The organism is Pseudomonas sp. 2995-1, assembly GCF_002742505.1.
Classification (GTDB): Bacteria; Pseudomonadota; Gammaproteobacteria; order Pseudomonadales; family Pseudomonadaceae; genus Aquipseudomonas; species Aquipseudomonas sivasensis.
In genome coordinates, this window is sequence record NZ_LJSA01000490.1 from 285,810 (window position 1) to 516,495 (window position 230,686).

Sequence of the window (230,686 nt, forward strand, 5' to 3'; positions counted from 1 at the left end):
CTTGATCCAGCCCCAGGATTTCTGCCTGGCCATGGGCAGTGGTGCGGCCCCATTGCCTACCTTGGCGCCCGCGCCGGTGGTTGCAGAGGCTGAGTCTGCCGGTGCCCTGGGGGACGACCTGCGTCGCCGCGAATTCCAGATGATCATCGACACCCTGCGCGCCGAGCGCGGCCGTCGCAAAGAGGCCGCCGAGCGTCTGGGCATCAGCCCGCGCACCCTGCGCTACAAGCTGGCGCAGATGCGCGACGCCGGGATGGACGTCGAGGCGTATCTGTTCGCCACATAACCGGTAACAACGGCGATAAGGTTTGTCGCCTTTTCTTACGAGTTGATACAGAGCTGGCACCCTTGTTGCTACCTCCCCTAGTAATCGCTGCGTAGTGTCAAAAATTTGCGGGTTGGAGAGAGAAGTTCATGAGCCAGGGTATTGAGTTCAATCGGTTGATGTTGGATATGCGCTCCATGCAAATGGATGCCATGGCTCAACCGAAATCCGTCGCGCCAGCGCCGGAATTGGGCCAAAGCAGCTTCGCCGACATGCTCGGCCAGGCCATCAACAAAGTCAGTGACACCCAGCAAGCTTCCAGCCAGTTGGCCACCGCGTTCGAGATCGGCAAAAGCGGCGTGGACCTCACCGATGTGATGGTCGCCTCGCAAAAGGCCAGCGTCTCCTTTCAGGCTCTGACCCAAGTGCGTAACAAGTTGGTTCAGGCCTATCAAGACATCATGCAGATGCCGGTTTAAGGGCGAGATTTAAGTCATGGCAGAAGCAGTCTCCGACAACGTACCCGCCAAGGCAGACGGCAAGCCGCCGCTGTTTGGCCTGTCGTTCCTGGAAAACCTCTCGGAAATGACCATGTTGCGTCAGGTGGGCCTGATGGTCGGCCTGGCTGCCAGCGTGGCGATTGGTTTCGCCGTGGTGTTGTGGTCGCAACAACCCGATTACCGTCCGCTTTACGGCAGCCTGGCGGGCATGGATTCCAAGCAGATCATGGAAACCCTCGCCGCCGCCGACATCGCCTACACCGTAGAGCCCAACTCCGGCGCGCTGTTGGTTAAGGCCGATGACGTGGCCCGTGCGCGCATGAAGCTTGCCGCTGCCGGGGTAACGCCGTCCGACAGCAATATTGGTTTTGAAATCCTCGACAAGGACCAGGGCCTCGGGACCAGCCAGTTCATGGAAGCCACGCGCTACCGTCGTGGCCTGGAAGGCGAGCTGGCCCGCACCATCTCCAGCTTGAACAACGTCAAGGGCGCCCGTGTGCACTTGGCCATTCCGAAAAGCTCGGTGTTTGTGCGCGACGAGCGCAAGCCAAGTGCCTCGGTACTGGTGGAACTGTTTTCCGGCCGTTCGCTGGAGCCTGGTCAGGTCCTGGCGATCATCAACCTGGTGGCCACCAGCGTTCCCGAACTGAGCAAGTCGCAAATCACCGTTGTCGACCAGAAGGGCAACCTGCTGTCCGACATGGCGGAAAACTCCGCCCTGACCCAGGCCGGCAAGCAATTCGACTACAGCCGCCGTATGGAAAGCATGCTCACCCAGCGTGTGCACAACATCCTGCAACCGGTGCTGGGCAACGACCGCTACAAGGCTGAGGTATCCGCCGACGTGGACTTCAGTGCCGTCGAGTCGACCTCCGAGCAGTTCAACCCGGACCAGCCAGCGCTGCGCAGCGAACAGTCCACCAGCGAACAACGCACCGCCAGCAATGGTCCGCAAGGCGTGCCGGGTGCCCTTAGCAACCAGCCACCGGCGCCGGCTTCGGCCCCGCAAACCACCGGTGGCGCTGCTGCCACCGCTGGCGCGATTCAGCCCGGCCAGCCATTGTTGGACGCCAACGGCCAGCAGATCATGGACCCGGCCACCGGCCAACCGATGCTCGCCCCGTACCCGGCGGACAAGCGTAACCAGTCCACCAAGAACTTCGAACTCGATCGATCCATCAGCCACACCAAGCAGCAGCAGGGTCGCGTCAATCGCCTGTCGGTGTCGGTGGTGGTCGATGACCAGGTCAAGGTCAATGCGGCGGATGGCGCCGTTACCCGTGCGCCGTGGAGCGCCGACGAATTGGCGCGCTTCACTCGCCTCGTGCAGGACGCCGTCGGCTTTGACGCCAGTCGTGGTGACAGCGTCAGCGTGATCAACATGCCGTTCTCCGCCGAGCGCGGTGAAGTCATCGCCGAAGCGGCGTTCTACACCCAGCCGTGGTTCTGGGACATCGTCAAGCAAGTGCTGGGTGTGTTGTTCATCCTGGTATTGGTGTTCGGCGTGCTGCGCCCGGTGCTCAACAACATCACCGGCAACGGCAAGAACAAACAACTGGCGGCGTTTGGCGGCAGTGACGTCGAGTTGGGTGGCATGGGCGGCCTGGACGGCGAACTGGCCAACGACCGCGTCAGCCTCGGCGGCCCGCAAAGCATCCTGTTGCCAAGCCCGAGCGAAGGTTACGACGCTCAGTTGAACGCAATCAAAAGTCTGGTAGCAGAAGACCCGGGCCGTGTGGCCCAGGTCGTGAAAGAGTGGATTAACGCAGATGAGTGATCGAGCCGCTGTTGCCAAGCTCACCAAGGTCGACAAAGCCGCAGTTCTGCTGCTGTCGCTCGGTGAAACCGATGCCGCCCAAGTGCTGCGCCACATGGGGCCCAAAGAGGTCCAGCGTGTGGGCGTGGCCATGGCGCAGATGCGCAATGTGCACCGTGAGCAAGTCGAGCAGGTGATGAGCGAGTTCGTCGAGATCGTCGGCGACCAGACCAGCCTGGGCGTCGGCTCCGACAGCTACATCCGCAAGATGCTCACCTCGGCCCTGGGCGAAGACAAGGCCAACGGCCTGATCGACCGCATTCTGTTGGGTGGCAACACCAGTGGTCTGGACAGCCTCAAGTGGATGGAACCGCGCGCCGTCGCCGACGTGATCCGCTTTGAACACCCGCAGATCCAGGCCATCGTGGTGGCGTACCTCGACCCGGACCAGGCCGGTGAAGTGCTCGGCCATTTCGACCATAAAGTGCGCCTGGACATCATCCTGCGCGTCTCGTCGCTGAACACCGTGCAGCCGGCGGCCCTGAAAGAATTGAACACCATCCTGGAGAAGCAGTTCTCCGGCAACTCGAATGCCTCGCGGACCACCTTGGGTGGTATCAAGCGTGCGGCAGACATCATGAACTTCCTCGACAGCTCGGTCGAAGGCCAGTTGATGGACTCGATCCGCGAGATCGACGACACCCTGTCCGGCCAGATCGAAGACCTCATGTTCGTGTTCAACAACCTCTCCGATGTCGACGATCGTGGCATCCAGGCGTTGCTGCGCGAAGTGTCCTCCGACGTGCTGGTGCTTGCCCTCAAAGGCTCGGACGAAGGCGTCAAAGAGAAGATCTTCAAAAACATGTCCAAGCGTGCTTCCGAACTGTTGCGCGACGACCTGGAAGCCAAAGGCCCGGTGCGCGTCAGCGACGTGGAAACCGCGCAGAAAGAAATCCTCACCATTGCCCGCCGTATGGCCGAAGCCGGAGAAATCGTTCTCGGTGGTAAGGGCGGCGAAGAAATGATCTAAGGCGCCCCTGATGTCGAACAAAGATGAGGCGCCCAGCGATCTGATTCGCGCACGGGATGTCGGTGGGTTCGACATCTGGTCGTTGCCCAGCTTCGACCCGCATGTGCCCGAGCCTGAGCCGGAACCCGTTGAAGAAACGCCGGTGGAAATGGAAGAAGTGCCGCTGGAAGAAGTCCAGCCACTGACCCTGGAAGAGTTGGAAAGCATCCGCCAGGAGGCCTACAACGAAGGCTTCGCTGCGGGTGAAAAAGACGGTTTTCGCAGCACCACTCTCAAGGTGCGCCAAGAGGCCGAAGCGGCGCTGAGCGTCAAGCTGGCCAGCTTGGAACGCTTGATGGGTGTGCTGTTCGACCCTATCGCCGAGCAGGATGCGCAGATTGAAAAATCCATGGTCGGCCTGGTGGAGCATATTGCACGCCAGGTGATCCAGCGCGAACTGGTGCTCGACTCCAGTCATATCGAAAGCGTGATGCGCGAAGCGCTCAAGCTGCTGCCCCTGGGTGTCGGCAATGTGCGTCTGTACATCAACCCGCAGGATTTCGAACAGGTCAAAGCCCTGCGCGAGCGCCATGAAGAAACCTGGCGCATCGTCGAAGACGCAGCACTTCAGCCCGGTGGTTGCCGGGTCGAGACCGAACACAGCCGCATTGATGCGACGGTGGAAACCCGCATCAGCCAGATCATGGCCAAGCTGCTGGATCAAGTCCACGAGCAGGTGTTGAACCCCGCTGAACCTGACCTCAGCGTCGACCTGGACGCCGCCGATGCGCCTTGATCGCACCAGCTTCGTCAAGCGCCTGAGCGGCTACGTCGAGGCCACTGAATTGCCCGGCCAGCCGATCCTTGAGGGGCGTCTGTTGCGCATGGTCGGCCTGACCCTCGAAGCCGAGGGCCTGCGCGCCGCCATGGGCAGCCGCTGCATGGTGATCAACGACGACAGCTACCACCCGGTGCAGGTCGAAGCGGAAGTGATGGGCTTTTCCGGCAACAAGATCTTCCTGATGCCCGTCGGCAGCCTGGCGGGCATCGCCCCTGGCGCCCGTGTGGTGCCGCTGGCCGATACCGGCCGCCTGCCCATGGGCATGAGCATGCTCGGCCGGGTGCTGGACGGCGCCGGTCGTGCGTTGGACGGCAAGGGCGGCATGAAAGCCGAAGACTGGGTGCCGATGGACGGCCCCACCATCAACCCGCTCAACCGCAACCCCATCAGCGTGCCGCTGGATGTGGGCATCCGCAGCATCAACGGTTTATTGACGGTCGGCCGCGGCCAGCGTCTGGGCCTGTTCGCCGGTACCGGTGTGGGTAAGTCGGTGTTGCTCGGCATGATGACGCGCTTTACCGAGGCCGACATCATCGTGGTGGGGCTGATCGGCGAGCGGGGCAGGGAAGTTAAGGAATTCATCGAGCACAGCCTCGGTGAAGAAGGCCTCAAGCGCTCCGTCGTCGTCGCCTCCCCAGCGGATGATGCGCCGTTGATGCGTTTGCGCGCGGCCATGTACTGCACGCGCATCGCCGAATATTTTCGCGACAAGGGCAAGAACGTCCTGTTGCTGATGGACTCGCTCACCCGTTTTGCCCAGGCCCAGCGGGAAATCGCCCTGGCCATCGGCGAACCGCCGGCGACCAAGGGCTACCCGCCGTCGGTGTTCGCCAAGCTGCCGAAACTGGTGGAGCGCGCCGGTAATGCCGAGGCCGGTGGCGGCTCGATCACTGCGTTCTACACGGTGTTGTCCGAAGGCGATGACCAGCAGGACCCTATCGCCGACTCGGCGCGGGGCGTGCTCGACGGCCACATTGTGCTGTCGCGCCGTTTGGCCGAAGAAGGGCACTACCCGGCTATCGATATCGAAGCGTCCATCAGCCGGGTCATGCCGGCGGTGGTCACGCCGGAGCATATGGTCCGCGCGCAACAGTTCAAGCAGTTGTGGTCGCGCTATCAACAGAGCCGCGACCTGATCAGCGTTGGCGCCTACGTGGCCGGTGGCGATCGCGACACCGACCTGGCGATCGCCCTGCAACCGCAGTTGGTGACTTACCTGCGCCAAGGCCTCAACGACAAGATCAGCATGGGTGAAAGCGAAGCGCATCTGCATTCCATCTTCGCCCCTGCGCCAGGCGGCTAAGCCATGGCCAACAGCCGCGCCGCGCGCCTGGCCCCCGTGGTGGACATGGCCGAAAAGGCCGAAAAAACCGCCGTACAGCGCCTGGGTTATTTCCAGGGCCAAGTGCGCTTGGCGGAAAGCAAGTTGGGTGACCTGGAACGCTTTCGCGGCGAGTACCAACAGCAATGGATCGAGCGCGGCACCAAGGGCGTTTCGGGTCAGTGGCTGATGGGCTACCAGGGCTTTCTCAACCAGTTGGAAACCGCCGTGGGCCAACAGCGCCAGAGCCTGGCCTGGCACCAGAACAATCTCGATAAGGCCCGCGAAAGTTGGCAAGAGGCGTTTGCCCGGGTCGAAGGATTGCGCAAGCTGGTGCAGCGCTATATCGATGAAGCGCGGGCGCTGGAAGACAAGCGTGAGCAGAAGTTGCTCGATGAGCTGTCACAGCGTCTTCCCCGCCAATCACAATTCTGAAGGTGCGAGGGGGCTTGCCCCCGATAGCGATAGATCGGTCACTGAATTTGTTGACTGACCCACGGCTATCGGGACCAGGCCCTCTTCCGCATTTGACCTGCGGTGTTGCCCGGATCTCATTCGCCTGCTACACCTTGTGTCTATGCCCATGACAAGGAAGCAGTCGCATGTCAATCGAGTCAGAAGTATCCCTGGACGGGAAGAAGTTGACGATCGCTATCAAGGGACGGTTTGATTTCGGCAGTCATCAGACGTTTCGTGACGCCTACGAGCGTTACTACAAAGTGCCTGAGCTGTATGTGGTCGATCTGAAAGAAACCACGTACATGGACAGCTCGGCCTTGGGCATGCTCCTGCTGTTGAGGGACCATGCTGGCGGCGAAGAGGCGCAGGTTGAGGTGGTCAACACCAACTCCGATGTGCGCAAGATCCTCGCCATCTCCAACTTCGACAAGCTGTTCGACATCAAGTGAGCGCCCAGGCCCCCGCGGTTGAGCCGCTGACGATCCTGATCGCCGATGATAACGCTGCCGATCTTCTGTTGCTGTCGACCATTGTGCGGCGCCAGGGGCATCAGGTGCTCACCGCTACCAACGGCGAGGAAGCCGTCGAAGTCTTCGCCCGCGAACGGCCGCAGCTGGTGCTGATGGATGCCTTGATGCCAGTGATGGATGGCTACGGCGCTGCGCGGTGGATCAAGCAACTGGCGGGGGAAGAACTGGTCCCCATCATTTTCCTCACCTCCCTGCGCGAAAGCGCTGCCCTGGCCGAGTGCCTGGATGCCGGCGGTGATGACTTCCTGCCCAAACCCTATAACCAACTGATCCTGGCGGCCAAGATCAACGCCATGGACCGCCTGCGCCGCCTGCAAGCCACGGTGTTGCAGCAACGCGACATGATTGCCAAGCACCACGACTACCTGCTGCATGAGCAGCGCGTGGCCAAGGCAGTGTTCGATAAGGTCGCCCACTCCGGCTGCATCAATGCCGCACCGAACATCCGCTACCTGCAATCGCCCTATGCACTGTTCAATGGCGACCTGCTGCTGGCGGCCTACACGCCGTCAGGCGACATGCACGTGCTGCTCGGCGATTTCACCGGCCATGGCTTGCCGGCGGCGGTGGGCGCTATGCCCCTGGCGGAAGTGTTCTACGGCATGACCGCCAAGGGCTATGGCCTGACGCAGATCCTTCGGGAGATGAATGCCAAGCTCAAGCGCATCCTGCCGGTGGACATGTTCTGCTGCGCCACCCTGTTGTGCCTGAGCACCGAGCGGCGCGTGGTGGAGGTGTGGAACGGGGGCATGCCCGACGGTTATGTGCATGACATCGCCACCGGCAAGCGCACCCCGATGCAGTCGCGGCATTTGCCGTTGGGGGTGTTGTCGGCGCAAGCCTTTGATGACCGCACCGAAGTCTGGCCCATGGCGTTGGGCGACCGTGTGTTCCTGCTGTCCGACGGCGTGTTGGATACCGCAGATGCCAACGATCAACTGTTCGGCGCCGAGCGTTTGCAGCAGGTCTTTGCGGCCAATCGCGAGCCCAATCGTCTGTTTGAAGACATCGAACAGGCCCTGGCGGCGTTTCGCGGTGAAGCGCGTGACGACGTGAGCATGGTGGAAATCACCCTGCAGCACGGCCAATCCCTGCGCGCCACCGGGCCGTTGTATGCCGACAGCGGCCAATCCTGCCCGCTGGATTGGTCGGTGAGCTTTGAGTTTCGCGCCGAGACCCTCAAGCGCTACAACCCTTTGCCCTATCTGCTGCAACTGCTGCTTGAGATCCACGGCCTGCGCGAGCAGAGCGGGGCGCTCTACAGCGTGATGGCTGAGCTGTATTCCAACGCCCTGGAACATGGTGTGCTGGGGCTGGACTCGCGGCTCAAGCGCAATGCCCAGGGGTTTGCCGAATATTACCGCCAGCGCAATGACCGCCTGGCGAAGTTGAACAGCGGTTACGTGCGGGTGCATGTGCAGGTGGTGCCCACCCACATGGGCGGCAAAATGACGTTGCGCCTGGAAGACAGCGGGCCGGGTTTCGACGTGGAACAGATGCTGGCACGGCCGCTGGACGTCGATCGTCTGTCGGGTCGGGGCCTTAGCCTAGTGCGCCAGTTGAGCAGCGACGTACGCTGGTCTGACGGTGGGCGCAGTGTCTGCGTGGAGTTTTGCTGGGGGGCTCTGGCATAATCCGCCGATTCTTGATCAAGGAGCGAGCAAGTGGCAGAGATTCATATGGACCCGCAGGTGTTGTCGGGTTTGCAGGAGGTTATGGAGGGCGAGTATCCCAAGCTGCTTGATACCTTTCTTGATGACTCCCAGAAACGCATCGAGGCCCTGCACCAGGCGCGGGATGATGCCAAGGCGTTGGGACGGATTGCGCATAGTTTCAAAGGGAGCAGTGGGAACCTTGGGGCGCTGCGGTTGGCGCAGTTGTGTCAGTCGCTTGAGGCCAGGTCTTCTGAGCCGGCTTCGGACTTGGGGGAGTTGGTGGATCAGATTGATCGGGAGTTTGCGTTGGTGCGGCCGTTGTATGAGCACGAAAGGCAACGGTTTCAACTTTGATGGGTGACCTGTCCGTTACCGAATAACGGATAGGCCCACCCAAAAAACCGCAATCCAAGAAACCTGGCCCAACTCTTGCTCTATCTCCAGATACTGCATCCCCGACCCCCATGCAGTGGAGACCTTTACCTATGCCAGTCGCCCCCAATTCGCTTCTTCAGGCTGCCCCCGCGGCCAAGCCTCAAGCGCCCGCTGCCAACCCAAAGGTAGCGGCTGCGGACCCACGGGACAAGGGCCCTGGCTTCGCTCAAGTGTTCGCCAGCCAAGGCTCGAAACCGTCGGTCAAAACCGACGACAACGCGGCTAAACCCACACGCGACAAGCCTGTCGACGCCAGCGCCAAGCCGGCTGCCGGTACCGACAAGCCTGCCGCCAGTACACCGGCGGTTGCCGATAGCGGCAAGACCTTGCCTGCCAAGCCGTCCAACGACAGCGCCAATAAGGATGACGACGCACCCGCCGATCCAGCACTCGCGCAGCAGCCCCCGACTGATCCCGTCGTCGACCCGGCCATGATTGCCGCTGTCACGCCTGTGGTCTTGCCGGTGGTCGTGCCGGTGGAAACCCCGGAACCCGCCGCTGCCGCCCAGGACGACAAGGCCCTGCCGTTGGTCGCTGTGCCCATCGCGGCGACCGAGGAGGTCAAGCCGGTCTTCGATCCTGAGGCTGATCCCCTGGATGCCATGCCGGCCGTGCGCCTGGCGATGGAGCAGGGCGGGCATGTGTCGGCCAGCAGCCAGGCGCCGGCCAAAACCGCACCGACGACTACCCAGGACCAGCCAACCGCCGCGCAGAACTTTGCCGCTGGCCTGGCCACAATGGTCGACCAGCAAGCCACCAAAGACAGCACTGACCAAGGCGGTGACAAGGCCTTCAGCGGCTTGATCGAAGACGGCCTCAAAGACCTTAAAAACGCCACCAGCGACACCCGTGTCGATGATTTCGCCAATCGTTTGGCGGCATTGACCCAGGCGGCCACGCCGAGAACGGCCAACGCTTTGCCGCCGGTGACGAATGCGCCACTGGCCATGCACCAGAGCGGTTGGACCGACGAGATCGTCAATCGGGTGATGTACCTGTCCAGCGCCAACCTCAAGTCGGCGGAGATCCAGTTGCAACCGGCTGAACTCGGTCGTCTGGATATCAAGGTCAACATGACCGCCGACCAGCAAGCCCAGGTCAATTTCATGAGCGCCCACCTGGTGGTGCGTGAAGCGCTGGAAAGCCAGTCGGGTCGCCTGCGGGAAATGTTTGCGCAACAGGGTATTGGGCAGGTGGACGTCAACGTGTCCGACCAATCCCGTGGTCAGGAGCAGCAACAGCAGCAGGCCCAGACCAGTGGCGTGAGTCGCAGCGGGCGAGGGGCTGACAGCGGCGACAGTGGCAACCACATTGATGTGGCTGAAGCCGTGGTGCCAGTGAGCTCTACAGTGATCGGCTCCAGCGCCGTGGATTACTACGCCTGACTTGAGCCGCGTACAGATCCAAATTGTGGGAGGGGGCTTGCCCCCGATGAGGGTGTATCAGTCAACCGATGTATGAACTGACACACCCTCATCGAGGCAAGCCTCCTCCCACATTTGTTTTGTGGTGTTCGTTCGTCTCTGCCTGCCAGACAACTCTGGCATAACACTTGCTCTTGCCTATCCGTAGATCTATGAATTCCCGAATAGTGACGGATTATTGGCATGGCGAAGAGCGACGACGCAGCAAAAGCACCCGCACCGGCAGGCAAAGGCAAGCTCAAGCTTATCCTGATGATAGTCGTGGGCCTGCTCCTGGCCATCGGGGCCTCGGTGGGCGGCACTTGGTACATCATGCATAGCAGTGCAAGCAAACCGGCACCTGCCGCCGAAACCGCCAGTAACGTCAAGCCACCGGCAATCTTCGAGCCGATGCTTCCGGCCTTTGTCGCCAACTTCAATCAGAACGGTCGCCAACGCTACCTGCAAGTGAGCATCACCTTGCTGGCACGGAATGCGGCGGACCTGGATGCCCTCAAAGTGCATATGCCGGTGATCCGCAACAACCTGGTGATGCTGTTCTCCGGGCAGAGCTTCGACACCTTGGCCACCCCGGTGGGCCAGGAAATGCTGCGCCAGAAGGTCACTGCCAGCGTGCAGGAAGTGGCCCAGAAGGAGCTCGGCAAAGTCGTGGTCGAGCAGGCGCTCTTCACTAACTTCGTATTGCAGTAGGATCACGACATGGCCGTGCAAGACCTGCTGTCCCAGGATGAAATCGACGCGCTGTTGCATGGCGTCGACGACGGTCTGGTACAGACCGAAATGGCTGCCGAGCCCGGCAGCGTCAAAAGTTATGACCTGACCAGCCAGGATCGCATCGTCCGTGGACGCATGCCGACGCTGGAGATGATCAACGAACGCTTCGCTCGCTACACCCGGATCAGTATGTTCAACATGCTGCGCCGCTCGGCGGACGTGGCGGTGGGCGGCGTGCAGGTGATGAAGTTCGGTGAGTACGTGCATTCGCTGTACGTTCCCACCAGCCTTAACCTCGTCAAGATCAAACCGTTGCGCGGCACTGCGCTGTTCATCCTCGACGCCAAGCTGGTGTTCAAGCTGGTGGACAACTTCTTCGGCGGTGACGGTCGTCACGCCAAGATCGAAGGCCGTGAATTCACCCCCACCGAATTGCGCGTCGTGCGCATGGTGCTGGAGCAGGCCTTCATCGATTTGAAGGAAGCCTGGCAGGCGATCATGGAAGTCAATTTCGAGTACATCAACTCGGAAGTGAACCCGGCCATGGCCAACATCGTCGGCCCGAGCGAAGCGATTGTGGTGTCCACTTTCCACATCGAACTCGATGGCGGCGGCGGCGACCTGCACGTGACCATGCCGTACTCGATGATCGAGCCGGTGCGCGAGATGCTTGATGCCGGTTTCCAGTCCGACCTGGACGACCAGGACGAGCGTTGGGTCAAGGCCTTGCGCGAAGACTTGCTGGACGTCGATGTGCCGCTGAGCGCCACCGTAGCCCGTCGCCAATTGCGCCTGCGGGATATTTTGCACATGCAGCCGGGAGACATCATCCCGGTCGAATTGCCGGAAGAAATGATCATGCGCGCCAACGGCGTGCCGTCGTTCAAGGTCAAGCTGGGTTCCCATAAGGGCAACCTGGCGCTGCAAGTGGTTGAGCCGATCAACCGTCGCTGATGCATCCCCTATTTATGAATGTTTGCTCCGCCGAGGACATGTAATGGCTACCGAACACGAAAACACTTCCGCCGAAGACCAGGCTCTGGCTGACGAATGGGCTGCGGCCCTGGAAGAAACCGGCGATGTTGGCCAGGACGATATCGACGCCCTGCTGGCCGCCGATGCCGCCACTGCCCCCGCAGGTAACCGCCTACAGATGGAAGAGTTTGGCAGCGTGCCGAAGAACAACGACCCGGTGACCCTCGATGGGCCGAACCTGGACGTGATCCTCGACATCCCGGTGTCGATTTCCATGGAAGTGGGCAGCACCGACATCAACATCCGCAACCTGCTGCAACTCAACCAGGGCTCGGTGATCGAGCTGGATCGCCTGGCGGGTGAGCCCTTGGACGTGTTGGTCAACGGCACCCTGATTGCCCACGGTGAAGTGGTGGTGGTCAACGAAAAGTTCGGCATCCGCCTGACGGACGTGATCAGCCCAAGCGAACGCATCAAGAAGTTGCGCTGATATGAAGCGGCTGATGGTGGGACTGTTGGTCGCGCTGCCATTGGGCGCTTGGGCCGCAGAGCCGGTGGCCCAGGCGGCCGCCGCGGCGGCGCCGGTCGGCAGCGGCCTCGGTGGCCAGTTGACCCAACTGGTGCTGGGGCTGTTGCTGGTGGTTGGCCTGATCTTCGTGTTGGCCTGGCTGTTGCGCCGCGTACAGCAGGTGGGTCCGGGTAACGCGCAGGTGATCGAGATGATCGGCTCCCGCGCCCTCGGCCCGCGTGATCGGCTGGTGCTGGTGCAAGTGGGTGAAGAGCAGATCCTGCTGGGCCTCACTCCTGGCCGCATCACCCCGTTGCATGTGCTCAAGACCCCAGTGAACGTGGATCAGTCCAAGCCCGCCACGCCCGAATTCGCTCAGCGCCTGATGGAACTGTTGGGCAAGGATCAGAAGGATAAGAAGTAATGCGCGTGTTATTGACGCTCATGCTGTGGCTGGCGGCGCCGTTGGCGTTTGCCGCCGACCCGTTGTCGATCCCGGCGATTACGCTGGGTACCAACGCGGCCGGGGCCCAGGAGTATTCGGTCAGCCTGCAGATCCTGCTGATCATGACCGCGCTGAGCTTTATCCCGGCGTTTGTGATGCTGATGACCAGCTTCACGCGGATCATCATCGTGTTCTCGATTCTGCGTCAGGCCCTGGGCCTGCAACAGACGCCGTCGAACCAGATCCTCACCGGCATGGCGTTGTTTCTGACCATGTTCATCATGGCGCCGGTGTTCGACAAGGTGAACCAGCAAGCCCTGCAGCCCTATCTGGCGGAAACCATCACCGCCCAGGTGGCGATTGACCGGGCACAGGTCCCTATCAAGGATTTCATGCTGTCGCAGACCCGCTCCAGTGACCTTGAGCTGTTCATGCGCCTGTCCAAGCGTACCGACATCGCGACCCCGGACCAGGCGCCGCTGACTATTCTCGTACCGGCCTTTGTGACTTCCGAGTTGAAGACCGCGTTCCAGATCGGCTTCATGATCTTTATCCCGTTCCTGATCATCGACCTGGTGGTGGCGAGCGTGCTGATGGCCATGGGTATGATGATGCTGTCACCACTGATCATCTCGTTGCCGTTCAAGATCATGCTGTTTGTGCTGGTAGACGGTTGGGCGCTGATTATCGGCACCCTGGCCGGCAGTTTCGGCGGGGTATAGCGCAATGACGCCAGAAGTAGCCGTCGACCTGTTCCGAGAAGCGCTGTGGCTGACCACCATGATGGTTGCCGTGCTGGTGGTGCCGAGCCTGTTGGTGGGCCTGCTGGTGGCGATGTTCCAGGCTGCCACCCAGATCAACGAACAGACCTTGAGCTTCCTGCCGCGCCTGCTGGTGATGCTGATCACCCTGATCGTCGCCGGCCCGTGGCTGGTGCAAACCTTTATGGAATACATCCTGCAGCTGTACGGCAGTATTCCGCAGTTGATCGGCTGATCGGGTGAATTCCCTGCTGGCATTGACCGACACCCAGATCAGCACGTGGGTGGCGTCGTTCATCCTGCCGTTGTTCCGCGTGACGGCCATGTTGATGGCCATGCCGGTGTTCGGCACGACCCTGGTGCCACGCCGGGTGCGCCTGTATTTGGCGGTGGCGATCACGGTGGTGCTGGTGCCGGGCTTGCCGCCCATGCCGTCGGTGAATGCCCTGGACCTGAGTGCCCTGATGCTGATCGCCGAACAAGTCCTGATCGGTGCCATGTTGGGGTTTTCCCTGCAACTGTTCTTCCAGGCGTTTGTGATTGCCGGGCAAATCATCTCGATCCAGATGGGCATGGGCTTCGCCTCCATGGTCGACCCCACTAACGGTGTGTCGGCCGCGGTGATCGGGCAATTCCTGACGATGCTGGTGACCTTGCTGTTCCTGGCGATGAACGGGCATCTGGTGGCGTTCGAGGTGCTGACCGAAAGCTTCACCACCTTGCCGGTGGGGTCGGGGTTGGTGGTCAATCACTTCTGGGAAACGGTCGGGCGCCTCGGTTGGGTGCTGGGCGCGTCGCTGTTGCTGGTACTGCCGGCGATTACCGCATTGTTGGTGGTCAACATCGCGTTTGGCGTGATGACCCGTGCGGCGCCGCAGTTGAACATCTTTTCGATTGGTTTCCCGTTGACCCTGGTATTGGGCATGGGGATTTTCTGGATCGGCCTGGCCGACATTCTCAATCAGTATCAACCGCTGGCGACCGACGCCTTGCAGTTCTTACGTGATCTGGCACGGGCGCGCTGAGCCATGGCCGAGAGCGAGAGTGGTCAGGACAAAACAGAAGACCCCACGGAGAAACGTAAAAAGGACTCCAGGGAAAAGGGCGAGATTGCGCGCTCCAAAGAGCTCAATACCGTTGCGACGATGATGGCCGGTGCCGGCGCCTTGCTGATCTACGGCGGTGGTTTGGCGCTCGACTTGCTGGAGCTGATGAAGCACAACTTCACCTTGCCTCGTGAGGTGTTGCTTAACCCGGATGCGATGGGGCAATACCTGTTGCACTCGGGCAAGATCGCGATCCTGGCGGTGCAGCCCATCCTGATTACCTTGTTGCTGGCCGCGCTGATCGGTCCGGTAGCCCTCGGCGGCTGGCTGTTCGCCGCGAGCAGCATGGCGCCTAAGTTCAGCCGCATGAACCCCGGGGCCGGGCTCAAGCGCATGTTCTCCGCCAAGGCCCTGGTGGAGCTGCTCAAGGCCCTGGCCAAGTTCATCCTGATTCTGTTTGTGGCGCTGATGGTGTTGTCGTCAGACATCGACGACCTGCTGCGTATCGCCCACGAACCGTTGGAGTCGGCGATCATCCACAGCGTGCAGGTGGTCGGCTGGAGTGCGCTATGGATGGCCGCCGGGCTGATCATCATTGCGGCAGTGGATGCGCCGATCCAGCTGTGGGAAAGCCACAAAAAACTGCTGATGACCAAGCAGGAAGTGCGCGACGAACACAAGGATCAGGAAGGGCGGCCCGAGGTCAAGCAACGCATCCGCCAGCTGCAGCGGGAAATGTCCCAGCGCAAGATGATGGCGTCGGTGCCCGACGCCGACGTGGTCATCACCAACCCGACCCACTACGCCGTGGCCCTCAAGTACGACCCGGAGAAGGGTGGCGCACCGATGCTGCTGGCCAAGGGCAGCGACTTTACTGCGCTGAAAATCCGCGAAATCGCCGTGGCCCACGACATCCTGTTGCTCGAATCGCCGGAACTGGCGCGGTCGATCTTCTACTCCACCGATCTCGATCAGGAAATCCCCGCCGGGCTTTACTTGGCCGTGGCTCAGGTGTTGGCGTATGTCTATCAGATCCGCCAATACCGCGCGGGCAAGGGCAAGCGTCCGGACCCGCTCAAGGATCTGCCGATCCCGCCGGAATTGCGCCGCGATTCCTGATTATCAACTGCCCCGAACTCTCCCTCCCGGCTCCATCCTTCCCCCTACCACTCGTCGTTGTCGGTCGTCTACCTGTCAACTTTGACAGTAGCTGCCGTCCCTTTATCGCGGTTCCATAACACTGGGTTTTCCACGCACATTGCTGTGCGTGAGGCAGAGGGTGTTGCAATGGAAGTGGTTAAAGGGACGGTCGAGGAATACGACCGCAAAACAGGGGAGGGAGTGATTGCAATGGATGGCGGCGACGAACACGTGTTGGTGGATCTCACGAGTTCTGCAGGGATTTGGCTCAGAGAGGGCCTAAGGGTGCAATTTACGAGGATCCACCGCCCTGAGGGCGTATTCGCGTCCCATATCAAGATTATCCAGTGAGTCTCGCGTGGTGTGCTGAGCGAGGTCAGGAGAGCGGCAATGTCGACAGGTACGGTGAAGTGGTTTAACGGGGAAAAAGGCTATGGCTTTATCAGTCAGGATGGTGGGGGAGATCTCTTCGTCCACTATTCGGCGATCAAGGGCGAGGGCTATAAAACCCTTGAGGAGGGGCAGAAAGTGGAGTTCAAAGTAGAAACAGGTCAAAAGGGTGATCAGGCTACCGAAGTGCAAATCGTCAGTTGAATTGCCCGGCCTGATAGTGCTCCAGCGTGCTTGGGAGCAATCCGCGTTTTTTAAAGCAAAAGTTGGAAGGCTTCTTGCAATACCGCCTCCAGGACGCCTTCCGGCGTCAAAAGTTTGCTTCAAGGAAACGAGGAATACCGGTGGTGGATCGCTCTCAAATGCTCGGCACGGCCCGTACGACCCTGACTGACCTCTCGCGGGGCAATCTGGGTGTGCCGTTGTTGTTGCTGGTGATGCTGGCAATGATGATGTTGCCGATGCCGCCGTTCTTGCTGGACGTATTCTTCACCTTCAACATTGCGTTGTCGGTCGTGGTCCTGTTGGTATGCGTTTACGCCCTGCGGCCGCTGGACTTTGCGGTATTCCCGACGATCCTGCTGGTGGCGACCCTGCTGCGGCTGGCGCTCAACGTGGCGTCCACCCGCGTCGTCATGCTCCACGGCCAGGACGGCCACGCGGCCGCCGGTAAGGTGATCCAGGCCTTCGGTGAGGTGGTGATCGGCGGTAACTACGTGGTCGGTATCGTGGTGTTCGCGATCCTGATGATCATTAACTTCGTGGTGGTCACCAAGGGCGCCGGGCGGATTTCCGAGGTGAGCGCGCGCTTTACCCTCGACGCCATGCCCGGCAAACAAATGGCCATCGACGCCGACCTCAACGCCGGTCTGATCGACCAGAATCAAGCCAAGACCCGCCGCCTGGAAGTGGCACAGGAAGCCGAGTTCTACGGCTCCATGGACGGTGCCAGCAAATTCGTGCGCGGTGACGCCATCGCTGGCCTGTTGATTCTGTTCATCAACCTGATCGGCGGCATGGCCGTCGGTATCTTTCAGCACGGCATGACCTTCGGCGATGCGGGCAAGGTGTACGCCTTGCTGACCATCGGTGACGGTTTAGTGGCGCAATTGCCATCACTGTTGTTATCTACAGCTGCAGCCATCATGGTGACCCGTGCGTCGGGCTCCGAAGACATGGGCAAGCAGATCAGCCGGCAGATGTTTGCATCGCCCAAGGCGTTGGCCGTGGCGGCGGGCATCATGGCGATCATGGGTATCGTCCCGGGCATGCCCCATGTGTCGTTCCTGAGCATGGCGGCCATGGCGGGCGGTGGTGCCTACCTGTTCTGGAAGAAGCAAAACGCGGTCAAGGTCCAGGCCCTGCAAGAAGTTGCGCGTCAACAAGAACTGCTGCCATCGCCAGCCCGCGCCCAGGAAACCAAGGAGTTGGGCTGGGACGACGTGACCCCCATCGACATGATCGGCCTGGAAGTCGGCTATCGCCTGATCCCGCTGGTGGACCGCAACCAAGGCGGCCAATTGCTCGCGCGGATCAAGGGCGTGCGTAAGAAACTCTCGCAGGACCTGGGCTTCCTGATGCCCACCGTGCACATCCGCGACAACCTCGACCTGGCTCCGAGCGCCTACCGCCTGACCCTGATGGGGGTGATCCTGGCCGAAGCCGAGATCTATCCGGATCGCGAGTTGGCGATCAACCCAGGCCAGGTGTTCGGCAGCCTCAACGGCATTACCGCCAAAGATCCGGCTTTCGGCCTGGAGGCGGTATGGATCGAAATCAGCCAGCGCAGCCAGGCGCAGTCACTGGGCTATACCGTGGTGGACGCCAGCACGGTGGTCGCGACACACCTCAACCAGATTCTGTACAAGCACTCCCACGAGCTCATCGGCCACGAAGAAGTCCAGCAATTGATGGGCTTACTGGGCAAAGCCTCGCCAAAACTGGCGGAAGAGCTGGTGCCCGGCGTGCTGTCGCTGTCGCAATTGCTCAAGGTGCTGCAAGCGCTGCTGGCCGAACAGGTACCGGTACGCGACATTCGCAGCATTGCCGAGGCCATCGCCAACAACGCCGCCAAGAGTCAAGATACCGCCGCGCTGGTGGCTGCGGTGCGTGTCGGATTGTCCCGTGCAATCGTGCAAAGCATTGTAGGGCTTGACTCTGAGCTGCCTGTGATCACCTTGGAACCAAGGTTGGAACAAATATTGCTCAATAGTATTCAGAAGGCAGGACAAGGCCAGGAAGAGGGCGTTCTGCTGGAGCCAAGCATGGCTGAAAAGCTGCAGCGTTCGTTGATCGACGCCGCACAGCGTCAGGAAATGCAGGGCCAACCGGTGATTCTGCTGGTGGCAGGTCCGGTCCGCGCGATGTTGTCGCGGTTTGGACGCTTGGCAGTACCGAATTTGCACGTTTTGGCTTATCAGGAAATTCCTGACAACAAGCAAGTGACTATCGTCGCGACAGTAGGGCCCAACGGCTGAGGGTAGTGGGTTATGCAAGTTAAGCGTTTTTTCGCCGCCGATATGCGTCAGGCCATGAAACTGGTCCGTGATGAGCTGGGCGCCGACGCCGCGATTATCGGTAACCGTCGTATTGCCGGCGGTGTCGAGCTGACGGCTGCCCTGGATTACACCCCCTCGGCGCTGGCGCCGCGTGTACCGAACATGGAGCTCGAAGACGAGCTGCGCAAGACCGCTTCGCGCATCGTCTCGGCCCAGGCTGAGCTGAGCATGCGTGGCGACAGCGATACCACCACCAATCGCCAGTTGTTCGCCGGGCTGCCGCTGACCGCTGCCGAACCACTGGTTGAGCCGACCTTCGTCGAGCCGCCGCGTCCTGCCGCGCCAGCCCCGGCCGCCGCAGTTGACCAGCGTGTGTTCGACTCGATGCGCTTTGAGCTCAACGGCCTGCGCGAACTGCTGGAAGTGCAGCTCGGCTCGCTGGCCTGGACGCAGCTGCAAGGCAGCAAACCGCAACAGGCCAACCTGTGGCGTCGCCTGCAACGCATTGGCTTGTCCGGCCCGTTGTCCCGCGACCTGCTGGCCCTGACCACCGAAATCGAAGAACCACGCCAGGCCTGGCGCATGTTGCTGGCACACCTGGCGCGGATGATCGCTACCCCGGAAATCGAACCCCTGGAAGAGGGCGGTGTGATCGCCATGGTCGGCCCTGCCGGCATGGGCAAGACCACCACCCTCGCCAAGCTGGCAGCGCGTTATGTGCTCAAGTACGGCGCGAATAATATCGCGCTGGTGAGCATGGACAGCTACCGGATCGGCGCCCAGGAGCAGCTCAAGACGTTGGGCCGCATCCTCAATGTACCGGTGACCCACGTCGACCCGGGCCAGTCCCTGGCCAACGCCCTTGATCCGCTGCTGCGCAAGCGCGTGGTGCTGATCGACACCGCCGGCTTGCAAGCCAGCGACCCGGCGTTGCGCATGCAACTGGAAACCCTGGGCGGGCGTGGCATCAAGTCGAAAAATTACCTGGTGCTTGCAACCACCAGCCAAAAACAGGTTCTTACCGCTGCGTACCATAGCTACAAACGCTGTGGCCTGGCCGGTTGCATCCTCACGAAACTGGATGAAACCGCCAGCCTGGGTGAGGTGTTGAGCCTGGCTATCAGTCATGAATTACCGGTTGCCTACCTGACCGACGGGCCGCGGATCCCGGATGATCTTCATCTGCCGCGCCGTCATCAGTTGGTCAGCCGTGCCGTCAGCGTGCAAATGCAAGAAGAGCCTAGCGAGGAAGCGATGGCCGATATGTTCGCCGACCTCTACCACAACCCGGCAAAACGGGTCGGTTGAAGTCAGGATGAACACCGTGAAATGTACCTACATTGATGGTCTGCAAGCGATTCACGCGGCCAAGCCATGTAGCCTGCGTCTAAGCAAGACAAGGTAAAGAAATAAAATGGGCAGCATGCATCCCGTACAGGTGATCGCGGTGACCGGCGGCAAAGGTGGCGTCGGAAAGACTAACGTGTCAGTGAATTTGTCCCTGGCCCTGGCAGAGCTTGGCCGTCGCGTCATGCTGCTGGATGCTGACCTGGGGCTGGCGAACGTCGACGTTCTGCTGGGACTGACGCCCAAACACACCCTTGCCGATGTGATCGAGGGGCGCTGTGAGCTGCGCGACGTGCTGCTCCAGGGCCCTGGCGGGATCCGCATCGTGCCGGCTGCCTCCGGTACCCAGAGCATGGTGCACCTGAGCCCGGCGCAGCATGCCGGCCTGATCCAGGCATTCAGTGATATCGGCGACAACCTCGACGTGCTGGTGATCGACACCGCCGCCGGGATCGGCGAGTCCGTGGTCAGCTTCGTGCGCGCCGCGCAGGAAGTCCTGCTGGTGGTCTGCGATGAACCCACCTCGATCACCGACGCCTACGCCCTGATCAAACTGCTTAACCGTGACTACGGCATGAACCGCTTCCGCGTCCTGGCCAACATGGCCCAGAGTCCGCAGGAAGGGCGCAATCTGTTCGCCAAGTTGACCAAGGTCACGGATCGCTTCCTCGATGTCGCCTTACAATACGTCGGCGCAGTTCCCTACGACGAGTGCGTGCGCAAGGCTGTGCAAAAGCAGCGTGCAGTCTACGAAGCGTTCCCTCGTTCCAAATGCGCATTGGCGTTCAAGGCTATTGCCCAGAAGGTCGATACCTGGCCGTTGCCCGCCAACCCTCGTGGGCATCTGGAGTTTTTCGTCGAGCGATTGGTACATCAGACGAGCGCAGGACCGGTGCTATGACAGCGAATGGCTACAACGCCTACAAGAAATCTGCCCGTGACAGTCAGGGTGAGTTGATTGAGCGCTATGCGCCGCTGGTCAAGCGTATCGCCTATCACTTGCTGGCTCGCCTGCCCGCCAGCGTGCAGGTCGAGGACCTGATCCAGGCCGGCATGATCGGCTTGCTTGAAGTGTCGACCAAATACGATGCCAGCAAAGGCGCGAGTTTCGAGACGTATGCGGGTATCCGTATCCGTGGCGCGATGCTTGATGAGGTGCGTAAAGGTGATTGGGCGCCGCGTTCGGTGCACCGAAATACGCGCATGGTCAGCGACGCAATTCGTGCAATTGAAGCAAAAACCGGTCGCGACGCTAAAGATCATGAAGTTGCGGCCGAACTCCAATTGAGTCTCGACGATTATTACGGGATTTTGAACGATACCTTGGGCAGCCGCCTGTTCAGTTTCGACGACCTGTTGCAGGACGGCGAACACGAAGGGCTGCACGAGGACGGCGCGAGCGCGCATATGGAACCGTCACGCGACCTGGAAGATGAACGCTTCCAGGGTGCATTGGCGGACGCCATTGCCAACTTGCCCGAGCGCGAGCGGTTAGTGTTGGCGCTGTATTACGACGAAGAGCTGAACCTCAAGGAAATCGGTGAGGTCCTGGGGGTCAGCGAATCGCGTGTCAGCCAGTTGCACAGCCAATGCGCAGCCCGCTTGCGGGGGCGATTGGGAGAGTGGCGAGCGCGCTGACAGGCAGTGTGGGGAGCATTGCAAAGCGATACCGCGAAGGTGATAGGCCTTCGTGGGTTCGATCCGTGGTGCCCCCGGCAGTCCTTTTTGTGTAATGCCTGTTGATTGAAATGGCGCGTCCAGGTGCTGGGCGCGTTTAAGACTGCTTGGAGGTCGAATTGGACAAGAACATGAAAATCCTCATCGTTGATGACTTCTCAACGATGCGGCGGATCATAAAAAACCTGTTGCGTGACCTTGGGTTCACAAACACGGTCGAGGCGGATGACGGCCTTACGGCGATTCCGATCCTCAACAGCGGGAGCATCGACTTTCTGGTAACAGACTGGAACATGCCGGGCATGACCGGTATCGACTTGTTGCGCCACGTGCGTGCCGACGAAAAACTGCGCAGCCTTCCCGTGTTGATGGTGACCGCCGAAGCCAAGCGTGAACAGATCATCGAAGCCGCCCAGGCCGGGGTCAACGGTTACGTAGTCAAGCCATTCACTGCACAGGCCTTGAAAGAGAAGATCGAAAAGATCTTTGAACGCATCCACGGCTAATGCCATCGCGGGGGAGCTATGGAGCATAAAGAAACGTCACAGGGAGACTTTGAGTCGACCCTGAAAAAGCATGCTCACCAGTTGGTCGACAGCCTTGAAAAAGGCCACTTCGGCGACGCGGTGCAGTTGATCCATGAGCTCAACCAGACCCGTGACCGCGGCCTGTACCAGGAAGTGGGCAAGCTCACACGCGAGCTGCACAGTGCGATCGTCAATTTTCAGATTGACCCGCACATGCCCCAGGCCGAAGAAATCTCGCAGATCACTGATGCCACCGAACGCCTGTCCTATGTGGTCAGGCTGACCGAGGCCGCGGCCAACCGCACCATGGACTTGGTGGAAAATGCCACGCCTCTGGTCAACGGCATGGCCAATGAAGCCCAGGCCCTCAGCGTTGACTGGGGCCGCTTCATGCGTCGCGAAGTCGGGGCTGAAGAGTTTCGTGAATTGGCCCGTCGGGTCGACGGTTTCCTGTCGCGCAGCGAACAGGAAAACCGCACGGTTTCCAGCAACCTCAATGACATTCTGCTGGCCCAGGATTACCAGGACCTCACCGGTCAGGTGATCAAACGTGTAACCCAGTTGGTTACCGAAGTGGAAAGCAATTTGCTCAAATTGGTGCTCATGGCTGGCCAGGTAGACCGTTTTGCCGGCATCGAACATGACCGCGAAGCGATCCTCTCTGAAAAAGATCCACAAAAACATCTCGCCAAGGGTGAAGGTCCGCAGATTCATGCCGATAAACGTGAAGACGTTGTGTCAGGTCAGGATGACGTAGATGACCTGTTATCCAGTTTAGGCTTCTAAGGAGCACCCACATGAGCTTCGGCGCCGATGAAGAGATCCTTCAGGATTTCCTTGTAGAGGCCGGCGAAATTTTAGAGCAACTGTCCGAACAACTGGTCGAGCTGGAAAGCCGACCGGATGATGCGAACCTGCTCAATGCAATTTTTCGCGGTTTTCATACTGTAAAAGGGGGCGCCGGCTTCCTCCAGCTCCATGAGCTGGTGGAGTGCTGCCACATCGCCGAGAACGTGTTCGACATCCTGCGCAAGGGTGAGCGTCACGTTGATTCGGAATTGATGGACGTGATTCTCGAAGCACTGGATGCGGTCAACGGCATGTTCAGCGAAGTTCGCGAACGTGCCCCGATCACGGCTGCCACCCCGGAACTGCTGGCCGCCCTGGCGCGCTATGCAGAGCCGGCCGACACCACGGCAGCGCCGGTGGTTGAGGCCGCGCCTGAGCCGGTGGCGGAGCCTGAAGCGGATGTGACGGACAACGAGTTCGAACAACTGCTCAACTCCCTCAGTGCCGTCAAGGCCGAAGCTGAAGCACCGGCCGCCGTTGCCCCGGCAGCGGCACCGACCAGTGAAGACATCACCGACGCCGAGTTCGAATCCCTGCTCGACCAGTTGCACGGTAAAGGCCAGTTTGCCGCCGATGCGGTGGCGCCTGTCGCGGCTGCCGAAGCGCCTGCGGCCCCGGCCAGCACCGACATCACCGATGACGAATTCGAAGCCTTGCTTGACCAGTTGCACGGCAAAGGCACGTTTGCGGTCGACGCCCTGCCGGAAGTGGCGGCAGCGCCTGCTGCTGCGGCGGCTGCCAGTGCCAAGCCTGCGGACGATGGGTTGATCTCTGATCACGAATTCGAAGCGCTGCTGGATGATTTGCACGGCAAGGGCAAGTTCAGCGAAGTCGCCCCAGCGGCTGCAGTCGCCACGGCAGCACCGGCTGCTGCTAAAGCGGCTGCGCCTGCGCCTGTGGCAGCGGCCAAGCCCGCAGCCCCGGCTCCAGCTCCTGCGCGTGCGGCTGCGCCACCACCGGCGGAAAAACCCGCCAGTGAAGCCGAAACCACCGTGCGGGTTGATACCGCGCGTCTGGACGACATCATGAACATGGTCGGCGAGCTGGTACTGGTGCGTAACCGCCTGGTGCGCCTTGGCTTGAGCAGTGGCGATGAAGCCATGCAGAAGGCCGTGTCGAACCTCGACGTGGTGACGGCTGACCTGCAAACCGCGGTGATGAAAACCCGGATGCAGCCGATCAAGAAAGTCTTCGGCCGCTTCCCGCGCCTGGTTCGTGACCTGGCGCGCCAGCTGAAGAAAGAGATCAACCTGGAACTGGTGGGTGAAGAAACCGACCTCGACAAAAACCTTGTCGAGGCCCTGGCCGACCCGCTGGTCCACTTGGTGCGCAACGCTGTCGATCACGGCGTCGAAACCCCTGAAGAACGCGAAGCCTCGGGCAAGTCCCGTGGCGGCAAGGTGATTCTGGCGGCGGAGCAAGAGGGCGACCACATCCTGCTGTCGATCACCGATGACGGCAAGGGCATGGACCCGGCGATCTTGCGCAATATCGCCGTCAAGCGTGGCGTGATGGACAAGGACGCCGCCGACCGCCTGACCGACACCGAGTGCTACAACCTGATCTTCGCCCCTGGCTTCTCGACCAAGACCGAGATCTCCGACGTGTCGGGCCGTGGCGTGGGCATGGACGTGGTGAAGACCAAGATCAGCCAGCTCAATGGCTCGATCAACATCTACTCGACCAAGGGCCAGGGCTCCAAGATCGTCATCAAGGTGCCGTTGACCTTGGCGATCATGCCGACCCTGATGGTGATGCTGGGCAACCAGGCGTTCGCCTTCCCGTTGGTCAACGTCAACGAGATCTTCCACCTCGACCTGTCGCGCACCAACGTGGTGGACGGTCAGGAAGTGGTGATCGTGCGTGATAAAGCGCTGCCGTTGTTCTACCTCAAGCGCTGGCTGGTTGCATCGGCTGCCCATGAGGAGCAGCGCGAAGGCCATGTGGTGATTCTCTCGGTGGGCACTCAGCGGATCGGCTTTGTCGTCGATCAACTGGTTGGCCAGGAAGAAGTGGTCATCAAGCCTTTGGGCAAAATGCTGCAGGGAACCCCGGGCATGTCGGGTGCGACCATTACCGGTGACGGTCGGATCGCGCTGATTCTCGATGTTCCGAGCATGCTCAAGCGTTACGCCGCACGGCGTATTTGATTCTGGCGGGGCAGGGCGGTAATGCCCGCCCCGCCTAACGGAGTGTTTATGGCAGTCAAGGTCCTGGTGGTGGACGATTCGGGTTTCTTCCGCCGCCGCGTCTCGGAAATTCTTTCCGCCGATCCAAGCATCCAGGTGGTCGGTACGGCCACCAACGGTAAAGAGGCGATTGATCAAGCCATTGCGCTAAAGCCGGACGTGATCACCATGGACTACGAGATGCCGATGATGGATGGCATCACGGCAGTTCGGCACATCATGCAACGCTGCCCGACCCCGGTATTGATGTTCTCCTCGCTGACCCATGAAGGTGCCCGAGTGACCCTCGACGCGCTGGATGCCGGTGCGGTGGACTTCCTGCCGAAGAATTTCGAAGACATCTCGCGCAACCCCGATAAGGTCAAGCAACTGCTGTGCGAGAAAGTCCACAGTATTTCCCGCAGTAACCGTCGCAGCCTGTTCAGCGCCCCAGCACCCGCCCCGGCGCCGGTAGCTGCGCCGTCTGCGCCCACCAGTTCCTCGTTCAGCCGCCCGGCGCCTGCCCCGGTTACCCGGCCTGCGCCGCCGCCGGTACGCACGTCAGCACCGGCTGCCGCGCATGCCCATTCGCCAGCGCCCAAGCGCAAGGCTTACAAGCTGGTTGCCATTGGGACTTCCACCGGTGGCCCGGTGGCCTTGCAGCGCGTATTGACCCAATTGCCGGCCAACTTCCCGGCGCCGATCGTGTTGATCCAGCACATGCCAGCGGCGTTCACCAAAGCGTTTGCCGAGCGTCTGGACAAGTTATGCCGCATCAGCGTCAAGGAAGCCGAGGATGGCGACATCCTGCGCCCTGGCCTGGCGCTGCTGGCCCCAGGCGGCAAGCAGATGATGGTCGATGGCCGTGGCGCGATCAAAATCCTTCCGGGTGACGAGCGCCTCAACTACAAGCCGTGCGTGGACATTACCTTCGGTTCGGCGGCCAAGTCCTACGGTGACAAAGTTCTGGCGGTGGTGCTCACCGGCATGGGCGCCGACGGTCGTGAAGGCGCGCGCCTGCTCAAGCAGGGCGGCAGTGCGATCTGGGCCCAGGACGAAGCCAGTTGCGTGATCTATGGCATGCCCATGGCCATCGTCAAGGCTGACCTGGCCGACGCCGTTTACAGCCTGGACGACATCGGCAAGCATCTGGTGGAGGCCTGCCTCTGATGGATGTATTGAGCCTGATCGGCATCATCATGGCGTTTGTCGCCATTATCGGCGGCAACTACCTCGAAGGCGGCCACCTCGGCGCCCTGGCCAACGGCCCGGCGGCGCTGATCGTGATTGGCGGCACCGTGGGCGCTGCGTTGTTGCAGTCACCGATGAGCTCGTTCAAGCGTGCGATGCAGATCGTGATCTGGATCATCTTCCCGCCACGTGTCGACTTGGCCGGTGGCATCGACCGGGTGGTCAACTGGAGCCTCACCGCACGCAAGGAAGGCCTGCTGGGCCTGGAAGGCGTGGCCGATGCCGAGCCCGACAGCTACTCGCGTAAAGGCTTGCAGTTGTTGGTCGACGGTGCCGAGCCGGAAGCGATCCGCAGCATCCTGGAAGTGGATTTCTACACCCAGGAAAGCCGCGACATCAACGCCGCCAAAGTGTTTGAAAGCATGGGCGGCTACGCGCCGACCATCGGCATCATCGGCGCAGTCATGGGCCTGATCCACGTGATGGGCAACCTGGCCGACCCTTCGCAATTGGGCAGCGGCATCGCCGTGGCGTTCGTCGCGACTATCTATGGTGTGGCCAGTGCCAACCTGGTGCTGTTGCCGGTAGCGAGCAAGCTCAAATCCATTGCCATGCGCCAGTCCCGTTACCGCGAGATGCTGCTCGAAGGCATTCTCTCGATTGCCGAGGGCGAGAACCCGCGCTCCATCGAATTGAAGCTTCAGGGCTTCATGGATTGATGGGGAGTAATGCCAATGAGCCGTCGCCGTCGCGAGCCTGAGGAACACGTCAACCACGAGCGGTGGCTGGTGTCCTATGCGGACTTCATCACCTTGCTGTTCGCATTTTTCGTGGTGATGTACTCCATCTCGTCGATCAACGAAGGCAAGTACAAAGTCATTTCCCAGGCGCTGATCGGCGTGTTCAACGACGCCGACCGTTCGCTCAAGCCGATCCCCATTGGCGAAGAGCGGCCCAAGAGCGTGACCCCGGCCAAGCCGCTGGTCAACGACAGCGACGAAACCGCGGCCGGCGTGGGCGGCACCAGCGACCCGCTGAAAAGCATCGCCGATGACATCAGTGCCGCGTTTGGCGACCTGATCAGCTCCAACCAGATGACCGTGCGCGGCAATGAGTTGTGGGTGGAGATCGAGCTCAATTCCAGCCTGCTGTTCGCCAGTGCCGATGCGTTGCCCAGCGACCAGGCGTTCACCATCATCGACAAGGTGGCGGCGATCCTCAAACCGTTTGAAAACCCGGTCCACGTCGAAGGTTTTACCGACAATGTGCCGATCAGCACCGCGCAGTACCCGACCAACTGGGAACTGTCCTCGGCCCGTGCCGCCAGCATCGTGCGCATGCTCGCGATGCAGGGTGTGAACCCCGGGCGCCTGGCGTCGGTGGGGTATGGCGAGTTCCAGCCGGTAGCCAATAACGCCACCCTGGAAGGCCGCGCGCGCAACCGTCGGGTGGTGTTGGTCGTCTCACGCAACCTGGATGTGCGCCGTAGCCTGACCGGCACCGGCACCGCCAATGCAACACCGGATGCGGCCTTGAGGCGCGCTGGCACACAAACTGCACCGGCCCCTGCAAAGCCGCCGGTTCGGCAGAGTGCCGTCAATTCTCCGTCACCGGCTCAATAACCTATGCAATGTCTCGGTCGCGCACGTGCCCACCGGGAGGAACCATCCGAATGAGAGTCTGGGCAGTTGCCAATCAAAAAGGTGGAGTCGGCAAGACCACCACCTCCATCGCTTTAGCCGGCTTGCTGGCCGAGGCGGGCAAGCGTGTGGTCGTGGTCGACCTCGACCCCCACGGCTCGATGACCAGCTATTTCGGTTACGACCCGGACGCGCTGGAGCACAGCAACTATGACCTGTTCCTGCACAAGGGCAGCGTGCCGAGCGACTTGCCCGGCCAACTGCTGTTGCCGACCAGTAACGAGAGCATTTCCCTGCTGCCGTCCAGCACCGCGCTGGCCACCCTTGAGCGCCAGTCGCCGGGGCAGAGCGGCCTGGGCCTGGTGATCGCCAAGACCCTGGCGCAACTGTGGCAGGACTTCGATTACGCGATCATCGACAGCCCGCCGTTGCTCGGCGTGCTCATGGTCAATGCCTTGGCGGCCAGCCAGCAGTTGGTGATCCCGGTGCAGACCGAGCACCTGGCGGTCAAAGGCCTGGAACGCATGGTCAGCACCCTGGCGATGATCAACCGCTCGCGTAAACAGGCGCTGCCGTACAGCATCGTGCCGACCTTGTTCGATCGCCGTACCCAGGCGTCCCTGGGCACGTTGCGCGTATTGCGTGACGCCTATCCGCAGACCATCTGGAACGGCTACATCCCGGTGGACACGCGCCTGCGCGATGCCAGCCGCGCCGGGCTGACGCCTTCGCAGTTCGACGGTAAAAGCCGTGGTGTGTTGGCCTACCGCGCATTGCTCAAGCACCTGCTGTCCCAGCAGCTTGTTGCGCAGGTGGCGTGATGAATCGTCCTGTCGAACTCAAGACCCGGCCGCAACTGGCACTGGAATCCTACCTGGATGCCTTGTTGCAGGAAGCCACTGCAGAAGAATTGCCGGAACCGATCCTGGTCCTGGAACCTGCGGTAGAAGAACCGTCGTCCAGTACCCTGGATGAGTTCCAGTTGGCCGTATTGGAAGAGCAGGCGCGTGATGCCTACGTCGCGCCGGTGATCGTGCCGGTCGCCGTCCCGGTGGTCATGCCCGTCGCGCCGGTGGTGGTCGAGCCCGTGGTGGAAGTGCACCTGCCACCGAATATTACGCCGCCGCCCGTGAGCGGCGATGGTCGTCCGGCCTGGGCGGCGGAGCCTTTCGAATGCCTGCTGTTCGACGTCGCCGGCTTGACCCTTGCGGTGCCTCTGGTGTGCCTGGGCTCGATCTACTCCCTGGCCGGCCAGGAACTGACGCCGTTGTTCGGGCAACCGGAGTGGTTCCTCGGAATCCTGCCGAGCCAGGCCGGTAATCTCAAGGTGCTGGACACCGCGCGCTGGGTGATGCCCGATCGCTACCGCGACGACTTCCGCCAAGGCCTGCAATACGTGATCTCGGTGCAGGGTTACGAGTGGGGGCTGGCGGTGCATCAAGTCAGCCGCTCGTTGCGCCTGGACCCTAACGAAATCAAATGGCGCAGCCACCGGGGCCAGCGGCCTTGGCTGGCGGGCACCGTAATCGAACACATGTGCGCGTTGCTCGACGTCGCCGAACTGGCCGAGTTGATCGCCAGCGGTGCCGTCAAGTCGATGCCCGTGAACATACGCAGTTGATTGAACAATAAGGGCCGCACGCAAGTGCGGTCGACGAAGCACACACGCCGTTCGTAACGGCATTTGAAGGGGTCATGGGTATGAATAAGTCAGCATCTGCACAAGGTTTGGATGATCCGATCCTGCAATGGGTTACCTTCAAACTGGACAACGAAACCTACGGCATTAACGTGATGCGCGTGCAGGAAGTGCTGCGCTACACCGAGATCGCCCCGGTTCCAGGTGCGCCGAGCTACGTGCTGGGCATCATCAACCTGCGCGGCAACGTGGTGACGGTGATCGACACCCGCCAGCGTTTTGGCCTGGATACCGTCGAAGTCAGCGACAACACCCGTATCGTCATCATCGAAGCCGACAAGCAAGTGGTCGGGATCATGGTCGATAGCGTGGCCGAAGTGGTTTACCTGCGCCAATCGGAAGTGGAAACCGCGCCGAACGTGGGTAACGAGGAATCAGCCAAGTTCATTCAGGGCGTGTGCAACAAGAACAACGAACTGCTGATTCTGGTTGAGCTGGACAAGATGATGAGCGAAGAAGAGTGGTCGGATCTGGAGAACATCTGATTGTTCCTTGAAGCAGCAGTGATTGTCCTGGCCCTGCTGTGGGCCGGGACGCTGGCGTTTATGCTGCGCTATGTGCGCCAGCAGCGAGAATTGGCCATGCAACAGGCCGAGCGCGATGCGCTGCGCGACCGGCGCATTCTGGAGCTGGTCAAGCGGGTTGATCACTTCCAGCAAAGTGCGGTGAGGGTCGGGGATGAGGTGCATGAACTGCGCGCCATCCTCGCGCCGTTGCCGGACAAGCTGGCGCAGATTGAGCAGCGCGACCCAGCGAGCCTGTCGTTTGCCCAGGCAGCGAAGCTGGTGGGCATGGGCGCGACGGTGGATGAACTGACCCAATCCTGCGGTTTGACTCAGGCTGAGGCGCAATTGATGAGCAAATTGCACAAAAACTGAGGATTAATTTTTACACCTGAAAAACCGCTATAACCCTTGAGTTAGAGCGTTGCAATGTGACAGTCCTGGCGGTCTGCAGTGGCCGCTTTTGCGAATCAAGTCACAGTGCCATGTTTTGCTGGGGCACTTTTGTGTCGTTGTGGTGACAAAGCCTGCGCATGTAGGAAGTTTCACTCACAAGGATGCGAAATGTCTCTCGTCGCTGTATCTAGAACAAAACCATCAGTTTTGCTGCAGTCGTGCGTTTCCACCTGTACTGCAGTTGGTTTGCTAGCCAGCGCGGCTGCGTTTGCGGCCGAGCCGCAAGCGCCAGCCCAGCAATTGATCCAGCAGCAACAGCGCGAGCGTGCACAACGCGAGCAGCTGGAACCGTCGCCCGACGTTCGCCTGCAAGCGCCCCAAGACACCGAAGCCAGCCTGCGCCTGCCGCGCGATGAAACGCCGTGCTTCAAGATCGACCGCGTGGTGCTCAGTGGCGACCAGGCCGAGGATTTCCAGTGGGCCCTGCGTGCCGCCAACCCGTCCGATGATCCGGTGCAAGGGCGTTGTGTTGGCGCGCGCGGGATCAACCTGACCATGAAGCGCATCCAGAATGCGATCATCGCCAAAGGTTTTATTACCACCCGCGTGCTGGCCCAGGCCCAGGACTTGAACCAGGGCACCCTGTCCCTGGTGGTGGTGCCCGGCCGGATCAAACACATCCGTTTTGCCGCCGGCACTTCGGCCCGCGCCAACTACTGGAATGCGATGCCCGCGTCCGATGGCGATGTGCTGAACCTGCGCGACATCGAACAGGCGCTGGAAAACTTCAAGCGCGTGCCCACCGCCGAAGCCGACGTACAGATCACCCCCGCCGAAGGCGCCGATGCGCAGCCAGGTGAAAGCGATGTGGTGATCGCCTGGAAGCAGGCCGTGCCCGTACGGGTCAGCCTGTCGGTGGACGACTCCGGCAGCAAGCAGACCGGCAAGTACCAGGGCAACGTCGCGCTGTCGCTGGATAACCTGGCGACCCTCAACGACCTGTTCTACATCAGCTTCAACCACGACCTCGGCGGCGGCGAAAGCGGCGACCGTGGGTCCAAGGGCCACACCATTCACTACTCGGTGCCCTACGACTATTGGCAGTTGAGCCTGACCTCCAGCGAATACGACTACCACCAGACGATCGCCGGGGTGAACCAGGCGTATTCCTACAGCGGCCGCAGCCGGACCAATGAGGTGCAGCTGTCGCGCGTGATCTATCGCGACGCGGTGCGTAAGACCACCGTGTCCCTCGGTGGCTGGAGCCGTACCTCCAGCAACTACATCGAAGACACCGAAATCGAATTTCAGCGCCGGCGCATGGCCGGTTGGCAGGCCGGGATCAATCACCGTGAATTTATCGGTGCGAATACCCTCGACCTTGGCGTCGGCTATCGCCGTGGCACCGGTGCGCGCGATGCCTTGCGCGCACCCGAGGAAGAAAACGGCGAAGGCACGTCGCGCTCGCAGATCATTACCGCCAACGCGCAATTGCAAGTGCCGTTCAGCGTCGGCCAGCAGAAGCTGCGTTACATCGGCGGCTGGCGCGGGCAATGGAACCGCACGCCGCTGATTCCCCAGGACCGCTTTTCAATCGGTGGGCGCTACACCGTGCGCGGCTTTGATGGCGAGCAGATTCTGTCGGCGGAACGCGGCTGGACCTTCAGCAACGACCTCGGCCTGAGCCTGGGCAACACCGGTCAGGAGCTCTATCTGGGCGTGGATTACGGCCAGGTTGGCGGGCATTCCACCGAGTACTTGCTGGGTCGCCGGCTGGCCGGTGCGGTGGTAGGCCTGCGCGGCGGCTACAAGCAGTTTTCCTATGACATCTACACCGGCAAACCTCTGGAAAAACCCAAGGGTTTCCAGACCGCCGACGTGACCAGTGGCTTCAGCGCCAACTGGTCATTTTGAAGGAGACCAGCATGTCGGATGACACCCTCGAAGTGCTCGCGCCCACCGGGCCCGACAGCCCCATCGACGAAGCCCAGGTGCTGGGTTCGGCGGTGTGGTTGTGGATGCACTCGGCGGCGCATCGCGATGCGCCATTGCACAGCCTGTCGACCCTGTTGCTGCCGGCGATCAAGCGCCGTCAGTTCATCCTGATCAGCGAAGCGGGGCGCCCGGTGTTTTTCCTGTCGTGGCTCAACCTCAGTGCCGAGGCCGAGGCGCGCTACCTGCGCGAACCAGCCGTCTGCCTGCCTGCCGCGGACTGGGACAGCGGCGACCGCCTGTGGATCAACGACTGGGTCGCGCCGTTCGGGCATACCCGACGAGTCAGCGGCCTGTTGCGACGGCGGCTGTGGCCGGGGCGGATCTTCCGTTCGCTGTACCACCGAGGCGATGAGCGCGGACTGCGCGTCATGAATTTCCAGGGTATCGCCGTCCTGGACCTGGAGGCGCAAGCCTGGTTTGCCACTCACCCGTTACCCAGCGACGCGCTCTGATCAGCCACCGCGCAAAGGACTTGCATGAATAAGCATCTGTATCGAATTGTTTTCAACCAGGCTCGCGGCCTGCTGATGGTGGTGGCCGAAAACGTCAAGAGCGCGTGCAAGGCTCCCGGCACGACCGGCGCCGTAGCGCGCCCGGGTACGGCGGTTGCCACGCTGACGCCGCTGCGGTTTGCGCTGATGCTGGGCATGGGCTGGGTCGCGCTGGCGGCGCCGGTACAAGCGCAGGTGGTGGTCGATGGCTCCGCACCGGCGGGCCAGCGCCCGACCATCGGCGCCGCCGGCAACGGCACCACGGTGGTGGACATCACCCGGCCAAGCGGCGCGGGCGTGTCGCGCAACACCTACACCCAGTTCGACGTGGACAAGCGCGGGGTGATCCTCAACAACGGCGTGACCAACAGCCAGACTCAACTGGGCGGGTGGATCGAAGGCAACCGCAACCTGGCCAACGGCAGCGCACGGGTGATTCTCAACGAGGTCAATTCGAGCAACCCTAGCCAGTTGCGCGGCTTTGTCGAAGTGGGGGGCTCCAAGGCGCAGGTGGTAATTGCCAACCCGTCGGGCATCACCTGTGAAGGCTGCGGGTTTATCAACGCCGACCGCGCGACCCTGACCACCGGGCGCGCGCAGTTCGAGAACGGCCTGATCAGCGGCTATGAAGTCTCGGGCGGCAAGATCAGCATCGGCGGCGAAGGCATGGACACCAGCCGCGCCGACTACACCGAAATCATCGCGCGCACGGTCGAGGTGAACGCGGGCATCTGGTCCAAAGACTTGACCATCAAGGCCGGCACCACCGGCGCGGCACCGACCGACACGCCAACCGTCGCCATCGACGTGGCGCAGTTGGGCGGCATGTACGCGGGCAAGATCACCTTGGTCGGCAATGGCGCAGGCGTGGGCGTGCGCAATGCCGGGCAGATCGGCTCCAGCGCCGGTGAAGTGGTGATCGGCACCGACGGCCGGATCGAAAACCACGGCCAGATCAGCAGCGCCACCGATTTGACCGCCCGCGCCGACAAGGGCATCGACAACGACGGCACGCTGTACGCCCAAGGCAACCTGGCCGTGCACACCGCTGGTGATATCGACAACCGTGGCATCGTGTCCGCCCAGGGCAATGCCGCGCTGACCGCCACCGGCGCCAATTCGGCGATTCGCAGCCACGCAGGTTCCGCATTGGCCGCGGGCGTGGACAGTACCGGCAAGCTCGGCAGCAGCGGTTCGCTGACGCTGACCTCGGCTGGCACCTTGACCGCCAAAGGCCAGAACCTCGCCGCGCAGACCCTCAAGGCCAGCGCCGCCCAGGTCGACCTGAGTGACAGCCAGACGTCCGCCCAGACCGTTGAGTTGACCAGCACCGCCGGCAATCTCGACTTGCGTCGCAGCCGCGTCACCGCCGGCCGCGCCCTCACGGCCGACGCTAACCAGAGCGTGCTCAGCGATGCCGCACAGGTAGGCGCGGCACAGATCAGCGTGACCGCGCTGGACCTGTCCAACGTCGGCGGCAAGTGGGTGCAGACCGGCAGCAATGGTATGCAAATGACCGTCGCGCGCAGCCTCGACAACAGTGGCGGTACGCTGTCCAGCGGTGGCGCCCTCGTCGTCAGCGCTGACACCCTGAACAACGCGGATGGCCTGGTGCAGTCGGGTGGCCTTGGCGACTTGTCCGTCACCGCGCGCCAGCACCTGAACAATCAGAAGGGCAAGCTGGTCACCGCCGCGCAATTGACCCTCGACGGCGGCACCCTGGACAACAGCAGCGGGCAGATCACCGCCGGCGGCGCGCTGGGGATCAAGGCCGCGCAGTTGAACAACGCCAATGGCACCGTCGCGGCCACGCAAACCTTGACGGTCAAGACCGACAGCCTGCAGAACCAGGGCGGTACCCTCGGTTCGGTGGCCGCCGACCTGGTCCTCAACAGCGACACCAGCGTGCTCGACAACCGTGGCGGGCGTCTGGAGGCAGCCAAGGCGCTGACCCTCAATGCACTCGGCCTGAACAACCAAAGTGGGGTGATCACCGGCGCGCAACTGCTGCTCAATACCCAGGGCCAGCAGCTCGACAACAGTGCAGGCACCGTTAACGCCAGCGACACGCTGAGCGTCGACAGCGGCGCGTTGATCAACGACGGCGGCATCATGCAGGCCAAGTCGGACCTGCGCGTGGATACCCACGGCCAACAGCTGAGCAACCGCAATTCCGGCAGCACCGGCGGCATCCTCGGCCAGCGCGACGTCACCGTGCGGGCCGGTCAAGTGTTCAACGACCAAGGCTTTATCGGCAGCGCGCAAACTCTGGACATCAACGCCCAGCAACTGAGCAACCAGGCGGGCTTGTTGCGCGCCGACGGGCATCTGTTGCTGACCGCCGCGAGCGTGGACAACAGCGCGACCCAGGGCGCGAACCAGGGCATCAAGGGCCAGAGCGTCGATCTCGACACCGATACGCTGACCAACCGCGCTGGCTCAATCGTGTCCGACACCACGCTGAACGTGAAGGGCAGCGGCAGCGTGGACAACGACGCGGGCATCCTTTCGGCGGGCAGCGTGCTGACCCTGGCCGATCGCAACCCGGCGCAGAAAAGCCTGGCCATCAACAACGGCGCGGGCACCCTGATTGGGGGCCAGTCCGTGTTGCTCGACAGTGCCAATTACAGCGGCGCCGGCAAGGTCCAAAGCCTCGGCGACCTGACCTTCCGGTTGACTCAAAACTTCATCAACAGCGGCCTGGTGCAGAGCAACGGCGACCTGTCGCTGCAGACTGGCGGCACGATGACCAACCAGGGGGCGGTGCAGTCCGGCGCGCTGGTGCGCGTGGATGCCGGCGCTATCGACAACGGTGCCAACGGCGTGATCAGTGGGCGGCGTGTGCAGGCCAACGCGGTCAACCAATTCGACAACCGTGGCGTGGTCGACGGCGAGACGACCCGCCTCAGTGCTGCGACCCTGAACAACCTCGGTACCGGGCGCCTCTACGGTGATCATTTGTCGATCACCGCCGGTACGCTCAACAACATCCTCGAAGGCGCAACGGCGGCGACCATCGCGGCACGCAACCGCCTGGATATCGGCGCTCAGGTGATCAACAACCGTGAGCACGGACTGATCTTCAGCGCCGGCGATACGGTGATCGGCGGCTTGCTTGACGCCAATGACCAGGCCAGCGGCCAGGCACAGGTGCTCAACAATGCGAGCGCCACCGTCGAAGCGCTGGGCCATCTGAGCGTCAACGCCAAGCAGATCAATAACACCAACGAACACTTCGCCACCGACCGCGTGCTGGTGTCCAACCAAGTGCTGCAGGAGTACCTGCTGTCGGGCTCGACCAACCGTTACACGCCGGACCAGATCTCGCTGTACAACGACGAGGTGCTGCACCTGGTCACGCCGGAAGGCTACGGCACGCGCTGGAACCGCTATGACTACACGCGCAGCGTCACCGAGACGCAAATTGTCAGCTCCGACCCTGCGCAGATGCTTGCCGGTGGCAACCTCACGTTGATCGCCGACCAGGTGCTCAACGACAAGAGCCGGATCATTGCCGGGCAGGCGCTCAACGGCAGCATCGGCCAAGTGATCAACACCGAAGTGACCGGCGAACGGGTCACGGCCGACAACGGCAGCGTGGCCAATTACTATCGCATCCAGCGCAAGGGCCGTGACCGCCAGGGCGTTGGCCTGACCGGTTATACGCCGGCGCCGCTGATCGAGCAGATCTCCCTTAAACCCACGGTGTACACCGAGTACGCGGCCATCAACGGCAGCGGCACCCAGGTTGGCGCGCTGGTTCTGGCCAACGTTACCGACAGCACTGCGGGTACCGGTGAGCTGGCGGGCGTAGGCCGCACCCACGCCGTGAGCCCGATCAGTGAAGTGAAGGCACTGACCCAACTGGACGCGGCAGGCGCGGTGGAGCAGATCCGCACGGGTGGTTTCAACCCCGACCTGCCCAACAGCAGCCTGTTCCAGGCCAACCCGAACAGCACCGCCGGTTATCTGGTGGAGACCGACCCGCGCTTCGCTAACTACCGCAAGTGGTTGTCTTCGGACTACATGCTCGGGCGCCTGAACCTCGACCCGGCGGCTACGCAGCAGCGTCTGGGCGACGGCTTCTACGAACAGAAGCTGATCCGTGAGCAAATCGCGCAACTCACCGGCCGGCGCTTTCTCGACGGCTACGCCAGTGATGAGGAACAGTATCGCGGCATGATCGACAGCGCCGTGACCCTGGCGGATCAGTGGAAACTGATTCCTGGTGTCGCCCTGACCGCCGAACAAATGGCGCAGTTGACCAGCGACATCGTCTGGCTGGTGTCCAAGGACGTCACGCTGGCGAGCGGTGAAGTCCGTCAGGTGCTCGTGCCGCAAGTCTATGTGCGGGTTCGCGAAGGTGATCTGGATGGCTCCGGCGCACTGATGGCTGGGCGCACGTTGAACCTTGATGTGCGCGGTGATCTGGTGAACTCCGGCAGCCTGTCCGGGCGCGATGGCGTGAACATCAGCGTGCAGAACCTCGACAACCTCGGCGGCCGTATCCAGGGCAACGACGTGGCCCTGACCGCCAGCCAGGACATCAACAACATCGGCGGCCTGATCAGCGCCAACAGCCGTCTGGCCCTGAGCGCCGGCAACGACATCAATGTGCGCTCGGTCACCACCGACAGCGAGAGCGATCAGGGCACCCGCACCGGCTTGTCGCGGGTGGCGGGGTTGTACGTGTCGGCACCGGCGGCGAACCTGATTGCCACCGCCGGCAACGATATCAACCTGCAAGCCGCGCAAGTGAGCAACACCGGCGTCGGCGGCAAGACGTCGCTGGTGGCGGGCAACGACATCACCCTGACTACAGTGAAAGAGTCCTACACCCAGTCCAACCAGTGGGATGGCGACAACTGGCGCAAGGAAGCCGGACGCAATGAAGTCGGCAGTTCGGTGCAGGCCAACGGCGATGTTCGCGTGGGCGCCGGGCGTGACGTGCAGGTGCGCGGGGCGATGGTCAACAGCGACGCGGGGGCTGTTGCTGTGAGTGCGGTGCGCGACATCAATGTCGAGGCCGGCGAGCGCTTCAACAGCGCCGACGAAGCGCACAAGGTCAAGGGCAGCAACGGGATGTTTTCGAGCAAGACCACCACCACCCGCGACACGGTCAGCCAGACCACCGCACAGGCCTCGACCTTCAGTGGCGAGCAGGCGGTGATGCAGGCCGGCAACAACATCACGATTACGGGTAGCAACGTGGTTTCCACATCGGGCACGGTGCTGGCGGCGGGCAACGACATCAAGGTATTGGCAGCCACCGAGCAACTTGACGAAAAACACATGAAGGACGTGAAGACCAGCGGGATGTTCAGCGGCGGCGCCATTGCCGTCACCGTTGGTTCCAAGCAACAGACCAACAAAGACAGCAGTCAGCAGACTACGGCGGCCGCGAGCAACATTGGCGCAACCGACGGCGACGTGCTGATCAGCGCCGGCGGCGAATACCGTCAGGTGGGCAGCAATGTGAACGCGCCCAATGGCGATGTGTCGATCGACGCGTCCGAGGTCAATATCCTCGAAGCGCGCAACCTCAGTGCGCAGCAGCAGGAGCAGCGCTTCAAGCAGACCGGCGTGAGCCTGACCCTGACCAACCCGATCGTGAATGCGGTACAGACCGCCCAGCGCATGAACAAAGCGGCCGAGAGTACCGACGACAAACGAATGAAGACCCTGGCGGCGCTGAGTACCGCGTGGTCCGCCAACGACGCCCATACTCAGGTCATGGCCGACCCGGCGGCGGCGGGCGGTATCAACTTGAGCATTGCCCTGGGCATGAACAAGAGCGAGAGCAAAAGCGAGCAGACCAGCAACACCGCAGCCGCTTCGACGGTCGCGGCGGGAGGGGGTGTGACGATCGTGTCCTCGGGCGGCACGCGCAACAACAACCTGACCGTGCAGGGCAGTGAGATCACGGCGGGCAACAATGCGTTGTTGAAAGCTGACGGCAACATTCTGCTGGCGGGTGCGCAGAACACCATCGAGCAACACAGCACCAACAAAAGCGTCAACGGCAGCCTTGGCATCGGCATCTCGTTTGGTAGCGAGAAAAACGGTCTGAGCTTCAACGCGTCCGCCTCTCAGAGCCGTGGCAATGCCGATGGCAATGACTTGGTGTGGAGCAACACCCACGTGACTGCTGGCAAAGAGGTCAGTCTGATTTCCGGTAAGGACACCACCCTGCGTGGTGCGGTGGTGTCGGGTGAGACGGTCAAGGCCGATATCGGCGGCGACCTGAATGTCGAGAGTCTGCAGGACACCAGCACCTTCGCGTCCGAGCAGAAGAGCATGAGCGCCGGGATCAGCATCTGTATCCCGCCGGTCTGTGCCGGTGCGGCGACCGCTAGCTTCAGCTCCACCAACGCCAAGCAGAAGTCCAACTTTGCCAGCGTGATCGAACAATCGGGCATACGTGCCGGCGACGGTGGTTTCGACATCAACGTGCGCGGCAATACCGACCTCAAGGGTGGCGTGATCGCCAGTTCCGACAAGGCCATTGCCGACGGCAAAAACAGCCTGACCACCGGCACGCTGACGGTGTCCGACATCCACAACGTGTCCGAAGCCAGCGCCAAAACTTCAGGCGTCGACCTGAGTTCGGACATGCTCGACGGCAAACTGGGCACGGCCAAGGCGCTGCTCGCCAACAGCATCAACAACGGCTCGGACTCCGACTCCGCCGACAGCGACACCCGCAGCGCGATCAGCGCCGGCACCTTGGTGATCACCAATGCCGAGCGCCAGCGTGTGGTTGGCGGCATGACGGTTGACCAGACAATTGCCAACCTGAACCGCAACACCGAGGCCGCCCATGTCGCCGTGGGACGGTTGGATGTGGCGGAAATGGGGCGCAAGGTCGCGGCTGAGCAGGAGATCAAGCGTGAGTTCTATCATCAGGTCTCGCTGCTGGCGGATGAGGCGTATCGCAAGATCTTTATCGAGAAGGCGCGGGTGTATGAGGTCTTGAAGGATGAGAATGGTAAGGCGCGGGTTGATAAAGAAGGCAAAGTTGAATATCGCGAGTTGAGCGACGAAGAGAAAATGAACCTCAAGAAAGGGCCGGACGGCAAAGTGCATATCGCCAACAACGGCATTTTCAATGATGCCGACGCTGCGGCCAGGTATGCCAACCAGCACAGTTCTGCCGATACCGGGCCGCAGTATTTGATCCACTTCGAGAAAGCCAACAACTTCACCTCGGAGCTGATGATTGCGGCATATCAGAAAAACCTGGAAAACGATTTCTGGGGCCTGTCCAACGCGACCGTGCAGACCAAGGAATACATGGTCCAGTTCGGTAAAAGCGGGCTGCATATCGACGGCCATAGCCGGGGCACCATGACCACGGGCAATGCCATGGAGTCTTTGGTACGTGACCCATCAAACATTGGCGTGTTGGGTGATACGTCGATGAATTTCTTCGGGGCTGCGTATGGGGTGCAAAAAGCCGATTCGTTGCTGGGGATATTGCAGGATCGCTCAAGCTTCAGCTCTGAGAAAAAGCGCGAGGAGATGGCGCTGCAGTACCAGAATCATCGTTTCGACCCGGTTGCACGGACACTAGGCGTAGGCTTTAACCCTGGGACCGGCGGTACGCTACCCCCTGGTAGTAACCCCTTATTGGAGTGGTTGAAGGTGTTTTATGCTGCTGAAAGCGTCCATAACTGTTACGGCGCCGCGTCACCGGCATGCGGCGTTTACTGGAAGGATTTCAAGGAGAATCAATCACAATTCGTCAAAGTCAAACCTCAACCCTAAGGCATTCAGGATGTTCAAGTCCGCAATGCTGCCGGGTCTGGGCTTGCTGGTTGTCGCTGGCTGCACACCGTTTTAGCCACCTCCACCTGATTTCACCAGATGGTATAAATCCGGCGTATCCGAGGTGGAGGTGAAAAGCGCCATGCGTGGTTGCGGTTACACCAATCTGGATGGAAGGGGAGATCTATCACCCATCGATGTAAGACTGGCGCGTTTTTATTGCATGAAGGACGCAGGCTTCTCACGCAAAGATAACTTGGACATGTGCAAGCTTGGCCGCGTTGGTGAATCACCGGTGTGCGAAGGTCGTCGTTAATCCATACCTGAAAGGAAACAGAGAATGAACGATCTACGCAAACCATGAGGAAGAACGTGATGTTCAGGAAGAGCCTGCTGTTGAGTGTTTACGCGGTGTTATTGATTGGCTGCACGGGCAGGGGCTTCCAACCGCCGCCGCCTGACTTTATCTATTGGCAAAAGAGTGGGGTCTCTGTAGAGGGCGTTAAGAGCAGTATGCTCGCGTGCGGGTACGAGAATGTGGCGGGCACGGGCGGCGGTTCAATCGATGAGCGGCTTAGGAGCTTCTACTGCATGAAAGATGCGGGCTTCACACGCAAAGATAACTTGGACATGTGCAAGCTTGGCCGCGCTGGCGAATCACCGGTGTGCGAAGGTCGCCGCTGATCCATCACTAAAAGGTCGTAGGGAATGAACGATCTGCGCAAACCCTGAGGAAGAGCACGATGTTCAGGAAGAGCCTTCTGCTGAGTGTTTACGCGGTGTTATTGATTGGCTGCACGGGGAGGGGCTTTCAACCGCCGCCGCCGGAATTCACCAATTGGAAAAAAAGTGGGGTCTCCCAAGAAGACGTCAAGAGTGCGATGAGAGCTTGCGGGTATATCAACCTGACAGGCACGGGGGACACAACGCCTATTGACCAGGTACTCACACAGTTTTATTGCATGAAAGACTCGGGTTTCAAGCGCACAGATAACATTGACCTGTGCAAAGAAGGCCGCATTGGCGAATCACCGGTGTGCGAAGGCCGTCGGTAACCCATCCCTAAAAGGAAGCAAGGAATGAACGATTTACGCAATGGACTGTACGGCGTCGCGCTGGCATTGGCGGCGACAGGGTTGGGCGGTTGCGCCTCGTCGATGACGGTCACCGGCGAGCCGGGGGTGAGGATGGGCCAGAGCTATGCACAGGTGCTCGCGGTGGTCAGCCGCAACAACGCCGTGACCAAGCAGGTCGATGGCGAAGGCTTCCGGGCGGAGGGTTACTCGTCGATGTTCAAGGACTGCCGCATCAAGTACTTCATCTTTCAGGGCGCCGATGGCTTGCAGCAGGTGAAGTACGAGCCCGCACCGCAGTTGTCGGTCAGCCAGAATTGCCGTCAGCCGTAAACAGCCCTTTATTCCTTTGCGAGTTGACTGCTGATGAGCGTTTTACGTGGGGTTCCCGTGGCGTTGCTGGTGCTGCTGACAGGCTGCGGCCAAGTGGCGAATATCCGTTCCTTGTCCACCGGCTACGTCGCACCAACGTCTGGCGAGACTGCCCGTGTGCGGTTGATCACCGATGGTCTGGTGCGCGCGGTGCCGGGGCGTGATTGCCTGGACTGGAATGTACCGGGCGCTGGGGTGATGGCGTCGACGAAAGCGGGCTTCCCCGATCACAACGGCGAGAGCCTGGGCATGCCTGGGCCGATTTACTCGTGGGCGGCTGCCGTATCGTCGGAGTTGGTGGTGCCGGCGAACACCCCGATCGCGTTTCATTACTTGGGGAAACTGCAGTATTCCCGGCAATGCTCCAGCACCATGACCTTTGTGCCTCGGCCGGGGATGGACTACATGGTGCAGGCGTCCATCTATGCGAGCTGTTCGTTCCAGCTGCACGAGCTGCCGCCGGGCGGTAAGCAATGGGTCGAGGTGGAGCCTGCGCCCAAGGGCAAGGTGTCGATGTGCAACGCGATGGATAATTTCTAGCGAGCCAATTATTTTTCGACCTTAATGACTTTTTCCTACTCCTCAAAGGTCAACATCCTTCAAGCACCATTGACTCCAGGAGTACGCCCCCCATGACCACCCCCAAGGCACTGTTGATCCTTCACGGCAAGCAAGCCCTCAACGAGGACGTACGCGCGGCCGTGCTGGCCCGGCGCGAGTCGGGTTTGGAGCTGGCGGTGCGGGTGACGTGGGAGGGCGGTGACGCTCAACGGCTGGTCAAGGAGGCTGTGGACGGCGGTTACACCCACATCATTGCCGGCGGCGGCGACGGCACCTTGCGCGACGTGGCCGAAGCCATGGCCCAGGCCAAGAGCGACGCCAGCCTGGTGCTGATGCCCCTGGGCACCGCCAATGATTTTGCCAAGGCTGCCGGCGTGCCGTTGGAGCCTGCCCAGGCCCTGGCATTGCTGGATGTGCCCCCTAGGGCAATCGACCTCGGCCAGGTCGGCGGGCAGATTTTCCTGAACATGGCCACTGGCGGCTTTGGTAGCCAGGTCACGGCCAATACCTCCGAAGATTTGAAGAAAGTCCTCGGCGGCGCTGCTTATCTGTTTACCGGCCTGACGCGCTTCAGCGAGTTGAAGGCCGCCTACGGTGAGCTGGAAGGACCGGACTTTCACTGGAAGGGCGAGTTGCTGGCGCTGGGTATCGGCAACGGCCGCCAGGCGGGCGGTGGGCACATACTGTGCCCCGGCGCATTGGCCGATGATGGTTTGCTCGACGTCAGCATTCTGCCGGCGCCTCAGGAAGTGGTCGGCACGCTGCTCAATCTGGTGAGCGACGGTGGGATCGACAACATGTTCGTAAGGGCGCGCCTGCCGTGGGTCGATATCAAGGTGGCGCAGGGCTTGTACATCAACCTCGATGGCGAGCCGCTGGAAGGTGACGACCTGCACTTCGAGGCGTTGCCCAAGGCGCTTCGCGTGCATTTGCCGATGGATTCGCCCCTAGTCGTCCAGGCTGATGATCTGCTCGCGCACAGCGAATAACACCAGGCCTGCCACATCAAATATCTGCAGACGCTTCATGATTTGCGAGCGGTGGGCTTCTACGGTCTTGATGCTCAGGCCCAGGCCGTGGGCGATCTCACGGGTGGATTTGCCGCGCACGATCAGGCGCAGGATCTCCAGTTGGCGTGCCGTGAGGTTATGGCTTTGACCGGCGGGCGTGATCGGCCCCTGGCTGCGCACCAGCGCCTGGTTGATCACGGTGTGGGCGATCGCCGGGCTCAGGTAGCGCTCGTTGTTGCGCAAGGCTTGCAGCGCGTGTTCCAGCTCATTGGCGGTAGTGTCCTTGAGCAGGTAGCCATGGGCACCGGCTTGCAGCGCGCGCATGATCAACTCCGGGTCGGTGTGCATCGACAGGATCAGCACCTTGCTCTTGGGGTGCGCACTCTTGAGTTGCTTTAAAGCGTCGAGGCCGCCGGTGTGCTTCATCGACAGGTCCAGCAGCACAATGTCCGGCAGCAAGCGATTGAACTGCTCCAGCAATTGGGCGCCATCGCTGGCTTCGCCCGTCACCGTGTAGCCGGGAATATCCTGGATCAGCGCACGCACGCCGGCCCTGATCAGGGCATGATCGTCCACCAGAAGTAATGTGCAGGTCACTCGATAACCTTAGGGGCGCTGGCCCGTTCGAGGGCGCGGGGCGCCCAGGGGAAGAGCGCTTCGATGCGCGTCCCGTTACCTGGATGACTGCTCACGGACAATGTGCCGCCAAGCTGATCAACCCGCTCGGACATGCCCGCCATGCCCCGCTGGCCTTCCAGGCTGGGATTGATGGCGGGCAAAAACCCCTGGCCGTCATCACAAATGCTCAGCGACAGGCCTTCGGGTAGACGTTGCAGGCGCACCAGCAGGTTGTGTGCCTGGGCGTGGCGCAGCATGTTGGTGACGGCCTCCTGGGTGATGCGAAAGGCCGCCACGGCCATTTCTTCCGGGATGCCGGTCAGCCGTTGCTGGCATTCCAGGCTCCAGTGCACCGGGGTGTTTTCCAGGGTCTTGAGCAGGTGCGCGCGCAGGCTGGCTTCCAGGCCCAGGCTGGCGAGCTGTCGGGGGTTGAGGATGGCAGAGACGTCGCGCACCTTGGCCAGGGTCTCGTTCAAGGTATTGCACAAGACGTTGCACTGGGTTTGCAGCTCATCCGGCATACGGCGCTTGAGCCATTCGCTTTGCAGCTTGGCGGCGGTCAGCAGTTGCCCGATGTCGTCATGCAGTTCGCGGCTGAGGCGGTGGCGTTCGTTTTCCTGCACTTGCAGCAGGCGATCGGCCAATTCCTGGGGCTGGAACTTGATGGATTTGCGCGAGTACCACTGTTGCAGGCCTACCACTAATAAAATGGCTAGGTTGAGCAGCAGTACCATCAGCGGCAGCGGTGCGGAGTGGGCGTAGGCCCACAGGCTCAGCAGCAGCGAGCCAAGGCATAGCGTGAGGATCAAACGGCGTGCATTGCTGCGGGACGCGGACCTTGCGATGAATGTCTTGAGGCTGGCATGCATAGCGGATGGAGCCAATAAAGGTTCGCTGCGGGAAGACCGGTCGACACTGACCGGGCGCTGTTTGAGATACGTTATTGAATCGTTTTCAAAGTTAATAAATTCAGTCACTTTGAGGGGGTGATAGTACCACTACTCTTACCGTCGGTCGCCAGGCGCCTGTCTGGCGGGATTATCTAAGCGCGCAAATATTCAGGGACGATAGTCCCAAAGTTAATGAAGGGGGGATGTATTACTTCAACAGGAATGTAGAGGTTATGGCTAATTGATATCTACGCGTGCGCCATTCAGTTTCAATGGGTTGGTTAAACCTGTCGTTTTTAGAAAACTGCGCGTTATTTACGACCTCATAACCGCTCAGGACGAGGGGTGTAAACGCTGCTGCGGTTTATATCTGAAATCCTTTTGTGGGATTTGCAGTGTGACCGTAGCAATCAATGAGGTTTGTTCCGATTCATCCAGTGCCAATAGGCCTGTCTTTGCATCGATAAGCTCCAGTTGCCAGGCCAGCAGTCTCAGGCAGTCTTCCAGGGCGCTCAGGGCCTGATCATGCAGCTGCAACGGGTTTTCGGCGTTGGCGATCACGTATTGGATATGCCGCGAAAATTCGCTGATCGCCTGCAGGGCGAGGCAATCGGCTTTTTCGGCGAGCTTGATCAGGCTGGCTTTCATGCAGTCGATGGCGTCGCTGTCGTTGCGAATCAGATGCAGGTGACTCAGGCACTCTTCCGACTTGGCCAGCAGGTTTTCAGCCTCGTGCAGGAATTCGGGAAGTGCAAGTTGCCACTCGTTACCGTCGTTCATCATGCAAGTCTCCACAACATAAGGTGGGGTGATGAGAGGTCGCATTGGGTGAGTGGCGTAAAACTACTGCTGAAAGATAACTGGAGTCTGTAGGTTGCTTCTGAGCGTTCAGTAGGACGTTTATTTGAATGATGGCGACGGCTGCGCGCGGCCCTCGTGAGCGGGCTCAATTGCACACCTTCAGTTGCCGCGACGTGAGTGTCTGGTAGACCCGTGGAACGAGGGCTTGGGATGGCAAACAAAGCCTGACTCCATTCATGCAATGAGAATGGCGTCACATTAATGACTATTAGATAAAGCGAATATCAGGTTGGGCCTGATTGCTTATAGGGGAATCCCTTACATGGCGGAACTTTACATCGCTTTGAATGTCCGGCAACGCCGATGTACCGCTGTCTGGAGAGGTTCATGCAGTAGAGCATGATGTCAGTGTGACATCAATGAATTTACGTGGCATTTTAGCAGGGGGTCAAGGTCTGGCTTTCGCCGCCGATAACAGCAGTAATGAATTGCACAATCCCTTCGCGCATCTAGCTGCGCACACCAGGAGCTTTTGATGGCCGGCATTCTCGACACAGTAGACCAACGCACGCAACTGGTGGGTGAGAATCGCCTGGAGATCCTCATGTTTCGCCTGGCCGGGCGGCAACTGTTCGCAATCAACGTTTTCAAGGTGCAGGAAGTCCTGCAACTGCCCAAGCTGACCCTGATGCCTCAGCGTCACCCGTTCGTGTGCGGCGTGGTCAACCTGCGTGGCCAGACCTTGCCGGTGATCGACCTGTCCCAGGCCATCGGCATGCGCCCACTGGTACCGGGCCCGAACAGCACCATCATCGTCACCGAGTACAACCGCTCGGTACAGGCGTTCCTGGTGGGTGGTGTGGACCGCATCGTCAACATGAACTGGGAATCCATCCTGCCGCCGCCGACCAGCGCTGGGCGTCAGCACTACCTGACCGCCATCAGCAAGGTCGATGACCAATTGGTGGAGATCATCGACGTGGAAAAAGTCCTCGCCGAGATCGTGCCCTATAACGCCAAAGTTTCCCGTGAAAAACTTGAAGACCCGGTGTTGGAACGTGCCCGTGGCCGCGAAGTGCTGCTGGTGGACGACTCCAACGTCGCCCTGTCGCAACTGCGCGACACCTTGGGTCAACTGGGTGTGAAGATGCACATCGCCAGCGACGGCCTCAAGGCGCTGAACATGCTCAAGGCCTGGGCCGACGCCGGCCACGTAATGACCGACAAGCTCCTGATGATCTTCACCGACGCCGAAATGCCCGAGATGGACGGCTACCGCCTCACCACCGAAATTCGCAACGATCCACGCCTGCGCAAGCTCTACGTGGTGCTGCACACCTCGCTGTCGGGCAGCTTCAACGACTCGATGGTGAAGAAAGTTGGGTGCGACAACTTCCTGTCCAAATTCCAGCCCGACAAACTGGTGGATGTGGTGCGCCAGCGACTGATGCTGGACGAAGCCACCGCTTGACCTTAGGGTTGCATCTTTGCCCCTCAGGAATGCAGGCCCATGCTTCGTCTCAGCGCGTTGTACCGTTACCCCTTGAAGTCCGGCAAGGCCGAAACCTTGCAGCACATCGGCCTGGATAAACTCGGGTTGAATGGGGATCGACGCTGGATGCTGGTGGACGAGGCCAGCGGGCGTTTCCTCACGCAGCGGGCGGTGGCGAAGATGAGCCAACTCTCTGCGCTGTGGAACCGCACGGGCGGCCTGACCTTGAGTTCGCCTGGCTACGCGCCGCTGGACGTGGCGCTGCCCGGCAGCGACGCCGAGTTGCGCGGCGTGACCATCTGGCGCGACACCTTGCGCGTACCGGACGCCGGTGATGAAGCTGCCGCCTGGGTCAGCGACTTTATCGGCAAGCCGACACGGCTGGTGCAGATGCCCTTGGACCGTGCCCGCACCACCCAGGCCGGTTTCGGGCGTGATGATGATCAGGTGGCGTTTGCCGATGGTTATCCGTTGCTGCTGATCGGGCAAGCGTCGCTCGACGACCTCTCGCAAAAAATCGGCCGCCCCATGGAGATGCTCCGCTTTCGCCCGAACCTCGTGATCGAGGGCGGCGAAGCTTTCGCGGAAGATGGCTGGAAGCGTCTGCGCATTGGTGATGTGGAGTTTCGCGCCGTGAAACCCTGCTCACGTTGCATTCTCACCACCATCGACCCGCAAACCGGTGAACGCAGCGCCGACCGTGAACCGTTTGTCACGTTGGAGGCTTATCGCAAGACGGAAGACGGCGCGATGTTTGGCCAGAACCTGGTCAACGATGGTAATGGACGCCTGGAAGTGGGCATGCCAGTGACCATTCTCGAATAGCCTTCGGCGCCCATAAAAAATGCCCGTCTCCCACGAGACGGGCATTTTTTTGACCGGGCGAATGCTTAGCCGCGGTACTCGCACAGGTAAGCAGTATCCACGGCGACCTTCAGTTGGAACTTGCTGTTGGCCGGTACGTGGAACTGGCTGCCGGCGGCGAAGGTTTCCCACTCGCTGGCGTCAGGCAGTTTAACGGTCAGGGCGCCGGAGACTACGTGCATGATTTCACGCTGGGCGGTGCCGAATTCGTATTCACCCGGGGCCATCACGCCGATGGTCGCCGGACCTTCTGCGGTGCCGAAAGCGATCGACTTGACGGTGCCGTCGAAGTACTCGTTGACTTTGAACATGGGCGAATCCTCGGAAAAAGGGTCTGGAAAGGTCGGCCAGTATGCCCAAGGGCAGGGGAGCTGCCTAGACCGGTAAAATCAGCGGCAACAGGCGCGCGGTATTGCGTGCATCTTCCAGCGCCCGATGTTGCTGGCCATGGAACTGCATTCCCGCCAATTGAAGGGCGCCATTGAGGCCCAAGGGCTTGTCCAGGCGCCGGGCCTTGGCGAAGCGCTGCTTGAGGTTCACATGGGGTGTCTTGGCGAGTGCACTCACCAGGCTGTTGCGCTGCCATTCGAGCTCAAGCTGCGCGCGGTCATAGTCACCCCAACTCGCCCAGCCTTCCAAGCGCGGTTGATGCTGGCCCAGCCAGCGTTCGAACAGCGGCCACACCTCGGTGATGGGCGCGGCGGTGTCGATATTGGCCTGGGTGATATGGGTCAGCTGGCGGCAAAAGGGCGTCAGCAATGGGCGCCGCAATGGCCGCACAAAGCGCTGGAAGTGGTCCAGTTCGCGGCCCTGGCGGTTCACCAGGCTCGCGCCGATCTCGATGACTTCCATCTCCGTCACGGGCCAGCCGCCTTCATCCGTTGTGGCTTCAAGGTCAATAATCAGCCAATGAGGCATTGTGCAGGTTCCCGTACTCGTCCCTTCCTGATGGGGATAGAGCGTAGCCCGGCCCTGTAGTTCCGCCTAGGGACTATTCGATCTCCAGCAATACCTGCCGATTACGCACCTGATCGCCCGCCATTACCTGCACGGCCTTGATCACACCGTCGATGCCCGCCGTGAGCGGGTGCTCCATTTTCATGGCTTCAAGCACCAGCAGCAGTTGGCCTTTGCCGACACGCTCGCCTGCACGGACCCGCACATCGACAATGGCGCCATCCATCGGCGCCTTGACCGTGCCGCTGCTGGCGTCGGCCTGGCGGCGGGCGACCTGTTGGGTGCGGTTGGTCACGGTCAGGCCAGGTAGCCGTAATTGGTCGCCGTCGAGGTGGTAAGCGATACGGCGCCGGATCCCGTTGAGCACGCGCGTGGCGTAGCGGCCGTCGGTGCTGAGTTGCAGGTCGTCAACGGTGACCGTTTGAAGGTCGCCGTTGACCTCCAGGCAGCATGTCCAGGGGATGCTTGCGTTATTGCGCCATCCCGCCAGACCCTGGGCGTGCTGGTCGGCGCTGTGGTGATAAAACAGCGCGGCGGCCAGGGCAAGCTGTTCTTTCGACGCGGCGGGCGGCGGGATTTCGCGAAAGTGCTCGGCGATAAACCCGGTGCTGAAATGGCCGTCGATAAAGTCCGGTTGCTTGAGCAGATCGGCCAGCAGTTGCTGGTTGGTATTGACGCCCAGCAGCACGGTGTCCTCCACAGCGCGCAGCAGCTTGCGGCGCGCCTCTTCGCGGGTGGCGCCGTGGGCGATGATCTTGGCTTGCATGGCGTCATAGAACGGGCTGATGGTTTGGCCTTCGCTGACGCCATGGTCAATACGTACGCCTGCGGCCGGCTCCCAGCGCAGCACCTCACCGGTTTGCGGGAGGAAACCTTGGGCCGGGTCTTCGGCGTACACGCGCACTTCCATGGCATGGCCGCTCAGGGTCACCTCTTTTTGGCTCAATGGCAGTGGGTGGCCGGCGGCGACCAGCAGTTGCCAGGCCACCAAGTCCAGGCCGGTGATCAACTCGGTGACCGGGTGCTCCACTTGCAGGCGCGTGTTCATTTCCAGGAAGTAGAACTGACCGTTGCGGTCGAGCAGAAATTCCACGGTGCCGGCGCCGACGTAATTCACCGCTCGCCCGGCCTTTAGCGCCGCCTCGCCCATGGCCTGGCGCAGTTCCGGGGTCATGACAGGGCAGGGCGCTTCTTCGACGATTTTTTGGTGGCGACGCTGGATCGAGCAGTCGCGTTCGCCTAGGTAGATCAGATTGCCGTGGCTGTCGCCGAACAGTTGGATTTCGACGTGACGCGGGTCGATCAGTGCCTGTTCGAGGATCAGTTCGTCACTGCCGAAGGCGTTCTGCGCTTCGGAGCGGGCGGTGCGCAATTGCTCCAGCAAGTGCTCGGGTTTGTGCACCAGGCGCATGCCTCGGCCACCGCCGCCGGCGCTGGCCTTGATCATCAACGGGTAGCCGATGCGGTCGGCCTGGTGTTGCAGGGTGGTGTCGTCCTGGGCGCTGCCCTGGTAGCCGGCGATGCAAGGCACTTCGGCTTCCAGCATGGCGAGTTTGGAGAGGCGTTTGCTGCCCATCAGCTCAATGGCTTCGGGGCTGGGGCCGATAAAGGTGATGCCGGCGGCGATGCAGGCGTTGGCGAACTCGGGGTTTTCGGAGAGGAAACCGTAGCCGGGATGGATAGCGTCGGCGCCTGTGCACTTGGCCGCTTGAAGGATGGCAGGGATGTTGAGGTACGACTGCTGCACGGGGGGCGGGCCAATGTGGACGGATTCGTCGGCCATTTGGACGTGCGCGGCATTGGCGTCGGCGTCGCTGTAGACAGCTACGGTGCGGTAGCCCAATGCCTGGGCCGTGCGCTGGATGCGGCAGGCGATTTCACCGCGGTTGGCGATCAGGATCTTGTTGAACTGCGGCATAGGTGTTTTCCCTGGGACTGAGTACATATCCGTTTCTTCGGTAACGGCAATCTATGGTTCCGCGCTTACAAAGGGTGGCCTTCGCCCCAACACTCGGTACCCGGCCGAGGCTCGGTGTGCCAGCTTGTTTGACAGGGCGATCGCAGTTCGAATGTGGGAGGGGGCTTGCTCCCGATAGCAGTGGTTCAGTTACACATCTGTTGGCTGATGCACCGCCATCGGGAGCAAGCCCCCTCCCACATTTGGATCTCCACCTATCAGATAGGTCTCACCCTGCTTTTGACCTGCTTTTGATCTGACCCTTACATCCTTTTCGCTGACGAAGTCAGCAGTCTTTTGATCTTGATCTCAGGCGCCCCGTTAAACACGCTGGCCGCACACCGAGCCTAGGCGAGGTGCCGAGTGTTGGGACAAGAGCCTTTTGCTTGTGTTTGGCTGGGCTGGCATTCCGGCTCTTCCAAAAGTGAGTCGCCGTAAGGGCGAAACCATAGGCAGCCGTTACCCAAATAACGGATATACCCCCAATCAACGAGCCCACTCAGGCCGACGCCTCTGCAAAAAAGCCCGAGTCCCCTCAACCCCCTCCGCCCCGCTGACCGCCTCGGCAAACCACTGCGCCCCGCGATCCAACACAACCCCAATCGGCTCATCCACACTGGCCAACAACAACGCCTTGGTGCGCGCGTTGGCGCCTGGTGCGCAGCGCAGCACCTGCCCCAGGACTTCATCCAAACGCTCCGCCAACGCCTGCGGATCGCGCTCGGTGAAGTGCACAAGCCCCAGCCGTTCAGCTTCCTGCCCATCAAATCGCGCGGCGGTCAGTGCCAGTCTCCGCGCCTGGGTCAGACCGATCCGCTTGACCACAAACGGCGCAATCTGCGCCGGCAGTAAGCCCAGACTGGTCTCCGGCAAACCGAACTGCGCCTGGTGATCGGCAATCGCGATGTCGCTCACACAGGCCAAGCCAAGCCCGCCGCCGAGCACCGCGCCTTGCAGCACCACGATGACCACTTGCGACACGGCTTCCACCTCTTGCAGCAACGTGCCAAAGGCCCGGTTCAGCGCCTGCAATTGATCGCCTGCGCTGACCAAGTCCTTCACGTCGGCTCCCGCGCAGAAATGCCCGCCGGCGCCGCTCAGAACCACCGCGCGGACTTGGTCGTCGAGTTGGGCCACTACCGCTCGCAGTTCGTTGACCATCTCCAGGCTCATGGCGTTGCGGCATTCGGGCCGATTGAGGGTGATGTGCAGCACGCCGTTATGGGGCTCCAGCAGCAAGGTGCTCATGGTTTTTTCCCCGGTAGCGTGCCCATCAATTTGCAGATGATGCCCAGCATGATTTCGTCGGCACCGCCGCCAATCGATACCAGACGCACATCGCGATAAGCACGGGCTACGGGGTTGTCCCACATAAAGCCCATGCCGCCCCAGTATTGCAGGCAACTGTCGCTGACCTCACGGCCAAGGCGTCCGGCCTTGAGTTTGGCCATGGAGGCCAGGCGGGTCACGTCCTGGCCTTTGATGTATTGCTCGGTGGCCTGGTAAACCAGCGCCCGCAGGCATTCGATTTCGGTGGCCAGTTCGGCCAGGCGAAAGTGGATCACCTGGTTGTCGATCAGCGCTTTGCCGAAGGTCTGGCGTTCCTTGCAGTACTCGATGGTGCTGTCGATGCAGTACTCCAGGCCCTTGATCATATTGGCCGCGCCGAACAGGCGTTCTTCCTGGAATTGCAGCATCTGCATCATGAAGCCCGCGCCTTCGTGGCCGATACGGTTGCGCTGGGGGATGCGTACGTTGTCGAAGAACACCTGGGCGGTCTCGGAGCTGTGCATGCCGAGTTTTTCCAGGGGCGGGCTGACGCTGATGCCGGGGGTGTTCATCGGCAGCATGATCAGCGATTTGTTGATGTGCGGCTTGTCGTCCGAGGTGTTGGCCAGCAGGCACATGAAGTCCGCGCTGGGCGAGTTGGTGATCCACATTTTGCTGCCGTTGATCACGTAGTCATCGCCGTCCTTGCGTGCGTAGGTCTTGAGCCCGGCCACGTCGGAGCCGGCGCCGGTTTCAGAGACGCCGATGCAACCGACTTGCTCGCCGCTGATGGCCGGGCGCAGGAATTCGTCGCGCAGTGCATCGCAGCCGAAGCGGGCGAGGGCGGGGGTGCACATGTCGGTCTGCACGCCGATGGACATGGGAATGCCGCCGCAGCGAATGGTGCCGAATTCTTCGGCGGCGACGATCGAGTAGCTGTAGTCGAGGCCCATGCCGCCGAATTGTTCCGGTTTGGAAATGCCCAGCAGCCCGAGGTCGCCGGCCTTGCGTAAGATCGCGTGGATGGGAAAGCGCCCGGCTTTTTCCCATTCGTCCACGTAGGGGTTGATCTCGCGATCGACGAAGGCGCGGACGGTGCGGCGCAGTTCCTGATGTTCCTGGGTGAAGATCATTGTTCTTGTTCTCCTGTTAGAAACGCGCCACACCGAAGCTGTTGGGCTGCAATTGCCGCACCTCGGCGTCATGGCAAATATCCAGCAAAAAACCGAGCAACGTGCGGGTATCCCGGGGATCAATCAGCCCGTCATCCCACAGGTTTGCGCTGCCGTACAGGGCGGTGGATTGGCTGTCGAGCTTCTGCGCGGTGACCTGTTCCAGCATGTCCAGCACTTTGGGGTCGGGCACCAAGCCGTCTTTGAGCTGCTTGGCCTCGGTGACGATGCGCAGCACCTTGCCCGCCTGCGCGCCGCCCATCACCGCCGTGCGGCTGTTGGGCCAGGCGAAGATAAAGCGTGGGTCCAGACCCCGGCCACACATCGCATAGTTGCCCGCACCGTAGGAGCCGCCGACCACCACGGTGAGTTTAGGCACCCGCGCATTGGCCACCGCCTGGATCATCTTCGCGCCGTGCTTGATTACGCCTTGTTGCTCTGACTCGGTGCCGACCATAAAGCCAGTGGTGTTGTGCAAAAACAGCAGCGGCGTGCGGCTCTGGTCGCACAGCTGGATAAACTGCGCAGCCTTGCTCGCGCCTTTGGGCGTGATGGGGCCGTTGTTGCCGATCACACCAATGGCGCGGCCCTGGATATGCAGGTGGCCGCAGACAGTGTGGGCATCGAACTCGCCCTTGAATTCAAGGAATTGGGAACCGTCAGCCAGCCGCGCCAGAATTTCGCGCACGTCGTAGGGTTTTTTCGGATCATCGGGGATCATCCCCAACAGTTCCTCGGCGCAGTACAGCGGTTCTTTGTAGGTGCGTTTTGGCGCAGACGGCAGGCGGTCATCCCAGGGCAGCAGGCTGACGATCTCACGCACGATACGCACGCCATCGGCGTCGTTTTCCGCCAGGTATTCGGCGGTGCCGGCCGTTTGCGCGTGCATCTCGGCGCCGCCCAGTTCTTCATCGGTGGTCACTTCGCCCGTCGCCGCCTTGAGCAGCGGCGGCCCGGCCAGGAACAGCTTGGCCTTGCCGCGCACCACCACCACGTAATCCGACAACCCCGGTTGGTACGCGCCACCCGCCGTGGCCGAACCGTGCACCACGGTGATCTGCGGCAGGCCCATGGCTGACATGCGCGCCTGGTTCGCGAAGCTGCGTGCGCCTTCGACAAAAATCTCGGCGGCATAGTTGAGGTTGGCGCCGCCGCTTTCGGCCAGGGTCACCACCGGCAATTTGTTCTCCAGCGCGATCTGCTGCAGGCGCAGGGATTTTTTCAGCCCGGTAGGAGAAATGGTGCCGCCCTTGATCGCGCTGTTATTGGCCACCACCAACATGCGCACGCCGCTGACGTAGCCGATTCCTGCGATCAACCCACCCCCGGCGGCGCTGCCGTCCTTGTCGTCGTGGAGTTTGTAGCCGGCCAGGCTGGCCAGTTCCAGGAACGGCGCGCCGGGGTCCAGCAGCAAGTTAAGGCGCTCGCGGGGCAACAATTGGCCCCGTTTGTCGAACTTGGGCTTGGCTTCCTGGGCCTTGCTCAGCAGGTTTTGCTCCAGTTGGCGCAGGTGCTGAATGCTGTCCAGCATGGCCTCACGGTTGCGTGCGAACGCTGCGCTGTGGGCGTCGATCAGGCTTTCAATCACCGGCATGATTTATTTCCCTTCCTTGAGCACGTCCGGCAGGTAAGCGCGGTGAAAACCATTGAACGGTTCGCTCGGCGGCTGGGCCTTGTGCAGCGGCCAGGCACGGCTGCCGAGGCTGGCGGCGCCGTCGATGCGCAGGGTGCTGCCGCTGATAAATGCAGCGGCGGGGCTGAGCAGGAACACAATGGCGGCGCTGACTTCCGATTCGGTGCCGATACGCTTGAGCGGCACGTGTTCACGCAGGGTGGGGATCACCGCCTTGAACGCGCCCTCGTAGGTGTCCATGCCGCTGGAGGCGATCCAGCCCGGCGCCACGGCGTTGACCCGAACCCCGGCGCAGCCCCATTCGAAGGCGGCGGTTTTGGTGAAGTTGTCCATGCCGGCACGGGCGGCGCCGGAGTGGCCCATGCCGGGCATGCCGCCCCACATGTCGGCGAGCATATTGACGATGGCGCCACCGTGTTTGCTCATGGATTGGTTGAACACTTCGCGGGCCATCAGGAAACCGCCCACCAGGTTGGTGCGCAGCACGGTTTCAAAGCCTTTCTGATTGATCGACGCGAGCGGTGATGGGTACTGACCGCCAGCGTTATTCACCAAACCGTGGACCTGGCCGTGGTCATTCAGGATTTGGCTGACCAGCGTCTTCACCGCCTCTTCATCGCGAATATCGCAGGCGCTGCAATGGGCGATGCCGCCGTCTTCGGCAATTTCCGCCGCGACCGCTGCGAGCTTGTCCGGCTTGCGTCCGACCAGGATCACCTGGGCGCCGAGCGCTGCCAGCTCATGGGCGGTGCAGCGGCCAATGCCACTGCCGCCACCGGTGACAATCACGGTGTGACCCTGGAAAAGGTCTGCTTTGAAGATCGAGTCGAAGGCCACGGCAACGCTCCTGTTATTGGCATTGATCGGCAATGTGTTGCGGCACCGCAATGGGAATTTCCAGCAGTTGCTGGGCGAAAGCCTTGCCTTGGGGGTCGATGCGCAGGCTGGCAATGCCGCCGCCGCCCAACGCGTTTTCCAGCAGGAAATTCAGGCTGTGGCTGCCGGGCAGATACCAGCGCTCGACGCGGCCGTGCAGCGGGTCGAGCACGTGGCTCATCCAGTCGACGATCACTGCGGGCGTCAGCGCTTCGGCGATCCATGGCAGGTACTCGGGATCACGGGCGATCACGCCGATATTGCTGTGATTGCCCTTGTCACCGGAGCGTGCCACGGCGAGTTTCACGAGGGGCACGCTGGCGTCGGCGCGACCTTGGGGCTTGGGTGGATCCATCGGCGCGGCGGGCAGGGTTGGGGCATCGGTGATGGGTAGCGCGCAAGCGTGGCGTTCACCTTGGAAGTCGATCAGTAACTCACATGAGGACTTGTCGATCAGAAACGAAAACAACCGAATCAACGGATACACCGTCGGGCGACCCCCTACGATTCCGGTCAACCCCGGCGCCATCCCGGTAGCGGCCTGGGCGATCTCGCGCGCGAACAGCACCAGCGCCTGCTTGCTCGGGTGTCGCACCGCCAACTTGACCACCACTTCACGACAGTCATGACGCATCGCATGTGCGCCATAGGTTGCTTCGCTGCCCAGCAGCTCGATATTCACCTCGGTGTACGGCGCCCAGCCGCGTTGGCTGAACAGTTGCGAGGTCTTGTTGATGATCGCCTGGCTGACCCGCTCGGCCTTGGCCACCGCGTCGATCCCGGCAATCAGGCAACTGGCGGTGCAACGCGAGCCATCGGGATACGTGGCGCTGACCTTGTACTGGTCGGTGGGTGGCGAACCCTTGGCGCCGTGCAGGTGCACGCGGTTTTTTCCCTGCTGCTGCAGTTTGACCTGGCTGAAATCGCAGATCACGTCGGGCAACAGATAGGCGCGTGGGTCGCCGATTTCATACAGCAACTGTTCGGCCACGCTGAGTTCGCTGATCAACCCGCCGGTGCCGTCGACCTTGGTTACCGTGAACTGGCCGTCGGCGCTGACCTCGACGATGGGGAAACCGATGTGTTCGTAGTCCGGCACATCGCGCCAATCGGTGAAGTTACCGCCGGTGCACTGGGCGCCGCATTCGATGATATGCCCGGCCAGGGCCGCTTGGGCGAGGCGGTCGTAGTCGTGCCAGGACCAGTCGAATTCATGCACCAGCGCCGCGCTGACCACGGCGCTGTCGACCACGCGGCCGGTGATAACGACATCGGCGCCCAGCGCCAAGGCTTGGGTGATGCCCGGTGCGCCAAGGTAAGCGTTGGCGGACACGCACACCGGCGGCAGCGGTGTGCCGCTGAACATATCGGTCGTGCCCGTGAGGTTTTTCAATTGGGGTTGCAGGTCATCGCCCAGCAGAACGGCTATTTTCAGCGGTACCTGGGCTTTATCGCAGGCCGCTTGCAGGGCTGCGGCGCAGGCTTGGGGATTAATGCCGCCAGCGTTGCTGATTACGCGGATGCCCTGGCCCTGGATATCGGCGAGCAGCGGTGTCAGCACCTCGACAAAATCCGTGGCGTAACCGGCCTGGGGGTCTTTCATCCGTGCGCCGGCAAGGATCGACATCGTGACTTCCGCCAGGTAGTCGAACACCAGGTAATCCAGCTTACCGCCGTGCACCAACTGGGCGGCGGCAGTGCAGGTGTCGCCCCAGAAGGCGCTGGCACAGCCGATACGAACCGTCTTGCTCATGAGAAATCCTTCCTCGAATGGCTGTTGGCGAGACTACCAAGCAAGCGCTTGGTTTGTAAACTCCAGTCACAAGTTTTAGCCAAGCGCTTGCTTGGTTGGCGGCCACGGCCTAAATTGCCGGCCAAGACGTCAGTAGAAGTAGAGGAGAGCAGCATGGATGAGCACAAAGCCCTGCGGGTGATGCGCACCATGGTCGATGGCGGCCAATTGACCGATCCCGACAGCGCCCGGGGCAAGTTGCTGCAAACCGCGGCCCACCTGTTTCGCAACAAGGGTTTCGAGCGCACCACCGTGCGTGACCTGGCCAGTGCGGTGGGCATTCAGTCCGGCAGCATCTTTCATCACTTCAAGAGCAAGGACGACATCCTGCGGGCGGTGATGGAGGAAACCATCCACTACAACACGGCGCTGATGCGGGCTTCGCTGGAGGAGGCGACAAACGTGCGCGAACGTGTGCTGGCGCTGATTCGCTGCGAGTTGCAGTCGATCATGGGCGGCAGCGGCGAAGCCATGGCAGTGCTGGTGTATGAATGGCGCTCACTGTCGGCGGACGGCCAGGCCCAGGTCCTGGCGCTTCGCGACGTGTACGAAGACCTCTGGCTGCAAGTGCTGGGCGAGGCCAAGGCTGCTGGCTACATCAAGGGCGATGTGTTTATCGCGCGCCGCTTCCTCACAGGCGCATTGTCCTGGACGACCACCTGGTTTCGCGCCGAGGGCAGCATGACGCTGGAGCAGTTGGCCCAAGAAGCTTTGTTGATGGTTCTGAAAGCCGACTGAGGCGCAAGCTATTAATTTGCTGGCGGAAAGTTGTCTCGCCAGACAAAAACGCCTAGCTTATCGCCATCAGAGTTTTGAACGGTGTGTGCCTTGATGTTTTCGCCATGGCGGCTGGCTGCAGGACTTACCTTTTGGGCACTGGGCACCGCGTGGTGGATGCCGGCGTCGGCTGCGCAATTGGTGCGCATCGGCGCGGCGCATTTCCCTCCTTATACGGTGCGCCCGGAGCAGGGCGCCGACACGGGATTGCTGCCGCAACTGGTGGAGGCCCTGAACGCCTCGCAAACCGACTACCAATTTGTGCTGGTGCCGACTTCCATTCCTCGACGTTTCCGCGATTTCGAGCAGGGCCGGATCGACATGGCCATCTTCGAAAACCCCGCGTGGGGCTGGCAGAAAATTCCCCATACCAGCGTCGACATGGGGCTGGAGGACGCGGAAATCTTCGTCGCTCAGCGTGAACCGGGTCGCGCCCAGGACTATTTCGCCGACCTTGCGGGCAAACGCCTGGCGGTGTTCAGCGGTTATCACTACGCCTTCGCCAGCTTCAACCCCGACCCCAAGAACATGGCCGAGCACTTCAACGCCACCTTGACCTATTCCCACGACAGCAACCTGCTGATGGTTGCGCGCGGGCGTGCGGACATTGCCTTGGTGACCCGTTCGTACCTGAGTGACTTCATGGTGCGCAATGCGGATATGGCCGCGCAGTTCCTGGTGTCTGAGCGTATCGATCAGGTCTATCACCATTACGCCTTGCTGCGGCCGAAGGCGCCGATCACGGGCCAGGCTTTTTCCGCGTTGCTCAAGCGTCTGCGCGATGACGGCGAGATGCTGAAGATTTTCGAGCCGTACCGCATCGACGTGATGCCGGTACCTTGATCGGCTAAATTTCCTCTCCCGGCTCACGTCACTTCTTTATCTGTCGACGGTTACCGTGAGCCCCTCCCATGTCCAATTTGAATGACCTGTCGGTCCTGCCGTTACCGGCCGGGCCTGCCTTGAATGCTGATGAAACCGAAAGCCACCTGAGCCTGACCCTGGAAGGCCAGCCGCTGGCGCGTTTGCGCCTGGAGCGTGGCGAGGACCTGCAGGTGCATTTGCAGACCCCCGCCGAGGTGCCTTCCCCCCGCGCCTTGTGGGCTGCCTGCTACTGGTTGTTTACCAAGGAGCCGACTCGGCAACGTCTGACCTGGCACCTTGAGCATGCGCCTGAAGACGCCTTGCGCAGTGGTTTGCTGGTGGCTAGCGAGATCGCCGGGCAGTACCGATGTGAGCGCACCCTGTTCTGGCAATTGCCCCAGCCGTGGTTGGGACTCTCGCCCAGTGGCAGCTACCCGCAGCAGATGATCATCAGTGCCGGCAAGCGCCACCCCGTCCGTGCGCCGAAGCCTCGGGGTGAGGTTTACCGGCGTTATGACGCACGTCTTGGGGCCTGGATTTCCCTGCGCACCGTTGAGGTCGATGTGGATTTGGCGCGCTTCAATCGCTGGCAGAACAGCACGCGCGTGGCGAGTTTCTGGCAGGAAACCGGCAGCCTGGAGCAGCACCGGGAATACCTGGATAAGCTCGCCGCCGATCCGCACACCCTCACGCTGATCGGCTGTTTTGATGACGAACCCTTTGCCTATTTCGAAGCCTACTGGGCCAAGGAAGACCGTATCGCACCGTTCTACGATGCCGCTGACTACGACCGTGGCATCCACATGCTGGTGGGGGAGGAACATCATCGCGGTCCGCACAAGGTCGCCAGTTGGCTATCGGCGCTGGTGCACTACCTGTTCCTGGATGACCCTCGCACCCAACGTGTGGTGGCAGAACCGCGCGCCGATAACGCGAAGATGATCGGCCATATGCACAACCAGTGTTTCCACTGTGAAAAGGAGTTCGATTTCCCGCACAAGCGTGCGGCGCTGATGATTCTGGGGCGGGAGCGGTTTTTTGAGCGGTGCGGGCTGGTGTGAGCGGTGGGGGCGGGCGTGCTCGCCCCCATTATGGGCAGGTCCGTGTCGATCAGACGCGCCGTGCAAATGTATCGCTATGGCTGCCCGACACCTTGCGGCAGTGCACCAGCGCATCGCGAATCATGAAGTTCACCAACGTTGGTGACACCCCCAACTCCTTGGCGATGTCCTTTTGCGGCACGCCGTGCAGACGGTACATCTCGAACGCGTAACGGGTGCGCTGGGGCAGCTCAGTCAGGGCGTCGGCGATGTTTTCCAGGGTGTTGAAATTGATGTGGGAGGTTTCCGGTGAAGCGCCGTGAATAACCACATTCAAGCCTTCCTCTTCCGTCCCGGAGTATTTGAGCTCCAGGGCCTGCTTACGGTAGTGATCGATGGCCAGGTTACGGACGATCTGGAACAGGTAACTCAATTGGGCCTTGAACGAGGATGTGATCGTCGGCGCCGATTGCAGGCGGAAGTAGGCATCCTGCACGACGTCTTCGGCGCGGGAGCGGCAGCCGGTAATTCGTGCTGCGATCTTCACCAGAATCAGTCGGTTGTCGACGAATGCCTGGAGAAGTGGTGAGTCGCACCTGCCTGTGGATACTTGTTCCGTCATGGAAATCACCTTGAAAAATAGGTTGGGGGAGGGCGTCCTTGCTGAGGCCTCCTACACATCGGGCAACAAATTAGGCTGAATGATAATGATTGTCAAATGAGAAGACGAACTAATCTTATGCTTTCTTGTTCGGCGTGAACCACGTCTCGCTCATGCCCGGCGACTAATTATTTGCCGGTGCCGTCCGTTCTTCTGGGTGAAAGGTCCGTTAGTCAGGCGGCCAAGGATCAGCACCCGCAGGAGGACGAAATGGGTTTTTATCGTGCATACAGCGTGTTTCAGTTTGGGGTCTTCGAGCGATGAGCGCGCCGACCCGACTGCGCCTGTTCTGCCTGCCCTATTCGGGCGCCAGCGCCATGGTCTATGCACGTTGGCGTCGGGTGTTGCCCGAGTGGCTGCAGGTATGCCCGCTGGAATTACCCGGTCGTGGCATGCGCATGGACGAGCCCTTGCAGCGCGATATCAAGGCCTTGGCTGCGCAACTGGCGGACGAAATCTGCCACGAGTTGAGCGGCCCCTACGCGTTGTTCGGCCACAGCCTCGGCGGCCTGCTCGCCTTTGAATTGGCCCATGCGTTAAACGCACGCAACGTCCCTGCGCCGCTGGCGCTGTTCGCTTCCGGCACTGCCGGCCCGGCGCGTCGCGATGTCAGCGAATACGCCATCGAAAAGACCGATGAGCAACTGATCGCCCGTCTGCGCGAACTGAAGGGCACCGCCGAAGCGGCCCTGGCCAACCCCGAATTGATGCAACTGATGCTGCCGATCCTGCGCGCTGACTTCCTGCTGTGCGGCAGCTTCACCTACGGCGAGCGTGAGCCGCTGGGCATGCCGATCCATGTATTCGGTGGCAAGCAGGACAGCGTACGCGCCGACCAATTGCTCGACTGGCAACTCGATGCCGCCAGCGGCTTTTCCCTCGATATGTTCGATGGCCACCACTTCTTCCTCATGCAGCACGAAAGCACCGTATTGCGCTGCCTGCGGCGCTACGCCGACGAACACCTGGCCCGCTGGCGCAATGGCGCGGCGCGGCAGTTGGTCGCCGGCTGATAGCTACTCAATTTCCGAATTTCCCGTAAGCCGATTTCAGGCAGGAACCCCATGATGGACGCCTTCGAACTTCCCCGCACCCTGGTCCAGTCCCTTCAACGTCGCGCCGCGCAGACCCCGGACCAGGTGGCTCTGCGCTTCCTCGCCGAGTCCGCCGAGCACAGCGTTGTGCTCAGTTATCGCGACCTCGACCAGCGCGCCCGCACCATTGCCAGCGCCCTGCAGGCCAATGCCGCGCTGGGCGACCGCGCAGTGCTGTTGTTCCCCAGCGGTCCGGATTACGTCGCGGCGTTTTTTGGCTGCCTGTACGCCGGGGTGATCGCAGTGCCGGCCTACCCGCCGGAGTCCACCCGCCGTCATCACCAAGAGCGTTTGCTGTCGATCATCAGCGACGCCGAACCGCGCCTGCTGCTGACCATTGCCAGTCTTGCCGATGGCCTGGCACAGATCGAAAATGCGCCGCCGGTGTTGAGTGTCGATACCCTCGATGCGCCAGTGGCTGATGCCTGGATCGCCCCCGACCTACAGCCCGACGACATCGCGTTCCTGCAATACACCTCCGGCTCCACAGCGCTGCCCAAAGGCGTGCAAGTCAGCCACGGCAATCTGGTGGCCAACGAAGTGCTGATCCGCCGTGGCTTTGGCATCGACCTCAACCCCGACGACGTGATTGTCAGCTGGCTACCGCTGTACCACGACATGGGTCTGATCGGCGGCCTGTTGCAACCGATCTTCAGTGGCGTGCCGTGCGTGCTGATGTCGCCTGCGTACTTCCTTGGCCGGCCATTGCGCTGGCTGGAAGCGATCAGCCAATACGGCGGCACCATCAGCGGCGGCCCGGATTTCGCCTACCGGCTGTGCAGTGAACGGGTCAGTGAGTCAGCCCTGGAACGCCTGGACCTGAGCACGTGGCGCGTGGCCTATTCCGGCTCCGAGCCGATCCGGCTCGACACCCTGGACCGCTTCGCCGAGAAATTCGCCGCCTGTGGTTTTAGCTCAGACAATTTCTTTGCGTCCTACGGCCTGGCCGAGGCCACGCTGTTTGTCGCTGGCGGCACCCGGGGTCAGGGCATCCCGGCGCTGCGCGTCGACGAGACGGCGCTGGCCGCCAACCGCGCCGAACCGGGGCAGGGCAGTGCGATTATGAGTTGCGGCACCAGCCAGCCGGAACACGCGGTGCTGATCGTCGATCCCCACACCTTGAATGAGCTGCCCGACAACCGCGTCGGCGAACTCTGGGCCACCGGTCCGAGCATCGCCCACGGCTACTGGCGCAACCCCGAAGCCACAGCCAAGACCTTCGTCCAGCATGCCGGGCGGACCTGGCTGCGCACCGGCGACCTGGGCTTTATTCGCTTTGGTGAGGTGTACATCACCGGCCGCCTGAAAGACCTGTTGATCGTGCGCGGTCATAACCTCTACCCGCAAGACATCGAGCAGACTATCGAGCGCGAAGTGGAAGTGGTGCGCAAAGGCCGGGTTGCGGCGTTTGCGGTGAATGACCAGGGCCTGGAAGGCATCGGCATCGCCGCTGAAATCAGCCGCAGCGTGCAGAAAATCCTGCCGCCCGAGGCGTTGATCAAAGCCATCCGCCAAGCCGTGGCCGAAGCCTACCAAGAAGCGCCGAGTGTGGTGGTGTTGCTCAACCCCGGCGCATTGCCCAAGACCTCCAGCGGCAAGGTGCAGCGTGCGGCCTGCGCGCTGCGTCACGCCGACGGCAGCCTCGACAGCTATGCGCAGTTCCCCGATCTGCAAGGACTGGCGGGCGATGCTGCGCTGGAATCCGAACTGCAACAGCAGATCGCGGCGATCTGGTGCGAACAGTTGCAGGTCGCGACCGTTGCTGCCGACGATCACTTCTTCCTGCTCGGCGGTAACTCCATCACCGCTACCCAAGTGGTCGCACGCCTGCGTGAAACCCTCGGCCTGGAGCTGAACCTGCGCATGCTGTTCGAGGCGCCGACCCTGTCGACGTTTGCCGCCAATGTTGCGCAATTGCAGCAGGACGGCGGCGTGGCCCAAGGTGCAATTCATGCCTTGTCACGCCAGGACGAACTGCCTCAGTCCCTGGCCCAGAATCGGCTGTGGATCACCTGGCAACTGGACCCTCAGAGCAGCGCCTACACCATTCCCGGCGGCTTGCGCCTGCGTGGCGAGCTGGACGAAGACGCAGTGCGCCTGAGTTTCCAGCACCTGATCCAGCGCCACGAAGCCCTGCGCACTCGCTTCTACGAGCGCAACGACCAGGCCTTCCAGCGTGTTGAAGCCAACGTGGCGTTCGACCTGCAAGTCATCGACCTCAGCGACCTGCCCGCTGCCGAGCGCGAAACCCGCGCGCAGCAGATCCGCGAAGACGAAGCACGCACTCAATTTGATCTGGAAAAAGGCCCGCTGCTGTGGGTGACACTGGTGCGCCTGGACGACGAAGACCATCAACTGCTGGTGACGCTGCATCACATCATTGCCGATGGTTGGTCGCTCAACATCCTTATCGACGAGTTCTCGCGCCTCTATGCCGCGGCCTCCCAGGGACAATCCCTGGAACTGCCGGCCCTGGCCCTGCAATACGCCGACTACGGCAGTTGGCAACGTCAATGGCTGGCCGAAGGTGAAGGTCAGCGCCAACTGGCGTACTGGAAAAACCAACTGGGGGACGAGCACCCGACCCTGAGCCTGGCCACCGACCATCCGCGCTCCGTGCAGCACATCCGCAGTGCTTCGCGCCATAGCGTGCGTCTGAGCGTCGGCCTCAGCGAAGCGATTCGCCAGACCGCCCAGGCCAATGAGTCCACGCCATTCATGCTGTTGCTGGCGGCGTTCCAGACCTTGCTCTATCGCTACAGCGGCCAGCGCGATATCCGCATCGGCGTGCCCAATGCCAACCGCCCGCGCCAGGAAACCCAAGGCCTGATCGGCTTTTTCATCAACACCCTGGTGCTGCGCACCGAACTGGACGGGCGCCTGCCTTTCAACCAGCTATTGGCCGCCACCCGCGAGACCGCACTGGGTGCCCAAGCCCATCAGGACCTGCCCTTCGAGCAACTGCTGGAAGCCTTTCCTCAGGCCCGCGAGCAGGGCTTGTTCCAGGTGATGTTCAACCACCAGCAACGCGACCTCAGCGCGTTGCGCCGCCTGCCGGGCATGCTCGCCGATGAGCTGCCGTGGCACAGCCGCGAAGCCAAGTTCGACCTGCAACTGCATACCGAAGAAGACCGCAACGGCCGCCTGAGCCTGGCGTTCGACTACGCCGATGAAGTGTTTGAAGGCGCAACCATCCAGCGCCTCGCCGAGCACTTCATCAACCTGCTGCACGCCATCTGCGAGCAACCCCAGCAAGCCCTCGGCGACCTGCGTTTGCTGCAAACGGACGAACAGCAACCGTGGAGCCAAGCGCCGTGCGCGCCCGCCCAGCAATGGTTGCCCGAGCTGCTCAATCAGCAGACTTCGGACAACACCGCGTTGGTCTGGCAGGACGGCAGCCTGACCTTCGCCCAACTGCATGCCCAAGCCAACCGCCTGGCCCATTACCTGCGCGACAAAGGCGTGGGCCCGGACGTGTGCGTGGCTATCGCCGCCGAGCGTTCGCCGCAACTGCTGATCGGCCTGCTGGCGATCATCAAGGCCGGTGGCGCCTACGTGCCGCTGGACCCGGATTACCCCGCCGAGCGCCTGGCCTACATGCTCAAGGACAGTGGCGTGCAACTGCTGCTGACCCAGACCGCAGTGTTGGAAAAACTGCCGAGCGCTGACGGCGTGTGTGTCATCGCCATGGACAGCCTGCATCTGGAAAGCTGGCCGAACCAGGCGCCTGGCCTGCACCTGCACGGCGACAACCTCGCCTACGTGATCTACACCTCCGGTTCCACCGGCCAGCCCAAAGGCGTGGGCAACACCCATGGGGCCCTGGCCGAGCGCTTGCAGTGGATGCAGGCCACTTACCAACTGAACGACACCGACGTGCTGATGCAAAAGGCACCGATCAGTTTCGACGTGTCGGTGTGGGAATGCTTCTGGCCGTTAATCACCGGCTGCCGCCTGGTGCTGGCCGGCCCTGGCGAACATCGCGACCCGCACCGCATCGCGCAGTTGGTGCAGGAACATGGCGTGACCACCCTGCACTTTGTGCCGCCGCTGTTGCAGCTGTTCATCGACGAGCCGCTGGTACCCGAATGCACCAGCCTGCGTCGCCTGTTCTCCGGCGGTGAGGCGTTACCAGCCGAACTGCGCAACCGCGTCTTGGCTCAGTTGCCGGCGGTGCAGTTGCACAACCGCTATGGCCCGACCGAGACCACGATCAACGTCACCCACTGGCACTGCACCGCTGAAGATGGCGAGCGCTCGCCGATTGGCCGACCGCTGGGCAATGTGATCTGCCGCGTATTGGACGATCACCTCAACCTGTTGCCGGCCGGTGTGCCGGGCGAACTGTGCATCGGTGGCATCGGCCTGGCGCGGGGGTATCTGGGGCGTGCCGGTTTGACCGCCGAACGGTTTATCGCCGACCCGCTGGGCGAGGCGGGTGCGCGCCTGTATCGCACTGGCGACCGTGTGCGCTGGAATGCTGACAGCGTGCTCGAATACCTGGGGCGTCTCGATCAGCAGGTCAAGCTGCGCGGCTTCCGCGTGGAGCCTGAAGAAATCGAAGCGCGCCTGCTGGCGCTGGACGGTATCGCCCAGGCCGTTGTGCTGGTGCGCAATGCCACACTGATCGGCTACTACACCGCAAGCAGAGCGCTGGACGAACAGGACGTGAAAGCCGCCCTGGCCGCCGAGCTGCCCGAGTACATGGTGCCTGCGCAACTGATGCGCCTGGACGCCATGCCCCTGAGCCCCAGCGGTAAGCTGGACCGCCGCGCATTGCCGGAGCCGGTGTGGCAAACCCGCGAACACATTGAACCCGAAACCCCGTTGCAACAGCAGATCGCCGCAATCTGGCGCGAAGTGCTCGGCCTGCCGCAAATCGGCCTGCGCGATGACTTCTTCGCCCTCGGCGGCCACTCATTGCTGGCCACGCAAATCATCTCCCGCACCCGCCAGGCCTGTGACGTTGAGCTGCCGCTGCGTACCTTGTTTGAAGCCAGTGAACTGGGCGCGTTTGCCGAGCAAGTCGGCCTGATCCAGGCCTCGGGCCAGCGCAACCAGCAAACCGCGATTGCCAAAGTTGACCGCAGCCAACCGGTGCCGCTGTCCTATTCCCAGCAGCGCATGTGGTTCCTCTGGCAGATGGAGCCGGACAGCCCGGCCTACAACGTCGGTGGCATGGCGCGACTGCGGGGCGTGCTGGATGTGGGGCGTTTCGAGGCGGCGTTGCAGGCCTTGATCATGCGCCACGAAACCCTGCGCACCACGTTCCCCAGTGTCGACGGCGTGGCCTATCAAAAGGTCTCGCCGCAGACCGGCGTGCGCATGGACTGGCAGGATATTTCGGCGCTGAATGAAACCGAGCGCGAGCAGCGCTTGCAGCAGTTGGCTGATCACGAGGCCCATACGCCGTTCAACCTGGAAACCGGCCCGTTGCTGCGCGCGTGCCTGGTCAAGGCCGGCGAGCAGGAACACTACTTGGTGCTGACCCTGCACCACATCGTCACTGAAGGCTGGGCCATGGACATCTTTGCCCGTGAACTCAGCGCGCTGTACGAAGCCTTTATCGACGAGCGTCTGTCGCCACTGTCGCCGTTGTCGGTGCAATACCTCGACTACAGCGTGTGGCAGCGTCAGTGGCTGGAGTCCGGCGAGCGTCAACGCCAGTTGGATTACTGGACCGCGCAACTGGGCACCGAACACCCCTTGCTGGAACTGCCCGGCGACCGCCCACGACCACCGGTACAAAGCCACCAGGGCGAGCTGTACCGCTTCGATCTGAGCGACGCGTTGGCTGCCCGCGTGCGTGCCTTCAATGCCGAACGCGGCCTCACGCTGTTCATGACCATGACCGCGACCCTGGCCGTGTTGCTCTACCGCTACAGCGGCCAGACCGACCTGCGCATCGGCGCCCCCGTGGCCAACCGTATTCGCCCGGAAAGCGAAGGGCTGATCGGCGCATTCCTCAATACCCAGGTGCTGCGTTGCCAGCTCAATGGTCAGATGAATGTCGGCGAGTTGTTCGAGCAAGTACGCCACACCGTGATCGAGGGCCAATCCCACCAGGACCTGCCGTTCGACCATCTGGTAGAAGCCCTGCAACCTCCGCGCAGCGCCGCGTACAACCCGTTGTTCCAGGTGATGTGCAACGTGCAGCGCTGGGAATTCCAGCAGAGCCGTCAACTGGCCGGCATGACCGTCGAATACCTGGCCAACGATGCTCGCGCGACCAAGTTCGACCTCAACCTGGAAGTGACCGACCTCGACCATCGCCTGGGTTGCTGCCTGACTTACAGCACTGATCTGTTTGACGAACCGCGCATTGCGCGCATGGCTGAACATTGGCGCAACCTGCTGGAAGCGTTGATTGCAGACCCCGATCAACGCCTCAGCGAACTGCCGCTGCTGACCGCCACCGAACAACGCGCATTGCAGGACAGCCTGGGCGTCGAGGCCGGTTTGCATCGTCTCGACCAGTGCATTCATCAGCTGTTCAGCCAGCAGGCGCAAATGCGTGCGCAGGCTCCGGCGCTGACCTTTGCCGGCGTAACCCTCACTTACGCGGAACTCAATGCACGCGCCAATCGCCTGGCCTGGATGCTGCGCGAACGCGGCGTCGGCCCGCAGGTGCGAGTCGGCTTGGCGCTGCCACGCTCCCTGGAAATGGTCATTGGCCTGCTGGCGATCCTTAAGGCCGGCGGCGCCTATGTACCGCTGGACCCGGAATACCCGCTGGACCGCCTCCACTACATGATCGAAGACAGCGGCATCGGCCTGTTGCTCAGCGACGCGGCGATGTTCGAAGCCCTGGGTGAACTGCCGGCCTCGGTGGCGTGCTGGTGCCTGGAAGACGACTCGCCAGTGCTGGTGAATTACCCGGCCGATGAGCTGCCATTTATCAGCCTGCCACAACACCAGGCGTACCTGATCTACACCTCCGGCTCCACCGGCAAACCGAAAGGCGTGGTGGTGTCCCACGGCGAAATCGCCATGCATTGCCAGGCTGTGATCGAGCGTTTCGGCATGCGCCCGGACGACTGCGAGCTGCATTTCTATTCGATCAACTTCGACGCCGCCACCGAGCGTTTGCTGGTGCCGTTGCTCAGTGGCGCGCAGGTGGTTTTGCGGGCCCAAGGCCAATGGGATGCGGAGGAAATCTGTGGGCTGATCCGCACCCATCGCATCAATATCCTCGGCTTCACCCCAAGCTATGGCAGCCAGTTGGCGCAGTGGCTGGCGACTCAACACCAGACCCTGCCCGTGCGCATGTGCATCACCGGCGGTGAAGCCCTGACCGGCGAACACCTGCAGCGCATTCGCGCAGCCTTCCAGCCAGAGGTGTTCTTCAACGCCTATGGCCCGACTGAAACCGTAGTGATGCCTTTGGCCAGCCTGGCGCCGGAGCACTTGGAGGAGGGCGCCGGCAGCGTGCCGATCGGCCGCATTATCGGCGACCGTGTGGCCTACATTCTCGACGCCGACCTGGCCTTGGTGCCCCAAGGCGCGACCGGCGAGTTGTATGTCGGCGGCGCGGGCCTGGCCCAGGGTTACCACGAGCGCCCGGGCATGACGGCGGAGCGTTTTGTCGCCGATCCGTTTGCCGCCAATGGTGGCCGCCTGTATCGCACCGGCGACCTGGTGCGCCAACGCGCCGATGGTCTGGTGGAGTACCTGGGGCGTATCGACCATCAAGTGAAAATCCGTGGTTTCCGCATCGAGCTGGGCGAGATCGAAACCCGCCTGCTGGAGCACGAAGCTGTGCGCGAAGCGGTGGTGCTGGCGCTGGATTCGCCAAGCGGCAAACAGCTCGTGGCGTACCTGGTCAGCGACGCAGAGCACGGCCCATTGCGCGAGGCGCTGAAGGCGCATCTCAAGGCGCAACTGCCGGACTACATGGTGCCCGCGCACCTGATCGTGCTCGACAGCATGCCGTTGACCGCCAACGGCAAGCTCGACCGCCGTGCCTTGCCGCAACCGGACCCCGAGGCCAATCGCCAACAGTACGTAGCCCCGCGCAACGAACTGGAAAGCACCTTGGCCGCGATCTGGTGCGCGGTGTTGAACGTGCAGCAAGTCGGCCTGGACGATAATTTCTTTGAACTGGGCGGCGACTCCATCCTGTCGATCCAGGTGGTCAGCCGTGCGCGGCAGGCAGGAATTCATTTCAGCCCCCGCGACCTGTTCCAGCACCAGACGGTGCAAACCCTGGCCGCTGTGGCCACGCGCTCCGAGCAGGTCACGGCGGAGCAGGGCGTACTCACTGGCAGCTCGGGCCTCACGCCGATCCAGCATTGGTTCTTTGACACCGACATTCCGGCGCGTCAGCACTGGAACCAGGCGTTGGTCCTCAAGCCGCTGCAATTGCTCGAACCCCATCGCCTGGAGCAAGCGCTGCTGGCGGTGCTGGAGCACCACGACGCCTTGCGCCTGAGCTTCACGCGGCGCAATGCGCAATGGCATGCCGAACATTTGACCGTGCCCCAGGGCGGCGTGCTGATGCAGGCGCAAGTGCGCGATATGGCCCAGTGCACCGCTTTGTTCACCGACACCCAACGCAGCCTCGACCTTGAACACGGCCCGCTGCTGCGCGCCTTGCTGGTGGATGGCCCCGAAGGCCAGCAACGCCTGCTGATCGCGATTCATCACCTAGTGGTGGACGGCGTGTCGTGGCGTGTGTTGCTCGAAGACCTGCAGAATGTGTATCGCCAACTGAGCGAGGGCGAGTCCGTCAGCCTGCCGGCCAAGACCAGCGCCTTGCGTGACTGGGCCGCGCGCTTGCAGGCTTATGCCAGCAGCGAATCCCTGCGTGAAGAATTGAGCGTGTGGCAGGACCACTTGGCGGGCCCGACGGTGGCGTTGCCGGTGGACCGTGCACAGGGCACGTTGCGCAATCGCGATGCCGACACGGTCAGCGTGCGCCTGGATGCCGAACACACCCGTCAGTTGCTGCAACAAGCCCCAAGCGCATACCGCACCCAGGTCAATGACCTGTTGCTGACCGCCTTGGCCCGCGTGTTGTGCCGCTGGAGCGGGCATGACTCGGCGCTGATCCAACTGGAAGGCCATGGCCGCGAAACCCTGTTCGATGAGATCGACCTGACCCGCAGTGTCGGCTGGTTCACCAGTGCCTATCCACTGCGCCTGACGCCCGTGCAAATCGAAGAAGCGGCCGGGCAGGGCGCCTCGATCAAGGCGATCAAGGAGCAACTGCGGGCGGTACCCCACAAAGGGTTGGGCTATGGCGTGCTGCGCTACCTGGCGGACGACCTGTGCAAGCAGGCCATGGCCGCGCTGCCAACCGCCGACATCACCTTCAACTACCTCGGCCAGTTCGATCAGAGCTTCGGCAGCGAGGCGCTGTTCCACCCGCTGGATGAGTCGGCGGGCCTGGCCCATGACCCGGATGCGCCGCTGCCCAACGCCCTGAGCGTCGACAGCCAGGTGTATGGCGGTGAGCTGGTGCTGCGCTGGACCTTCAGCCGTGAGCGCCACGATGCAAACACCATCCGCGAGTTGGCCGAGGCCTACGTCGCCGAGCTGTACAGCTTGATCGCCCATTGCCTCAAGGATGATGCCGGTGGCCTCACGCCGTCCGACTTCCCCCTGGCGAAATTGACCCAGCCGCAACTCGACAGCTTGCCGGTCCCGGCCAGTGTCATCGAAGACGTGTACCCGCTGACTCCGATGCAAGAGGGCCTGTTGCTTCACACTTTGCTGGAGCCGGGCACCGGTCTGTACTACATGCAGGACCGCTACCGCATCAACAGTGCCCTGGACCCTGAGCGTTTCGCCCAGGCCTGGCAAGCGGTGATCGCCCGTCATGAAGCCTTGCGTGCCTCGTTCTGCTGGAACGTTGGCGAAGACATGCTGCAAGTGATCCACAAACCCGGCAGCACGCCGATTGAATACCTGGACTGGAGCAACGATCCCGAGGCTGAGCAAGAGCCGCGTCTGCAAGCGCTGCTCAAGGCCGAGCGTGAAGCCGGCTTCGATCTGCTCAACCAGGCGCCGTTCCACCTGCGTCTGATCCGCGTCGGCGAAGCACGCTACTGGTTCATGATGAGCAACCACCACATCCTTATCGATGCGTGGTGCCGTTCGCTGCTGATGAATGACTTTTTCGAGATCTACATGGCCCTAGGCGAAGGCCACGACGCGCAGTTGGCCGCGGCGCCGCGTTATCGCGACTACATCGCCTGGCTGCAACGTCAGAACCTGAATGAGGCGCGCCAGTGGTGGCAACAGAACCTGCAAGGCTTTGAGCGCACCACGCCGATCCCGAGCGACCGCCCTTTCCTGCGCGAACATGCGGGCCACAGCGGCGGCATGGTGGTGGGCGACTGCTACACCCGTCTTGATGCCCGCGATGGCACGCAACTGCGTGAACTGGCACAGGCCCACCAACTCACCGTCAACACCTTTGCCCAGGCGGCATGGGCCCTGGTGCTGCGCCGCTTGAGCGGCGATCGCGACGTGTTGTTCGGCGTCACCGTGGCCGGGCGTCCGGTGGAAATGCCGGAGATGCAACGCACCGTCGGCCTGTTTATCAACAGCATCGCGCTGCGGGTAAAGCTGCCGGAAGACGGTCAACGTTGCAGCGTGCGTCAGTGGTTGAGCGGCTTGCTCGACAGCAACATGCAATTGCGCGAGTACGAATACCTGCCATTGGTGACCATCCAGGAACACAGCGAATTGCCTAAAGGCCAACCGCTGTTCGACAGCCTTTTCGTGTTCGAAAACGCCCCGGTGGAAACCTCGGTGCTGGACCGTGCACAAAGCTTGAATGCCACCTCGGATTCCGGCCGCACCCACACTAACTTCCCGCTGACCGCCGTGTGCTACCCCGGCGATGACCTGGGCTTGCACCTGTCTTACGACCAGCGTTACTTCGACGAAACCACCGTGCAAAACATGCTCGGCGAGTTCAAGCGCCTGCTGTTGGCGCTGGTGCAGGGGTTCCATGGCGACATGGCCGACCTGCCGTTGATTGGCGAACAGGAGCGTGAATTCCTGGTTGAAGGCTGCAACCAGAGCGCACACGCCTATCCGCTGGACCGAAGCTATATCGAGCTGTTCGAAGCGCAAGTGAGCGAGCATCCGCAGCGGATCGCCGCCAGTTACCTGGAACAGCAGTGGACCTATGACGAACTCAACCGCCGCAGCAACGGCTTGGGCCATGCATTGATCGCGGCGGGTGTCGGCCTGGATCAACCGGTGGCCTTGCTGGCCGAGCGTAACCTCGACCTGCTGGGCATGATCATCGGCAGCTTCAAGGCCGGTGCGGGTTACCTGCCGCTGGACCCGGGCCTGCCAAGCCAGCGCTTGAGCCGCATCATCGACATGAGCCGTACGCCGTTGCTGGTGTGCACCGAGGCTTGCCGCGAGCAGGCCATTGAGTTGCTCGACGGTTTTGACTGCCAGTTGCTGGTGTGGGAAGAAGTGCCGGCTCGTGGTGAGAACCCAGGCATCTACAGTGGCCCGGACAACCTCGCCTATGTGATCTACACCTCGGGCTCCACGGGCTTGCCCAAAGGCGTGATGGTCGAGCAGCGCGGCATGCTCAATAACCAACTGAGCAAACTGCCGTACCTGGACATGAGCGCGGCGGACGTGATCGCGCAAACCGCGTCGCAAAGTTTCGACATTTCCGTGTGGCAATTCCTCGCCGCGCCGCTGTTCGGCGCGCGGGTGGACATCGTGCCGAACACCATCGCCCACGATCCCCAAGGTTTGCTGGCTCACGTTGAGGCACAAGGCATTACCGTGCTGGAGAGCGTACCGTCGCTGATCCAGGGCATGCTGGCCCAGGACCGCATCAGCCTCGACGGCCTGCGCTGGATGCTGCCCACCGGTGAGGCGATGCCGCCGGAACTGGCGCACCAATGGTTGCTGCGTTACCCGCAGATCGGTTTGGTGAACGCTTATGGCCCTGCGGAATGCTCCGATGACGTGGCGTTCTTCCGCGTTGATTTGGCATCGACCCGTGGCACCTATCTGCCGATCGGCACGCCGACTGACAACAACCGCCTGTACCTGCTGGATGGCGCGCTGGAGTTGGTGCCCCAAGGGGCTGTCGGCGAGTTATGTGTAGCCGGCACGGGGGTGGGGCGTGGCTATGTCAGCGATCCGTTGCGCACCGCTCAAGTGTTTGTGCCGAACCCGTTCGGCGCACCGGGCGAGCGCCTGTATCGCACCGGCGACCTGGCGCGTCGGCGCAGCGATGGTGTCTTGGAGTACGTCGGACGTATCGACCATCAGGTGAAGATTCGCGGCTACCGAATCGAACTGGGTGAAATCGAAGCGCGCCTGCACGAGCAACCGCAAGTTCGCGATGCAGCGGTGGGTGTGCAGGAAGGCGTCAACGGCAAGCATCTGGTGGGTTATCTGGTGGCCGCTGATGAAACCCTCAACCCAAGCGAGCGCCTGGACCGCATCAAGCAACACCTGCGCGCCGAGCTGCCGGAATACATGGTTCCGCTGCACTGGCTATGGCTCGACCGCCTGCCGCTCAACGCCAACGGCAAACTCGACCGCAAGGCCTTGCCGGAACTGGAAATCGGCCAGTTGCACAGCCAGGATTACCTGGCACCGCGCAACGAACTGGAAACCACCTTGGCCGCGATCTGGGCCGAGGTGCTCAAGGTCGAGCGCGTGGGCGTAGAAGACAACTTCTTCGAACTGGGCGGGCACTCGTTGCTGGCCACGCAGATTGCCTCACGGGTGCAGAAGACCTTGCAGCGCGATGTGCCACTGCGGGCGATGTTCGAGTGCAGCACGGTGTCGCAATTGGCCGAGTACATCGAGGGATTAGCGGCCAATGAGATCAGCGCGGAGAAGGTGGATCGGTTGAGTGATTTGATGGCGGAGTTGGAGGGGCTTTAATCTTCGCTGGGTTTGAGGGCCTCATCGGTATCTACACAACTTTCAGTGGTCTGTGCCCCAACACTTGGCACCTCGCTTAGGCTCGGTGTGCCCGAACGAAGGCTCTGGAGCCGACCGGAGTTGGGTCTGGTGTACTGGGTTAAAAATGTGGGAGGGGGCTTGCCCCCGATGAAGGAGTGTCAGTTGATGCATCTTTGGCTGACCCACTGCTATCGGGGGCAAGCCCCCTCCCACACTTGAATGTATTCACCAATAGAAATGTGTGAACCCAAACCACTGTGGGAGGGACGGTGCGACGATTCGACTTGCCCCCGATGGCGTCAAACCAGGCGCCGCTTACTTCGGTCCCATAATCTTCACCAACTTATCCGGGGACGGCGCGCCCTGCTGTTGCTGCAGCCCACCCTTGTCATCCAGGTAGAAAATCGCCGGGGTGGCAGACAGTTCCAGTTCATCCATCAACTTCATATTGGCATCGAGCTTGGCTTCGATATCGGCCGGGATTGTCGGCAGTGCCTGCAATTTGCTGCTCTTGCCGGCGGCTTCGTGTTCTTCCAGGGCTTTTTGCGGGTCTTTGGCGGCGAACAGGGCGGCCGATTTCGCGGCGCTGTCTTCGCGGATGATGCCGACCATGATGTGGCGCAACTGCACCTTGCCGGCTTTGACCCACGGCCGGGCCTGTTCCCAGAACATGTTGCAGTACGGGCAGTTGGGGTCGCTGAAGAGGTAGACGATACGCGGTGCGTTTTTGTCGCCGTCCTGGATCCAGCTGCTTTTTTCCATCTTGGCCCAGACTTCCTTGGCCATCGGCGCGTACACCAGTTTTTCCAGCGGCGCGGTGCTCAGGTCATCGCCCTGGGCGTCGTACAGGTTGCCGGCGATCACGTGTTTGCCGTCGGCGGTCAGGTACAGCGCCATGCCGCGATTCTGGTATTGCGCGGCATAGCCGGTGAGGCCGCTGGGGGCGTCGAACTTGCCGATGATCTTGGCGCCCTTGGCTTCGATCTGTTTGATCGGTGCCGGCCAGTCATCGGCGTGGGCCAGGGTGGCTGCCAGCGTTAGTGGTAAGAGGCTCAACAGGTGGCGGAGGCTTCGCATGTCGGTTTCCTTGTGGCAGCAGGGGCGGTGTCGAAGGGTTCCATGGCACGGGCCAGGCTGGCCTGGGACAACTCGCCCAAGTGGCTGTTGATGAGGCGTCCATCAGCTTGGTAGAACAAGGTGGTCGGCAGGGCCATGGAGCCCACGGCCTGGCCGAGGCGACCGCTGGCGTCAAACAGCACGTTGTCCAGGTTCAGGCCTTGAGTGGCCAGGTAGGTGCTGACGCTTTGCATGCTTTCGGCCTGGTTGACGAACAGGAAGGTCACGTCAGGGCGCATGCGCTGGGCGCTTTCCAGCACCGGCATTTCGCGGCGGCATGGCGGGCACCAGGTGGCCCACAGGTTGATGACCAGCGGTCCGCCCTGGTAGTCCGCCAGTTGCACCACTTCGCCATTGGCGTTGCGCAAGGTGATGTCCGGCAGGCGTGTGCCTTTTTCATACACGCTCAAGGACAGGCTGGTCATGCCCCAGAACAGCAGACCGGTGATGACCCCGGCGCTCAACGGCTTGCGCAGCGCCGGGCGCCGCCAGCCGTAGAGCACAGCGCCGATGAGCAGGGCGATGATGCCTGGCCAGGCGAGAAAGCCGCCGTCGCGCAGGTCGACCATCTGCAGCCAGTCGCTGCTGTAGTAACTCCAGTACATCAGCACAAAGCTGACGCGGGCCGCGAGCATGCCCAGCAGAAACAGGCTGAACAGCACTGACTCCGGGTTTTCACCACCACGCTTGGCCACGCGCCAGCCCACCAGGGTGGCGAGAATCAACGCGCTGATCAGCAGGATGTGATTCAGCGCGATGGCGAAGGTGCCGATGGTCAGGGTCAGCATCAGAGGGCGTCCCGGGTTTGCGTCCAGCGTTGCAGGAAGGCATCGGCATTCACTTCGCCGGTGATGCGTTGTGCGCGGCGTTCTTCACCGTCGGGGCCGATCCAGACAAAGCTCGGTGGCCCCGGCACCTTGTAGCGGCCCAGCAGTTCGCGGCTGGCGGCATTGTCGGCGGTGACGTCTAGGCGCAGCAGGCGCACGTCTTTCAGGGCGTCGAGAACGGCGGGTTTGCCGAACACCTGTTTTTCCATGATCTTGCACGACACGCACCAGTCGGCGTAGTAATCCACCAGCACCCATTGGCCCTGGGCCTTGGCGCTGTCGAGTTGGTTTTGCAGCACGGCGGGGTCATTGATGGTCATGAAGGCGTCATGGGCGGAGGGCGCCCCGGCGACCTTCGCGCCGCTGTACACCTTCAGCGGTTGCCACAGGTCGTCGCTGCCACCGGCCGCACCCACCACCAGCACCGCGCCCCACAGGCCCAGCACCAGGGAGCCGGCGCCGAATACCTTGGCCGCCAGGCCGTACTCGCGGGCGAGGGTCCAACCGCAGTAGGCCATCACCAGGGCCAATGCACCCCACAGGCCGACCCACAGGCTTTCGCCAACTACCGGACGAATCATTAGCACGGCGGTGCCCAGGAACAGGAAGCCGAAGATGCCCTTGAGCACGTTCATCCAAGTGCCCGGCTTGGGCAGGAAGCGGTTGCCGACGGTCACCAGCAGCAACAACGGGATGCCGATGCCGATGCCCATGGCGAACAGGATCAAGCCACCGTGCAGCGCGTTGCCGCTTTGGGCGATATACAGCAGGGCGCCAGCCAGGGGCGCGGTCATGCACGGACCGACCAGCAGGCCGGACAGCGCGCCAAGCACACCGGCACCGATCAGGCTGCCACCGCTTTGCTGGCGGCTGACGTTGTCCAGTCGGTCGCGCAGGAAGGCGGGCAGTTGCAGTTCAAAGAAGCCGAACATCGGCAGGGCGAGCAGCACAAACAGAGCGGCGAAACTGCCCAATATCCAGGGCGTTTGCAGCAGGGCGGCGAGGTTGGCGCCGAGCAACGCAGCCAGTACACCCAGCGCTGCATACACCAGCGCCATGCACACTACGTAGCTGCTGGCCAAGGCAAAACCACGGCGAGGGCTGGCGCCGCTGCCCACCACCAGGCCGGCGAGGATCGGCAGCATCGGCAACGAACACGGTGCAAACGCCAACAACAGGCCCAGGCCGAAGAACACCAGCAGGCTCCAACCCAGGCTGCGCTGTTGCAGGCCGCTGGCCAGGCTCTGGTCCTGGGCTTGAGCGGTGGCCGCTACGGCAGGATTGCCACCCAGGTCCACGGTGATCGACTGCGGTGGGTAGCACAGGCCAGCATCGGCGCAGCCCTGCCAGCCCAGCTTGATCTGGCCGGTGGCGCCAGCAGGGAGCTTCACTTCCAGGCCCTGGCGGTACACTTCCTGCTCGCCGAAGAACTCATCGCTATGGGCTTCACCTTGCGGCAGTGCCGGCTGTGCGGTCAGGCCCTCGAACTTCATGCGCTGCTTGTACAGGTAATAACCGTCGGCAATCTGCCAATACAGCTGGGTCTCGCCACTTTCAAGACGTTCGGAGGTAAAGGTGAAAGCTTTGCCCACCGGGAGGAAATCGGGTTTGGTCTCAAACGGGTTGCCCGGCGCGGCTTGGGCCAACCCGGCGAACAACACCAGCAGAAAGGTAAAAAGATGCCGCATGGTCAAGCCTTAGTCCGATACAAGTGAGGCACACAATGTGTGGCGTTGATTAACCGATGATTAACCGGCGCTATTCTAAAGTGTAGGGATTATCTGAGCTTGCCTCTTTTCACGGCATAATCTGCGCTTAATCCGCTGCACCTTTAATCTCCCCCATCTTTTATGAAGGGTTCACCATGCACGTACTGGTCTGTGAAGACGACGAACTGATCGCCAGCGGCATCGTGGCCGGCCTCACCGCCCAGGGTTTTACCGTCGAGCGCGTGGCTACGGCTGCGGCTGCTCGGGCGATGCTCAAAGCGGCGACTTTCGACATCATGGTGCTCGACCTCGGCCTGCCCGACGAAGACGGCCTCAAGCTGTTGCAGCAACTGCGCAGCCAGGGCCTGGAGATTCCGGTGCTGATCCTCACCGCGCGGGACTCGGTGACCAACCGCGTCGACGGCCTGCAAGCCGGCGCCGATGACTACCTGCTCAAACCCTTCGACTTGCGCGAATTAGCTGCCCGCCTGCAAACCCTGCTGCGCCGGATGGCAGGGCGCAGCGTCAACTTGATCGAACACGGCCGGTTGACCTATGACCCCAGCAGCCGTGAAACCCTGTTGGGTGGCCAGCCGGTGGATTTGTCCCGGCGTGAACAGGCGCTGTTGCAGGCCCTGCTGCACAACAAGGGCCGTGTGCTGTCCAGTGAGCAGCTTAAGGACAGCGTCTACGGCTTTAACGATGAGCTGGAAAGCAACGCACTCAACGTGCATATCCACCACCTGCGGCGCAAATTGGGCAATGGCATTGTCGAGACCGTGCGTGGTCTGGGCTATCGCCTGGGCCCGGCGGATGATGGAGAGAACGTTTCGTGAAGAGCCTGCGCCTGCGCCTGACGTTCAAGCTCGGCGCCGCATTCGTGTTGATCTGGGCCCTGGCAGCGGCCTGGATGCTCAACGACCTGCGCAACCAGATGATGTTCTCTCTCGACCAGCGCCTGGTAGCGTCGGCGCGCATGGTGGCGGGGCTGACCGAGCAGATGCCGGGCCTGGCCAGTGTCAGCGGCGGCGCGCATTTCAGTGCCGAGCAACTGCATGTGCCGGGCGGCATGGCCTGCCAGGTCAGCTCCTTGCGCGGGGAAATCCTCGCGCGCAGCCACACCACGCCGGATCAGGGCCTGGAGTCCCAACGCAGCGGTTTTCGCGACCAAGAGATCGACGGCGTGGGATGGCGCAGCTTTACCCTGTCCCGTGGCGATCTGCTGATCACCACCGCCGACCGCCAGGTGGAGCGCGAGGCGTTGAATATGTCGATCCTGCTGGCGGCATCGGTGCCGGTGGGCGTGGCCATGCTCGGTTGCCTGTGCCTGCTGTGGTTGGGCATTGGCCAGAGCCTGCTGCCGCTCAACCGTATGCGCGATGCGCTGATGCGGCGCAGTGCGGACTCTCTTGAACCCCTTCAGATCCACCCGCTGCCCAGCGAACTCAAACCGCTGCTCGACACCCAGAACCAACTGTTGCAGCGTATCGCCAAGACCATTGAGCGCGAACGTCGCCTCACTGGCGACGCGGCCCACGAACTGCGCAGCCCGCTGACGGCGATCAAGACCCACCTGCAAGTGGCGCGCATGACCGAAGGTGCGGCCCGCGACCAGTCCCTGGCCCACGCTGAGGAGGGCGCCGACCGCCTGCATCGCACCCTGGAACAATTGCTGTTGCTGGCGCGAGTGGAAGGCAGCCTGTCGTTTGACGATGGCGTGCAGTCCAGTGCCGAAGACGTCGCACGGCTGGCGATCCAGGATGCCAATGCTGGCGATAACTCACGCATCGACCTGATCCTGCCGGACAACCTTTCCAACGCTCCAGTGGAAATGCCCGTTGGCCTGGCGGTTGCGGCCCTGCGCAACCTGCTGGACAACGCCTTGCGCCACACCCCGGCGGACACTCGCGTGGAACTCAGTCTATTCACCCAGGCAGGCAACGTGGTGTTTCGCGTGCGTGACCACGGCAAGCAGATTTCCAGCGAAGACCTGCAGTACTTGACCCAACGCTTCTGGCGTAATGGCAACAGCGAAGGCTGCGGCCTGGGCTTGGCAATCGTGCAAGCGATTGTGCAGCGCTGTTCCTGCTCGTTGACGTTCGACAGCCAGGCGGATGGCCTGCGCGTCGAGCTGGGTATGCCGTTGCGGCGCTGATCTTTTTTCATCTGCCAAATAGTTACCGCCCTCTTGAAGTTCAGCGCTTCAGGATGGCGGTAATTTTTTTGCACTTGAGCGGGCCGAAGGACTCGGCCTGTACTGAAAAGGACAGTTCTTATGTTAGTCATCGATACCACTTTTCCTGCCAAAGGCTTCAATGAACGCAACGGTGAAACCGTGCGGCAGTTGATCCTGCATTACACCGCAGCTCCCTTCACATCCTCCTTGCAGACGCTGACGCAGGAGGGGGTCAGCGCTCACTATCTTTTGCCCGACCCGGATGAGCCTGGCTACCGCGCTGCCGGGTATGACGAACTGCGCGCGTTTCGCCTGGTGGATGAAACCAAGTCTGCGTGGCATGCCGGTGCGAGCCAATGGGCAGGGCGGGATAACCTCAATAGCCGCTCCATTGGCATCGAGATCGTCAACCTGGCACGGGACGATGCGGGTGTCTTTACCTTTCCTGAGTACTCGCACGAACAGATTGAAGTGTTGAGTGCATTGGTGCGCGACATCCTCGGACGCTACCCGCAGATCGGCCCGACCGACATTCTCGGGCATTCGGACGTGGCCTATTGGCGCAAGAGTGATCCAGGGCCTCGACTGCCTTGGCGGTGCTTGTACGACGCCGGTGTAGGTGCCTGGTTCGATGAGGCGGCGCGGACGATGTATCAACGCCGATTTTGTGTAGGGCTGCCGCCGGAAGTGGAAGTGGAGCGTGCGTTTCAGCGATATGGGTATAAACCGGCGCAGAATCGACAGGCGTTTGAGCAGCGCACGCGGGCGTTTCAGATGCACTTTCGGCCGGGGGATTATCGTGGCGTATTGGATGCCGAGACGTGCGCGATCCTGTATGCCTTGAATGAGAAATATCGAGGACTTTGACGCAAAGCACCGTTCAACGGCATCAGTTAACGATCACCAGCCCTAAATCCCTCAGCCGCTGATGCGTTTCCAGAACAGGAAATCCGTGCGCATGCCCTTGGGCCAGACGCCAACGGATTGGCAGTTTGGTCACCATCATCAGCGTATTGAGGGATAGAGAGATGTCTGTCGCTACCAGCCGTATCGAAAGCGCCCCAGTGCATGTCAGCCCGGCGCCTGTAGAAACGCTCTACCAGTTCGACGAAACACCGCTGCTGGCCCGTCAGCGCCAGCAGGAATCCAATGCGCGCAGTTATCCGCGGCGTATCCCTTTGGCGCTCAAACGCGCCAAGGGCATCTACGTGGAAGACGTGGAAGGCCGCCAGTTCATCGACTGCCTGGCCGGGGCCGGCACCCTGGCGCTGGGGCATAACCACCCGGTGGTGATCGAAGCTATCCAGCAAGTGCTGAGTGATGAGCTGCCGTTGCACACCCTCGACCTGACTACGCCGGTCAAGGATCAATTCGTGCAGGACTTGTTCGGTCTGTTGCCGGCCGAGTTGGCGCGGGAAGCCAAGATCCAGTTTTGCGGGCCCACTGGCACCGATGCGGTGGAAGCCGCGCTGAAACTGGTCCGTACTGCCACAGGGCGCAGCACCGTGCTGTCGTTCCAGGGCGGTTATCACGGCATGAGCCAAGGCGCTTTGAGTCTGATGGGAAGCCTCGGGCCGAAGAAGCCCTTGGGGGCGTTGCTTGGCAATGGCGTGCAGTTCCTGCCGTATCCCTACGATTACCGCTGCCCGTTTGGTCTGGGCGGTGCGCAAGGTGTGCGGGTCAACCTGCACTACCTGGAAAACCTGCTTAACGACCCGGAAGCTGGCGTGTTGCTGCCGGCAGCGGTGATTGTTGAAGTGGTGCAGGGTGAAGGCGGCGTAATCCCGGCCGACCTCGACTGGCTGCGCGGTCTGCGACGCATCACCGAACAGGCGGGTGTGGCGTTGATTGTCGACGAAATCCAGAGCGGTTTTGGCCGCACCGGCAAGATGTTCGCCTTCGAACACGCGGGCATCATTCCGGATGTGGTGGTGATGTCCAAGGCCATCGGCGGTAGCTTGCCGTTGGCGGTGGTGGTGTACCGCGACTGGCTCGACACCTGGCTGCCGGGCGCCCATGCCGGCACGTTCCGTGGCAATCAAATGGCTATGGCGGCGGGTTCGGCGGTGATGCGCTACCTCAAGGAACACGACCTGCCCGGTCACGCAACAGTTATGGGCGAGCGCCTCGGCGAACACCTGCGCATCCTGCAACGCGACTTCCCGCAGTTGGGGGATATTCGCGGTCGCGGGCTGATGCTCGGTGTGGAACTGGTCGACCCGGACGGCACCCTCGATACCCAGGGCCACCCTCCGGTGCACCGCCAATTGGCGCCGCTGGTACAGCGCGAGTGCCTCAAGCGCGGGCTGATCCTGGAACTGGGTGGTCGCCATGGCAGCGTGGTGCGCTTCCTGCCGCCGCTGGTGATCACCGCCGCTGAAGTCGACCGTGTGGCCGAGATCTTCGGGCGTGCCCTGGCCGCCGCCGTGGACAGCCTCTAATTTTTCGACGGCTTGGTACGTTTCTACAGATATCAGTGCAGCGCGTGGTGCGCAGCCAGCTTTTTGCGATGGAGAACAGCAATGACCTCAGTATTTGACCGCGACGACATCCTGTTTCAGGTAGTGGTCAACCATGAAGAACAGTATTCCATCTGGCCCGACTACAAGGTCGTGCCGGAAGGCTGGCGCACCGTGGGCAAGAGCGGCATGAAGAAAGAGTGCCTGGCCTACATCGAAGAAGCCTGGACCGATATGCGCCCGTTGAGCTTGCGCCAGAAGATGGATGGAGCAGCGCTCGTTTAAACATGGCGGTTTGTGTCTGGTAATCAGGCTCTATGGGGTGAGCGCGCGTATTGTGGCAAGCGGGCCTGGTGCGGTGAGCGTGCTTGCCCCGCGCTGGGCTGCAAAGCAGCCCCACTCCAGCCACTGAGTTGTATCAGATACACCGCATTCCACCCGTTCAGGACCGCTTCGCGCTCCAGCGCGCGGCAAGCCCGCTCACCACAACAAGCCGCTCGGCAAAGGTGGGCGCGACGACTTCAAGCGTCCTTCTCTTTCTCCAACCCACCCGAAGCTCCCGTCACCACCTGCACACTCAATCGAGGTGTTGCCAGATCCAACCCGGCCTCGTCCAGATGTCGTTTCAGCGACAGGTTGAACGCCCGTGACACTTCCCATTGCTTGATCGGCGCCGTCTTGAACCGGGCGCGCAGGATCGCGCTGCCTGACTCAAAGCTTTCCACCCCCTGGATCTCCAGCGGCGACCAGATATTGCGGCGCTGCAGCGGGTCATTGCGCATTTTCTGGCCGACATCACGGATCAGCTTGATCGCGTTATCAATGTCCATGTTGTACGGAATTGCCACCCGGAAGATCGCGTAGCCGAACTCTCGCGAGTAGTTCTTGATGCTCTTGATCTCGCTGAACGGAATGGTGTGCACAATCCCGTCGATGTCGCGCAGGCGCACGGTGCGGATGGTCAGGCCCTCGACGGTGCCGAGGTGGCCGCCTACATCCACGTAGTCATCAATCGCCAGGGAATCTTCGATGATGATGAACAGGCCGGTGATCAAGTCTGCCACCAGCGACTGCGCACCAAAACCGATGGCCAGGCCGATCACACCGGCACCCGCCAGCAGCGGTGTGACGTTCATGCCCATGTTCGCCAGGGCGACGATGGCGGCAATGATGAAGATCGTCACGAACAGCACGTTGCGGATCAACGGCATCATGGTCTGCGCCCGCGCATTGGCCAGGCCTTTGCGCGAGCGGGTGAGGGCGTGGTGGATCGCGGTGTCGCTGAGGATCCAGATCAGCCAGGCGAACAGCAGCGTACCGGCCAGGCCGAACAGTTTGACCGCGATTTCATGCCCCTCGCCTTCGGCAAAGCCAATCAGCGACAGGCCCCAGACCCGCAGGCCCAGCTCGATAAACACCAGCCATACCGCCAGGTGGGCCAGGGTGTAGATGAAGCTTTTCAGGCGCTCGGAGTACAGCGCATGGCGCTTGTGCCCGCGTTGCGGCTTGAGAGCATGGCGGCGTACCAGACCGTTGATGACCATGCACAACACCAGCAACACCGTGCACAGCAGCGATTGGCGCAGGGCGGTGCTGGTGTCGCCGGCAGAGACGAACGTGGCAAACAGCGAAATGCCCACCAACAGCAAGGCCGGGAGGTACCAGAACGAACCGATGATCGAGAGGGTGTCGCTGAGGGCGCGACGAGTGAGGCGGCGCGACAGCGGTTGGTTGCGTATCAGGTGGGCGATCGGGCGGCGAAACCGCAGGATAAACACGCCGGTGGACAACGCCGCCATCACATTGGCGACGGTTGCGGCGGTGTGAGACAGGTGTTGGCCGAGCGCGGTTACCAGTCTTGGGTCGCTCAGGGCTTCACCAAAAGCGGCAAAGCTGCCGATCCACCACAGCGGACGAAAGGCCTGGTGCCGCAGGATATACAGCGCACGATGGCGGTGCGGGCCGTCGAGCAAAGAGAACGCGATCACGCAGATGGCTGAGAAACAGGTACCGACCACCAGCGCGTAAGCCAACACCATTGCCAGGGATTTACCCAGGGAAGAGGGCAGTGCGTAGCTCATGTACACGGTGATCACCAGCGCGATCAGCCACGGCCCCAGTTTGCGCAGGGCAAAGCGCACCATGTCCCAGGTGCGCGGGTGTTGCGGCAGTTCTTCAGGCAGGCCGAACCGTTCGCGGACGCGGTGGCTGAGCCATATCAGCACGTAGGCCAGCAGGCTCCACACCGCGAGAATAAGCGCAAAGCCAAAAATGATTGGCAGCCATTCGTTGGCCGGCAGCATCAAAGCGTCGAGTTCGTCCTTGGCCTGGTCGATCTCATCGGACCAACGCCCCAGCGGGCTGTCGTTGCCGGAGAACTGTTGCTCCAGGGTCGACAGCGTGCTGCCGATCAGCCCAAGCACGCCCTGTTCGGCGGCCGGCTGGGCTTTTTGTGTGGCGGCGCGGAGTTTTTTCAGATCGCTCAGCAGTTGGGTGCGCTGCTGGTCGTTTTCCAGGGTCTTGATCACCTCGTCCAGCGATTGGCCGAGGGGCACTTCTGCCTGGGGCTGGGACTTGTTAGTGCTGCCGAGCAGGCCGGGCAAACCGACTGCTTGGGCAGAAGTAAGCGGCAGCAGGGTGAACAGGGCGATCAGCAGGTAGCAGGGCAGGGCAAACAGACGGGAAAGCACGAGGCGGTCAACCTTGGAAACGACGGGTTGAGCGAGTGTACGAGTGCACGCGTCATTCGGCCAGTTTGGCGAGGATCTTGTACACCACGGTGCCCAGGATCAGCAGCATACCGATCCACATGCCGAACACGCCGAGGGGCTTGTCGCGAAAGTTGAAGCCGACCGCGAGCATGATCATGCCGATCAGAATAGGGATAAGCATGGCGTGGAAGGAGGACATGGAGATCATGGTGCGACGGCCTTGTCGGAGTGGGAATACTGACAAGTCTAGGTCGGATTGCGGGAAGTGCAGATGATGCAGATCAGGTGTACGCAAAACCAAATGCGGGAGGGGGGCTTGCCCTCGATAGCGGTCTGTCAGTCAGCTTGTTTTTAGCTGGCCCACCGCATCGGGGGCAAGCCCCCTCCCACATTTCTGGCTGTATGTAGTCTTTGGATCAAGGCAGGTCGCGACTGGCGTAGAACGCACCCAGTACCTTCACCAGATGCGCCAGGTCATGGCTGCCGCACAGTTCACGAATGGAGTGCATGGCAAACGTCGGCAGGCCGATGTCCACGGTACGCACGCCCAGGTGGCTGGCGGTGATCGGGCCGATGGTCGAGCCGCAGCCCATGTCGCTGCGCACCACAAAGCTCTGTACCGGCACTTCTTCGGCCATGCACAGGTGGCGGAAGAACCCGGCGGTTTCGCTGTTGGTCGCGTAGCGCTGGTTGCTGTTGACCTTGATTACCGGGCCGGCATTGAGCTTGGGGCCGTGGTTGGCGTCGTGCTTGTCGGCGTAGTTCGGGTGCACACCGTGGGCATTGTCCGCCGATACCAACAGGGATTTCTGAATGGTACGTACGAATTCATCACCCTCCGGCAACAGGCGTCGCAGGGTCTGTTCCAGCATTGGGCCATCGGCACCGCAGGCCGAGCAGGAACCGACTTCTTCGTGGTCGTTGCACACCAGTACGCAGGTTTCGTCGGTCTCGCTGGTGAGCAGGGCTTGCAGGCCGGCGTAGCACGACAATAGGTTGTCGAGGCGCGCGCCGGCGATGAAGTCGCCATTGAGGCCAATTACAGCTGCACTCTGGGTGTCGTAGAAGCTCAGCTCGTAATCGAGCACCACATCAGCGTTCAACCCGTGCTCGCGCGCCAGTTGCTCGGTGAGCACGGCTCGGAAGTCCACGCGCTCGTCACCGGCAAACTGCGCGAGGATCGGCGGCAGTTCGGTCTGGGCGTTGATTGCCCAGCCTTGATTGGCTTCGCGGTTCAGGTGAATGGCCAGGTTCGGGATGATGGCGATGGGCAGCTTGAAGTCGATCAGTTGGCTTTCGACTTTGCCGTCGCGGCGGAACGTCACGCGGCCTGCCAGGGACAAGTCGCGGTCAAACCACGGCGCCAGCAAGGCGCCGCCGTAGACTTCCACGCCCAACTGCCAGAAGCCCTGGCGTTGCAGCTCGGGCTGGGGCTTGACCCGCAGGCACGGGCTGTCGGTATGGGCGCCCACCAGGCGAATCCCGCCCTGCAGCGGCGAGTGACGGCCGAGCTTGAAGGCGATGATCGAGGAGTCGTTGCGGGTCACGTAGTAGCGACCGTTGGCTTCGGTGGCCCAGGTTTCGCGCTCGTCGAGACGCTGGTAACCGGCCGCTTCCAGGCGCTGGACCAGGGCGGCAGTGGCATGAAAAGGAGTAGGGGAGGCCTTGAGGAAGTCGATCAGGCCTTGATTCAACGCTTCGCGCATAAATAGCTCCAGACAGCAATGCGCGGAGTTTACCGTTCGGTGACGGGAAGTGCACAGTACAAATGTGGGAGGGGGCTTGCCCCCGATTGCAGTGGGTCAGTCAACAATACAGTGACTGATTCTCCGCCATCGGGGGCAAGCCCCCTCCCACATTTGTTCTGTGTTCACAGCTTTAGAAGGGCGCTGGGCACTCGAAGCGCAAACGCTCGCCACTCTGCGGATGAGTAAAGCTCAGCATGCTTGCGTGCAAGCACAGGCGCGGCCATGCAGCCAGGGCTTGCTCATGGGCATACAGGCCGTCGCCGAGCAACGGATGACCGATCGACAGCATGTGCACGCGCAACTGGTGCGAGCGCCCGGTGATGGGCGTCAGCTCCACACGGCACCAGTCGCCGCAACGTTCCAGCACCTTCCAGAAGGTCATCGCGTGTTTGCCGAACTCGTGATCCACCACATGCCGTGGTTTGGTCGGCGGGTCGTAGCGCAAGGGCAGATCAATGCTGCCGCTGTCGAGTTCCGGCTGGCCCCAGGCCAATGCGGTGTAGGCCTTCTCGGTTTCACGGTCGTGAAACTGGCGGGACAGTTCGCGATGGGTATCGGCATCCCGGGCGAGCAGGATGATCCCCGAGGTTTCCCAGTCCAGGCGATGGACGATGCGGGCTTCGGGGTAGCCGTTTTCCTGCAGGCGGGTGATCAGGCAGTCTTTGTTGTCGTCGGCGCGGCCAGGCACCGAGAGCAGCAGGGTCGGCTTGTTCACCACCAGGACAGCGTCGTCCTGATGCAGGATATGGATATTGGACAGCGGCATTAAACAGCCTCGTAACAAACGCCAACGGCGGCTCGCCCACCCGGTTCCCGCTATGGGATCAAGGTGTGCGAGCCGCCGTGGCGGCCGCCTGTTCGATCAACGATCAGGCAGGGTGATATTGAGTTCCAGAATCGAGCAGCTGCCGTCATTTTCCAGAGCGACATGCACGTCATCGTTGCCGATGTTGACGTACTTGCGGATCACCTCGACCAGTTCCTTCTGCAAGGCTGGCAGGTAGTCCGGGGTGCTGCGTTGGCCGCGTTCGTGCGCCACGATGATCTGTAGACGCTCTTTCGCGACCGACGCGGTGCTTGGCTTTTTGTTGGCGCGAAAGAAGTCGAGAAATTTCATTGTTTAGTTGCCTCCAAAGATACGCTCGAAGAATCCCTTCTTCTTAACATCGAGGAAGCGATGTTCCACGGTCTTGCCCAGCAAGCGATCAACCGCATCGCTGTACGCCTGGCCGGCGTCGCTCTGGTCATCAAGAATAACCGGGACACCCTGGTTGGAAGCCTTCAGGACGGCCTGGGATTCCGGGATCACGCCCAGCAGGGTCACCGCGAGGATGTCCTTGACGTCCTCGACACCGAGCATTTCGCCGTTGCTGACGCGCTCAGGGTTGTAGCGGGTGAGCAGCAGGTGCTCCTTGATCGGGTCTTCACCTTTCTCTGCGCGCTGGGACTTGCTGGCCAGCAGGCCGAGCATGCGGTCCGAGTCACGTACGGAGGACACTTCCGGGTTGGTTACCACGATGGCCTCATCGGCGAAGTACATCGCCAAATGAGCACCGGTTTCGATGCCGGCCGGGGAGTCGCAGACGACGTATTCGAAGGTTTCCTTCAGTTCAGCGAGGACTTTGCCTACGCCTTCTTTGGTCAACGCATCTTTGTCACGGGTCTGGCTGGCGGCCAGTACGTACAGGTTCTCAAGGCGCTTGTCCTTGATCAGGGCCTGTTGCAGGTTGGCTTCGCCGTTCACCACGTTGACGAAGTCGTACACCACACGGCGTTCGCAGCCCATGATCAGGTCGAGGTTACGCAAACCGACGTCGAAGTCGACGATGACTGTCTTGTGGCCGCGCAGAGCGAGGCCGGTACCGATAGCGGCGCTGGTGGTGGTCTTACCCACACCACCCTTGCCGGATGTAACCACGAGAATCTTGGCCAAGGTGTTTCACCCCTAAGGAAAAAGGACTTTTCAGTCCCTGAAAAACATCTCTTGGAACTCGCTGCAGGCGGACGGTCTTTGTAGGAAAAAGACGGGTTAGCGTAGGAAAAACGCCAACCTTCAGATGTTCCTACACAAGTATTGCCGGTTTCGCTGTGCTATCAGAGTCTAGAGATGCTTGGAAAATGCGGCAGTATCCGTTAAAGACGGATGATGTTCAACACATCGCCCGACAGGCTGACCTGCACCCCGGCCCCCCACAGCGGATCACGGCGCAAATCTTCGGAAACCTTGTACTGGCCTGCGATGGACACTAGCTCAGCGGTCAACTGCTGGCAAAAAATACGGGCCTTGGTATCACCCTTGATGCCGGCGAGGGCACGTCCGCGCATCGGGCCGTATACATGGATGTTGCCATCGGCGAGAAGTTCCGCGCCGGGACTGACCGAGGAGATGACAACCAAGTCGCCGCCCTGGGCGTAAATTTGCTGCCCACCGCGTACGGGAGAGGTGATGATCTTTGTAGGCTTTATCGTCGGCTCCGGTGGTTTTTCCGGTTTTTTCTTCTCTTCACCGACCAATGGTTCGAGCGGACGCTCGCGTGCGCCGGACGGCGGCAATACTGGCAGTTCAATGGCGATGGCCGCGGCAATGTCTTCGATACGGCTGGCACGAATGGCCAGAGTGCGCAGGCCATGGGAGCGGCACACGCGCATCAGGCCGGGCAGATCGACAGCGCCCTGGCCGGCAGGCAGTTTGTCCAGGGCCAGCACCAGCGGGGCGTTGTTGAAGAAGTTTGGCGCCAGGGCGACCTTGGCGGCGAGCTGGCGGTCCAGGGCGTCGAGGTCGTTACGGGCGAGTTCCAGCACGGTGATGGCGAGCATGCTGCCTTTCAGCTGGAACACGGGATCTTGGTCTAGCGGTTCGGTTTGGCTCATGGTCGGCATAAAGCGGCTTGTCACGAAAAGTGTCGAGACTTATAACGAGAACATCCACTGGCCGCAAGCCGGGTCGAACCGTTGTAGAATGCGCGGCCCTGTCTTTACCGGAATCTGTAATGGATCGCCCGCGTTTTCGAGCTGCATTTTTTCACCCGCGTTTCTGGCTGCTATGGCTTGGGCTCGGCCTGCTGTGGCTGGTCACCCAATTGCCATACCGCGCGCTGCTGGCCATTGGTCGGTTACTGGGCGCGGGTATGTACCGTGTGGCCAGCGAGCGTCGCCGCATCGCCGCGCGTAACCTGGAACTGTGCTTCCCGGAAAAAACCGCTAAAGAGCGTAAGCAGTTGCTCAAGGAAAACTTTGCCTCCACAGGCATCGCCTTCTTTGAAATGGCCATGAGTTGGTGGTGGTCGCGCCAGCGCCTGTCGCGTCTGGCCCATGTCGAAGGCCTGGAGCATCTCAAGCAGGCCCAACTCGATGGCAAGGGCGTGATCCTCATGGCCCTGCATTTCACCACCCTGGAAATCGGCGCGGCGCTGTTGGGCCAAAAGCACACCATTGATGGGATGTACCGCGAGCACGGCAATCCGTTGTTCGACTTTATCCAGCGCCGTGGCCGCGAGCGCCACAACCTTGATTCCCTGGCCATCGAGCGCGAAGACGTGCGCGGCATGCTTAAGCTGCTGCGCGCCGGCCGCGCCATCTGGTACGCACCTGACCAGGACTATGGCGCCAAGCAAAGTATTTTCGTACCGCTGTTCGGCATCCAGGCCGCCACCGTCACCGCCACCAGCAAGTTCGCCCGCCTGGGCAAGGCGCTGGTGGTGCCGTTCACCCAGGAGCGCCTGGCCGACGGCAGTGGTTACCGCCTGGTGATCCATCCGCCGTTGACCGACTTTCCCGGCGAAAGCGATGAGGTGGACTGCCTGCGCATCAACCAGTGGGTCGAAACCTCTGTACGCGAATGCCCCGAGCAATACCTGTGGACCCACCGCCGCTTCAAGAGCCGGCCACCGGGCGAACCCAAGTTGTACGAAAAAAGCCGCCGATAAGGCGAGATTTTCCCCACACGGAGTGATGCGATGCGCCCAGCTGAACCGGTAACAGGCTTGATTCTTTCCGGCGGCGGGGCGCGAGCGGCGTATCAGGTGGGTGTTTTGGCGGCGATTGCCGAGCTGTTGCCACCAGGGGCGCCCAACCCGTTTCCGGTGATCGTCGGCACCTCGGCCGGGGCGATCAATGCGGTGACACTGGCCAGTGGCGCGATGGATTTCACGGCGGCGATCCAGCGTCTTACTGCCTTCTGGCAGGGCTTTCGCAGCCATCTGGTGTTGCGCAGTGATTGGCCGGGGGTTATTCGCCAGGCGAGTCGTTTCCTCATCCACAGCCTGTTGGGCCTGGGCGCGCAAGTGCCGGTAGCGTTGCTTAATAGCTCTCCGCTGCGGAACTTGTTGCAAGAGCGCCTGAACCTGGGCGGCATCGACGAAGCCATCCGAAACAAGCATTTGCACGCGGTGGCGGTCACCGCGTTCGGCTATGAATCCGGGCAGGCGGTGACCTTCTATCAAGGTGGCGGCACCATTGATGCGTGGTTGCGCCATCGGCGTATCGGCGTCCCGACGCAACTGACGGTTGAGCACCTGCTGGCCAGTTCAGCGATCCCTTTGCTGTTTGCCCCGGTGAAACTCGACCAGGAATATTTCGGTGACGGTGCGGTGCGCCAATCAGCCCCGATCAGCCCGGCGCTGCACCTGGGGGCGACCCGCGTGCTGGTGGTGGGCGTCAGCGGCAACCCGCGGGGCAATGAGCCGTCGGTGCAGCGCACCTACACCGGTCAGGAACCGACCCTGGCCCAGATCGGTGGGCACATGCTCAACAGCACGTTCATCGACAGCCTGGAAAGTGATATCGAATTGCTGGAGCGTCTGAACCAGTTCAGCCATCACCAGCCAGCCGACAGCGCGGCCCGAGGCCTGGCACCGGTTGAAGTGCTGGTGATTGCGCCAAGCCAGCCGATCGATGAAATCGCGGCAAGGCATCGGCAGGAATTGCCGGCGGCGTTGCGGTTGTTCTTGCGTGGGCCGGGGGCGACCAAGACGAGCGGGGCGGGGGTGCTGAGTTACTTGCTGTTCGAGGCGGGGTATTGCAGCGAGTTGATTGAGTTGGGCAGAAAAGATGCGCTGGCCAAGCGTGAGGAGATCATGCGGTTCCTGGGCCTGCCGCCTATCTGAATGTGGGAGGGGGCTTGCTCCCGATAGCAGTGTGTCAGTCAACAAATAGAGTGACTGACACACTGCTATCGGGAGCAAGCCCCCTCCCACATTTGTCTTGCATTGGCTTTTAGAAGTGATACTTGACCAGGAAGCTCGCCGTGTCCTGGGTGGTCTTGAATGCACCCGAATCTTCGATCCCGTACTTGTTCTTCCAGTAGTCGTACTCAAAACCCACATACAGCTGCTTATCGCCCCAATGCAGCGCTTTACCCAGGTCGTATTTAACCTGCGGGTTGAAGTGCAGGTTGGCGTGGTAAGTGCCACGGGCGTTTTTGTCGTTATCCACCACCCAATCCATGAAGCCGTCGATCAGGATGTCGGAGCTGCCGACGGGAATGGTGTAGGCCCACACCGGAGTGATTTGCCAAACGCCATCACCCGCGCGATTGCCTTCGGTCTGGCGCTGATAGAAGTTCAGTTGGAAGTAGTCGAAACCAGGGATGTTCAAGTCGAACGCCGGGCCGAGCAGGTACGACTCGTTATCGCCTTCGCCGAACTCGTAAGTGAAGGCCAGCAGCACATCCTTGATCGGTCCGAAGGACAGGTCTTTGTCGAGGATTTTACCGAATGACAACCGTGGGCTGATCTCGCCGTAGTAGGTGCTTGGGCCGACGTTGCCGTCTTCCTTGCCGTTGTAGAAGATACGGTCGACGAACACAAAGTTGTCGCCGTACTTCCACGCGTCGGCGTGTTCGAAGGTGACGGTTTGCTGGATCTGCGGGTTGACGGTAAAGCTCTTGCCCCACAGGTACGTCAGGCTGTTGTTCTGCCACTGCAACAAGTCACCGGCCACGGCCTGACCACCCGCAAGCAGGGATCCTGCCAGCATCAGGCCTTTGAACATAGGTTTCATTCGGTTGCTCCCGAGTTAAGGTTTTGTGGTTTTTCTTCTACGCAGGCGCTCTGGTGTGGCGCCTTTTGGTTCGCTGCAAAAATCGTCTGTTTGGTCAGCTTTAGTGCTTTTAGCAAGAGCTGCGCCAAGGTGTTTGAAACGCCAAAAAATCCCCGTCGGCTGCAACAAATGCAGTCGAATACAGAGGCGTTTTGTGCACCGTGGCAGCAGACATTAGGCCGGGATAAGTTGGCCTTGCAGTCAGCTTTTACATTCGCTGTTTTTTTTTGAGTCGATTCGAGCGGGCGCGGAGAATACTGGCTCCCAAGCCTTGGCTCAAGTGCGCTCTTACAGAGCGTGTCGGGCATAAATGGGGCACGGCTGATGGCCGCCCCCAGGTGGAGGGTGTGCATGGTGGGGTTCCTTGTTCGGTATTGTTTTTGTTGTCGTAACGAAGGAATCAATGCGTATGAGCGACGGCAGGGCGTTCTGAACCGCCGAGGATGTTGAACAGGATATTCAGTGACAACGCGCTGAGGGTGGCCATGGCGATGCCACTGTGGGTAATCGGGCTCATCCACAACGGCAGTTGGGCGAAGAACTCCGGGCGCACTACGGGAATCAGGCCCATGCCGATGCTCACCGCTACCAGCAACTGGTTACGGCGGTCGGCGATGTCAGCTTCCTGAAGGATCTTGATGCCGGTGGCTGCGACCATGCCGAACATGGCAATCGCCGCACCGCCGAGCACTGCCGGTGGAATCGAAGCCACCAGGTACGCCGCTTTGGGCAACAGGCTGAGCACAATCAGGAACGCGCCGGCCATGATCGTCACCGAGCGGCAACGCACGCCGGTCATCTGCACCAGGCCGATGTTCTGGGCGAATGAGGAGTGGGTAAAGGTGTTGAAGAACCCGGCGAAGAACGACGCGCCGGCATCACACAGCAAGCCCCGACGCAGCATCTTGGGGGACACTTCCTGACCGGTGATCTTGCCCAGGGCGAGGAACATCCCGGTGGATTCGACAAAGATAATCACCACGACCAGGCACATCGACAGGATCGGCGCCAACTCGAACTTCGGCATGCCGAAGTGCAGCGGTGTCACCACCTGCACCCACGGCGCCTGGGCCAGGCCGCTGAGGTCGACCATGCCAATGATGCCGCACAAGCCGTAGCCAAGCCCCATACCGATCAGCACCGAAATGTTCACCCAGAAACCGCGCATGAAGCGGTTGATCAGCAGGATGGTAGCCAGTACCAGCGCGGCAATCGCCAGGTAGATCGGCGAGCCAAATGTGGCTGCCGCGCTGCCGCCGCCGGCCCAGTTCACGGCCACGGGGAATAGCGAAAGGCCGATGGCGGTGATCACGGTGCCAGTCACCAACGGTGGGAAAAAGCGCACCACCTTGGACATGAAGGGCGCAATGATCATCCCGAAGACCCCCGCCGCGATGGTCGCGCCGAAGATCCCCTGCAAGCCGATACCCGGCATGCCGGCCATGGCGACCATGCTGCCGACGGCGGCAAAACTGGCGCCCATCATCACCGGCATACGAATGCCCACCGGGCCGATGCCGAATGACTGGATCATGGTGGCGATACCGGCCACCAGCAGGTCGGCGTTGATCAGGAAAGCGATTTCTTCACGGCTCAAGCCCGCGGCCTGGCCAATGATGAGGGGTACGGCGACGGCGCCGCCGTACATCAGCAAGACGTGTTGCAGGCCTACCAGAATCAGTTGCAAGAGGGGCAGCCGCTCCATGGCAGGGGCGGCAGGAATCTGCGGTTCGACTAACTCGGTCATGCAACACCTCGGATCTTTTTTATTTTTGTGTTGTGTGGAACGCAATCTCTAAATCACTACAAGTCCCCTGTGGGATGGGGGCTTGCCCCCGATTGCGGTGGTTCAGTCACTGATGTTTTGAATGACACACGGCTATCGGGGGCAAGCCCCTCCCACATTGGAACTGTGTGAATCTGTCAGTTGGTACGCGCCCCCTGGTTGATCCAGGTGCCAATCAAATCCCGCTCCTGCTGGGTCATCTGGGTGATGTTGCCCAGCGGCATGATCTGGCTCGCCACGGCCTGCGCCTGAATGCGTGCTGCCTGTTGCTGGATCTGCGCCGGGGTATCGAACATCACCCCAGCCGGAGCGGTGCTGAACAGCGGGCTGGTGGGCTTGGCCGAATGGCACACGGCGCAACGCTCTTGGATCACCCCATGCACCTTGTCGAAATCAATCGTCGCCTGGGCGGGGGCCGGTTCGGCGGCGGGAGCTGCTGGAACCGCGGGTTTCAAGCCACCGCCCAACGCCGTTTCAGGCAGTGGCTGGTATTCGATGGCCGCAGGTGCCTTGGCAATCGGCTCTGCCGGTTTTGGCCCAGTGACGTATGCCAGGCTAATCATCGCCAACGCGCCGACCGGTAAGGTCCATGCATACTTCTGGCTGTTGTGACGGGTGTTGAAGTAGTGCCGTACCAACACCGCCGCCACCGCGATACCCGCCAGGATCAGCCAGTTGTATTGGCTGCCGTAGGTGCTCGGGAAGTGGTTGCTGATCATGATGAACAGCACCGGCAAGGTGAAGTAGTTGTTATGGCGCGAACGCAGCAATCCCTTGGCCGGCAGGGCCGGATCAGGCGTGCGGTTCTCGGCGATGGCCGCCACCAGCGCGCGCTGCGCCGGCATGATGATGCGGAACACGTTGCCCACCATGATGGTGCCGATCACCGCACCGACGTGCAGGTAGGCGCCACGGCCGCTGAACACTTTGCTGAAGCCATAGGCCGCCGCAATCAACAGCACAAACAGGATGAAACCGAGCAGGGCAGGGCGTTTACCCAGGGCCGAGTCGCAGAGGAAGGAGTAGATGAACCAGCCGGCGAACAGTGAGCCAATGCCCAGCAATACGCCCTCGGTGCCGCTGAGGCTACTGCCAGGTGCGAGCAGGTACAGCGTCGGGTTGAGGTAGAACACCACGCACAGCAGCGCGACGCCCGACATCCAGGTGAAATAGGCTTCCCATTTGAACCAGTGCAGGTTGTCCGGCATGGTCGGCGGGGCCAGTTTGTATTTTTCCAGGTGGTAGATACCGCCACCGTGGATCGCCCACAAGTCACCGGCGAGGCCGCTCTTGGGGTTGACGCGGTTGAGGTTGTTTTCCAGCCAGACAAAGTAGAACGAAGCGCCGATCCAGGCGACGCCAGTGATCATGTGAACCCAGCGCACGCTAAGGTTCAGCCATTCCAACAGATGTGCTTCCACAGTCTTTACCTCTCGCCTGTCACCCTTGTTGTCGGGTGATCCGGCCTTCTCTTATTGGTGGGGGGCGAGGATCAACCGCTCATCCTCTTTGAAAAAATGCTCATCGCAGTTATTGCCTGTGCCACTGCGATCAACCACCAGGAAGTCATCCCGCTTTTCGATCGTCAGCACCGGGTGGTGCCAGACGCCGCGATGGTAATTAATGCCCTGCCTGCCGTTGGTGACGAAGGCGCGGACCAAGCCCGATACAGGTGCATCGCCAAGTGGCGCGACCACGATCAGAAAGGGGTTGCCGAGCAGCGGTATGAAAGCCTGGCTGCCCAGCGGGTGTCTTTCCAGCATGCACACGGTCAGCGGCATATCCAGCGCGTCGGCGCGGAAGATGCTGATGATTGCGTTGTCTTCAGGCTGTGCGGTTTCTACCGTTGCCAGCTTGTGAAAGCGCATGGTCGACCCGTTGTTGATCATGAAGTGATCGCTGCCGTCGGTTTCGATAACGTCTCCGAAGGGGGCGAAGGCTTCTTTGGTCAGGGGTTCGATCATCAGTGTGCGCATGGCTGTCTTCTTATCCGGATTCTGTGTTGGTTATGCGGTTGCTTGTGGGTGTGATGAACGTGTGTGGTGGGGGGGCTTACCCCGCGCTGGGCTGCGAAGCGGCCCCAACAAGATCACTGCGTTTCTTCTGTGAAAACGCGGTGTCTGCTTCCAGGGTCGCTTCGCGCCCCAACGCGGGGCAAGCCCGCTCACCACAACAAGCTCTTTTGCCACAGGATTCAGCGTTTACTTGGCGACTTTACCCAGTACGCGCAGGCGGCTCACGCCCCCATCCGGGAACACGTTCAGGCGGATGTGGGTGATCGGGCCCAGTGCCTTGATCTGCTCGGCGAAGGTGTGTTCGGCGTGCATTTCCAACTTCTGCGCCGGTAGCAGTTCGCGCCAGAACAGCGATTGGGTTTCGATCTGGCTGTCGGTGCCGCCTTTCACGAAGGCGCCTTGGATCGAGCAGGTGTCCGGGTAGTTGCCCTTGAAGTGCAGGGTATCGACGATGATCTTCTCGATCTCGCCCGGGTGGCCCAATGCGACGATCACCCAGTCATTGCCTGGTGTACGACGACGAGCGGTTTCCCAGCCATCGCCCATGTTGATGCCACGACCTGGGTTGAGAATGTTGCTCATGCGGCCGAAGTGTTCATCGGAGCACGCCAGTGCGCGGCCGCCGTTCAGGGCAGACGCCAGGTCGACCTGTTCGTTGTCGCCCACCGACGACCAGTCGCGGAACGGAATACCGTACACACGCAGACGGGCTACGCCGCCGTCCGGGTAGATGTTGAAACGCAGGTGGCTGAACGCCTGATCGTTGCTGATCTCGTGGTAGTGGTGGCTGTTGCCTTGCAACTCGACGGCCGACAGCACTTCGGTCCACTGGGTGTTGTCATCCGGGTCGCCCGAGGCCAGGAAGCAGGCTTCCAGGGACGCCGACGGCGGGAAGTTGCCGGTGAAGAATGAAGTGTCGATGTCCACGCCCTTGATCGAACCCGGTACGCCCAGGCGGATCACTGCGCTGTCGTAGCCTTCGAAGCGCTTGCGGCGTGACTCCCAGCCGTCCATCCACTTGCCGTTGTCATCGAAAACGCCCTCCTTCCACACGGCCGGGGTCGGCTGGAACAGGCGGTTGGCGTCAGCGAACCAGTCATCGGTCACCGAAAGGATCTTGGTGCCCAGACGGGCGTCGGCCAGGTTGACGAACTTCTCGAAAGGTACGGCGTAAGCTTTCATTCTTCTTGTCTGCCTTAGATAGAGTGGCTGGGGATGGTCGTTTAGAGGGTCAGTAAACGGAACAACGCGATCTTGTTGATCTCGGCCAGGGCGCATTTGAATTCGGCGTCCGCCGAGTTGTGAATGCGCGTCTCGAATGCGGCCAGGATCTGATGCCGGTTGCTGCCTTTTACCGCCATGATGAAGGGAAACTTGAACGTGGCTTTGTAGGCATCGTTCAGCTCGGTGAAGCGCGAGAACTCTTCGGCCGTGCATTGGTGAATCCCCGCGCCAGCTTGCTCATCAGTGCTGGCTTGGGTGAGTTGGCCCTGGACGGCAGCTTTGCCGGCCAGGTCCGGGTGGGCGTTGATCAGGGCCAGTTGACTGGTGTGATCAGCGCTCAACAGGATGTCGCTCATGCGCTGGTGCAGGGTTTCGATCTGGTCGATCGAAGGGTCCTGGCCCAGGTCGAAGGCCTTTTCGGCCACCCATGGCGAGTGTTCGTAGATATCGGCAAAGGCGGCGACAAACTCATCGCGGCTCAAGGTCGATGGCTTCAGGGTCTTGAATGCAGTCATTTGGCCGCTCCCGTGTACGGGTGGGTTTCATGCCAGTGACGGGCGATATCGACGCGGCGGGTGAACCACACGTGTTCATGGCCCTTGGCGTATTCGATAAAACGCTTCAGCGCAGCCAGGCGCGCCGGGCGGCCAATCAAACGGCAATGCAGGCCGATGGACAACATCTTCGGTGCCTCGGCGCCTTCGGCGTACAGCACGTCGAACGCATCCTTCAGGTATTCGAAAAAGTCATCGCCCTTGTTGAAACCTTGCACCTGGGTGAAGCGCATGTCGTTGGTGTCCAGGGTATAGGGGATCACCAGGTGCGGCTTGCCGGTGGGGTTGTTGGGTTCCCAGTAGGGCAGGTCGTCGTCGTAGGTGTCGCAGTCGTACAGGAAACCGCCTTCTTCCATCACCAGGCGACGGGTGTTCGGGCCGGTGCGGCCGGTGTACCAGCCCAGCGGGCGTTCGCCGGTCAGTTCGGTAAGGATGCGGATGGCTTCGAGCATATGCTCGCGCTCCTGGGCCTCGTCCATGTACTGGTAGTCGATCCAGCGGTAGCCGTGGCTGCAGATCTCATGGCCGGCCTCGACCATGGCGCGAATCACGTCCGGGTGGCGTTGGGCGGCCATGGCCACGGCGAAGATGGTCAGCGGGATATCGAATTCTTTGAACAGCTTGAGGATGCGCCACACGCCGGCACGGCTGCCGTATTCGTACAGCGACTCCATGCTCATGTTGCGTGCGCCTTGCAGCGGTTGGGCCGAGACCATTTCCGATAGGAAGGCTTCGGACTCTTTGTCGCCGTGCAAAATATTGCGCTCGCCGCCTTCTTCGTAATTGAGTACGAAAGACAACGCGATGCGTGCCTTGCCCGGCCAGTGGGGGTGAGGAGGGTTACTGCCGTAACCGATCAGGTCGCGTGGGTAGTCAGCGCTCACTGCAGTCTTCCTTCTTGTTCGTGGTAGCAAGTGCGTGGCGACCGGCAGAAAAACCTGGTGGCGTCACAGCGATGAGCTGATTGTATACAACTTGATGGTCACTTTGTAAGCCTGTATTTCTGCATTTTTTCCAGGCGGTTGCCACCGATTAGCTTTGCAAGAAACTTGCCTGGTTGGTCAGTAAATGGATGAAAGGGCGTTTAAAAGCAAGGCTTGCTGAGAATTTGCAGTGAGGATAGCTGCGCAGAGTGGTGAGTAAAACTTTGTAATTTTTATTGTGTACAATTTTTATTAAAAGTGTCTTAATCAGCGCATCGCCGGATTTTGCATGCCCTGTAAAGGTGCGGCCTATTTTCACTCTACTCAAGGGAGCTCCGTTCCATGGGACGACTGACCACACACGTACTCGATGCCGCCCACGGCTGCCCCGGCAGCGCCATCCAGGTTGAACTGTACCGCGTCGAAGGCACGCAGTTGGAGCTGGTCGCCAGCGCCCTGACCAACAGCGACGGTCGTTGCGATGCACCGCTGCTGCAAGGCGATGACTACCGCACGGGTGTTTACCAGCTGCAATTCAGCGCCGGCGATTACTACCGTGCCCGTGGCGTGCAGTTGCCGGAGCCGGCCTTCCTTGATGTCGTCGTACTGCGTTTTGGTATCAGTGCCGAACAGGATCACTACCACGTGCCTCTGCTGATTTCGCCTTACAGCTACTCTACCTATCGCGGTAGCTGAGTCGTCACCTCGCTTCACACCCCCAAAGCTCTTCGTTGGTTTCGCCCGCGCACACTGCGGGCTTTTTTTTGCGCGCAGAAACGTTCAATTATCTAGCGCCTTATTGGCGTGATTGCTCAATAGGCTAGGTGTTTTCCTCGACGAAGACACTGCCGTGACCTCACTTACCGACCCTGATGACGACGCGCTACAGGCCCTGCGTACCCAGCTCACGCTGCGTATCAACAGCAGCCTCTATCCCAGTCGCCTGGTCAATCGACTCGCGCTGGCGGACTTGGGCTGCGCTGAAGCGGCGACTACCCTCAGCCGTCTGATCAGCGCTGCGCCCCGGGTGCTGCGGGTAGTTCGTGCCGAGCTGCGCAAAGCATTCGAACTGGACCCGGACCGCCTGCTCTTTACCGAACCCAAGCCGCCCGCCGTCGCGCAGAAAACCGACAGCCTGACCGACCGCGCCTTGCGCCTGATGGTGTTGCCGTCGGTGTCGATCAACCTCAATCAGTTCACCGCCCTGAGCGACAAGGACGACCCGAACCGCCGCTTTACGTTCACGCCCCTGGAGGCGCTGCGCCGGGTGATCGGCCTCAACCTGTTTGACCGGCTCGCCCAGGCCCACAACGATTATTGGCAGGGGTTGGCTGCCGGCACCTGGCTTACGCGTCAGGAGCGATGGGTGCAGGTGCATCAGCAACTGTTCGCCCACCAGGCCTTCATCGCCCGTCAATTGGACGAGCTGTCGAGCGCCGGGCGGGTCATGGTCCAGGCGTTGGTGGATGCGCCGACGGTGGAGGCGCGCCAGCGTGCGGGCGAGCGTTGGGCCAGTGTGCAGGCGTGCGAGTTGATGTGGCCTGGCGCCGGGCCGCGGTTGATGCCGATCCCTGGCGCCCTGCATATTTATCGTGAGGGCGACCCGATGGGCATGCCCCATGTGATGTATCTGCCGGGCGTGCAGCGCAACTTTTATGAGTACCCCTCGTTCGACCAATTGCAGTGCGCCCTGGTGGCGCTGATCAACGGCGCGCTGTTCGACGACCTGTGGCAATGCCTGCCCCTGCGACGTCGGCACGAGGTGTGTGAGCCGGCCTCGACCGCTGCCGCGGGTCGCGGCGTACGGTTGTCGGGCGATGCATTGGCCTACAGCGCGCAGGCGGTACTGGACGCGCAATGGGAAAACGAACTGGCCTGCGCTGTGTCGATCAACCTCAAACAGGTGTTTTCCGCCACGCCCCAGCCTGCGGTGACGAACGCCACACGCTTTCTCGCCTACATTGAACGGGCACGCCGGCACTGGGTCGGTAAACCACGGCTGGAGCGGTGGCGCCGTGAGCTGCTGGACTGGGACCAGCATCGACGACGCCAGGAAATCATCTTCGCCAGCACCGCGTCGAGCCTGGCGATCAACACGGCACTGCGCCAGGTCAAGCGTTACGAAAAGGGCCTGATGGCGCTGCTCGATCACAGCGACCCGGTGGTGGACACGCCAGCCTGGCTGGAATATGTGGCGCTTGAAGCACAACTCAAGGCCCACGAGGACACCCTGGCCGCACAGGTGCAGGACGCGCAACTGCGGCTGTTCGAGGCGGCGTACTGGGGGGAACGCCCCAGCGGCCAACTCAAGCGCGCGAGCGCTTATATCCTCGGCCTGAAGGACCTGTTGCGCGTTGAAGTTCAACTGCAGCACCGGCTCAAGCGTCTGCGCGCGCCCCATCGGGACCTGCTGCTCGAAGTATTGGAGGCACCGCTGGCCAGCAAGCGCGAGGGCAGTCTTACCCGTGTGCTGTCGGTGCGGGTGGGCGATGACTGGCCGCTGCACAGCGTGTTTGCGGTTACGCGCCAGGCTGCGCTGGATGCTCCCGAGCGGCGAGAACCGGTGGTGCTGTGTGCACTCGGGCGCGAGGGCGGTGTGGCTGGGTTTTCCAGCCTGGGGGAGTTGTCCCGCAGCGTCGAGGCCAGTCTCGGCAGTCGCGATACGTCGCTGTTATGGGGTTACGTCGAGCGGCAGCAGCGTCAAGCCGTACGCGCACGAGTTGCCGCGCGCACGCTGAAAGTGAGCTATCACGCCATCGACGGCAACCCCCTGCTGCTGGCACTCAAAAGGCTTCTCAAGAGCTATGTTCTGCTGCAGCACAGCGCGAATATTTTCAACGGAATTGAAGATCCTCAACTCAGCCGCCAATTGCTCGCGGTCGAGCTGCATGAGCACCTGCTTGCCCCGGCCAACCAGGCGTTGAACCAAGCACGCGACCATGTCGATCTGGTCCGCAAAGCCGCAGAAGCGAAAAAAAAGCTGCCATCGTGGCTGACTGACGCGACGGCGGCGCAGGTCAACCGCTTCAAGCGTGTGCAAGGTCGTTACCTGAGCAGCGTATTTGCCTATGAAGAGCGCCTCCAGCAGCGCTTGCCCGATGTGCACGCTTTTGCCCGCGACCTGCTGATCGCGCGTTTGCGAGAAGACGGCCCGTACCCGGAGTTGAACATCGACACGCCATTTATCGAAATGCCCGATCAGGTCGACGGCAGGTTTTGTGGCTGGGAAAGCACCTGCACAGTGGGCGATCGCAACGAAGCCCTTACTCCCAGCGCGACGCGCACGCAGTTCAGTCTGCTGCAACTGGCGCTGCACAACCTGGACCCGAAGATGCGGCCCACCTATTGGCGCTTCCGGCACGCCACCTATCTGCAACCGGCGTGGAAGCAACGCCTGAGCGTCAGCTACTTGGTCAATATGGTGTCCTCGCTGGACATCGGCGGCCAGTACGAGGCGTTGATCCAGCGCACGTTCCACTCGCCTGACCCGCGTGAGCAGGGGCGCGTTCCGCCACTGTTGAGGCGCGCGTTGGGGGCGGGTATCGACGCCGACCGCTATTCGGCGCTCAGGCAGGGGGTAAGCGAGCAGGGGCTGAGTCTGTTCAATACGGCGATCGGCGCCCGCGCCCCCGAAGATCTGCGCAGAAACGGCCATCACGTGCAGCTCTATGTGGTGCATCTGGCCGGCCACACCCTCCTGCATGATCGCTACATCGCCGGGATCGTGGTCATCCATGACCAGATTTCCCAGGCCTGTGTGGTGTATTGGCCCACCGCGCCGCAGGCAGGCAGCCTTAGCGAATATGCCAGCCTGCAATTGGCGCGCGAGCATCTCAATGGCATGAGTTCGTTGCCCGCGAATGTCACGGCGTTGGCCCGGCACGTCGCGCCCGGTTGGGCGTTCGAAGCGATCGACCACCACGGCCGCAAACCGAGCAAGGGGTCACGGTTACCCGGCCCGTTGGATTTCGTGCCGACTTTCGTCATGTTGCAAGGGCTGTGGCACGTCGCCGAGTTCGTGCGTTCATTCAAGGTCAGGCACCTGGAACCCACGGCGCTTGTCGAGCAGATTGAGCAACAAATCCGTGAGCAGATCGACAGTGATCAGACGAACTGGCTGGTACTGGTGCCGACTGCACACTGGGACGCTCGCGCCCTGTTGTATCAGGCGCGGGTGCTTGAGCAGCAGCGCCGGGCGCAGGCCATCAGCAACTCCGGCAAGACCTTGGAGAAACACCGAGAGCAGCGACTGGAGGAGCGCAGCGATAGCCGTCGGCGTGCCTTGTTGTCGCTTGCCGTGCCGTTCTTCGGCCTGGGTAACCAGCTGTATGAATTGCTGCTGACGTCGCGGCGTTATCACCGCGAGGGCGACCCTCGGGACGCGGTGGCGGTGGCATTTGGTGCGGTGTTCCTGGCAGTTGACCTGCTGCTGACCTTTGTCCCTGGGCCCAAACTCAAACCGGGGAACCTGGCCCGTCCGGGGCTGCGCTCGATAGGCACGGGTCTGCACCGCCTGCATCGCGCAGCGTTCTCGGAGTTTGGCCAGGTCGCGCACGTGCCCAAGTTGCCCGGCGCGGGTACGGCGCTCAAACCCCTGGAACGTTTTCGCGTCCAGGGCCTGCCCCAAGGCGCGATCGCCTTGAAGGGGGCGGGTGAAAAAGGTGTCTACGTGAAGCGCGGCGAGCATTTCGTGGTGGACGGAACGCATCACTACCCGGTCTACCGCCGCGAGGGTGAAGGTTTTTTCCGCCTGAAGAGCAAGGACGCGGCGGGGCAGGATGAATTAATCCTGACGCTGCACGAACCCGGCGAGTGGCTGCTGGGGGCGGACGCGCCGGTCGCCGGCCCGAGCTCGGCAGTACTCAACCCGTGGCGCGCGGCTGCCACGCAGTCGGATTGGCAACCACCGGTGGTACCCACTGCGACCCGGGAACGGATTCACCGCTCAAGCGTGGCGTCCCGTCATTGGTTCGATTGGCGCCTGCATGGCGCCGATGATGTGGGCGTCGGGTCCTCGGTGAACGGCGTGTTTCATGTACACATGGATCCTCCGGGATTCCCTTACGATGCCATCTATGTCGGGAGCCGCTATGACACGCCGACGCAATCGGCTATTGGCTACTACCGGTTGTTGCATCAGGGTGAGCACGTGCCCTTGAGCGACATGGCCTTTATTTCCAGGAACGAGCCGCTGGTGTCCAGGGCTCGCGTTGATATCGAACACTGGACCAGCAGCGGCCTTGATGAACAGCCGATTCCTGTGTCGCGTACGTCAACGGGCGAATGGCAGCTGCATGCGCCGCTGTTCGATGGGCCATTGGAGCCGTCGGTTGAGAGGGCGTTCCCGACGCTGACGAGCAGCAGCCGAACCTTTGCGGTGGCAAGGCTGATCGAGTTGGCGGACTCATCCCGTTCAGTCACCGCCAGCCATCTGCTTAACGTGCGCGCAACGCTGGACAGCTGGTTAACCCCAAGTCCCGTGCAACTTGGCCAGACCGATGACCTGCTGCGCATGCTGCGACCCACCGAACGGTACGGCGGCTATACCTATATCGGATTCGAAGGCCGGGCGCCGGGCTTCACACGCGTTGACTTCACGCCCACTATCGCGCTTGACGAGGTGCTCAAGGCCGGCGGCGCGCAGCATTCGGCTCAGAGGCAGATTGCCCAGGGTGCAGCCACCCGCGCGACGCTGGAGCAGCAGGGCTTCAGGGTGCAGGAGTGGAGTGTAAAGCGCGGCACGGTCCGCAGTCCCGAGTGGCTGGTGACCCACCCCCAGTCAAACGCGCTGTACTACATCACCTTCCAGTGGTTGGATCGCGGCAGTATCTTGCTCAGGTCAAAGCTCACCCACGCATGGTTCAATCAAGCCATCAAACAACATCGGACTTCCGCCATGGCCGCGTCGGTCCGGGAGGCGCTGAGCGAACAGCGCCTCGTGCGGATGATGGCCGGCATTCAATGGCCGAGGCATGGCAATCGCCCGCCCACGGTGTATTTCGTCAAAGTGAGCCCGCGCGAGCGTTGACCAGTGAAATAACGCCGGCACCACCGAACAGGCTCGCGCTGATGCGGTTGAACCAGCTCTGGCCCGCGCCGCTGCGCAGGTACCGCGCGGCGCCATGGGCGCCGAGGCCGTAGGCGAGCTTGCAGGCCAGGTCGAGCAGAGTCCACGTGGCGATCATGATCAGCAGTTGCGGGAGGAAGGCGTTCTGGCTGCTGAGAAATTGCGGCAGGAAGGCGGCGAAAAACAGGATGTCCTTGGGGTTGCTGGCCCCCAGCACAAAGGCCCGGCCAAACAGCGCGCGAAAGCGCGGCACTGGCGCAGCCTGGGGCACTGTCGCGCCCTGGGAAGGCTGGCGCGATTGCTGCCAGCTCTGCCACGCCAGGTAGAACAGGTACAGCGCGCCGACGATCTTCAGCGCGTTGAACACCTTTTCCGACGCAAGCAGCAATGCGCCCAGGCCCAGCGCCGAAGCGCTCAGCAGACAGATCGAGGCAAACACCCCGCCTAGAAACGCCGGGTACGAGCGGCGCAGGCCGTAGTTGAGGCTGTTGCTGATCATCAGCAACGACAGCGGCCCCGGGATCAGGATCACTACCAGCGCAGCGCCGCTGAACAGCAGCCAGGTTTCCAGACTCATTGCTTGCTCCTTGTTATAGAAAGACGAACTTGGCGATAAAAATCACGCACAGCGCCCAAAGGCTGGCGGAAATCTCGCGGTATTTTCCGGTGCCGGCCTTGAGCGCCACGTAGGTGATAAAGCCCAAGGCGATGCCGTCGGCCACCGAAAATGTCAGCGGCATCATGATCGCGGTGACGATCGCCGGAATGCTGTCGGTGGCCTCATCCCAATTGATGTGCGCCATGCTCGCCATCATCAGCATCGCCACGTAGATCAGCGCACCGGCGGTGGCGTAGGCCGGGATCATACCGGCCAGCGGCGCGAAGAACATCGCCGCCACGAAGAGGACGCCCACGGTCACGGCAGTCAGCCCGGTGCGACCACCTGCGGCCACCCCGGCGGCGCTTTCGACGTAGCTGGTTACCGGTGGCACACCGACCATGGCGCCGAACACGCTGGAGGCGCTGTCGGCCTTGAGGGCGCGGGACAGATTGTCGATCTTGCCGTCAGCCTTCACCAGCCCGGCCCGTTGCGCAACGCCCATCAGCGTGCCGGCCGTGTCGAACATGTGCACAAACAGGAAGGCGAACACCACGCTGATCATGCTCACATTGAACACACCCTTGATGTCCATCGCCATCCAGGTCGGCGCCAGGCTCGGCGGGGTGGAGAGGATGCCGTTGTAGTGCACCAGGCCCAGGCCCCAGCCGGCCAGGGTTACGGCGATGATGCTGATGAGGATAGCGCCGAACACACGGTGGTAGCTGAGGATCGCGATCAGCAGGAAGCACACGGCCGCCAACAGCGGCGCCGGCTCATGCAGCGAGCCGAGCTTGATCAGCGTGGCCGGGCTTTCGACGATGATGCCTGCGGTTTTCAGGCCGATCACACCGAGAAACAGGCCGACCCCGGCGCCCATGGCATGGCGCAGGCTGACCGGGATGCTGTTGAGCAGCCATTCCCGCACGCGTGAGAGGGTCAGGCCCATAAACAATACCCCGGAAATAAACACCGCACCCAGCGCGGTTTCCCAGGTGTAGCCCATAGTGCCGACCACGGTGTAGGTGAAAAACGCATTCAAACCCATGCCGGGCGCCAGCCCAACCGGCCAGTTGGCGTACAGGCCCATCAGCAGGCAACCGAGTGCGGCGGCGATGCAGGTAGCAACGAACGCCGCGCCGTGATCGATGCCGGCGTCGGCCATGATGTTGGGGTTGACGAAGATGATGTAGGCCATGGTGATGAAGGTGGTGAGGCCGGCGATCAGCTCGGTCTTCACTGTGGTGCCATGCAGGCGCAGCTTGAACAGGCGTTCCAGCCAGCCGTTCGATGAGGGGGCAAGGTCCAGCGTCGGGGCTTCGGATTTGCGGCTATCCACAGCGAGTACTCCTCAAGAGTTTTATTGTTATTTCCAGCGCCGGTCACATGAGTGGGCAACAGCGCTTTGAGGTACTGGCGGGCTTTGTTGACCAATAGGTCAAGAACTCGCACGAAGCGAATTATGCTTTTGTATACAAAGAAAGCAAATAATGTTTTCTATTTTGTGTGCGAAAGAGATGAAAGGCAACTCGTGAGGCAAGCGGGCTCGCCACAACCGGCCCGTTCGCCACAGGGATTACGGCTGACCAGACAGTGCCTGGTTCACCGCCAACCATCCATTCACAGCCTCTTCCCCGGCTTCATTGAACGCTCGTTGCAACAGCTTCACCTGTTCACGGCGCAATGACTGCTCAAAACGCAGCCCTTCCTCGGTCAATTCCAGCAAGCGTTTGCGCTTGTCGGTCTCGGACGCGACGCTGTCGACCAAGTGCATTTCCTGCAATTGGCGCAGCGGAATGTTCAGCGCCTGTTTGCTCACACCGAGCAACTCCAGCAGCTCTTTCACGCTCAAGGCCGGGTAGCGCGAGATAAAAAACACGATGCGCTGGTGCACTCGACTCAGGCCTCGACGTTCGAGCATTTCGTCAGCCTTGGCGGTAAATGCCTGGTAGCCGAAGAAGAACGCTTCCATGGCCTGTTGCTGGCTGTTTTGGTTTTTAAGGTCAAGCATGTTGACGTATCCGCTCAAGCTGTCGTAATTTCGGTCAACCAGTTTGACGTATTTCCCACAGCCTTCGCTAGCGGTGACCTCCATGGCCTTCTCCGAACGTGTTACGCGCCTTAAAAGCTCCTTGATCCGTGAAATCCTCGCCGCAGCCCAGCGTCCGGAAGTGATGTCGTTCGCCGGTGGCCTGCCGGCCGAAGCCATGCTGCCTGCGCTGAACTGGGATGACATGCCGCTCAATATCGGCCAATACGGCATGAGCGAAGGCGAACCACAATTACGTGAATTACTGGCCGCCGAGGCGCGGGCGCTGGGCGTGCCGTGCGAGGCCAGCCAGGTCATGGTGGTCAGTGGCTCCCAGCAAACCCTGGATCTGGCGGCCAAGCTGTATATCGACAAAGGCACGCAGGTTCTGCTGGAAGGCCCGACCTACCTCGCGGCGTTGCAGATCTTCCAACTGTTCGGCGCCGAATGCCTCACTGTCCAGTTGGAAGCCGACGGGCCGAACCTCAGCGCATTGCGCGCCAGCCTCGAACGCCATCGTCCGGCGTTTATCTACCTGATCCCCACGTTCCAGAACCCGTCGGCCGTGCGCTACAGCGAGGCCAAGCGCGAGGCGGTCGCCGCGTTGCTCGATGAGTTCGGTGTGACCCTGATCGAAGACGAGCCCTACCGCGAACTGACCTTCGACGGCGGCAGTGCGCGCCCCATCGTCAGTCGCCTGCAAAAGGCCAGTTGGATCTACACCGGCACCGTGTCCAAAACATTGTTGCCTGGCCTGCGGGTCGGCTACCTGATCGCCAGCCCGGACTTGTTCCCGCACCTGCTCAAGCTCAAGCAATCGGCGGACCTGCACACCAACCGCGTAGGCCAATGGCAGGCGATGCAATGGATCGGCAGCGAAAAATACCAACAACACCTGGTGGAACTGCGCAGTTTTTACCGCCAGCGCCGCGATGCATTCCAGGCCCCGCTGGAGCGCCATTTTGGCGATCTTGCCGACTGGCAAGTGCCTCAGGGCGGATTATTCTTCTGGCTGACCTTGAAACAGCCGCTGGATACCCGCACCTTATTGGCCCAAGCGCTGGGCCAGAACGTTGCGTTCATGCCCGGTGAACCGTTCTTTTCCGAGCCGGACCAACACCTCGGCTCGTTGCGACTCAACTTCAGCCATATCGACCCGGCCCGCCTGGACGAAGGTCTCAAGCGCCTGGCCGCGGTGGTCCGTCAAGCACAGCACGCGCAAGCGGCATAAGGGGAGCCCCATGTATAAGGTTTATGGCGATTACAAGTCGGGCAACTGCTACAAGATCAAACTGATGCTTAACCTCTTGGGCGTCCCGTACCAATGGGTGGATGTGGACATCCTCAAGGGTGACACCGAAACCCCCGAATTCCTGGCCAAGAACCCCAACGGCAAAATCCCCGTGCTGGAACTGGAAGACGGTACTTGCTTGTGGGAATCCAACGCGATCCTCAACTTCCTCGCCGACGGCAGCGAGTTCTTGCCGATCGAACCGCGTTTGCGCACGCAAGTGTTGCAATGGCAGTTCTTCGAGCAGTACAGCCACGAGCCCTACATTGCGGTAGCGCGGTTTATTCAGCTTTACCTGAACATGCCAGAGGATCGCCTTGAGGAATACAAAACCACCCACAAAGGCGGCTACAAGGCATTGCGGGTGATGGAGCGGCAACTGCAAACCACGCCCTATCTGGTGGGCGAGCAGTATTCGATTGCCGATATCGCGCTGTATGCCTACACCCATGTGGCCCATGAAGGTGGTTTTGATTTAGCGCCGTACCCGGCTGTGCAGGCCTGGTTGAAGCGCGTGGCCAGCCATCCCAAGCACGTGGCAATGCTGGACTGACAGGCTATGGATTTGGGGGCGATGGCTGCTCGGGCGCAAGCGCGGTGAAAGGCAATTGGCGCGCAGCGAGTGTGTACAGCCATCGCAGGCCTGTGTCAGAGCGCTGGGATAATCGCGTCAGGCCCATGATCCAGGCCACTTCTGCGCGGGATACCTTCGAGGGGGCCTCCGGGTGTGCCTGGACGTTGCGCAGTGTCAGCAACGCCAGGCCGATGGTCCAGACCATGAACCGACGAATACCTGGATGCCTGGCTGGGATCAGCAACGCAAACTGCAGCGCTCGCTGTAAGTGAGCGTTGGCGGTGCCAACCATTTGCCCTACAACTTGGACATGCTTGGGATCACGGACTCCGGCCTGCAAAACGCAAGGCTGCAGATGATATTCGGCCAGTAGATCCTGTGGCAGCCAACAAACTCCCCGGGAGCGATCCTCCCACTGATCCTTGAGAATATTGGTCAACTGCAACCCGGTGCCGAATGAGCGTGCCAGGTGTTTCAGGGTTTCGCGTTGCGTTGACAGTTGCGGCTCAAAGTCGATGAAAAACTCGGTTAGTGTCTCTCCGACAACGCCCGCTACGTAATAGCAGTAGCGGTCCAACTCCGTGCGTGTAGCCAATCCCTGTAGACCGGCCTTGTCCTGAAACTCGGCCATCCCTGTGGTCATTATGTTCAGGCAATCAAGGATCGCCCTTCGCTTGGCCGGACTGAGCGTGTCGTTAACGGCCAATATTAAAGGCATATGTCTGATCAGCTCGCGCTCGGCTGCAAGGGTTTGCTCCGTCAGGTGCTGAGTCAATTCATCGCTCAAGCATTTTGCGTCCCCCTGGCCACTGATCACCTCAAAATACCGACGTTGGTAATAGCGTTTTTGAGCGGACGTGAGACCGGGTTCGTCTTCTATCGTGTCTGCCATTCGGCACAGCAGATAGGCATTAGCTACTGCCGGGCGAAGTTCGGCCGGCAATTGAGGAATGGTCAAGGCAAACGTGCGCGATACCTGGGGAAGGATTTCATTCTGGTACGCGAAAGGCGCTTGGGGATTTTCCATCATGGCCTGCAGTCGCCAGTCTTCCAGCCGACAGGCCGGGTGAGCGAGGATGACGTTGAACCAGGCGGTCAACGCTTCGGGCGCGGTGTCGACCCACTGCCGCAAGGCCGGGATTTCTATCCAGCGCCATTCAGAGGCCTCGGTTGGGTTGGCCTGCGGTTCGCCATCAAACGTGCCGATATAAATATGATCGAACTCATGCTCGATCAAATTCCCTGGGACGCGGGCCTGGTAGGTCAGCGTCATGACCTCACGCAAAGGGCAGGCCAAACCCATCTCTTCACCGAGCCGTCGATGGGCGGCGTGTTCAGTCTCTTCGCCGGGGCGCGGATGCCCGCAGCACGTATTCGTCCATAGGTTCGCGGAGTGATATTTGCCGGCAGCGCGCCGTTGCAGGAGCAGCCGACCTTTGTGGTCGAATATGAAAATGGAAAACGCTCGGTGCAGCAGCCCTTCACGGTGCACCTGCAGCTTTAAACCAGTACCGATTTGACGATCGTTCCCGTCCACCAGTATCAGTGTTTCTTCCATGTCTTAAATCTCGTGTTGTGCGCCGGTGGGGGGCCGATTCAGTTTGCTGAAACGCGCCAGTGCCGGCAGGGAAAATACACGCCATAGCCGTGATAGTGCATCAGCCGGGCAGTGTCTGGCTCAGGAGCTCAAAACACCGCTGCGCCGCCGGGCTCAGCCCCATCCCGCTTCGACTGATCAACCCGATCTCCCTGTTCACTCCGGGATGATCGATGTTGATGCGTTTCAACCCTTCCAGACTGTCCGCCGCCGACTCCGGCAGCACACTGATTCCCAGCCCCTGGCGCACCAACGCCAGCACCGTCGACATGTAGTTGGCCTCCATGCCGGCGTTCAGCGTCAGCCGGGTTTCATCAAACAGCGCATCCACGTGCTCGCGCACACTGCTGTCGCGCCCGGTGAGGATGATCGGCTGGTCTGCCAATTGCTCCAGGGTCAACTGGCGATGGTGGGCGAGAGGATGATCCAGCGGTACAAACGCACACAACCGATCATTCAGCACCGGCAGAAAATCCAGTCCATGGCTGAGTCGTGCACGTACGCCGATGCCAAAATCCACTTCCCCTGCGCGCACCTGGGCATGAATGCGGTGGGCGACCAGGTCATGCAACCGTACTTCGATGCCGGCGAAGCGTTCGCGAAACAGGCGCAAGGCCGGCGGCAGGGCGCCAGCGCACACTGAGGGCAGGGCGGCGATGGTGACCACCCCTCGGCGCAGGGCGGCGATGTCGCGCGAGCCGGTGACAATGTTGTCCAGGTCCAGCAGCAATTTTTCCATGGGGCCACGCGCCTCATGGCCGGCAGCGGTGATGCTGACATGGCGCGGGCTGCGGTCGAGCAGGGTGACACCCAGCCAATCTTCCAATTGCTGAACTTGAACCGTGAGTGCCGAAGGCGACAGATGCAGCTCATTGGCCGCCTTGGTAAAGCTGCCGGTACGGGCGACTGCGAGGAAGGCTTGAATATGCTGGATGCTATTTTTCATAGGCGCGGCTTCATTTTGTTTTTCCGAACATGCGGTGGTGAATATTCCAATTTACAAAGAGTAACGCGCTTCCAATACTCCAGGGAAAACAATAACCGGCCAAAAAGGCCGCTCTGGAGTAACCCATGCTCGCAACCCTGGGTGTCATTACCATCCTGTGCCTGCTCGCTGCCGTCATGAGCAAACGCCTCTCACCACTGGTGGCCCTGATCGCCTTGCCGATCATCGCCGCGCTGCTCGGCGGGTTCGGCCTGCAAACCAGTGCCTTCATCATTACGGGGATCAAGAACGTCGCCCCGGTGGTGGGCATGTTTGTGTTTGCGATTCTATTTTTCGGGATCATGACCGATGCCGGCATGCTCGACCCCATCATTGATCGCATCCTGCGTACGGTCGGGACGCGTCCAACACGCATCGTCGTCGGTACCGCGACCCTGGCCCTGCTGGTGCATCTGGACGGTTCCGGCGCGGTAACGTTTTTGGTCACGGTGCCCGCGATGCTGCCGCTGTACATGCGGCTGGGGATCGACAAACGCATCCTCGCCTGTGTGTGCGCTATGGCCGCCGGCGTCAACTTTTTGCCCTGGACCGGCCCGGTGCTGCGCTCTTCGGCAGCGTTGCATGTGCCCGTGGCGGACCTGTTCCAACCGCTGATCCCGGTGCAGATCGTCGGCCTGATCTTTGTCTTCGCCTGTGCCTGGTGGCTCGGCCATCGTGAAGAAAAACGCCTGGGCCTGGGCGCTGGCTCCAGCGTGGATGCGATGCCGCAACGGGTGCTCAGCGACGACGACATCAAGCTGCGTCGGCCGCGCCTGTTCTGGGTCAACCTGATCCTCACTGTGCTGGTGATGGTGGTGATGATTGCCGGTTGGGTCGACCCGGTGGTGATGTTCATGCTCGGCACCGTGGTGGCGCTGTGCATCAACTACCCGAATGTCGACGCCCAGCGCGCCCGCATCGACGCCCATGCGAAAACCGCCCTGACCATGGCCAGCATCCTGCTCGCCGCCGGGGTGTTCACCGGCATTATGCAAGGCACCGGCATGCTCAAGGCGATTGCCGAAGTGGCGGTGGCGCAGATTCCGGCCGGCCACGGAAAGCTGATCCCGGCAGTCGTGGGCTTTCTGTCGATGCCGCTGAGCATGTTGTTTGACCCCGATTCCTACTATTTCGGCGTGATGCCGGTGATCGCCGAAGTCGGCAAGGCCTTGGGCGTCGACCCGCTGCAAGTGGCCCAAGCCTCGTTGCTGGGCGTGCACACCACCGGTTTCCCGGTCAGCCCGTTGACCCCTGCGACCTTCCTGTTGGTGGGCCTGTGCAAGATCGAACTGGCCGATCACCAGCGCTTTACCATCCCTTTTCTGTTTGCCGCGTCAGTGTTGATGACCCTGACTGCGTTGCTCCTGGGAGTGATCTGAGATGAAAACCTTGCGTATCGGTTCCGGCGCCGGCTACTCCGGCGACCGTATCGAACCTGCCGTGGAACTGGCCGAACACGGTGACCTGGATTACCTCGTGTTCGAATGCCTGGCCGAACGCACCATCGCCTTGGCGCAACAGGCCCGTATCAGCGATCCACAGGGTGGCTACGATCCGTTGCTGAGTGAGCGCATGCGCCGCGTGTTGCCGTTTGTTGGAAGGCAGACCGCGCGTCGTCGCTTGCGCGTGATCACCAATATGGGCGCGGCCAACCCGGTGTCGGCGGCGCTTGAAGTGCGGCGGATTGCCAGTGAATTGGGGTTGAGCCTCAACGTTGTTGCTGTGGTGGGTGACGACGTGTTGTCAGTGCTGCAGCCCGATCACGTGCTCGATAACGGACAGACCGTTGGCTCACTGGGTGAGCGGTTGATTTCCGCGAATGCCTACCTGGGTGTCGACGGTATTATTGATGCGTTGCACGCCGAGGCGGACGTGGTGATTACCGGGCGCGTGGCAGATCCGTCGTTGTTCCTGGCCCCGCAGATGTTTGAGTTCGGTTGGACGGCGGACGATTGGCTGCGCCTGGGCCGTGGCACATTGGTCGGGCATTTGCTGGAGTGTGCAGGGCAGGTCAGCGGTGGTTATTTTGCCGATCCTGGTTTCAAGGATGTGGACGATTTGGCGCGCCTGGGTTTCCCGTTGGCCGAGATCGATGCCGACGGTGAGGCCGTGATCACCAAGGTTGCGGGCTCCGGTGGGCGGGTCAGTCGCGCGACGTGTACCGAACAATTGATCTACGAAGTGCATGATCCGGCGGCGTACCTGACGCCGGACGTGACGGCGGATTTTTCCCAGGTGGGGTTCGTCGAAGAGGGGGTTGATCGCGTGCGTGCCCAAGGGGCCAATGGCCGTGCGCGACCCGAGCAACTGAAGGTCAGCGTCGGTTATCTCGACGGCTGGATCGGTGAGGGGCAGATGTCCTACGGCGGCCCGGGTGCAGTCGCACGGGCGCAACTGGCGCGGGATGTCGTACTCAAGCGTTTGGAACTGATGGGTGTGAAGATGCAAGACCTACGCGCCGAACTGATTGGCATGGACTCGCTCCACGGTCCACGCAGCAGCGTAGAGCCCTGGGAAGTGCGTCTGCGCGTGGCGGCGCGTTGTGAAGACCGAGGGGACGCGGTGCGCGTCGGTAATGAAGTGGAAACCCTTTACACCAACGGCCCGTCCGGCGGCGGCGGTGCCAGCAAAAGCGTACGGCAAGTGGTGGCGGTGGCCTCGTTGCTGCTGCCCCGTGACGCGGTCAACCCGAGGATCGAAGCATGAAACTGCACACGCTGGCCCATTCCCGCACCGGGGATAAGGGCGACACCTCAAACGTCTCAATCATTGCCTATCGCGCCGAGGATTATCCGTTGCTGCGTGAGCAGCTCACGGCCGAGCGTGTGGCTGCGTACTTCGCCGGGCTGTTGGAGCCGGGTGCGGCACCGGTTCGACGCTATGAATTGCCGAACGTGCAGGCGTTGAACTTTGTGCTGCCGGGGATTCTGCGTGGCGGGGTGACTCGCTCGCTGGCGCTGGATGCGCACGGCAAGTGCCTGGGCTCGGCGCTGCTGGATCTGGAATTGATAACACTGGACTGAATGTGGGAGGGGGCTTGCCCCCCGATAGCGGAGTGTCAGCCGGCTAATCCAGTGACTGACACTCCCTCATCGGGGGCAAGCCCCCTCCCACATTAGTTTTGCGATGTTTGTCAGATCGCGGCAAACCGCTTATCGAGGTAATCGATGATTACCTTGGAGTCATACATCCAAGTGGTCTGGCCGTTTTCTTCGATGCGCAGGCACGGCACCTTGATCTTGCCGCCTTGCTCCAGCAGGGTCTGGCGGTCCTGCTCGTTGTTCTTCGCATCCTTCAGCGCCACCGGCACATTCAGGCGGTGCAGGGTACGGCGGGTCTTCACGCAGAACGGGCAGGCGTGGAATTGATACAGGGTCAGGTCCTTGGCCGCTGCGTTCACCTGCGCCTGTTGTTCGGCAGGGCGCTGCTTTTTGCGCGGACGGGTAAGTAAGTCGCCGGCGATGATGACGTGGCCGAGGCCCACTCGAAGTGCTTTGACGAACATGGCTGAAACCTCTTGCCCATGAAGAAGGGGCCGCAGCTTACCTTAATTCTGCAGGCGAAAAAAAACCGGCGATGAACGCCGGTCTTTTTCTGCGCAGCCTATTACTTGATCAGGCTGAGGAACTCGCTGCGAGTGGCCGCGTTTTCGCGGAACTCACCCAGCATCACAGACGTGATCATCGACGAATTCTGTTTCTCCACACCGCGCATCATCATGCACATGTGCTTAGCTTCGATCACCACCGCCACGCCCAGGGCGCCGGTCACTTGCATCACGGCATCAGCGATCTGGCGGCTGAGGTTTTCCTGGATCTGCAGGCGGCGGGCATACATGTCGACAATCCGCGCGACCTTGGACAGGCCCAGCACTTTGCCACTCGGGATGTACGCGACGTGGGCCTTGCCGATAAACGGCAGCAGGTGGTGTTCGCACAGCGAGTACAACTCGATGTCCTTGACCAGCACCATTTCGCTGTTGTCGGAGCTGAACAAGGCACCGTTGGTGACTTCTTCCAGCGTCTGCTCATAACCGCGGCAGAGGTACTGCATCGCCTTGGCGGCACGTTTTGGCGTGTCGAGCAGGCCCTCGCGGGAGACGTCCTCGCCGAGTTGGCCGAGGATCGCGGTGTAATTCTGTTCCAGGGACATGAAACTACCTGTGGGATTTTCGCAAAGCGCAAGGTTACGGTGGCGGACACATCGCTGCAAGCCTGACGATGTCACTTGTTACTCGTCACGGCCTTCCATCATCGTACGCTTGAGCATCACATACACCGCCCCCGCACCGCCGTGGCGGGCCTGGCAGGAGGTGAAGCCCAGCACCTGAGCGTGTTGGCGCAGCCAGGTGTTGACGTGGCTTTTGATCATCGGTCGCTTACCGTCCAGCCGCACGGCTTTGCCGTGGGTGACGCGTACACAGCGGATTTCGAATTTGGTGGCTTCAGCGAGAAAGGCCCACAGGGTTTCCCGGGCTTTCTCCACGGTCATGCCGTGCAGGTCGAGGCTACCTTCGAAGGGGATCTGGCCGACCTTGAGCTTGCGCATCTGGCTTTCCTGCACGCCATCGCGGGCCCACATCAACTCGTCTTCGGGGCCGACGTCGATCACGAATTGGTCCGACAGGCCATCCACGGTGGTGGCATCGGTGCGCACGGTCGCGGCCTGGCGCAGTTTGGCGATTTGCGCCCGATCAGCCTTGGGTTTGCCGGTATCGGCGCGGTCGTGCTTGATCGGCTTGACGCCGCGCAGCTCGTTTTTGAACAGGGAAAAATCGTCGTCTTGCATGTCGGCCTCCGCGAAGGGCGGGCAGTTTACCTAATTCGCGGCGGCCGGGCGCAGGAAACGCTATCCAAGCGCCATCAGTCGTGTTTTTTCATCAGGTGTGCAGCGATATTCAGTGATAACGGCTGGCGCATTTTCCGACGGCTACGACGCCACAACCACACGCCCAGCCACAGCACCAGCACGCCGATGCCCAGCAGGAGGGCAGAGCCACCTGGGCTGGCATTCAGTTCGCCAAGGGCCGGTGAATGACCAAACAAGCCGGCGCCACCAGCGCCCGCAAGCAACAAACCTACAATCGCCAGCAACGCGGCAATGCCGGCCACCAGACGCAGACGCCAGTTACTCGGGCCCTTTGGGCGCAAGCGACGAGCGTCAAAACCATCGGATATCTTCATTCCGACCTTTCCTCCAGGGTATCGGCCCTTCGACCGGAAGATACGCAGCTTGTTCCTGTACCCGAGGCAAATGCGCCAAATCAAAAGGCTTAGCGGATGAGCGGGGCAATAAACATTGCCGCGCCGCTCATCAGAAGGGCGATCAGATCAGATCTTTGGTCAGCGCAAGGGTGGCGAAGTTGTCGGCCATGATGGCCATTTCGGTTTGCTGTACGTGCTCGGCACTCAGGATGCCGCCTTTGTAAGGCAGGTCGCGGGTGGCGCAGGCGTCTTCCACCAGGGTGCAGCGAAAGCCCAGGTTCTTGGCCGCGCGCACGGTGGTGCTGACGCTGGAATGGCTCATGAAACCGCAGACGATCAGGTCCAGGGAACCGAGGTCTTGCAGGTGCTTTTCCAGGCCGGTGCCATGAAAGGCGCTGGGCAGCAGCTTGCCGATAATGGTTTCGTCGCCTTGAGGCTCAAGGCCGGGAATGAACTCACCGCGTTCGCCCTGAGGGTCGAACAGGCCACCGACGGTACCCAGGTGGCGCACATGCACGATCGGACGGCCAGCGTTGCGCGCTGAGGTCACAAGTTGCTTGATATGGTCGACCGCCGCGTCCATGCCCGAGAGGGCGAGTGGACCGCTGAGGTATTCCTTCTGGGCGTCGATGATCACGAGGGTCGCATGGTTCAGGTTGGCTGCTGCGTAACCGCGACCGCTGAGTTGAAACATCGTCTTTGGAACGGACATTCTGGGGCTCCTGTGAGGGGGGCTTTTGCGACATTGTCCACTGGCTGAGCAATTCTGTGAATCGCTACCATCGTAAGGTACGCCGTTGCTGGCGTGCAGCCATGTCAAGAGGCGGGCTTGTTTAACACAATGCTGGCAAATTGGATGAAATCCGATGGGTGGCGCCAAGTTTTCGTACATCGTCGGTACAGGCGAAGGCTGTTAGAATCGCCAGTCGTTTTTTCCAGGAGTCTGCCCCCGTGATCACTTCCCGCCTGCGCACCTTGCGCGACCATATCCGTTGGGCTGTCAGCCGTTTCCATGGGGAAGACCTGTTTTTCGGCCATGGCACCGACAACGCCTGGGATGAAGCCCGGCAATTGGTGCTCGGCGCCTTGAGCCTGCCGTGGGAAATTGCCGACAGTTACCTGGACTGCAACCTGGAAGAAGAGGAAGTCTCCCATGTGCAACGCCTGCTTCACCGCCGTATCCATGAGCGCGTGCCGACCGCCTACCTGCTGGGTGAGGCGTGGTTCTGCGGCATGTCGTTTATCGTCGACAAGCGTGTGTTGATCCCGCGTTCCCCCATCGGCGAACTGATCGAAAACCGCTTCGAACCGTGGCTGGCCCAACCGCCGGCGCGCATCCTCGATCTGTGCACCGGCTCAGGTTGCATCGGCATCGCCTGCGCCTACGAGTTCCAGGACGCCGAGGTCGTGTTGGGTGACTTGTCCTTCGAAGCATTGGAAGTGGCCAACCAGAACATCGAGCGTCACGGCGTCGACGAGCACGTATACACCGTGCAGGGCGATGGTTTCGACGGCCTGCCAGGCCAGCGTTTCGACCTGATCGTGTCAAACCCGCCGTATGTGGACGCTGAAGACTTCGCCGACATGCCGGACGAATACCAGCATGAGCCGGAGCTGGGACTGGCCTGTGGCGATGACGGTTTGAACCTGGTGCGCCGGATGCTCGCCGAAGCGGCGGACCATCTGACCGAGAAGGGTTTGCTGATCGTTGAGGTGGGCAACAGCCAGGTGCACGTTGAGGCGTTGTACCCAGAGGTGGACTTTGCTTGGCTGGAGTTCCAGCGGGGCGGGCACGGGGTGTTCATGCTCACGGCCGAGCAGTGCCGGGCGCATCAGGCCGTCTTTGCCGCCAGGGTCTGAGTGGGTCATGCGGTCAGTGTGGGAGGGGGCTTGCCCCCGATGGTAGTGTCTCAGTCAACACATTCATGACTGAATACACCGCTGTTGGGGGCAAGCCCCCTCCCACATTTTTATTGCAGTGCAACCTATTAGCGGTGTGTCGCAATCCAGATCAACAGCCCTGCCTGGAACACCGTAAACGCCACCAGACAGGTGATGGTGAAACGTAGCCCGCTGTCCTCGCGCTTGAACTTGGTGACTTTTTCCTCTTCCTTGCGCAGCTTCACTTCCTGTTCCAACAGGTTCTGTTCGGCCTGTTGCAGCATCTGCGCGGCTTCGAGGATCTCGACGAACTGCACCTTCTCAGTGTTCCAACTGTCCAGCACATCACCGACCTTGCCTGGCTGTACGTTGCCTTTGAGGTGCTGCACATCGGCATACGCCACATCAAAACCCTGAATGCGCAAGAAGTGGTCGCGGCGCAGGCGCGTGGCTTCGTTGAGTGCGTCCTTGTTGGCCAGGTCGACGCCGTCGACGCGGTAGTGCGACCACTTCTTCTTAGCCCAGGCAGCGCCTTGAGCCACGAGGAAACGGCCGATGCCCCGGTTGGCCGGCTCGATTTCCAGGCTGTTGCCCGGACCGAAATGCACGCGATGGGTGTCGTGGTCGACCCAGATATCCAAGTGGTTTTGTTCGCGACGCACACGCTGGCCGGGCAACTGAATGACCATGCGCAACAGGCTGTGTTGCTTGTCATTGCGCTCGGCATAGCCGAACTGCACGAACCTCAACGGCCGCAGGCCAGTGGCGCGGTCGGTGGCCAGGGGGGCCAGGCGCAGCATCTTGAAATGTTCGGCCTGGACATCCGCCCACGGCAGAGGCGCCGCGTCGACGGCCTCGGTTTTTTCAGCCGGGGTGTCGGCGGTCGGTTCTGGTGTTGCTTCAGTGGTTGTCATGCGGCGCGATCCTGTCCAAGCCCAGCAAGCCGACAGTCTTTTTGCTGTCGACTCTTGGCTTATCGGCCGTTTTTGCGAGGACTGGAGGCAAATTGTCGCTTAACGGGGTTGAAGTCCGGCGATAAAGCGCACCACGCGGTTGCCCAGCTCTGCGGCGAGGGGTAATTGCGGGTCATTGTAGGAGGCCAATTGCTGCTTCACGTCATTGGGCACGATGCGCATGACGTGGTTCATGCCTTCGATCACCGTCAGCTCGGCATCGGGCTTGGCCCTTTTCAGTTGCTGGGCGTCACCGACACCGACCTGTATATCGTTGGTGCCCTGGACGATCAGTGCCGGCATGCGCAGTTTCGCAAAGGCCGCGGACGGATCGGCGCGGAACAGGCTGATCAGGTAAGGCTGCACACTGGGTCGGAAAATAGCCTCCAGCGGGCCAGGTACATCGGCATCCACCTGACCGGCCTTGAGGTGATCGAGGATTTCATTACTGCGCAGCAGCAGGGCAGGGGGCAAGTGATCGGCCAGTTGCTGGCGGATGACCTGGTCCACCGGACGAGCGCTACCTGACAGGGAGATCACACCGGCCGGGTCGAGTTGCGGGGCGGCGAGGGCGGCGACCAGCGCGCCTTCGCTGTGGCCCAGCACAATCAGCGGGCCCATGCGTTTGTCGGCCTTGAGCATTTTGCCCCAGGCCACCGCGTCGGCCACGTAGGCGTCGAGGGTCAGGTTACGCTCGTCAGGTGTGGCGGCGAGGCTTGCAGCCACACCGCGCTTGTCGTAGCGCACGCTGGCGATGTTGTGTCGTGCCAGCACCCACGCCAGGCGCTTGAGACTGTCGTTGCGCGCGCCGTCGGCACTGTTGCCGTTGCGGTCGGTGGGACCGGAGCCCGCGATAATCAGCACCACCGGCACCGGATGGTCGGATTGGGGCAGCAGCAGCGAACCAAACAGCTCGCCGCTGCCGGTGTCCAGGCTGATGGGCCGTTGCAGTACGACGGGGGACGCGGCGTGGGCCACGGCGGTAAACAGGGTGAGGGTAAACAGCAAAACTCGCAGCATCATCGCGCCATCATTGGTGAAGTGTCGGTTGGACCTGTGCCGACCGGTAAGGTTTCGAGGATGAACTAGTCGGTTGGCCCGCGTATACTGGCGCGCTTGGTTATCACCCCCGAGTGATTACAACTGATTTCACGGAGCGCCCTGCATGTCCGGCAATACCTTCGGCAAGCTGTTCACTGTCACCACCGCAGGCGAAAGCCACGGCCCGGCGTTGGTCGCCATTGTCGACGGCTGCCCGCCCGGCCTGGAACTGTCCCTGGAGGACCTGCAGCGCGACCTCGACCGCCGCAAACCCGGCACCAGTCGCCACACCACCCAGCGCCAGGAGCCCGACGAAGTCGAGATCCTCTCCGGCGTCTTCGAAGGTCGTACCACCGGTTGCGCCATCGGCCTGCTGATCCGTAACACCGACCAGAAGTCCAAAGACTACTCGGCGATCAAGGACCTGTTCCGACCGGCCCACGCCGACTACACCTATCACCACAAATACGGCGAACGCGACTACCGTGGCGGTGGCCGCAGTTCCGCGCGCGAAACCGCCATGCGCGTGGCCGCTGGCGCCATCGCCAAGAAATACCTGGCCACCCAGGGCATCGTGATCCGTGGCTACATGAGCCAGTTGGGCCCGATTGAAATCCCGTTCAAGACCTGGGACAGCGTGGATGACAACGCTTTCTTCTGTCCTGACCCGGATAAAGTGCCGGAACTGGAAGCCTATATGGACCAGTTGCGCCGCGACCAGGACTCCGTCGGCGCCAAGATCACCGTGGTCGCAGAGGGCGTCAAGCCAGGCCTGGGCGAGCCGATCTTCGACCGTCTGGATGCAGAACTGGCCCACGCACTGATGAGCATCAACGCCGTAAAAGGCGTGGAAATCGGCGCAGGCTTCGCGTGTGTGTCCCAGCGCGGCACCGAGCACCGCGATGAGATGACCCCACAAGGTTTCCTCAGCAACAATGCCGGTGGCATCCTTGGGGGCATTTCTTCCGGTCAGCCAATCGTTGCGCATCTGGCGCTCAAGGCCACGTCGAGCATCACCACCCCAGGCCGCTCGATTGACGTCAACGGTAACCCGGTGGATGTGATCACCAAGGGCCGCCACGACCCGTGCGTTGGCATCCGGGCTACGCCCATTGCCGAGGCAATGATGGCCATCGTGTTAATGGACCACCTGCTGCGCAACCGTGGGCAAAATGCTGAGGTGCAGGTGAGCACTCCGGTACTGGGCCAGCTGTGACGGGCTGGTTGTGACAGCGCTCCCTTATTGGCGCCTCTCCAGCTTCTACCTGTTCTACTTCGCCCTGCTGGGGGCGACGGCGCCGTTCCTGGCGCTGTACTTCGATCACTTGGGCTTCTCCAGCGCGCGTATCGGCGAGCTGGTGGCCATCCCCATGCTGATGCGCTGCGTGGCGCCCAACCTGTGGGGCTGGCTGGGCGACTACACCGGCCGCCGCCTGGCCATCGTAAGGTTTGGCGCAGTGTGCACCCTGGTCAGTTTTTCGCTGATTTTCGTCAGTAAGACCTACGCCTGGCTGGCTTTGGTGATGGCCCTGCATGCGTTCTTCTGGCACGCGGTGCTGCCGCAGTTTGAAGTGATCACGCTCGCGCATCTGCAAAAACAGACGTCACGCTACAGTCAGGTACGGTTGTGGGGCTCCATCGGCTTTATCCTTACTGTGGTGATCATGGGCCGGCTGTTCGACTGGCTGAGCCTGGATATCTACCCGGTGGTGGTCGTGGTGATCATGGCCGGGATTATTGGCGCCAGCCTGTGGGTGCCGAATGCGCAGCCTGCCAGCCAGGGTAATCGCCTTGCCGGTGAGGGTTTCCTCAAGCAACTGCGTAGCCCAGGCGTGTTGGCCTTTTACGCCTGTGTCGCGCTGATGCAGATGAGCCATGGGCCGTATTACACCTTTCTCACGCTCCACCTTGAGCACTTGGGCTACAGCCGTGGCGTGATCGGCATGCTGTGGGCCTTGGGAGTAGTGGCCGAAGTGCTGATGTTCCTGGCCATGAGCCGTATCCTCACGCGCTTCTCGGTACGTCGGGTGTTGATGGCCAGTTTCCTGTTGGCGGCGCTGCGCTGGTTACTGCTGGGCTCGTTTGCCGAATTTCTTTGGGTGCTGCTATTGGCGCAGGTCATGCACGCGGCTACCTTCGGCAGCTTTCATGCAGCGGCGATTGCCTTTGTGCAACGCAGCTTCGGCGATAAACAACAAGGCCAGGGCCAGGCGCTGTACGCCGCTTTGGCCGGCACCGGCGGTGCGCTGGGCGCGCTGTATTCCGGTTATAGCTGGAACCTGTTGGGGCCGACCCTCACCTTTAGTATTGCCAGCGTCGCCGCCCTGGCCGCGGCCGTTATCATGGGTCTTCGATTGCACGAACAGAACCAAGGAACCCTTCAATGAGTTATGTCGCTGTCTACCACGTCGCTTCACCGGATACGCCGAACAAGGTCTTGACCCATGCCGAAGACATCGCTGCGACCCTGGCCGAGCACGGTGTGCGGTTCGAGCGCTGGCAGCCCAGCCCGATCGAGAAGGGCGCCAGCGAGGCTGAAATGATTGCCGCCTATCAGCCGCAGATCGACGCGCTGGGCGACGTCTCGGTGGCAGTATTCAGTGTCACAAGCGACCACCCGCAGAAGGACGAGCTGCGGGCTCGGTTCCTCTCTGAGCGCCGTTACAGCGAAGATGAAGTGCGTTTTTTCATCGCTGGCCAGGGCCTTTTCAGCCTGCACATAGGCGACTACGTATATGCCGTGCGCTGTGAGAAAAACGACCTGCTGGCGATCCCGGCCGGCATGGCGCACTGGTTTGATATGGGCGAGAACCCCCACTTGGTCACACTGCACTTAGCTAAAACGGTGCAAGGGGCGGTCCCGGCATTCACCGGCGATGATATTGCCAGCCGTTTCCCAGGTTTGGATGATTGAAACCAGGCCGCTGGAATGTTCAACCCCGCCAAGTTGGAAGTTGTTGTGGGAAGAGGCTTAGTTGCTTGTAGGGTTTGGCTGTTTATCGCGGCCAATGCGCACTGAAACCATTCGTTATGTAACTCTTTGCGGCACCAGTTGTATCACCTGTCAATAGGAGGAATCCGAAGGGTGATAGGAGATCAGCCAAAAAGAAGGAGAAATGTAATGAATGGGCCAGAGGAGCCGTGTCCGCCGCCGTATTTCGTGCCCAACGCGCTCAGGAGACGCCTGAGCTTGTCCGGCAAGCCGCTGACCCCAGCGGAATTGGAGATCTTACGCTGGGCTTCCGAGGGCAAGACGGTCTGGGAAATCAGTCAGATCCGTGCGACGTCCGAGGCTACCGTCAAATTTCACCTGCGCAATATCTACGGCAAATTGGAAGTCACCAACCGTGTACAGGCGATGAACGAGGCCGCGCGCCAAGGCCTGTGCTGACCTCAACGAAAAAGGGCCGCGACGCTCAACGGCGTCGCGGCCCTTTTTTATGTGCAGTACTTAAGCCGAATGATAAGTCGGCAGGGCAAAGCGGTTCTGGCTTTGCAGCATCGAAATTTGCGGCAGGTCACTGGCTTGTTCGGCCAGGTCGCGGCGAATGGCACTGATCACCCAAGTAAGTTGGTCGGCAGTGTGCAACTGCTGGTAGGAGATCGAACGCTTGACCTGTTTGCCCTCACCATTGCGCAGTGTCAGCAGGATACCGCCGTCTGGACGTGGCTGGGTGGTGACGTCGTAGTTGGAGAATACTGAAGCGAATTTATCTTGGATCAGGCTCATGTCTATCAGCTCCGTTGGCTCAATTTGGCAAGCATGGATTGATAGGTGCAGTGATTGTGCCAGCTCCTGATTTATTAAAATATCCTTGTAAATCAATGGCTTATAAAAAATTGAGATTTTCAGATTCGTGCAAATTGCATGAAGGGCCATCATGCATCCTGCATTTTGCGTTACTTGGCGCGGCCGGATGGGCGTGCCGCTATCCATAAAGACTCCCTTTGCGGGGCTAAATTCCCTTTTTCAGTCGTCGTCTGTTGGGATACAAAACTTTTCAAATCCCGCGTGTACAGTCGAAGAAGGGCTGACGTATTTTCCTTCAATGCACTCGGCCTCCTTCTTACGGAAATATGGGTGCTTTTGGATCATACGAACAATAAGAAAAAGGATGTTCCACCATGAGCCACCCGCAGAACGACATGATCACCTGGGGCAAGCTGTTGCGTAAGATGCCCTCCATTGTTCGTGCCCTGCCACGCGTCGTGCGTGGCATGCGTGCCGCCAATGTCACCGATCCCGCGCAGCCTTGCGGATTGGGCTGGCACTTTGAGCAAGCCACCCTGCGCAATCCGGATGGCAACGCTTTGTTGTATGGCGATCAGGTGCTCAGCTATACCGAAGCCAACCAGCGTGCCAACCGTATCGCCCATCACCTGCACGCCCAGGGCATCGGCAAGGGTGACGTGGTGGCTCTGTTTGTTGAAAATCGCCCCGAATTACTTTTGAACGTGCTTGCCGTGGCCAAGCTGGGTGGCATCTGCGCGATGCTCAACACTGCGCAAACCCAGGCGGCGCTGGTGCACAGCCTGAACCTGGTGAGCCCAGTGGCCATTATTGTCGGTGCGGAACTGGTGGCCTCCTATGAAACCGTGCGTGATCAGATCGCGATCAAGGCTGATCGAACCTGGTTCGTCGCCGATCAGCAATCCACCGAGGTGCCCGACGGTTATATCGACCTGATGGCGGTCAGTGCCGAGTGCCCGCTGGAGAATCCGGCCAGCACCGCGCAGGTCTTCTTCAATGACCCGTGCTTCTATATCTACACCTCCGGCACCACCGGCCTGCCCAAGGCCGGGATCATGAAGCATGGCCGCTGGACCAAGACGGCCGTCAGCTTCGGCAGTATCGCCCTGGACATGGGGCCGGATGACGTCCTCTATTGCACCTTGCCGCTCTACCACGCCACCGGATTGTGCGTGTGCTGGGGCTCTGCAATTGTCGGCGCGTCAGGCTTTGCCATCCGCCGCAAGTTCAGCGCCAGCCAGTTCTGGGACGATGCGCGCAGATTCAAGGCAACCACCCTCGGTTATGTCGGCGAGTTGTGCCGTTACCTGCTCGACCAGCCGCCCAGTGGAAACGACCGTGATAACCGCGTCACCAAGATGGTCGGCAACGGCCTGCGCCCTGGCGTGTGGGCGCAGTTCAAGGCGCGCTACGGCGTTGAGCATATCTGCGAGCTGTACGCGGCCAGCGACGGCAATATCGGCTTTACCAACGTATTGAATTTCGACAACACCATCGGCTTTTGCCTGCAGCATTGGGCCCTGGTGGACTATGACCACGAAGGCGGCGAGCCGCTGCGCGGCAGCGATGGCTTTATGCGTAAGGTGCCCTCGGGCGGGCAGGGGCTGTTGCTGGCGAGGATCGATGAAAAATCGCCCTTCGACGGCTACACCGATCCGGAAAAAAATCGCCGGGTGGTGCTCACTGACGTGTTTGAAAAGGGCGATCGCTACTTCAATACCGGCGATTTGTTGCGCAGCATCGGCTTCGGCCATGCGCAATTTGTCGATCGCCTGGGGGACACTTACCGCTGGAAGGGTGAAAACGTCTCCACCACCGAGGTCGAGAATGTCCTGCTGCAACACCCCCAGATCGCCGAAGTGGTGGCGTATGGCGTTGAGATCGAGAACACCAACGGGCGCGCGGGCATGGTCGCCATTACCCCCAGCGAGTCCCTGGCTGCGCTGGACATGCGCGAGCTGCTGCAATTCGCCCACGGCCAGTTGCCAGCCTATGCGGTGCCATTGTTCCTGCGGATCAAGGTCAAGATGGAAACCACCGGTACCTTCAAGTACCAGAAGGTCAAGCTCAAGGAGGAGGCTTTCGATCCGGACAAGGCCGGCAATGACCCGGTGTATGCCTGGCTGCCGGGTTCGGACTGCTACGTGCCGGTCACCGGGCAATTACTCGCGCAGATCCAGGGCGGTCAGTTCCGCTATTGATTGTGGCTATGGGGGCTTTTGACAAAAAAGCCATGACAGGTGGGAACTCCCTCGCGACACTGGCGCCTATTCAGTACCAGATAAGGAGCCCCACATGTCCGACCAGCCTAAACAAATGACCGAAGACGAAGCCGCCGAATTTGCCGAGCAAGTCTTCGATGTGGCCCGCCGCGGCGACGCGGCCATGCTTGCCGCGCTGTTGGCCAAAGGCTTGCCGGCCAATTTCCGCAACCACAATGGCGACACCCTGCTGATGCTCTCGGCCTACCACGGCCACGCCAAGGCGGTGAAAGTGCTCCTGGAGTTCAAGGCCGATCCACTGATTGCGAACGACAAGAACCAACTGCCGATTGCCGGTGCCGCCTTCAAGGGCAACCTGCCGGTGGTCAAGGCGCTGATCGAGGGGGGGACGCCGGTAGAAGCCGCGTCCTCAGACGGTCGCACCGCGCTGATGATGGCGGCGATGTTCAACCGCGTTGACATGGTCGATTACCTGCTTGGTCAGGGCGCCAACCCCAAGGCCACAGATGCCCAGGGCGCGACCGCGCTGGCAGCGGCCCAGACCATGGGCGCGGTGGATACGGCGGCGCAGTTGCAGAAACTGGTGTAGGCTTTGCGCCCTCAAAAACCAGCCCGTTACAGGATCGCCCCATGAAAACCGCCCTCGTCGAACTTATCAGCAAAATCAGCGCCGGGGTCATGGGCGAGGACGAGGTCGCGCGCATCGCTGATGAGGCTGCCCAGGCCTACGCCGATCCTGCTGCATTTCTGGCAGCCAACCCAGACATCAACTACGACGACACCTTCCCGATTCCTTTGGGGGAGTGGGTGGTGGTCGGCAGCCTGCCAGAGACCGTGCTGTTCCAGGCCGACACCTATGGCGATCTGTTTGCGCAGATCGTCGCCTCGTTCGGTCCGGGTGTCGCGTTCAACCTCAAGCCCAAGCAACTGGCCAAGGCTGACGGCCTCACCGCGCTGAACCGCATTCAGATCCAGATGAGCGCCCTGAGCCCGGAGGATGGCGGCTATGTGCTGCTTGATTTCAGCCTGCCCTTGGATGACGAAATCCAGACCGTATTGGTGTTTGGCAACGACCTGCCTCGGGTGCTGGAGCTGTGCGCCGAAGTCGGCATCAAGGCGGAGCCGTCACTGGAAGCGCTGAAGGTGGCGGTCCACGTCTGAAATAAAACGGAACCCCTGCCAGGGCTGACTATCCTACAAGTGCATGCCCTCACTTAGGAGCGACACCATGGGTTCCACATTTAATGGCTTGATTGGGCTGATCATCCTCGCGCTGGATATCTGGGCGATCATCAATGTGTTTAAAAGCGGCGCGAGCACTGGCGCCAAGGTGTTGTGGATCCTGTTGATCCTGCTGCTGCCGGTCCTGGGCCTGATCATCTGGGCGATTGCCGGGCCACGGGGTAACGTGCGGATTTGATCGCTTCACTCCGTCTGGAGTGGGCACAGTAAATGTGGGAGGGAGCTTCTCCCGATAGCGGTGTATCAGCCACTCATCTGGCACTGACACATCGCGATCGGGAGCCAGTCCCCTCCCACATTTCGTTTCAGGATGCCTGTGTGATTTTTGTATCGAAATATTCGCTGTACAGAATTTTCACAACCCATCCAAGACAATTCTCCGGCTTTTTCTGCCTGCTATTAAAGGCGGTGCAGCGGTGCACGTTCAGTAATTAATAGCCTTGCTGTGATTGATCGGGCACCATTCGCGCCACCGCGATATTTCGTCACTTAAACTTCCAATGGGTCCTGAAACGACATGGCAAACCCGGACGCCCTGAGTCAGCAGCGAGCTTCTAATCGCCTGCTGCAACCGACCGTCAAATCCCATCTGGCATACACGCTGCTCTGCGCACTGGTCATGATGGTGATGTTCTCCCTGCTGCGCCTGGCGCTGCTGGTGTACAACCGCGAGATGATCCTCGACACCCCGGCCTCGACCTTCCTGGAAGCGTTCGCCAACGGCCTGCGTTTTGACATACGCCTGGTGGTGTATCTGCTGATCCCGCTGCTGCTGGCACTGTTCAGCGTACGGGCCATGGCCGCGCGTGGGTTCTTCCGTTTCTGGCTGACCATTGCGTCCAGCATCGCCCTGTTCTTGGGCTTGATGGAGATGGACTTCTACCGCGAGTTCCACCAGCGCCTCAACGGCCTGGTTTTCCAGTACGTGAAGGAAGACCCGAAAACCGTGATGAGCATGCTCTGGTACGGTTTTCCGGTGGTGCGCTACCTGCTGGCCTGGGCCGTAGGCACGCTGATCCTGAGCATCGCCTTCAAAGGCGCTGATCGCGCGACGCGCCCACGCGGCCCATTCAGCGGTGGCAGTATCGGCACCCGCCAGGTCGCGCCGTGGTACAGCCGCATCGCGGTGTTCGTGGTCTGCCTGCTGATCGCTGTGGTTGCCGCCCGTGGCACTCTGCGTCAGGGCCCGCCGCTGCGCTGGGGCGACGTGTACACCACCGATTCGAACTTCGCCAACCAGTTGGGCCTCAATGGCACCTTGTCGCTGATCGCGGCGGCCAAGGCTCGGTTCGGTGAGGACCGCGCCAATATCTGGAAGGCCACTCTGGATCAGCCGTTGGCGACCCAGACCGTGCGCGACATGCTGGTATTGCCCCAAGAGAAACTGGTTGATACCGACACCGCCGCCGTGCGCCGTGACTACATGCCGCCGGCCGAGAAGACCCTGCCGATCAAGAACGTCGTGGTCATCCTGATGGAAAGCTTCGCCGGTCACTCGGTAGGCGCATTGGGCCGTCCGGGCAACATCACGCCGTCCTTCGACAAATTGTCCAAGGAAGGCCTGCTGTTCGACCGCTTCTTCTCCAACGGCACTCACACCCACCAGGGTATGTTCGCCACCATGGCCTGCTTCCCGAACCTGCCAGGCTTTGAATACCTGATGCAGACCCCGGAAGGCAGCCACAAGCTGTCGGGCCTGCCGCAGTTGCTCAGCGCGCGTCAGTTTGACGACGTGTATGTCTACAACGGCGACTTCGCCTGGGACAACCAGTCGGGCTTCTTCAGCAACCAGGGCATGACCAACTTCATTGGCCGCAACGACTTCGTCGACCCTGTGTTCTCTGATCCGACGTGGGGCGTGTCCGACCAGGACATGTTCAACCGTGGCCTGCAAGAGTTGAAAGCCCGCGAAGGCGGCAAACCGTTCTACGCACTGCTGCAAACCCTGTCCAACCACACGCCGTACGCATTGCCGACGCCATTGCCGGTCGAGAAAGTCACTGACCGTGGCAGCCTCAACGAGCATTTGACGGCCATGCGTTACTCCGACTGGGCCCTGGGCCAGTTCTTTGAAAAGGCCCGCAAGGAGCCGTACTTCAAGGAAACCCTGTTTGTAATCGTGGGCGACCACGGCTTCGGCAACGAACAGCAGATCACCGAGATGGACTTGGGCCGCTTCAACGTGCCGATGCTGATGATTGCACCGGGCATGCAGGAGAAGTTCGGCGAGCGTGACCACACCGTGGGCACCCAGATCGACATCGTGCCGACCATTATGGGCCGCCTCGGTGGCGACACCCTGCACCAATGCTGGGGTCGTGATCTGCTGAACCTGCCGGAAGGTGACAAAGGCTTTGGCGTGATCAAGCCTTCGGGCAGCGACCAGACCGTGGCTTTGGTCACCGCAGACCGCATCCTTGTTTTGCCCAAGGAGATGCCACCGAAGTTGTGGGAATACGAACTGGGCGCTAACCCGACCGGTAAGGTGATTCCTGAATCGCCGGACGAGGCTGCGTTGAAGCAGAAACTTGAGTCTTTCCTGCAGACGGCCACCAAGAGCCTGTTGGATAACACCGCCGGCGTAGTTGACGGCAAGCCGGACTAATTAACCGGCAATAAAAAAGAGGCCTTTTCAGGCCTCTTTTTTTATGCGGTTTTTATATCCGGCCGAGCAACAACAACACCAGCAGGACAACCAGAACAACACCCAGGATACCCGACGGGCCATAGCCCCAGTTGCGGGAGTGCGGGAAGACTGGCAGACCACCGACCAGCAGCAGAATCAGGATGATGATTAGAATGAGGCTCATGGTTTTATTTCCTTATAGGCCTTGTGCAAGGACTGATGATTTAACGTTACGACCGCAGGTTTAATTACGAACGCCTTAACAACTCCGACTCCTGCGCTTCGCATAAAATTCCGTGTTTTTTTAAAGCATTTTGCAAACACGCTTATTTCTTTTAATGCGCTCGCAGCTGCGTCGTACTAGTTGAAAAAGATTGAACTTAGGCTGTGCGCAGGCATCCGACCCGGCCCAAGGTTTGCCTGGGGCATTCATCAATCTGATGGTGCGTGGGTGCAGGAAAAACCTTCGCTACACTGCCGATCACTTCTTCTGTGAACCACAAGGCAGCTTCCTATGCAAAATCGCATGATGATCACTGGCGCCGGGTCCGGCCTGGGTCGTGAAATCGCTCTGCGCTGGGCCCGCGAGGGTTGGCAATTGGCCTTGTCGGATGTCAGCGAGCCAGGCTTGCAGGAAACCCTCAAGCTCGTGCGCGAGGCCGGGGGCGATGGCTTTACCCAACGTTGCGACGTGCGCGACTACAGCCAGCTCACCGCGTTTGCCCAGGCGTGCGAAGTGAAGCTGGGGGGCATCGATGTGATCGTCAATAACGCTGGCGTCGCCTCGGGTGGTTTCTTTGCCGAACTGTCCCTGGAGGATTGGGACTGGCAGATTGCGATCAATCTGATGGGCGTAGTCAAAGGCTGCAAGGCGTTCCTGCCGCTGCTGGAAAAGAGCAAGGGCCGCATCATCAACATCGCCTCTATGGCCGCGCTGATGCAAGGGCCGGCCATGAGCAACTACAACGTAGCCAAGGCCGGTGTGGTGGCGCTGTCGGAAAGCCTGCTGGTGGAGCTCAAGCAGCAGGAAGTCGGCGTGCATGTGGTATGCCCGTCGTTCTTCCAGACCAACCTGCTGGACTCGTTCCGTGGGCCGACGCCGGCGATGAAGGCCCAGGTGGGCAAGTTGTTGGAGAGTTCGCCGATCTCGGCGGCGGATATTGCCGATTACATCTATCAGCGTGTCGCCGAAGGGGAATTCATGATCTTGCCCCACGAGCAGGGCCGGATGGCCTGGGCGTTGAAGCAGAAGAATCCGCAATTGCTCTACGACGAAATGACTACCATGGCCGACAAGATGCGCGCCAAGGCACAGGCTGTTAAAGGCTAATCAGGTGTTGGTCTGTCAGGCAAATTACCTACTGGTGTAGGTGTTGCCTGATTTAGCTGCGCGCCATTGTTGCATCAACCTTCTGCGCGCATGGTCGAGGTCCTGTCACTCCAAAAGGACAAACGCCATGCTGGTCTTAAGCCGCGCTGTAGGCGAAATCATCTCCATCGGTGATGAGATCACCGTGCGCATCCTGGAACTGAACGGCGACCAAGTGAAATTCGGCATTGCCGCACCAGCGGGGATCAATGTGCACCGCGCCGAAGTGCATCAGAAAATGCTCGAACGCCAAGCCACTCAACCCCAACCCGCCACCAACCCCTAGAACACCCTCAGTCGAACAGATGCTTGGGCACATCGTGCTTGAGCATCAACTGGCATTGCTCGCTTTCCGGGTCGAACACGATCAGGGCCTGGCCCTTGGTCAGCGCTTGGCGCACGCGCAGCACGCGGGTTTCCAAGGGCGTGTCGTCGCCATTGTCGGTGCCGTCGCGGGTCACGAAGTCTTCGATCAGGCGGGTCAGGGTGTCGACTTCAAGAGCGTCGTAGGGAATCAGCATACAAGCCTCAGATAGAGAATCCCGGCGATGCTACTGTGCCGGGACCCGGGTTGCCAGCAGTGGCTGTTACTCGCCTGAGGACTTGTTGCCCACCAGACTGTCCACCGACGGCACGCGCGTGTCGCTCTCCATCTGCGTTTCATGCTCGATTTGATGACTGAAGCGGTCCAGTGAACCCTGGGCCGGCTGCGCGTCGCTGGCAAAGACCGGCGGGCTGAGGATGTACGCGCCGAGCAAGCGGCTCAGCGCCGCCAGGCTGTCGATATGGGTGCGCTCGTAGCCGTGGGTCGCGTCGCAACCAAACGCCAGCAGCGCTGTACGGATATCGTGCCCGGCCGTCACCGCCGAGTGTGCATCGCTGAAGTAATAACGGAACAGATCGCGGCGCACTGGCAGGTCATTTTCCGATGCAAGGCGCAGCAGGTGACGGGACAGGTGATAGTCGTACGGCCCGCCGGAATCCTGCATCGCTACACTCACCGCATGTTCGCTGGAGTGCTGGCCGGGGGCGACCGGGGCGATGTCGATGCCGACAAACTCACTCACATCCCACGGCAGGGCTGCCGCCGCACCGCTGCCGGTTTCTTCGGTGATGGTGAACAGCGGATGGCAGTCGATCAGCAACGGCTCGCCGCTGTCGACGATGGCCTTGAGCGCGGCGAGCAGGGCGGCGACCCCCGCTTTATCGTCCAGGTGGCGTGCGCTGATATGCCCGCTCTCGGTGAACTCGGGCAGCGGGTCAAAGGCAACGTAGTCACCGACGCTGATCCCGAGGGAGTCGCAGTCGGCGCGGGTTGCGCAGTAAGCATCCAGGCGCAGCTCTACGTGGTCCCAGCTCACCGGCATTTCATCCACGGCGGTGTTGAACGCATGCCCGGAGGCCATCAGCGGCAACACGCTGCCGCGAATCACACCGTTGTCGGTGAACAGGCTGACGCGGCTGCCTTCGGCAAAACGGCTGGACCAGCAGCCTACTGGCGCCAGGGTCAGGCGGCCGTTGTCCTTGATCGCACGCACGGCGGCGCCAATGGTGTCCAAGTGCGCCGACACAGCACGGTCGGGGCTGTTTTTCTGGCCCTTGAGGGTTGCGCGGATGGTGCCGCGGCGGGTCATTTCAAACGGGATACCCAGCTCTTCGAGGCGCTCGGCGACGTAGCGCACGATGGTGTCGGTAAAGCCGGTAGGGCTGGGAATGGCGAGCATTTCCAACAGCACTTTTTGCAGGTAGTTGAGATCCGGTTCGGGGATGGTTCGGCTCATAAAGACTCCTGATGAAATAAGGGCAACCCGTGGGGCTGTAGTGGCGAGCGGGCTTGACCTGCGCTGGGCTGCGAAGCAGCCCCTAGTCCAGGCAACGCGCGCTTCGAGTCAACACTCATTGGCAGGTTTTGGGGCTGGTTCGCAGCCCCGCGCGGCAAGCCCGCTCACCACAGGGTTATTGAGCCGTCGGCTGGCTATGGGGAAATAACAGGTCCACAAACTTCTCTGCCGTTGGTTGCGGTTCATGGTTGGCCAGGCCGGCCCGCTCGTTGGCTTCGATAAACACGTACTCAGGTTGATCGGCAGCGGGCACCATCAGGTCCAGACCGACCATGGGAATGTCGAGGGCACGGGCGGCGCGCACGGCGGCGTCGACCAGGGTCGGGTGCAGGATCGCGGTGACGTCTTCCAGGCAACCGCCGGTGTGCAGGTTGGCGGTGCGACGCACGGCGAGGGTCTGGCCACGGGGCAGGACACTGCTGTAGTCATAACCGGCGGCTTGCAGGGTGCGTTCGGTTTCCGCATCCAGCGGGATTTTGCTCTCGCCGTCGGTCGCCGCTTGACGTCGTCGGCTCTGCGCTTCAATCAGCGCGCCGATGGAGTGCTGGCCGTCACCGGTGACTTCAGCAGGGCGGCGGATAGCGGCGGCGACCACCTCGAAACCGATCACCAGGATGCGCAAATCCAACCCTTCATGAAAACTTTCCAGCAGCACGCGGCTGTCAAATTGGCGCGCAGCCTCAATGGCCTGCTGCACTTCTTCGATACTGTGCAGATCCACCGCCACGCCCTGGCCTTGCTCGCCATCCAGGGGCTTGACGACGATGCGCTGGTGTTCATCGAGGAATTCCAGATTGTCATCAGCACTGCCCGCCAATTGTTGCGACGGCAGCTTCAAACCGGCGGCTTTAAGCGCCTTGTGGGTCAGGCTCTTGTCCTGGCACAACGTCATGCTGATCGCGCTGGTCAGGTCGCTCAAAGACTCACGACAACGCACGCGCCGACCGCCGTGGCTGAGGGTGAACAAACCGGCGTCGGCGTCATCCACCTGCACATCAATACCGCGCCGGTGTGCTTCTTCGACAATGATCCGCGCATAGGGATTGAACCCCGCCTGCGGGCCAGGGCCGAGGAACAGCGGCTGGTTGATGCCGTTCTTGCGTTTGATCGCAAAGGTGGTCAGCGCGCGGAACCCGAGCTTGGCATAGAGGCTCTTGGCCTGGCGGTTGTTGTGCAGCACCGACAGGTCGAGGTAACTCAGGCCCCGGCTCATAAAGTGTTCCACCAAGTGGCGTACCAACACCTCGCCCACACCGGGGCGCGTGCACTGCGGGTCGACCGCCAGGCACCACAGGCTGCAGCCGTTTTCCGGGTCGTGAAAAGCCTTTTGATGGTTGAGGCCCATCACGCTGCCGATCACTGCACCGCTGTCTTCGTCCTCGGCCAGCCAGTACACCGGGCCGCCTTGATGGCGCGGCGTCAGGCGCTCGGCGTCAACCGGCAACATGCCACGGCACTGGTACAACTGGTTGACCGCCAACCAGTCGGCCTCGGTCTGCACGCGGCGAATACGAAAGCCGCGAAACACCCGGGTGGCGGGGCGGTAGTCGGTGAACCACAGGCGCAAAGTGTCCGAGGGATCGAGGAACAACTGCTGCGGATCAATCCCGAGGATCTGCTGCGGCGCGGCCACATACAGCGCGATGTCGCGTTCGCCGGGTTGTTCGTTGAGCAGTTCCCCCGCCAGGCTCGCCGGGTCCGGAAACGTATGGCCGATCAATAGCCGGCCCCAGCCGCAATGCACGGCAATGGGCTCGGCGGCCAGCGGGCTGCCATCTTCGGCGAGTCGGGCTTGCAGGCGCTCGTAGGTTGGCGCCTGGCCCTTCAGCAAGCGTTGGCTGTAAGCCGCTGCATGGGGTTTCATCAATCAGATTCCTTGTTCGCTGAGCCACAGGTTCAGCGCTGCCAATTGCCACAGCTTGGAGCCGCGCAACGGGGTCAATTGGCCTTGGGGGTCGGTCAGCAAGCGGTCAAGCATGGCCGGGTTGAACAGGCCGCGATCCTGGCTCGGGTCCAGCAGCAATTCACGCACCCAGTTGAGAGTGTCGCCTTGCAGATGCTTGAGGCCGGGCACCGGGAAGTAACCTTTCTTGCGGTCGATGACTTCGCTCGGGATCACCCGGCGTGCCGCCTCTTTGAGCACTTGCTTGCCGCCGTCGGGCAACTTGAACTTGCCCGGGACGCGTGCCGACAGTTCCACCAGGCGGTAATCCAAGAACGGCGTGCGTGCTTCGAGGCCCCAGGCCATGGTCATGTTATCGACGCGTTTGACCGGGTCGTCCACCAGCATCACCGTGCTGTCCAAGCGTAAAGCCTTGTCCACTGCCGCATCGGCGCCGGGCATGGCGAAATGTTCGCGTACGAAGTCGCCGGCGGCGTCGTTGGCGGTCAGCCATTTGGGCGCGACGGTGGCGGCATAGTCGTCGTAGCTGCGGTCGAAGAACGCCTCGCGGTAGGCGGCATACGGGTCGCTGGCGCCGTCGACGTGCGGGTACCAGTGGTAACCGGCGAACAGTTCGTCGGCGCCCTGGCCGCTCTGCACCACTTTGCAATGCTTGGCCACTTCCCGCGATAGCAGGTAGAAGGCGATACAGTCGTGGCTGACCATCGGTTCACTCATGGCGCGGAAGGCGGCCGGGAGTTGATCGATGATCTCGCTTTCGGCGATGCGCAATTGGTGATGACGGGTGCCGTAGTGCTTGGCGATCAGGTCGGAATATTGGAACTCGTTGCCTGCCTCGCCACCGGCGTCTTCAAAACCGATGGAGAAGGTCGACAGATCCTGCACGCCGACTTCGCGCAGCAGGCCAACGAGCATGCTTGAATCCACACCGCCGGAGAGCAATACGCCGACATCCACGGCAGCACGTTGACGGATCGCCACGGCTTCGCGGGTGCTGTCGAGTACGCGGTCGGTCCAGTCTTCCAGCGTGAGGTTTTTCTCGTCCTCATGGGGACCGTATGGCAGCGTCCACCAGGTTTTCTGTTCGGTGTTGCCATTGGCGTCGATGCGCATCCAGCTCGCTGGCGGCAGTTTTTCGATGCCTGCCAGCAAGGTGCGCGGCGCCGGCACCACGGCGTGGAAGTTCAGGTAGTGATTGAGCGCTACCGGATCGAGGATCGGGTTGATATCGCCGCCCTTGAGCAGCGCCGGCAATGCTGAGGCAAAGCGCAGGCGCTGACCGGTGCGCGACAGGTACAGGGGTTTTACGCCGAGACGGTCACGGGCGATGAACAGGCGCTGGGCGTCGCGTTCCCAGATGGCGAAGGCGAACATGCCATTGAGCTTGGGCAACAGCGCTTCGCCCCAGGCGTGGTAACCCTTGAGCAGCACTTCGGTGTCACCACCGGAATAGAAGGCGTAGCCAAGGGCTTCCAGCTCTTCACGCAATTCCGGAAAGTTATAAATCGCGCCGTTGAACGCCAGGGACAGGCCCAATTGGGCGTCGACCATCGGTTGGGCGGAGCCGTCCGACAGGTCCATGATTTTCAGGCGTCGATGGCCCAGGGCAATCGGCCCTTGGGCATGGAAGCCCCACGCGTCAGGGCCGCGTGGCGCCAAGTGATGGGTGATTCGCTCCACCGCTGCCAGGTCGGCAGGTTGGTGATCGAAACGTAACTCGCCAGCTAATCCGCACATAAATTCCTTACCGGTTTTTCCGTTGGGGAGAGAAAAGGTCACCGCGCACAAATGGCGGGTACCCAGAAACTGACCGGGGTGCATCGGCGGAGTTTTAGATCAATCTGTTATAAGGCAAAAGGCCGTAGGTCGCGCATCAGCCAGGCGCCTACGCAAAACCGCAGCGCAGCAAGCGGGGTTTTTATACCGCTTTCGTCCGACATCGTCGGTTTAGCGTGGGCGTGGGCATGGGCTACCTGGAAGACGACATCCCCCGCCTCAACGAGCAGAAAGCCCGCCAATTGTGGCTGGACGAGCGCTTGCCGCGCGATTCGCGCAGCACCTCCACTGGCAGGGACTTAGGGATGAACCGGGTTCGGATGGCCTGTTCAAGCTGCTCTCGGAGCTGGGTGGCACGGCGGACTCCATGAATGCCCGTGAAGACATGACGCACAGGGTCCGGCGCGTGCTGCAGGCGGCCGTCGATGACACGCGCTTGCGCGCGGCGATCAGCGCGCGGGCGTGTTCACGTTGCTGCGCACCAGCGCGCGCACCGCGAAGCGATTGGGGTGACACGCCTCGGCCACGCTGCGCGGCAGTGGCAGCGGTTCGTCGTGCAGCCAGGCGGCGAGCAGCTCGCCGCATAGCGGTGCGGTAATCAACCCGCGCGAACCGTGGCCGCTGTTGACGTACAGGCCGTCGAGCCACGGGCACGGCGCCTGCGGCACGTGGCGGGCGTCCTTGCGCAGCGCGGCGTAGGTGTCGGCGAACGGCGCGCTGTCTGCCAGCGGGCCGACAATCGGCAGATAGTCGGGGCTGGTGCAGCGGAAGGCGGCGCGACCCTCAAGGTCCTCGGCCGGGAGGGCGTCGGCGTGCAGGCGCTGTACCAGGTCTGGGGAGATCTCGTGCAGCAGCGCCAGGTTGCCCGCGTGCTCGGCGGCGGTGGGCGTGAGGTCCTGGCTTTTGAAATCAAAGCTGGCGCCCAGGGTATGTTCGCCCAGGCGAGCCGGTGCCACGTAGCCTTCGGCGCACACCACGCTGCTCAGCGCTGCGCTGGCGACAGTTTGCGGCAGGCGCGTGATCTGCCCGCGGATGCGTTTGAGTGGCAGCTCCGCACAGGCGGCAAACCGCGTGACGTCGGCGGCGCCCGCCAGCACCACCACCGGCGCGCTGGCCAGCAGGGTTTCACCGTCCCAGGCCTGCCAGTGGTCGTCGACTTTGCGCAGTTGCAGTACGTCACGATGGGCCAGCAACTCAACACCCGGTTGTGTGGCTTGCCACTGGCACAGTGCGGGCGGATGCACCCAGCCACCTTCAGGGAAAAACAGCCCGCCGGTTTGCAGCACGATGCCGGCCCGGAGCTGGGCCTGATCCTTGTCCAGCAGATGCAGCAGGTCCGGAGCAAACGCCTGCGCCAATTGCGCCTGGCGTTCGGCTTCCTTGGCATTGAAGGCCAGTTGCAGCACGCCGCAGCCGTCCCAATCCACCCCGCGTTGCAACTGCTCCAACAGGCGCCGGGTGTGGCCGAAGCCGCTGACGATCATCTGCGACAACGCTGTGCCGTGGGCCGAGAGTTTGAGGTACAGCACGCCTTGCGGGTTGCCCGATGCCTCTTCGGCCAAGCCGGCGTGGCGTTCCAGCAGGCTGACCTGCCAGCCGCGCGCCGCCAGGCTGGCCGCGCTGGCGCAACCGGCGAGGCCGCCGCCGATCACCAGGGCGCGGCGCTCGCCGTTAAATGCAGGTGGTCGCGCGAACCAGGGTTTGATGGCAGCCGGCGCGGGTGTCTCCGCCGGCCAGCCAAGGAACTCGCCGCGCAGGATTTCCCACTTGTGGCCAATCCCCGGCGTGCGCTTCATCTTGAATCCGGCGGCGTTGATCAGGCGCCGCACCCAGCCGGTGCTGGTGAAGGTGCTGATGGTCGAACCCGGCGCGGCCAGGCGTGCCAGCTCGGCAAACAGCTCGGCGGTCCACATGTCGGGGTTTTTCGCCGGGGCGAAACCGTCGAGAAACCACGCGTCGATCTGCGCATCCAGTTGCGGTAGCTGCTCCAGAGCATCACCGATCAACAGGGTCAGGGTGACGCGGCCATTGTCCAGCACCAGACGCTGGAAGCCCTGGTGGATGGCGACATACTGCGCCAGCAACTGCTCGGCCCAGGGCTTGAGTTCTGGCCACAGGGCCAGAGCACGTTGCAGGTCGGCGTGGCTCAGGGGGTACTTCTCCACGCTGACAAAGTGCAGGCGGGCGCCGGACACGGCGTGCTGATCAAACAACTGCCAGGCACACAGGAAATTCAACCCGGTACCAAAGCCGGTCTCGCCAATCACCAATCGTCCGCCCACGGGAAGCGCGGCAAAGCGCTGTTGCAGGTGGTTCTGTTCAAGGAACACATAACGGGTTTCGTCCAGGCCCGACTGATCGGAGAAGTACACGTCGTCGAAGACCCGCGAACGCGGGCGTCCCTGGTCGTCCCAGTCAAGTTGGGCATGTGGCGATACGGGGTTCATGGGCAACTCGGCAAAGGCAAGGCGGCCATTCTAGCCGATCGTGGCGGTGGCGACCGATCCGCGCTGGGCGGGGGTGGTAGCCCGCTGATACTTGCATGCAAAAAATGCCCGAATTGGTCCGGGTAACGATCAACTATCTTCGTAAATTCAAAGGCTTGCGTCGGGGTATGGTGAATGACTGATTAATGGGCAATAAGGGATATTGCAGATGCCGGACCAGGATGATTTGACCAAGACATGCACCCAATTGACACAGCGCCAGTTGCAAGCCGCGCTGCTGGAAATCACCAGCGACCTGCCCAAGGCCGAGGTCCTGCAAAAGCGCCTGCCGGGCTGGATGATAAACGCGCCCAAAGGTGTACTGGAGGCACTGGAACGGGACGCGGCGCAGATTGATGAGGCCAGGGCCGCAGTCGCCGGACGCTTGCTCCCATTACGCTCCCTGGATGAGTTTTGCAGTGCGCAATTGAAGGCTTACTGCCAGAAGCACTGGCAGGTCACGATTGAACCGCAGAAGGACCTGTTCGTGCGGGCCTTCTATGAATACCAGAAAGAAGTCCTGCCGCTGGATTATGTCAGGACCATCAAGCTGGAACAGCAGACCCTGCTGCACATGGCCCTGCAGAACTTTACCGAGGACGAGACGCAAGAGGCGCATTTTCCACAGCAGTCGCGGCTGCAATTCGGCTCAGCCTCAGGTGGGGTGATCACCGTCTCCGTGCAGGCATTTGCCAAGGGCTGTCGCGACCTTGATGTAGGCGGCTTGTATCAGCAGCACATCAGTGACGTGTTCAACCTTGACGCTGGCGCGCCGGGCGATGACGCCCACCTCAATGGTGTAGCGCTCGACATCGGTTGGATGAAAACCCTGGATGTGAAAATCGACGCGCACATTGCCTGCATGCGTGGCGATATCACCCGCGAGACCTATGACCTGTTATGCACACTGCTGGATCGGAAGATGGATCCTGAGCAGGCCAGGGGCCTTTTGTTTCAAGGGCGCCAGGTCATCTGGCAGGGCTTGAATGCGCTGGATTGCTGCCTGTGGAGCGTGCTGGTGTTTTCCGGCTGGCCAATTGCCGATTACCCGCAGGAGCCCTGTGTGGTGTACATGCCCAATGAGCCGGGGCGACCGTTTTTTGAGTACCCATCGCTCAACGACTTCAAGGTCTACCTGGACTTGAAGCTGGAAGTCAGCACCTACCGCACGTTCTTCGCGCGTTACCTGGGCGAAATAGACCGAGTTGGTTTTTTCAGCCGTTTTGACCAGCACCGTACCTTGGGCGTGTTGGAGGCCAGGGCCATCACCACTAGCCTGGCGCAGCACTTTTTTGCGACCTATGCGGGCAAACTGCAAATAGACGCCCGCACCCTGGCGGTCCCGGTGGTGGATGTCGACGAGCAGGTGCGCAAACAGCGTCTGCAGGAGTATCTGGACGCCGGGCTGACGTTGCTCAACCTTGCTGGTTTTATAGTCCCGGCATTGGGCCTGTTGATGACCAGCGTGGCGGTGGGACAGATGCTCGGCGAGGTGTACGACGGTATCGAGGACTGGCGCCGTGGCGACAAGGAGGAGGCGCTCGGACAGTTGGTGGCCGTGGCGCAGGACATCACGTCAATGGTGTTGTTCGCCGCGGGGGCCAAGGTGGTGGGCAAGGTCTTCAAGCGCACCCGACAAAGCTATGCCGGTTACTTCAAAACGTTGGAAGCGGTGCGTTCGAGGGATGGGCAGCCACGGTTGTGGCGGCCTGACATCGGACAGTATTCCCACGATCATCACCTGATCGACGACGTGGCTGCCGACGCGCAAGGCCTCTACCAGGTGGGCGCTCGCTCATACGTCAAAGTCGGCGACAACCTGCATCAGGTGACCTATGAGCCGCAGCAGGGACTGTGGCGGGCCAGCCACCGTACGCGGCAAACGGCCTATCGTCCGGTGATGTTGCACAACGGTGAGGGGGCCTGGCGTTTTTCATTCGAAGATCCCGAGGAGTGGGAAGACCAGGACTATTTGTTTTCCCGCCTGGAGCCGAGCAGTCGTCACCCCGCATTGGACTCGCGCAAGCTGAGGCTGGTTAACGACATCATCGACAAGCCCCACCGCTGGGGGTATCACCTAGCGCAGGAATGCCTGCCCTTTGCGGCGCGCTTTCGTGATCTGTATGAGCGTTTCCGGTTGGAGCAGTCGATTCGCGACCTGGTCTGGCTGTTGGAACGCGGGGGGTACCGTAATGGGCAAAGTGCGACCGCGCAAATGCACGCGTTGCCGCTGCTGCCGGGTTGGCCCCAAGGTCGTTATTTCGAGGTGCTGGATGCTCAAGGTGGCGTCACGGCGCGTTATCCCGCCGCCGGCCCGTTTGAGGCCGCTCAGGCATTGCGCCTCAGCGAGCAGGCCGTGGGTGAAGGGCGGGTGTTTGACGTGTTGCTTTCAGGCCTGGATACGCAACAAAAGGTCGGACTGTTGGGTGAAGGCGTGTCTGCCAATGAGGAGCACGCAGCGTTGGCGCGTCAATTGCTCGCACAGCTCAAGGCTGATCGAAGACCGTTGTTTGAACAGTTGTATCAGGCCTACGACGGGCCAGTGCCCGAGGAGTGGGCACCGCTGCGTCAGGCCTGCCCGCGACTGCCCACCCGCGTGATGCGCGAGCTGATGGCCCAGGCATCCTCCGTTGAGCGCCAAGCCCTGCGCGACAATCAGCGGGTGCCAATGGCCCTGGCAGAAGCGGTGCGCTTGAGCGCGGAGACACAGCGCCTGGATCGTGCTTTGGCCGGTTTCGAGCAGCCGGAGTTGGCCGGTCTCGACACCCAGTGTGTGGCGGTGCGCATGCTGCCGCGCGTCGAAGGTTGGGATAGCGCGTTGCAACTGGAATTGCGCCAGGATTCGCCCACCGGGTCACTGTTGGCCCTGGGCGCGAGGGAGGGCGCGAGCGTACGTCGAGTGGTGGTCAGTTCGGCGGCGGGCTTTGCGCCGTTCGACGCCAACGGCGTCAGTATGGGGCCGACCCAGGCCGGTTCCGACGGGCTGTTCGAGGCGATTATACAAACGCTCTCGGACACCCAGCGCAGCGCCCTGGAACTCCCGCTGAACCCGAGCGAAGGTGGATGGAGGCTGCGCCGTAGGTTGGCGGCCCGCGCGCAGAGCGAGCGTGTGGTGGCGGGCGACGCGTTTTCCGACAAGGCTGGCGAGCCACTGGAACAGGAGGTCTCCTGCCGCATGGCGGACTCTCCGACCAGCCCGCTGCCGCTCGCTTCGCCTCTGGTGCGCAAGGTGCGCAAAATCTATCCGCTGTTCAGTGACGTACAGGCAGCAGAGTTGCTGCGCAGCCTGGGGACCGATGCCCTGGCCCAAGCCAAGGCCGTTGCCCGTCTGCAGGCTGACCTGGAACGCCTGCGCACGGTCCTCAAACACTGGAAGAGCAACGTCGGCGACCTGGCGGCGCAGCCGGGCATGGGGGATGTCCGCGAGAGCCGCCAGCAAGTGGCCGAGCGGATTGAAGCCTGCTGGCGCCGCCAGAGCTTTGTCCTCGACGATCAACAAGTGCCCGTGCCGGGGCTGACATTGGATGGCATGCGCGTGGGCGCATTGCCGAACTTGCCCCCCGAAATCCGCTTTGACCATGTTCGGCAACTGTCCCTGAAAAACATGCGTCTGGGCGATGATGTGGCGTATTTCCTCAAGTGCTTCAAGGGGCTGCGGCGCCTCAACCTGGACCGCAACCGCCTGAGCCGGCTCCCGGAATACCTCTCGCGGATGCCCGAACTGAACAGTTTGTCCTTGCCCCACAATCAACTGGCGCTGACGACGTATACCCAGCGAAAACTGGCTGATATGCACACGCTGCGTTTGTTGGACCTGAGCCACAACCCCATCGAGGCGCATCTGGACGTGAGTAACATGCGCGATTTGCAAACCCTGTTACTGCAGGACGCCAGGCTGGTGGACCTGCCCGTCGGGATCGCACGCCTGGCCCATCTGGAACAGGTCGACCTGCGCAGCAACTGGATCACGGTATTGCCCGACTGGTTGTTTGCGTCGACACGCAGGTACAGCCAGGCGATCAATCTGGGTGGCAACCCATTGTCCTCGACGACAATGACGGCGCTGATTCGCTACCGCGATGCAGTGGGCATTGGTATGGGCTATGTGGAGGACGATCAGTCACGTTTCACCGAGTTGAAGGCCAGGCGGACCTGGCTGCCGGACGAGGTAGCGGCCGCCGATGCCGGCAAGCGGGCGATCTGGGCCAACCTGCGCGACGATCCGGAATCGGTGCCGCTGATGACGTTGTTGGCGCAACTCTCCGGCGCCGCCGACAGCCGTTACGTGCGTGAGGACATGACCCGGCGTGTCTGGGAGGTCCTGCAGGCGACCCATGACAGCGTCGAGTTGCGCGAGCAGGTGTTTCAACTGGTGGCCCATCCGGCGAACTGTGTCGATGGCGCGACAGAGATTTTCAGCCAGGTCGAAGTGCTCAAGGCCGTGGCGAACGCCACGCGCCAGGCCGGCCGTGGGCAAGGCAACTCCGGGGTGCTGCTGACCCTGGGGCGCGGCTTGTTTCGCCTCAGTGAGCTGGAAAAGATTGCGGCCACTTACGCCGCCGAACATGCCAGCGAAGACCCGCTGGAGGTCAGCCTGGCGTATCGGGTCGGTTTGGCGAAGATCCTGCAGTTGCCGGGGCAACCCAAGCACATGCGCTACGGGGCATTGGCTGACTTGACCAGCGAGAACCTGGAGCGGGCGCATGAGCAAGTCCTCATTGCCGAGCTGTCGCCGGTATTTTTGCGGTTTATTGCCCAGCTCTCGTTCTGGAAGGCCCATCTCAAACAGCAGTTTCCCGAGACGTTCAGGCGCGCTGCCGAGCCGTTTGACAGTCAACAGCAGGCGCTCTTCGAGAACAGTCAGAACCTCACCGATGGTGAATACCTGGCACAAATGGAAGGCCTGCGCGCGCCGCGCAGGCAGGCGATCAACGAGGTGATGGAGCGCCTGACCCAGCAGATGATGAAGTATCAGGACCTGGATATCTGCCATCTACCTGAAGACTAGCCGGCAGGGTTGCTGATTGATCCATGGCAAGCGCTATTCAATTGCTTGCCCGTGGTGCAGCCCAATCCGCTAGTCTTGATTGATCTTGGAAGGGAGTTGCCCATGTTCGAATCCGCAGAAATTGGTCACGCCGTCGACAAAGACACCTACGACGCCGAAGTGCCGGCCCTGCGTGAAGCGTTGTTGGAAGTGCAGTACGAGCTGCAACAGCAAAAGCGCTTCCCGGTGATCATCCTGATTAATGGCGTCGAAGGTGCTGGCAAAGGCGAGACCGTCAAGCTGCTCAATGAGTGGATGGACCCGCGCCTGATCGAAGTCCGTACCTTCGATCAGCAAACCGATGAGGAACTGGCCCGCCCGCCGGCCTGGCGGTACTGGCGGCAGTTGCCCGCCAAGGGCCGCATGGGTGTCTTTTTCGGCAACTGGTACAGCCAGATGCTGCAAGGCCGCGTACATGGGCAGATAAAGGACGCGCGTCTCGATCAGGCCATCGCCGGTGCCGAGCGCCTGGAAAAAATGCTCTGTGATGAAGGTGCGCTGATCTTCAAATTCTGGTTTCACCTTTCCAAGAAACAGATGAAGGCGCGGCTAAAGGCCTTGGCCGACGACCCGCTGCACAGTTGGCGCATCAGCCCGCTGGACTGGCAGCAATCACAGACCTACGACAAGTTCGTGCACTTTGGCGAGCGGGTGCTGCGTCGCACCAGCCGCGACTACGCGCCGTGGCATGTGATCGAAGGTGTCGACAGCAATTACCGCAGCCTCACCGTGGGCAAGCTACTGCTCGAAGGCATGCAAACCGCGTTGAAACTGCCCAAAGGCAAGGCCAGCGGCATGAACCCCGCGCCGCTGATACCGTCGGTGGACAAGAAGGGGCTGCTCGACAGCCTCGACTTGAGCCAGCATCTGGACAAGGACGATTACGAAGAACAACTGATCACCGAGCAAGCGCGATTCTCTGGCCTGATGCGTGACAAACGCATGCGCAAGCACGCCTTGATCACGGTGTTCGAAGGCAATGATGCGGCGGGCAAGGGCGGCGCGATTCGCCGGGTTGCAGCGGCGCTGGACCCACGCCAATACCATATCGTGCCGATTGCCGCGCCCAGTGAGGACGAACGCGCCCAACCGTACCTATGGCGGTTCTGGCAGAAGATCCCGGCGCGCGGCATGTTCACCGTGTTCGACCGCTCGTGGTACGGCCGCGTGCTGGTGGAGCGAGTCGAAGGTTTCTGCTCTGCGGCGGACTGGATGCGCGCCTATGGCGAGATCAATGATTTTGAAGAACAACTGCGTGATGCGGGCGTGATCGTGGTCAAGTTCTGGCTGGCGATTGACAAGGACACGCAGCTGGAACGCTTTCAGGCCCGTGAGGAAATCCCTTTCAAACGCTTCAAAATCACCGAAGACGACTGGCGCAACCGCGACAAGTGGGACGACTACCGCGCGGCGGTGGGCGATATGGTTGACCGTACCAGCACCGAAATCTCGCCCTGGACCCTGGTGGAGGCCAATGACAAGCGCTGGGCGCGGGTCAAGGTGCTGCGCACGATTAACCTCGCTTTAGAAGAAGCGTTCGCCAAGTCCGACAAGCACGATAAAAAGAAGAAGAAATAACTACGCGGTTTGCGCGCCGTGCTGGTTGGGGAGCGCAGACTTTTTTTGGTGAGCTGGCGTTGTGTGGTGCGTTTGCTTTTTGTGGTGAGCAGGCTTTGTATGGTGGGTTCGCTTTTTGTAGTGAGCAGGCTTGCCCTGCGCTGGGGCGAGAAGCGGCCCCAATCCAGTCGCCGCGTTTATCCAGGCAGAACCCAATGGCCGGTTTTAGGGCCGCTTCGCAGCCCAGCGCAGGGCAAGCCTGCTCACCACAAAGGTTGTGTTCGCCATTCAGGTATAGGCTCACCGCAAAGAGTCTGTTCATCTCAACAAACGACCCCACTCGTGCGAGTTGAGGAGAGCAGGCGTTTTTGTGGTGGCTGTGCTTTTTGTGGTGAACCGGCTGTGTGTGGTGGGTTCGCTTTTTGTAGTGAGCAGGCTTGCCCTGCGCTGGGGCGCGAAGCGGCCCCAATTCAGTCGCCGCGTTTCTCCAGGCAGAACCCAATGGCCGGTTTTAGGGCCGCTTCGCAGCCCAGCGCAGGGCAAGCCTGCTCACCACAAAGGTTGTGTTCGCCATTCAGGTATAGGCTCACCGCAAAGAGTCTGTTCATCTCAACAAACGACCCCACCCGTGATGGTTGAGGAGAGCAGGCGTTTTTGTGGTGACTGTGCTTTTTGGGGGGAGCCGGCTGTGTGTGGTGAGTTTGCTTTTTATGGTGAGCTGGCTTTGTGTGGTGTGTGGTGGATTCGCTTTTTGTAGTGAGCAGGCTTGCCCTGCGCTGGGGCGCGAAGCGGCCCCAATCCAGTCGCCGCGTTTCTCCAGGCAGAACCCAATGGCCGGTTTTAGGGCCGCTTCGCAGCCCAGCCCAGCGCAGGGCAAGCCTGCTCACCACAAAAAGGTTGTGTTCGCCATCAGGTATAGGCTCACCGCAAAGAGTCTGTTCACCTCAACAAACGACCCCACCCGTGCTGGTTGAGGAGAGCAGGCGTTTTTGTGGTGACTGTGCTTTTTGGGGGGAGCCGGCTGTGTGTGGTGACTTTGCTTTTTGTGGTGCGCCAGCTGTGTGTGGTGAGTTTGCTTTTTATGGTGAGCTGGCTTTGTGTGGTGTGTGGTGGGTTCGCTTTTTGTAGTGAGCAGGCTTGCCCTGCGCTGGGGCGCGAAGCGGCCCCAATCCAGTCGCTGCGTTTTCTCCAGGCAGAACCCAATGGCCGGTTTTAGGGCCGCTTCGCAGCCCAGCGCAGGGCAAGCCTGCTCACCACAGAAAGGTTGTGTTTGCCATCAGGTATAGGCTCACCGCAAAGAGTCTGTTCACCTCAACAAACGACCCCACTCGTGCTGGTTGAGGAGAGCAGGCATGTTTGTGGTGACTTTGCTTTTTGCAATGAGCAGGCCTGCCCCGCGCCGGGGCGCGAAGCGGTCCCACCCCAAAGTCTCACTGCTTCAACCAGCCATGGTTTTGTATATGCCGGGTGAATGATCATCGCGGTTGCCTGGGCCTGGATCTATCCTCGATCCATCGCCCAACAACCAGAAGATCGAGGTAGCCCATGCGTGAAGTAGTCATCGTCGACAGCGTACGAACCGGCCTGGCCAAGTCCTTTCGCGGCAAGTTCAACCAGACCCGTCCGGATGACATGGCGGCTCATTGCGTCAACGCGCTGCTCACCCGCAACGGCATCGACCCGGCGACGGTTGAAGATTGCATCGTCGGCGCGGGCTCCAATGAGGGGGCCCAGGGCTACAACATCGGGCGTAACGTGGCGGTACTGTCGCAACTGGGCACTGGGACGGCGGGCATGACCCTCAACCGTTTCTGCTCATCGGGCTTGCAGGCGATTGCCATCGCTGCCAACCAGATCGCCTCGGGCTGCAGCGACATCATCGTCGCCGGTGGCGTCGAGTCCATCAGTCTGACCATGAAAAGCGTCAACACCGACAACCTGATCAACCCGCTGCTCAAAGAGCAAGTACCGGGCATTTACTTCCCCATGGGCCAGACCGCCGAAATCGTCGCGCGCCGCTACAACGTCAGCCGCGAAGAACAGGATCTCTACGCCCTGCAAAGCCAGCAACGTACCGCCCAAGCCCAGGCCGATGGTTTGTTCAATGACGAAATCGTGCCGATGGCGGTCAAGTACAAGGTCGAGGACAAAAACACCGGCGCGGTGCAGATTCTCGACGGCGTGGTCGATCGCGACGACTGCAACCGCCCCGACACCACCCTGGCGAGCCTGCAAGGCTTGAAACCAGTGTTCGCCGAGGACGGCTCGGTGACAGCGGGTAACTCGTCGCAACTGTCCGACGGCGCCTCGATGACCCTGGTGATGAGCCTGGAAAAAGCCCTGGAACTGGGGCTCAAGCCCAAGGCGTTTTTCCGTGGCTTCACTGTGGCTGGCTGCGAGCCGGACGAAATGGGCATCGGTCCGGTGTTCTCAGTGCCCAAGCTGCTCAAGGCGCGTGGCTTGCAAGTGGCGGATATCGACCTGTGGGAACTCAACGAAGCGTTTGCCTCGCAGTGCCTGTACGCACGCAATCGTCTGGAAATCGACAACGCCAAATACAACGTCAACGGCGGATCGATTTCCATCGGCCACCCGTTCGGCATGACCGGTTCGCGGCAAGTGGGGCATCTGGTGCGTGAGTTGCAACGGCGTAACCTGCGTTACGGCGTCGTCACCATGTGCGTGGGCGGCGGCATGGGCGCCACCGGTTTGTTTGAGGTCGCACGCTAGTCACTTGAGTTTCGCGCTTCGGGTCGTTCGTACTCGATCAATGCAGAGGGGGGCTTGTCCTCCCTTTGCGCATCTGCTGTTCAGTTATCTCAAAACCGCACTTTTAGTTGCTTGCTTAGTTGGGGTTTTCCAATGGGAGCGGTGATTTTTTAGTGCCTGTAATCTCATTCTTACAGATATAATCTTGGTTAAAATATTCTCATTAATCTGCGTGTAGTCTAATTCCTTCAGCACTTTTTAAAGTTTTGGCAGATTGCCATGTTTTTCCTGCGAGTGTTAGTGGTTCACGGCTACTTCGTTAAGGGAAATGGACGGCTTACTTGTTTGTGCGTCATGTACAAACTTTCCCTGTGTTGAGCGGTGTCGCGAATTGCAATGCAATAAGTTGGAAAAACAACTTGGCGGTCACCGACTTAATGGCACGGGTCACACCGTTCGTTTAATCAGTCCTGCGCTGACGTGTTGCAGGACGCCTTATGACATTTGATAAGTGGGAAATTGTGAATGAAAACTAAACTGAAAACTGTGCTCTTGGCTGTCGGCGTTTTGGCGGGGACTGCGTCCGTTGCTCAGGCCGCGGATGGAACGGTCACGTTTCTGGGCTCGGTACATTCGGGCGCCTGCTCCATCAAACCTGACTCCGTCGATCAGACCATCCGACTGGGTGCGATCGCCAAACACCAGTTGGAATCAGGCGGCAAGTCCGAGGCCCGTCGTTTGCTGATCGAGCTTGAAGGCTGCGACTTGTCCAACCTCACCGACAATACCGTCACCACGACCTTCACGGGAGCACCTTCCAGCGTTGTTCCAGGGGCGATCGGCACGGTGGGTGGCGCCGGCGGCGTGGGCATCATGATGACCCACGGCGGTGACGTGGTTGAGCTTGGCGTTCCTACAACTCCGCAGATCATTGCTGCCGGCAATAACACGCTGGAGTTCGGGGCTTACGTCCAAGGTGCCGCCACGGGCGCCATCACTCCTGGCGATTTCAGCGCAGTCACCAATTTCACCTTGGCTTATCAGTAAGTGTTTCCCCCGCCACCGCGGGTGGCGGGGGACGCTGTCGGGAGATCCAGGTGAAAACATTCATGCGTTTCGCTATCGCTTCTTCACTAACGACGTTGGTCTGCCCTTACGTTTTTGCGCAAGAGGCCTCACAGGGCGAGGGCGTTGTCCTGCTTGGGGGACAAGTCGTCGACTCAGCCTGCGGGTTGGAGCTGGCCAGTATCGACCAGACCATCGAGATGCCACCAGAGCCGGTTGGCCGGCTTTTACGTAACACGCGCGGAGAAGACCATCCCTTCCAGTTGCGCCTGATCAATTGCTCGTTGACTCGGCCGGACCCGTTGCGCCCGGGGGTAACTCTGCCTGATTGGGAGCATATGCGAGTGACGTTTGACGGCCCCACCGACAGGCTAGGGCTCTCCTTTGCGGTGTTTGGCGACTCGCAGGGGGTCGCCCTGCACATTGTGGACGCCGCCGGCGAAGAGAGTATTCCGGGTCAGCGGATGGCACCGACACCGTTGGCGGAGGGCGATATGACACTCAACTACAGATTCTATCTGGTCGGCAATGGACTGCCGCTGGTGGCGGGACCCCACAGCGCCGCAGTGCGGTTCAAGTTGGAATATTTTTGAACATTGATGGGCAGGCATGCATGTTGAATACGGCGAAGATCAAAAATACGCTGCGCCCGGGCCTGTTTGGTGGGCTTATATCACTGGCGGGAAGTGCATTGGGCGCCGCAGATATCGAGTTTAATACGGACGTTCTTGACCTGACTGATCGCACTAATATTGACTTGTCTCAGTTTGCGCGCAGCGGGTTTATTTTACCCGGCACTTATTCGATGGTTGTGCAGATAAACGGTCAGCCTATTGCTGAACAACCGGTGGCGTTCTATCCGCCCGATAATGATCCCAAGGGTAGCCAGGCCTGTTTGTCCCACAGTCTTGTGGAACAGTTGGGCCTTAAAGTGTCCGAAGCCGACAAACTGGCATGGTGGAAAGGCGGCGAGTGCCTGGACATTCAAAGTTTGCCTGGCATGGACGTCCAGGGTGATCTGGCCAGCTCCACGCTGAGCATCAACTTGCCCCAGGCATACCTTGAGTACAGCGCCATCAACTGGGATCCGCCTTCACGCTGGGATGAAGGCGTGCCGGGGCTGTTGATCGATTACAGCCTGACGGCGCAGTCCAACTATCAACGAAACGACGGTAACCGCAAAAACCTCAGTGGCAATGGCACCGTGGGGGCTAACGCCGGTGCCTGGCGCCTCAGGGCGGACTGGCAAGGGCGCGTCGAGAGCGGCCGACAAGAAGCCGCAGGGCCTCAAAAACTGGAGTGGAGCCGCTACTACGCGTATCGCGCTATTCCGGCGTTGAGAGCGCGCCTGTTAGTGGGTGAGAACTACCTGTATTCGGATCTGTTTGACAGCTTCCGCTTTACCGGTGCCGCGCTGAACTCTGATGAAAGCCAGTTACCGCCCAACCTGCGTGGTTACGCGCCGGAAGTTGTCGGGGTGGCCAAAACCAATGCGAAAGTCATCATCAGCCAGCAGGGGCGCGTGCTCTACGAAACCCTGGTGGCGGCAGGCCCCTTTCGCATTCAGGACTTGCAGGACGCGGTGACGGGCAAGTTGGACGTGCGGATTGAAGAACAGGATGGCGTGGTAAACAGCTTCCAGATCGACACGGCGGGTGTTCCCTACCTGACGCGTCCGGGCCAAGTGCGTTACAAGCTGGCCGCGGGTCGACCGTCCAATCTGCAATACGGTGCGGATGGCGACTTTTTCGGTACCGGGGAGTTTTCCTGGGGGATCAGCAATGGCTGGTCGTTGTTCGGCGGCGGCATGACCGACAACAACTACCGAGCCGTGTCCGTGGGCGCAGGGCGCGACTTGCTGGCGTTCGGCGCCGTTTCGCTGGACGTGACGCAGTCGCGCGCCCATGTGTGGAACGAGACGCTCTCGGGTAAATCCTACCGCCTTCAATACTCCAAGAACTTTGAAGAGTATGACAGCCAGGTGACCTTCGCCGGTTACCGGTTTTCCGAGAAGAATTTCTTGAGTATGAGTGAGTACCTGGACGCCCGGCATTACGGGTTGAACGGCGAACTCGGCGGGCGCGGCGATTATCGCGATTCAAGCGAGGGCTGGAAGCCGATTGGCGGCAGCAAGGCGCTTTATACGGTGACGGTCAACAAACAGTTTCGTGACCTGGGCGCTACCGTCTACGCCAGTTACCACAAGCAAACCTATTGGGACCGGCCGGACACTCAGCGTTGGAACCTGTCGTTGTCGCGTTACTTCAATGTGGGCACGGTCAAGAATATGAACCTGTCCCTGAATATGTATCGCACCCAGGAATACAACTACAACGACAACGGCATGGCGCTGACGGTCAGCCTGCCGTTTGGACGCACCGGCACCCTGTCGGCGGATGCCAATAGGGCCGCCGGCAAGAACACCTTTGCAACCCGCTACAGCGATCGGATCGATGAGCGCAACAGCTACCAGCTCAGTGCCAGCAATGCCTACGGCAGTGGGTATCTGAGTCATATGGGGGATCAGGCCGACATCGACATCAGCGCCAGTACGCAAGAGGGTGGCTACAGCAGCCTGGGTGTGTCTGCCCGTGGTGGTGGCACGCTCACGGCCCACGGTGCGGCTCTGCACCGTACCACCAGCACCGGCGGCACGCGCCTGATGATCGATACCGGTGGGGTGCCCGATGTACCTGTTCGCGGTTACGGCTCACCGACTCGCAGTAACGTCTTTGGCAAGGCTGTCATCTCCGACATCAGCAGCTACCAGCGTACGGTGGCCAGCGTTGATCTGGAGCGCTTGCCGAGCAATGTCGAAGCGACTGAGTCGGTCACCCAGTTAACGCTCACCGAAGGAGCGATTGGTTACCGCACGCTGGATGTGATTGCCGGCGAAAAAGCCATGGCCATTCTGCGCCTGCCGGATGGCAGTTCACCGCCCTTCGGCGCGACGGTGAAGAACATGAAGCAACAGGACACCGGGATTGTGAATGACAGCGGCAGTGTCTACCTGAGTGGCTTGCGGGCTGGCGAGCAGATGGTCGTCAGTTGGGGCGGCGACGAACAATGCGTCCTTACGCTTCCCGCCATCCTGCCCGTTGATGGTTTGACGGACACCTTGCAACTGGGCTGCCACAGGATCGCCGCAACCCCATCTTTGCCCGGGCCAGCCACGCTGACCGGGGAACTTATTGATACGGAGAACACAGCCTCATGATGCTTGATATGCGCCTCACCCCTCCGGCTTTCGCGCTCCTGGCTCTGGGTTTGAGCCAGAGCGCCGGCGCCGCCGTCGGCCTGGACCGTACCCGCGTGATTTTTGATGGCGGCAAAGATGCCACCAGCGTGAGCATTACCAACAACAATACCCAGCTGCCGTATCTGGCCCAAGGCTGGATTGAGGATGAGGCGGGTAAAAAAAACACCTCGCCCTTGATCGTGCTCCCGCCGGTTCAACGCTTGGAGCCTGGTAAACAAAGCCAGGTGAAAGTTCAGGCTTTACCGGCAGCCAAGTCGTTACCGCAGGATCGGGAGACGGTCTACTACTTCAACTTGAGGGAAATCCCGCCGCGCAGCGATAAATCCAACACCCTGCAAATTGCATTGCAGACCCGCATCAAGTTGTTCTATCGACCACAAGCTATTACGCCAAGCCAGCAAGACCTGTCCAACCCCTGGCAGCAGAAACTGACCCTGACCCGCGAAGGCGATCAATACCGGGTTAACAACCCGACGCCTTATTACGTGACCCTGGTGGATGCGCGCAGCAGCAAGGACGGCAAAACCGCGCCGGGCTTCGCGCCGCTGATGATCCCGCCCAAAGACGCATTGACCTTGGGCCCCACGGCCAGCGCACTGGGTACGGCCCCTTACCTGGCCTATGTGAATGATTACGGCGGCCGTCCGCTTCTGGCCTTCACCTGCAATGGCAACACGTGCCAGGTGAACACGCAGGCCGCATTGCCGAAAGAGTAATGCGGCTGGAGAACGTCATGAAATCGAACAATGTGAAGGTCTTGGGCAGCTTGTTGTGGATCCTGGCGATGGGCGTACACGCCGAGGATGACGAGGATATTGAAGGTATGAGCGGGATGCTGAATGTGCTCGGGTCCATGCATGAATCGCCTTGCAGCCTGGAGATGGCGTCACTGCATCAAACGGTTGAGCTGGACGCCGTGTCGAGCAGCCAGCTGCAGCGGCCCGGTGACCAGGCGACTGCAAAGGCTTTTCAACTGCGCTTTACCGATTGCCAGCGCACCGCCGGCCGCGTGCGCAGTGAACGCACCGGCAACCTGGTATGGAGTGCCTACCAACCCGTGCTGTCGGTGGCGTTTTCTGCGCCTGCCGATCCCGATGATCCACGGCTGGTCAAAGTGCAAGGCATCACCGGGATGGGCCTGCAATTGACCGACGCCCTGGGCCGGGATGTCCAGTTGGGTTCAAGGGGCGAAGCTTTGTTTCTGCCCGTGGGACGCAACATTCAGACCTGGCACGTACGGCCCACACGCACCGCTGCGCCACTGACCAGTGGAGCATTCAGGGCCGTGGTGGATTTCAGGCTCAACTATGAGTAAGGGCAGAGCGATGGATAGACCAATCAGCCCACGGGCCATTCTGATCGCTGTTTGCCTGATAGGGGCCGTCAGCCAGAGTGTGCAGGCACAGACCAATTTGACGATTCGCGCGGTCATCATTGCCCCTCCGCCGTGTGTCATTAACAGTGGCAATACGCTGGACGTGCCGTTTGGCAATGACTTGCAGACGTCACGGGTGGACGGGGTGAATTATCGTCGCGATGTGCCGTACACCGTCACCTGCAGCGCTCCCCACAGCAATGCGTTGACCCTGGCGCTCAACGGCACAGGCGCCTCGTTTGACAGCCGCGTGCTCTCTACGCGCAAGGCGGACCTTGGGGTCAAGCTGTTCGTGAACGGCGCTGACTGGCCGCTCAACACCCGGGTGAACTTTACCTATCCCAATTTCCCGGTGGTGCAGGCGGTGCCCGTCAAACGCGCGGGCAGCCAACTGAGCGGCGGTGCGTTCGATGCCGCTGCGACCCTTGTGGTCGATTACCAATGACGGCGACCTATATGAGGAACGACCAATGAAGGTTTGGCCACAGCGAGCATTGCTCGCGCTGTGCTCCATCGGCCTGTGCAATGTTGCATCGGCCAACCTGACGTTCAGCGGTACGTTGAACGAGCCGCCACCCTGCACGATTGAAGGTGGCAAGACCATTGAAGTCGACTTTGGCGACGTCGGGGTCAAGCGCATTGATGGTGTGAAATACCGAAAAGGTATCGGTTACGCGATTAATTGCGGCACCGACACGTTGCCGTGGGCGTTGAAGTTGAGTGTCAACGGCACCCCCACCGCGTTTGATGGCTCTGCCGTGCAGACCAGCGTGCCGGCGCTGGGTATTCGGGTTTTTCAGAACAGCCTGCCATTGCCCCTCAATACGCCAATGGACATCACCCTGTCGTCACCGCCGACATTGGAAGTCGTTCCGGTGCAACAGCCCGGGGCAGTCCTGACGCCGGCCCGGTTTACGGCGGTGGCCACGTTGTTGGCCGAATACCAGTAGGAGCTGAGTCGATGCGATATGAAATTGTGCATAAGGGTGCGTTGGCAGTGCTGCTCGTCTTCGGCCTGACCCCCTTGGGGTATGCGGCGGACAACCTGAGCTTCAAGGGCAACCTGGTTGAAGAGGCCTGCACACTGCGCCCCGGTGACGAGGCCGTAACGCTGGAATTGTGGGACCTGACCAGCAAATACCTCTATCTCAACACGCGATCCGTGGGCAAGCGTTTCAGGCTGCACCTGGAGGATTGTGACACCACGATCGGCGACTCGGTGACCATCATGTTCGGCGGCACGGAAAACACCGCGCTGCCCGGTTTGCTCGCGCTCGATGGCGGCAGTAGTGCCTCGGGGATCGGGGTGGGCATGGAAACGCTGAGTGACAAGCCCTTGCCCTTGAATGCCGTCAGTGACAGGCAACTGCTGAGCGATGGCAGCAATGTCATTGAGCTCAAGGCCTACGTACAGGGCGAGCCGAATGCGATCAGGGATCAAACCATCGGGCACGGCGCGTACACGGTGACCTCCACTTTTACATTGGACTATCCGTAATCGTTCACAGCTGAAAGTGGCCTTGGCTAACCTCCAGCGCCTCCGGGGGGCTGCAAGGCACGGCGTGACGTGCGATGGGTATTCGGATTTTTCACGACAGCTTGCCAGTGCCCCTCATTACGTCAGTGGACATCACCTTTTCGTCACTGCCGACATTGAAGGTGGTGGCAGTGCACATAAAAAGCCTCAGGCGAACCTCAACGCTCTCTCGGGCGGCTTTGACGCACACGGTGAAAGCGCGTTGGGTCACGCGGGGAGACAGGCAAAGAGAGATTAGAAATGAAACGATTATTTGGAACCACGGTGCTTCTCGTCTTGATTGGCGTGACTACAAACTTGCGCGCTGCTGAGTGCCGGGTAGACGGTGGGGCGTGGATAGGCGGAAACCCTAACCTGCAGGTTCCCGTCAGGGTTCAGGCGGATGCTGATAAGACACGTATCATGCTTGAGGGCGCGAATCTGGAGTGCAGGTTTAAACCCTTCCCGGGCTTTCCGCCCTCGAGAGAGGACTACTGGCGAACCTCGACCAGGGTCGGTTCGGCCTGGACTCCAGGCCCAAAGTTTGCCGCCCAAATCACCGGCCTTCGTATAAATGGAGCGTTTTACAACAATCCCGTTCCCAACGGCATTTATATCGCAACGATGCCCAATAACCTCATCGGTTATCCCATCAATGTGACCCCTTACATCATGCTGCGTAACAATCCCAGCAACCCCATCGACATTCGCGTAGGGGACGCCCTCGGTGTGCTGCGACTGGAGCAGACAAACAATTACGACACATCCTCGGCGAGTCTGACGGTCACTTATTACGCCGCCAACAATTTCACCATCTCGCCCTCAACCTGCACGATCAACAATAACAACCCGATCGAAATCAACTTCGGCGACGTCCACCAGCGGGCAATCGGCACCGATCCGCTGTCAACGTCCGTGGTCAGTAACCGCAGACTCACTTACTCGTGCCCGGACGGCGGAATCAACACACCGATCACCATTACTTATAAAGGCACGCGCTCCTCGTTCGACTCGCGGTTGCTGCTCATGAGCAATGCCGACGTGGGCACGGCGCTCGTGCGCGGCGGGGCTGCGGTAGCCGTTAACGGTTCATTCCTCACCCGAATCACCAACAGTGTGGGCGGAGACGATGTGACGTTTTCGCTGGTGCGGCGAACCGGCTCACTGCCGACTCCGGGGGCTATCAGCGGCAGCGGTGTACTGGTGATGGGGGTGCCATGACTCGGTCTGCGGCAGATGAATGATCGATACCCAAAACACACCGCATCGCCCTAGAATGCCAGCTCCTCCACCTCTGGTTTTTTGGGGCACTCATGCACATCTCTTCCGGCCGCTGGGTCTATGGCTTTGGCTTGACCCTGCTGACCGCGTTCCTCTGGGGCATTCTGCCGATCAAACTCAAGCAAGTGCTGCAGGTGATGGACCCGATCACCGTCACCTGGTTTCGCCTGACCGTGGCTGGCGGTTGTCTGTTCGTCTACCTTGCCGCCACCAAGCGTCTGCCCAGCCGCAAAGTGCTCGGCCCCAAGGGCGGTTGGCTGGTGGCGATGGCGGTATGCGGCCTGGTGGGCAACTACGTGTTGTACCTGGTGGGCCTGAAATCGCTCAGCCCCGGCACCGCACAGTTGGTCGTGCAGATGGGGCCTATCTTTTTGATGATCGCCAGCGTGTTTGTGTTCAAGGAACGTTTCAGCCGCGGGCAAGTGGTGGGATTGGTCGTCTTGATCGCAGGCTTCGGCCTGTTCTTCAACCAGCGCCTGGAGGAATTACTGACGTCCCTCGGCACTTACACCGCCGGGGTGCTGACGATCCTGCTCGCCACCTCGATCTGGGTGTTCTATGCCCTGGGTCAGAAGCAATTGTTGACCGTGTGGAATTCGCTGCAAGTCATGATGGTGATCTACCTCACCTGCGCTTTGTTGCTCACGCCCTGGGCCCATCCGTTGGAAGCGCTGCAACTGAGCCCGCTGCAAGGCTGGCTGCTGTTGGCGTGCTGCATGAATACGCTGGTGGCCTACGGCGCGTTTGCCGAAGCCCTGGCCCATTGGGAAGCCTCGCGGGTGAGTGCGACCCTGGCGCTCACGCCGCTGGTGACCTTTGTAGCGGTCGCCTTGGCGGCCTGGCTATGGCCGGACTACGTGCAGGCCGAAGAGATCAACGCCCTGGGCTATGCCGGGGCGCTGGTGGTGGTGCTGGGGTCGGCGACTGTCGCGCTGGCGCCGTCGTTGCTCGCCGGGCTCAAGGCCCGGCGGCTGCGTTTGGCGTCTTAATGCCCGGCTTCGAGCATATTTTCCGGGCGTACCCACTGGTCGAACTCTTCGTCAGTGAGGTAGCCCAACTCCAGCGCGGCTTCCCGTAGCGTCAGCCCCTCGGCGTAGGCTTTCTTGGCGATCTCTGCTGATTTGTCGTAGCCGATATGCGGGTTGAGCGCCGTCACCAGCATCAGTCCGCGCTCCAGGTGTTCGGCCATTTTCTCGGCGTCGGGCTCCAGGCCGGCAATGCAATGCTCCTGAAAGTTATTGCAGCCATCGGCGAGCAGGCGGATCGACTCCAGCAGGTTGTGGATGATCACCGGCTTGTACACGTTCAACTGCAAGTGTCCCTGGCTCGCGGCGATACCGATGGTCACGTCGTTGCCCAGTACCTGGCAGGCGAGCATCGACAGCGCTTCGCACTGCGTCGGGTTGACCTTGCCCGGCATGATCGAACTGCCCGGCTCGTTGGCAGGCAGCTTCACTTCCGCAAGCCCAGCGCGCGGTCCGGAACCGAGCAGGCGCAGGTCGTTGGCGATTTTCATCAGGGCCACGGCCAGGGTTTTCAGGGCGCCGTGCAACGTCACTAGCGGCTCATGGCCGGAGAGGGCGGCGAATTTGTTCGGTGCGGTGACGAACGGCAGCCCCGAGAGCGCTGCCAACTCGGCCGCAATGGCCTCGCCAAAACCATGGGGCGAATTGAGCCCGGTGCCCACGGCCGTGCCGCCCTGGGCCAGTTCACACACTTGGGGCAGGGCACTGCGGATGGCGCGTTCGGCGTAGTCGAGTTGGGCGATAAACGCCGAGAGTTCCTGGCCGAACGTGATCGGCGTGGCGTCCATCATGTGCGTGCGGCCGGTCTTGACCAGCTTCATATGCCGCGCGGCCTGCTCGGCCAGACCGCCGGAAAGCGTAGCGATCGCCGGCAACAAACGTTGATGGACGGCCTGCACCGCCGCAATGCTCATGGCCGTCGGGAAGCAATCATTGGAGCTCTGGGAGCGGTTCACATGGTCGTTCGGGTGCACCGGGCTCTTGCCGCCGCGTTGATTGCCTGCCAGTTCGTTGGCACGGCCGGCGATCACTTCATTGGCGTTCATGTTGCTCTGGGTGCCGCTGCCGGTCTGCCACACCACTAATGGGAATTGGTCGTCATGGTTGCCGGCGAGGACTTCATCGGCGGCCTGTTCGATCAGGCGGGCGATGTCGGCGGGCAGGTCGCCGTTGCGGTCGTTGACCCGGGCGGCTGCCTTTTTGATCAGGGTCAGGGCGTGCAATACCGGCAAGGGCATCCGCTGGTCGCCGATGGCGAAATTCACCAGCGAGCGTTGGGTCTGGGCGCCCCAGTAAGCGTCATCCGGGACATGCACTTCTCCCAGGCTGTCGGTTTCGATACGGCTCATCGGGCACACTCCTTAGGTTCGTTTGCGCAGTTTAGGCCGTGATTGACCTAGTGGGTTCCCTAAAAGACTTTTCATCGGGCAATCCGCGACCGGCAAGGCCTGGGGTTGAGCCGCGAGGTTTTTTAGGCGCAGAATGGGCGCCCTTGGGGTCTTACCTCGCCAGCTAGAAAGGAAACTCGATGACTCGTCTTCGTGCCATCTGTACCGCGGTTGCTCTGGTTTGCGCCAGCGGCCAGGTTTTTGCCGATACCGCCAGCCACAACGCCAGTGCCGAAGCCTTCCTTACCCTGGCCCATGCCGACAAGCTGGGTACCCCGGTGTACATGCAAGTGCAGCAAATGTTCGCCCAGCGTTTCGAGCAGACTAAGGCGCCTGCCGCCAAGCAGTCCGTATTGGACAGCTACCAGGCCAAGGCCAACGCCGCCCTGGACCAAGCTATCGGCTGGCCGAAGCTGAAGCCCGACATGGTCAAGCTCTACACCACCAATTTCAGCGAATCCGAGCTCAAGGACCTGGTAGCGTTCTACCAGTCGCCACTGGGCAAGAAAGTCCTGGAAAAAATGCCACAACTGACCCAGCAATCGGCCCAGATGACTCAGGCCAAGCTGGAAAGCGCCGTTCCGGTGGTCAACAAGCTGTTGGAAGACATGACCAACGAGCTGACGCCTAAAGCCGCTCCGGCCAAGAAGAAGTAAGCAGGAATGATCATGCAACAGCGTATCGAAACGGCGCTCGCCGCCCTGGACCCGCAACATTTGAGCGTACTGGATGAAAGCCATATGCACAGCCGTGGGTTGCAGACCCACTTCAAGGCCGTGCTGGTCAGTCAGCAGTTCGAAGGGCTCAATCGCGTCAAGCGCCACCAGAAGGTCTACGCCACCCTGGGTGACCTGATGAGCGAGTTTCATGCGCTGGCGCTGCATACCTACACGCCTGAAGAATGGGCGACAATCGACGCAGCCCCGGCCTCGCCGACCTGCGCCGGCGGACATTGACGGGTTATCCCTGATAGAATCCGCAACGCGCCGCTTAGCCGGCGCGTTTTTTTTGCATCCGGTTCACCCTTTACGAGGGTAGCCACCTGGAGAGAACACCCATGACTCAACCGATTGTCGTGGCGGCACTGTATAAGTTCGTCACCCTCGAAGATTACGTCGCTCTGCGCGAGCCCTTGCTGCAGGCGATGGTCGACAACGGCATCAAAGGCACCTTGCTGATCGCCGAAGAAGGCATCAACGGCACCGTTTCCGGTAGCCGCGAAGGCATTGATGGCCTGATGGCCTGGCTGAAGAACGACCCACGCATGGACGACATCGATCACAAAGAGTCGTACTGCGAGGACCAACCGTTCTACCGCACCAAGGTCAAGCTCAAGAAAGAGATCGTGACGCTTGGCGTAGAAGGCGTCGACCCGAACAAGAAGGTCGGCACCTACGTCGACCCGAAAGACTGGAACGCCCTGATCAGCGACCCGGAAGTGCTGCTGATCGACACCCGTAACGACTACGAAGTGTCCATTGGCACCTTTGAAGGCGCAATCGACCCGAAAACCACCAGTTTTCGCGAATTTCCCGACTATATCAAAGCCAACTTCGACCCGGCCAAGCACAAGAAAGTCGCCATGTTCTGCACCGGCGGCATTCGGTGCGAGAAAGCGTCGAGCTACATGCTCAGCGAAGGTTATGGCGAGGTTTACCACCTTAAGGGCGGCATCCTGAAGTACCTCGAAGAGGTGCCTCAGGCAGAAACCAAATGGCAGGGCGACTGCTTTGTTTTCGATAATCGCGTGACCGTGCGCCACGACTTGAGCGAAGGCGACTACGATCAATGTCATGCCTGCCGCACACCTGTGAGCGTCGAAGACCGCGCCTCCGAGCACTACGTGGCCGGCATCAGCTGCCCTCATTGCTGGGATAAGCTGCCGGAGAAAACCCGCCGCAGCGCGATCGACCGGCAAAAGCAGATTGAACTGGCCAAGGCCCGCAATATGCCGCACCCGATTGGCTTCAACTACAAGCAAACCCCTTCCGAGGCCTGACCTATGTCCGCGCGCCTGCTCTATGTAATGGATCCGATGTGTTCCTGGTGCTGGGGCTTTGCCCCGGTGGCGCAGGCGCTGGTTGAGCAGGCCCAAGCGGCCGGTGTGGACGTGCACCTGGTGGTGGGCGGCTTGCGCACCGGCAGTGGCGCGGCGCTGGAGCCGACGACCCGACGCTACATCCTCGAACACTGGCAGGCCGTCACTGAAGCCACGGGCCAGCCGTTCAAGCGCGAAGGCGCGCTGCCCGACGGTTTTGTGTATGACACCGAGCCGGCCTGCCGCGCCATCGTCACCGCCCGTATCCTGGCGCCGGATTGTGCCTGGAAACTGCTGGGCCTGATCCAACGTGCGTTTTATGTGGAGGGGCGCGACGTGACCCTTGCCAGCGTGCTGGTTGAGCTGGCCGAGCAGGCGGGCATCCCGCGTATCGAGTTTGCCGGTGCGTTTGACCGCGCCGAGCAGCACGCGGCCACGGCGGCGGACTTTACGTGGGTGCAGGACCTGGGTATCGCCGGTTTCCCGACGTTGTTGGCCGAGCGCAATGGTCAACTGGCATTGCTCACCAACGGCTATCAGCCGCTGACGGAACTGTCGCCATTGCTCGCCCGATGGCTGGAGCGAGCAACCTGTGCAGGATGAGCCTAAACGCATTGACCGTCTGACCTGGGCGGAAATTCGCCGCCTGGCCTTGCGTCACAAGAAATCCCTGTGGATCGCCAATGGTGTTGCCGTGCTGGCGACCTTGTGCAGTGTGCCCATCCCCTTGCTGTTGCCGTTGCTGGTGGACGAAGTGCTGCTGGGCCATGGTGATGCCGCGCTCAAGGTGATGAATCACGCACTGCCCCTGGGTTGGCAGAAGGCCGCCGGTTATATCGGCCTGATGCTGGTGGTCACCCTGGCCCTGCGTTGCGGCGCACTGGTGTTCAACGTGGTACAGGCGCGGCTGTTTGCGCGGTTGGCCAAGGACATTGTGTACCGCATTCGCGTGCGTCTGATCGAGCGGCTCAAGCGCATCTCCCTGGGCGAATACGAAAGCCTGGGCAGCGGCACGGTCACCACTCACCTGGTCACCGACCTGGATACCCTGGATAAATTCGTCGGCGAAACCCTCAGCCGCTTTCTGGTGGCGATGCTGACGCTGATCGGCACGTCGGCGATCCTGGTATGGATGCACTGGCAACTGGCATTGCTGATCCTGCTGTTCAACCCGTTGGTGATCTACGCCACGGTACAGTTGGGCAAGCGCGTCAAACACCTCAAGAAGTTGGAAAACGACAGCACCTCACGCTTCACCCAAGCCCTGACTGAAACCCTCGACGCCATCCAGGAAGTCCGCGCCGGCAACCGCCAGGGCTTTTTCCTTGGGCGCCTGGGCCAGCGCGCCCAGGAAGTGCGTGACTACGCGATCCATTCCCAGTGGAAAACCGACGCGTCCAGCCGCGCCAGCGGGTTGCTGTTCCAGTTCGGCATCGACATCTTCCGCGCAGCGGCAATGCTCACCGTGCTGTTTTCCGACCTGTCCATCGGCCAGATGCTCGCGGTGTTCAGCTACCTGTGGTTCATGATCGGCCCGGTTGAACAATTATTGAATCTGCAATACGCCTACTACGCGGCGGGCGGGGCGCTGACGCGCATCAATGAACTGCTGGCGCGTGCCGACGAGCCGCGATACGCCGGGGGTGAAGACCCGTTTACCGGGCGTGAAACCGTCGGCATCGAAGTGCGCGGCCTGGACTTCGGTTATGGCGATGATCTGGTGCTCGATCAACTGAACCTGCAAATTGCTCCCGGCGAAAAAGTCGCGATTGTCGGCGCCAGCGGTGGCGGTAAAAGCACCCTGGTGCAACTGCTGCTCGGGCTGTACACGCCGCAGGCGGGCACTATCCGATTTGGCGGTGCAACCCAGCAGGAGATCGGCCTCGAGACTATCCGCGAGCACGTCGCGGTGGTGCTGCAACACCCGGCGCTGTTCAACGATACCGTGCGTGCCAACCTGACCATGGGCCGCGAGCGCAGTGACCAGGCCTGCTGGCAGGCCCTTGAAATTGCCCAGTTGGAGGCTACGGTTAAAGCGTTGCCTCAGGGTCTGGACAGCGTAGTGGGGCGTTCCGGAGTGCGTTTTTCCGGTGGTCAGCGTCAGCGCCTGGCGATTGCGCGCATGGTGTTGGCCGAACCCAAAGTGGTGATACTCGACGAAGCGACCTCCGCCCTGGATGCCGCCACTGAATACAACCTGCATCAGGCGCTGGCGCGGTTCCTCAGCGGGCGTACTACACTGATCATCGCGCACCGTCTGTCGGCGGTAAAACAAGCCGATCGAGTCTTAGTGTTTGACGGTGGTCATATCGCTGAGGATGGCGACCATCAGCAGTTGATTGCCGATGGTGGTTTGTACGCAAAACTATATGGGCATTTGCAACAAGTACGTTGATTTAGCCTAGGCTGTGCTATCCGAATGGGTGTTTTGCGTGCGTATCCAGCAGTGCATATGCAAGGGAATTCATGAAGCAAAAGCGGACTCTAGGAACGCCTAGGCTGTTGGGCATTGTCTGGCCCTTTATCGCCGTCGTGCTGTTCCAGGCATTATTGGGCTGCGTCAGTCTCTACATGCTCTCAGCGGTACGAGGCTATGTGGGCGGCGAGAGCTTATGGTCCAAGGGCCAGAAGGACGCCATCTATTATCTGACGCTCTATGCCGACAACCGCGACCAAGCCACCTACCTCAAATACCAGCAAGCCATCGCCGTGCCTCAGGGCGGGCACGAACTGCGCATTGCCCTGGACCGCCCCACGCCTGACTTGGAGGCCGCACGTCTGGGCATTCTCAAGGGCGGCAACCATCCGGATGACGTCAACAGCCTGATCTGGCTGTACCTCAACTTCCGACATTTCAGCTACCTGGAAAAAGCCATCGAACTGTGGACAGTAGGGGATGGCTACCTGGTTCAACTGGATGAGCTGGCCCGCGAGATGCACAGCGCAATCAGGGCCGATCAAGTCAACCCTAACGATGTGCGGCAGTGGAAGGCCCATATCACGGCCATCAACGAAGGCGTGACGCCGGCTGCCAAGGCCTTCAGCGATGCTCTGGGCGAAGGCTCGCGCATGATTCTGCGGTTGCTGCTGATCACCAACCTGGCAACCGCCCTGGGCCTGATCGTGCTGGCGCTGTTGCGTACCCATAAGCTGCTGACGCAGCGTCATGCCTTCGCCGATGCCTTGCAGGCCGAGAAGGAGCGGGCGCAGATCACCCTGGAGTCAATTGGCGACGGGGTGATTACCACCGATGTAGACGGTGCAATCACCTATATGAACCCCGCCGCCGAGGCCATGACCCACTGGAACTCTGGCCAGGCTCAGGGCCTGCCCCTGGCGGCGCTGTTCAACCTGCTGGATGACGACGCCCAACCCGATGGATTTACCCTGATCGAGCACATCGTCAAGGGGCAGTTTAAGGGGGGCAGCGAGCATTCAAAAACCATCCAGCGCCTGGACGGCAGTACGGTATCCGTCACCCTGGTGGGCGCACCGATCAGAAGCGCCGGCAAAATCAGCGGTGCGGTGCTGGTGCTGCACGATATGACCCAGGAACGCCAATACATTGCCAACCTGTCGTGGCAGGCCACGCATGACGCCTTGACCGGCCTGGCCAACCGCCGCGAATTTGAATACCGGCTGGAACAGGTCCTGCATATGGCGCAGCAACCTGAGGGCGGGCGGCATGCGTTGATGTTCCTCGACCTCGACCAGTTCAAGCTGGTCAACGACACCTGCGGCCATGCGGCGGGAGATGAGTTGCTGCGGCATATCTGCGCGCTGCTGCAATCGGACCTGCGTGAGGGCGACACCCTGGCGCGCCTGGGCGGCGACGAATTCGGCATCCTGCTGGAGAATTGCCCGGCGGCTGCGGCGGAAAAAATCGCCGAGAGCCTGCGCCACACGGTGCAGAGCCTGCATTTTGTGTGGAAGGGCCGGCCGTTCATGACCTCCGTGAGCATTGGCCTGGTGCATATCTCGCAAACCCCGACCACCTTGGAGACTTCGCTGCGCGCCGCCGATATGGCCTGCTACATGGCCAAGGAAAAAGGCCGCAACCGCGTGCAGGTTTACCACGCTGACGACTCGGAGCTGTCCGTGCGTTTTGGCGAGATGGCCTGGGTGCAGCGCCTGCACATGGCACTGGAGGAGAACCGGTTTTGCCTGTACGCCCAGGAAATCTCACCGCTGGGAAATACCGATGCTGGCAACGGGCATATCGAAATCCTGCTTCGCCTGCATGATGAGGCGGGTCGAACAATCCTCCCCGACAGCTTTATCCCTGCCGCCGAGCGTTACGGTTTGATGACGTCCCTCGACCGTTGGGTGGTCGAGAACGTGTTCAAGATCATCGCCCGTTGCATGCACGAGCGTCCGGGCCGGCCTATGGCCATGTGTGCGATAAATCTGTCAGGAATCACCATTGGCGATGATGATTTTCTCGGGTTTTTACATGAGAAATTCGGCACTTACGGCATCCCGCCAGAAATGATTTGTTTTGAAATAACTGAAACCAGCGCAATAGCAAATTTAGGCAGTGCCATTCGCTTTATTAATGAACTCAAGGCCTTAGGTTGCCATTTCTCCCTGGATGACTTTTGCGCCGGGATGTCCTCGTTCGCGTATCTGAAACATTTACCTGTAGACTTCCTGAAGATCGATGGAAGTTTCGTAAAGGATATGCTGGACGACCCGATTAACCGCGCAATGGTCGAAGTGATCAATCACATCGGCCACGTCATGGGTAAGCGCACAATTGCCGAGTTTGTTGAAACACCGCACATCGAACAGGCGTTACTCGATATTGGTGTGGATTACGCTCAGGGCTACCTGATTGAACGACCGCAATTGTTTACCTTTGATAGTTTGCAGTGTCGACCTGTGCGGCCGCAGCCTCTGTTATTGAAGGCGCCCGGCACATTCCGCTGAAACATTTGCTGGTCTGTAAATCACACTTAAAAAGGAGCCTTAACAGTGATCGACACCTTCAACAGAACCGGCCCGCTTATGGAAGCCTCAAGCTACCCCGTCTGGGCTCAGCAATTGATCCAGGACTGTAGTGAGAGCAAGCGCCGAGTTGTCGAGCACGAACTGTACCAACGCATGCGTGACAACACGCTCAGCGCCAAGACCATGCGTCACTACCTCATTGGTGGCTGGCCTGTGGTGGAACAGTTTGCCTTGTACATGGCACAGAACCTCACCAAGACCAAATTTGCGCGCCATCCAGGAGAGGACATGGCGCGACGTTGGCTGATGCGCAATATCCGCGTGGAGCTGAACCACGCCGACTATTGGGTGCATTGGGCCCGCGCCCACGGAGTCAGCCTCGAAGAGCTGCAGGCCCAGAATGTACCGCCGGAGCTGCATGCGCTGAGTCATTGGTGCTGGCACACCAGCTCATCCGATTCGTTGATCGTGGCCGTGGCTGCGACTAACTATGCCATCGAGGGGGCGACTGGGGAGTGGTCGGCCGTGGTCTGTTCCACCGGCGTGTACGCGGCGGCTTTCCCCGAGGAAGACCGCAAGCGTGCGATGAAGTGGCTGAAGATGCACGCCCAGTACGACGACGCTCACCCTTGGGAAGCCCTGGAAATCATCTGCACCCTGGCCGGCATGAACCCGACCAAGGCGTTGCAGGCAGAGCTGCGCCAGGCCGTGTGCAAGAGCTATGACTACATGTACCTGTTCCTGGAAAGCTGCATGCGCTTGGAAAAAGACAAGCCAGCCACCGCCGTGCGTGAACGCCCGCTGCGCGTCGCCAGCGAAGCTTGATGTAACGCAATGGCGGGGTTCTACCCCGCCATTGCCAAGCGGTTACGGCCTTCGCGCTTGGCCACGTACAACGCGTTGTCGGCCCGGCGCAACAGGCTTTCGACCGACTCGGCGGCCAGCAAGGTCGAACAACCGAGGCTTACCGTCAATTCGATCCGCTTTCCATCCGCCCAGTAATCCTGAGCCTGTGCTGCCTGCCGCAGCCGCTCGCCCACCATCGCCGCCGCATCTCGGCCGGTGTTGGAGAGCAGGATCAGAAACTCCTCGCCGCCAAACCGAAACACCATGTCCACGTTACGCAACTGGGCCTTGATGGCCGCTGCGACGGTGCGCAGTACGGTATCGCCGGCCGCGTGACCGTGGGTGTCGTTGATTACCTTGAAGTGGTCGATGTCCAGCATCAGCAAGGACAATGGGTGCAGGTGCCGGCGCGCCATGTCTATTTCCCGTTGCAGAGTCTGGTCCATGGCAATGCGATTGCCCGTCTCGGTCAGGGGGTCACGCAGCGCGCTACGGGTCGCGGCGCGATAGAGCAGGGCATTGCGCATCGGGTAGAGCAGGGTGGCCAGCAGTGACTCAAGCTGACCTAGTTCGTCTTCGGCGAGGCGTTGGTTGCGACGGAAGATCAGCTCACCCAAGTGTTCGCCTTCATGGCTGAGGCTGTAATTCACCGAGTGGTGGCCGCGCTGGCCGAACTCCAGCCGCAGATCACTGGCCTGATGGCGATAGTGCAGGGCATCAAGGGGCACCAAGCGCTGGATCTCACGGAAGAACAACCCGAGGATGCGATCCGGCTCCAGGCTGGTCTGCAATTGCATTCCCAGTTGCTGGCGAAGTTGCGCGACGGTCGTCGGGCGGCGAGGCAGGAGCGATGGCTGGCCAAATCCCAGGCGTTGCAATTTGGCACTGTCGAAGTCAATTGCGTTGGTCTGGGTAGGTGTTTTCATAAGCGATCGGCCTCTAAGCTCTTAGCTGTCTTACAGGCTCGATGAGAGTGGCGAGTGCCAAGCGTCTAACTGTTCCTTCAGTTCCGTAAAACATTGGGAACAGTTTAGACCGCTTTGCAAAGCGTTATAACCCTTGGGTGCCCCCGCACGTCATGTCATCGCTTAGCCTGCTTGAACGTGGTTAGAGCGAGATTCATGCCATTTCGTTTACTTTAAAAATAATCCTTATGAATCAACGGCCTTTTTTCACGCAGCAAAAGGCCATCGGCGCATGACGTCAGTTATTTGGCTGATTGAACCAAAGTGGTGTGGTCAATCTGGTCAATTGATGTGACGCCAGTGAGTGTCATCGCCACGCGCATTTCCTTGGCAAAGATGTCCAGCAGGTTCTCCACGCCATGCTGCCCGTCGGCGGCCAACGCGTAGGCGGTGGCACGCCCCAGCAGACAGGCCTTGGCACCCAGGGCCAGCATGCGCACCACGTCGAGCCCGGAGCGGATGCCGGAGTCCACCAGCACCGTCAGGTCATCGCCCACGGCTTCGGCAATCGGTGGCAACGCTTTGGCAGTGGACAACACGCCGTCCAACTGGCGGCCGCCATGGTTGGAGACCACGATGGCATCGGCGCCAAAACTCACGGCGTCCTTGGCGTCCTGGGGGTCGAGGATGCCCTTGATGATCATCGGTCCTTTCCAGAACTCGCGGATCCACTCCAGGTCTTTCCAACTGATGGACGGATCGAAATTGTTCGCCAGCCAGCCGATGTAGTCTTCCAGGTGGGTAGGCTTGCCGAGGTATTTGGAGATATTGCCCAGGTCGTGTGGACGGCCCATCAAGCCCACGTCGAAGGCCCATTGCGGTTTTGTGACCGCCTGCAGCATGCGCCGTTGCGCCGCAAACGGCCCGGACATGCCCGAGTGGGCATCACGGTAGCGTGCGCCCGGCGTGGGCATGTCGACGGTGAACACCAGCGTGGTGACGCCGGCCGCCTGGGCGCGCTCCAGCGCATTACGCATAAATCCGCGGTCCTTGAGCACGTAGAGCTGGAACCAGATCGACTGCGGGCTCTGGGACGCCACTTCTTCGATCGGGCACACCGACACCGTCGACAAACAGAACGGAATACCCTTGTTGGCCGCCGCCTTCGCCGCCTGCACTTCGCCGCGCCGCGCGTACATGCCGGTCAGGCCCACGGGGCTGAGGATCACCGGCATGTCCAGTTCCTGGCCAAATAGCGTGGTCTTGAGGCTCAGGTTGTCGACATTGCGCAGGATGCGCTGGCGCAGGCTGATCTCGGCCAGGTCCGAACTGTTCGCGCGCATCGTGTGCTCGGCGTAAGCGCCGCCGTCGATGTAGTCGAACAGGAAGCGCGGGAGCTTGCGCTTGGCGGCAGCGCGGTAGTCAGAGGCGGACGAAATGATCATGCACGGAATCTCGGCAAGGCAAGGTGCCTCCAAGATAGGCAAACTTCTGTCATGATAAAAACAACTTTTATCGCTAGTAGTCAGTCGAAAAAGGAATACTGATGAACCTGAGAACACTGCGTGCCTTTGTCGAAGTGGTTCGCCAAGGCGGTTTCTCTCAAGCCGCTGAAGTGGTGTCCCTGACCCAGTCGAGTGTGAGCAAGGCGATCAAAACCCTGGAGGACGAACTGGGCATGCCACTGCTCAACCGCCTTGGCCATCGCAATGAACTCACCGCCGCTGGCGAAATCGCCTACAGCCGCGCCCTGGTTTTGCTGGCCGAACACAACGATCTGGTCGCTGAGATCAATGACTTGCGTGGTCTCAAACGCGGTGTATTGCGCATCGGCCTGCCGCCGGTGGGCTGTGGCGTGTTGTTTGCGACGATGTTTGCCACCTATCGCACACGCTACCCCGACATCGACATCGAACTGACCGAGTACGGCAGTAAACGCCTGCGTGAATGCCTGGAAGCAGGTGAGGTCGACCTGGCGGCCCTCTTGCTGCCCATAGACGAAGGTTTCGACTACCAACCCGTGCGTAACGAACCGCTGATGGCCGTCCTGCCGATCAGCCACCCCCTGGCCCAGCGCAAACGAATCGACTTCACCGACCTGGCAGATTCGCCGTTTATCCTGTTCGAAGCCGGCTTCGCCCTCAACGCCAAAATCCTCGCCGCGTGCGAGCGCAAAGGCGTGCAACCGCGTGTGGCAGCGCGCAGCGGCCAGATCGACTTTATCGTCGACTTGGTATCCGCCGGCCTCGGCGCGGCCTTCCTGCCGCGCATGCTCGCGCACAAGCACCAACACCCCGGCATCGCCCTGATCCCCCTGGATGAACCTCATACCGACTGGCACATCGCCCTGGCTTGGCGCGCCAGCGCCCACTTGCCACCCGCCGCTCGGGCCTGGTTGGAATTGGCCAAGGAGTCACAGCTTTCAACCGGCCATCCGGATTAATCGCCCGGAATGTTATTGAAAGCTTGACTTCTCCTTTTCAATCAGTAACATACGGCGCATTCCGCGATAGCTCAGTTGGTAGAGCAAATGACTGTTAATCATTGGGTCCCTGGTTCGAGTCCAGGTCGTGGAGCCAGATAGAGAAAAGCCTGCAGAGATGCAGGCTTTTTTTTGCGTTGAATTTGGTAAGGCCCTGTGTGCCCGCCGACAAAGAAAGGCCCGCTGCGAGCAATCGCGCGGGCCTTCTGTGTTTTTAACTGCCCCGTAAAGCAGGATCTCGTCGATTGTTGCGCCGTTGCACCGTGCAGGTCGCGCAATCTGTGCCTATGCTGGCTTCGTTAGTATCAAAATATTCCAAAGATCTTCTCTGCAGTGTGCGTATGGGGCCCTGAAGGCAGCTACATCGAAAGGCACAACGGAACGTGTGGGCAAAACGGCTGGTGAATAGCGCAGTGATTGAGCTTCCTTCGAATAGGGAAACAGGTCTGTGTCGGCAAAAAAAATCCTTTGTGTTATCGGGACGCGTCCCGAGGCCATCAAGATGGCCCCGGTCATTCTGGCCTTGAAAAAAGAGCGTTGGGCCGATGTGCGGGTCGTTGCCACAGCGCAGCATCGTCATTTGCTCGATCAGCTCCTGCGTTTTTTCGGGATCGAGCCCGATATTGACTTGAACATCATGCGGCCAAGTCAAACCCTCGCCACCCTGACCGCCCAGTTATTGCTCGACATGGATACGGTCCTGCTGGAACAGCAGCCCGATGTCGTGCTGGTGCAAGGCGATACCACGACGGTGATGGCCTGCGCCTTGGCATGCTTTTATCAGCGTATACCGCTGGGCCATGTTGAAGCCGGCCTGCGCACCTGGGACAAGCAATCGCCCTTTCCCGAAGAAGCCAACCGGGTCATTACCGGTGAGTTGGCGCGTTGGCACTTCGCACCGACTCAAGGTGCCCGGCAAAACCTGCTGAAAGAGGGCGTCTGCAGCGCGGACATTTTTGTCACAGGCAATACCGTGATTGACGCGCTGCTCGCGACGGCCACCCTGGCTCCGCAACTGGGCCTTGAGCTTGACCCGAGCAAGCGCCTGGTGCTGGTGACGGCTCACCGTAGAGAGCATTTTGGCGAACCTTTTCGCAGCATCTGCCGAGCGTTGCGAACCCTGGCAGAGAACAACCCGCAGGTTCAGTTTCTGTATCCCGTGCATCCGAATCCGAATATCCAGGAAGTCGCCCAGGCGTCCTTGGCGGGTATTGCGAACTTCAGATTGTGCGCGCCATTGGATTACGCGGCGTTCGTGGCTGCCATGAAAGCGGCGTATTTCATCCTGACCGATTCGGGAGGCGTCCAGGAGGAAGCGCCTGCGTTGGGTAAGCCGGTGCTGGTCATGCGTGATGAAACCGAGCGGCCGGAAGCAGTGGAGCAGGGCGGGGTAAAACTGGTGGGCGCGAACTGTGAGCGCATCGTTGAAGAGGCGCAGCGCCTACTGGACGATGAGTCCGCCTATCGCGCCATGGCACGTGGTTTCTCGCCCTATGGCGATGGGCAGGCGGCCGGGCGCATTGTCAGCGTTCTGCGCGAGCACTTTTCGTGAAGCGTCTGGTCTTCCTCTCGCCGTTACCCTGGGACAGTTTCGCCCAGCGGCCGCACAAGTTTGTCGAATGGGTTCACCGCCGCACGGGCGCGCAGGTACTGTGGGTAGACCCTTATCCCACGCGACTTCCCCGGTGGAGCGATCTCAGGCGCTCATCGGTAGCCCCAACTACGCACCAGCCTGCCGGCATGCCGTCGTGGCTTAGCGTGATCAACCCCGGCGGTTTGCCCATCGAGCCGCTGCCAGGCGTCGGTTGGGTGAATCAGTTTTTGTGGCGAAACACGCTGAAGCAGATCGATGCATTCATCCACGACGTCCCTGCATTGCTTGTCATCGGCAAGCCCTCAGCGCTTGCGCACTTGCTGTTGCGGCGGCTTCCTCATTGCGCGTCTTTGTACGACGCCATGGATGACTTCCCGGCGTTTTATACCGGCCTGTCCCAGTCTGCGTTGGCGCGCTGTGAGCGGTTGATCGCTCAACGCGTGGACGTTATTTGGGCGTCCAGTTCCGGCCTCGATGCGCAGTGGAGGCGTTATCGACGTGAGGTACAACGGGTGTTCAACGGGCTCGACCTGTCGGCGATTTCCGCCGTGCAGCCGGCCCCGGTCGCGTCGGCACGCAAAGTGTTCGGCTACGTCGGCACGATGGCGGCCTGGTTTGACTGGGACTGGGTCGCCGCGTTGGCCAAGACCCGGCCGAACGATGAAATTCGTTTGATCGGGCCGGTCTTCGGGACGTTGGGCGCTCGACTGCCGCCCAACGTGGTGGTGTTGCCCGCCTGTGACCATGGGGCCGCGCTGAGTGCTATGGCCGAGTTTGATGTGGGGTTGATTCCGTTCAAGCAGAACGCGCTGACTGCAGCCGTCGACCCTATCAAATACTACGAGTACCGAGCTTTGGCGTTGCCGGTGATCTCGACCGATTTCGGCGAGATGCATGAGCGTGGTGACCTGCCGGGGGTTTTTATCAGCCACTCGCTGACTGATCTTGCTGCGTTGGCTGAGGCCGCATTGCAGTGTGAACGCGATACCGATGAAGCCTGTGCCTTTGCACGGCAACACTCATGGGAGGCGCGTTTTGATGCCGCCAAGCTTTATTCATAACTGTGATGTGATCGTAGTTAACTACAACGCTGGCAAGCTGATCGGCGACTGCGTCGCGTCGGCGCTGAAGGAAGGCGCCTTGCGTGTGATCGTGGTGGACAACGGTTCGAGCGATGGGAGCCTGGCGCACTTGAAGGCGTATGAGGCCGATGCCCGCGTAAGCATCATCAGGAACAACCACAACAGTGGTTTTGCCGCGGCCTGCAATACCGGCGCGGGCGTTTGCGATGCGGGTACGTTGTTATTTCTGAACCCCGATTGCGTGCTGATGCCGGGGGCGCTGGGGCACATGATGGACGTGCTGCACAGCGATCCTGCCACGGGCATGGTGGGTGGGTTCCTGTGCAACCCCGACGGGTCCGAACAGCCGGGCGGACGACGGGTGTTCCCCACGCCAAGGCGTGCATTCGTACGGGCGTTTGGGTTGTCCCGCCTGGACTGGCTGTTTCCTTCTTTATGCTCGGACTTCTTGTTGCATCGCGAGCCACTGCCCGACGAACCGGTCGCCGTGGAAGCTATTTCTGGCGCCTGCATGCTGGTCAAACGTGAGGCCCTCGTCGATGTAGGCCTGTGGGACGAAGGCTATTTTCTGCACTGCGAAGACCTGGATTGGTGCATGCGTTTCCGATTGAAACAGTGGCGCGTGGTGTTTGTGCCCCAGGCGCGCGTCATGCACTGGCGGGGTGCGTGCAGCCGGAGCCGGCCATTCTTTGTCGAATGGCACAAACACCGTGGCATGGTGCGTTTCTACGAGACGTATTTCAGGGCGCAGTATCCCAAGGTGCTGTGGTGGTGGGTGGTGATGGGGGTGTGGCTGCGCTTCGGTATGGTCTCAACCTACTATGGCGTCAAGTTGATGCTGGCTCGACTGGGCGTTGGGCGTGCCTGAGGTCACGGTGGGGGTGCTGGGGGCCAGCAGCTTGGTGGGGCGTTATGTACTGGCGTTGCTTGCGCGCGAACACTGCAAGGTCGTCGCGTTTTCCCGGCAGGAACAGCACGGTACGGAGAGTGGCACGATTCGTTGGCAACGTTTAGCCGAACTGGCAAAACCTGAGCCTGTGCAGACTATTTCGTTGTGGATCTGTGTGGCGCCGATCTGGGTGCTGCCGCAGTATTTTGCGCTACTGCAGGCCTGCGGTGCGCGCAAAGTCATCGCTCTCTCTTCCACCAGCTGCTTTACCAAAAGCCACTCCGATGACCTGCACGAGCAGCACCTGGCCAGCCAGTTGCGCGACGCCGAGGTCCGCGTTGAAGATTGGGCGCTGCATCACCAGGTCCACTGGGGCATCCTGCGGCCTACGTTGATCTACGGCGACGGGCGCGACAAAAACATCGCGGAGATTGCCCGGTTTATCCGCCGGTTCGGTTTTTTTCCGGTGTTTGGCCGTGCGATGGGGCTGCGCCAACCCGTGCACGCCGAGGATGTGGCGATGGCTTGTGTGCATGCAGTGCAGGCGCCCCACGTGTGCCGTCACGCTTATAACCTTTCAGGCGGGGAAACACTGGCGTACCGGGACATGGTGAGCCGAGTGTTCAGCGCCTTGAACCGGCGCCCGCGTTTGCTCACGGTGCCGCTTTGGGTATTCAGGACTGCCGTGCCGCTGCTGCGCTGCCTTCCGCGCTATCGTAAGTGGTCGGCGGCGATGGCGCAGCGCATGAACCAGGATTTGGTCTTCGATCATGGGGATGCAGCGCGGGACCTTGGCTTTGTGCCCAGGACGTTTTTGCTGTCGGAACAGGAACTGCGTTAGTCACTCATGCTCATGGGGCACCCACGGGCCCCACTTCGCTTCGTAAAGCGCCTTGTTGCGTTCAAACAGCGCCAGACGCTCGCCTTGGTGCATAAGTTTGAACGACGCCGACAGGTGATGATGGATGAACACATCACGCGCGCAGGCGCTCACCAATCCGGCTTGCTCGACCCGTCGGCAGTAGTCGTCATCCTCGAAGAATCCCCGTCCATACGCCTCATCCAGCGGGCCGATGCGTGTGTAGGTACTGCGCGGCATCATCACGCAGAAAAACGCCAGGGTCGGCAGCCGGACAACTTCGCCCAGGTGCCGGCAGGTATAGCGCCGAGCCGCCTGCGGCATGTCCGCGAGGCTGGCGTAGCCAATGTCGACCTTGGCCTGATTGCCGATGTTATTGGTCACCGGGCCGATCAGGCCGATTTCGGGGTGGCGTTGCAAATGCCGCTGCAATGTACTTGCCCACCCCGACGTCACCTGCGTGTCGTTGTTGAGCAGCGCGAGGTAATCGCCGTTGGCAACCGCTAAACCCTGATTGTTTGCGGCAGCGAAGCCACGGTTGTCGGTGTTGAGTATGAGTGTCTGCCCGCTCCCGGCAGCCCACTCGGTGAGAAATTCGGCGCTGCCATCATTGGAGGCGTTATCCACCACGATGATCTCCAGCGCGGGGAATTCGCGGTTGCGCTCCAGGCTGTCCAGGCAGGCGCGGGTCAGCGCCAGGTTGTTGTAGGTCACCACGATGACGCTGGTCCGTGGGGCGTGTTCGCTGTGTTCGGCCAGGGTTATGAGCGTATCGGCACGGTGTGCCCAGGTTTGTTGGGCGGCGAACGCCTGCCGTTGGGCAAGCTGTTCAATGGTTGACGGCACCAGCGCTTGGGCAATGGCCGCAATAAACCCTGGCGTATCCCGCGCGACCTGCACTTGTTCGCCGAATTGCTGCATTTCTGGCAGATCCACCGTAACCACTGGTTTGCCGGCGCTCAGGTACTCATAGACTTTGACCGGGTTGGTGGCGAGTGTCAGTGGCGTCACCTTGAACGGCACGATGCACAGGTCGAAACCGTGCAGGTAATAGGGCAGTTCGGTATAGGGCACTTCACCGATAAATTCGACGTTCGGGCAGCCGCGCAATCGGGCACGAACCCCTACTGTATCGGCGCCGATCAGTAGCACGACATGCTGGGGAAAGGCCTTGGCGATCTGGACCACCAACGCGTGGTCGAACCAGTCGGCGATGGCGCCGTAATAACCAATCACCGAGCGTTGCAAGCGATCACGGTAGATCGACGCCGGCACGCTGGAGAACTGGCTGAAATCTGCGGCATTGCGCAGGACGGCGCTGGGCCTGTTGGCTTGGACCGGCCATTGCTGGGCCAGCCAGTCGGAGGTGAACAGTCGGATGTCGGCGTCCCGGACCAGTCGCTGCTCAAGGAGCAGGATGTCCGCTGCGTTGTCGCCGAAGCCTTGATGATGGTCCATGCAGTCGTAGATCAATCGGCTATCGGGTAACTCAGCGGCGACGTCGCACCAGAACGGGTGTTGCACCAATGAAATCACCCGTGCGCAGCCGGCCCAAAGCAGCACCTCGCCGATGCTGCTGCACAGCTGTTGAACCTGCGCGGTGCTAGGGGCCGCGGCGTAGATCAGCGGCGCGCCACGCGTGAACAAGTGGACCTGGAACAACCGGTGCTCTTGGTCCAGCGCCTCAAGCTCAAAGCCGGCGTGGCTGGCATCTATCAGTGACGTCGAAACGTAAATAACCCGCCGTCCCGTGGCGACCAGCGCGAGGGCCAGTTGTTGAGGGCGTTGGTGCCGGAAGTCCCAGTCGATAGCGCCCCAGATAATGTAGTCCGCCAGCCCGGCCTGCGGTGGCTGCGGGGCTGGCGAAGGGCTGACGAAACCCTGCCCGGGGTTCAGGGCGCTGCGTAGCGCGCGAACTGCTCTGGGCACTGCCCTTCGGTAAAAGGCCGCGAGCAGTTTTTTCATACTGGCCGGAAGCGGCAGCCGGTGGTAGGCCACGCGCCAGCGGTTCCAGCGTGAGGGACGCCGATCGGTCAGCATAGGGGCGGGCTGCCTTATCAGGACTTTCGCGGTGAGGCGGCGACGATGACGAAGTCGCTTTTCAGCGTGCCGGATTCGATCAAGCCGTCTTCGATGTCGAACAACATTTGCAGCACCCGTAACGACTGTGGATTGTCCTCCTTGAAATTGCCGGCGATACCGTGCATCAGGAACTGCAGCAGCGAGCCGCCGCAAAGGTTCAGTGCCCGGATATCAAAGTGCTCTCCCACCACCCGCAGAATATCCGCCGAACGCACGGCTTCCGAAGGGTCGACTTTGACCACGTCGGCCGGGTCGGGTAATGGCACGGCGTGTTGCACCTGGCCGTATGAACCCTGCACGAATGAACGGCGAAACTGCTCGGGAATCAAGCCGAACGCGTGGCTGATGGCTGCACGTTGCTGCGCATCAAAGGCGAAGTGGTTGGCCCCGACGTATTCATTGAAGAACAGCCAGCCGCCGGGTTTCAGGCTATGGGCAACGCGCTGGCAGACCACCTCCAGCTCACGGATATGGTGCAGCGAACCATTGAACCAGACCGCATCGTATTGATTGGCAGGCAGGTCAGTCTTTTCGATATCGCACAACGAGTAATTGATTGTTGACGCACCCATCGCCAGCGCTTCTGCCCTGGCGGCGTCGAGTGCGCCCGGTGCGATGTCCACGGCGTCGCAGTGTTCGAATGCGTGGAGCCTGTAGAGCTCGCGCTCCAGGGTGCCGGTGCCACAGCCGATACTGAGCATCCGAGCGCCTTGCACCGGGTCGCCCAGGAACTCTTTGAGGCAGTACTGCACCCAGCCGGGGTGGCCGCTGCCAGCCGTTGCCTTGCGCTGATGGCGCCGCTGTACCGCCGGAACGGCGAGCCAGTAGACATCCGCAGAAAAAGCATCGGAGCCGGCCATGTTTTCCGACCAGTGATCGGCCGTCACTTGCTTGTCGGCGCTTATCTCTTCCAGCTTACCGCTGAGCTTGCTCATGATTCGCTTGAACACGGAGTCCTCCTTGGGTGGGTCAGTGCGTATCCGGTTGTCGCTGTGGCTGCGGACGTGTCCAAGCCCCCCATTTGCTTTCGAAATACGCTTGGTTTTTGTCCCACAGCGCTTGGTATTCACCGCTGACAATCAGCTTCTTGAAGGAAGCTTGGCCTACGTGATGGATGAAGGCGTCCTCTGCGCACACGGTCCGCAAGCCCGCCGCCTGGATACGCCGGCTGTAATCGTCGTCCTCGAACATGCCGATGCCGAAGGCCTCATCCAGCCAGCCGATGCGCTCGAACACGTCGCGACGCATGGCCACGCAGAACATGGCGAGCATGCTGATATCGAACGTACGGCCTCGGTGCTGCGCGACGTGGCGGTCGGCGAAGGCTTCCATGTGTGCAATGTCAGCGTAGTCGACGCTGATCTTGGCTTCGTTACCCACCGAGTTGGTCATCGGGCCGACCAGGCCGATCTGTGGGTCTTGCAGGTGGCGGAGCAACGGGTCTATCCAGCCCTTGGGCACCACAGTGTCGTTGTTGAGCAGCACCAGGTAATCCCCGGTTGCCAATTTGAGCCCCTGGTTATTGGCGGCGGCGAAGCCCAGGTTACGGTCGTTGAGCACCAGGGTGAGGTTGGCGTGGGTGCGGCCCAGGTAACGCAGGTAGTTGCCCGTATCGTCCGAGGAGGCGTTGTCGACGATGATCAGCTCGTAATTAGGGTAGGTGGTGTTGCGCAGCAGGCTTTCGACGCAGGCTTGGGTCAGCTCGACATTGTTGTAGGTGACGACCACGATCGACACTTTCGGATGCAACGCCTCCAGTGCGCTGAGGTTGGCGTCGAAGCGATTGCGCCAGTCATTGGCGCTGGCGAGTGCCACTCGCTCGGTGGGCGTCGCGAGATCGGTTTCGCTTAAGGCACGGTTAATCTGCTCGATGAACGCTTGCGGCCCATCGGCGAAATACACGTAGTCGTCGTAGATCTTCATTTCTTCCAGCGGTACCGACACCACCGGTTTACCCGCGCTGATGAACTCGTAGAATTTCACCGGATCGACCGCGTGGGTCACGTTGTACAGCCGAAATGGGATCAGGCAGACATTGAAGTGGTACAGGTACAACGGCATCTGGGCATAGGGCTTTCTGCCGAGCAGGTGCACATTGGGCAAACGGTCAAGGCCGGCCAGGTCCTTGACGAAAATGTCGCCGATCAACACGAAACTCCAGTCTGTACGCTGCCGGGCGATGGTGGCGATCAACTGCAAGTCCACCCACTCGGCCAGGCCCCCGTAAAAACCGATCAAGGGCCGTGGGATGTCCGACAGCAGGCTGTTGGGCACGCAGTTGCGTTCGAAGAATCCGAAATCCACACCATTGCGCAACAGCAGGCAGTTACTGCTCGTCGTTGCCCATTTTTCGTGCAGCAGGGCGGCGGTGACGGTCACCAAGTCGGCGTCTCGAACCAGGGTTTCTTCTTCCTCCAGCAACACCTTGCCGATGCCCGGAAAGCCCACCCAGTCATCCATGCAGTCGTATTGGATTTTCCAGCCATGGTCTCGGCGCAACTGAGCGGCGAGTGGTGCCCAGAAGGCCAGGTGGACGACGGACACCGCCGTCTTTATGCGCAAGTCCTCGGCCAGTTGCTCAATCGCCGTCGAATAGGCCAGTAGATTTTTTTCTCCGATGCGGTCGTTGTAGCAGTCCACGAACTCCTGGCGCTGTAACGCAATCTCGAAGACGCCGGGCGCCACTTCAAGGCAGCTATAGGCATGGCCGAGCTCGGCACTGCGTGAGGGCACGATGTAGAAGACGCGGTAGCCATGCCGGGCGAACTGGCTCATCAACTGCTGGGGGCGCTGGAAACGCGCGGCCCAGTCGATATTGGCGAAGCAGAGGATGTCGAAGCGGTTCTCTGACGAAGCTTCGTCAGGCGCTGGCGACCCGTTGCTTATCGACGGGCTGCTAAGAGGAAAACTGTCCTGGTGCAGGAAGTCGGGAGTGTCGGGGCCGGTGTGCAGTGATCGGTATCGCAACCAATGAAGCAGTGCTCGCAACGGCTTGGTGATCCGCCAGGAGCGCGTGTTTTTTAACGTTGCGATATAGGCAATTGCTGCGTCTCGCTGCCGGCTGGCTGCATCACGCTCCATGCGCATGCGGTCTTGCTCAAGGGTAGCTTGGCTGTCCTTATCCATGTCGTTGGCCTTCACGAGCGTGTTGGGTTGTTCTGCTCGCCATAAGCGTGCAGCGGTGTCTGGTCATCGGCGGGCCACATCGAACTGCTGGAGCCAGGTCGATAGAACGTGACGGTGACGCTGCGCCGAGAGGAGCGGCAACCGTCCACCACCCGTGAAACGGCATGCCAGGAATGGTCTGAGCGAACCAGAATGGCTGAGTTGCCGATCACCGGGACCACTTGCGCGACGATATCGGTGGGGGCTGCAGAGCCGAGGATTTGCAGGCAACCGCCCTCGGCCGGGTTCCACGTCTGGTTGAAATACAGGATGTGCGTGACCAGCTTGTCGCCCAGGTCCGGGTGAGGTCCCAGGTTGGCCCCAGGCCCGTAATGGAACACGTTGACCTCCATCGGCACCTGCGTCAGGTCCACGCCGGTCAACGCGGACATCGCCTGGCGGTACTTCGGCGAACGCAAGCTGTGGGTCAATGCCAGCCATTGGCGGCTTAACGTCTGTGGGTTGACCACCTCGTGGCTGCCCATTGCGATCAACTGCCGTGCCTCGTATTCGTAGTCCTTCGCCCCGCCGTAGCCGGAGACCGTCTTGAAGTGATCGTGCGGGTAGGTTTCGGCCAGCGCCCTCGCATCTTCCGGCGTATATAACTCACCGATCTCGGCCCAGGCATACGGGGCGGTGTGCAAGCGATGGGCACTTAGTTTGCTCAGGTCAATCATGTCGAAGGGCTCCCAGCCATTTCTGCAAAGTACGGCGAGCGTGGCGCAGCGGCGCCGTCAGCTTGAAAGAGTTGGAGCGATACAACTTTTCAAGCGCCTGTTGATGGTGTTCGTGTTCGGCTTGCCGCTCGGCGGCCTGGCGCTGGCTCTCTATGTATAGAGCTTCGAAAACGCCCCGCTCGGCGACCTGACGCTGGCTCTCTACGTATAGATCTTCGAAAACACCCCGCTCGACGGCCTGACGCTGGCTCTCTATGTATAGATCTTCCAAAACACCGGGCAAGCCTTGCCAGTAGCGGTTGAGGGCCGGGGGGGTGGGCCTGCGACCTTCGCGAACCAGCTCTGCCACACGGTCCCAGTGCGCGTCGACCTGTTCCATCGCCGAGGCGGTGACGGCAGATATCGGCTGCTTGCCCAACTGAGCGCGAAACCACTGCGGGTCAATCGCCTGGTCCCGGCGCAATTGGAAGATTCGCCCATGGCTGGGCAGTGCGGTGTATTTGCCGGTGCCCAGGTCTGCCGAGCAGAAGATCGGTACACCAAACACCAGCGAACTGATCGCCAAGTGGTAGCTGTGCCCGATCACACCTTCGGCATGGGCGATCACCTCGGCCAGCAGCAGGGGAGTGGGCCAATACGGCAGGCACCGCGAGCGCTCCAGATCATCGCCCAGGACTGAAGGGTGATCGCCCAGCACCGGCCCGATGGGCAGCAGCAATAGTTGCAGGTCCTCGAACAAGGCGGCATGTGTTCGCCACATCGCCAGGAAACTGTCCAGCCCCCACATGGCGTGCACCACCACATAGGGTTTGGTCAGGTCGGCACTGGCGCGTAATGCCAGGAATTCGGCTGACGGTGATTGGGGATCGAGCAGCCGAGGAAGACCAAAGGCGGTGTCGGGCAGCACCTGCACCGAGGCTGTTTCCGACACGCGGGCCAAGACCGCCTGCGACAGCGCATCCCTAACCCTGATGTGGGGGCTGTGATCCAGGGTCAGCTTCACCAGCGGCGCGGCCCACGGCGGTATGTCGTTGCAATGCATGCCCGGCGCATTCCAGATCAGCGGGACGCCGTGTTGCAACGCGATCAGTGCCGGCGTCAGCCAGTAACCGGTGGGGTGGTGGATGGACGCGTCCGGCGGGTAATAGTCGGTGGCCACCACTTTGTCGAAGCGAATGATGAAGCCGCCACCGATCAATACCCCGTCAAGCTGGGCGGCGATGTCGGGCAGTTGGGTCACTGAGGTGACCGCGTAAGGCCAATCAGGCTCGGCTTTGCCGTGATAGGAAAATCGGTGAAGCGTTATCGGGCCCAGACGCCTGGTCAACTCCGCCTCGGCGAGGATGGGGAACAATAAGTCGCCGTAATTGGCGACATCGAAGGTGCCGAAGATCCCGACCTGCCATTTTCGACTCATTGCAACTCCCCGGATTGGACTGTTTGAGCGCCGGGGCTGGCTTCTATTCCCAGGTCGACGAAGCCCAGGAAGTCCTTGGTGCCAGGCAAGGTGTCGAAGGCCAATAGCGCAACCTGCTTTTCGATCAACTGTGCAGTTTCTTCGGTGTGGCCGTTCATCAGTTTCAGTGTGATGTGGTACTTGCCCGCCGCGAGGCTGGCGGGGAAGCGGACGGTAATCTTCGCCCTGCGCCAGCCGTCTTGCGCGACCTCCATGTGCAGCGGCAGATTGGCCCCGCCGATCACCAACAGTCGGGCTTCCTGGATTGTCACGCTGATGGTCGGCAGCTCGATGGTTTCACGCACCCGGGTTTCGATGCGCAGCTCGATGGTTTCGCCATACACAAAGCTCGAATACAGGCTGTCAGTGTTGGTAAAGCAGGCCGCAACAATATGGCCTTCATCCGTGCCAAAGGCGATACCACCCTGTTCGGCGAGAAACGGCTTGGGGGCAACGGGCACCGTGCCGCCGCTGGCCCAGCGGCGCTGCTCGTCACGCATTTCGAGCAGGTAGAGTTCGGCCATTTCTTCGGGAGAACCGCTGGCGCGCACCTTGCCTTCACGCAGGTAAATCACCCGATTGCAAAAACGTTTGACCATGCCCATGTCATGGGACACGAACAGCAGTGTCGTCCCTTGTTGAGTCAGTGCTTCCAGACGATTGAGGCATTTGAATTGAAAGGATGCATCCCCCACTGCCAGGGCTTCGTCGACGATCAGGATGTCCGGTTGCACGCACACCGCCACCGCGAAGGCCAGCCGCACCAGCATGCCGCTGGAGTAGGTCTTGGTCGGCTGGTCGATAAAGTCGCCAATATTGGCAAAGTCTGTGATTTCGGCGAATCGCGCCTCGATTTCGGCGTGGCTCAGCCCCAGCACGGCACCGTTCATGTAGACGTTTTCGCGGCCGGTGAACTCGTGATTGAAGCCCGAGCCCAGCTCCAGCAACGCGGCGACGCGGCCATGGCTCTGAAGGCTGCCGGACGTGGCACTAAGCGTGCCGCAGATCAGTTGCAGAAGCGTCGATTTGCCACTGCCGTTGCGACCGATGATGCCCACCGTCTCGCCTTTGCGCAGCTCCAGAGACACATCCTGGAGTGCCCAGAACTCTCGGTAAAAATGTTTTTTGCCTCGGGATAGCATCTGCCACAGGCGATCCCTGGGCGTGTCATAGATGTGGTAGCTCTTACTCAGGTTGGCCGTCTGCACGGCGATTTCAGAGCACATCGGCAAATCCTTTGCGGGTCTTCTGGAACCAGATAAACCCCAGCCAGGCGACGCCACTGGCAACCACCAGGCCGCAGGCCCATGTGAAGGGATCGGGCACGATGCCCCAAAACAATACGTCTCGGGTCTGCTCGACCACCCGAGTGAGCGGGTTGAGGTGCAGAAGGCCTTGGTAGGCCTGGGGGAATGCGCTGGTAGGGTAAAAAATCGCCGACACAAACATCAAGGCCGTCGTCAGCACGCCGACCATCTGGCCGACATCGCGCAGGTAAACGCCCAGCGAGGCCAGCAGCCACGAGATGCCCAGGGTAAACAGCACCAGTGGCAGCAGCACCAAGGGCAAGAGCAGGCTGGTCAACGGTGGCAGGCCGAAAAACACCAGGTGGAAGACCAGCCAGATCGTCAGGCTGGCCAGGGTATGGAACAACACCGCGCCCAGCACTACCCACGGCAGGATCTCCAGGGGGAACATGACTTTCTTGACGTAGTTGGCGTTGGAGATGATCAAGCCCGGCGCACGGCTCACGCATTCGGAAAACACGTTGAACACCAGCAGGCCGGCAAACACCAGCAACGCAAACTCCGTTCTGGAGCCGCTGCCTTGGGGCCAGCGCATCTTGAACATCATGCTGAACACGAAGGTGTACACCAGCAACATGAAGAGCGGGTTCAGGAACGACCACAACAGCCCCATAATGGAGCCACGATACCGACCAATTACATCCCGTTGGACCATGGATACCAACAGTTCTCTGTGTCGCCAAGGGCTGGAAAACATGCCGGCCTGCGTGTTTGTTTGACTCATCCAACGATTCCCATGGCCAGTGCAGTGCGCTCATGAGTCTAGTCAGCAATTGTCGTTTCGCTATGTGCCTTTTAAGGATTGTTCAATCGACCTTGATCAGCCCTGTATTGCTGGTGGCTCCCGCGATGGCCCTGACGCGCCGGTGCGTCAGCCGGTCTTCATGCAATCCTCGGTGCGAGTAAAATTTTTTTGTGGGCGCCGCTTGAAATTTTTTCCCCTGATCCTACTTAGGTTTTACGCGATGCCGAATGCGGGTCGCGTATCAAATCACTTGGAGAAAACTCAGGAGATTTTGCAATGGCTACTACTCTCTCGTTGGCCCCACTGTTCCGTCATTCCGTTGGTTTTGACCGGTTTAACGACCTTTTTGAATCGGCGCTTCGCAGCGAGGCCGGTACCACCTATCCACCTCACAACGTCGAAAAGCACGGTGATGATCATTACCGGATCGTCATCGCGGCCGCAGGACTGGTTGAGGATGACCTGGAGATCCAGGTGGAAAAAGGCGTGTTGACCGTCGCCGGTGGCAAGCGTGAACACGATGAGGGCATCACTTACCTGCACCAAGGCATTGCCCAGCGCGCGTTCCGTCTGTCGTTCCGCCTGGTCGACCACATTGAAGTGCAGGGCGCGCAACTCGCCAATGGGTTGCTGAGCATTGATCTGCTCAGGGTGGTCCCGGAGGAAGCGAAGCCTAAGCGCATTGCGATTGGCGGTGCGGCCAAGGCTGACGTGAAATCCATCAGCGAGCAGTAAGGCTGGAATGAATAAAGGCGCTCTTCGGAGCGCCTTTATTCGATGTGGCGAGGTCAAAATTAGCCGCTTTTGTGGTGAGCGGGCTCGTCACAAAAGCACAGCCGCCGCTTCATTGCATCTGCACATTTTGCGCGTTCTGCTGCTGCCCAGCCCGCCCCTCCCACTTGGCAATCACCAACGGCGCCAACGCATTGCCCAGCACATTCAGCGCTGTGGTCGGCATCTCCATCAAGCGGTACACCCCGGCGATAAACGCGATGCCTTCCAACGGCAAACCGGCGCTGGCCAGGGTGGCCGAAAGAATCACGAACATGAACCCCGGCACCCCAGCCGCGCCCTTGGAGGTGAGCACCATGGTCACCACCAGCAAGGCCTGATCGCCCAGGCTCAAATCAATGCCGTACAACTGCGCGACGAACAGGGTGCCGATGCCGAGGAACAGTGAGGCGCCGTCGAGGTTGAACGAGTAACCCACCGGCACCACAAAGCTCACCAGTGAAGGTGGTACGCCGTAGGTCTCGAGTTTCTTCATCAGTTGCGGCATCACCGCCGCAGAGCTGGCGGTGGAGAAGGCCAGTACCAGTTCATCCTTGATATGACGCATCAGCGCGAACAGGTTGATCCCGCACAGGCGCGCCACCAGGTTGAGCACCACCAGCACAAAGAAGGCGATGGCCGCATAGCTGACCATGATCAGCTTGGCCAGTGGCAGCAACGAGCTGAAGCCGAAGTTGGCCACGGTCACGGCAATCATGCCGAACACGCCGATGGGCGAGTAGGCCATGATCATCGAAGTGACCTTGAACATCGCATCGCTGACGCCGCGCAACAGTGCGATGACCGGGTCTTTGCGCTCGGCGGGCAGGCGCGCCACGCCCAGGCCGAACATCACCGCAAAAAACAGCACCGACAGCAGGCTGCCCTGGGCCATGGCGTTGACCACGTTGTCGGGGATGATGCCGACGATGATCTGCCCCAGGCTATGACCGGCGCCGTTGCTGGTGGGCAGGGTGATATTCGCCGCGTGCAGGCTGGACAGTTCAGTGCCGGCGCCGGGCTTGAGCAGGTTGCCCATGACCAGGCCGATGATAATCGCCAGGGTGGTGATGCAGAAAAAATAGCTCAGGGATTTGACCCCGATACGGCCCAGGGATTTGCCGTCACCGTGCCCGGCAATGCCCACCACCATGCAGGAAAACACGATGGGCACCACGATCATTTTCATCAGCTTGATAAAGATATCGCCCGCCGGTTGCAGGACATTGTCCACCAGCCATGGTCGGGATTCGGGAAAGCGGTGCAGCAGGGCACCAATGGCGATACCGGCGAGCAAGCCGATCATGATTTGCCAGACCAGCGCGATACGGGGCGTGTGCATGGGAATGCCTCATTTGAGATCAATGATTTTTAAATTGTTGTTCTAGGCAGTCAAAAGGCGTCCGTCCGCTGGTCGCCGGGTGTTACGGGTGGCCGTCAGCGCAGGTCGTGGCATGCGTCTTTGAGGAGACGGCACCCTTCTTCGATCACGTCCAGGGAGCTTGCGAACGACAGGCGCACATACGGCGACATGCCGTAGGCCGCGCCGCTGACCGTGGCCAGGCCGTAGTCGCGCAGCAGGTAGTCCACCAGTTGGGTGTCGCTGTCGAGGCGATCACCTTGGGGGGTGAGCTTTCCCATCAGGCCGCTGACGTTGGCGAATACATAAAACGCGCCATCCGGTGGTGTAACGCCCAATTCGGGGATGCCCTCAAGCAGCGCCAGAATCCGCGCGCGGCGTTGCTGGTATTCCCCGCGCATGCCGGCGATAGGTGCCTGATCACCCGCAAACGCGGCCACCGCTGCCGCCTGGCTCAATGAGCTGGGGCAGGTGGTGGTCTGTGACAACAACTTGGCGATGGCCGCGATCAACCACGCCGGCCCCGCGCCAAAGCCCAGGCGCCAACCGGTCATCGCATAGCCCTTGGACGCGCCGTTGACGATCAGCGTGCGTGGCTTGAGGTCGGGCGCCAGGCGTGTCAACGGCACATGCCGGGCGTCTCCGTAGACGAAGTGTTCGTAGATCTCATCGGCCATGACCAGCACATGGGGATGGCGGCGCAACACCTGCGCCAGGGCCAGCAGCTCGGCTTCGCTGTACACCGCGCCGCTGGGGTTGTTCGGGCTGTTGAGGATCACCCATTTGGTGCGTGGGGTGATCGCCTCTTCGAGCGCGGCGGGCGACAGCTTGAAACCCAGGCGTTCATCGCCAGGAATGATCACCGGCGTGGCATCGTTGAGCCGTGCGATGTCCGGGTACGAGACCCAATACGGCGTGTGCACGATGACTTCATCGCCGCGATTCAACGTGGCGGCCAACGCGTGATAAATGATGTGCTTGCCACCGCAACCGGCGACGACTTCGTCCAGCCCATACACCACTTCATTATCGCGCTGCAGTTTCAGGCAGATGGCCTGGCGCAGCGCGAGGGTGCCTGGGGTGGCCGTGTAATGGGTATCACCGTTGTGCATCGCCAGGCTGGCGGCCTCAAGAATATGCGCTGGGGTGTCGAAGTCCGGCTCGCCCACGGTGAAGTTAACGATGTCGCGGCCTTGGGCGCGCAACTCGGTGACCAGGGCGTTGGCAGCAATGCTGGGGGAGGGCGCGATACCCAGGACACGGTCCGACAAAAATGCAGTGCTCATCTCGGACTCCTTCACACCAGGCCGGCATTGTTGAGGGCCTTGTCGATCCAGCTCTGGCGCACCGCACCGCTGGCAATTTCGGCCTTGACCGCTTCTTCGTGCTCGGCATGTTGCGCGGCGCGGCGCAGCACTTCGGCGGCGTCGGCCTGGGAGAACGCGACCAAGCCGTCTTCATCACCCACCAACAGGTCGCCGGGATTGATCACCATGCCGCCGATGGACACCGGCACGTTCACTTCGCCGGGGCCGGTTTTGTAAGGGCCGGTGTGCACCACGGCGCGGGCGTAGCAAGGGGTGTCCTCAAAGCTGGCGACATCGCGAATCGCGCCGTCGATCACAAACCCCACGCAACCACGCTGTTGGGCGTAGAGCTTGACCAGCTCACCGATCACCGCGTTGTTGGTGTCGCCTTGGCCGTCCACCACCAGCACATGGCCGGGTTGCAGCATGCTCATGGCCTTGTAGATCAGCAGGTTGTCGCCGGGACGGGTCTTGACCGTGATCGCCGTGCCCACCAGCTTGCCGCTGCGGTTGTAGCGCGTGAGTCCACGGGCGCCGATATGCCGGCCGAGGTTGTCGCTGATATGCGGCGTGACCACCTGGGCAAACGCCTCGACCAGTTCGGCCGGGGCCATGGGCGCGTTGGGAAGGATGCGTGAACCGGGCAAGGACATGGCAAATCTCCAGAATTGTTAGATAGCGATGGGCTATGGCCGGATCTTAGGAGTGATGAACGAAGAGTTTTAGCGATATTTTATGATGTGATAGCATCGCTTTTTCTCATGAATTGGTCGCCATGATCACCTTCAAGCAAATCGATGCGCTGTATTGGATTGCCGAACTCGGCAGCTTTGAAGCGGCGGCGAACAAGCTGAACATGTCTCAGTCGGCCATCTCCAAGCGCATCCAGGAGTTGGAAGACACCTTCGACGTCGAGATTTTCGACCGCAGCAAGCGCAACGCCCGGCTGACGGAGAAGGGTGGTGAGCTGCTCGACTACGCCCGCGACCTGCTCAGCAGTCGCGACCAACTGCTCGAACGGGTCAGCGCCCGCGAAGTGCTGGTGCGCCGTTTTCGTCTCGGCGTCACCGAACTCACCGCATTGACCTGGCTGCCGGCGTTGGTGGAAGCGCTGCGCCAGGCCTACCCCAAAGTGCAGATCGAACCGTCGGTGGAACTGAGCAGCGAACTGTTTCGCAAGCTGGAAAGCGACCAACTCGACCTGGTGATTGTGCCGGACGTTTACAGCGACCCGCGCTTCCATAGCACCGCGCTGCAAAGCGTCGAAAACGCCTGGATCTGCGCGCCGGGCCTGATCCCCCATCCAGACCCCGTAAGCCTGGAAGTGCTGGCCGATTACACCGTCCTGACCCAGGGTTCGCAGTCGGGCACCGGCTTGATCTACGAGCGTTGGCTGGCCGCGCACAACGTGCAGATGCCGCGCACGCTCACCAGCCATAACCTGCTGGTGCAGGTGGGGTTGGCGCTGTCGGGGATCGGCGTGAGTTATTTGCCCAAGGCGTGTTTGTCGCACCTGATCGAGCACGGCGCATTACGCGCGCTGGTCACGCAGCCGGAGTTGCCGAGTATCCAGTACGTGGCATTGCACCGGGTGGACCGTCAATTCGGCTTGAACCAGGACGTGGCGCGGCTGGCGCAGGCCTGCTGTGATTTTTCGCGGTTACTGTTTTAGAACCAGTGTGGCGCGGTGCTAGTGTGTCGGTGCGGTTGAACACCCTTTAAAGAGGCTCACAGGTATGGCATTCACCACCCTGATACTGGATGCTCCCGGCCCGCCGTTGCTGTTCGAGGAAGTCGACCGATTCCTTGAGTTGGGCCTGATCGTCACCCTGAATCTCTACTATTTCACGGATAAACACAGTATCCGTGAGCACTATGGCGAGCGCATCCGGTACACCGAGATCAATGGCCACGACCGGCAAGCTTTTATCGACGCCGTGACTCAGGCCGGGGGGTATAGCGTGTTGAAGACGCGCCTGAATATTCCCATTGAGAGCGAACTGATCCGCGCCGCGGCATCATCGGCCCTGCCAACGCCGCTGCGCGCCATCGCCCAAGCGGGTACAGGCGTTAACCATATCGACCGGCAAGAGGCTGAGCGGTGTGGCGTGACCGTACTCAACACGCCGGGCTCCAACGCGTCGGCGGTCGCCGAATACGTCGTCGCCCAGGCGTTGTTTTTATCCAGGGACCTGGACCACTACAACGCCGAAACGCACAACGGCCGCTGGTCCAAGGGCACCTTGGCGCCCGGCCTCGAATTCGGCGAACTCACGCTGGGGGTGGTGGGCACCGGTAGCATTGCCCAAGCCGTCGCACGCAAAGCGGGATCGCTCGGTATCAATGTCATCGCCAGCGGTTCAGAGCGTTTTACGCAGCAGGTCGCGCGTAGCCTTGGGCTTGAGCGACGGCAAACCCTAGAACAATTGCTGGGCGAGGCCGACGTGGTTTCTATCCACGTACCGCTGACACCGCTCACCCAAGGCCTGTTCGGCCTTGCCCAGTTCAGGCTGATGCGCCAAGGCTCGATACTGATCAATACCGCTCGCGGCGGCATCGTCGACGAAGCCCAGTTGGCAAGCTTCATGACCGCGTTTCCCAGGCATATCAAAGCGGTTGCCATCGATACCTTTGTCCACGAAAAAGACCGTTTTGATTCGCCACTGGCAGGCATCAGCAATGCCCAACTGACACCGCATATCGCAGGCAACACGACGACGGCGATCCGTAAGGCTTCACGGCAGATTGTCGACAAGATCCACGCACTCAGCCTGGCTGCGGGCGCAGGTTAACCACGGACCTGTTCATGGCCATCGGCTCGTTCGCCAGCTTGCTGGTGCTGCTGACCATTGCCGAGCCGGTGCCGGTGAGCATTACCAGCGATACGTCAACGAACTGACCAACTGTCGCTCATCGCCATACCGGCAAATCGCGAATTCGCAATAGGTGTAGCGCTTGTTGGTGACGTTATTGGCGTTCAGCGCGACTTCCCAATGCGGGTCGATCTCGTAGCTGGCGCGGGCGTCGTACAGGGTATAGGCAGGCATCGATGACGGCACGCCGGAAGCCTGGGTGGTGCCTTTGTAGCGGGCGCCGCCGCCGATGCGCAGTTGCGGGATGCCGAGCGCCGCCAGGCGGTAATCGGCCCAGAGGGCGGCCTGGTGGTAGGGCGTATCTTCGCTGCGTTGGCCGATTTCACTGGCGATATCGCTTTTGGTGATGCGTGCGTCGATGTAGGCGTAGGACGAGATCAGGCTGAGGTTGGGGGTGACTTCGGTCTTGGCTTCAAGCTCGAAACCACGGGAACGCACTTCGCCGACCTGTACCGAGAAATTGAGGTCGGTGCGGTCCTGGCTCAGCACGTTTCGCTGTTCCAACTGGTACACCGCTGCACTCAGCAGCGTGGCGCTGCCTTCGGGTTGATAGCGGATACCGATTTCATACTGCTTGCCTTCGGTGGGCACAAAGCTTTGTCCCGCCTTGTCGGTGCCGGCCACCGGGAAGAACGATTCGCTGTAGCTGATGTAAGGCGCCAGGCCGTTGTCGGCCTTGTACACCAGCCCCGCGCGCCAGGTGGTAGCTTCATCGCGCTTGCTGCTCTTGGCCGAATTGCGGAACAGTTCGGTGTCCTGGTTGGCCCAGTCATGGCGGCCGCCCAACAGCAGAATCCAACGTTCGTCGAATTTGATCTGGTCCTGGAAGTAGATGCCTTTTTGCAGGGTGTCGATCTGCGAGCCACGGTCCGTGGCCGGGTTGCGATTCACTACCACCGGCTGGCCATATTGGTAGGTCGCCAGGTTCAACGGCTGTGCGGTACCACGGAAGTTGTGCGAGTCATAGCTGGTGTCGTAACCATCGAAGCCCAGCAGGAAGGTGTGCTGCCAGTCGCCGAACTGCCATTTGCTCTCGATATTGGTGTCGCTGGCCAGGCCCCGCGAGCGTTCCTGGCGGTCGCTGTATTGGCGCCGCAGCAGGCCGGTGGTTTGCGCGGTGCCGATGTTGGCGCCGGCGATGTTGACTTGCAGGTAACGCCACGTCACATCCGACTGGTAGTAACGCAGCTTGTTGCTGATACGCGTGTGTTCATCGAAGCGGTGTTCGAACTCATAGCCGAGCGCCGACATCTCGCCGTTCATTTCGTCGTAGTCCGGCTCGCCGATAAAGTCGTGGCGGCCGATCTGGAACCGGCCTTCGCCGACGCCTTTGGTTAACTGATAGGGCAGCGGCGCGGAGAAGCCCGTTTCGGTCTTCTGGTAGAACGACAGCAGGGTCAGCGAGGTGTCGTCGTCTGGTTGCCAAGTCAGGGCCGGGGCCACATAGATCTTGTCGTTGTTGATGTGGTCGGCGGCGGTGTCGCTCTTGCGATCGAGCAGGGTCAGGCGGTAGCTCAAGGTGTCGCTGTCGCCCAACGGGCCTGTGAAGTCGGCGGACAGTTGCTTGCGGTCGTTCTGCCCGGCTTGCAGGTTAATCTCGTGGTAGGGCGTCTGGCTGGCGCGCTTGCTCACGGTATTGATCAGGCCGCCCGGCGACAGTTGGCCATACAGCACCGACGCCGCGCCGCGAATCACTTCCGCCCGTTCCAGGCCATAGGGTTCCTGCACGCCGTCGTAGGAGTTGTTCTGCAAGCGCAGGCCGTCGCGCAGGGAGCCGCCGGTGGCCGATTCCACATCGAAGCCGCGAATGCGGAAGCGGTCCGAGGTGCGGTTGAAACTGGTGGGCTGGCTGGTGAAGCCCGGGGTCAGGTCGAGGGTCTGCGACAGAGTTTCCGATTGGCGGTCGCGGATCTCGTCGCTGGTGACCACCGACAGCGATTGCGGGGTTTCGATGATCGGCGTGTCGGTCTTGGTGGCGCTGAGGTTGCGCGTAGCCACATAGCCCTGGACGTGATCGGTGCTGCTTTCTTCGATCCGCCCGGTGATCGACGTGGGCCCCAGTTCCAAGGAACCTGTAGTGTTGATCGGCACCAGCACGTAGCCATTGGCGCCTTGCATCGCCTGCAAGCCGCTGCCGCGCAGCAACTGGGCAAAACCCTGGGCCACCGGGAAGTCGCCCTGCAGGCCGCTGGTGTTCAGGCCTGCGACGGTTGTGCTGTCGAACAGCAGCGCCACATGGGCCTGCTGGGCGAACAGGTTCAGCGCAGGTCCCAGTGGCCCGGCGGCGATGGCATAACGCGCCGCCTCCTTCGCCGCCACCGGGCTGCACACGCCTAAGCTCAGCGCAGCCAGGCTGACCAGGTTGATCGCCAGGGCGAGGGGTAAGGGAGAACGCTTGAGGTGGCGTGGCATGGAAGAAATTCCTGTTATTAAGGTGCTTTCTTCCTTGACGGGGCAGGTGTGAAAAGCGGAACCCGGCAGGCGAAACTATTTTTCCAGGCGATCGACCTGCAACCACAACGGGCTGAACGCGCGGATACGCACCGGCAGGCCGTCGGCAATCAATTGCAAGGCGCGCCGCGGGTTATCCAGCGGCAACACAGCGGACACGCGCAGGTCGGCCAACTGCTGGCGATCGAACTGCACATGGCCGCCGTACTGGCGCGCGAGTTCATCGAGCACCTCCGGCAACGGCCGGTCCTGCACCACCAATTGATGGTGTTTCCAGGCGTCCTCCGTGGCGCGCGGGTCGATCCTGCCCAGCAGCGTGACCGCGTCCGGGGTGATGCGTGCCTGTTCGCCGGCGCTCACCTGCACAGCGTCATGCTGGCTGGCGTCGGTGGCGGCGACGGTCGATTCGAGCATGCTCAGCAGCGTACCCGGTGCTTCGCGCTTGACCGTGAAGCGCGTGCCGAGGGCGCGCATCTGGCCGTCGTCGGTCACCACCGTAAACGGCCGCGTCGCATCGTGGGCCACTTGCACGAGGATTTCGCCGCGCAGTAAGCGCACCTGGCGCTGCTGGCCGTTGAAGGTCAGGTCGACGGCGCTGTTGCCGCCGAGGGTCAATTGCGAGCCGTCTTCCAGATTGACCTGCTGCCATTGCGCCCGGGCGGTGCGCTGGTCGGCCAGCCAGTAACTGGGCGGGTAAGTTCGCAGCGCCAGGGCCACCGGCAACGCCAGCAGCACGCCTAGCAGCACGCGGCCGGCCGGGTTGCGCCGACGTACCCGGGCGGCCTCCAGCGCGGCCTGCACCGGCGCCTGTTGCGGGCGCAACGCCTGCAAACGCCCGACAAAACCCTGCAAGCGTTCAAACGCGGCCACGTGCCGTGGGTCGGCGGCCTTCCAGCGTTCGAATTGCTGTTGCTCGCGCTCGCTGAGGTTGCCTTCATTCAGACGGATCACCCAGTTGGCGGCCTGCTGGTCGAGGTCGGCGCTCATACGTCCAGCGAGTGGTTGCAGTGCATCAGCGCGTTCATCAAGTGCTTGCGCACCATGCGCTCGGAAATTCCCAGACGGCTGGCGATCTCGCTTTGGCGCAAACCTTCGAGGAAGTACAGCAGGAACGCCTGCCGCGCATTCAGGGTCAGGCCGTCGAGGACGAAGGCAATCTGTTCCAGTGCCTCCAAGGTGACGAGGATCTGTTCCGGCGACTGCTGGCACTGCTCCATCATCTCGACGGTCAGCGCCAATTCCCGCAGGTAGGTGTCTTCCAGATGACGCCGGCGTGCGCGGTCGATGATCAGGTGGCGCGCCGTTGTGGTGAGAAACGCCCGGGGCTCGTGCATGCCACCGAGGGCGTCGCGGGAGGTGAGGATTCGCACAAACGTATCGTGGGAAAGATCCGCGGCGTTATGGGGGCAGCCCAGCTTTTTGCGCAGCCAGCCGAACAACCAGCCATGGTGCTCGGTGTAGAGCGCATGGACGGCGTGGTTCAAGGGAAGGTGGCGTGCCGACATGGGAGCATACGTCTGCGGATAAGAATTATTCGCAAGATTAGCGGTGTGCCATCAGCGAAAGCAAGCGTGGCCAGCATGGCCTGCTGAATTTATATCGCCTGGGCTGACTAACCGATGGGGAATCCAGCCCAAGCAAGCCGGTTATTTCGACGGATTGCTACGGCGCGGCACCGTCGAGGCGGCGATATCCCAGGTCATCAGAAGTTGGCTGATCGCGGCGGGCGAGGGGGCGGATGTGGCGTTGTCGCTGAACGTGGTGGCGTGGAACAGCGCAATCGCCGGGAGTGGTGTGGTGGGCGGTGTGCTGCTGGATACCTGGGGCGTGGCCTCGTTTGCGTGGGCGATGCTCGTGTTGATCGGCGTGGCGCTGGCAATTGTCTGGGCGGCGCGTGCCCATGGTTTCAGGCCGGGGCGAAGGGCTGGTGTTGAGACAGCGACTCAATAAACCTTCGGTCGAGCGCCATAGGGTGTACGCTGGGTCTCAATTCATCGGATATAAGCCCGTCATGTCCACGCTAAGCGAAGAGAGCCGCCGGATCGTAGCTTCTCTGGCGCACCGTGTTGGTCCCAGCGCTGATACCGCGCGTATCGCCGAAGTGATCGTGTCGATACTGCAAGGCATGGATGCCGCACTGACGCCGATCATCGGCCAGCAGGGCGTTGTTGCGTTGACACGCCGCAGCATCCACCTGAGCGCCTCCATTCATCCCCACCTGGCCAGCACGTTTGAACGTGCGCAGGCGGCGCCGGATCTGCTCGGCCTCAAATCCGTGCTGGTTGAGCAAAGTGAAGCGGATGCCCTGCTTTTCGGTGAAGGGCTGCTGATCACCTTTTACACGCTGCTGACCACGCTGATCGGGCCTTCGCTGACCGCCCGTTTGCTGCGCGACGTGTGGGAACCTTCTTTGAGCGACACCCCTTCGCAGGAAAATTCGCCATGAGCACCAAAGTAACTATCAACCGCCTGGCTACCGGCGTGCCAGGGCTGGACGAGGTGCTGGGCGGAGGTTTGCCGGAGTTTTCGTTCAACCTGATCGCCGGCCCTCCCGGCTGCGGCAAGACCACGCTGGCGCATCAGATGATGTTTGCCCTAGCGACACCTGAGCGGCCCGCGCTGTTTTTCACTGTCTTGGGTGAGCCGCCGTTGAAGATGTTGCGTTATCAGCAGCAGTTCGACTTTTTCGACAACGATGCGATCAACCATTCGATTCGCTACATCAACCTGGCTGACGACACGCTGGCAGGTGACCTGGATGAAGTGCTCCGGCGCATCGTCAGCGAAGTGGAGGCGCATTCACCGTCGCTGGTGTTTGTCGATTCCTTTCGTTCGGTGGTGCTGGCCAGCCAGACTCAGCACAACCCCAACAACAACCTGCCGCAGTTCGTTCAACAACTGGGCATGTTGATGACCACTTGGCAGGCGACCACCTTCCTGATTGGTGAGTATTTCACCGAAACCGACACCAACCCGATATTCACCGTAGCTGACGGGTTGATCTGGCTGCGCCAGAGTGTTGAGCGCAATTCCATGGTGCGCAAGATGGAAGTCATGAAGATGCGCGGCCAACCGACTTTGCCGGGTTTGCATACCTTCCGCATCGCCAGTTCCGGCATCAATGTGTTCGCACCTGCGCCGCTCAACCCGGTCGAGATACCGATGACGCTGCCGATGCAGCGCTTGAAAATGGGCGTGCCACGCCTCGACGAAATGCTTGGCGGCGGTTTGCCTCGCGGCTATTCGCTGCTGGTGGCGGGGCCTTCTGGGTCGGGTAAGAGCATCCTGGCGGCGACCTTTCTGGCCGAGGGTGCGCGCAATGGCGAAACCGGCGTTATCGCGGTGTTCGAGCAACGGCCCAACCGCTCGCAAAACGCTACCCTGGCAGACCTGATCCAAAGCGGAAGGGTCAGCCTGGTGGACAGCCGGGCGCCGGATTTGTCCATCGACGAAATCGTCCAACTGTTGCTGAGCGAGATCAGCCGATTGAACGCCACGCGGGTGGTCATCGATTCGCTGTCGGGCTTTGAGCTGGCCCTGGCGCCGACCTTTCGTGCGGACTTCCGCGAGTCGCTGTCACGCATGGTCACCGCGTTGACCCGCGCCGGGGTCAGTGTATTGATGACCTCGGAGCTGGAAGACCGCTACACCGATCTGCGCTTCAGCCCCTACGGCACGGCGTTCCTGACCGATGCGATCATCGTGCAGCGCTACATCGAAGTGCGCAGCCGCCTGTTGCGCATCATGGCCGTGGTCAAGGTGCGTGCCAGTGCCCACAGCGATGAGCTGCGCCAATATCACATCAATGACGATGGCCTGCAGATCGGCGAGATGCTCGCTGACCAGGAAGGGCTGCTCGGTGGTCGTCCGACTAGCCAGCCAATTAAGGAACGATAATGTCTGAGTTGACCCATGAGTAAACGCGCTGGAGAGGACGAGCGTGAAGCAGCCAATGCTGCCCACGAACTCTTCCTGCTCGGCCAGAAAACCGTTGAAGCCCGAGCGGTACTGGCCGCATTGCAGCAGCAACTGAGTGACGCCAACAGTCGCCTGGAGGATTCCCAGCACGTCGAGCAGTTGATCGAGGCCAACCAGCAGTTGGTGCTCGCCATACTCCTGGCCCAATCCGTACCGGTCGCCAAGCCGGGCATGGAAGAGCAACTGTTTCAGGAACTGCGTGAGGCCAACGCGCAACTGGTCATCGCAGCGCTCGGCGCCCAGGACCTGCAGGCGACAGCGGAGCGAGCGTTGGACCAGCAGAAAGGCATCCTTGCGATGGTCGCCCATGAACTGCGTAATCCGCTGACCCCCATCAAGCTGATTGCCGAGCGAATGGTACGGCTGCCCAGTGATCAACTGCCGCGCATGCGCGAGTTGATCGAGGGCCAAGTCCAGCATATTTCCCAACTGGTCGACGACTTGCTGGATGTCTCGCGCGCCAGCACCGGCAAGCTGCGTATCAACTGCAGTGAAGTGGACATGCTGCGTATTCTGAATGCCGCCGTTGATGCCTGTAGCCCGGTGATGATTGCGCGAAAGCAACAGTTTGATGTCGAGCTGCCTGACGCTGCTCTGATCGTCAACGGCGACCCGGGCCGACTCGCGCAGATTTTGCACAACCTGCTGGCCAACGCGGCCAAGTACACGCCCGTAGGCGGCACCATCAGCATGACGGCCACCGTGACCGCTAAAGTGCTGCGGATCAGTATTGCCGACAATGGCATCGGTGTTACCGCCAAGGCACTGCCGTTCATTTTTGACCCGTACGTGCAAGACACACACGCCATCGGCTTCAACGTGACGGGCCTGGGCATTGGCTTGACGGTAGTGCGTGAATTGGTCGAAGCCCACGGCGGTAAGGTGACGGGGATGAGTGATGGGCATGGCAAGGGCAGCGAATTTGTGGTGACGCTGCCCCTGGTGCGTTAAGGGATCAACCGTGCTTCGCGCAACTTATCGAACACCTCGAAAAATGCCTGGTCGCTCGCCTGGTAGGCGGTGAACCCCATCTTCCGGCTCTTGGACATGTCCGTGACCACCTCGATCGGGCGCCCCAAGTCGGCATCGGTGTGCCAGGGCGAGGCGAGGCGGCTGATGTCCGTTTCCTTCAGCCCATGCTCCGCAGCGAGCTGGCTCCAGGCGGCCTGATCGTCGGCCATCTGGCTCTCAAGCGGCGAGGGCTTGGCCGGGAAGTCTGCGGGTACAAGGCCAAAATAATCGGCAATCTGCCCCCACATCCATTTCCATCGGAACACGTCGCCGTTAGTGATGTTGAACGCCTGGTTGGCCGCCGCCGGCGTGGTGGCGGCCCACAGCTGTTGTTGTGCCAATTGCCGCGCATCGGTCATGTCGGTGAGGCTGTCCCATTGCACGCGGGAACCTGGGAATACAAATGGGCGCCCAGTGTGTTTGCAGACACTGGCGTAGACGGCGAGGGTGGTCGCCATGTTCATCGCATTGCCCACGGCTACGCCGGTGACTGTGTGCGGGCGATGCACGCTCCAGGTGAAGCCGTCCTTTTTGGCGGCGGCGAACACTTCGTCTTCCTGGGCGTAATAGAAGTTCTCCACATCCAGGCGGCCTTGCTCCTCGCGGAACGGGGTTTGCGGCAGGCTGCCCTTGCCATAGTTTTCGAACGGCCCGAGGTAGTGCTTCAAGCCGGTGACCAAGGCCACATGCTGCACGCTGCCGGCGGGGCGCACGGCATCCAGCACGTTGCGCACCATGGCGGCGTTGACGCGGATGTTCTCGGCTTCGGTGGCCTGGCGCGACCAAGTGGTGATGAATACGTGGGTGGGTTTCAGATCGGCCAAGGCCTGTTGCAGCGATGCCGGGTCCTGCAAGTCGGCGGCGACTGGAATCACGCCCGGCACCTGTGATGGCTGGCGGGACAGCGCGGCGACCTGCCATTGTTGTTCAAGCAGTAGCTGGGTGATAGCGCTGCCAACGATGCCGCTGGCGCCTACGACGAGTGCTGTCTGGGTCATAAAATTCTCCCGAGGATGTAGGCTTCTGAGCCCCTGCGTGTAGGAGAGGTTCAACCTTATCCGTGAGTCTCGCGGCACCAAACAGACGAATCAGGGTCCATAAGCCCCGCACGAACATTCGCGCTTCTCCGTTACCCTCACCATAAGATTTAAAGCATGTACCTACGCACTATCGCTGTCGGGCTGTCGGCCCTTGTTTTGTTTTCTACCGCTGTAGATGCCCGCAGTCTGGTAAACCCCTACACCCCCACCGAACAACGCGCCTCATTCGATGGCTGTGCCGATCTCTTCCCTGCCGCCGCCCCAATTAAGACAGCCACCGTTCCGGCGTCGATGAAACCCCTGGCACTGTGTTCCGAGACGTTTGCGGTGCTCTACTCACAGACCAGCAAGACCCCGTTGGTGGTGGTCGAACGCCTGAACGCTGCGCAGTTGAAAGATGCCAAAGGCGAGGAGCGCACCAACCAGTTCTATGCCGACCCGCGCATTCCAAAAGGCGGCCGCGCGGAGCTGAGCGACTACCGCAGCCAGCCCCCGGCCGTTGACCGCGGCCACCAGGCTCCGGCCGCCGATGCTCCCAACGCCCGCGCCATGGCGCAGTCGTTTGCGCTGTCGAACATGGTGCCCCAAGACCCCACCAACAACCGCAAGATCTGGAGCAAGGTTGAGGCGGACGTGCGCAAGTTTGCCAAGCGCGCCGGCGGCGATGTGTATGTGTTTACCGGGCCGCTGTTTGACCAGGGTTACAGCACCATCGGCGACAACAAGGTCTGGGTGCCGACGCGCCTGTTCAAGCTGGTGTACGACGCCTCCAGCCAGCGCGCCTGGGCCTACGTGCTGCCCAACGCTGAAACGCGCATCCAGAAGCCGATGGACTACGACACCTTCGTGAAAAGCACCGGGCTCAAACTGCTGGGTAATCTTCCGGTGTCGGGGTCGATTGGGCGCTCCTGAATACGCGGCTTACTTAGCCTTTTTCAACGCCTTCAAGCGTTGGGTTGCACGTTGCACCGCGGCCATTTTCTCGGGGCGTTTCATGCGTTTCCACTTGCGGATGTCGTCCTTGCTGCGTCCACAGCTGACGCACAGGTCGCCGCTGAGCTGACAGGTGGAGACGCAGGGGTTTTCGATGTCTTTAGCCAAGAGGTCACCTGGAGATGGGGTAAAGGGGGCGCACTCACGCCAAACGAAACTCAACGGTGAGGTGGCTCACTTCATGCACCGGCTTGAGGCGCTCGCGAATGCTGTCGGCATCCGTGCTCGCCTGGCCGACCACGCTCACAATCGCCGCGTGGGCGTCGGGGCCGACGCGCCACACGTGCAGGTCGGTAATCCTGGCGTCGCCGGGTTGCTCGACCCGCTCGCGGATTTCGGCGGCGACGTGCTCATCGGTTTGATCCAGCAGCACGCCGGCGGTTACGCCCATCAGGCTCCAGGCCCAACGCGCAATCACGATGGCGCCGACGATACCCATCACCGGGTCCAGCCACACCCAGCCCAGGTAGCGCCCGGCCAATAGCGCCGCAATGGCGAGGACGGAGGTCAGCGCATCGGCGAGCACATGCACATAGGCGGATTTCAGGTTGTTGTCGTTGCTGTGGTGATGATGCTCGTGGTCATGCTCGTGGTTGTGGTCATGCCCGTGGCTGTGGCCGTGCCCCAGCAACAGCGCACTGACGATGTTCACCACCAGGCCCACGATGGCAATCAGGGTCGCGGTACCGAACTGCACCGCGGTGGGTTCAAGCAAGCGGATCACCGACTCGACGCCAATGCCCAGGGCCACCAGCGCCAGGATCAGCGCCGAGGCGAAGCCACCCAGGTCGCCCACTTTGCCGGTGCCGAAGCTGTAGCGCGGGCTGCGCGCGTGGCGTTTGGCATAGGCATAGGCTGCGGCGGCAATGCCCAAGGCACCGGCATGGGTCGCCATATGAAAACCATCAGCCAGCAAGGCCATGGAGCCGGTGACGTAGCCGGCTGCAATTTCCGCCACCATCATCACTACTGTCAGCAGCACCACCCACAGGGTGCGCCTGGCGTTCTCTTCGTGGGCAGCACCGAGGAACACATGCTCGTGGGCGTGGTTTGTCATGAGCGTCATTTGGCGTAACGCCGGATGGCTTCGAGCAGTTCTTCGACACCTTTGTTGCGTTCTTCCTCGCTGAGGGAGGGATCCGCCACGTGCGCCCTGGCGTGCTCTTCGATGATCTCTTCCATCAAGCCGTTGATGGCGCCGCGCGTAGCGGCCACCAAGTGCAGGGTCTTGGCGCAGTCAGCGTCCGACTCCAGGGCTTTCTCCACCGCCTGAATCTGCCCGGCGATGCGTTTAACCCGTTTTATCAGGCTGTCTTTGTTGGCTGTGATATGGCTCACGATATACCCCCCCTACCTATAGTGGGGCGGATGGTGTCATACCCCACCCCCCTATACAAGGACGCCGAAGCGAGGGTTACTTGGGCCGATCCAACCGATGCCGCAGGGTGTAGACCGCCACACCCACTGCCAGGATGCCCGACAACGCGCCGACACCCAGTGCCCAGCGCGGGCCCAGGTGGTCCGCGACCCAGCCGACGATAGGCGCACCGATCGGTGTGCCGCCCAAGGCCACGCCGACGCGCAGGGCAATCACTCGGCCGCGCATGGCGGGTTCGGTGGTGAGTTGCATCAGGCTGTTGGTGGTGTTGCTGAAGGTCATGGCACCGACGCCGATGATCACCAGCGCCACGGCGAACAACCAATAGTTCGGCGCCAGGGCCGCCAGCGTGCAGCCAATGCCGAAGATCGCCGCACCGTTGAGCAACGACTTGAACTGTGGCCGCTCGCGTCCGGCGGCCAGCAGGGCGCCGGCAATGGTGCCGATGGCCAGCGTCGAGGAAAGCAGGCCAAAGGCGCGCGCATCGGTATGGAACGCAGTTACCGCCATGGTCGAGATAAAAATCGGGAAGTTCATGCCGAAGGTGCCGATCAGAAACAACATCAGCAGGATCGCCTTCAAGTCCGGCCGTGCCCACACATAGCGCAGGCCCTCGGTCAGGCTGCCCTTGGTACGCAGTGCCCGCACCTTGGCGTGCTGTCCCGACACCCGTAGGAAAAAAAGCGAAACCAGCACCGCAAAGAAACTGCTGCCATTGAGCAGGAATGCCCAGCCGGTGCCCACCGAGGCGATGGTCAGGCCCGCCACGGCCGGGCCGATCATGCGCGCCATATTGAACGACGTGGAATTGAGTGCGATGGCGTTGGACAAATCCTTCTCGGCCACCAGTTCCGCGACGAAAACCTGCCGCACCGGCGCATCGAACGCCGACGCGCAGCCGGACAAAAACGCGAACACATACACGTGCCACAGTTCGACAAACCCAGTGACGGTGAACACCCCCAGCGTCAGTGCCAGCAGACCCATGAGCGCCTGAGTGACCATCAGTAATTTGCGCTGGTCGTAGTGGTCGGCGGCAAAGCCGGTCCATGGCAGCAACAGCAACTGCGGCCCGAACTGCAACGACATCACGATGCCAACCGCCGCAGCGTTGTGCGGGGTCAACTGGGTCAGCACCAGCCAGTCCTGCGCGGTGCGCTGCATCCAGGTGCCGACATTAGAGACCAACGCCCCGGCGGCCCAGATGCGGTAGTTGGGGCTGCGCAGGGAGCGGAAGGTACCTAGGAAGCTCATAGCGGTATTCGTGACTCCTCAAACAGGACGAGGTGATTTGAACAGGCGCTGCCGGCGCAGTACTCAGCCACAGTGACGGTCAATGTGGGAGTTGTCGAGCCCTGGCGAGGCTGCGATAGCGGCGGCATTGCCAACCTCTACGTTGCCTGACACTCCGATATCGCAGCCTAGCTAAAGCTCCACAACTCCCACAGGCTATACTCGCCCGTTCGAAATCCCCCCTTCAAACAAACCGAGATACCCCATGAGCACCTCTCTCCCTATCACCCCCGCGCGCAAGCCAGTCGCGCCGTTGGTGGCCTTTGTCATCCTGGTGCTGGGCGCCTTGTTCCTGCAAAACAGCGTCGGTTCGCGCCAGGTGCTGTTGCTGGTGGTCGGCGCCGCACTAGGCTTGACCCTTTACCACGCTGCCTTCGGCTTCACCTCCGCTTGGCGCGTGTTCATCAATGAGCGCCGTGGCGCTGGCTTGCGGGCGCAGATGGTGATGCTCGCGCTGGCAGTGCTGCTGTTTTTCCCGGCGCTGGGGGCGGGCACGTTGTTCGGGCAGCCAGTGGTCGGGCTGGTGGCGCCGGCCGGGGTGTCGGTGGTGTTTGGTGCGTTTATTTTCGGCATCGGCATGCAGTTGGGTGGCGGGTGTGCCTCGGGCACGCTGTTCACCGTGGGCGGCGGTAATGCGCGGATGCTGGTGACGTTGTTGTTCTTTATCTGCGGCTCGCTGATCGCCACACACCATGTGGACTGGTGGTTTGCGTTGCCGGCGTTCCCGGCGGTGTCCATCGTCAAGAGCTTCGGCGTAGTGCCCGCATTGCTCGCCAGCCTGGCGATGTTTGCGCTCATCGCGGCCGTCACCGTGCGTCTGGAGAAGCGCCGCCACGGCCAGCTTGAAGAGGGCGTGACCAGCGAACATCAGGGCTTGCGCCGCTTCCTGCGTGGGCCATGGCCATTGGTGTGGGGCGCGATTGGTTTGGCGTTGCTCAACTACGCCACCCTCGCACTGGCCGGGCGGCCGTGGGGCATCACTTCGGCGTTCGCCCTGTGGGGCGCCAAGGTGGCGAGTGGTTTGGGTGTGGACGTAAGCGCTTGGGCGTTCTGGCAGATGCCGGGCAATGCCAAGGCCCTGGCGGCGCCGGTGTGGGAGGACATCACCAGCGTCATGGACATCGGCATCGTCCTTGGTGCGCTGTTGGCCGCCGGCCTGGCTGGGCGTTTCGCCCCCAGCCTGAAGATCCCGGCCCGCTCCCTGATCGCTGCGGTGATCGGCGGCCTGCTGCTCGGTTACGGTTCGCGCCTGGCGTACGGCTGCAACATCGGCGCGTACTTCAGCGGCATCGCCTCGGGCAGCCTGCATGGCTGGGTGTGGCTGGTGGCGGCGTTTATCGGTAACAGCGTAGGCGTGCGCCTGCGGCCGTTTTTCTTTGTGGGCGAGCGCCGTCAGGTGGCGCTGAGCGGCTGCTGAGTCAGTCTTGCGGGGAAACGCTTGGCGCCTGATCCGCTTCAGCCGCCAGCTTTTCCCGCTCTGCTTTGCTGATGTATCTGTCCTTGGATTTGGGCGCCAATTTGGCGCTGGCCTTTTTGGCCTTGGCCTTGAACAGCTGCTGCAGTTTTTTCTGGCGATTCATGGGTGTCTACCTGGGTTAAACGTGCCCGGATGATACCAGCTTAAAAATCGCAGCCAATGGCTAGCAAGGCTGCGCCGCCAAGCTGTTGCTGACCCTGCGTCCCAACACCAGCACCGTCACAAAACCGCAACCTACCAGCGCTGTGGCCAGGCTCAACAGCACCGCGCTGCCCATCTGGTCGACGATCTGCCCGCCAAAGAACGAGCCCAGGGCAATGATCACTTGGAACAACGCCACGAACAGCGGCATGCCGCGCTCGACATCCTTGGGCGCCACCACAAACATCCAGATACTCGCGCACGCCGGGAAGGCGCCAAAGGCAAAGCCCCACAGCGCGATCAGCATCGCCGCGCCGGTCATGCCGGTGGCGAAATACGGGAACAGCGCGGTGCTGGTGCCGATCATCAACGCCACCAGCAGCAAGGTATTGCGCACGCTGCGGTTAGCCGCGAACCCGGCAAAAATATTGCCCATCACGCCTGCGACGCCATACAGCAGCAACAGCGAACCAATGGTCGGCCCGTCGAAGCCAGAGCTGTGTTTGAAGAACGGCGCGACATAGGTGTAGGCCGCAAAGTGCGCCAGCCCGATCAGCAACACCGCGATCAAGCCGACCCGCGCTTGTGGGTTGATAAATAAAGCCGGCAGATCACTGATGCGAATGGCCTTCTCCGGCGTGAGTCTTGGCAGCAGGAACATCTGCGCCAACAGCACTGGAATGCCCACCAGCGCGGTCACCAGGAACGTCATGCGCCAGCCCATCAGGCCACTGAGCCAGGTGCCGACGGGCACGCCGAGTACGGTGGCCAGGGTCACGCCCATCATGATGATCGAAGTCGCCTTCGCTACGCCCACACCCTTGGGCGCCAGGCGACCGCTCAGGGCAATGGCCGTGGCCCAGAAACCGCCGATGCTGATGCCCAGCAATACACGGCCGAACAGCAGCAGGTTGAAGTCGCTGGCAAAGGCCACGACCGAGTTGGCGATGATCATGATCAACGTCAGGCCGATCAGCAGATAGCGACGGTCCATCGCGCCAATGCTCACCGACAGAAACGGTGCAGCGAGGGCGGCCATGATGCCGGGCAGCGTCACCATCAAACCCGCGTGGCCGGCACTGATACCGAGGTCGGTGGCGACATCGTTGAGCACGCCCACCGGCAGGAATTCACTGGTCACCAGGGCAAAAGCACCTACCGCGACCGAGAGAATCGCCAGCCACTGCTGTTTGACGCTTTGTTGATTATGTTCGGGAAGGCCGCTGGAGGCCTGGAGGGCGCTTGGCATGATGCTGGGTTCCAAGGGGGGATGTCGCCTGAGGCCAGGCGCATGGGAAGAAGAAGTGGGAAGCGATTATAGGAAGGGCCGTTGGTCGGCCTATAGGCGAGCGGTTCGATAGTAATCATCAGTGGTATCGATGTGAGGACCTTGGGCCGCTCCCATCCATACCACTTTGAGTTGAGTGTTCCGCCTTAATCAGTTCCGAAACGACCGACTCAAAAACCCAGTAATCAGCCCCACAACCTGCTGCTGAATCACTCCCCGCGCCCGAGCGCCTTCGCCATCCCGGCAAATCATGCCATCCCCCGGCGAGCTCTCTTCAATCAACGCAATCGCCCCCGGCTTGCAGATCGACATAAAGCTGAAGTGGGTAGCGTCGGCGATCTCCACATACTGCGTCGAAGCTTTTGCCATCCGCCGGACCATATCGGCGGACTCCAATTCAGGCGCCATATCTTCCGTTGGCACACCCCCCGCAATCACCAGCGCCGGCACCGGCAATGCGGCGAGGCTGGCGTCGGTAAAGCCGCGCGACAGGCCCAAGTCCAACGACACAATGGCGGTGACGCGTTTGTCGCTCAAGTCAGCGGCCAGCTTGGCCTTGCCCTCTGGCGTGGCAGCGGGATTCATCTCGTGGTAGCCAATGCAACCGCCCAGCTTGGGATAGGTGCTGCACTCCTTGACGAACAGGTCAGGATCGAAGCGTGCACCGGCGATTTCCAGCACGGTCCAGCCGCCGAGGGAATGGCCTACAGCGGCGATCTGTTTGTTCGCCACCGCGCCGAATTGCGTGGGCTGATCCAACACTGCATCGATAGCACGGCTCAAGTCCGCCGGGCGCTGCCATAACTGCGCGGCGGCTTGCGGGCTGCGGTCCTTGGTGGTGGTGCCGGGGTGATTGACCGCCGCGACGATATAGCCCTGATGGGCCAACGCACTGGCCAGCCATGTCTGTTTACCCCAATTACCACCGTAGCCGTGGGAGAGCACGACCAGTGGATGTTCGCCGCTGGCCGGTGGCGCATCGGGCACGGCCAGGGCGCCGATGAAGACTGCGTTGTCGGCGATCAGCTTGGGTTGGGTGGTGGTGGTAGCGGGGTACCAGACGACCAGTTCGAGTGGTCGGTTGTTTTGCGCATCGGGCAGGGTGGTGGTCTTGAAACCGACGGGGTTTTCGGCGGCGAAGGCGGGAGCGGTGAGGCAAATCAGGAACAGGGCGCGTAGAGCGGTTTTCATTGTTGTTATCGTCCTTGAAATGAGCGGCGAAGCATGACCTGAAACAAGCGGTTTTGGTAGAGGGGAGGCGGGACTAGGACGTTACCGACGTATTCCTACTTATTAGTATTACAGATTGCTCTTTCGTGAATTTAGGACGTTGCTATCTTACTTCGGTTAAAAAAGCGTGCGACGGTAGTGCCGTACTTCCTACCGTTGATTAATAAGGTGAGGGTTATGAAAATTCCAATCGAGATGTTGACTTTAATGCTTGGTTTGAATGTTCGTAAGTTCATACTCGTTTTGTTTGCGCTCTTGCTGTTTGTGTCTGCTAGTTTGGCGTTGGCTGAAGAGCGATCTTTCACTAAAGATGATACGCCAAGTCCTGTGCTGGTTTTGTCCAATGAGGGTGTTGGATTAGCCAATTTCTACGCGAATTCGTTGGACTTTCCCAGTGGTACTTTGCCTGATCCGAAAGAGTTACTAGAGATCGCGTGGCGTACAACGTACTACCCTGAAAGTGCCAATTCAAAGGTCGAACTCTGTTACTTTCGCCCCTATAGTTCTCAACCCAATTGCGTGGATATCGCTCCTAACTCATCTGGCGTTATCTATGAATTTAATGCCTAGAGTTTCAATCACGGATCACGTGTTGTCATCAAGCATTATGTCTTAGGGGGCACACCACCCTACAGTCGTCCTGCTGGCGTTGATACAGTGACTTTTCGATATAGGTACTAACTCGTAATACCGTGCAAGGGTCACTTATTACGGTGACCTCTGCTCTGATAAATAAAAAACGTGCAGTTGGTAAAATTTTAGCCGCCTTTACAGGGTGAATTCTCATGGCAACTATCCACGCTTATTCCTCAGTGCCTAACAATCGCTTGGCTAGCAGTCCGGTTAATGCCGCAACCTCACCAGCAATGCAGACAACGGCAGACACGGCTGGTGCATCTACCGCTACACACACTGATAGTGCGCCCCACACCGTATCGGTTTTGGCTCGTCAGTTGAGCGAAGCCTCAGTGCGCGCCGACACCCGCACCGCAGAGGCACCCGCCGATCCGCCGGACTCGATCATCGGCGACAGCTACCTCACGGATAAAGCGCAGCATGACGCCGAGGTCCCAGACACCGATCTTCCAGAGCTCCTGGCCCGCGCCCGACAGGCAACCGCCTTTATCAACGGTTCCGACAGCAACCCCTTCAAGGGCTTGGGACGTGATCAGTTGATCCTGATCGCCCATGACGACAGCGGCGCATTCACCACCAACGAACGCCGTGCCGCATGGCAAGAGATGGAATCTACGGCACCCGCCCAGGCGAGCAGCGCGAGTCAGGCATCGATTGACGGCCATGCTCTGATGGTCGCTCGCGTGTTCGGCAACTACGAACCGCCGGTGGCCCAGCCACCATTGACTTCCTACAACCTAACTCAGAGCTCTTATCATTTCCTCAACAGCGATGATCGTGCCGTGATCTCGCAGATGTACGCTTACGCGCAGGCTGAAGGTGCTGATCTGGCCTTCGTCGATGACTTGGCCTGGCAGCTCGGCCATTATCGACATCTCAGCGACGGCGGTCAGCAGTTGAGCCACAACAATGGCTATACCTCGGAGGGTTATCGCATCACCTTCCACTTCAAGGAGCAGGACGCGGCTATTGCCTCGCGCATTCTTAATGGTTCGGCCATCAACAGCACCCGTATCGACCCAGGCTTCTTAAGGCATATTCTGAACCCGGACTACGGATCTCTCTCCAACATCGGCGGAATACCCTTCCTTGAACAGATGGTGCTCAAGTTCTCTGCTGAAGGTGCTTCACAAGCCGCGCTCGGCAGCGAATTCGCCACCTTCAACCGGATCGAAAACAAGGACAACGTCCTAGTCACGACGAACACGGACACCAAACTGCCGCCCTCAAAGGTAGTTGCCACCAACGTTAATGGCGTGTGGAGTTTGACCGAACTGGGTAAGTCCGCTGGCTACACGCTGGACACTGCTACCGGCAAGCTGCACCGACCAACAATGCCTCCAGAGGATGAAGCTCAGCAGGGCTTCATCCTGGAAACCTCTGTTGGTTCCGCGCAGAGTCGCTCCCTTATGGATGCCCTTGCCGACAGCGACGATCCGCCCGCCAAGCGAGCGATCTGGATGAACAATCTGTTCAGCCTGCTTGACTCGCCTGAGTAGCCTTACAAAGTCTAAATTAAATAGCGGGCATGCGGGATTAGGAAAATACCTACGTATTCCTACTTATTAGTATTACAGAGCTGTCCTTCATTGTTTTAGGAAGTGCGTGGGTTTCTACGGTTAATGAATCGTGCAACGGTAGAAGTGTGATTCTTACCGCTGGATCCATTGGGCTCTTACGTATTAACTCCTCAAGCGATGGTGGTGATTATGAGTGGCTCGATAGTGATTCGTTGCTCCGTAAATGCAAACAAGCCTGTGCGTGCCCTTGTTACTGCTCTGCTGGTATTGGCTAGTGGGGTGGTCGGGGCGGAGGAAAGGTCTATTTCAAAGTATGGGGACCCCAGTCCCGTGTTGGTGTTATCCAATTCCGATACTCATCCGGGTGTAGGGTTTGCGAGTTTCAGTGTTGTTAGCTCGGACTTTCCCCCAGGAACGCTCATTGATCCCAAACAGTTAGTGGAAATTCAATGGAGTACAACGTTTTACCCTGACAGCATCAGGGAGGATGTGAGGCTTTGCTATTCAAGGCCCTTCAGCTCTCAAGAGGATTGCAGGAGAATCACTCCGCGTTCGTCTGGCACAGTGCAGGATTTTAACACTCATTCGTTTGGTAATGGCTCGCGAGTTAGAATCTATCATGATGTATACGGGGGCACACCTCGCTATACGCGTCCTGCTGGCGTCGATTCAGTCGTATTAAAATATAGCTATTAATCAACTGAAAAGTATTTTGTCCGTTTGGTTTTTTGGCTCTTTTACATGGAAAACAATGATATTAATGATGTGGCAGCGGCGCTGTCCTCCTATTTAGGAAGAGTGATCCATGATATCTATTAATCTTCATGCGTCGTCAGCCACTAATCGTATGGCAACAAGTAGTACTTCCAACGCCGAGCCCGTGTTTGCGGTTTCGTCAGATAAAGAAGAGCCCATTGCCGCGTCAACTTCGAACGGTGAAGTTACCAACAGCACCGTCTCAATCCTGGCTCACCAGTTGAGCGAAGCGGCAGCGCGTGCTGAAAAACGCGCGGGCTCGGAGAGCGAAAACCCGTTCCACTCGATTACCGGCGATAACTACATTGCCAACAAAAAACAACACGGTGCAGCGCTTCCCAATACCGATAACCCGGAACTCCTGGCTCGGGCCCGGCAGGCCAACGGCTTCGTCGATGGCACTGACAGCAACCCTTTCAAAGGGCTTGCGCGCGATCAGCTCAGCCTGATTGCTAGCGACGTTGGCGGTGCCTTCACGCTCAATGAGCGACGTTCAGCGTGGGAAGAGTTGCAAGCAACCGCAACCCCAATGGCTGCCAACCCGAAACTGCAACCTGCAAATGGGCGTGATCACCTGATTTCGCGTTTGTACGGGGGGGTTGAACCGCCGGTCGCCAAGCCACCTGCCACCGTCTATAACGGCACTCAAAACCACGCCGATTTCCTCAACCCTGAGGATCGTGCCTTGATCTCGGATATGTACGCTTACGCCGCAGCGGAGGGTGCTGACCTGCGTTTTGTAGATCACGTGGCCATAGCACTCGGTACCTATCGTCATTACAGCGACGGCCTTCAATTCGGGGGGAGTAACGTTCGCTATGACGGGGAAGGGTATCAGGTGACGTTCGATTTCAAGCCAGAGGACGCCGCAATCGCGTCAAGCGTCCTGGAGGGTTCGGCGATCAACAGCACTCGTATCGACCAGGGTTTCTTGCGACACATTCTGGACCCGGCCCAAGGTGCGTTTACAAACATTGGTGGCATACCGTTCCTGGAGAAGATGGTAAAAAAATTCTCTAATGAAGGGGCTGATCAGCCCCCACTCGCCAGCCAGTTCGCCACCTACCACAAAGTCAGGTACGAGGACCATATTGTCCAAACCACCAACAAGGACGTCAGGCTACCGCCCTTCAAGGCACTCACGGATAACGTCAACGGCGTTTGGACCCTCACCGAACACGGCAAGGCAGAAGGCTACACACTGGACAAAACCACTGGCCGGATAAGCAAGCCGGTCGCCTCTTTCGACAGTCAGACGTCACAACGCTCAATCTTGGACGACATTGTCCGCCAATCGCCCAAAAGCTACTTCGCGGACTTTGTTGCCGGTGACCGTGAGGCGTTCGCCATGCGAAGAGTCTGGCCCGGCCATTTTTTCATGCTGATGAAAAACCAATAATTATGAGGACTTGATAAGCGATGCCCTAAGGCACCGCACAGTCCTCATGCCTCAATGAGATTCCAAAGCTGACGATTTCAATAACGCCTACGCGTGCGTCAACCCCGTCAACGTATCCGCAATCGTCTTCGTCCGCTGCGCCGTGCCCTCGGTCGCACGGCTGGACGCTTCCAACGCGTCCAGCATCTCTCGCAGCGCGCCTACACCGGTGGACTGGTCTTCAATCTGCTGGGCTACCCGCTGGATCTCACTCGACAGCAGGTCAATATCCACGCCAATTTCCGCCGCATTCTTACGCGTGATTTCCGCCAGCTTGCGCACCTCGTCCGCCACCACTGCAAAGCCCCGGCCCAAGTCGCCCGCGCGCGCCGCTTCAATGGCCGCGTTGAGCGCCAGCAAGTTGGTCTGCCCGGCGATCTGCTGGATTACCTGCACAATCGACTGGATCCGTAAACTCGACCCGGCCAGCGTGCGCGCACCTTCCACCGCCACATCCGCCTGGCTCGACAACCCCTCCACCGTGGCCCCGGCCTGGGCCGATACGCTGTTCTGCTGGTCGATGGTGCTGACCAAGTCATCCATCGACGCGTGCAACTCACCGGAGTAATGCTTGAGCTGCGCCGCGATTTCTTCCTGCTGTTGCTCGGCCTGGGCCAGCACCTGGCCCAAGTCCGCCAGGCCTTCGAATACCGGCAGGATATTGTTATCCAGCCCACGGGTGTTCAGGGTGTTGGAGAAATCATTGTTCTTGAACGCAGCAATCTGCTTGACCACCACATGGTTCAATCCCGCCAGTTTCTTCACCTGACGCCGTAAGAAGAACGCCTTGAACTCGCCGTAATGAGCGATGAAATTGTCCACATACTCGTCACTGAAACTTGCGCCCTTGGCCACCCGGAAGAAGAAAATCGCGGTCAGCGTCTGGTTCAGGTTCAGCCCCAGAATTTCCCCAAAGGTCGAGAATCCCGCCAACGGCACATCGCCAAACGTCCCCGCCATGCTGCCCAACTCGGCGCCGTTGTTCAGCCGACGCAAGATGCAGTCATTCAAAATCCCCGCCACCGGCTGGCCACCCTTGCCACGCAGGAACTGTTCATAGTCCAGGCGCGTCGCCTCACGCAACGGCGTACGCCGCACCATCACCAACTCCTCGCCCGGCGCCACGTCGCAAAACAACTGCACGATTTGCTGCTCGAAGTCGATACGCGCGATGGACCGCACAAACAACTCACTGCCCACCCGAATCGCAAACGAATAATCCGCCAGCTTCGACTCCAATGCCTGCGGCGCACAATTAAACGCATCACACAGCGCCTGCACCATGCTCTTGATATTGCCGGCGCTGTCGATCACCTGGTCAATCGTGCGGTCCTCCACCGAGGCCGTCAGCACACTGAAGGTCAAATCCGCCGGTTTGAAATTCTGGCTTTTGAACACCCCAAATCGCACCTGCGCCGCCGTCTTCACAAACACAATCTGCGCATGATTCTGATAACTGCGCTGGCCGTCATGAATCAGCGTCTTCTGGAAATCCGACTTACCCCCGGCCGATCCCCCTACAAACAAACACGGAAACCGCCCCGACTCATACAGCGCCTCCATAAAAAACGACTCCGACGCCGACAACCCATCGAACACCACATACGCCAACGTATCGCGATGATCGATCGGCGTACGCACCTGCACCCGCTTGATATGCCCCACCAACTTGGCAATGCGCTCCTGCATCCCCAACCGCTTACCGCCGCCACGAATGTCCTCACACTCCAGCGGCACCATCACCACCTCGGCCGAGGCGATCAGACTGTCGTCGAACAGCTGCAACACCACCCGATCCCAGCGCTCGCCGGTGGCGCAATACAGCGAATTGGGCGCATTGCAGAGTTCGCCGGAAGTGGTGCACAGGCTGATGGTGGATTGTGGGAAACGGCGTTTGAGCTTGGCGGCGACCTGATCGATGTCCAGATGCGGCGAGATAAAACCGGTGATCAGGGTGGGGGTGATGCGCAGGGCGGTGAGGGCGGCGTCCAGGTCGTTGGCAGTGCTGATGAGCGTGGCGGTGCCTTGACGATCGGCCCGGGCTTTTTTTAGAAGGGAGAGTGGGTTCATGTGGTGGACTCGATCGAGTGGTGATGCAGGGGTAGGCATGCGGTTAGTAGGGTTATCGGCAGGTTGGGTGGGGACTGGAGGGTGGGGGATGCGACGGATGGACGCGGGTGTGGGGAGTTTTCCTATTACTGATAGGCAGCTTTCGGCCAAAAGCAGACTGTCGTTCACCTCGGGAGCGGATAAGGTATCGTTCATGGATGTGATCTGCTAAAGAGATCATGGACAGGTTTCAATCAAAAAACTCAACAAACCACTCTCGGGAACGGTTGAAACTGTGGAAAAAATCAAGTTGATTAAAGCGATGATGAAAGCCGGCCGGGCTAAAGATCTACTGTATTGGTTTAATGAAACCGGACACCTATTTAGGCGAGAATGCTCGCCAGATAGACGAGTCTGATCCCTGGCGGGATCGGCATCGAGTTAATCTAATACCTCGCCAGCACGATTTTCAGCAGCGGAAACGGATTTGGCGGACATTCAACGGCGCAGGCTTCAAGGTCAGCTTGCCGCAATCAGCCACTGAAGGACATCCCTCACCAGAAGTGTCTCGTGATAGTTCGATCTCACAATGTAACCCCGGTGAGGCCGGTCTACTGAAGGCCCGAGAGCGATCAATTTGCCCGCCTTGATCTGCTCTTCGATCAGCCCAGCCCAGCCCAAGGCGATACCTTGACCCTCCTGCGCAGCGGTCAGCAGCAACGGATAGTTATTGAAGCAAAAAACTGGCGCTTCCTCTGGCGGAGTGATCTTCGCGTGCAGGCACCAGTGATGCCAATCCAGCCACCGGGAGTCATCGCTGTCCTTATGAAGCAGCGGTAGATCCTCGATACTGCTTATTTTCGTACCTTCCAGTAGCCCCAGTTTTTCAGCCAGGTCTGGACTGCATACTGGGAATACCGTCTCGGGGATCAGTAGCTTTTCAAATCGGAAGTCACCGTCGAGGGATCCAAACTGAATGGCGATATCGGCATCTTGAAGCATCGGATCATCGTCAAGGTTTACTGGGCGAATCTTGAATTGGATCTGGGGGAACTGGCCCTGGAGCGCAGGCAATTTCGGCATAAGCCAGAAATAGCAGAATCCAAAATTCGCAGCGATCGAGATGGTAGGTTTCTGCTTGTTGAAATGGCGACGCATGCGCTTGACCGCTGCCTTAATTTCACTCACCGGGGATGCTAGGCCTGAATAAATCTGCTGACCCTCATAGGTGGGTCGCAACAGCTTACCGTTACGTTCGAAGAGTACACACCCAAGCGACTCCTCCAAGGTGCGAATCCGCTGAGAAATCGCCGGTTGAGTAGTGCCCAATTCAACAGCTGCGGCCGTCATCGAACCCAAGCGGATTGTGGCCTCAAAGGCGACCAAAGATTTAAGTGGCGGGAGGTCCTGTTCGCTCGGCTCCATAACGTTTATGCATATCTCTAATAAGGGGATTGCGGGTGTTTATCCCCTGAGCACGTAAGGATACTGAGACCACCTATTTGGAGGTTCTCATGGTACAGGTCACTTTTGAAATCAAGCAACAACCGGCATCCGTGATCGCACAGTTGCCAGGGGAAACCATTGTGCTAGCGCCGCTGTGGTTGCGGGAGCGCTGCCAGGACGCTGTCAGTCTTGATGTCACTACTCAGCAAAGACTGTTTAACCCGCATAACCTTCCTGACGGCATCACTCTGGTTGAAGCAGAGGCCAAAGGCGTAGATCAGGCATGGCTGTCATTCAGTGATGGTTATGCGGGGCTGTATGACCTCACGGAGTTTCGTGCCGACTTCGATCCGTTGGATGGCCTGCCAACGCCCATCAGTTGGAAGAGCAACATTGACACCCAACTCATCTACATCGACTTCAACCGACTGACTGACTTCGATTATCGATTGGAGGCATTCAGCAAGTTTTTGACCTATGGGGTTGTCGTTATCCAGAACGTGCCTACCGAAGCCGAGTCAGTTCTGGATGTAGGCAGAATCTTTGGCCAGGTGCGCGAAACCAATTTCGGCAAGTACTTCGAGGTGTACTCCCGGCCGAACTCCAATGACCTGGCCTATCGCTCAATTCACCTCGATCCTCATACCGATAACCCTTATCGCGATCCGATGCCTGGCATCCAGCTTTTGCACTGCCTAATCAACGAAACATCGGGGGGGCTCTCTACACTCGTTGACAGTCTCGCGGTCGCAGAGCAGCTTAAATTGGAAGATCCCGAAGGCTTCGAACTGCTGGCCAACGTGCCTGTGCGTTACCGCCACGTCGATAACGACGTTGAGCTGATTGAGCGGCGGCCAATCATCATGACCGACGCGCTGGGCCGAATGACAGGTGTCAGCTATAGCCCACGCCTCGACTATCTACCGTTGCTGAATGAACACGACATGGCCGTATTCCACCGTGCACGTCGTCGCATGGGAGAGCTCTTTGTGGATCCGGCATTTGAGCGACGTTTCAAGCTGGAGAAGGGCGAGCTGCAAATGTTCAATAACACGCGTGTCCTCCATGGCCGGACGAGCTTTGATACCAATGAAGGTCGCCGTCATCTGCAAGGTTGCTACATGGATATGGATGGCCCCAAAGGCATCTACAAAGCCATGAAAAGAAGCTTGAAAGCTCAATAAGATTCGAAAGCCTGAGGACTGATGATGAAAACCGTAGCTTTTACCCAGATGAAAGACGGCACCAAAGCCGAATATGAAATGCTGACCCAGCTGGAAACTGATTTCGCAAAAGAGCTTCCTGACCGGCTCCTCAAATGCCTGCGGGATCTGGAACACTCTCTAAGCGGTTACAAGGTGAGCAGGCTCGCTCATTCGCTTCAGACCGCATGTAGAGCTGAGGACGCTGGTGCAGATGAGGAGATGGTGGTTGCAGCGCTGATCCATGACCTGGGCGACGAGCTCGCCCCCTACAACCACTCCCAGTATGCAGCATCCATCCTTCGCCCTTATGTTCGTCCAGAGGTGACCTGGGTCATCAATTATCACGGCCTCTTCCAGAACTACTACTACGTGCACTTCTTCGGCGGTGATCGTAATGAGCGGGATCTATACAAGGATCACCCTTACTACGAGAGTTGTGTGCGCTTCTGTGAGGAGTGGGACCAATCATCCTTTGACCCTGATTACCCGACTCGCCCTTTGGAGCACTTCGAGCCTATGGTTCGGAGGATTTTCACTCGGCCAGCATTCGATCAAAAGTACGTTGGTGACCAGACTATGGGCCGCAGCGCGCTCGACCAACCTGTGGCCTAGGCACTTTACTTACGGTTCAAATTTGCGTCATAGCGGCAGCGTGCTGCCGCTATGACGTGCATATCCAGGTGGATCCCTCCCTACTGATCCATAAGAAAACCGCATGCTCCTCATAATAGAAACGCGGTTATGCCGTACTGGCGATTGGCCGATAATCGAAGCGGGAAAGGCGCAATTCATAAGCGTCAGCCACGTGCAAATTTGAGTCTGCCATCCAGATACGTCAAACAGAGTTAGTGCAACTCTAGAGGGGAGTCGGATGAACAAGTTTTACAAAACCGTGATCGCGGTAACCTTGGCATCTCAAAGCGTGTTGGTTATGGCTCAAGAACCCAGCAGTTGCCAAGTCATCAAGACGGCGAACGTGGGATGGCTCGATGGTATATCGACAAACGCATTGACTCAGGTGGTTGCCGAAGGCCTGGGCTATAAATTTGACGACAGCATGCTTTCACTGCCAATCGTTCTGAAGTCTCTTAGCGATGGCAAGCTGGATACGTTCATTAACTACTGGTCGCCATCTCAGGATCCTCTGATTACCCCACTAAAGGACTCTTTGTCCGTTCTCCCAACCCCTAACCTCACAGGTGCAAAATACACACTCGCAGTTCCAAAATTTCTGGCCGATGAGGGGTTGAAGGATTTCAAGGACATAGAGAAATTTAAAGACCAGCTCGGAGGCCGCATTTACGGCATCCAGCCTGGTAGCGGCGGAAACACGTTGGTGCAGAAGATCATCAAGGACAACTCGTATGGTTTGAAGGATTTCAAACTGGTCGAGTCTGGTGAAGCAGGCATGATCCAAGAGGTAGGTCGCTCGATTCAACGCAAGAAGCCCATTGTGTTCCTGGCGTGGGCGCCTCACCCAATGAACGTGAACATGGACATCGTGTATCTAACGGGTGGTGATGATTCCTTCGGTCCCGATTTCGGCGCAGCAACGGTCAAAACCATCACATCCAAAGGCTATGCCGAGCGCTGCGGTAACGTTGGCAAGTTGTACAGCAATCTGAAATTCACGGTCGACATGGAGAGCAGCATCATGAACTCCCTTGACAAAAAGGAGCCCGCTTTGAGTGCAGCGAAAAAATGGCTGGCCGCTCATCCTGAGACTCTGGATAGCTGGCTGACTGGTGTAACTACCGTCGACGGTAGAGACGCGAAAGCAGCAGTATTAGCAAACATCTCCAAGTAAAGAAAAGCCGCTTCAGTGAAGCGGCTTTTGTTATCGAAAATCCGCAGTTGGAGGCTCGCTGATGGAGCCATATGTAGCCAGTTGCTAGGCGTTTACTCATCGCAACGTGCCTTAACCTGACGCTTACCCCGCATTTGACATATCTTGAGTTCGTGGGTTTCTGCGGGGCCATGTAGTTCCGAGTCCGAGCCCGTCGAGCCAGCACTCACGCGTGATGCGTTTATGGACCTCGGCAGTTGTTTGGATATTCAAGGTCCGCTTCTGGCCGATGACTGCCAGTCGCCACCGGCAGCTATCGACCCGAAGCTGACGGTCGGCTTGGCTTAGGTTCAGATTGAGCAAGCCGGTCTCTCACCCAACCGCTCTACCAACCTTACGAGATAACCATCGGGATCCTGGACGATGAATTCGCGCTGACCTACTTCTATTTTGTCAGCCCGATACCAGGTGTCTTTGCATTCTCGATAGAGTGGAAATCCAGCCTGAACAAGTTTTTGGATGATGGGTGCCACAGCCTCAACATCAATCTGTAGGTTGATGCCTCTTCCAAACGGTTTGGTCAATGGCGCAGTCAGCCATTGACCCGCGTCAGGATCAATCTGCTCAAGCATTACTTGAGCACCATTCAAATCAAGGTACGCAAATCCCTCATCCGAACGTTGATAAGCTACTTTGAACCCCAGAAGAGAAACCCAAAAAGCCAGGCTGCTATCCAGGTTGGTGACCATTAACTCCGGAACCAGTTTGTTACGTTCGAACATGAGATGACTTCCATTTCAAAATGCTTGTTTTTGTGAGCGGGCAGGTTCTGCACCTACGGCTTCGCTGCCAGGGCGGGATCGTGGTGAGCATGATGATGCACGCTTGGGTGGGAGTTATCGAGTCGCTTTGAGTGGCAGCTTCTGGCCGATAGCTGCCCTTCATGATAGCCAGTTACTAGCCACTACCTGTCAGTCGACTGATTAGACCGGGACGGTTACGCTGGCGTTTTAGCATGCACGGAAGAGCGTATGACAGAGGTGTACCAAGGAAGCTGTTTATGTGCCGCTGTCCGTTATGAGCTATCCACCACACCGCAAGCAGTGAGTCATTGTCATTGCAGCCAGTGTCGCAAAGGTCATGGGGCGGCATTTGCTTCTTACGGCAGCGTTCCGCGTAGCGCGCTGCAAATACTTAGCGGCTCCATCCATATCAAAACCTATGCTTCTTCAACGACGGTATCACGCGAGTTCTGCGTGCAGTGTGGTTCGGCCTTGTTTTGGTCACGGTCTCAAGGCGAGCTTGCCAGTTGGGTTTCAATAGCATTGGGTACGCTCGATACCCCGTTTTTCCCTCTAAAGCAGAAACACGTTCATCTCGACTCCGCAGCTCACTGGTACATTCCAACCACCCCATGCCCTCCAGTTGATTGAGGTCTTCTGGGCGAAAGCTGCCTGTCGCTCTGACCCCTTGTTGTTGACCGATATAGGCATTGACGTAAAATCGCCACCCCCAAAAAATCAGCTTGCATAGCGAGAAGGAGCTTCGATGCAACGGGTGATGATTGTTGGTCAACCTGGGTCTGGCAAAAGCACTTTGGCGCGCGAGCTTGGTCAGCGCACGGGCTTGCCGGTCGTTCATATCGACACTATTCACTGGCAGCCAGGTTGGATAGAACGAAGCCGGGACGAGAAGACGCAGCTTTGTCTCGAGGTCGAGGCTCGTGATTGCTGGATATTCGAAGGGGGCCATTCGGCCACTTGGGAAAATCGGATGGCCCGTGCAGATCTTTTAATTTGGATTGATCGTTCGGCGACGCTTCGATTCTTGCGCGTACTGCGCAGAACGCTGCTCCAACGGGGTCAATCTCGGCCTGACTTGCCCGAGAACTGCCCCGAACTGCTGGCGAACCTGCCGGAGTTTTTTAGATTCATGTGGCGGACGAAAAAAACAGCGCGAGCAAAGATGCAGCAACTCGTGGCAACTGCACCATCAACCTGCCGCGTGGTTTATTTGCGGTCTAATCGAGAGGCCAGGATGTTTATCGCGAGTATTGAAACCTCGGCTGGCCAGGGTCCGCGAGATTGATCGTTGGTTGGCTGCCTCGCTACGTAAACTGCGGGTTGTCATGCGGGGACAATGCCCTTCAAAATCCGCGTCGCCTGGCGTGTAACGCGCGCTCAATATCCCTCCATAAATAGCACTGCCTCCAATTGGCGTACGTTGTAGGCCAAGCCCGATCGCGTGCTAAGCGACCGCGCAATGGATGCTACAAGACGATTTGCATCGAGCTGCGCTGGCCATGACATATATGCATTGCGCCACACGGTACGAGTCGCTCGTGGCCGACTACCGCCACGTCCAGCGATCAGGCCTAGGTTGGGGTAGTGCGCTTTGAAGGAATCGAGTTCGGCGTCAACGAACACGGCCTCGGCAATACCCACCAATGCGGTGGCTACACGCGAGTCATAGATCACAAAGTCGTCTGGGTAAAACATGGCGTACAGCTTCGTCCATGCGCTGTTCATTGCAGCTGGGTTCTGAGCATTGCGGTTAGCAGCACGTTGCAGGTTGGCGACGACCGCGTCGGCATCCCGCGTGGGCAGGCGCACTCCGCCCCACTGGCAGATAGACGCGAATAATGCCAACACCGCATCGGCATTACCGGCAAGGTCAAGACTTAGCACTCGCGCCTGAGCAATAAACCCCTGTAGCACTTGCTCTGTTGCTACGAAGCTTACTCCCGGCGAGGGCCAGAAGTAGCTGCTCAATCTTGCATCCAGTCCCTGAGCTGCCTGGGCTGGGTAAACCTTCCGGCGGCGACGATCGTAAATTTGAAAGGGTTCATGTTTAAGGTAGAAGGCAAAGCGCGCTTCCCAGGGGCTCAAGTCATGGCAACCCATGGCAGCCTCAGCAGCGGGCTCGACTTCAGCGGTCAGCTCCTGCGTCTCGTCCATGCCGAGCAACTCATACAAGCCCTCGGCCACACGCCGGTAACGTGCCACCTGGCCGCTGCGCGCCCAGTAACCGGTGAGCTCACACAGGTTTGCCAACTGCGTATTGATTGTGTTGGCGGCGAAGAAGTCCAAGCCCACGCGATAGCGTTCGTTGGTATCGGTCGGGTTTAAGTAGACCTTACGGCAAGGGGTTTTAAGGTCTGCAGCGCGGAATTTTAGCGGTAGCGCGCCGGCGTGGATTTCAAGGGCGATTGCGTCGTGCAGGGCCATTAGGCATTCCAAATGCTGGGGGTAAAGAGGTGCGATAGGCTACTCGGCGTCAGGCGTGCAATCCAGTGTGGTAAGCCGATGGCTAAGAATTCAAAAAGGTCCGCGCTCAAGCCCAAACGCCCTGCGTTTGCTCTCATTTGTTAAGTCAGTAATCCGGCTGACAGGGCCCGCATGCCTGATGGTTATTCACCAACAGCGCTCAGTTGGCCCGTCGGGGCAGCAGTGCAGAAAGGTAAAGTACAGCGCCGTCGTGCCGATACAGGCGCGAGTAATGCGATGTGCTCAGGGATTTCTAACGAAAACCTAGAGGACGTTTGGGGTCATGGCTGGAAAGTTAATTACAGCTATTCATTAGACATACGGAAGCCATAATGAAACGGATTGAGCGAGACTTCGTTACGCTGTTCAACTACCTCTGGTACAAGGATTTTCCCGTTACTGAAAAAGCTGGCCTAGCGAATAGGGCCAACTGGACGATCCATATGGGCCTCGTAATTCGTCAATGTGCCAGCCTGATGGGTGCACGGGCTCTTTTCGAATCGGGCGGGCGTACCGATGCGGTGGTTCAGTACTCCGAAAAGGATATTCTGACTTTCGTGGAATGGGAGTGGAAGCGTGCCCACACGGACATCAATGAAATCCAAAAGCTGCATAGCAAGGCCGGTCAGGCAGCATTTCAGACGTTCATAGGGTACAGCCGTGTAGAGGACATTCAAAAGGCTTTAGACCAGGCGTTGAACACATGGATCGATGCTAAAAGCCCCTTGATTTATTTTCTGATCACCTACGACGTAGTTAAAGGCAACCGCCACTTCGTTGATCTTGTGACCTATGAATTTACAAAAAACCGGTGCAAGAAAATACGCAGTCAGCCGGCGTTACCCTGGATGGTAAATCGAAAGAAGTTCATCGACGCTGATGAAAACACATAAAGCCTGAAAGACTTGGGTACTGTTGCCGATGAGCATTTCCCTGCTGGCCTCATTGGCAATACCGAGCAACGCGGTCACCGAGCCAGTGCGTGAGGTGCTACTACTCGACGACCTCGCGTGATTGGCGTGTCTAGCGATGGTCCGTCTCGCGTGTCATCAACTGATCGACCAATACCACGTCTAGTTCACTAAGTTGGTGAATCGCCAACGCCACATCCCGCTGTTTCCCTTCAGCTCATCCGACAGGCCAAACAACAACGCAGTAACCGAAGAAAAAGTCTCATAGCTATCAGCAATCAACACTTCACTGCGAACATCGTCAGCAACGCTGAATAGCGTCGTCGTGTGCGGGGGAGGCGTCTCCAGCGGTTCTGCCCCCGCGTTGAGGTAGTGATCAATCGCACGATGCGCCGCCTGATTCAGTTTCAGGTCGGGATCGTTCCTCAGCCTTGCACCCGTGGTGGTGTGGAGTCGGATACTGGCGTTTCTGGTTCGTCAGCGAGTTGCATGGCCGACAGCGCTTTCAGCTTGTGATGGGGGCCGGTGAAGCGTGTGTCGCCATCCAGTACTGTGAGCGTGATCCGTTCTGAAACGCACCTATGGAATGGGGTGAACATGCGTTTTTTTGGGTAGTAAACGCCTTCCGACGTCTCGGAATACTTTAAGGCGATCATCACTTTTTGCAGTGCAGCGGGGCTGATACGACTGGCAACGCGCCACTCGGCAAGTGCGGCGTCGCGGTACATGTTGTAAGTCCGCCCTATGCATGCGCCCAGGGTGCCGCCGTAAAGGACGTTGCTCTTGAATGTGTCGGTTATGCCCATGATGTGTGCAGCAAACAGCAGAATGGCCGTCGCTACAAAACAGAGGAGGATGCTTTCCAGTAGTGCCAATGCCTTGTAAGGGTCAGCGGCTAGTTGGTCTTTGAGCTTAAGTCGGGTGATGGCAGTGTCGGCGTGTTTTGGCGCGTGGGTGTTAAGCGGTTTCAAGCGTTACCCCTCCTGGGTTGAGTTTTCCTGATCGAGAACAACTCGCATTCTACGTAAAGTGAAGCGGCCATCCCCGTTTTTGCTCGATTGAACTTGGTATTGCCCAGGATTGCCCCATAACTACCTCTGTCTCCATTAACCGCAAGGACAAACCATGACCAACCCAACCGAAACCGCCATCCTCGCCGGCGGCTGCTTCTGGGGCATGCAAGACCTGTTGCGACGCTACCCCGGCGTGCTGCACACGCGAGTCGGCTACACCGGTGGCGATGTGCCGAATGCCACCTATCGCAACCATGGCAACCATGCTGAGGCGATTGAAATCGTGTTTGACCCGGCGGTGATTTCCTACCGGCAGATTCTTGAGTTCTTTTTCCAGATCCATGACCCCAGCACGCCGAATCGGCAGGGCAATGATCTTGGGCCGAGCTATCGTTCGGCGATTTACTACCTGAGCGAACAGCAAAGGGATATTGCCGAAGATACCGCGGCTGATGTGGATGCCTCCAAGCTGTGGCCGGGACGTGTGGTCACGGAAATTGAGCCCGCCAGGGAGTTTTGGGAGGCGGAGCCGGAGCATCAGGATTATCTGGAGCGGATACCGAACGGGTATACCTGCCATTTCATCCGGCCGAATTGGAAGTTGCCCAAGCGGGCGTCATCGGGGTCAGCTCCCTGAGCGCCTGCGCCCAGCCAAGGACGAATATGTCCAAGCCTCAAATGGCGAAAAAAACGCACACAGGGCATGCAGGATGGCCGGCGTGGTCATCATTGCCTACGTCCTTGTCGTCAGAAAAGTCGCCATTTCAGTGCTTTGGCCAAGTGCCATCGCTCGTTAGGTAGGAATGGCCAAGTCCGGTTGATTCAAATCCCTTCCTGCTCCATCAGCCTGGCCGACAGCGCTTTCAGCTTGAAATAGGGGCCTGCGAAGCGCGTGCCCCCATCCAGTGTGGTGAGCGTGATCCGCTCTGAATCGCACCGATGGAATGGGGTGAACATGCGTTTTTTCGGGTAGTAAACGCCTTCCTGCGTTTCGGAATACTTCAAGGCGAGCATCGCGTTTTGCAGTGCAGTGGGGCTGATATGCCGGGCAATGCTCCACTCGGAAAGTGCCGCGTCGTGGTACATCCAGTACGTCGCGCCTATACATGCGCCCAGTGTGCCGCTATAGAGGACGTTGCTCTTGAATGTGTCGGTTATGCCGACGCTTTGTGCAACGAACAGCGTAAGGGCCGTCGTTACCAAACAGAGGAGGGTGCTTTCCGGCAATGCCAATCCCTTGTAAGGGTCTACGGCCAGTTGGTCTTTGAGCTTAAGTCGTGTGATGGCCGTGTCGGCGTGTTTTGGCGCGTGGGTGTCAAGCGGTTTCAAGCGTTACCCATCCTGGGTTGAGTTTTCCTGATCGAGAACGGCTCGCATTTTACGCAAAGTGAAGCGGCTGTGTAGGACGTTTTCCTTGGGCCCCATCTCTATCGTTTGCCGCCTCACCGGCTCCCCCTTTACTCCGGCTTCTTGTAGGCCTTGTACTCGTTCTGCAGCACGATATGGTCCGCCACGTATTTCGCGTCGTGCCACACCCCATAGATAAACGACGACGCACGGTTCACCAGATTCGGCAGGCCCAAAAAGTAAACGCCGCTTTGCGCCGAGATTCCGCGTTTGTGGAACGGCTCGCCTTTCTCATCAAACGCATCCACCTTCAACCAGCTGAAATCGAACTTGAAGCCGGTTGCCCAGAGAATGGTGGTTACACCGGCTTCAGCCAGGTTGAGGCTGAGGATCGGATCAAGCAGGCACTCCGGGTCGGGCAGCAGTTCCCAGGCTTGCGGTTCCAGCGGGAATGGCAGGCCGTTGGCTTCGATATACGCATCCGCATCACGCAGTACATCAAAATACGCACGATCCCCTTCGGCCACGTTTTCGGCCAGGCCCGGTTGGAAGGTCATGACGCCGTCCTCCCAATTCTGGGTAACGCCTACCAGGTGAATGCCTTGGTGCGCCAGTCGGCGGAAGTCGACGGTCTTGCCGCCTTCATAGCCACTCACTGCAAACGCCACGTGCTTTTTCTTCGGCTGGATTTTGACTTCGTCCCACAAACCCAATGCGCCCAGCCACCAGCAGTAGTCGCGGCTGCGGTAGGCGCGGGGTGGGCGATAGTGTTCGCCGACGGAGAGGTACACGGTTTTGCCGGCCTTTTGCAGTTCTTCGGCGATTTGTGAGCCTGAGGCGCCGGCGCCCACTACGAGTACGGCGCCTTCGGGGAGTTGGCCGGGGTTTTTGTAGGTGGACGAGTGCAGTTGGTGAATCGGTGCGGTGGTGGGGACGATGTTGGGGATTGAGGGGCGTTGGAACGGGCCGGTGGCGGCGACGACGTTGGTGGCTTCGATCACGCCCGCCGAGGTCGTGACTTTGAAGCCGGGGCGGCCGAGGTGGCGCTCTACTTGTTGCACTTCTACGCCAGTGCGCACCGGAGCCTGGAGTTTGTCGACGTAGGCTTCGAAGTAGTCGGCCATGCGTTCTTTGGGCGGGAAGGCTTCGGGGGAGAGGCCTTCGAAGGTCAGGCCGGGGAAGCGGTCGTGCCAGGCGGGGCCGTTGGCGACCAGGGAGTCCCAGCGCTCGGAGCGCCAGCGTTCGGCGATGCGGTGGCGTTCGAGCACGATGTGGGGCACGCCCATCAGGGACAGGTGTTCGCTCATGGCGACGCCGGCCTGGCCTGCGCCGACTACTAGGGTGTTGATGGTTTCGACGGTCATTGGCGTCTCCTGGAAAGTAAGAGGTTTATTAGCAACACCGAGGGTCCACATTGGGTCTGCTGTGTTTTCGAGTTCGCATTTAAGGCTTGAGCAACTCGGCCACCGCCGTCAGCGCCAATTCATATCCCAACGCCCCCAGCCCGGCGATCACACCGGTGGCGGCCCTGGACACGTAGGAGTGATGCCGAAAGCGCTCGCGCTTCCAGATATTGCTCATGTGCGCTTCGATGATCGGGCCGCCGAAGGCCAGCAGCGCGTCAAGGATCGGCACTGAGCTGTAGCTGAGGCCGGCGGCATTGATCACCAGGGCGTCGCTGTTCAGGCGCGCCTCTTGAATCCAGTCCACCAGCACGCCTTCGTGGTTGCTTTGGCGAAAGTCCAGGGTCAGGCCCAACTCGCCGGCGTGGCGTTGGCAGCGGGCTTCGATGCTGGCGAAGCTTTCGTTGCCGTAGGTGCCGTGCTTGTCCAGCCCGTAGAGGTTGGCATTAGGGCCATTGAGGAAGTACACGCGGTGGGGCATGACGGGCTCCAGGTTATTCGGCGACGGTCAGCACGACTTTGCCGACGTTGGCGTTGGCTTCCAGCAGGCGATGGGCATCGGCCGCTTGAGACAGGGGCAACTGCGCGTGGATCTGTGGGCGCACCACACCGGCCGCCAGCCAGGGCAACACGCGCGAGCGGATACACGCCGCCAGGCGGGCTTTTTCAGCGTGGCTTTTGGGGCGCAGGGTGGAGGAGGTGAGGCTGAGGTTTTTGCGCATCAGCACCTGCAAGTCCAACTCGATGTTCGCGCCTTGCAGGAATGACAGGCTCACATGCCGCCCGCCCATGGCCATGGCCGCCAGATTGCGCGCGACATAGGGGCCGCCGACGTTATCCAGCACCACGTCGACGCCGCGTCCTTGGGTGCAGTCGTGCACCACCGCGACGAAGTCTTCCAAATGGCGATCAATCGCACGCCATACACCCAGCGCTTGCAGCATCGCGACCTTTTGCGGGCCGCCTGCGGTGGCGATCACCCGCGCCCCCGCAGCCTGCGCACACTGCACGGCAAAGCTGCCGACGCCACTGGCGGCGCCGTGGATCAGCACGCTGTCGCCGCTGCGCAGGCGCCCGAGCTCAAACAGGGTGTGCCACACCGTGAACGCCGCTTCCGGAACCGCAGTGGCAGCGTGCAGCGATAATCCCGCCGGCACCGGCAGGCAGTGCGCCGCCTGGGCCACGCAGTACTCGGCGTAGCCGCCGCCGTTGAGCAAGGCCATCACGCGATCGCCCACCGCACATTCATCCACGCGGCTGCCCACCGCGACCACAATGCCCGCCGCTTCCAGGCCCAGCACATCGGTAACGCCGGGTGGGATTGCTGAGCCGCTGCGTTGCATCAGGTCGGGGCGATTGACCCCGGCCGCCACGACGCGAATCAGCACCTCACCGGGTTGCAAAGCCGGCACAGGGCGTTCCACCACCTGCAGCACTTCAGGGCCACCGGGCTCACGGGCAATCACCGCTTTCATACGGATACGGTCCAGTCGTCCGGCACCACGGCGATCACATCGATCTCCATCAGCCACTCCGGTTGGCCCAGGCCTGAAATCACCAGGCCGGTGGAAATCGGGAACACACCTTTGAGCCATTTACCGACCTCCTGGTACACCGGCTCGCGGTAGCGCGGGTCGATCAAATAAGTGGTGGTCTTGACGATGTGCGACAGGTCCGAGCCCGCCTCTTCGAGCAGTTG

Annotated in this window: 201 protein-coding genes, 1 tRNA gene and 6 pseudogenes (2 of these 208 only partly in view); 123 read left to right on the forward strand and 85 right to left on the reverse strand. The window is 60.6% G+C overall.

Features of this window, described 5'->3' with window-relative positions:
• From AOA61_RS25930 to yegS, 44 genes and pseudogenes are all read left to right on the forward strand, one after another.
• Nucleotides 1-286 carry the 3' portion of a sigma-54 dependent transcriptional regulator gene (locus tag AOA61_RS25930; protein WP_099603019.1) on the forward strand. Its footprint begins 1,091 nt before the window's first position, so 286 of the gene's 1,377 nt are visible here — the last part of the coding sequence; its start codon lies off the left edge, out of view; the stop codon is at nucleotides 284-286.
• A gap of 128 nt (nucleotides 287-414) precedes the next feature.
• Nucleotides 415-744 carry a flagellar hook-basal body complex protein FliE gene (fliE, locus tag AOA61_RS25935; protein ID WP_017134937.1) on the forward strand — a complete coding sequence of 110 codons (330 nt, stop codon included), beginning with the start codon at nucleotides 415-417 and terminating at the stop codon, nucleotides 742-744.
• A gap of 16 nt (nucleotides 745-760) precedes the next feature.
• The gene (gene fliF / locus AOA61_RS25940) at nucleotides 761-2,542 is read left to right on the forward strand and encodes a flagellar basal-body MS-ring/collar protein FliF (protein WP_032887876.1); all 1,782 of its coding nucleotides are present in this window, start codon (nucleotides 761-763) and stop codon (nucleotides 2,540-2,542) included.
• Nucleotides 2,535-3,551: a flagellar motor switch protein FliG gene (gene fliG, locus AOA61_RS25945; RefSeq protein ID WP_032887877.1), complete on the forward strand. Its 1,017-nt coding sequence runs from the start codon at nucleotides 2,535-2,537 to the stop codon at nucleotides 3,549-3,551. The genes fliF and fliG overlap by 8 nt, the downstream gene beginning before the upstream one ends.
• A 10-nt stretch (nucleotides 3,552-3,561) precedes the next feature.
• Nucleotides 3,562-4,326, forward strand: coding sequence for a flagellar assembly protein FliH (gene fliH / locus AOA61_RS25950; protein ID WP_032887879.1), 765 nt, complete (start codon nucleotides 3,562-3,564; stop codon nucleotides 4,324-4,326).
• Complete coding sequence (gene fliI / locus AOA61_RS25955; RefSeq protein ID WP_032887880.1) at nucleotides 4,316-5,674, forward strand: flagellar protein export ATPase FliI; 1,359 nt, start codon at nucleotides 4,316-4,318, stop codon at nucleotides 5,672-5,674. Before fliH ends, fliI begins: the two co-directional genes overlap by 11 nt.
• Nucleotides 5,675-5,677: 3 nt before the next feature.
• Nucleotides 5,678-6,127, forward strand: coding sequence for a flagellar export protein FliJ (fliJ, locus tag AOA61_RS25960; protein ID WP_032887882.1), 450 nt, complete (start codon nucleotides 5,678-5,680; stop codon nucleotides 6,125-6,127).
• A 167-nt stretch (nucleotides 6,128-6,294) separates the two neighbouring features.
• Nucleotides 6,295-6,600 carry an STAS domain-containing protein gene (locus tag AOA61_RS25965; protein ID WP_095185430.1) on the forward strand — a complete coding sequence of 102 codons (306 nt, stop codon included), beginning with the start codon at nucleotides 6,295-6,297 and terminating at the stop codon, nucleotides 6,598-6,600.
• The gene (locus AOA61_RS25970; protein ID WP_099603020.1) at nucleotides 6,597-8,315 is read left to right on the forward strand and encodes a fused response regulator/phosphatase; all 1,719 of its coding nucleotides are present in this window, start codon (nucleotides 6,597-6,599) and stop codon (nucleotides 8,313-8,315) included. Before AOA61_RS25965 ends, AOA61_RS25970 begins: the two co-directional genes overlap by 4 nt.
• 30 nt (nucleotides 8,316-8,345) lie before the next feature.
• Nucleotides 8,346-8,690 (forward strand): Hpt domain-containing protein, encoded by a 345-nt coding sequence (locus AOA61_RS25975; protein ID WP_032887887.1) that lies wholly within the window; start codon nucleotides 8,346-8,348, stop codon nucleotides 8,688-8,690.
• A gap of 131 nt (nucleotides 8,691-8,821) precedes the next feature.
• Nucleotides 8,822-10,156 (forward strand): flagellar hook-length control protein FliK, encoded by a 1,335-nt coding sequence (locus AOA61_RS25980; protein WP_099603021.1) that lies wholly within the window; start codon nucleotides 8,822-8,824, stop codon nucleotides 10,154-10,156.
• A gap of 222 nt (nucleotides 10,157-10,378) precedes the next feature.
• Complete coding sequence (gene fliL, locus AOA61_RS25985; RefSeq protein ID WP_032887891.1) at nucleotides 10,379-10,885, forward strand: flagellar basal body-associated protein FliL; 507 nt, start codon at nucleotides 10,379-10,381, stop codon at nucleotides 10,883-10,885.
• A gap of 9 nt (nucleotides 10,886-10,894) precedes the next feature.
• Complete coding sequence (gene fliM, locus AOA61_RS25990) at nucleotides 10,895-11,863, forward strand: flagellar motor switch protein FliM (RefSeq protein ID WP_010208755.1); 969 nt, start codon at nucleotides 10,895-10,897, stop codon at nucleotides 11,861-11,863.
• A gap of 43 nt (nucleotides 11,864-11,906) precedes the next feature.
• Entirely contained in the window at nucleotides 11,907-12,374 is a 468-nt protein-coding gene (gene fliN / locus AOA61_RS25995; RefSeq protein ID WP_032887893.1) for a flagellar motor switch protein FliN, read from the forward strand.
• A gap of 1 nt (nucleotide 12,375) precedes the next feature.
• Complete coding sequence (gene fliO / locus AOA61_RS26000; protein WP_032887895.1) at nucleotides 12,376-12,816, forward strand: flagellar biosynthetic protein FliO; 441 nt, start codon at nucleotides 12,376-12,378, stop codon at nucleotides 12,814-12,816.
• Nucleotides 12,816-13,559, forward strand: a complete 744-nt coding sequence (fliP, locus tag AOA61_RS26005) for a flagellar type III secretion system pore protein FliP (protein ID WP_032887897.1) — start codon at nucleotides 12,816-12,818, stop codon at nucleotides 13,557-13,559. Before fliO ends, fliP begins: the two co-directional genes overlap by 1 nt.
• 4 nt (nucleotides 13,560-13,563) lie before the next feature.
• The gene (gene fliQ / locus AOA61_RS26010; protein ID WP_003214552.1) at nucleotides 13,564-13,833 is read left to right on the forward strand and encodes a flagellar biosynthesis protein FliQ; all 270 of its coding nucleotides are present in this window, start codon (nucleotides 13,564-13,566) and stop codon (nucleotides 13,831-13,833) included.
• Between the two features lie 4 nt (nucleotides 13,834-13,837).
• Entirely contained in the window at nucleotides 13,838-14,623 is a 786-nt protein-coding gene (gene fliR, locus AOA61_RS26015) for a flagellar biosynthetic protein FliR (protein ID WP_032887898.1), read from the forward strand.
• A gap of 3 nt (nucleotides 14,624-14,626) precedes the next feature.
• Nucleotides 14,627-15,763, forward strand: a complete 1,137-nt coding sequence (flhB, locus tag AOA61_RS26020; protein WP_095185434.1) for a flagellar biosynthesis protein FlhB — start codon at nucleotides 14,627-14,629, stop codon at nucleotides 15,761-15,763.
• A gap of 411 nt (nucleotides 15,764-16,174) precedes the next feature.
• Nucleotides 16,175-16,378: a cold-shock protein gene (locus AOA61_RS26030; RefSeq protein WP_032887903.1), complete on the forward strand. Its 204-nt coding sequence runs from the start codon at nucleotides 16,175-16,177 to the stop codon at nucleotides 16,376-16,378.
• Between the two features lie 143 nt (nucleotides 16,379-16,521).
• Nucleotides 16,522-18,651, forward strand: a complete 2,130-nt coding sequence (flhA, locus tag AOA61_RS26035) for a flagellar biosynthesis protein FlhA (protein WP_032888092.1) — start codon at nucleotides 16,522-16,524, stop codon at nucleotides 18,649-18,651.
• 12 nt (nucleotides 18,652-18,663) lie between these two features.
• Nucleotides 18,664-19,980, forward strand: a complete 1,317-nt coding sequence (flhF, locus tag AOA61_RS26040) for a flagellar biosynthesis protein FlhF (RefSeq protein ID WP_099603022.1) — start codon at nucleotides 18,664-18,666, stop codon at nucleotides 19,978-19,980.
• A 106-nt stretch (nucleotides 19,981-20,086) separates the two neighbouring features.
• On the forward strand, nucleotides 20,087-20,920 hold the full coding sequence (fleN, locus tag AOA61_RS26045) for a flagellar synthesis regulator FleN (protein WP_003192912.1): 834 nt from the start codon (nucleotides 20,087-20,089) through the stop codon (nucleotides 20,918-20,920).
• Nucleotides 20,917-21,657, forward strand: a complete 741-nt coding sequence (gene fliA, locus AOA61_RS26050; RefSeq protein ID WP_015885174.1) for an RNA polymerase sigma factor FliA — start codon at nucleotides 20,917-20,919, stop codon at nucleotides 21,655-21,657. Before fleN ends, fliA begins: the two co-directional genes overlap by 4 nt.
• 170 nt (nucleotides 21,658-21,827) lie before the next feature.
• On the forward strand, nucleotides 21,828-22,202 hold the full coding sequence (locus tag AOA61_RS26055; RefSeq protein WP_160385018.1) for a chemotaxis response regulator CheY: 375 nt from the start codon (nucleotides 21,828-21,830) through the stop codon (nucleotides 22,200-22,202).
• 18 nt (nucleotides 22,203-22,220) lie between these two features.
• On the forward strand, nucleotides 22,221-23,009 hold the full coding sequence (locus tag AOA61_RS26060; RefSeq protein WP_032887907.1) for a protein phosphatase CheZ: 789 nt from the start codon (nucleotides 22,221-22,223) through the stop codon (nucleotides 23,007-23,009).
• A gap of 11 nt (nucleotides 23,010-23,020) precedes the next feature.
• Nucleotides 23,021-25,222: a chemotaxis protein CheA gene (locus AOA61_RS26065; RefSeq protein WP_099603023.1), complete on the forward strand. Its 2,202-nt coding sequence runs from the start codon at nucleotides 23,021-23,023 to the stop codon at nucleotides 25,220-25,222.
• Between the two features lie 48 nt (nucleotides 25,223-25,270).
• On the forward strand, nucleotides 25,271-26,410 hold the full coding sequence (locus tag AOA61_RS26070) for a chemotaxis response regulator protein-glutamate methylesterase (protein WP_032887910.1): 1,140 nt from the start codon (nucleotides 25,271-25,273) through the stop codon (nucleotides 26,408-26,410).
• Nucleotides 26,410-27,150, forward strand: coding sequence for a flagellar motor protein (locus tag AOA61_RS26075; RefSeq protein ID WP_032887912.1), 741 nt, complete (start codon nucleotides 26,410-26,412; stop codon nucleotides 27,148-27,150). Before AOA61_RS26070 ends, AOA61_RS26075 begins: the two co-directional genes overlap by 1 nt.
• Before the next feature lie 15 nt (nucleotides 27,151-27,165).
• Entirely contained in the window at nucleotides 27,166-28,053 is an 888-nt protein-coding gene (motD, locus tag AOA61_RS26080; protein ID WP_032887913.1) for a flagellar motor protein MotD, read from the forward strand.
• A 50-nt stretch (nucleotides 28,054-28,103) separates the two neighbouring features.
• Nucleotides 28,104-28,892, forward strand: a complete 789-nt coding sequence (locus AOA61_RS26085; protein ID WP_032887915.1) for a ParA family protein — start codon at nucleotides 28,104-28,106, stop codon at nucleotides 28,890-28,892.
• On the forward strand, nucleotides 28,892-29,692 hold the full coding sequence (locus AOA61_RS26090) for a CheW domain-containing protein (protein WP_032887917.1): 801 nt from the start codon (nucleotides 28,892-28,894) through the stop codon (nucleotides 29,690-29,692). The genes AOA61_RS26085 and AOA61_RS26090 overlap by 1 nt, the downstream gene beginning before the upstream one ends.
• Nucleotides 29,693-29,772: 80 nt before the next feature.
• Complete coding sequence (locus tag AOA61_RS26095) at nucleotides 29,773-30,255, forward strand: chemotaxis protein CheW (RefSeq protein ID WP_032887919.1); 483 nt, start codon at nucleotides 29,773-29,775, stop codon at nucleotides 30,253-30,255.
• Nucleotides 30,256-30,648, forward strand: coding sequence for a DUF2802 domain-containing protein (locus AOA61_RS26100; protein ID WP_032887921.1), 393 nt, complete (start codon nucleotides 30,256-30,258; stop codon nucleotides 30,646-30,648).
• 267 nt (nucleotides 30,649-30,915) lie between these two features.
• On the forward strand, nucleotides 30,916-32,583 hold the full coding sequence (locus AOA61_RS26105; RefSeq protein ID WP_032887923.1) for a ShlB/FhaC/HecB family hemolysin secretion/activation protein: 1,668 nt from the start codon (nucleotides 30,916-30,918) through the stop codon (nucleotides 32,581-32,583).
• A gap of 11 nt (nucleotides 32,584-32,594) precedes the next feature.
• Nucleotides 32,595-33,116, forward strand: coding sequence for a toxin-activating lysine-acyltransferase (locus tag AOA61_RS26110; protein WP_032887925.1), 522 nt, complete (start codon nucleotides 32,595-32,597; stop codon nucleotides 33,114-33,116).
• A 24-nt stretch (nucleotides 33,117-33,140) separates the two neighbouring features.
• Nucleotides 33,141-38,228 (forward strand): annotated as a pseudogene (locus AOA61_RS26115) (filamentous hemagglutinin N-terminal domain-containing protein); the annotation flags it as partial.
• Between the two features lie 39 nt (nucleotides 38,229-38,267).
• Nucleotides 38,268-40,922, forward strand: a pseudogene (locus AOA61_RS32980) (hemagglutinin repeat-containing protein); the annotation flags it as partial.
• A gap of 10 nt (nucleotides 40,923-40,932) precedes the next feature.
• Nucleotides 40,933-41,238, forward strand: a pseudogene (locus AOA61_RS32405) (hypothetical protein).
• Between the two features lie 59 nt (nucleotides 41,239-41,297).
• Nucleotides 41,298-41,606, forward strand: coding sequence for a hypothetical protein (locus AOA61_RS26125; RefSeq protein WP_090409756.1), 309 nt, complete (start codon nucleotides 41,298-41,300; stop codon nucleotides 41,604-41,606).
• A 59-nt stretch (nucleotides 41,607-41,665) separates the two neighbouring features.
• Nucleotides 41,666-41,977 carry a hypothetical protein gene (locus AOA61_RS32410; protein ID WP_099603025.1) on the forward strand — a complete coding sequence of 104 codons (312 nt, stop codon included), beginning with the start codon at nucleotides 41,666-41,668 and terminating at the stop codon, nucleotides 41,975-41,977.
• A gap of 24 nt (nucleotides 41,978-42,001) precedes the next feature.
• Nucleotides 42,002-42,328: a hypothetical protein gene (locus AOA61_RS26135; protein ID WP_032887932.1), complete on the forward strand. Its 327-nt coding sequence runs from the start codon at nucleotides 42,002-42,004 to the stop codon at nucleotides 42,326-42,328.
• 33 nt (nucleotides 42,329-42,361) lie between these two features.
• Complete coding sequence (locus AOA61_RS26140; protein WP_032887934.1) at nucleotides 42,362-42,907, forward strand: hypothetical protein; 546 nt, start codon at nucleotides 42,362-42,364, stop codon at nucleotides 42,905-42,907.
• Between the two features lie 92 nt (nucleotides 42,908-42,999).
• Nucleotides 43,000-43,917 carry a lipid kinase YegS gene (gene yegS / locus AOA61_RS26145; protein ID WP_099603026.1) on the forward strand — a complete coding sequence of 306 codons (918 nt, stop codon included), beginning with the start codon at nucleotides 43,000-43,002 and terminating at the stop codon, nucleotides 43,915-43,917.
• Here the strand turns inward: yegS and AOA61_RS26150 are convergent.
• The 3 genes from AOA61_RS26150 to AOA61_RS26160 all read right to left on the reverse strand — a co-directional run bounded on the left by AOA61_RS26150 (nucleotide 43,876) and on the right by AOA61_RS26160 (nucleotide 46,229).
• Complete coding sequence (locus AOA61_RS26150) at nucleotides 43,876-44,535, reverse strand: response regulator transcription factor (protein WP_032887937.1); 660 nt, start codon at nucleotides 44,533-44,535, stop codon at nucleotides 43,876-43,878. The genes yegS and AOA61_RS26150 overlap by 42 nt on opposite strands.
• Nucleotides 44,532-45,425 (reverse strand): sensor histidine kinase, encoded by an 894-nt coding sequence (locus AOA61_RS26155; RefSeq protein ID WP_095185440.1) that lies wholly within the window; start codon nucleotides 45,423-45,425, stop codon nucleotides 44,532-44,534. The genes AOA61_RS26150 and AOA61_RS26155 overlap by 4 nt, the downstream gene beginning before the upstream one ends.
• 354 nt (nucleotides 45,426-45,779) lie before the next feature.
• Nucleotides 45,780-46,229 carry a hypothetical protein gene (locus AOA61_RS26160; RefSeq protein ID WP_177326444.1) on the reverse strand — a complete coding sequence of 150 codons (450 nt, stop codon included), beginning with the start codon at nucleotides 46,227-46,229 and terminating at the stop codon, nucleotides 45,780-45,782.
• A 553-nt stretch (nucleotides 46,230-46,782) separates the two neighbouring features.
• Here AOA61_RS26160 and AOA61_RS26165 point away from each other — a divergent pair.
• Nucleotides 46,783-47,718 carry a chemotaxis protein CheV gene (locus AOA61_RS26165; RefSeq protein ID WP_032887940.1) on the forward strand — a complete coding sequence of 312 codons (936 nt, stop codon included), beginning with the start codon at nucleotides 46,783-46,785 and terminating at the stop codon, nucleotides 47,716-47,718.
• 39 nt (nucleotides 47,719-47,757) lie between these two features.
• Nucleotides 47,758-48,564, forward strand: coding sequence for an MOSC domain-containing protein (locus tag AOA61_RS26170; RefSeq protein WP_032887942.1), 807 nt, complete (start codon nucleotides 47,758-47,760; stop codon nucleotides 48,562-48,564).
• Nucleotides 48,565-48,629: 65 nt separating this feature from the next.
• On the opposite strand, the gene AOA61_RS26175 is transcribed toward AOA61_RS26170, so the two are convergent.
• The 8 genes from AOA61_RS26175 to AOA61_RS26210 all read right to left on the reverse strand — a co-directional run bounded on the left by AOA61_RS26175 (nucleotide 48,630) and on the right by AOA61_RS26210 (nucleotide 58,220).
• A complete protein-coding gene (locus AOA61_RS26175; protein ID WP_032887944.1) occupies nucleotides 48,630-48,914 on the reverse strand; it encodes a pyrimidine/purine nucleoside phosphorylase in 285 nt (94 codons plus the stop codon).
• Between the two features lie 64 nt (nucleotides 48,915-48,978).
• The gene (locus AOA61_RS26180) at nucleotides 48,979-49,521 is read right to left on the reverse strand and encodes an exonuclease domain-containing protein (protein ID WP_032887946.1); all 543 of its coding nucleotides are present in this window, start codon (nucleotides 49,519-49,521) and stop codon (nucleotides 48,979-48,981) included.
• A 73-nt stretch (nucleotides 49,522-49,594) separates the two neighbouring features.
• Nucleotides 49,595-51,478 (reverse strand): acetyl/propionyl/methylcrotonyl-CoA carboxylase subunit alpha, encoded by a 1,884-nt coding sequence (locus AOA61_RS26185; RefSeq protein WP_099603027.1) that lies wholly within the window; start codon nucleotides 51,476-51,478, stop codon nucleotides 49,595-49,597.
• A gap of 525 nt (nucleotides 51,479-52,003) precedes the next feature.
• Nucleotides 52,004-52,765, reverse strand: coding sequence for an enoyl-CoA hydratase/isomerase family protein (locus AOA61_RS26190; protein WP_099603028.1), 762 nt, complete (start codon nucleotides 52,763-52,765; stop codon nucleotides 52,004-52,006).
• Nucleotides 52,762-53,919, reverse strand: coding sequence for a citronellyl-CoA dehydrogenase (gene atuD / locus AOA61_RS26195; RefSeq protein ID WP_032887952.1), 1,158 nt, complete (start codon nucleotides 53,917-53,919; stop codon nucleotides 52,762-52,764). Before atuD ends, AOA61_RS26190 begins: the two co-directional genes overlap by 4 nt.
• Before the next feature lie 16 nt (nucleotides 53,920-53,935).
• On the reverse strand, nucleotides 53,936-55,552 hold the full coding sequence (gene atuC, locus AOA61_RS26200; RefSeq protein WP_099603029.1) for a geranyl-CoA carboxylase subunit beta: 1,617 nt from the start codon (nucleotides 55,550-55,552) through the stop codon (nucleotides 53,936-53,938).
• 3 nt (nucleotides 55,553-55,555) lie between these two features.
• Nucleotides 55,556-56,428, reverse strand: coding sequence for an SDR family oxidoreductase (locus tag AOA61_RS26205; protein ID WP_032887956.1), 873 nt, complete (start codon nucleotides 56,426-56,428; stop codon nucleotides 55,556-55,558).
• 13 nt (nucleotides 56,429-56,441) lie between these two features.
• Nucleotides 56,442-58,220, reverse strand: a complete 1,779-nt coding sequence (locus AOA61_RS26210) for an acyclic terpene utilization AtuA family protein (protein ID WP_099603030.1) — start codon at nucleotides 58,218-58,220, stop codon at nucleotides 56,442-56,444.
• A 153-nt stretch (nucleotides 58,221-58,373) separates the two neighbouring features.
• Here AOA61_RS26210 and AOA61_RS26215 point away from each other — a divergent pair, with 153 nt between their 5' ends.
• The 3 genes from AOA61_RS26215 to AOA61_RS26225 all read left to right on the forward strand — a co-directional run bounded on the left by AOA61_RS26215 (nucleotide 58,374) and on the right by AOA61_RS26225 (nucleotide 60,961).
• Nucleotides 58,374-58,997: a TetR/AcrR family transcriptional regulator gene (locus AOA61_RS26215; protein ID WP_032887960.1), complete on the forward strand. Its 624-nt coding sequence runs from the start codon at nucleotides 58,374-58,376 to the stop codon at nucleotides 58,995-58,997.
• Between the two features lie 93 nt (nucleotides 58,998-59,090).
• Nucleotides 59,091-59,879 carry an ABC transporter substrate-binding protein gene (locus tag AOA61_RS26220; RefSeq protein ID WP_099603031.1) on the forward strand — a complete coding sequence of 263 codons (789 nt, stop codon included), beginning with the start codon at nucleotides 59,091-59,093 and terminating at the stop codon, nucleotides 59,877-59,879.
• A gap of 68 nt (nucleotides 59,880-59,947) precedes the next feature.
• Nucleotides 59,948-60,961 (forward strand): GNAT family N-acetyltransferase, encoded by a 1,014-nt coding sequence (locus AOA61_RS26225; protein ID WP_099603032.1) that lies wholly within the window; start codon nucleotides 59,948-59,950, stop codon nucleotides 60,959-60,961.
• Between the two features lie 49 nt (nucleotides 60,962-61,010).
• On the opposite strand, the gene AOA61_RS26230 is transcribed toward AOA61_RS26225, so the two are convergent.
• Nucleotides 61,011-61,562 carry an RNA polymerase factor sigma-70 gene (locus tag AOA61_RS26230; RefSeq protein ID WP_005789991.1) on the reverse strand — a complete coding sequence of 184 codons (552 nt, stop codon included), beginning with the start codon at nucleotides 61,560-61,562 and terminating at the stop codon, nucleotides 61,011-61,013.
• 299 nt (nucleotides 61,563-61,861) lie between these two features.
• On the opposite strand from AOA61_RS26230, the gene AOA61_RS26235 reads away from it, so the two are divergent.
• On the forward strand, nucleotides 61,862-62,614 hold the full coding sequence (locus tag AOA61_RS26235) for a thioesterase II family protein (protein WP_099603033.1): 753 nt from the start codon (nucleotides 61,862-61,864) through the stop codon (nucleotides 62,612-62,614).
• A 51-nt stretch (nucleotides 62,615-62,665) separates the two neighbouring features.
• On the forward strand, nucleotides 62,666-75,577 hold the full coding sequence (locus tag AOA61_RS26240) for a non-ribosomal peptide synthetase (RefSeq protein WP_099603034.1): 12,912 nt from the start codon (nucleotides 62,666-62,668) through the stop codon (nucleotides 75,575-75,577).
• A 336-nt stretch (nucleotides 75,578-75,913) separates the two neighbouring features.
• Here the strand turns inward: AOA61_RS26240 and dsbG are convergent, their stop codons facing one another.
• The 3 genes from dsbG to dsbD are packed head-to-tail and all read right to left on the reverse strand — an operon-like array spanning nucleotide 75,914 to nucleotide 79,229.
• On the reverse strand, nucleotides 75,914-76,675 hold the full coding sequence (gene dsbG / locus AOA61_RS26245) for a thiol:disulfide interchange protein DsbG (protein WP_099603035.1): 762 nt from the start codon (nucleotides 76,673-76,675) through the stop codon (nucleotides 75,914-75,916).
• The gene (locus AOA61_RS26250; RefSeq protein WP_095185451.1) at nucleotides 76,651-77,502 is read right to left on the reverse strand and encodes a TlpA disulfide reductase family protein; all 852 of its coding nucleotides are present in this window, start codon (nucleotides 77,500-77,502) and stop codon (nucleotides 76,651-76,653) included. The genes dsbG and AOA61_RS26250 overlap by 25 nt, the downstream gene beginning before the upstream one ends.
• A complete protein-coding gene (gene dsbD / locus AOA61_RS26255; RefSeq protein ID WP_095185452.1) occupies nucleotides 77,502-79,229 on the reverse strand; it encodes a protein-disulfide reductase DsbD in 1,728 nt (575 codons plus the stop codon). Before dsbD ends, AOA61_RS26250 begins: the two co-directional genes overlap by 1 nt.
• A gap of 176 nt (nucleotides 79,230-79,405) precedes the next feature.
• On the opposite strand from dsbD, the gene AOA61_RS26260 reads away from it, so the two are divergent.
• The 5 genes from AOA61_RS26260 to AOA61_RS26280 all read left to right on the forward strand — a co-directional run bounded on the left by AOA61_RS26260 (nucleotide 79,406) and on the right by AOA61_RS26280 (nucleotide 84,170).
• On the forward strand, nucleotides 79,406-80,086 hold the full coding sequence (locus AOA61_RS26260) for a response regulator (protein ID WP_032887975.1): 681 nt from the start codon (nucleotides 79,406-79,408) through the stop codon (nucleotides 80,084-80,086).
• Nucleotides 80,083-81,405: an ATP-binding protein gene (locus tag AOA61_RS26265; protein ID WP_099603036.1), complete on the forward strand. Its 1,323-nt coding sequence runs from the start codon at nucleotides 80,083-80,085 to the stop codon at nucleotides 81,403-81,405. Before AOA61_RS26260 ends, AOA61_RS26265 begins: the two co-directional genes overlap by 4 nt.
• Before the next feature lie 120 nt (nucleotides 81,406-81,525).
• Nucleotides 81,526-82,293 (forward strand): N-acetylmuramoyl-L-alanine amidase, encoded by a 768-nt coding sequence (locus AOA61_RS26270; protein ID WP_099603037.1) that lies wholly within the window; start codon nucleotides 81,526-81,528, stop codon nucleotides 82,291-82,293.
• A 161-nt stretch (nucleotides 82,294-82,454) separates the two neighbouring features.
• Nucleotides 82,455-83,867, forward strand: a complete 1,413-nt coding sequence (locus AOA61_RS26275; RefSeq protein ID WP_099603038.1) for an aspartate aminotransferase family protein — start codon at nucleotides 82,455-82,457, stop codon at nucleotides 83,865-83,867.
• 81 nt (nucleotides 83,868-83,948) lie between these two features.
• Nucleotides 83,949-84,170 (forward strand): MbtH family protein, encoded by a 222-nt coding sequence (locus tag AOA61_RS26280; protein WP_099603039.1) that lies wholly within the window; start codon nucleotides 83,949-83,951, stop codon nucleotides 84,168-84,170.
• Nucleotides 84,171-84,406: 236 nt separating this feature from the next.
• Here AOA61_RS26280 and AOA61_RS26285 read toward each other — a convergent pair whose 3' ends face one another.
• The 7 genes from AOA61_RS26285 to minC all read right to left on the reverse strand — a co-directional run bounded on the left by AOA61_RS26285 (nucleotide 84,407) and on the right by minC (nucleotide 91,215).
• On the reverse strand, nucleotides 84,407-86,575 hold the full coding sequence (locus AOA61_RS26285) for a mechanosensitive ion channel family protein (protein ID WP_032887985.1): 2,169 nt from the start codon (nucleotides 86,573-86,575) through the stop codon (nucleotides 84,407-84,409).
• Nucleotides 86,576-86,627: 52 nt separating this feature from the next.
• Nucleotides 86,628-86,804, reverse strand: a complete 177-nt coding sequence (locus AOA61_RS31605; protein WP_010208820.1) for a hypothetical protein — start codon at nucleotides 86,802-86,804, stop codon at nucleotides 86,628-86,630.
• A gap of 208 nt (nucleotides 86,805-87,012) precedes the next feature.
• Nucleotides 87,013-88,302, reverse strand: coding sequence for a M18 family aminopeptidase (locus AOA61_RS26290; RefSeq protein WP_099603040.1), 1,290 nt, complete (start codon nucleotides 88,300-88,302; stop codon nucleotides 87,013-87,015).
• Nucleotides 88,303-88,474: 172 nt separating this feature from the next.
• On the reverse strand, nucleotides 88,475-89,110 hold the full coding sequence (locus tag AOA61_RS26295) for an RluA family pseudouridine synthase (RefSeq protein WP_032887988.1): 636 nt from the start codon (nucleotides 89,108-89,110) through the stop codon (nucleotides 88,475-88,477).
• 96 nt (nucleotides 89,111-89,206) lie between these two features.
• Complete coding sequence (gene minE, locus AOA61_RS26300) at nucleotides 89,207-89,461, reverse strand: cell division topological specificity factor MinE (RefSeq protein ID WP_003175252.1); 255 nt, start codon at nucleotides 89,459-89,461, stop codon at nucleotides 89,207-89,209.
• Nucleotides 89,462-89,464: 3 nt separating this feature from the next.
• Nucleotides 89,465-90,277 carry a septum site-determining protein MinD gene (gene minD / locus AOA61_RS26305; RefSeq protein WP_017737535.1) on the reverse strand — a complete coding sequence of 271 codons (813 nt, stop codon included), beginning with the start codon at nucleotides 90,275-90,277 and terminating at the stop codon, nucleotides 89,465-89,467.
• A gap of 200 nt (nucleotides 90,278-90,477) precedes the next feature.
• Nucleotides 90,478-91,215: a septum site-determining protein MinC gene (gene minC / locus AOA61_RS26310; protein ID WP_032888096.1), complete on the reverse strand. Its 738-nt coding sequence runs from the start codon at nucleotides 91,213-91,215 to the stop codon at nucleotides 90,478-90,480.
• 119 nt (nucleotides 91,216-91,334) lie between these two features.
• Here minC and AOA61_RS26315 point away from each other — a divergent pair, with 119 nt between their 5' ends.
• Both AOA61_RS26315 and AOA61_RS26320 read left to right on the forward strand, forming a co-directional pair.
• On the forward strand, nucleotides 91,335-92,270 hold the full coding sequence (locus AOA61_RS26315) for a lipid A biosynthesis lauroyl acyltransferase (protein WP_032887990.1): 936 nt from the start codon (nucleotides 91,335-91,337) through the stop codon (nucleotides 92,268-92,270).
• Nucleotides 92,271-92,300: 30 nt separating this feature from the next.
• Nucleotides 92,301-93,449, forward strand: coding sequence for a patatin-like phospholipase family protein (locus tag AOA61_RS26320; RefSeq protein ID WP_099603041.1), 1,149 nt, complete (start codon nucleotides 92,301-92,303; stop codon nucleotides 93,447-93,449).
• Nucleotides 93,450-93,558: 109 nt separating this feature from the next.
• On the opposite strand, the gene AOA61_RS26325 is transcribed toward AOA61_RS26320, so the two are convergent.
• The 9 genes from AOA61_RS26325 to AOA61_RS30965 all read right to left on the reverse strand — a co-directional run bounded on the left by AOA61_RS26325 (nucleotide 93,559) and on the right by AOA61_RS30965 (nucleotide 101,213).
• Nucleotides 93,559-94,344 (reverse strand): outer membrane protein OmpK, encoded by a 786-nt coding sequence (locus tag AOA61_RS26325; protein WP_032887994.1) that lies wholly within the window; start codon nucleotides 94,342-94,344, stop codon nucleotides 93,559-93,561.
• Nucleotides 94,341-94,736 (reverse strand): hypothetical protein, encoded by a 396-nt coding sequence (locus AOA61_RS30960; protein WP_143521257.1) that lies wholly within the window; start codon nucleotides 94,734-94,736, stop codon nucleotides 94,341-94,343. Before AOA61_RS30960 ends, AOA61_RS26325 begins: the two co-directional genes overlap by 4 nt.
• 47 nt (nucleotides 94,737-94,783) lie before the next feature.
• Complete coding sequence (locus tag AOA61_RS26330; RefSeq protein ID WP_099603042.1) at nucleotides 94,784-96,130, reverse strand: nucleobase:cation symporter-2 family protein; 1,347 nt, start codon at nucleotides 96,128-96,130, stop codon at nucleotides 94,784-94,786.
• Between the two features lie 176 nt (nucleotides 96,131-96,306).
• The gene (locus AOA61_RS26335; RefSeq protein WP_099603043.1) at nucleotides 96,307-97,590 is read right to left on the reverse strand and encodes a urate hydroxylase PuuD; all 1,284 of its coding nucleotides are present in this window, start codon (nucleotides 97,588-97,590) and stop codon (nucleotides 96,307-96,309) included.
• Nucleotides 97,591-97,641: 51 nt separating this feature from the next.
• A complete protein-coding gene (locus tag AOA61_RS26340) occupies nucleotides 97,642-98,145 on the reverse strand; it encodes an ureidoglycolate lyase (RefSeq protein ID WP_027603915.1) in 504 nt (167 codons plus the stop codon).
• Nucleotides 98,146-98,370: 225 nt separating this feature from the next.
• Nucleotides 98,371-99,366 carry an allantoicase gene (alc, locus tag AOA61_RS26345; RefSeq protein ID WP_032888001.1) on the reverse strand — a complete coding sequence of 332 codons (996 nt, stop codon included), beginning with the start codon at nucleotides 99,364-99,366 and terminating at the stop codon, nucleotides 98,371-98,373.
• Between the two features lie 41 nt (nucleotides 99,367-99,407).
• A complete protein-coding gene (gene uraD / locus AOA61_RS26350; RefSeq protein ID WP_032888003.1) occupies nucleotides 99,408-99,923 on the reverse strand; it encodes a 2-oxo-4-hydroxy-4-carboxy-5-ureidoimidazoline decarboxylase in 516 nt (171 codons plus the stop codon).
• On the reverse strand, nucleotides 99,920-100,846 hold the full coding sequence (puuE, locus tag AOA61_RS26355) for an allantoinase PuuE (RefSeq protein ID WP_032888005.1): 927 nt from the start codon (nucleotides 100,844-100,846) through the stop codon (nucleotides 99,920-99,922). Before puuE ends, uraD begins: the two co-directional genes overlap by 4 nt.
• 148 nt (nucleotides 100,847-100,994) lie before the next feature.
• Nucleotides 100,995-101,213: a hypothetical protein gene (locus AOA61_RS30965; protein ID WP_143521258.1), complete on the reverse strand. Its 219-nt coding sequence runs from the start codon at nucleotides 101,211-101,213 to the stop codon at nucleotides 100,995-100,997.
• Between the two features lie 14 nt (nucleotides 101,214-101,227).
• Here AOA61_RS30965 and uraH point away from each other — a divergent pair, with 14 nt between their 5' ends.
• Nucleotides 101,228-101,581 (forward strand): hydroxyisourate hydrolase, encoded by a 354-nt coding sequence (gene uraH, locus AOA61_RS26360; RefSeq protein ID WP_032888007.1) that lies wholly within the window; start codon nucleotides 101,228-101,230, stop codon nucleotides 101,579-101,581.
• 154 nt (nucleotides 101,582-101,735) lie between these two features.
• Entirely contained in the window at nucleotides 101,736-106,913 is a 5,178-nt protein-coding gene (locus AOA61_RS26365; RefSeq protein WP_099603044.1) for a DUF6543 domain-containing protein, read from the forward strand.
• Here AOA61_RS26365 and AOA61_RS26370 read toward each other — a convergent pair.
• The 3 genes from AOA61_RS26370 to AOA61_RS26380 all read right to left on the reverse strand — a co-directional run bounded on the left by AOA61_RS26370 (nucleotide 106,888) and on the right by AOA61_RS26380 (nucleotide 109,561).
• Nucleotides 106,888-107,529, reverse strand: coding sequence for a LysE family translocator (locus AOA61_RS26370; protein ID WP_099603045.1), 642 nt, complete (start codon nucleotides 107,527-107,529; stop codon nucleotides 106,888-106,890). The two genes, AOA61_RS26365 and AOA61_RS26370, sit on opposite strands and share 26 nt — an antisense overlap.
• 13 nt (nucleotides 107,530-107,542) lie before the next feature.
• On the reverse strand, nucleotides 107,543-108,889 hold the full coding sequence (locus AOA61_RS26375) for an NCS2 family permease (RefSeq protein ID WP_099603046.1): 1,347 nt from the start codon (nucleotides 108,887-108,889) through the stop codon (nucleotides 107,543-107,545).
• Nucleotides 108,890-109,126: 237 nt separating this feature from the next.
• The gene (locus AOA61_RS26380) at nucleotides 109,127-109,561 is read right to left on the reverse strand and encodes a MarR family winged helix-turn-helix transcriptional regulator (RefSeq protein ID WP_032888098.1); all 435 of its coding nucleotides are present in this window, start codon (nucleotides 109,559-109,561) and stop codon (nucleotides 109,127-109,129) included.
• An 82-nt stretch (nucleotides 109,562-109,643) separates the two neighbouring features.
• On the opposite strand from AOA61_RS26380, the gene AOA61_RS26385 reads away from it, so the two are divergent.
• Together AOA61_RS26385 and AOA61_RS26390 are read left to right on the forward strand one after the other, a co-directional pair.
• Entirely contained in the window at nucleotides 109,644-110,810 is a 1,167-nt protein-coding gene (locus AOA61_RS26385) for a PLP-dependent aminotransferase family protein (protein ID WP_099603047.1), read from the forward strand.
• Nucleotides 110,811-110,820: 10 nt separating this feature from the next.
• The gene (locus AOA61_RS26390) at nucleotides 110,821-111,423 is read left to right on the forward strand and encodes a glutathione S-transferase family protein (protein WP_032888018.1); all 603 of its coding nucleotides are present in this window, start codon (nucleotides 110,821-110,823) and stop codon (nucleotides 111,421-111,423) included.
• A gap of 4 nt (nucleotides 111,424-111,427) precedes the next feature.
• On the opposite strand, the gene idi is transcribed toward AOA61_RS26390, so the two are convergent.
• Together idi and AOA61_RS26405 are read right to left on the reverse strand one after the other, a co-directional pair.
• Entirely contained in the window at nucleotides 111,428-113,002 is a 1,575-nt protein-coding gene (gene idi, locus AOA61_RS26395) for an isopentenyl-diphosphate Delta-isomerase (protein WP_241150111.1), read from the reverse strand.
• A gap of 100 nt (nucleotides 113,003-113,102) precedes the next feature.
• Nucleotides 113,103-113,987, reverse strand: a complete 885-nt coding sequence (locus AOA61_RS26405) for a LysR family transcriptional regulator (RefSeq protein WP_099603048.1) — start codon at nucleotides 113,985-113,987, stop codon at nucleotides 113,103-113,105.
• Nucleotides 113,988-114,112: 125 nt separating this feature from the next.
• Between AOA61_RS26405 and AOA61_RS26410 the strand changes: the two genes are divergently transcribed.
• Genes AOA61_RS26410 through AOA61_RS26420 form a run of 3 tightly spaced genes read left to right on the forward strand, consistent with a single transcriptional unit; the run spans nucleotide 114,113 to nucleotide 117,049 of the window.
• Complete coding sequence (locus AOA61_RS26410; protein ID WP_099603049.1) at nucleotides 114,113-115,405, forward strand: CitMHS family transporter; 1,293 nt, start codon at nucleotides 114,113-114,115, stop codon at nucleotides 115,403-115,405.
• A gap of 1 nt (nucleotide 115,406) precedes the next feature.
• Nucleotides 115,407-116,732: an acyclic terpene utilization AtuA family protein gene (locus AOA61_RS26415; RefSeq protein WP_099603050.1), complete on the forward strand. Its 1,326-nt coding sequence runs from the start codon at nucleotides 115,407-115,409 to the stop codon at nucleotides 116,730-116,732.
• Nucleotides 116,729-117,049: a hypothetical protein gene (locus AOA61_RS26420; RefSeq protein WP_032888025.1), complete on the forward strand. Its 321-nt coding sequence runs from the start codon at nucleotides 116,729-116,731 to the stop codon at nucleotides 117,047-117,049. The genes AOA61_RS26415 and AOA61_RS26420 overlap by 4 nt, the downstream gene beginning before the upstream one ends.
• Nucleotides 117,050-117,159: 110 nt before the next feature.
• Here the strand turns inward: AOA61_RS26420 and AOA61_RS26425 are convergent, their stop codons facing one another.
• From AOA61_RS26425 to AOA61_RS26445, 5 genes are all read right to left on the reverse strand, one after another.
• Entirely contained in the window at nucleotides 117,160-117,531 is a 372-nt protein-coding gene (locus AOA61_RS26425; protein ID WP_032888027.1) for a glutathione S-transferase N-terminal domain-containing protein, read from the reverse strand.
• A 101-nt stretch (nucleotides 117,532-117,632) separates the two neighbouring features.
• Nucleotides 117,633-118,178 carry a GTP cyclohydrolase I FolE gene (gene folE, locus AOA61_RS26430; RefSeq protein ID WP_003442011.1) on the reverse strand — a complete coding sequence of 182 codons (546 nt, stop codon included), beginning with the start codon at nucleotides 118,176-118,178 and terminating at the stop codon, nucleotides 117,633-117,635.
• A gap of 78 nt (nucleotides 118,179-118,256) precedes the next feature.
• Nucleotides 118,257-118,814 carry a Smr/MutS family protein gene (locus AOA61_RS26435; protein ID WP_032888029.1) on the reverse strand — a complete coding sequence of 186 codons (558 nt, stop codon included), beginning with the start codon at nucleotides 118,812-118,814 and terminating at the stop codon, nucleotides 118,257-118,259.
• Nucleotides 118,815-118,888: 74 nt separating this feature from the next.
• On the reverse strand, nucleotides 118,889-119,209 hold the full coding sequence (locus AOA61_RS26440) for a hypothetical protein (protein ID WP_032888031.1): 321 nt from the start codon (nucleotides 119,207-119,209) through the stop codon (nucleotides 118,889-118,891).
• 142 nt (nucleotides 119,210-119,351) lie between these two features.
• Nucleotides 119,352-119,942 carry a cysteine hydrolase family protein gene (locus AOA61_RS26445; RefSeq protein ID WP_032888033.1) on the reverse strand — a complete coding sequence of 197 codons (591 nt, stop codon included), beginning with the start codon at nucleotides 119,940-119,942 and terminating at the stop codon, nucleotides 119,352-119,354.
• 239 nt (nucleotides 119,943-120,181) lie between these two features.
• Here AOA61_RS26445 and prmB point away from each other — a divergent pair, with 239 nt between their 5' ends.
• Nucleotides 120,182-121,090 carry a 50S ribosomal protein L3 N(5)-glutamine methyltransferase gene (gene prmB, locus AOA61_RS26450; protein WP_099603051.1) on the forward strand — a complete coding sequence of 303 codons (909 nt, stop codon included), beginning with the start codon at nucleotides 120,182-120,184 and terminating at the stop codon, nucleotides 121,088-121,090.
• 128 nt (nucleotides 121,091-121,218) lie between these two features.
• Here the strand turns inward: prmB and AOA61_RS26455 are convergent, their stop codons facing one another.
• Both AOA61_RS26455 and AOA61_RS26460 read right to left on the reverse strand, forming a co-directional pair.
• Nucleotides 121,219-122,025, reverse strand: a complete 807-nt coding sequence (locus AOA61_RS26455; RefSeq protein WP_032888036.1) for a hypothetical protein — start codon at nucleotides 122,023-122,025, stop codon at nucleotides 121,219-121,221.
• 99 nt (nucleotides 122,026-122,124) lie between these two features.
• The gene (locus AOA61_RS26460) at nucleotides 122,125-123,087 is read right to left on the reverse strand and encodes an alpha/beta hydrolase (protein ID WP_095185468.1); all 963 of its coding nucleotides are present in this window, start codon (nucleotides 123,085-123,087) and stop codon (nucleotides 122,125-122,127) included.
• Between the two features lie 142 nt (nucleotides 123,088-123,229).
• On the opposite strand from AOA61_RS26460, the gene aroC reads away from it, so the two are divergent.
• The 4 genes from aroC to AOA61_RS26480 all read left to right on the forward strand — a co-directional run bounded on the left by aroC (nucleotide 123,230) and on the right by AOA61_RS26480 (nucleotide 126,496).
• The gene (aroC, locus tag AOA61_RS26465; protein WP_032888040.1) at nucleotides 123,230-124,321 is read left to right on the forward strand and encodes a chorismate synthase; all 1,092 of its coding nucleotides are present in this window, start codon (nucleotides 123,230-123,232) and stop codon (nucleotides 124,319-124,321) included.
• A 4-nt stretch (nucleotides 124,322-124,325) separates the two neighbouring features.
• A complete protein-coding gene (locus AOA61_RS26470; RefSeq protein WP_164444827.1) occupies nucleotides 124,326-125,492 on the forward strand; it encodes an MFS transporter in 1,167 nt (388 codons plus the stop codon).
• Entirely contained in the window at nucleotides 125,489-126,019 is a 531-nt protein-coding gene (locus AOA61_RS26475) for an acireductone dioxygenase (RefSeq protein ID WP_099603053.1), read from the forward strand. The genes AOA61_RS26470 and AOA61_RS26475 overlap by 4 nt, the downstream gene beginning before the upstream one ends.
• Nucleotides 126,020-126,226: 207 nt before the next feature.
• The gene (locus AOA61_RS26480; RefSeq protein ID WP_032888046.1) at nucleotides 126,227-126,496 is read left to right on the forward strand and encodes a response regulator transcription factor; all 270 of its coding nucleotides are present in this window, start codon (nucleotides 126,227-126,229) and stop codon (nucleotides 126,494-126,496) included.
• A gap of 60 nt (nucleotides 126,497-126,556) precedes the next feature.
• Here AOA61_RS26480 and AOA61_RS26485 read toward each other — a convergent pair whose 3' ends face one another.
• Nucleotides 126,557-126,835 (reverse strand): DUF3509 domain-containing protein, encoded by a 279-nt coding sequence (locus tag AOA61_RS26485; protein ID WP_032888048.1) that lies wholly within the window; start codon nucleotides 126,833-126,835, stop codon nucleotides 126,557-126,559.
• Nucleotides 126,836-127,230: 395 nt separating this feature from the next.
• Between AOA61_RS26485 and AOA61_RS26490 the strand changes: the two genes are divergently transcribed.
• The 5 genes from AOA61_RS26490 to AOA61_RS26510 all read left to right on the forward strand — a co-directional run bounded on the left by AOA61_RS26490 (nucleotide 127,231) and on the right by AOA61_RS26510 (nucleotide 132,925).
• Nucleotides 127,231-129,057, forward strand: a complete 1,827-nt coding sequence (locus tag AOA61_RS26490; protein WP_099603054.1) for a long-chain-acyl-CoA synthetase — start codon at nucleotides 127,231-127,233, stop codon at nucleotides 129,055-129,057.
• A 94-nt stretch (nucleotides 129,058-129,151) separates the two neighbouring features.
• Complete coding sequence (locus tag AOA61_RS26495; protein WP_099603055.1) at nucleotides 129,152-129,667, forward strand: ankyrin repeat domain-containing protein; 516 nt, start codon at nucleotides 129,152-129,154, stop codon at nucleotides 129,665-129,667.
• A 41-nt stretch (nucleotides 129,668-129,708) separates the two neighbouring features.
• Complete coding sequence (locus AOA61_RS26500; RefSeq protein WP_032888053.1) at nucleotides 129,709-130,239, forward strand: hypothetical protein; 531 nt, start codon at nucleotides 129,709-129,711, stop codon at nucleotides 130,237-130,239.
• A 67-nt stretch (nucleotides 130,240-130,306) separates the two neighbouring features.
• Entirely contained in the window at nucleotides 130,307-130,498 is a 192-nt protein-coding gene (locus AOA61_RS26505; RefSeq protein ID WP_003172956.1) for a PLDc N-terminal domain-containing protein, read from the forward strand.
• A gap of 339 nt (nucleotides 130,499-130,837) precedes the next feature.
• Complete coding sequence (locus AOA61_RS26510; protein WP_032888055.1) at nucleotides 130,838-132,925, forward strand: LTA synthase family protein; 2,088 nt, start codon at nucleotides 130,838-130,840, stop codon at nucleotides 132,923-132,925.
• 52 nt (nucleotides 132,926-132,977) lie between these two features.
• On the opposite strand, the gene AOA61_RS26515 is transcribed toward AOA61_RS26510, so the two are convergent.
• Nucleotides 132,978-133,130, reverse strand: coding sequence for a DUF3309 family protein (locus AOA61_RS26515; RefSeq protein ID WP_015885095.1), 153 nt, complete (start codon nucleotides 133,128-133,130; stop codon nucleotides 132,978-132,980).
• Nucleotides 133,131-133,460: 330 nt separating this feature from the next.
• Here AOA61_RS26515 and AOA61_RS26520 point away from each other — a divergent pair, with 330 nt between their 5' ends.
• Nucleotides 133,461-134,276 (forward strand): SDR family oxidoreductase, encoded by an 816-nt coding sequence (locus tag AOA61_RS26520; RefSeq protein WP_032888057.1) that lies wholly within the window; start codon nucleotides 133,461-133,463, stop codon nucleotides 134,274-134,276.
• A gap of 127 nt (nucleotides 134,277-134,403) precedes the next feature.
• Nucleotides 134,404-134,601, forward strand: coding sequence for a carbon storage regulator CsrA (gene csrA / locus AOA61_RS26525; protein ID WP_095185473.1), 198 nt, complete (start codon nucleotides 134,404-134,406; stop codon nucleotides 134,599-134,601).
• A 7-nt stretch (nucleotides 134,602-134,608) separates the two neighbouring features.
• Here the strand turns inward: csrA and AOA61_RS26530 are convergent, their stop codons facing one another.
• The 4 genes from AOA61_RS26530 to AOA61_RS26545 form a co-directional block, all read right to left on the reverse strand.
• Nucleotides 134,609-134,836 (reverse strand): YheU family protein, encoded by a 228-nt coding sequence (locus tag AOA61_RS26530; RefSeq protein ID WP_003192759.1) that lies wholly within the window; start codon nucleotides 134,834-134,836, stop codon nucleotides 134,609-134,611.
• Nucleotides 134,837-134,902: 66 nt separating this feature from the next.
• Complete coding sequence (locus AOA61_RS26535; RefSeq protein WP_032888060.1) at nucleotides 134,903-136,096, reverse strand: osmoprotectant NAGGN system M42 family peptidase; 1,194 nt, start codon at nucleotides 136,094-136,096, stop codon at nucleotides 134,903-134,905.
• A 175-nt stretch (nucleotides 136,097-136,271) separates the two neighbouring features.
• Nucleotides 136,272-138,020: an N-acetylglutaminylglutamine synthetase gene (gene ngg / locus AOA61_RS26540; protein WP_099603056.1), complete on the reverse strand. Its 1,749-nt coding sequence runs from the start codon at nucleotides 138,018-138,020 to the stop codon at nucleotides 136,272-136,274.
• A gap of 3 nt (nucleotides 138,021-138,023) precedes the next feature.
• The gene (locus AOA61_RS26545) at nucleotides 138,024-139,796 is read right to left on the reverse strand and encodes an N-acetylglutaminylglutamine amidotransferase (protein WP_032888064.1); all 1,773 of its coding nucleotides are present in this window, start codon (nucleotides 139,794-139,796) and stop codon (nucleotides 138,024-138,026) included.
• A 283-nt stretch (nucleotides 139,797-140,079) separates the two neighbouring features.
• Between AOA61_RS26545 and AOA61_RS32985 the strand changes: the two are divergent.
• A pseudogene (locus AOA61_RS32985) lies at nucleotides 140,080-140,244 on the forward strand (hypothetical protein); the annotation flags it as partial.
• Between the two features lie 40 nt (nucleotides 140,245-140,284).
• Here AOA61_RS32985 and mnmC read toward each other — a convergent pair.
• The gene (gene mnmC, locus AOA61_RS26555; protein WP_099603058.1) at nucleotides 140,285-142,282 is read right to left on the reverse strand and encodes a bifunctional tRNA (5-methylaminomethyl-2-thiouridine)(34)-methyltransferase MnmD/FAD-dependent 5-carboxymethylaminomethyl-2-thiouridine(34) oxidoreductase MnmC; all 1,998 of its coding nucleotides are present in this window, start codon (nucleotides 142,280-142,282) and stop codon (nucleotides 140,285-140,287) included.
• A 208-nt stretch (nucleotides 142,283-142,490) separates the two neighbouring features.
• On the opposite strand from mnmC, the gene AOA61_RS26560 reads away from it, so the two are divergent.
• The 13 genes from AOA61_RS26560 (at nucleotide 142,491) to AOA61_RS26620 (ending at nucleotide 161,119) form a co-directional block, all read left to right on the forward strand.
• Complete coding sequence (locus tag AOA61_RS26560; protein ID WP_099603059.1) at nucleotides 142,491-147,329, forward strand: NEL-type E3 ubiquitin ligase domain-containing protein; 4,839 nt, start codon at nucleotides 142,491-142,493, stop codon at nucleotides 147,327-147,329.
• A gap of 102 nt (nucleotides 147,330-147,431) precedes the next feature.
• Complete coding sequence (gene pap / locus AOA61_RS26565) at nucleotides 147,432-148,946, forward strand: polyphosphate:AMP phosphotransferase (protein WP_032888070.1); 1,515 nt, start codon at nucleotides 147,432-147,434, stop codon at nucleotides 148,944-148,946.
• 1,524 nt (nucleotides 148,947-150,470) lie between these two features.
• Entirely contained in the window at nucleotides 150,471-151,655 is a 1,185-nt protein-coding gene (locus tag AOA61_RS26570; RefSeq protein ID WP_095185477.1) for a thiolase family protein, read from the forward strand.
• A gap of 504 nt (nucleotides 151,656-152,159) precedes the next feature.
• Entirely contained in the window at nucleotides 152,160-152,681 is a 522-nt protein-coding gene (locus AOA61_RS26575; RefSeq protein ID WP_032885959.1) for a fimbrial protein, read from the forward strand.
• Nucleotides 152,682-152,731: 50 nt separating this feature from the next.
• A complete protein-coding gene (locus tag AOA61_RS26580; RefSeq protein WP_032885957.1) occupies nucleotides 152,732-153,292 on the forward strand; it encodes a fimbrial protein in 561 nt (186 codons plus the stop codon).
• A gap of 20 nt (nucleotides 153,293-153,312) precedes the next feature.
• Nucleotides 153,313-155,916, forward strand: coding sequence for an outer membrane usher protein (locus AOA61_RS26585; RefSeq protein WP_158234825.1), 2,604 nt, complete (start codon nucleotides 153,313-153,315; stop codon nucleotides 155,914-155,916).
• Nucleotides 155,913-156,674: a fimbria/pilus periplasmic chaperone gene (locus AOA61_RS26590; RefSeq protein ID WP_099603060.1), complete on the forward strand. Its 762-nt coding sequence runs from the start codon at nucleotides 155,913-155,915 to the stop codon at nucleotides 156,672-156,674. The genes AOA61_RS26585 and AOA61_RS26590 overlap by 4 nt, the downstream gene beginning before the upstream one ends.
• A gap of 17 nt (nucleotides 156,675-156,691) precedes the next feature.
• Complete coding sequence (locus tag AOA61_RS26595; RefSeq protein WP_099603061.1) at nucleotides 156,692-157,273, forward strand: fimbrial protein; 582 nt, start codon at nucleotides 156,692-156,694, stop codon at nucleotides 157,271-157,273.
• Nucleotides 157,274-157,283: 10 nt separating this feature from the next.
• Entirely contained in the window at nucleotides 157,284-157,778 is a 495-nt protein-coding gene (locus AOA61_RS26600) for a fimbrial protein (RefSeq protein WP_233896878.1), read from the forward strand.
• Nucleotides 157,779-157,803: 25 nt separating this feature from the next.
• Nucleotides 157,804-158,283, forward strand: coding sequence for a fimbrial protein (locus AOA61_RS26605; RefSeq protein ID WP_032885951.1), 480 nt, complete (start codon nucleotides 157,804-157,806; stop codon nucleotides 158,281-158,283).
• 11 nt (nucleotides 158,284-158,294) lie between these two features.
• A complete protein-coding gene (locus AOA61_RS26610) occupies nucleotides 158,295-158,831 on the forward strand; it encodes a fimbrial protein (RefSeq protein ID WP_099603062.1) in 537 nt (178 codons plus the stop codon).
• 279 nt (nucleotides 158,832-159,110) lie between these two features.
• Nucleotides 159,111-160,070 carry a fimbrial protein gene (locus AOA61_RS26615; RefSeq protein ID WP_095185482.1) on the forward strand — a complete coding sequence of 320 codons (960 nt, stop codon included), beginning with the start codon at nucleotides 159,111-159,113 and terminating at the stop codon, nucleotides 160,068-160,070.
• A gap of 92 nt (nucleotides 160,071-160,162) precedes the next feature.
• On the forward strand, nucleotides 160,163-161,119 hold the full coding sequence (locus AOA61_RS26620) for a DMT family transporter (protein ID WP_032885947.1): 957 nt from the start codon (nucleotides 160,163-160,165) through the stop codon (nucleotides 161,117-161,119).
• On the opposite strand, the gene AOA61_RS26625 is transcribed toward AOA61_RS26620, so the two are convergent.
• Nucleotides 161,116-162,504, reverse strand: a complete 1,389-nt coding sequence (locus tag AOA61_RS26625) for a class II fumarate hydratase (protein WP_032885945.1) — start codon at nucleotides 162,502-162,504, stop codon at nucleotides 161,116-161,118. The genes AOA61_RS26620 and AOA61_RS26625 overlap by 4 nt on opposite strands.
• Before the next feature lie 179 nt (nucleotides 162,505-162,683).
• On the opposite strand from AOA61_RS26625, the gene AOA61_RS26630 reads away from it, so the two are divergent.
• From AOA61_RS26630 to AOA61_RS26660, 7 genes are all read left to right on the forward strand, one after another.
• Nucleotides 162,684-163,199, forward strand: a complete 516-nt coding sequence (locus AOA61_RS26630; protein ID WP_032885944.1) for a DUF2059 domain-containing protein — start codon at nucleotides 162,684-162,686, stop codon at nucleotides 163,197-163,199.
• Between the two features lie 6 nt (nucleotides 163,200-163,205).
• Nucleotides 163,206-163,499, forward strand: coding sequence for a BolA family transcriptional regulator (locus tag AOA61_RS26635; RefSeq protein WP_032885943.1), 294 nt, complete (start codon nucleotides 163,206-163,208; stop codon nucleotides 163,497-163,499).
• A gap of 101 nt (nucleotides 163,500-163,600) precedes the next feature.
• Nucleotides 163,601-164,542: a rhodanese-related sulfurtransferase gene (locus AOA61_RS26640; protein ID WP_032885941.1), complete on the forward strand. Its 942-nt coding sequence runs from the start codon at nucleotides 163,601-163,603 to the stop codon at nucleotides 164,540-164,542.
• Nucleotides 164,543-164,545: 3 nt separating this feature from the next.
• Complete coding sequence (locus AOA61_RS26645; RefSeq protein WP_099603063.1) at nucleotides 164,546-165,184, forward strand: DsbA family protein; 639 nt, start codon at nucleotides 164,546-164,548, stop codon at nucleotides 165,182-165,184.
• Nucleotides 165,174-166,976 carry an ABC transporter ATP-binding protein gene (locus AOA61_RS26650; RefSeq protein ID WP_099603064.1) on the forward strand — a complete coding sequence of 601 codons (1,803 nt, stop codon included), beginning with the start codon at nucleotides 165,174-165,176 and terminating at the stop codon, nucleotides 166,974-166,976. The genes AOA61_RS26645 and AOA61_RS26650 overlap by 11 nt, the downstream gene beginning before the upstream one ends.
• 71 nt (nucleotides 166,977-167,047) lie before the next feature.
• Nucleotides 167,048-169,510, forward strand: coding sequence for an EAL domain-containing protein (locus AOA61_RS26655; RefSeq protein WP_099603065.1), 2,463 nt, complete (start codon nucleotides 167,048-167,050; stop codon nucleotides 169,508-169,510).
• Between the two features lie 45 nt (nucleotides 169,511-169,555).
• A complete protein-coding gene (locus AOA61_RS26660; RefSeq protein WP_032885936.1) occupies nucleotides 169,556-170,356 on the forward strand; it encodes a TenA family transcriptional regulator in 801 nt (266 codons plus the stop codon).
• A gap of 20 nt (nucleotides 170,357-170,376) precedes the next feature.
• Here AOA61_RS26660 and AOA61_RS26665 read toward each other — a convergent pair whose 3' ends face one another.
• On the reverse strand, nucleotides 170,377-171,303 hold the full coding sequence (locus AOA61_RS26665) for a GGDEF domain-containing protein (protein ID WP_032885934.1): 927 nt from the start codon (nucleotides 171,301-171,303) through the stop codon (nucleotides 170,377-170,379).
• A gap of 281 nt (nucleotides 171,304-171,584) precedes the next feature.
• Complete coding sequence (gene lldD / locus AOA61_RS26670) at nucleotides 171,585-172,727, reverse strand: FMN-dependent L-lactate dehydrogenase LldD (protein WP_099603066.1); 1,143 nt, start codon at nucleotides 172,725-172,727, stop codon at nucleotides 171,585-171,587.
• Nucleotides 172,728-172,828: 101 nt separating this feature from the next.
• Between lldD and AOA61_RS26675 the strand changes: the two genes are divergently transcribed.
• The 6 genes from AOA61_RS26675 (at nucleotide 172,829) to AOA61_RS26700 (ending at nucleotide 178,170) form a co-directional block, all read left to right on the forward strand.
• Nucleotides 172,829-173,725, forward strand: coding sequence for a LysR family transcriptional regulator (locus AOA61_RS26675; RefSeq protein WP_032885932.1), 897 nt, complete (start codon nucleotides 172,829-172,831; stop codon nucleotides 173,723-173,725).
• A 60-nt stretch (nucleotides 173,726-173,785) separates the two neighbouring features.
• Nucleotides 173,786-173,861 (forward strand) — tRNA-Asn (locus AOA61_RS26680).
• A 351-nt stretch (nucleotides 173,862-174,212) separates the two neighbouring features.
• Nucleotides 174,213-175,316 carry a non-hydrolyzing UDP-N-acetylglucosamine 2-epimerase gene (gene wecB, locus AOA61_RS26685; protein WP_256583497.1) on the forward strand — a complete coding sequence of 368 codons (1,104 nt, stop codon included), beginning with the start codon at nucleotides 174,213-174,215 and terminating at the stop codon, nucleotides 175,314-175,316.
• A gap of 188 nt (nucleotides 175,317-175,504) precedes the next feature.
• Nucleotides 175,505-176,419, forward strand: a complete 915-nt coding sequence (locus tag AOA61_RS26690) for a glycosyl transferase (protein WP_256583498.1) — start codon at nucleotides 175,505-175,507, stop codon at nucleotides 176,417-176,419.
• Nucleotides 176,397-177,308, forward strand: coding sequence for a glycosyltransferase family 2 protein (locus AOA61_RS26695; protein ID WP_095185491.1), 912 nt, complete (start codon nucleotides 176,397-176,399; stop codon nucleotides 177,306-177,308). The genes AOA61_RS26690 and AOA61_RS26695 overlap by 23 nt, the downstream gene beginning before the upstream one ends.
• The gene (locus AOA61_RS26700) at nucleotides 177,301-178,170 is read left to right on the forward strand and encodes an NAD(P)-dependent oxidoreductase (RefSeq protein WP_099603125.1); all 870 of its coding nucleotides are present in this window, start codon (nucleotides 177,301-177,303) and stop codon (nucleotides 178,168-178,170) included. The genes AOA61_RS26695 and AOA61_RS26700 overlap by 8 nt, the downstream gene beginning before the upstream one ends.
• On the opposite strand, the gene AOA61_RS26705 is transcribed toward AOA61_RS26700, so the two are convergent.
• The 7 genes from AOA61_RS26705 to AOA61_RS26735 are packed head-to-tail and all read right to left on the reverse strand — an operon-like array spanning nucleotide 178,171 to nucleotide 187,599.
• Entirely contained in the window at nucleotides 178,171-180,228 is a 2,058-nt protein-coding gene (locus AOA61_RS26705; protein ID WP_099603067.1) for a glycosyltransferase, read from the reverse strand.
• Nucleotides 180,229-180,245: 17 nt separating this feature from the next.
• Nucleotides 180,246-181,220, reverse strand: coding sequence for a bifunctional 2-polyprenyl-6-hydroxyphenol methylase/3-demethylubiquinol 3-O-methyltransferase UbiG (locus tag AOA61_RS26710; RefSeq protein ID WP_241089452.1), 975 nt, complete (start codon nucleotides 181,218-181,220; stop codon nucleotides 180,246-180,248).
• A 19-nt stretch (nucleotides 181,221-181,239) separates the two neighbouring features.
• Nucleotides 181,240-183,396 carry a glycosyltransferase gene (locus AOA61_RS26715; RefSeq protein ID WP_099603126.1) on the reverse strand — a complete coding sequence of 719 codons (2,157 nt, stop codon included), beginning with the start codon at nucleotides 183,394-183,396 and terminating at the stop codon, nucleotides 181,240-181,242.
• An 11-nt stretch (nucleotides 183,397-183,407) separates the two neighbouring features.
• Nucleotides 183,408-184,112: a 2OG-Fe(II) oxygenase family protein gene (locus AOA61_RS26720; protein WP_099603068.1), complete on the reverse strand. Its 705-nt coding sequence runs from the start codon at nucleotides 184,110-184,112 to the stop codon at nucleotides 183,408-183,410.
• A complete protein-coding gene (locus AOA61_RS26725; RefSeq protein ID WP_099603069.1) occupies nucleotides 184,105-185,529 on the reverse strand; it encodes a polysaccharide pyruvyl transferase family protein in 1,425 nt (474 codons plus the stop codon). The genes AOA61_RS26720 and AOA61_RS26725 overlap by 8 nt, the downstream gene beginning before the upstream one ends.
• Nucleotides 185,526-186,794 (reverse strand): ABC transporter ATP-binding protein, encoded by a 1,269-nt coding sequence (locus tag AOA61_RS26730; protein WP_099603070.1) that lies wholly within the window; start codon nucleotides 186,792-186,794, stop codon nucleotides 185,526-185,528. The genes AOA61_RS26725 and AOA61_RS26730 overlap by 4 nt, the downstream gene beginning before the upstream one ends.
• Nucleotides 186,784-187,599, reverse strand: coding sequence for an ABC transporter permease (locus AOA61_RS26735; protein WP_095185497.1), 816 nt, complete (start codon nucleotides 187,597-187,599; stop codon nucleotides 186,784-186,786). The genes AOA61_RS26730 and AOA61_RS26735 overlap by 11 nt, the downstream gene beginning before the upstream one ends.
• Nucleotides 187,600-187,896: 297 nt before the next feature.
• Here AOA61_RS26735 and AOA61_RS26740 point away from each other — a divergent pair, with 297 nt between their 5' ends.
• Complete coding sequence (locus AOA61_RS26740) at nucleotides 187,897-188,355, forward strand: Hsp20 family protein (RefSeq protein ID WP_032885931.1); 459 nt, start codon at nucleotides 187,897-187,899, stop codon at nucleotides 188,353-188,355.
• 109 nt (nucleotides 188,356-188,464) lie between these two features.
• Here AOA61_RS26740 and AOA61_RS26745 read toward each other — a convergent pair whose 3' ends face one another.
• The 3 genes from AOA61_RS26745 to AOA61_RS26755 all read right to left on the reverse strand — a co-directional run bounded on the left by AOA61_RS26745 (nucleotide 188,465) and on the right by AOA61_RS26755 (nucleotide 191,711).
• The gene (locus AOA61_RS26745) at nucleotides 188,465-189,733 is read right to left on the reverse strand and encodes a cation:dicarboxylase symporter family transporter (protein ID WP_095185498.1); all 1,269 of its coding nucleotides are present in this window, start codon (nucleotides 189,731-189,733) and stop codon (nucleotides 188,465-188,467) included.
• Between the two features lie 95 nt (nucleotides 189,734-189,828).
• Nucleotides 189,829-191,037: a pyridoxal phosphate-dependent aminotransferase gene (locus tag AOA61_RS26750; protein WP_099603071.1), complete on the reverse strand. Its 1,209-nt coding sequence runs from the start codon at nucleotides 191,035-191,037 to the stop codon at nucleotides 189,829-189,831.
• An 11-nt stretch (nucleotides 191,038-191,048) separates the two neighbouring features.
• Entirely contained in the window at nucleotides 191,049-191,711 is a 663-nt protein-coding gene (locus tag AOA61_RS26755) for an RraA family protein (protein ID WP_095185500.1), read from the reverse strand.
• Nucleotides 191,712-191,833: 122 nt separating this feature from the next.
• Here AOA61_RS26755 and AOA61_RS26760 point away from each other — a divergent pair, with 122 nt between their 5' ends.
• Both AOA61_RS26760 and AOA61_RS26765 read left to right on the forward strand, forming a co-directional pair.
• Entirely contained in the window at nucleotides 191,834-192,730 is an 897-nt protein-coding gene (locus tag AOA61_RS26760) for a LysR family transcriptional regulator (RefSeq protein ID WP_099603072.1), read from the forward strand.
• Between the two features lie 64 nt (nucleotides 192,731-192,794).
• A complete protein-coding gene (locus tag AOA61_RS26765) occupies nucleotides 192,795-193,850 on the forward strand; it encodes a D-isomer specific 2-hydroxyacid dehydrogenase family protein (protein WP_099603073.1) in 1,056 nt (351 codons plus the stop codon).
• Nucleotides 193,851-193,931: 81 nt separating this feature from the next.
• Here the strand turns inward: AOA61_RS26765 and AOA61_RS26770 are convergent, their stop codons facing one another.
• From AOA61_RS26770 to AOA61_RS26780, 3 genes are all read right to left on the reverse strand, one after another.
• Nucleotides 193,932-196,343 carry a TonB-dependent siderophore receptor gene (locus tag AOA61_RS26770; RefSeq protein WP_099603074.1) on the reverse strand — a complete coding sequence of 804 codons (2,412 nt, stop codon included), beginning with the start codon at nucleotides 196,341-196,343 and terminating at the stop codon, nucleotides 193,932-193,934.
• 75 nt (nucleotides 196,344-196,418) lie between these two features.
• Complete coding sequence (locus AOA61_RS26775) at nucleotides 196,419-197,369, reverse strand: FecR family protein (protein ID WP_099603075.1); 951 nt, start codon at nucleotides 197,367-197,369, stop codon at nucleotides 196,419-196,421.
• Complete coding sequence (locus tag AOA61_RS26780) at nucleotides 197,366-197,887, reverse strand: sigma-70 family RNA polymerase sigma factor (protein ID WP_099603076.1); 522 nt, start codon at nucleotides 197,885-197,887, stop codon at nucleotides 197,366-197,368. Before AOA61_RS26780 ends, AOA61_RS26775 begins: the two co-directional genes overlap by 4 nt.
• A gap of 214 nt (nucleotides 197,888-198,101) precedes the next feature.
• On the opposite strand from AOA61_RS26780, the pseudogene AOA61_RS26785 reads away from it, so the two are divergent.
• The 4 genes and pseudogenes from AOA61_RS26785 to AOA61_RS26800 all read left to right on the forward strand — a co-directional run.
• Nucleotides 198,102-198,332: pseudogene (locus tag AOA61_RS26785) on the forward strand (MFS transporter); the annotation flags it as partial.
• 61 nt (nucleotides 198,333-198,393) lie between these two features.
• A complete protein-coding gene (locus AOA61_RS26790) occupies nucleotides 198,394-198,828 on the forward strand; it encodes a hypothetical protein (RefSeq protein ID WP_095185506.1) in 435 nt (144 codons plus the stop codon).
• Nucleotides 198,825-200,279, forward strand: a complete 1,455-nt coding sequence (locus AOA61_RS26795; RefSeq protein WP_032885925.1) for an ATPase domain-containing protein — start codon at nucleotides 198,825-198,827, stop codon at nucleotides 200,277-200,279. The genes AOA61_RS26790 and AOA61_RS26795 overlap by 4 nt, the downstream gene beginning before the upstream one ends.
• A 15-nt stretch (nucleotides 200,280-200,294) precedes the next feature.
• Nucleotides 200,295-201,311 (forward strand): sensor histidine kinase KdpD, encoded by a 1,017-nt coding sequence (locus AOA61_RS26800; protein ID WP_032885924.1) that lies wholly within the window; start codon nucleotides 200,295-200,297, stop codon nucleotides 201,309-201,311.
• Here AOA61_RS26800 and AOA61_RS26805 read toward each other — a convergent pair.
• On the reverse strand, nucleotides 201,308-202,369 hold the full coding sequence (locus AOA61_RS26805) for an SDR family oxidoreductase (RefSeq protein ID WP_099603077.1): 1,062 nt from the start codon (nucleotides 202,367-202,369) through the stop codon (nucleotides 201,308-201,310). The genes AOA61_RS26800 and AOA61_RS26805 overlap by 4 nt on opposite strands.
• A 156-nt stretch (nucleotides 202,370-202,525) precedes the next feature.
• On the opposite strand from AOA61_RS26805, the gene AOA61_RS26810 reads away from it, so the two are divergent.
• Complete coding sequence (locus AOA61_RS26810; protein ID WP_099603078.1) at nucleotides 202,526-203,323, forward strand: DNA/RNA non-specific endonuclease; 798 nt, start codon at nucleotides 202,526-202,528, stop codon at nucleotides 203,321-203,323.
• 9 nt (nucleotides 203,324-203,332) lie between these two features.
• Here AOA61_RS26810 and AOA61_RS26815 read toward each other — a convergent pair whose 3' ends face one another.
• The 4 genes from AOA61_RS26815 to AOA61_RS26830 form a co-directional block, all read right to left on the reverse strand.
• Nucleotides 203,333-203,512, reverse strand: coding sequence for a DUF1289 domain-containing protein (locus AOA61_RS26815; protein WP_032885921.1), 180 nt, complete (start codon nucleotides 203,510-203,512; stop codon nucleotides 203,333-203,335).
• Between the two features lie 34 nt (nucleotides 203,513-203,546).
• The gene (gene dmeF, locus AOA61_RS26820; protein WP_099603079.1) at nucleotides 203,547-204,470 is read right to left on the reverse strand and encodes a CDF family Co(II)/Ni(II) efflux transporter DmeF; all 924 of its coding nucleotides are present in this window, start codon (nucleotides 204,468-204,470) and stop codon (nucleotides 203,547-203,549) included.
• A complete protein-coding gene (locus AOA61_RS26825) occupies nucleotides 204,467-204,742 on the reverse strand; it encodes a metal/formaldehyde-sensitive transcriptional repressor (RefSeq protein WP_099603080.1) in 276 nt (91 codons plus the stop codon). Before AOA61_RS26825 ends, dmeF begins: the two co-directional genes overlap by 4 nt.
• 76 nt (nucleotides 204,743-204,818) lie before the next feature.
• A complete protein-coding gene (locus AOA61_RS26830) occupies nucleotides 204,819-206,036 on the reverse strand; it encodes an MFS transporter (protein ID WP_032885918.1) in 1,218 nt (405 codons plus the stop codon).
• Nucleotides 206,037-206,280: 244 nt separating this feature from the next.
• Here AOA61_RS26830 and AOA61_RS26835 point away from each other — a divergent pair, with 244 nt between their 5' ends.
• Nucleotides 206,281-207,492, forward strand: coding sequence for a YeeE/YedE family protein (locus tag AOA61_RS26835; RefSeq protein ID WP_095185511.1), 1,212 nt, complete (start codon nucleotides 206,281-206,283; stop codon nucleotides 207,490-207,492).
• 1 nt (nucleotide 207,493) lies between these two features.
• Here AOA61_RS26835 and AOA61_RS26840 read toward each other — a convergent pair whose 3' ends face one another.
• From AOA61_RS26840 to AOA61_RS26850, 3 genes are all read right to left on the reverse strand, one after another.
• Nucleotides 207,494-207,655, reverse strand: coding sequence for a DUF2986 domain-containing protein (locus AOA61_RS26840; RefSeq protein WP_081797666.1), 162 nt, complete (start codon nucleotides 207,653-207,655; stop codon nucleotides 207,494-207,496).
• A gap of 60 nt (nucleotides 207,656-207,715) precedes the next feature.
• Entirely contained in the window at nucleotides 207,716-208,942 is a 1,227-nt protein-coding gene (locus AOA61_RS26845; RefSeq protein ID WP_099603081.1) for an MFS transporter, read from the reverse strand.
• 189 nt (nucleotides 208,943-209,131) lie between these two features.
• Nucleotides 209,132-210,172, reverse strand: a complete 1,041-nt coding sequence (locus AOA61_RS26850) for an alpha/beta fold hydrolase (RefSeq protein ID WP_099603082.1) — start codon at nucleotides 210,170-210,172, stop codon at nucleotides 209,132-209,134.
• 216 nt (nucleotides 210,173-210,388) lie between these two features.
• Here AOA61_RS26850 and AOA61_RS26855 point away from each other — a divergent pair, with 216 nt between their 5' ends.
• The 3 genes from AOA61_RS26855 to AOA61_RS26865 all read left to right on the forward strand — a co-directional run bounded on the left by AOA61_RS26855 (nucleotide 210,389) and on the right by AOA61_RS26865 (nucleotide 214,522).
• Entirely contained in the window at nucleotides 210,389-210,781 is a 393-nt protein-coding gene (locus AOA61_RS26855) for a hypothetical protein (protein ID WP_099603083.1), read from the forward strand.
• Between the two features lie 398 nt (nucleotides 210,782-211,179).
• Entirely contained in the window at nucleotides 211,180-212,346 is a 1,167-nt protein-coding gene (locus tag AOA61_RS26860; protein WP_143521259.1) for a hypothetical protein, read from the forward strand.
• Between the two features lie 826 nt (nucleotides 212,347-213,172).
• Nucleotides 213,173-214,522, forward strand: a complete 1,350-nt coding sequence (locus AOA61_RS26865) for a hypothetical protein (protein WP_143521260.1) — start codon at nucleotides 213,173-213,175, stop codon at nucleotides 214,520-214,522.
• Nucleotides 214,523-214,609: 87 nt separating this feature from the next.
• On the opposite strand, the gene AOA61_RS32515 is transcribed toward AOA61_RS26865, so the two are convergent.
• Entirely contained in the window at nucleotides 214,610-216,631 is a 2,022-nt protein-coding gene (locus AOA61_RS32515) for an FIST N-terminal domain-containing protein (RefSeq protein WP_099603086.1), read from the reverse strand.
• A 498-nt stretch (nucleotides 216,632-217,129) separates the two neighbouring features.
• Nucleotides 217,130-218,035, reverse strand: coding sequence for a LysR family transcriptional regulator (locus AOA61_RS26875; protein ID WP_099603087.1), 906 nt, complete (start codon nucleotides 218,033-218,035; stop codon nucleotides 217,130-217,132).
• Nucleotides 218,036-218,124: 89 nt separating this feature from the next.
• On the opposite strand from AOA61_RS26875, the gene AOA61_RS26880 reads away from it, so the two are divergent.
• The 3 genes from AOA61_RS26880 to choX all read left to right on the forward strand — a co-directional run bounded on the left by AOA61_RS26880 (nucleotide 218,125) and on the right by choX (nucleotide 221,068).
• Complete coding sequence (locus AOA61_RS26880) at nucleotides 218,125-219,240, forward strand: TauD/TfdA family dioxygenase (RefSeq protein WP_043205756.1); 1,116 nt, start codon at nucleotides 218,125-218,127, stop codon at nucleotides 219,238-219,240.
• Between the two features lie 24 nt (nucleotides 219,241-219,264).
• Nucleotides 219,265-219,873: an HD domain-containing protein gene (locus AOA61_RS26885; protein WP_164444821.1), complete on the forward strand. Its 609-nt coding sequence runs from the start codon at nucleotides 219,265-219,267 to the stop codon at nucleotides 219,871-219,873.
• Nucleotides 219,874-220,132: 259 nt separating this feature from the next.
• Nucleotides 220,133-221,068: a choline ABC transporter substrate-binding protein gene (gene choX, locus AOA61_RS26890; protein WP_099603089.1), complete on the forward strand. Its 936-nt coding sequence runs from the start codon at nucleotides 220,133-220,135 to the stop codon at nucleotides 221,066-221,068.
• Between the two features lie 329 nt (nucleotides 221,069-221,397).
• Here choX and AOA61_RS26895 read toward each other — a convergent pair whose 3' ends face one another.
• Nucleotides 221,398-221,829: a VOC family protein gene (locus AOA61_RS26895; RefSeq protein WP_017530067.1), complete on the reverse strand. Its 432-nt coding sequence runs from the start codon at nucleotides 221,827-221,829 to the stop codon at nucleotides 221,398-221,400.
• A 249-nt stretch (nucleotides 221,830-222,078) separates the two neighbouring features.
• Between AOA61_RS26895 and AOA61_RS26900 the strand changes: the two genes are divergently transcribed.
• Both AOA61_RS26900 and AOA61_RS26905 read left to right on the forward strand, forming a co-directional pair.
• A complete protein-coding gene (locus AOA61_RS26900) occupies nucleotides 222,079-222,480 on the forward strand; it encodes a GFA family protein (RefSeq protein WP_099603090.1) in 402 nt (133 codons plus the stop codon).
• Between the two features lie 115 nt (nucleotides 222,481-222,595).
• Nucleotides 222,596-223,135, forward strand: a complete 540-nt coding sequence (locus AOA61_RS26905; protein WP_099603091.1) for an AAA family ATPase — start codon at nucleotides 222,596-222,598, stop codon at nucleotides 223,133-223,135.
• 92 nt (nucleotides 223,136-223,227) lie between these two features.
• Here the strand turns inward: AOA61_RS26905 and AOA61_RS26910 are convergent, their stop codons facing one another.
• A complete protein-coding gene (locus AOA61_RS26910; RefSeq protein ID WP_099603092.1) occupies nucleotides 223,228-224,274 on the reverse strand; it encodes a hypothetical protein in 1,047 nt (348 codons plus the stop codon).
• 371 nt (nucleotides 224,275-224,645) lie between these two features.
• On the opposite strand from AOA61_RS26910, the gene AOA61_RS26915 reads away from it, so the two are divergent.
• Nucleotides 224,646-225,206 (forward strand): hypothetical protein, encoded by a 561-nt coding sequence (locus AOA61_RS26915; RefSeq protein ID WP_099603093.1) that lies wholly within the window; start codon nucleotides 224,646-224,648, stop codon nucleotides 225,204-225,206.
• A gap of 130 nt (nucleotides 225,207-225,336) precedes the next feature.
• Here AOA61_RS26915 and AOA61_RS32425 read toward each other — a convergent pair.
• A pseudogene (locus tag AOA61_RS32425) lies at nucleotides 225,337-225,635 on the reverse strand (DUF6124 family protein).
• 14 nt (nucleotides 225,636-225,649) lie between these two features.
• Nucleotides 225,650-226,195, reverse strand: a complete 546-nt coding sequence (locus tag AOA61_RS26925; protein WP_099603094.1) for a hypothetical protein — start codon at nucleotides 226,193-226,195, stop codon at nucleotides 225,650-225,652.
• A 154-nt stretch (nucleotides 226,196-226,349) separates the two neighbouring features.
• Between AOA61_RS26925 and msrA the strand changes: the two genes are divergently transcribed.
• On the forward strand, nucleotides 226,350-226,874 hold the full coding sequence (gene msrA / locus AOA61_RS26930; protein WP_099603095.1) for a peptide-methionine (S)-S-oxide reductase MsrA: 525 nt from the start codon (nucleotides 226,350-226,352) through the stop codon (nucleotides 226,872-226,874).
• A 185-nt stretch (nucleotides 226,875-227,059) separates the two neighbouring features.
• On the opposite strand, the gene AOA61_RS26935 is transcribed toward msrA, so the two are convergent.
• The 5 genes from AOA61_RS26935 to AOA61_RS26955 all read right to left on the reverse strand — a co-directional run.
• On the reverse strand, nucleotides 227,060-227,566 hold the full coding sequence (locus AOA61_RS26935; protein WP_099603096.1) for a hypothetical protein: 507 nt from the start codon (nucleotides 227,564-227,566) through the stop codon (nucleotides 227,060-227,062).
• Between the two features lie 128 nt (nucleotides 227,567-227,694).
• Nucleotides 227,695-228,948: an NAD(P)/FAD-dependent oxidoreductase gene (locus tag AOA61_RS26940; protein ID WP_032885900.1), complete on the reverse strand. Its 1,254-nt coding sequence runs from the start codon at nucleotides 228,946-228,948 to the stop codon at nucleotides 227,695-227,697.
• 79 nt (nucleotides 228,949-229,027) lie between these two features.
• Complete coding sequence (locus AOA61_RS26945) at nucleotides 229,028-229,468, reverse strand: type II 3-dehydroquinate dehydratase (RefSeq protein WP_032885898.1); 441 nt, start codon at nucleotides 229,466-229,468, stop codon at nucleotides 229,028-229,030.
• Between the two features lie 13 nt (nucleotides 229,469-229,481).
• Nucleotides 229,482-230,462 (reverse strand): NAD(P)H-quinone oxidoreductase, encoded by a 981-nt coding sequence (locus tag AOA61_RS26950; protein WP_081797656.1) that lies wholly within the window; start codon nucleotides 230,460-230,462, stop codon nucleotides 229,482-229,484.
• Nucleotides 230,459-230,686: the 3' portion of a RidA family protein gene (locus tag AOA61_RS26955; RefSeq protein ID WP_032885897.1), read on the reverse strand. The gene runs 201 nt beyond the window's last position; 228 of the gene's 429 nt are visible here — the last part of the coding sequence; the start codon falls outside the window, past its right edge; it ends in the stop codon at nucleotides 230,459-230,461. Before AOA61_RS26955 ends, AOA61_RS26950 begins: the two co-directional genes overlap by 4 nt.

Coding starts and splice junctions, on each gene's coding strand:
- fliE (WP_017134937.1), top strand. CDS start 415: ATGAGCCAGGGTATTGAGTTCAATCGGTTGATGTTGGATATGCGCTCC.
- fliF (WP_032887876.1), top strand. CDS start 761: ATGGCAGAAGCAGTCTCCGACAACGTACCCGCCAAGGCAGACGGCAAG.
- fliG (WP_032887877.1), top strand. CDS start 2,535: ATGAGTGATCGAGCCGCTGTTGCCAAGCTCACCAAGGTCGACAAAGCC.
- fliH (WP_032887879.1), top strand. CDS start 3,562: ATGTCGAACAAAGATGAGGCGCCCAGCGATCTGATTCGCGCACGGGAT.
- fliI (WP_032887880.1), top strand. CDS start 4,316: ATGCGCCTTGATCGCACCAGCTTCGTCAAGCGCCTGAGCGGCTACGTC.
- fliJ (WP_032887882.1), top strand. CDS start 5,678: ATGGCCAACAGCCGCGCCGCGCGCCTGGCCCCCGTGGTGGACATGGCC.
- AOA61_RS25965 (WP_095185430.1), top strand. CDS start 6,295: ATGTCAATCGAGTCAGAAGTATCCCTGGACGGGAAGAAGTTGACGATC.
- AOA61_RS25980 (WP_099603021.1), top strand. CDS start 8,822: ATGCCAGTCGCCCCCAATTCGCTTCTTCAGGCTGCCCCCGCGGCCAAG.
- fliL (WP_032887891.1), top strand. CDS start 10,379: ATGGCGAAGAGCGACGACGCAGCAAAAGCACCCGCACCGGCAGGCAAA.
- fliM (WP_010208755.1), top strand. CDS start 10,895: ATGGCCGTGCAAGACCTGCTGTCCCAGGATGAAATCGACGCGCTGTTG.
- fliN (WP_032887893.1), top strand. CDS start 11,907: ATGGCTACCGAACACGAAAACACTTCCGCCGAAGACCAGGCTCTGGCT.
- fliO (WP_032887895.1), top strand. CDS start 12,376: ATGAAGCGGCTGATGGTGGGACTGTTGGTCGCGCTGCCATTGGGCGCT.
- fliP (WP_032887897.1), top strand. CDS start 12,816: ATGCGCGTGTTATTGACGCTCATGCTGTGGCTGGCGGCGCCGTTGGCG.
- fliQ (WP_003214552.1), top strand. CDS start 13,564: ATGACGCCAGAAGTAGCCGTCGACCTGTTCCGAGAAGCGCTGTGGCTG.
- flhB (WP_095185434.1), top strand. CDS start 14,627: ATGGCCGAGAGCGAGAGTGGTCAGGACAAAACAGAAGACCCCACGGAG.
- AOA61_RS26030 (WP_032887903.1), top strand. CDS start 16,175: ATGTCGACAGGTACGGTGAAGTGGTTTAACGGGGAAAAAGGCTATGGC.
- flhF (WP_099603022.1), top strand. CDS start 18,664: ATGCAAGTTAAGCGTTTTTTCGCCGCCGATATGCGTCAGGCCATGAAA.
- fleN (WP_003192912.1), top strand. CDS start 20,087: ATGGGCAGCATGCATCCCGTACAGGTGATCGCGGTGACCGGCGGCAAA.
- fliA (WP_015885174.1), top strand. CDS start 20,917: ATGACAGCGAATGGCTACAACGCCTACAAGAAATCTGCCCGTGACAGT.
- AOA61_RS26055 (WP_160385018.1), top strand. CDS start 21,828: ATGAAAATCCTCATCGTTGATGACTTCTCAACGATGCGGCGGATCATA.
- AOA61_RS26060 (WP_032887907.1), top strand. CDS start 22,221: ATGGAGCATAAAGAAACGTCACAGGGAGACTTTGAGTCGACCCTGAAA.
- AOA61_RS26065 (WP_099603023.1), top strand. CDS start 23,021: ATGAGCTTCGGCGCCGATGAAGAGATCCTTCAGGATTTCCTTGTAGAG.
- AOA61_RS26070 (WP_032887910.1), top strand. CDS start 25,271: ATGGCAGTCAAGGTCCTGGTGGTGGACGATTCGGGTTTCTTCCGCCGC.
- AOA61_RS26075 (WP_032887912.1), top strand. CDS start 26,410: ATGGATGTATTGAGCCTGATCGGCATCATCATGGCGTTTGTCGCCATT.
- motD (WP_032887913.1), top strand. CDS start 27,166: ATGAGCCGTCGCCGTCGCGAGCCTGAGGAACACGTCAACCACGAGCGG.
- AOA61_RS26085 (WP_032887915.1), top strand. CDS start 28,104: ATGAGAGTCTGGGCAGTTGCCAATCAAAAAGGTGGAGTCGGCAAGACC.
- AOA61_RS26090 (WP_032887917.1), top strand. CDS start 28,892: ATGAATCGTCCTGTCGAACTCAAGACCCGGCCGCAACTGGCACTGGAA.
- AOA61_RS26095 (WP_032887919.1), top strand. CDS start 29,773: ATGAATAAGTCAGCATCTGCACAAGGTTTGGATGATCCGATCCTGCAA.
- AOA61_RS26110 (WP_032887925.1), top strand. CDS start 32,595: ATGTCGGATGACACCCTCGAAGTGCTCGCGCCCACCGGGCCCGACAGC.
- AOA61_RS26125 (WP_090409756.1), top strand. CDS start 41,298: ATGTTCAGGAAGAGCCTGCTGTTGAGTGTTTACGCGGTGTTATTGATT.
- AOA61_RS32410 (WP_099603025.1), top strand. CDS start 41,666: ATGTTCAGGAAGAGCCTTCTGCTGAGTGTTTACGCGGTGTTATTGATT.
- AOA61_RS26135 (WP_032887932.1), top strand. CDS start 42,002: ATGAACGATTTACGCAATGGACTGTACGGCGTCGCGCTGGCATTGGCG.
- AOA61_RS26140 (WP_032887934.1), top strand. CDS start 42,362: ATGAGCGTTTTACGTGGGGTTCCCGTGGCGTTGCTGGTGCTGCTGACA.
- yegS (WP_099603026.1), top strand. CDS start 43,000: ATGACCACCCCCAAGGCACTGTTGATCCTTCACGGCAAGCAAGCCCTC.
- AOA61_RS26155 (WP_095185440.1), bottom strand. CDS start 45,425: ATGCATGCCAGCCTCAAGACATTCATCGCAAGGTCCGCGTCCCGCAGC.
- AOA61_RS26160 (WP_177326444.1), bottom strand. CDS start 46,229: ATGATGAACGACGGTAACGAGTGGCAACTTGCACTTCCCGAATTCCTG.
- AOA61_RS26165 (WP_032887940.1), top strand. CDS start 46,783: ATGGCCGGCATTCTCGACACAGTAGACCAACGCACGCAACTGGTGGGT.
- AOA61_RS26170 (WP_032887942.1), top strand. CDS start 47,758: ATGCTTCGTCTCAGCGCGTTGTACCGTTACCCCTTGAAGTCCGGCAAG.
- AOA61_RS26175 (WP_032887944.1), bottom strand. CDS start 48,914: ATGTTCAAAGTCAACGAGTACTTCGACGGCACCGTCAAGTCGATCGCT.
- AOA61_RS26180 (WP_032887946.1), bottom strand. CDS start 49,521: ATGCCTCATTGGCTGATTATTGACCTTGAAGCCACAACGGATGAAGGC.
- AOA61_RS26185 (WP_099603027.1), bottom strand. CDS start 51,478: ATGCCGCAGTTCAACAAGATCCTGATCGCCAACCGCGGTGAAATCGCC.
- AOA61_RS26190 (WP_099603028.1), bottom strand. CDS start 52,765: ATGAGCACCTTGCTGCTGGAGCCCCATAACGGCGTGCTGCACATCACC.
- atuD (WP_032887952.1), bottom strand. CDS start 53,919: ATGATCTTCACCCAGGAACATCAGGAACTGCGCCGCACCGTCCGCGCC.
- atuC (WP_099603029.1), bottom strand. CDS start 55,552: ATGCCGGTGATTGAAAGCCTGATCGACGCCCACAGCGCAGCGTTCGCA.
- AOA61_RS26210 (WP_099603030.1), bottom strand. CDS start 58,220: ATGAGCAAGACGGTTCGTATCGGCTGTGCCAGCGCCTTCTGGGGCGAC.
- AOA61_RS26215 (WP_032887960.1), top strand. CDS start 58,374: ATGGATGAGCACAAAGCCCTGCGGGTGATGCGCACCATGGTCGATGGC.
- AOA61_RS26220 (WP_099603031.1), top strand. CDS start 59,091: ATGTTTTCGCCATGGCGGCTGGCTGCAGGACTTACCTTTTGGGCACTG.
- AOA61_RS26225 (WP_099603032.1), top strand. CDS start 59,948: ATGTCCAATTTGAATGACCTGTCGGTCCTGCCGTTACCGGCCGGGCCT.
- AOA61_RS26230 (WP_005789991.1), bottom strand. CDS start 61,562: ATGACGGAACAAGTATCCACAGGCAGGTGCGACTCACCACTTCTCCAG.
- AOA61_RS26235 (WP_099603033.1), top strand. CDS start 61,862: ATGAGCGCGCCGACCCGACTGCGCCTGTTCTGCCTGCCCTATTCGGGC.
- AOA61_RS26240 (WP_099603034.1), top strand. CDS start 62,666: ATGATGGACGCCTTCGAACTTCCCCGCACCCTGGTCCAGTCCCTTCAA.
- dsbG (WP_099603035.1), bottom strand. CDS start 76,675: ATGCGAAGCCTCCGCCACCTGTTGAGCCTCTTACCACTAACGCTGGCA.
- AOA61_RS26250 (WP_095185451.1), bottom strand. CDS start 77,502: ATGCTGACCCTGACCATCGGCACCTTCGCCATCGCGCTGAATCACATC.
- dsbD (WP_095185452.1), bottom strand. CDS start 79,229: ATGCGGCATCTTTTTACCTTTCTGCTGGTGTTGTTCGCCGGGTTGGCC.
- AOA61_RS26260 (WP_032887975.1), top strand. CDS start 79,406: ATGCACGTACTGGTCTGTGAAGACGACGAACTGATCGCCAGCGGCATC.
- AOA61_RS26270 (WP_099603037.1), top strand. CDS start 81,526: ATGTTAGTCATCGATACCACTTTTCCTGCCAAAGGCTTCAATGAACGC.
- AOA61_RS26275 (WP_099603038.1), top strand. CDS start 82,455: ATGTCTGTCGCTACCAGCCGTATCGAAAGCGCCCCAGTGCATGTCAGC.
- AOA61_RS26280 (WP_099603039.1), top strand. CDS start 83,949: ATGACCTCAGTATTTGACCGCGACGACATCCTGTTTCAGGTAGTGGTC.
- AOA61_RS31605 (WP_010208820.1), bottom strand. CDS start 86,804: ATGATCTCCATGTCCTCCTTCCACGCCATGCTTATCCCTATTCTGATC.
- AOA61_RS26290 (WP_099603040.1), bottom strand. CDS start 88,302: ATGCGCGAAGCGTTGAATCAAGGCCTGATCGACTTCCTCAAGGCCTCC.
- AOA61_RS26295 (WP_032887988.1), bottom strand. CDS start 89,110: ATGCCGCTGTCCAATATCCATATCCTGCATCAGGACGACGCTGTCCTG.
- minE (WP_003175252.1), bottom strand. CDS start 89,461: ATGAAATTTCTCGACTTCTTTCGCGCCAACAAAAAGCCAAGCACCGCG.
- minC (WP_032888096.1), bottom strand. CDS start 91,215: ATGAGCCAAACCGAACCGCTAGACCAAGATCCCGTGTTCCAGCTGAAA.
- AOA61_RS26315 (WP_032887990.1), top strand. CDS start 91,335: ATGGATCGCCCGCGTTTTCGAGCTGCATTTTTTCACCCGCGTTTCTGG.
- AOA61_RS26320 (WP_099603041.1), top strand. CDS start 92,301: ATGCGCCCAGCTGAACCGGTAACAGGCTTGATTCTTTCCGGCGGCGGG.
- AOA61_RS26325 (WP_032887994.1), bottom strand. CDS start 94,344: ATGAAACCTATGTTCAAAGGCCTGATGCTGGCAGGATCCCTGCTTGCG.
- AOA61_RS30960 (WP_143521257.1), bottom strand. CDS start 94,736: ATGCACACCCTCCACCTGGGGGCGGCCATCAGCCGTGCCCCATTTATG.
- AOA61_RS26330 (WP_099603042.1), bottom strand. CDS start 96,130: ATGACCGAGTTAGTCGAACCGCAGATTCCTGCCGCCCCTGCCATGGAG.
- AOA61_RS26340 (WP_027603915.1), bottom strand. CDS start 98,145: ATGCGCACACTGATGATCGAACCCCTGACCAAAGAAGCCTTCGCCCCC.
- alc (WP_032888001.1), bottom strand. CDS start 99,366: ATGAAAGCTTACGCCGTACCTTTCGAGAAGTTCGTCAACCTGGCCGAC.
- uraD (WP_032888003.1), bottom strand. CDS start 99,923: ATGACTGCATTCAAGACCCTGAAGCCATCGACCTTGAGCCGCGATGAG.
- uraH (WP_032888007.1), top strand. CDS start 101,228: ATGGGACGACTGACCACACACGTACTCGATGCCGCCCACGGCTGCCCC.
- AOA61_RS26370 (WP_099603045.1), bottom strand. CDS start 107,529: ATGAGTCTGGAAACCTGGCTGCTGTTCAGCGGCGCTGCGCTGGTAGTG.
- AOA61_RS26380 (WP_032888098.1), bottom strand. CDS start 109,561: ATGCTTGACCTTAAAAACCAAAACAGCCAGCAACAGGCCATGGAAGCG.
- AOA61_RS26385 (WP_099603047.1), top strand. CDS start 109,644: ATGGCCTTCTCCGAACGTGTTACGCGCCTTAAAAGCTCCTTGATCCGT.
- AOA61_RS26390 (WP_032888018.1), top strand. CDS start 110,821: ATGTATAAGGTTTATGGCGATTACAAGTCGGGCAACTGCTACAAGATC.
- idi (WP_241150111.1), bottom strand. CDS start 113,002: ATGGAAGAAACACTGATACTGGTGGACGGGAACGATCGTCAAATCGGT.
- AOA61_RS26405 (WP_099603048.1), bottom strand. CDS start 113,987: ATGAAAAATAGCATCCAGCATATTCAAGCCTTCCTCGCAGTCGCCCGT.
- AOA61_RS26410 (WP_099603049.1), top strand. CDS start 114,113: ATGCTCGCAACCCTGGGTGTCATTACCATCCTGTGCCTGCTCGCTGCC.
- AOA61_RS26415 (WP_099603050.1), top strand. CDS start 115,407: ATGAAAACCTTGCGTATCGGTTCCGGCGCCGGCTACTCCGGCGACCGT.
- AOA61_RS26420 (WP_032888025.1), top strand. CDS start 116,729: ATGAAACTGCACACGCTGGCCCATTCCCGCACCGGGGATAAGGGCGAC.
- AOA61_RS26425 (WP_032888027.1), bottom strand. CDS start 117,531: ATGTTCGTCAAAGCACTTCGAGTGGGCCTCGGCCACGTCATCATCGCC.
- folE (WP_003442011.1), bottom strand. CDS start 118,178: ATGTCCCTGGAACAGAATTACACCGCGATCCTCGGCCAACTCGGCGAG.
- AOA61_RS26435 (WP_032888029.1), bottom strand. CDS start 118,814: ATGCAAGACGACGATTTTTCCCTGTTCAAAAACGAGCTGCGCGGCGTC.
- AOA61_RS26440 (WP_032888031.1), bottom strand. CDS start 119,209: ATGAAGATATCCGATGGTTTTGACGCTCGTCGCTTGCGCCCAAAGGGC.
- AOA61_RS26445 (WP_032888033.1), bottom strand. CDS start 119,942: ATGTCCGTTCCAAAGACGATGTTTCAACTCAGCGGTCGCGGTTACGCA.
- AOA61_RS26455 (WP_032888036.1), bottom strand. CDS start 122,025: ATGACAACCACTGAAGCAACACCAGAACCGACCGCCGACACCCCGGCT.
- AOA61_RS26460 (WP_095185468.1), bottom strand. CDS start 123,087: ATGATGCTGCGAGTTTTGCTGTTTACCCTCACCCTGTTTACCGCCGTG.
- aroC (WP_032888040.1), top strand. CDS start 123,230: ATGTCCGGCAATACCTTCGGCAAGCTGTTCACTGTCACCACCGCAGGC.
- AOA61_RS26475 (WP_099603053.1), top strand. CDS start 125,489: ATGAGTTATGTCGCTGTCTACCACGTCGCTTCACCGGATACGCCGAAC.
- AOA61_RS26480 (WP_032888046.1), top strand. CDS start 126,227: ATGAATGGGCCAGAGGAGCCGTGTCCGCCGCCGTATTTCGTGCCCAAC.
- AOA61_RS26485 (WP_032888048.1), bottom strand. CDS start 126,835: ATGAGCCTGATCCAAGATAAATTCGCTTCAGTATTCTCCAACTACGAC.
- AOA61_RS26490 (WP_099603054.1), top strand. CDS start 127,231: ATGAGCCACCCGCAGAACGACATGATCACCTGGGGCAAGCTGTTGCGT.
- AOA61_RS26495 (WP_099603055.1), top strand. CDS start 129,152: ATGTCCGACCAGCCTAAACAAATGACCGAAGACGAAGCCGCCGAATTT.
- AOA61_RS26500 (WP_032888053.1), top strand. CDS start 129,709: ATGAAAACCGCCCTCGTCGAACTTATCAGCAAAATCAGCGCCGGGGTC.
- AOA61_RS26505 (WP_003172956.1), top strand. CDS start 130,307: ATGGGTTCCACATTTAATGGCTTGATTGGGCTGATCATCCTCGCGCTG.
- AOA61_RS26510 (WP_032888055.1), top strand. CDS start 130,838: ATGGCAAACCCGGACGCCCTGAGTCAGCAGCGAGCTTCTAATCGCCTG.
- AOA61_RS26515 (WP_015885095.1), bottom strand. CDS start 133,130: ATGAGCCTCATTCTAATCATCATCCTGATTCTGCTGCTGGTCGGTGGT.
- AOA61_RS26520 (WP_032888057.1), top strand. CDS start 133,461: ATGCAAAATCGCATGATGATCACTGGCGCCGGGTCCGGCCTGGGTCGT.
- csrA (WP_095185473.1), top strand. CDS start 134,404: ATGCTGGTCTTAAGCCGCGCTGTAGGCGAAATCATCTCCATCGGTGAT.
- AOA61_RS26530 (WP_003192759.1), bottom strand. CDS start 134,836: ATGCTGATTCCCTACGACGCTCTTGAAGTCGACACCCTGACCCGCCTG.
- AOA61_RS26535 (WP_032888060.1), bottom strand. CDS start 136,096: ATGAGCCGAACCATCCCCGAACCGGATCTCAACTACCTGCAAAAAGTG.
- ngg (WP_099603056.1), bottom strand. CDS start 138,020: ATGAAACCCCATGCAGCGGCTTACAGCCAACGCTTGCTGAAGGGCCAG.
- AOA61_RS26545 (WP_032888064.1), bottom strand. CDS start 139,796: ATGTGCGGATTAGCTGGCGAGTTACGTTTCGATCACCAACCTGCCGAC.
- mnmC (WP_099603058.1), bottom strand. CDS start 142,282: ATGAACCCCGTATCGCCACATGCCCAACTTGACTGGGACGACCAGGGA.
- AOA61_RS26560 (WP_099603059.1), top strand. CDS start 142,491: ATGCCGGACCAGGATGATTTGACCAAGACATGCACCCAATTGACACAG.
- pap (WP_032888070.1), top strand. CDS start 147,432: ATGTTCGAATCCGCAGAAATTGGTCACGCCGTCGACAAAGACACCTAC.
- AOA61_RS26570 (WP_095185477.1), top strand. CDS start 150,471: ATGCGTGAAGTAGTCATCGTCGACAGCGTACGAACCGGCCTGGCCAAG.
- AOA61_RS26575 (WP_032885959.1), top strand. CDS start 152,160: ATGAAAACTAAACTGAAAACTGTGCTCTTGGCTGTCGGCGTTTTGGCG.
- AOA61_RS26585 (WP_158234825.1), top strand. CDS start 153,313: ATGTTGAATACGGCGAAGATCAAAAATACGCTGCGCCCGGGCCTGTTT.
- AOA61_RS26590 (WP_099603060.1), top strand. CDS start 155,913: ATGATGCTTGATATGCGCCTCACCCCTCCGGCTTTCGCGCTCCTGGCT.
- AOA61_RS26595 (WP_099603061.1), top strand. CDS start 156,692: ATGAAATCGAACAATGTGAAGGTCTTGGGCAGCTTGTTGTGGATCCTG.
- AOA61_RS26600 (WP_233896878.1), top strand. CDS start 157,284: ATGGATAGACCAATCAGCCCACGGGCCATTCTGATCGCTGTTTGCCTG.
- AOA61_RS26605 (WP_032885951.1), top strand. CDS start 157,804: ATGAAGGTTTGGCCACAGCGAGCATTGCTCGCGCTGTGCTCCATCGGC.
- AOA61_RS26610 (WP_099603062.1), top strand. CDS start 158,295: ATGCGATATGAAATTGTGCATAAGGGTGCGTTGGCAGTGCTGCTCGTC.
- AOA61_RS26615 (WP_095185482.1), top strand. CDS start 159,111: ATGAAACGATTATTTGGAACCACGGTGCTTCTCGTCTTGATTGGCGTG.
- AOA61_RS26620 (WP_032885947.1), top strand. CDS start 160,163: ATGCACATCTCTTCCGGCCGCTGGGTCTATGGCTTTGGCTTGACCCTG.
- AOA61_RS26625 (WP_032885945.1), bottom strand. CDS start 162,504: ATGAGCCGTATCGAAACCGACAGCCTGGGAGAAGTGCATGTCCCGGAT.
- AOA61_RS26630 (WP_032885944.1), top strand. CDS start 162,684: ATGACTCGTCTTCGTGCCATCTGTACCGCGGTTGCTCTGGTTTGCGCC.
- AOA61_RS26635 (WP_032885943.1), top strand. CDS start 163,206: ATGATCATGCAACAGCGTATCGAAACGGCGCTCGCCGCCCTGGACCCG.
- AOA61_RS26640 (WP_032885941.1), top strand. CDS start 163,601: ATGACTCAACCGATTGTCGTGGCGGCACTGTATAAGTTCGTCACCCTC.
- AOA61_RS26645 (WP_099603063.1), top strand. CDS start 164,546: ATGTCCGCGCGCCTGCTCTATGTAATGGATCCGATGTGTTCCTGGTGC.
- AOA61_RS26655 (WP_099603065.1), top strand. CDS start 167,048: ATGAAGCAAAAGCGGACTCTAGGAACGCCTAGGCTGTTGGGCATTGTC.
- AOA61_RS26665 (WP_032885934.1), bottom strand. CDS start 171,303: ATGAAAACACCTACCCAGACCAACGCAATTGACTTCGACAGTGCCAAA.
- lldD (WP_099603066.1), bottom strand. CDS start 172,727: ATGATCATTTCGTCCGCCTCTGACTACCGCGCTGCCGCCAAGCGCAAG.
- AOA61_RS26675 (WP_032885932.1), top strand. CDS start 172,829: ATGAACCTGAGAACACTGCGTGCCTTTGTCGAAGTGGTTCGCCAAGGC.
- AOA61_RS26690 (WP_256583498.1), top strand. CDS start 175,505: ATGCCGTCGTGGCTTAGCGTGATCAACCCCGGCGGTTTGCCCATCGAG.
- AOA61_RS26695 (WP_095185491.1), top strand. CDS start 176,397: ATGCCGCCAAGCTTTATTCATAACTGTGATGTGATCGTAGTTAACTAC.
- AOA61_RS26705 (WP_099603067.1), bottom strand. CDS start 180,228: ATGCTGACCGATCGGCGTCCCTCACGCTGGAACCGCTGGCGCGTGGCC.
- AOA61_RS26715 (WP_099603126.1), bottom strand. CDS start 183,396: ATGGATAAGGACAGCCAAGCTACCCTTGAGCAAGACCGCATGCGCATG.
- AOA61_RS26720 (WP_099603068.1), bottom strand. CDS start 184,112: ATGATTGACCTGAGCAAACTAAGTGCCCATCGCTTGCACACCGCCCCG.
- AOA61_RS26725 (WP_099603069.1), bottom strand. CDS start 185,529: ATGAGTCGAAAATGGCAGGTCGGGATCTTCGGCACCTTCGATGTCGCC.
- AOA61_RS26730 (WP_099603070.1), bottom strand. CDS start 186,794: ATGTGCTCTGAAATCGCCGTGCAGACGGCCAACCTGAGTAAGAGCTAC.
- AOA61_RS26735 (WP_095185497.1), bottom strand. CDS start 187,599: ATGAGTCAAACAAACACGCAGGCCGGCATGTTTTCCAGCCCTTGGCGA.
- AOA61_RS26740 (WP_032885931.1), top strand. CDS start 187,897: ATGGCTACTACTCTCTCGTTGGCCCCACTGTTCCGTCATTCCGTTGGT.
- AOA61_RS26745 (WP_095185498.1), bottom strand. CDS start 189,733: ATGCACACGCCCCGTATCGCGCTGGTCTGGCAAATCATGATCGGCTTG.
- AOA61_RS26750 (WP_099603071.1), bottom strand. CDS start 191,037: ATGAGCACTGCATTTTTGTCGGACCGTGTCCTGGGTATCGCGCCCTCC.
- AOA61_RS26755 (WP_095185500.1), bottom strand. CDS start 191,711: ATGTCCTTGCCCGGTTCACGCATCCTTCCCAACGCGCCCATGGCCCCG.
- AOA61_RS26760 (WP_099603072.1), top strand. CDS start 191,834: ATGATCACCTTCAAGCAAATCGATGCGCTGTATTGGATTGCCGAACTC.
- AOA61_RS26765 (WP_099603073.1), top strand. CDS start 192,795: ATGGCATTCACCACCCTGATACTGGATGCTCCCGGCCCGCCGTTGCTG.
- AOA61_RS26770 (WP_099603074.1), bottom strand. CDS start 196,343: ATGCCACGCCACCTCAAGCGTTCTCCCTTACCCCTCGCCCTGGCGATC.
- AOA61_RS26775 (WP_099603075.1), bottom strand. CDS start 197,369: ATGAGCGCCGACCTCGACCAGCAGGCCGCCAACTGGGTGATCCGTCTG.
- AOA61_RS26780 (WP_099603076.1), bottom strand. CDS start 197,887: ATGTCGGCACGCCACCTTCCCTTGAACCACGCCGTCCATGCGCTCTAC.
- AOA61_RS26790 (WP_095185506.1), top strand. CDS start 198,394: ATGTCCACGCTAAGCGAAGAGAGCCGCCGGATCGTAGCTTCTCTGGCG.
- AOA61_RS26795 (WP_032885925.1), top strand. CDS start 198,825: ATGAGCACCAAAGTAACTATCAACCGCCTGGCTACCGGCGTGCCAGGG.
- AOA61_RS26800 (WP_032885924.1), top strand. CDS start 200,295: ATGAGTAAACGCGCTGGAGAGGACGAGCGTGAAGCAGCCAATGCTGCC.
- AOA61_RS26805 (WP_099603077.1), bottom strand. CDS start 202,369: ATGACCCAGACAGCACTCGTCGTAGGCGCCAGCGGCATCGTTGGCAGC.
- AOA61_RS26810 (WP_099603078.1), top strand. CDS start 202,526: ATGTACCTACGCACTATCGCTGTCGGGCTGTCGGCCCTTGTTTTGTTT.
- dmeF (WP_099603079.1), bottom strand. CDS start 204,470: ATGACGCTCATGACAAACCACGCCCACGAGCATGTGTTCCTCGGTGCT.
- AOA61_RS26830 (WP_032885918.1), bottom strand. CDS start 206,036: ATGAGCTTCCTAGGTACCTTCCGCTCCCTGCGCAGCCCCAACTACCGC.
- AOA61_RS26835 (WP_095185511.1), top strand. CDS start 206,281: ATGAGCACCTCTCTCCCTATCACCCCCGCGCGCAAGCCAGTCGCGCCG.
- AOA61_RS26840 (WP_081797666.1), bottom strand. CDS start 207,655: ATGAATCGCCAGAAAAAACTGCAGCAGCTGTTCAAGGCCAAGGCCAAA.
- AOA61_RS26845 (WP_099603081.1), bottom strand. CDS start 208,942: ATGCCAAGCGCCCTCCAGGCCTCCAGCGGCCTTCCCGAACATAATCAA.
- AOA61_RS26850 (WP_099603082.1), bottom strand. CDS start 210,172: ATGAAAACCGCTCTACGCGCCCTGTTCCTGATTTGCCTCACCGCTCCC.
- AOA61_RS26855 (WP_099603083.1), top strand. CDS start 210,389: ATGAAAATTCCAATCGAGATGTTGACTTTAATGCTTGGTTTGAATGTT.
- AOA61_RS26865 (WP_143521260.1), top strand. CDS start 213,173: ATGATATCTATTAATCTTCATGCGTCGTCAGCCACTAATCGTATGGCA.
- AOA61_RS32515 (WP_099603086.1), bottom strand. CDS start 216,631: ATGAACCCACTCTCCCTTCTAAAAAAAGCCCGGGCCGATCGTCAAGGC.
- AOA61_RS26875 (WP_099603087.1), bottom strand. CDS start 218,035: ATGGAGCCGAGCGAACAGGACCTCCCGCCACTTAAATCTTTGGTCGCC.
- AOA61_RS26880 (WP_043205756.1), top strand. CDS start 218,125: ATGGTACAGGTCACTTTTGAAATCAAGCAACAACCGGCATCCGTGATC.
- AOA61_RS26885 (WP_164444821.1), top strand. CDS start 219,265: ATGAAAACCGTAGCTTTTACCCAGATGAAAGACGGCACCAAAGCCGAA.
- choX (WP_099603089.1), top strand. CDS start 220,133: ATGAACAAGTTTTACAAAACCGTGATCGCGGTAACCTTGGCATCTCAA.
- AOA61_RS26895 (WP_017530067.1), bottom strand. CDS start 221,829: ATGTTCGAACGTAACAAACTGGTTCCGGAGTTAATGGTCACCAACCTG.
- AOA61_RS26900 (WP_099603090.1), top strand. CDS start 222,079: ATGACAGAGGTGTACCAAGGAAGCTGTTTATGTGCCGCTGTCCGTTAT.
- AOA61_RS26905 (WP_099603091.1), top strand. CDS start 222,596: ATGCAACGGGTGATGATTGTTGGTCAACCTGGGTCTGGCAAAAGCACT.
- AOA61_RS26910 (WP_099603092.1), bottom strand. CDS start 224,274: ATGGCCCTGCACGACGCAATCGCCCTTGAAATCCACGCCGGCGCGCTA.
- AOA61_RS26915 (WP_099603093.1), top strand. CDS start 224,646: ATGAAACGGATTGAGCGAGACTTCGTTACGCTGTTCAACTACCTCTGG.
- msrA (WP_099603095.1), top strand. CDS start 226,350: ATGACCAACCCAACCGAAACCGCCATCCTCGCCGGCGGCTGCTTCTGG.
- AOA61_RS26940 (WP_032885900.1), bottom strand. CDS start 228,948: ATGACCGTCGAAACCATCAACACCCTAGTAGTCGGCGCAGGCCAGGCC.
- AOA61_RS26945 (WP_032885898.1), bottom strand. CDS start 229,468: ATGCCCCACCGCGTGTACTTCCTCAATGGCCCTAATGCCAACCTCTAC.
- AOA61_RS26950 (WP_081797656.1), bottom strand. CDS start 230,462: ATGAAAGCGGTGATTGCCCGTGAGCCCGGTGGCCCTGAAGTGCTGCAG.